The organism is Paraburkholderia atlantica, assembly GCF_000092885.1.
In the GTDB taxonomy this organism is placed as follows: Bacteria; Pseudomonadota; Gammaproteobacteria; order Burkholderiales; family Burkholderiaceae; genus Paraburkholderia; species Paraburkholderia atlantica.
The window spans coordinates 1,023,638-1,254,323 of the sequence record NC_014119.1 but is presented as its reverse complement, the minus strand read 5'-3'; the positions used below and the strand labels follow the sequence as shown (position 1 = coordinate 1,254,323).

Sequence of the window (230,686 nt, the reverse complement as noted above, 5' to 3'; positions counted from 1 at the left end):
ATAACCCGGTTACCGCGCGCAATAACCGGTAAAAGATGCTGACGCACAGCCATGCCGCCGTCGAGTATCAATGTTCTGCACTCACGCGCGCTGATTCTTAATCGATGCAATACATTCCAAGCTCAGGCATCGCTGGCGTGATTGGCCGGTGGAGACGGCGACATGGCGTCGACCGGCAACTGATTATCACCGTCGCGCTGGTGTTGACTGGCCTCGTCATTTTCGCTGTCGGCATTGGTTACACGCTGATATGGCACGAGCGGTCCGTTGCGGAGCGCATGCACGCCCTGCGTGCCCGCGATGACATCGAGACGCTGCAAGCAGTGCACATCCAGGCGAACGCCGACTTCCTGGTGGGGCTCGACAGTGCACGGGTGGCATCTTTCGCGTGGCCGGTGCAGCGTGTGGTGTCGGCCGCCGCCTGCTTCGACCGGCTGGAACAAAGTTACGCAAGCGACCCGCGAGGCCAACTGGTGGTGCGCCGCCTGCGCGGTGAGACGGCCGGCTGGGCGTGGCTTCTGGCCGACATCGCGGTACGTGCGCGCGTGGCGGACGGCCGCGCCTCGATCGACAGCCCTGAGCTGCTCGCAGCGAACCGCATGCTGGCGAACATCGTCACCCAGCTGGTGACCCTCCGCGACGCGCAGACCGCTTCCCTGAGGGCTGCATCCGACAGCGCGACGCGCCACCTGGTGATAGAACGCACCGTGCTTGCAACCACGGCACTGGCGGCATGTTTTCTCTTTTGCTATGCATTGATTGCTCACTATCGCGCCCGTCTCGCGCGGCAAAGCGCGCGCGTCATCGCGTCAGAAAGCGAGCGCCGGTTCCGTCAGTACTTTGATCATCATCCACTGCCGATGTTGATTTTCGACGTCGAGACGCTATCGATTCTCGCTGCGAACCGCGCCGCCGCCTCGCAATACGGGCGCACGCGCCATCAGCTATGTTCGCTCGACATGGCCGCTCTGTATGCGCAAGCCGACTTGCCGTCATTTCTGCGCGATCTGCACGCGCTGCTGGCCGCGGCCACCACCAGCGGATCGGCCGGTGTATGCAGGCATCGACACAGCGACGGCACGCCCGTCTACGTTGAACTGTCGTACCACTTCCTCACCTATGGCCACCATCGAGCGTGCTTCATCACCGCCGTCGACGTCACGGAGCGAAAGAACGCCGAGCTCGCGTTATTGCTGCGAAGCCGTGCACTGGACGCAATCGGCAACGGCGTGATCATCACGCGACCCGGTCCGAGCGGCGACGTGGTCGAATACGCGAACCCGGCATTTGAGAAAATAACCGGCTATGAGCGCCCGCAGAACGCAGGCGGCGATCACTCAGCTCGGCCGGAAACACCCGGACTGTGGCAACAGATCGGTACGGCGATTGCCGGGCAACGCGAGGCCACCACGCTGACGAAGAGCCGCCGCGCGAACGGAACAGAGTTCTGGTATCAGCTATACGTCGCACAAGTACGCGACGAGTCGGAAAAGGTTACCCATCACATCAGCGTGGTGAGCGACCTGACAGAGCTCATCGAATCGCGCGATCTGCTGGTCAGGCAGGCGCGCCGCGATGCGCTGACGGACTTGCCGAACCGCGTGACGCTGCGTGAGCTGATCGACGCGGCGATCCTCGATGGTCACGAGTTCGCGCTGCTGTTCATCGACCTCGATCATTTCAAGGACATCAACGACAGCCTGGGCCACGGCGCCGGCGATCGCCTGTTGCAGGAAGTTGCGCGACGGTTGTCGGCATCGGTCGGATCGGATGGCGTGGTCACCCGCTATGGCGGCGACGAGTTCGTGACGATGTTGAAATGTTCAACCGGCGATGCCGAACTCTCCGCGCTGTTGGCGCGCGTGACGCAAACGCTGGACGAGCCGGTGCAAATCGACGACATGCAACTGCGGGTCCGGATGAGCGTTGGGGTCAGCTGCTATCCGCAGGACGGCACAGACTGCGAAACGCTGCTGAAACACGCCGACCTCGCGATGTATCGAGTCAAGGCAGGTGGGCGTAACGGCGTCGAGCGATTTGCACCTTCGCTCGCACATGAAGCGGCTCAGCGCATCGCGCTGTCGCACAAGCTGCGCAACGCCGTCGAGCATAACGGCTTCGAGCTGGTGTACCAGCCGCAAGTGGATATACGCAGTTACCGGCTGACCGGGGTCGAGGCGCTGATCCGCTGGCACGACGCGGACTTCGGCACGGTCAGCCCAACGACGTTCATACCCTTGGCCGAAGACATTGGTTTGATTTCGTCAATCGGAGAATGGGTGCTGCAAACTGCCTGTGCACAGGCAAAGCGCTGGGAAGAAGCGCTGCCGGAGTTGCGCATGTCGGTCAACGTGTCGCCGAGCCAGCTTACTTCGAGTGATTTCGGCGCCGTCGTGCGGCGTGCTCTCGCCGCGTCGCAATTGGCCGCGGACCGACTGGAACTGGAGATTACCGAAGGAGGCCTGGTCGCCCCGGGCGCTCTGCCCACGCTGAGCGCCCTGCACGACATCGGCGTGTCCATAGCGATCGACGACTTCGGCGCCGGTTACTCGAGCCTGGCTTATCTGCGCAGCTTTCACGCTGACCGTCTGAAGATCGACATGTCGTTCATCCGCGGCATTGGCAGCAGTCGTGCGGATGAGACGATTATCGGTGCGATCATCGCACTTGCCCGCAACCTGCGTTTCGAAGTCGTCGCGGAAGGCGTCGAACGAGCGGAGCAATTGGCTTTTCTTGCCGAGGCCGGCTGCGAGATCGTTCAGGGATACTACTTCGCCGCGCCACAGCCAGCGGCGAATATTCCGGGCTACGCGGCGAGCTTGATCGGCGAGTTACACGAGCTGCAAAATAGCGCGTCGTGAGAGCCCTCGCGCGGCCACTACGCTCGCGTGATCAGGCCGCCTCGAGACGCGGACGGATTAGCGGCGGTACACATGGTGGATACCCTTGGTAAGTGTTTCCTCCATATGTCGAACGCGGCTGGCACGCGGTAGCGGGCGCCTACGACGACCATGCCGAACTGCGAGTCGTTCGCGAGGTGCGCAGCGGGTTCGAGCTTCTTTTGGAGATTCGCGCGAGGTGCTTCGACTAGAATGATTTCGACGCGCGGCTCCGCACTCGATGCACTACTCCCGTCAACAGGTATCGCGATGAACCACGGAAGGCTCGTACTGCCTGCGCGATGGCATCGCTTGCAGCGCGACGCGCGCGCAGGGTCGCCGCGGCCTGCTGCCTCCAGCCGCAGCGCTTTGCAATCAAACGATCGATGAAACCGCGATCCGCCGACTGCACTGCTGTCCTGATGATCGCGTCGTGCGTTGCGGGCCTCATGCAGACCTCACCCGTAGCGGCACAGGCATGGCGCGATCTCGCGCCTCAACCCACCCCGCAGGCGCCGCGAAGCGCGCCGCCGCCCGCCACCCCGGAAACTCGGGCCGAGTCCGCACGGATCGCGGTCGAGCGGCTTGCCGGGCTGATCTTCCAACCGGCCGGCGCGTCCGCGGCGGCATCGGTGACGCAGCAACAACGCATCGTCGCACAAGGACTGCCCGTACTCGACGCCGCGTTCCTGCAGAGCTTCGCCACGGACCTCGACAAGCCGCTGAGCTTCGGCCGCCTCGCCGAGATTCGCCGCGCCGTGGTCGCGCGTTATCGGGCAGCGGGAAAGCCGCTAGTCGACGTCTACGTGCCGGAACAGGACGTCAGCTCGGGGGTCGTGCGGATCGCCATTGCCGAGTTCAAGCTGGGGCGGGTTCATGCCAGCGGCAACACCTACTTTCCGAGCAGGCTTCTCGAACGTGAAATGCCGCTCGAGCCCGGCGCACCGATCCCGCAATCGACGGTCTCGAAGGGACTTGCCGTGCTCAACGCGAATCCCTATCGACGGGTCGATGCTGTCTTTGCACCCGGTGAAGCAGCGGACACGACCGACGTCGTGCTGCAAACCGAAGACCGTCTGCCGCTTCGGGTCAGCGCGGGCTACGACAATGCAGGCGTGCCGGACCTCGGCCGTGACCGATTTTTTGCGGGCATCGGCTACGGCAACCTGTTTGGGCTCGATCAGCAGATCGCCTATCAATTCACGGCAAGCAACGATTTTTTCAGCGGCAATCCGGATATCGAAGGCCGCCCGAACCGCGCCCGCTTCACCGCGCACGCGCTGAACTACACGGCGCCGCTGCCCTGGCTCGACAGTATCGAGCTGTTCGGCGTCTACGCGCAGAGCACGCCACGGTTGCCCGACACGTACGGACAGACGGGCATTTCCGCGCAGCTTAGCTTCCGTTATGACTTGCGTCTGCCGACCATCACGGACATGACACAGCTGGTCCAGATCGGATACGACTTCAAGCGGAGCAACAACGATCTGGAATTCGGCGGTTCCCAGGTTTTCAACTCGAATACGCACATCCATCAGTTCGTGTTGGCTTACGACATCAGCAAACCGACCGAGGCGGGCACGGCGCACGCGGCGGCGGCACTCGTCGCCAGTCCGGGTGGATGGGATGGCAGCAACCAGGACTCGGCATTCAACGCCGCGCGGCAGGGCGCGACGGCCCGTTACATCTATATGCAGTTGACTGCGTCCCGCGCCACCGCGCTGGGGGCGGGTTTTACACTAATCACGAACGGAACGTTTCAGTGGACGCCGAACACGTTATTGCCCAGTGAGGAGATGGGGCTCGGCGGGGAGTCCAGTGTGCGAGGTTACGACCCATACGTGACGCTCGGCGACCGCGGCTGGAACATCCAGACCGAGGTGCGCACGCCTGCGATCGCTCTCGGCGCGAGCAACGCTGTCGTGCAACCCTTTGTGTTTTTCGATGCCGGCCGCGTCTGGAACACCATCGACCAGCCAGCGGAGAACAATCCCGGTCTGCTCGCGGGCGTCGGCGCGGGCGTGCGCTTTCAATGGTCGAGATTCGTGGATTTTCGCTGCACCTATGGCGCACCGTTGCGCTCGGCAACGCCGAATGGTTCGAAGGCACCGATCGTGCTTTTGTACGTGTCGCTCGGAACATGAGCCATCGACGAGTCATCTCGCGACAGTCAACGACGCCTGATCGCTCATCTCATCGCGCGGCACGTTGCTCGTCGGCGCGGCCCTCATCTAGCCGTCTCGCCCCTTCCACGCTTTCGATGGAATCACCTGCGGCGCCGAAGCCGCGTTCGACGTCCGTCGCGACGCCTCGGCCGGCCGGCGGGTCGAGCGGTGGCGGGCCGTCGTCCGGAACCGACGGTGCCACGTCCGCAACGCGACGCGACGAGCGCCGGCTAGCCGCCTTCGCATCGAACCACGCGACGTCGCGGCGCAAGCCGTCCACGTAGGCACGCCAGCCTCGCGGATTGTCACTGAACAGAGACGCACGCACGGATGCAGCCAGCGCGTCCCTGTCGAGAGGGTTGTCGAGCAACCGTTGCGGCCACCGGCAGAATGCGTGAAGCGCACGGGTCCTGAACGCGGCCACGGGCATATCCGCGCGCAGCTGCGCGAGCAGCGGCTCGTCATCGAGAATCGGGTGTCGTGCGATCAGCTCGCCAATGGTTGCCGCGCTCGGCGCCATATCGTCGAGTCGAACGATCAATTGCATCACGCGCCCCAGATGAAGCAGCAGCGCGCGCCTTTCGAGAGCGTCTTCCATGATTCGCGGTGCCTTCGATCAAGACAGTCGAATTGCATCCGGTCGATTGCGTCGCGTTGCGGGCCGCTGTCTGACCGGCGTTCCACTTACAAGCCTACGGCGCCTGGCGGCGCGGATATTGATCCGGGTCAATGCATGAGCCGCGTTTGGGTCAAGCACGGGTCTTCTGCTCGATGTGGGGCTGGCGATCCGTCACCAGCGCCAGCTCCGACAGAAACCCAGCCACCGCCCTGAGCAGATCGTCGAGCGACACGATGCCGGTCAGCGCGCCCGCGGCGTCGACGACCGGCAGGCGTCGCACGCCGTTCAGACGCATTCGCGAGGCGGCAAGCCAGAGGTCATCGCCCGCGTCGACGAGCGCCGGCGGCGACGACATCACGTCGTTCACGAAGATCTTCTCTGGGTTGGCCTGTTTGGCCACGATCGCCAACACGATGTCGCGATCGGTCAACATCCCGACGGGCACGCTACGCCCGCCGATCGTCTCAACCACCACGATGTCGCCGACATGCTGTTCGCGCATCAGTTGCGCGGCCTCGAGAATCGTCGCTTGCCGTCTGCAGACGGTGACGTCCCGCGTACAAATGGTTCCTGTATTCACGATACATGCCCCACGTTCGACACGGCCTGCCGCCGTGTATCCGTTCGCCGCGCCTTCACCCGATCGGGTCCGAGCTCTGCTCGGGCTCGCAGCCGCGCGCCGCAGCGAGACACGCGCGGACTTCTTCATCGGTCGTCTGTTCGAAATTCACATAGAACCCGCCGATCCCCATCAGCAAGTCCGGCTGCAACACGCTGACGAACGCGTCCGCGATTCCTTCGAATGCCATCGGCGCATCGGATTGCGCCACTGGGACCGCCACCACGATCCGGGCAGGATTTCTGCCACGGAGTGCGTCGATTGCCGCATGCATCGACGCCCCTGTCGCGATGCCGTCGTCGACCACGATCACGGTCTTACCCTGCGCTGCCACCGGCGGGCTGTCCCCACGGTACGCCAGTTCCCTGCGCGCGAGTTCGGCCCTTTCGCGGGCGATCACATCGCTCAATTGGCTGTCACTGATTTGCAGTTCGCGAAGCACCGTCCTTTCCAGATGAAGGGCGCCGCCGGTCGCGATGGCGCCCATCGCCAGTTCCTCGTCTTGAGGCGCGCCGAGCTTTCTGACGACGAGAATGTCGAGCTTCGCGCGCAACTCCCGCGCGACTTCGAACGCGACGGGAACGCCGCCGCGCGGCAGCGCCAGCACGACCAGATCGCCGCGGCCCTGATAGTCGCGCAGTGCGTGGGCCAGCTGTCTGCCAGCGTCGGTGCGGTCGCGAAACCGGTTGCCCATCACGTTTTCTCCCCCGCAACGCCGGGGCGCGTTGCCTCAGTCACTATGCCATCAATCGCGAGCATCAAGCGTTCCTCGATGCAAGGCCATGAAAGCGCATTTCGATTGACGTAGGTCAGTAGTCGATCCGCATCGGCGGCCGATCATGAATACCGACAACACGCGAGACGCGGAGGCCGACGATGTTCTCCAACATTCTGGTCGCGGTGGACGGCAGCGAGAGCGCCGCCCAGGCGTTCGCGACAGCGCTGCAGTTCGCCTCTGATACCGGCGCGCGCTTGCATCCGCTGTTCGTCATCGATTTGCCGGTCATGCTTCCCGAAGTGCCAGGCGTCAACGCGGCAGCCATGCGTGAGGCGCTCAGGCAGGACGGCGAACGGCTCATGAAGCACTGCGTCGGGACCATGGCGCGGCACGGTGTGCAGGGCACGCCGGAAATCGATGATCTGGTGCGCCCCGAGGAGGACGTCGCTCACCGCATCGAGGTCGCCGCGGCGAAGCTCGAGGCCGATGTCATCGTGATCGGCACGCACGGTCGACGCGGCCCCGGCTACGCACCGCTCGGCAGCGTGGCCGAACAGATACTGCGCAGCACCACCCGCCCGGTGCTGGCGATCCCCGCGCGCCGGACCGCCCCCGCCTCAGAGCAGCAGACGGGGGGCGCCGCCACGACACATTCAGATACCGGGCAATCTCAGAGCTGACTCCTGGCGCTGCATGATCCGCAATACAGACAATGGACGTCGTCATGAATGGAGAGGTTACCGAACTCCGCGATCATGCATTCGCCCGCGCCGCGGAGGCGAATGCGCATAAAGACGCGGAATCGACGGAGCTGTCCGCGGCGATCCGCTGCGAAGCCGCCACTCGGGCCCGGGTCGCCATATCCCATCAACGTCTGCTGCGGCAACGGGCGCTCGTGCATGGACTTGCTGTTGGCGGAGTCGATCAGTCCTTTGCGCGACACTGCCTGCAGGGACTGGAAGACTCCTTTCATGCATTGAGCCTGATCTGGGAGATGCGCCTTCACAAGCTCGATGCGCTGCTGGACAGCGAGGCCCGGTGACGTGACCGAAGCGCCCCGCCCACGGGACATCCGTAGATTGCGATGGACCGGGCTCGCAGGTCCGAGCGGAGGCGCCCCTGTTCACATCGGCGTGAACGGGACCGGATATTCCAGATGATCCTTTACTTCCTTTACGCCTGGCGCACGCGCGGCGGCGGCGAGGATCGCCTGGCGTTCTTCCTCGGAGCGTATCGGACCCCAGCAATGTGCGACGCCATCCGTGACGATCAGGTCGTCGGCATCAAGCGCCCAACGTTGTCCGTGGAGTTCCTTCATGATCGCGGCGCGAATCTGCTCGTCCGACGGTTGCGCATCGAGCTGCGCGGGCGCGCAACTCGCGAGAGCGCGCACCAGATTGGCCCTGCTGACGATGCCGACGAGCTTGCCGTCGCGCAACACGGGTAGCCGCTTGATGTGCTTGCGCCCGAGCAGTTCGGCGACCGCAGTAAGCGGCGCGGATTCGTCGACGGTGACGGCGGGGGCGCTCATCACGTCACGTACCCGAATCGAACGCTCCTTCAGATACTCGACCGCGAGCTGTCGCGTAGGCGCGATGAACTGGGCGAGCCACGAGCGCCGCGGCGTTTCGGTGCCAGTTTCGACGCGCCGGAGCAGGTCGCCCTCGCTGACGATGCCAATCACGCTGCCTGTGTCGTCGAGAACCGGCATGCCGCTGATCTTGCTGTCGGCGAGCAGCTTTGCCGCGTCGTAGACCGAGCTGTCCGGTGCGATCGACACGACCTGGGTCGTCATGATGTCCGAGGCTTGCATAGTGATCTCCGTTTCGAGTGCGCTGCGCTGCCGCACACCGACGCAGGCAGGCACGAGGCGACGCAATGGACAGGCGCTGAAGGACGCGTCGCCGTGCTCCCTTCGGCACCCACTTCGAATCCGCTCGCTCGGCGTGTCGACCGGTTGTTGCAATGCGTCGATCCGCCGTGCGATGCGCCAATCAAAAAGAACCAGCCACTGATGATCAGCCCCCGGTTCCAGTACAGCCCAATGATCGATGCGCAGCGGCCGGCCATTGTTGACTTGCATCAAGCCCGCCAAGCGACGATGCAGCATCGAACTAGCGGCAACCCGCCCCACGAGATTCGCGGCAAAAAACCGTGCTGAACGCGGCCGCGAATTCGTCGAGCCGCGCGCGATCGAGCCCGTCGATACCCGCCGCAGCGACCCTGCCGTTTCCGCCGAACTTCCTGCAAAGGATGTCGGCGCCGTCCGGGTAATCGAGCGGCGCCCGAACGCTCGCTGTGTATCGGCCATCGGCGCCGGCCGTCAGCACCGCGTGCGCTCGCGCCGGGTCGCGTCGTGCGACGAGATTGGCGAAATCGCCTCGTACGCGTCGCGCCCACGCGGCGTCGGGAAGAATGTGCAGCGTTCCATTGGCGAGCCGCCGGACTTCCGCGAGTCCCAAGGCCAGTTCGAGGTCTTCCGTTCGCCGCGTCTGCAGTTCGGGCAGCACGCTGGTCGACGCAATGAATTCGAGCGGGTCCGAATAGGGCTGAATTGCGCGATACATGTCGACTGGCTGGACTGCAAGATCGCCTACGCTGTCCCCGTACGCGTTGTAGTTGATCGCTTCGCCAAGTTCGCGCAGTTTACGCTCGTCGGACGTGCTGATCGCGCACGCAGTGGCGGCCCGATGCGCTGCCGGATGCAGGTTGTCGCCATAGGCCGCGACCACCGCCCAGCGCGTGTACCGGCCTTGCAAATGGCGGTCCACGAGCAGCGCCGTGCACATATCCGGTGACGTATCGATATGCGTCGTCAGCAACGCGTTTGCGGGTATCGGACCGGAGAAATGATGATCGAAATAGTCGATCTTTACGCCAAGATCCAGCAATGCCATGAGCGGACCGCGGTTCGCATCGAGCGAAATATCCAGCACGGTCACGCTGTCGCCCGGCTGCGCGTTCGCGCGGTGCAGCAGCGTGACCTCGCGCTTGGCTCCGGTGATCAGGATGGTGTCGGCAGGCTCGGCGAGCCGCAACTGATGCAGCGCGCAAATGCCGTCGGCATCGCCATTGAAAATATCGAATTGCTTCATCCGCTGCTCCACCCGCGCGACGCTGCCACAATCGCACGCGGTTCGACCGGGGTCAAACGGTGCCCCCGCTCCACCTCATATGGAAGCGTACGCCGGTATCGTTCGCTTGACCGCCTCGTTGATACAGATCAAGCCGGTTACCATACGCGATGACTTAAATGGGTAGACGATTTCGGCTCGCGCGCAAGACTGGCGCTGGCCGTCCCGCTACCTGGAGGTCCAACCGTGACGAATCAGACGCTCGTGTTTCTCCATCACGCGCGGCCCGGCGCGCCGCTCGTCGCGACATGGAGGCTGGCATGAGTTCGCCGCCGAGCCGCAAGCCTTCCGCACGCCGAGCCGATGCCACACTTCACGGCATCCGGCATGTCGCCAACCGATTGCGCGCCGCGCGTCGCAGCCTGCGCGGACTCGACGCGACGCTGCGCAGGCCGGGCAGCTACCGTCATCCGGCGGGCGGGATCGTCAGGATCGAAACGCATATATCCATCGTGTATCTCGCCGGGCGCTTCGCGTACAAGATCATCAAACCCGTCGCACCAGGCTTCGCGGACTTTACCTCGGCCGCGACACGCGAGCGCTGCTGCGAAGCCCAGCTGCGCCTGAACCGGCCACTCGCGCGAGGTCTCTACGCCGACGTGATACCGATTGCGCGCCGTGCCGGCGTGCTGGCGCTCGGCGCTGGCGGCGTGGCCGTCGAGCACGTGGTCAAGATGCGCCGCTTCGACGAGGCGATGCTCTTTTCGAGTCTCGCGGCGAACGGAGCGCTGACGCCGCGCGACATCGACGGCGCCGCGAAGCGGCTCGCCCACTATCACCTGAGCGCACCCCGCAACGCGCCCTCGTCGCGCTACGGCAGCGCGACGCTGGTGCGAACCCAGGTCGAAACGATCAACGCACCGCTGCTGGCCAATTGCAGCCATCCCGCGCTGCCCGGCCTTGCCGCGTGGTGCGCGCGACAGCTCGATGAACTCGCGCCGCTGATCGAGCGGCGCCGCGCCGAGGGTTTCGTGCGCGGCTGCCATGGCGATCTGCATCTCGACAACGTGGTTCGCTGGCGCGGCGCCATCGCGATGTTCGACTGTATCGACTTCGACGATGCGCTACGCTGGATCGACGTCGCGGCGGACGTCGCGTTTCTCGTGATGGACCTGCGCGCGCGAGCGGAACCCCGGCTGGCCAATCGCCTGTTGAACCGTTGGCTGGAAACCTCGGGCGACTATGCGGCGCTGTCTTTGATGCCTTTGTACATCGCTTATCGGGCGCTGGTGCGGGCGTGGGTCGCGTGTCTGAAAGCGGGGTACGTGCCTGGCCGCAACGTCACCGTCCCGCGACCGGCGCTGCGCTACCTCGAGGTCGCGCGAGAGCAAACGCAGAAATCGGGACCCGTTCTGCTGTTATGTCATGGCTTTTCCGGGTCGGGGAAATCGGTCGCGAGCCGCGCCCTCGCGGACCTGTGCGGCGCGGTACGCGTGTCGAGCGATGCCGAACGCAAGCGCATGCGGCCGGTGTCCGACGCGCAAATGACGCTCGGCGCCGAACACTACACGCAAGCTGCGCGTCACGCGATCTACGATCACCTGCTTGGACTCGCGCACGGCGTGCTGCAAAGCGGCCACAGCGTGATCGTCGACGCGACCTTTCTCGAATCGAGTCACCGCAGCACATTTTTCGCGCTCGCCGAACGGCTTGGCGTACCGGCCCGCATTCTCGACTTTCGGGCCGACCCAGCGGTGCTCGCGCAACGCATCGAAGCCCGCCGGCTTGGTCCGCGCGATCTGTCCGACGCGGACACCGCCGCGCTCGCGCATCAACTCGCGAGCGCCGACGCACTGACGCCGGAGGAACAGGCGCTGACCTTGTCGTTCGACACCGCGGTACCGATGGCAGCGTTCGATTCGCCCGAGTACTGGCGGGCGGTGATCGAGTGGATGCAGCCGCGCATGGAAGCCGTCGCGGCTGCCTCGCGTGTTACGAATGCCGCGTGTTAGCCGGGCAATCGGTCAGTGCGTGTCTGCTCGCGCCGCGGTCGTTCGTGGCCGGCGTCGTTTGCCATCGGCTCATCGTATTCCGACGCGAAGCGGCGTGATTGACCTGAGTCAGCCGCGGTCAAAGGCGGGCCGCAGATAGCCGACGATGGATCGTGAACGACACGCCGATCGCGAGCCCGCTGGAGCCAACGGTCACGAAAAGCCGACTAAAATCGATTTGCGTGCGCGAACGCGCGTCGATGCCCGGCGATTCCATGCGCATCGACTCAGCGCAAAGCGCGAACTTCGCGATTGCTTCAGGTTTCCCTGCCCATGGAATGCAACCGGAAGAGATCACCCCATGATCAAGGTGTTGCTGGCCGACGACCACACGCTCGTGCGCGACGGACTGCGCCATATCCTGCAGCAAACGAACGGCTTCGAGGTAGCCGGCGAAGCGTGCGACGGCGCGACGACGATCGCGCTGATTCGCGCGACCCAGGCACACGTGCTCGTGCTCGACCTGTCGATGCCGGGGCGCAACGGCATTGAACTGATCAAGCAGATCAAGGAGGAAAAACCCGATCTGCGGATTCTGGTGCTGACGATGCACGCCGAACAGCAATACGCGGTGCGCGCGTTCAAGGCGGGCGCGTCGGGCTATCTGACCAAGGAAAGCGCGAGCGCGGAACTGGTCGGCGCGGTGACGAAAGTCGCGTCAGGGGGCGTCTATGTGAGTCTCGCGATGGCCGAACGCTTCGCGCAGACTCTGAACGAGCCCGCCGACGCGCTGCCGCACCAGCGCTTGTCCGACCGCGAATTCGACGTTTTCCGGCGCCTCGTCGAAGGCCAGAGCATCACCGAGATTGCCAACGAACTCTGCGTCAGCGTGAAAACGATCAGCACGCACAAGACGCGCATCCTCGAAAAAATGCAGATGCCGAACGAGAACGGGCTGGTTCGCTATGCGATCCGCCATAAGCTGTTCGACGACGAGAACGATTTGTAGTGCTTCCCTGCCACGGCGCCCGGTGACACGATAACGACACGAACCGCGTGCTTGCGGCCCTGATCCGACAGGAGACTTCGAGATGAGCGATGCCGCGCAACATGATGCCTGGGAAATCGGTGAACCGCACTTTCCCGCCTCCACGCCAGTGGAACAGCAGCTGCGCTTTGCGCTGCACTATGCGGTTCTCGCGCCGTCGAATCACAACACGCAACCGTGGCGGTTCATCGTCGACGGCGAGACCGTACAGATCTGCGCCGACCGCATGCGCGCGCTTCCCGTGGTCGATCCTTTCGATCGCGAACTTCTGATGAGCTGCGGCGCCGCTTTGTTCAATCTTCGCGTTGCGCTGTGCCGCCTCGGTCTCGCTTATGCGATCACACTGTTTCCAGCGGAAGCGGACCCCGACATCGTGGCGCTCGTACGCGTGTCGCGCGACGGACCTCGCGACCCGCACCTGCACGATCTTTTCGACGCGCTGACGGCGCGCGTGACGACGCGTGCGCCGTTCTTCGACGAACCTGTGCCCGCCGCACTGCAACGCAAGCTCGGCGATGCCTGCGACGACGAAGGCGCGCTTGCCTGCTGCGTGGAGCAAAAAGCCGCGCGCGAGGCGCTCGCGCAACTGATCACCGATGCGGATCAAGCGCAGTTCGCTGACCCACGTTTCAGGCGCGAGCTCGCCAGCTGGATTCACCCGCGACGACGCGACGATGGCATGCCCGCTTACGGTACAGCTGTCGGCGCGCTACTCGATTTCGCGGCGCCGCTCGTCAGCCTGGCCGTCCGCGTGTTCGACGCGGGCGCGGGACAGCCGGCCACGCACCAGCACCTCGTGGATTGCTCGCCGCTGATGGTCGGCATCGCGACGATGCGCGACGATCGCGAGGCATGGCTCGCGACGGGACAGGCACTCGAACGGATGCTGCTGGTCGCGGCATCGGCGGGATTGACCGCTTCCTACCTGAACCAGCCGATCGAAGTGGACGCGCTGCGCGAGCGGCTGCGGACGCTGTTGCACACGGACGCGTTTCCGCAGCTCCTGCTTCGCGTCGGGCGCGGCCCGCGCGTCCGTCATGCGCCGAGGCGGCCGCTCGCCGATGTGGTGTCCTGAAACGCAAGGAAAGTTTGCTCAGGGTAATGCCAGGCCGTGGGCTACACCGTTACCACGATCTTGCCGAACTGACCGTTGGTTTCGAGGTAGCGGTGCGCGTCGACGATCTCGTCGAACGCAAAGGTGCGATCGATGACCGGCTTCAGCGAGCCGCTTTCGAGGCCCTTGAGCACGAACTCCACCGCGGCCTTTCGGCGCGTCGGGTCGCCACTCGTCAACCAGATGTTGTGCGCCTTCACGGAATTCATCCTGGCGATCATTTGCAGCACGGACAGCGTCGTAGCACGCTCGTCGAGCGCGCCGTACAGATACGCGATCCCCTGGAAGGACAACGCCTCGATCAGTTTCGCGAAGTTCGGGCCGCCGACCGGATCGAAAGCGACGCGAGCCCCCTTTCCATCCGTGATTCGCATGATCGCTTCGACAAGGTCCGACTCGTCCGTCACGACCACGTGGGCGGCACCGGCGTCGAGCAACTGCTGTCTCTTGCCGGCATGGCGCGTGACAGCGATCGACGTCGCGCCCGCGTAATTCGCTAGCTGGATCGCCGCCAGGCCAACGCTGCTCGATGCGGCCGGTACGACGACATAGTCGCCGGCGCCGACCTTCGCATCTTCGATCAGCGCGCCATACGCGGTGACGAACATCATCCACACCGAAGCGGCCTCGACGTAGGAAAGCGACTTCGGATGCCTGACCACCGCATGGTCCGGCACGATGATGACTTCGCCGTAGGTGAAGTACTGATTCATCGAGAACGCCGGGATCACACTGACCTCGTCTCCAGGCGCGAAATCGACGACGCCCTCGCCCACCGCATCGACGACGCCGGCCGCCTCGTACCCGAGCCCGGCCGGAAAGCGGACGGGCTCGATGTACCGGTCGGTGCGCCACATCGATTCCGCGCGATTGAGACCGATCGCCTTCACGTTGATGCGAACTTCACCGCGGCCCGGGCCGCGGACCGATTCTTCGACGAGTCGAAGCACTTCGGGCGCACCGGCCTCGGTAAACCTGACAGTCCGTGACATCACTACCTCCTGGATGGATTGAGGTGGAGCAATCTCGCCCGCGTGCAAAAAGATCGCCCGAGGGTATCCCCGATCCTATTCCACTTGTCGATCGAAAGTAAAATTCAATTGACCGGCCGGTCGGTTAATTTATACTGCGTCACATTGCCACTCATTCTGGATGGTGCAGATGTACACCCAATCCCTCGATATCCCCGGCAACGTCGCCCCGCTGGACGCGGACGCGAATTCGCCCGAACAGGCGCGCTTCGACGCGGTCATGGCCGCCGACGGCAAGATCGAGCCGCAGGACTGGATGCCCGACGCCTACCGCAAGACGCTGGTGCGGCAGATCTCGCAGCACGCGCACTCGGAGATCGTCGGCATGCTGCCCGAGGGCAACTGGATCACGCGCGCGCCGAGCCTGAAGCGCAAGGCGATCCTGATCGCCAAGGTGCAGGACGAGGCCGGCCACGGGCTCTACCTGTATAGCGCCGCCGAAACCCTCGGCGTGTCGCGCGAGCAGCTGATCGACGCGCTGCACGCGGGCAAGGCCAAGTATTCGAGCATCTTCAACTACCCGACGCCCACCTGGGCCGACGTCGGCGTGATCGGCTGGCTGGTCGACGGCGCGGCGATCATGAACCAGATCCCGCTGTGCCGCTGCACCTACGGGCCCTATGCCCGCGCGATGATCCGCATCTGCAAGGAAGAGTCGTTCCACCAGCGCCAGGGGTTCGATGCGCTGCTCGCGATGATGGCCGGCACCGACGCGCAGCGCGAGCTCGTGCAGCAGGCGGTGAACCGCTGGTGGTGGCCGGTGCTGATGATGTTCGGCCCGAGCGACAAGGACTCGGTGCACAGCAACCAGTCGGCGCAATGGGGCATCAAGCGCATCACCAACGACGACCTGCGCCAGAAATTCGTCGACGCGACCGTCGAGCAGGCGAAGGTGCTCGGCGTCACGCTGCCCGATGCGGAGCTCAAATGGAACGAGGCGCGCGGCCATTACGACTACGGCGACATCGACTGGGAAGAGTTCTGGCGCGTCGTCAATGGCGACGGCCCGTGCAACCGCGAGCGCCTCGCGACCCGCGTGAAGGCCCATGAAGACGGCGCCTGGGTGCGCGAAGCCGCGCTGGCCCATGCCGGGAAGCAGCGCCAGCGCGCGCAACAGCACGCCGCCTGAGCGGCACCGCACATCACAGGAATCAGGAGATCAGCAATGAACAAGGAATGGCCGATTTGGGAAGTGTTCGTGCGCAGCAAGCAGGGACTCGACCACAAGCACTGCGGCAGTCTGCACGCGGCCGACGCGCCGATGGCGCTGCGCATGGCGCGCGACGTCTACACGCGCCGCCAGGAAGGCGTGAGCATCTGGGTGGTGCCGTCCTCGGCGATCACCGCCTCGGCACCCGACGAGAAGGCCGAACTGTTCGAACCGGCGGGCGACAAGATCTATCGCCACCCGACGTTCTACACGCTGCCCGACGAAGTCAACCACATGTAAGCGCGCCATGACCACTATGTCCATCACGCCCGAACATCTGCAGTACGTGCTGCGCCTCGCCGATACCGCGCTGATCCTCGGTCAGCGCAACAGCGAGTGGTGCGGCCACGGTCCGATCCTCGAAGAGGACATCGCGCTGTCGAACATGAGCCTCGACCTGATCGGCCAGGCGCGCCTGCTGTACACGCATGCGGCCGCGCTCGAACAGCAGCTCACCGGCCGTCAGCGCAGCGAGGACGACTACGCGTACTTCCGCGCCGAGCGCGAGTTCGCGAACTACACGCTCGCCGAGCTGCCGCACTACGGGCCGCTCGCCGGCACCGCGCAGGCGCAGAAGGACTACGCGGTCACGATCGTGCGCAACTTCCTGTACGCGACGCTGATGAGGCATCTGTGGAGCGCACTGACGGGCTCCGCCGACGAACAGCTCGCCGCGATCGCCGCGAAGTCGATCAAGGAAACGCAGTACCACGTGCATCACGCGAGCGAGTGGCTGATCCGTTTCGGCGACGGCACCGACGAATCGCACCGTCGCGCGCAGGCCGCGCTCGACTACCTGATGCCGTACACGTACGAGTTCTTCAGCGCGGACGCGGTGGAAGACGCGATCGCCGCGGCCGGCCTCGGCCCGCGCACCTCGACGCTGGAAGCCGCATGGCTCGACGACGTGCGCGCCACGCTCGACGCAGCCACGCTGACGCTGCCCGCGGCGCTGCGGCACGTGAGCACGGGCAAGCATGGCGAGCATTCGGAGCACATGGGTTTCGTGCTCGCGGAAATGCAGAGCCTTGCGCGCCAGCATCCGGGCGCGAGCTGGTGAGCCCACGATGACGACCTCGACCGCCGCGCAGGCCGTGAATACAGCCGCTGCCACCACCGCCACCACCGATCCCGCGCTCATCCGCGCCTGGAGCGTGCTCGAAGCGGTACCCGACCCGGAGATCCCGGTGGTATCGATCCGCGAACTGGGCATCCTGCGCGACGTGCGACGCGCCGCGGACGGCGCGCTCGAAGTCGTGATCACGCCGACCTACTCGGGCTGCCCGGCGATGTCGCAGATTGCCGAGGACATCGGCCGTGCGCTCGAGGCCGCGCAGCTCACGCCGTACCGCGTCGCCACCGTGCTCGCGCCGGCGTGGACCACCGACTGGATCACCGGCGAAGCGCGCGAAAAACTGCGCGTCTACGGCATCGCGCCGCCCACGGGCAACTGCGGCGGCGCCACGCAAGCGCACGCCGCGCCGCAGGAAAAAGTGCTGCGCTTCGTGCCGCGCGCGCTGCCCGCACCGTCCTGCCCGCGCTGCGGCTCGACGCACACGGAGCGGCTCGCGCAGTTCGGCTCGACCGCCTGCAAGGCCCTGTATCGCTGCCTCGACTGCCGCGAACCCTTCGACTACTTCAAACCGTACTGATATGGCCACCCCGCAATTCCATCCGCTGCGTATCCGCGAAGTACGTCCCGAAACCGCCGATGCGGTGTCGGTTGCCTTCGAAGTCCCGCCCGAACTGCGCGACCAGTATCGCTTCACGCAGGGCCAGTTCGTCACGCTGAAGACGCATATCGACGGCGAGGAAACGCGCCGCTCGTATTCGATCTGCGTGGGCGTCACCGACTACGACCGCGACGGCGAGTTGCGCATCGGCATCAAGCGCGTGCGCGGCGGGCGTTTCTCGAACTTCGCGTTCGACACGCTGCAGCCCGGCCACACGATCGACGTGATGACCCCGGACGGGCGCTTCTTCACGCACCTGAACGCCGAACAGGGCCAGCAGTACCTCGCGTTCTCGGGCGGCTCGGGCATCACGCCGGTGCTCGCGATCATCAAGACGACGCTCGAAGTCGAGCCGCGCAGCACCTTCACGCTGGTGTACGGCAACCGCAGCGTCGACCAGATCATGTTCGCCGAGGAGCTCGAGGATCTGAAGAACCGCTTCATGAACCGCTTCGTGCTGTATCACGTGCTGTCGGACGACCTGCAGGACGTCGAGCTGTTCAACGGCGTGCTCGACCAGCAGAAGTGCGCGGCGTTCCTCGAACAGCTGCTGCCGGCCGACGCGATCGACGAGGCGTTCATCTGCGGCCCCGCGCCGATGATGGACGCGGCCGAGGCGGCGCTGAAGGCAGCCGGCGTGCCGCCCGCGAAGGTGCATGTGGAGCGCTTCGGCACGCCGCTGCCGCAGGCGGGCGTGCCGCCCGTCGAGATCACCGCGGACACCCCCGCGGCCGACCTCGAAATCGTGCTCGACGGCAAGCGGCGCAAGCTGCGCCTGCCGTACCAGGGCGTGAGCGTGCTCGACGTCGGGCTGCGCGCCGGTCTCGCGCTGCCGTATGCGTGCAAGGGCGGGGTGTGCTGCACGTGTCGCGCGAAGGTGCTCGAGGGCGAAGTGAAGATGGAAAAGAACTACACGCTCGAAGAACACGAGGTCCGCGACGGGTTCGTGCTGACGTGTCAGTGTCATCCGGTGAGCGACAAGGTCGTCGTCAGTTACGACGAACGTTGAGGGCAAGCGCGTCACACCCCTGTATCCGATCAAAGTTCCATCTCATGTCTCATTCACTGTTCAGCAAGCACCAGAAGATTCTCAACGAAGCAGTGGCCGCGATCCACACTCGCGGCTACTGGAGTCCGTTCAGCGAAATGCCGAGCCCCAGGGCATACGGCGAAACCGCGGCGGCCGACGGTGAAGCCGCCTTCAGACGTCATCTCGGTCAGCACTTCGAACTCGACCAGCCGAGCAACAACGGCACGGCCGGCAAGGAAAAATCGCCCTTTGGCTTGCAGTTGAACGTGCGGTATCCGAAGCCCGACGCCGACACCCTGTTCGCCGCCGTTGAAACCGCGCAAGCCGAATGGCGAAAGGCGGAACCGAAGGCATGGGTCGGGGTCAGCCTCGAGATCCTCGCGCGACTCAACAAGGCAAGCTTCGAGATCGCGCACAGCGTGATGCATACCACCGGGCAGGCGTTCATGATGGCCTTTCAGGCGGGCGGGCCGCATGCTCAGGACCGCGCGCTGGAAGCGATCGCCTACGCGTGGAACGAATTGCGCCGGATTCCCGATGAAGCGTATTGGGAGAAGCCGCAAGGCAAGAACGCGCCGCTGATGATGGCAAAGCACTATACGGTCGTGCCGCGCGGCATCGGCCTCGTGATCGGCTGCTGCACCTTCCCGACGTGGAACAGCTACCCGGGGATGTTCGCCAGTCTCGCCACCGGCAACGCCGTGGTCGTCAAGCCTCATCCCGCTGCGATCCTGCCGCTGGCGATCACCGTCCGGATCGCCCGCGAAGTGCTCGCCGAAGCCGGCTTCGACCCGAACGTCGTCACGCTGTTCGCCACCGAGCCCGACGATGGCCTGATCGTTCAGGCGCTGGCCACCCGTCCGGAAGTTCGTCTGATCGACTTTACCGGCAGTTCGGCCAACGGCTATTGGCTCGAACACCATGCGAGACAAGCCGCCGTCTATACGGAAAAGGCCGGGGTCAATCAGATCATCATCGATTCGGTGGACGACATCGGGCCGGCCGTTCGCAACATCGCGTTCTCGCTCGCGCTGTACTCGGGGCAGATGTGCACCGCGCCTCAGAATATCTATGTGCCGCGCGACGGCATCAAGACGGCGCACGGCGTCATGTCGTTCGACACTGTTGCCGCGGCGCTCGTCGAGTCGGTCAACAGGGTGACAGCGGATGCCGCCAAGGCAGTCGAAGTGACCGGAGCGATCCAGAACGCCGGTGTGCTGGCGCGCATCGAGCGCGCGCGCAAAGTCGGCACGTTGCTGCTCGACAGCCGCGCCCTCGCCCACCCCGCGTGGCCCGATGCCGAAGTGCGCACGCCGCTGCTTGCGCGCCTGGACGCCCGCAAAGACGAAGCCACGTTCGCGGCGGAATGGTTCGGCCCGATCGCGTTCGTCGTCGCGACGGACTCGACCGCTCAGTCGGTCGAACTCGCCGGCCGGATTGCCAGGACCCGCGGCGCACTGACGTTGTCGGTCTACAGCACCAGTGAAGAAGTGGTCGACGCCGCCTACGAGGCAGCGCTGCGCGGTGGCGTTGCGCTTTCCGTGAATCTGACGGGCGGCGTGTTCGTGAACCAGTCCGCCGCCTTCTCCGATTTTCATGGCACCGGCGGCAATCCGGCTGCCAACGCATCGCTCACCGACGCGGCTTTCGTCGCCAACCGGTTCCGCGTGGTCCAGGTACGGCGTCACGTGCCGCCGCGCGAAGCCGCCCATGTCTGATCGCACCACGCAACCCTGTTGCGGATGAAAAGCCTGAATCGCTCAATTTCTTTACCGGAAAAACACCATGACCGAAGCCTTTATCTGCGATGCCATTCGCACTCCGTTTGGACGTTATGCGGGCGTACTCAAGGACGTTCGCGCGGACGACCTCGGCGCCGTGCCGATTCACGCGCTGATGCAGCGCAATCCATCGGTGGACTGGCAGCAGGTCGCAGACGTCCTCTACGGATGCGCGAACCAGGCCGGCGAGGACAATCGCAACGTCGCACGCATGTCCGCTTTGCTCGCGGGCTTGCCGATCGACGTCCCCGGCTCCACGATCAACCGCCTGTGCGGCTCGGGGATGGACGCGGTGGGCAGCGCCGCGCGCGCGATCCGCGCGGGCGATGGCGACCTTTACATTGCAGGCGGCGTCGAAAGCATGACGCGCGCACCTTTCGTGGTCGGCAAGTCGGCGACGGCGTTCTCGCGCTCGGCCGAAATCCACGACACGACGATCGGCTGGCGCTTCGTCAATTCGCTGATGCGCAGCCAGTACGGCGTCGACTCGATGCCCGAAACGGCCGAGAACGTGGCCGACGATTTCGGCGTGGACCGCGACTCGCAAGACCGCTTTGCGCTGCGTAGCCAGCAACGCGCTGCACGCGCCCAGGCGGACGGCACGCTGGCCCAGGAAATCACCGCGGTGCGCATTCCTCAAAAGAAGGGCGAGCCGCTGGTGGTCGATCGCGACGAACATCCGCGCGAGACATCGCTCGAAGCGCTCGCAAAACTCAAAGGTGTCGTGCGCCCCAACGGAACGGTGACGGCGGGTAACGCTTCGGGCGTCAACGACGGCGCTTGCGCGCTGTTGATCGCGGGCGAAGAGGCAGCGAAGCGCAACCATCTGACGCCGCGCGCCCGCATCCTCGGCATGGCTACGGCGGGCGTCGAGCCGCGCATCATGGGGATCGGACCCGCACCGGCAACCGAGAAGCTGCTTGCCCGCCTCGGCATGAAGCTCGACCAGTTCGACGTGATCGAACTGAACGAAGCCTTCGCCTCGCAGGGTATCGCGGTGCTGCGCCGGCTCGGCGTCGCGGAAGACGATCCCCGCGTCAATCCGAACGGCGGTGCGATCGCCTTGGGCCATCCGCTCGGCGCTTCGGGTGCCCGGCTGGTCACCACGGCGACCTACGAACTCGAACGCCGCAATGCACGCTTCGCGCTGTGCACGATGTGCATCGGCGTTGGCCAGGGCATTGCGATCGCGATCGAGCGCGTTTGAGCGGAGCCACTGGCATGTCGAACGCATTGAAGACTTCCACGATCGTCGGCATCGTCGGCGCGGGCGCGATGGGTGCGGGCATCGCCCAGGTGGCCGCGCTCGCCGGACATCGGGTCGCCATGTTCGATCTCGATGCCGCTACGGTCGCAAAGGCCATTAAGGACATCGCCGCGAACCTCGCGAGGCTCGTCGACAAGGGCCGCCTCGACGCGACGGCTGCCGCTCAAGCGAACGAAAGGCTGATTGCGGTCGACCAGCTAGCCGGGATGCGCGACGCGGGGCTCGTCATCGAGGCCGTCGCCGAACGGCTCGAAGTGAAGCGCAAGATTTTCGCCGAACTCGAAGAGCACGTGGCCGACGCCTGCATTCTCGCGACCAACACTTCGTCGATTTCCGTCACGGCGATCGGCGCGACGCTGAAGATTCCGGCGCGCCTCGTGGGCATGCACTTCTTCAACCCCGCGCCCGTGATGGCGCTGGTCGAAGTGGTCAGTGGCCTCGCCACATCGGCGGACGTTGCCACCTGCGTGTATGAGACGGCCGCCGCGTGGGGCAAGACGCCCGTCTATGCGCGCTCGACGCCCGGCTTCATCGTGAACCGCGTGGCCCGTCCGTTTTACGCCGAAGGTCTGCGGCTTCTGAACGAGCAGGCGGCGAGTGCCGAGTCGATCGATGAGGTGATTCGCGAGGCGGGCGGCTTCCGGATGGGACCGTTCGAACTGATGGACCTGATCGGACACGACGTCAATTTCGCGGTCACCGAGTCGGTGTTTCGCGCGTATTTCAACGATCCGCGCTTCACGCCCTCATTGATCCAGCAGGAATTGGTGAACGCGGGTTTTCTGGGCCGCAAATCGGGACGTGGCTTCTACGAATATGGTCCGAACGCCACGCGCCCAAGCCCGTGGCTTGCACCACCCACGGATTCCCCGCGGGTCGTCAAACTGTTTCCGCAGTCCGGCGTGATCGCGCGGCTTCAACGAAGGCTGCTGGATGCCGGGCTCGTTACGGCGACGATGCCCGAAACGGAATGCATCGACGGTGTGGTCGCGCAGATCGACGACGCGCTGCTGCGACTGACCGACGGGCGCACGGCAACTCAATGCGCTCACGACACGGATCACGACAACGTGGTGCTCGTCGATCTCGCGCTCGACTACGCCGGCTGCAGCACGGTAGCGCTCGCCCGTGCGCGGCAATGCAGTGATTCGGCCTATGCGGCTGTCGTCGGCGCGATGCAGGCGGCGGGCTACGCGGTCGTGCCGATGGCCGATGTGGCCGGCATGATCGTGATGCGGACCGTCGCGATGCTCGTGAATGAAGCGGCCGATGCGGTCAACCAGGGCGTGTGCACGGCCGCGGATCTCGACCTGGCGATGGAAAAAGGCGTCAACTATCCGTTGGGCCCACTGCAGTGGGCGGATCAGGCGGGCGTCACCCTGTTCTCTACGGTGCTGAGCAATCTCTGCACCCACTACGGTGAAGACCGGTACCGCGTTTCACCGCTACTAGCCGCACTTTCGTGGTCGCGAGCGTCATGGCACGCACGCGCTGCCCGCGACAGTGCTGCCTGACTCGAATCAACCCAATTCCAGTATTCCGGAGACTCCCATGGTCCGACGCACCCCCCAATCCGACGAACTCGAACCGATCGAACGCGCCAGCCGCGACGAGTTGCAGGCCCTGCAACTGGCACGCCTCAAATGGTCGGTCCGCCGTGCCTACGACAACGTGGCGCATTACCGTCAGGCGTTCGATGCCGCTGGCGTGCATCCGGACGATCTGAAGGAACTCTCCGATCTGGCAAAGTTTCCGACCATGACGAAGAAGGACCTGCGCGATAACTATCCGTTCGGTCTGTTCGCCGTGCCGCGCGACCAGGTGGTGCGTGTGCACGCATCGAGCGGGACCACGGGCAAGCCGACGGTCGTGGGCTATACGGCACGGGACATCGATACCTGGGCCGATATCGTCGCGCGTTCGATCCGCGCTGCCGGCGGCCGTCGCGGCGACACGCTGCACAACGCGTTCGGCTACGGCCTGTTCACGGGCGGGCTGGGCATTCACTACGGCGCGGAGCGGCTCGGCTGCATGGTGGTGCCGATGTCCGGCGGCCAAACGGAAAAGCAGGTTCAGTTGATCCGTGACTTCGAACCGTCGATCATTCTGGTCACGCCGTCCTACATGCTTAATCTCATCGACGAGATGACGCGGCAAGGGATGAATCCGGCCGAATCGTCGCTGAAGGTCGGTGTCTTCGGCGGCGAGCCCTGGACCCAGGCCATGCGTAGTGAAATCGAAACGCGGGCGGGAATCGACGCGGTCGACATTTACGGCCTCTCCGAAGTAATGGGCCCTGGCGTCGCGGCGGAGTGCATCGAAAGCAAGGACGGTCCGGTGATCTGGGAAGACCACTTCTACCCGGAAATCATCGATCCCGTTACCGGTGAGGTGCTGCCGGATGGAAGCGAAGGCGAACTGGTCTTCACGTCGCTGACGAAGGAAGCCATGCCGGTCATCCGCTATCGCACGCGCGATCTGACCTCGCTGTTGCCGCCTACTTCCCGCGCGATGCGCCGGCTCGCGAAGATCACCGGACGCTCGGACGACATGCTGATCATTCGAGGCGTCAACGTGTTTCCGAGTCAGATCGAAGAACTGATTCTCGCGATGCCCAAGCTGAGCGCGCAGTATCAATTGACGGTCAAACGCGATGGGCATCTGGATTCTCTGGCGGTATGCGTCGAGGCGCGGCCGGAGGTCGGCGAGTCGTTGAGCGACCACGATCGGACAGCGCTTGCGCGCGAACTGCAGCATCGCATCAAGACGATGGTCGGCGTGTCGACGACCGTCTCGGTCGCGCTTGCCGGACATATTCCAATGACCGGTACCGGCAAAGCGAAACGCGTCGTCGATCTGCGGGGCGCGAACCTGTAAGCATCGGTCATGGGCGCTGCGCGCCGGGACTCGCGCAACGCCCGCTCCACGAGGGGTGATGTATTGGCGGCGTACAGCAGAAATAGAAAATGTGCGACAAGCATTCCGCATTAGCCGCGATGCTTTTGCTCTCGCGTGATACGCGTGCTATACCTCTTTGTGCGCGACAAGAGACGCGATATGCGTGATCGCGTTTGCGTGGTTAGTTAGCAAATGTCGCTGTATCTGATCCCAGCGGATGTGCATAAAGGTATTCAGCGCTCTTTCTGCAGCTTCCTCCACAGAGCGGTGCAAAACCCAGCCCCAACTTGATCTGGCAGCACACGCCCTGGCTCATTCACCTACGGCCCATCGCTTTTGCGGGGCCAATCGGACGGGGAAGATTCGATGGGGCGGTGAAACATGTCGCTTACCGGTCTGGGTTCTCGTTGGTTGGCCTGTCGAACTGGCGGCTCGCTCTTGTCCCGGTCTGATTCGAGCGAAACCCGATCCGCCCAAACCGATCCCTTCGACTGCCCATACCCGTTGCGCCGCAAGGCATGCATCAATAGCCGCCCGTTCTCCCCCTGCCGGCTATTGCTTGCAACGACAGCCGCCTTTCCCCTTGCGTTTGCCGCCAACGCCGTTTATGCGGACGGCGCTGGGGGCGCCGCGAGTGCCGGCTACAACGGTGCGGGCGGCGGCGGTGGCGTGAACGGGGTCGGCGGCGCGGCAGGCGCTTCGACTTCTGCTGGCAGCAACGGTAACTCGAACGGCAACGGCGGACCGGGAAGCTCGGGTGGCGCAAACCTCGGCGGCAGCCCGGGCGGCGGTGGTGCCGGTGGTACGGCGGGCACCGCCGCCAGTCCGACCGGAAGCAACGGCGGCACCGGTGCGGATGCGTCGTGCGGCGTCTGCTTCGGTGGCCTCGGCGCCGGTGGCGGCGGCGGTGGCGCCGACGGCTTCGTCGGCTCGACGCTGACCGGCGTGACCGGTGCCATCACCGGCGGCAGCGGCGGCAATGGCGGCAACGCGACGAGCGCGTCAGCCTTCGGTGCCGATGGGGGTGGCGGCGGTGGCGGCGGTGCCGGCGCGGTCATTTCGGGCAGCGGCAGCACGAGCACTTCGGCCAACACCACGGGCGGTGCCGGGGGCAACGGCGGAGCGGGCATCAGTCCTGGCGGCGCCGGCAATGCGGGGGGCGGCGGTTCGGGCCTCGTCGATAGCGGCGTCAACCTCACCAACGCCTTTACGATTACCGGTGGCAACGGTGGTGGCGGTGGCAGCGGAGCCAGCGTCGGCGGATCCGGTGCGACCGGCGGTGCGGGTGTCCTCGGCACTGCACTGTCGCTGACCAACACAGGCACCATTCAGGGCGGCAACGGCGGCAGCAACGGCGCTTCCTCCAGCGCCGCGGTCGCGGCGGGGGGCGTCGGCGTCCAGGGCTCCGGCCTTCAGATCATCAACGGCGGCACGATTGCCGGTGGCGTTAGCGGCGACGGCAGCACGCGCGCGAATGCGATTACCTTCACTAGCGGCACCAACAGTCTGCAACTGCAGCAGCGGTGGAACTTCGTCGGGAATGTCGTCGGTGCGAGCGGCACCACGAATGCGCTGATCCTCGGCGGCAACACGACCGATCTGACGAGCAATGCCGCGGGGACATCGGTGTCGACGGTGTTCCAGTTGTCACAGATTGGCACCGTATTCCAGGGCTTCTCCAGCTTCCAGAAAACTGGCACCGGCACGTGGGCGCTGATCGGCAGCACATCCACGGCGACACCATGGACTATTTCGGCAGGCACGCTGCAGTTGGGCAATGGCGTGACCAACGGCTCGATCACCGGCAACGTCACCGACAATTCGATCTTCGCGTTCGATCCCGCCTCCGGCACGACGATGACCGAGTCCGGTGTGATCTCGGGCTCCGGTCAGGTTCAGCAAACTGGCACGGGCATAACGGTGTTTTCTGGGACCAATACCTACACCGGGGGCACGACGATCAACGCGGGCACGCTACAGGTTTCTGCCGACAGCAATCTCGGCGCCGCAACCGGTGCGCTCGCGCTCAATGGCGGGACACTGAACACGACGGCAAGCTTCGGGTCATCGCGTTCGACCGCGCTGGGTGCCTCAGGTGGCACATTCGATGTCAGTAACGGCACCACGCTGACGATGAGCGGCGTGATCTCCGGCACCGGTGCGTTGACGAAGGCCGATACCGGCACGCTCGTGTTAACCGGCCCGGACACCTACAGCGGTGGCACGACGATCAGCACCGGCACACTGCAACTCGGCGACGGCACCACGAACGGCTCGGTCATGGGCAATGTCACCGACAACGCGACGCTTGTGTTCGACCCCGCCTCCAGCACGACGATGACCGAGCCCGGTGTGATTTCCGGCACTGGCCAGGTCCAGCAGATCGGCACGGGCACCACCGTACTGACGGGTACAAACACTTACAGCGGCGGCACCACGATCAGCGCAGGCACACTGCAACTCGGCGACGGCACCACCAATGGCTCGATCACCGGCAATGTGACCGACAACGCCACGCTCGTGTTCGATCCTGCCTCCGGCACGACCATGAACGAGTCCGCCGTGATCTCCGGCACCGGCCAGGTCCAGCAAAACGGCACGGGCATAACGGTACTGACAGGCACGAACACCTACACCGGTGGCACCACGATCACGGCCGGCACGCTGCAGTTAGGCAATGGCACCACCAACGGCTCGATCACCGGCAACGTCACTGACAACTCGATCTTCGCGTTCGATCCCGCCTCCGGCACGACGATGACCGAGTCCGGCGCGATCTCCGGCTCCGGTCAGGTTCAGCAAATTGGCCCCGGCATAACAGTGCTGTCTGGCACGAACACCTATACCGGTGGCACGACGATCAATGCGGGTACGCTACAGGTTTCAGCCGACAGCAATCTCGGCGCTGCAACCGGCGCGCTCGCACTCAATGGCGGGACACTGAACACGACGGCAAGCTTCGGATCATCGCGTTCGGCGACGCTAGCTACAGCAGGCGGCACATTCGATGTCAATACGGGGACTACGCTGACGATGAGCGGCGTGATCTCCGGCGCCGGTGCGTTGACAAAGACCGATACCGGCACGCTCGTGCTAACCGGCACGGACACCTACAGCGGTGGCACGACGATCACTGGCGGCACACTGCAACTCGGCGACGGCACCACGAACGGCTCGATCACGGGCAACGTGACCAACAACGCCACCCTCTCTTTTAGTCCCGCCTCTGGCACAACGATGATCGAGCCCGCCGTGATCTCCGGCACTGGCCAGGTCCAGCAGATCGGTACCGGCACAACGGTATTGACGGGCACGAACTCCTACACCGGCGGCACCACGATCACCACCGGCACACTGCAACTCGGCAACGGCACCACCAACGGCTCGATCATCGGCAACATCACCGACAACGCCACCCTCGCCTTCGACCCCGCCGCCGGCACCACGATGACCAACGCCGCCGTGATCTCCGGCACCGGCCAGCTCCAGCAAAACGGCACGGGCACAACGGTACTGACAGGCACGAACACCTACACCGGCGGCACCACGATCAGCACCGGCACGCTGCAACTTACCGGCGCAAACGCCGCCGGCGCTGGACCAGTAACCATAGCCACTCCCGCCGCCGATACCGCTCAAGGCCTCAATCTCGCTTTCACGAGCGCGGGCAGTTTCGCCAACAACCTTTCCGGAGCAGGCGTAACCAGCATCGCCGCCGGAGCCGCTCTCGCCACCATCACCGGCAGCAATACCGGATATAGCGGCGCCTGGCAGATCGCCGGAAGCGCGGCCGTCGCGCCGCCAAGCGCGACCTCTACTGCAAGCCTCGGCACCGGCACGGTCAACATCCTGCCGGGTGGCAGCCTTGCGGCCACCACCGGTGGCGCATTCAGCTTCGGCAATGCACTGACTGGATCGGGAACACTGTCGGCGTCCAACGGCGGACAAGCGTTCTCGTTCGGGCCCGGCGCTGGCAGTGCCTTCCATGGCACGGTCGCGCTGTCGAACGACACCTTCGCGCTGTCGGGCAACGACACCACGGCGCTGACCAATGCAACGCTCCTGATCGGCGCGGGCAACCTGACCACGGTCGGCGACGGCCGCCAGGCCATCGGAGCCGTGACGTTCAACGGCGGCACCGCCGCATTCGACGGCACCGCGCCCGCTCAGCAGATCGCCACCAGCTTCATCACCACGGGGGCGCTCGACGTCAGCGGCACGGGCACGGTACGCATCAACGTGCCCAACCCGTACACGCCGCCCATGCCGACGCCGGCGGGTGACCTGTCGCTGTTCCAGCAGAGTCACGTGAACAATGGACTCGAACTGATTTCGGCCACCAGCGTCACCGGCACTGGCAGCGGCCTGACGCTGCAGGACGCAAATGGCAATCCGCTCGGCGCGACCCAGGCGATCAACGTGCAGCAAAACGGCAATCTGGTCGCGATCGGCACCTACGGCTACTCGCTCGGCACCGGCTCCGCCAACAACGGCCTATACGTTGGCTACACGCTCAACCAGCTCGCGCTGCAAGGCGGTCATAACCTGACTTTGACCGAAGACTCCGGCGCCACCGGCGCGAACGCCGATCTGGCGGCTCAACTGACCGGCACCGGCAATCTGGTCATCGCCGCGAACAATGTGGTGTCGCTGTCGAATGCGAACAACACCTTCAGTGGAACGACCCTGGTGCAAAGCGGCACGCTACAGGCCAATGCCGCTAACGTGATCGGATCGTCGAGCGCGGTCAATGTCACAAGCACGTTCGATACGAACGGCTTCTCCCAATCGCTGAATAACCTGACGGGAGACGCCGGCGCAAGAATCCTGCTATCAGGCGGCGACCAGCTGACGCTGAACGGCAGCGGGGGCCCTGGCACGTTTGCCGGTGTGATCGGGGGCAGCGGCAGTCTGGTGCAAGCCAGTGGAACCGAAATCCTGACCGGGACCAACACGTACACGGGTGGCACCACGATCAGTGGCGGCACGCTGCAACTCGGCGACGGCACCACGAACGGCTCGATCATGGGCAATGTCACCGACAACGCGACGCTGGTGTTCGACCCCGCCTCCGGCACGACGATGACCGAGCCCGCCGTGATTTCCGGCACTGGCCAGGTCCAGCAGATCGGCACGGGCACCACCGTACTGACGGGTACAAACACTTACAGCGGCGGCACCACGATCAGCGCAGGCACGCTGCAACTCGGCAACGGCACCACCAATGGCTCGATCACCGGCAATGTGATCGACAACGCCACGCTCGTGTTCGATCCTGCCTCCGGCACGACCATGAACGAGTCCGCCGTGATCTCCGGCACCGGCCAGGTCCAGCAAAACGGCACGGGCATAACGGTACTGACAGGCACGAACACCTACACCGGTGGCACCACGATCACGGCCGGCACGCTGCAGTTAGGCAATGGCACCACCAACGGCTCGATCACCGGCAACGTCACTGACAACTCGATCTTCGCGTTCGATCCCGCCTCCGGCACGACGATGACCGAGTCCGGCGCGATCTCCGGCTCCGGTCAGGTTCAGCAAATTGGCCCCGGCATAACAGTGCTGTCTGGCACGAACACCTATACCGGTGGCACGACGATCAATGCGGGTACGCTACAGGTTTCAGCCGACAGCAATCTCGGCGCTGCAACCGGCGCGCTCGCACTCAATGGCGGGACACTGAACACGACGGCAAGCTTCGGATCATCGCGTTCGGCGACGCTAGCTACAGCAGGCGGCACATTCGATGTCAATACGGGGACTACGCTGACGATGAGCGGCGTGATCTCCGGCGCCGGTGCGTTGACAAAGACCGATACCGGCACGCTCGTGCTAACCGGCACGGACACCTACAGCGGTGGCACGACGATCACTGGCGGCACACTGCAACTCGGCGACGGCACCACGAACGGCTCGATCACGGGCAACGTGACCAACAACGCCACCCTCTCTTTTAGTCCCGCCTCTGGCACAACGATGATCGAGCCCGCCGTGATCTCCGGCACTGGCCAGGTCCAGCAGATCGGTACCGGCACAACGGTATTGACGGGCACGAACTCCTACACCGGCGGCACCACGATCACCACCGGCACACTGCAACTCGGCAACGGCACCACCAACGGCTCGATCATCGGCAACATCACCGACAACGCCACCCTCGCCTTCGACCCCGCCGCCGGCACCACGATGACCAACGCCGCCGTGATCTCCGGCACCGGCCAGCTCCAGCAGATCGGCACCGGCATCACGAACCTGACCGGCAACAGCAACACGTTCTCCGGTGCAACGAACGTCACGAGCGGCGCGCTGCTAGTCAGCGGCACCCTCGGCGACGCGAGCAGCACGGTCGCCGTCGCATCGGGCGGCACACTCGGTGGCGCTGGCACCCTCGGCGGCAACGTCAGCGTCGGCGCCGGCATCCTGGCTCCGGGCAGCACCAGCGTCGGCGGAGGACCCGGCACGCTGAGCGTCAACGGCAACCTCGCGCTGTCGGGTTCATCGACGCTCGCCTACCACTTCGGCCAGGCCAACGTAGTCGGCGGCGCGTTCAACGATCTGACTTCAGTCGGCGGAAATCTGACGCTGGCGGGCACGTTGAACGTCACCTCATCGAGCGGCAGCTTCGACCCGGGGCTTTACCGGATCATCAGCTATGGCGGAGCGCTGACCAACGACGGCCTCGCGATCGGCACGCTGCCGAATGGCGATTCGGGCACCATCCAGACGTCGATCGCCGGAGCGGTCAACCTGATCAACACGACGGGCGTGACCACCAACTTCTGGGACGGCGGCAACAGCAGCGCCAGGAACAACGACGCAGTCGATGGCGGCACCGGCATCTGGCAGGCCGCCGGCGGCAACGACAACTGGACGTCGGTCGACGGCTCGATCAATGCGCGTTATACGAACGGTGCGTTTGCGATCTTCACCGCGGCCCCTGGCACGGTGAGCGTCGACAACAGCGTCGGCAACGTCGTCTCCGGCGGCATGCAGTTCGCCAGCAGCGGCTATGTGATCGCGGGCGGCCCCATCACGATGGCCGCCGGCAGCAACCTGATCCGGGTCGGAGACGGCACCTCGGCCGGGGCCGGCTATGTGGCCACGATCGCAGCGGCGCTGACCGGCAGCGGCGGCATCGACAAGGCCGACCTCGGCACGCTGGTTCTGAGCGGCGCGAACACCTACACCGGCGGCACTGCGATCAGCGCGGGCACCCTGCAACTCGGCGATGGCACCACCAACGGTTCGATCACCGGCAACGTGACCGACAACGCCACCCTCGTGTTCGACCCCGCCGCCGGCACAACGATGACGGAGGCCGGGGTGATTTCCGGCACTGGCCAGCTCCAGCAAAACGGCACGGGCACAACGGTACTCACAGCCACGAACACCTACACCGGTGGCACGACGATCAGCGCCGGCACCCTGCAACTCGGCGACGGCAGCACCAACGGCTCGATCACCGGCAACGTCACGGACAACGCGATCCTTTCCTTCGTCACCGCCTCCGGCACGACAATGAACGAGGCCGGCGTGATCTCGGGAACGGGTCAGGTTCAGCAGGCCGGCATCGGTACAACGGTACTCACTGGCGCGAACACCTACACCGGTGGCACGACGATCAGCGCCGGCACCCTACAGGTTTCGGCCGACGACAATCTCGGCGCTGCAAACGCCACACTCACGCTCGACGGCGGCACGCTGAACGCGACGGCAAGTTTCGCTTCATCGCGCAGTACGACGATCGGCGCCGCTGGCGGCACCTTCGACATCAACCCCGGCACCACGCTGACGATGAACGGCGTGCTGTCCGGCGCCGGCGCCCTCACGAAGACCGACACCGGCACCATGGTGCTGACAGGCGCCAACACCTACACCGGCGGCACGACGATCAGCGCAGGCACACTACAACTCGGCGACGGCACCACCAACGGCTCGATCACCGGCAACATCACCGACAACGCCACTCTCGCGTTCGACCCCGCCTCCGGCACGACGATCACCGAATCCGGCATGATTTCCGGCGCCGGAAACATGCAGCAAACCGGCGCCGGCATCACGCACCTGACCGGCGACAGCAGCGCCTTCTCCGGTGCGGCCAGCGTCACGAGCGGGTCGCTGCTGGTCAGCGGAACACTCGGCAACGCGGGCAGCACGCTCGCCGTCGCGACCGGGGGAACGCTCGGCGGCGGGGGCACGCTCGGCGGCAACGTCAACGTCGCGGACGGCGTGCTCGCTCCGGGCAATAGCAGCCTCGGCGGCGGCCCCGGCACGTTCACCATCAACGGCAACCTTGCGCTGTCCGCGTCGTCGACGCTCGATTACCACTTTGGCCAAACCAACGTGGTCGGCGGCCCGTTCAACGACCTGACGGCGGTCGGCCGAAATCTGACGCTGGCCGGCACGCTGAACGTCGCGTCGTCGGGAGGTAGTTTCGATCCGGGCATCTATCGGATCATCAGCTATGGCGGCGCGCTGACCAATGACGGCCTTCAGCTCGGCTCGCTGCCGGCCGGCGTCACGGCCTCGGTCCAGACGTCGATCGCGGCAGAGGTCAACCTGGTCAACTCGACCGGCGTGACGACCAACTTCTGGGACGGCGGCAACGGCGGCGGCAAGGACAACGACTCGGTCGATGGCGGCACCGGTGTCTGGCAAGCCGCAGCCGGCAACGACAACTGGGCCGGCGTGACCGGCGCCTTCAACGTGCCGTACACCAACGGCGCGTTTGCGATCTTCGCCGCGGCTCCCGGCACGGTGAACGTCGACGACACGCTCGGCAACGTCGTCTCCGGGGGGATGCAGTTCGCGACCAGCGGTTACCTGATCCAGGGCGCGCCGATCACGCTGGCGCCTGGCAGCAACCTGATTCGAGTCGGCGACGGTACCTCGGCCGGAGCCGGCTATGCGGACACGATCGCGGCGCCGCTAACCGGCAGCGGCGGAATCGACAAGGCCGACCTCGGCACCCTGGTCCTGAGCGGCACGAATACCTACACCGGCGGCACGACGATCAGCGCCGGCACGCTGCGGCTCAGCGACGCTGGAACGCTCGGCGCGAATGCGGGCGCGACAACGGTATCGAGCGGCACGCTCGACCTCGGTGGCACGAAGCAGACGCAGAACGCCGGCCTGACGCTGGTCAGCGGCGAAGTGAACAACGGCACCCTGTCGTCATCGACCGGCTTCGCGCTGCAATCGGGTAGCGTAAGCGCATCCCTCGCGGGAAGCGGCGCGCTCAGCAAGACCGGGGCAGGCGTGGTGACACTGACCGGCAACAACGCATACACCGGCGCGACGACCATCAGCGGCGGCACGCTGGCGCTCGGCAGCGGCGGCTCAGTGGCGACGAGCAACGGAGTGACCCTCTCCGCCGCGGGCGCGGTGTTCGACCTCACGGCCGCCGGCAATCAGACGATCAAGGATTTGTCGAGCGTGGCCGGCTCGAAGGTCGACGTCGGCGCGAATACGCTGAGCTTCGGCACCAGCAATTCGACGAGCTTCGCCGGCTCGTTTGCCGGCACCGGAAACCTGCTCTGGCAGGGCGCTGGCACCTTCTCACTGACCGGCGACAGCAGCGGCTTCGCAGGCACGACGACGATCGCAGCGGGCACCGTCGCGATCGGCACCGAGGCGGCGCCCAACGCGAGCCTCGGCGGGAACGTCGACGTGTCCGGCGGCACCCTCAGGGGTTTTGGCACGATCGGCGGGAGTCTCGTCAATACGGGCGGCACGGTGGCCCCCGGCGGCTCTATCGGCACGTTCAGGGTCGGCGGCAACTTCGTGCAAGGCGCCGGCGGCACGCTCGGCATCCAGGTGAGCCCGAGCGCCGCGTCGCAGTTGAAGGTCGGCGGCACGGCGACGCTCGACGGCAAGCTCGCGCTGCTGTTCGCGCCGGGCACCTACAATCCGACCACCTACAAGCTGCTGAGCGCGCAGAGCGTCGGCGGCGCGTTCTCGCAAGTGAGCGGCACGAACCCGAGCGGCCTGTCCCAGTCGATCGACTACCACCCCGCCGACGTGACGCTGCGCCTCAGCAATCCGGCGTCGCCACAGTCAGCGGCCGTCGTCGCGCCGACCAACGACACGATCTACACGACGCTGACCAGCATGGCGCTGCTGAACGCGCAACAGATCAACGGCATCATTCTCGACCGGATCGGACAGCGCCGTGCCGGCATCGCCGACGGCCCGGTCGCGACCCGCGGCGATCCGCCGATGCAAGCACAATACGCCGACGCGATGGGCCAGACGCCACCTGTGCTGTCATTGCCTCAGCCCTCCCGTGGCGCATGGATTCGCGGCATCGGCAACTTCACGTCGCTGAGCGGTAGTGGCGGCACGCCGGGATTTACCGGCTCGACCGGCGGCTTCCTGCTCGGCTATGACCAGCCGCTCGAAAACAACCTTTATGTGGGCGCGGCGCTCGGCTACCTGAACAGCAGCATCGACGAGCACTCGACTTCGAGCGGATCGATCGAGAGCGCACGGGTCGCGCTATATGGGGGAATTGCGCTCGGGCCGAGTCTGATCACCGCGACTGCCGGTTATGCACATGACTGGATGCGCACCACACGCGGCATCGCGGGGATCGGCACCGCGAGCGAGAGCCACGGCGGCGACGAGGCGACGTTCGCCGCGCAATGGAGCATGCCCATGACGATACCCGGCCTCGCGGGCGGCAGCGCGACGCTGACACCGAAGGCTGGCATTCAGTACGTTCATCTGTCGGAAGGCGCATTCACCGACACCGGCGCGAGCGGCTTCAACCTGGGCGCGGACAATCACAGCGCCGACAGCTTCCAGCCTTATTTTGGGTTCGCGGTGTCGCAGCGCTTCACTACGCGTGGCAGCACCGAAATCACGCCGGAGCTTCGCCTCGGCTACGCGTATGAAACGCTCTCCAACGCACGCGGCTTGAACGTCATCGCAACAGACGGCACCGCGTTTCCTGTGACCGGCATTGCACCGTCACGCAACCAGTTGATCGCCGGCCTCGGTGTGACGATTACCGCCGGACCGAACCTGTCCTTCTACGCCAGTTACGATGCGATCCTGCCTGTTGGAAATACCCGAAGCCAGACGTTCCAGGCCGGCCTGCGATGGAAGTTCTAGAAGCGGCGCGAGGGTGAGTCAGCCAGCGATGCCGCCTTTTTGCACCGCTTTGCTTTTAGGCCGCTTCGGCGCCGGCCTGACAGAGTCCTTCGCCGGCTTAGCCTCGCGCTTGCGGGCCGCCGCCTGGGTCTCCTCGCGAAACGACGCGGCACGCGCTTCGCCTAGCGCAATCAGCGCGTCGGTGAGCTGCGCCATATGCGTTTCCATCGATCTGTTGTCGCCCGATTGAAAAGAGACGAAGGCGCCGTCGAAGCCGAGCATGCCGAAATACGCCAGTTCGTCGGCGACTGCTGAGGCCACGGCGTCGCCTTCGGCGCTGAACGTGCTGCGGATCATCTCGCGCATATAGTCGCGGCCTTCGTTGCGTACCTCGAAGACCGTCTGGATCGCCTCCGGCTCCGCTGCTTCGTTGCTCATGACCATGACGACCAACAGGCGCAGGAAGTTCTCGCGGTGCTGGAACACTTCCCCTGTCTTCTTCAGATACCAGCCCAGACGCTCGCGCGACGTGCCGCCTTCAGGGGGATTCTGGTGAGCTTCGCGCATCGCGGCGAAGAAGCCCCGCGCCCCTTGGGCCATCACCTCCGCCAACAACCCGGCCTTGGAGCCGAAATGATGATAAATCGCGCTCTTCGGGATTCCGGTTGCTTCGACCAGCGCCGACATCGAGGTGCCGGTGTAGCCATAGGCGGACATCACGCGGGCGGCCGCGTCTAGGATTTCCTGGCGCGATCGCTGGCCGCGTCGATTGCCAATTTGCTGTGCGTTTTCCATCCCAAAAGTATACCGCTTCGCCCCTTTTTTCCCGTCTTGGACCAATCGGTTCATTACTGGTTTGCCCTGGCTGTTCGAGATCGGACCGCGTGTCGCTGGAGCAGGATGAAACCGGCGTCACGGTCACCGCAAAGGACCTCTCGACGGGCGAAACGAAACAGACCCGCGTGCGCTACGTGATCGGCTGCGATGGTGGCAGCAGTGCCACGCGCGCCAAGCTCGGCGTGAAGCTGCTGGGCGATACGCTCGACGTGCAGTGGATCGTGATCGACTGCCGCGTCAAGCGCTGGTGGCCGGACCGCAACCTGCTGACGTTCTGGTCCGACAAGGAACGGCCTGCGGTGGACATCGCGCTCTCTGGCGGCAACCGCGCATAGCGACCTCGAATGGATCGAAGCGGTCGCCGACGTCGTCGAGCACGCGAAGATCGCGACGCTGCTGCTGCCCGGCATCGGCACGATTCACGATCTGAAGGCCGCCTACAACGCGGGCGCACGCGTGGTCCGCGTGGCGACGCACTGCACGGAAGCTGACATCTCGAAGCAGCACGTCGAATACGCACGCGAACTCGGCATGGACACCGTCGGCTTCCTGATGATGAGCCACATGACCACGCCGGAGAACTTCGCCATCGAAGAGAAGAAGATGGAGAGCTACGGCGCGACCTGCATCTATGTGGTCGATTCGGGCGGCACGCTGACGATGAACGACGTGCGCGACCGCTTCCGCGCGGTGAAGGCCGTGCTGAAGCCCGAAACGCAAACGGGCATGCACGCGGACCACAACCTGTCGCTCGGCGTCGCGAATTCGATGGTCTTGGTGGAAGAAGGCTGCGACCGCATCGATGCATCGCTCGCGGGCATGGGCGCGGGCGCGGGCAACGCGCCGCTCGAAGTGTTCATCGCGGCGGCCGAGCGCATGGGCTGGAATCACGGCACTTACCTCTACACGCTGATGGACGCCGCCGACGACATCGTGCGTCCGCTGCAGGACCGGCCGGTGCGCGTGGACCGCGAAACGCTCGCGCTCGGCTATGCGGGTGTGTGTTCGAGCTTCCTGCGTCATTCGGAAGTGGCCGCGAAGAAGTACGGCCTGAAGACCGTGGACATTCTGGTCGAGCTGGGCAAGCGCCGTATGGTCGGCGGCCAGGAAGACATGATCGTCGACGTCGCACTCGACTTGAAGCAGGCACGCCAGGCTTGATGCGCGAATGAGCCGCCTCATTGACGCTGCAAAAAAACCGGTCAAGTAAGCTATCTGGAGACTGGAATGAAAAAACATTCCATTGCAATTCTTGTGGGATTCCTGCCTGTCGGATACGCGTCGCGCAGAGCATGAACTCGACAACAACCACGCGCATCAGCTCGGCGCAACGCTGAACTATTCGCTCTCCAAGCGGAGCATGGTTTATGCGGAGGGCGTCTATCAGAAGGCGAGCGCAGGTTCACACGCTGCCATCAACGGCATCATGGGTCCCAACGGATCGTCCAGCACGGCGTCGCAGGCCATTGCACGAGTTGGCCTTCGCACCGCGTTCTGATTCTCGACTGACCCTGTAGTTTCATCCGCATCGGGCCCGCCGAGGAAACTCGGGGGGCCTCATATCATCTGCACGAGAGCGCGCCGCCAGGCATGGCGGCACCCTCTCCATCCAGCTCGGCGCGTCAACGGCAACACGCTAAAAGCCTTGCGCCGACGAAGCCGTCGAAGCCGCCCGCCCCGCGCGCCGCCGATAGAGCCCAAGCGTCGCGCCAAGCCCGCACAGCGCGGCGAAACTGAGCCAGTAGCCGGGCGCGGCCTTGTCGTGCGTGATTTCGATCAGGAAGGTCGACACGGCCGGCGTGAAGCCGCCGAACAGCGCCGTCGCGAGACTGAACGCCAGCGAAAAACCCGCGACGCGCACCTCCGCCGGCATCACCTCGGTGAGCGCGGCGACCATCGCGCCGTTATACATGCCGAAGAAGAACGAGAACCACAGCAGCACGCTCAGCATGCGGCCGAAGCTCGGCGCCGCGGCGAGCCACGACAATGCCGGATACGCGGTGAAAATCGCCAGCACGGCAATGGCGAGCAGAATCGGCTTGCGGCCGATCCGATCCGACAGTGCGCCGCCGATCGGCAGCCAGATGAAGTTCGACACGCCCACCAGCAACGTCACCATCAGGCTATCCGACGTCGACAGTTTGAGAACGGACTTGCCGAAGGTCGGCGTGTAGACGGTGATCAGATAGAACGTGGTCGTCGTCATCGCGGTGAGCAGCATGCCCGCGATCACCGTGCGCCAGTTGCTGAGCAGCATCGCGAAGATCTCGCGCGTCTGCGGATGATAGCGGCGCGCCTCGAACGCGGCGGTTTCCTGCAGCGAACGGCGCAGGAGGAACAGGAACGGCACGATCGCGCAGCCGATGAAAAACGGAATGCGCCAGCCACACGCGCCGATCTGCTGTGCGCTCATCCAGTGATTCAATCCATAGCCGAGCGCCGCCGCCATCACGATCGCGACCTGCTGGCTGGCCGACTGCCAGCTCGTGTAGAAGCCCCTTGCGCCGGGCGTGGCCATTTCCGCGAGATACACCGACACGCCGCCCAGTTCCGCGCCCGCCGAGAAGCCCTGCAACAGCCGTCCGAGCAGAACGAGCGCGGGCGCAAGCAGGCCGATGGTCGCGTAACCGGGCACGCACGCGATCAGGATCGTGCCGCTCGCCATGATCGACAGCGTGACGATCAGGCCGGTGCGCCGCCCTACCTTGTCGATATACGCACCGAGAAAGATCGCGCCCAACGGACGCATCAGAAAGCCCGCGCCGAACACGGCGAAGGTCAGCATCAGCGACGCGAACTCGCTCGACGCCGGGAAGAAGATCTTCGAGATGGACGTCGCGTAGAAGCCGAACAGAAAGAAGTCGAACTGTTCGAGGAAGTTGCCGCTCGTCACGCGCAGTACGGCCGCGGCTTTGGACGAGCGCGCCCCGACCGGCGTGCCGGCTAGTGGTTCGGTAGCGTTCATGAATATGTCCCCTGTTGTTATGACAATATGCGGCGCGTGTCGCGCCTAGTCCGAGCCGAGACCCAACGTATTGGGCTGGCGCTTTTCGATAGACGATTTGAGCAGCGCCGCCGAGCGGAAAATGCCGTGTGCGAACTTGCCGTACGGAAGCGTCGCGAACAACGCGATCACGATGCCCAGATGCACTGCGAGCAGCCACGGCATCGCCGCCGTTTCGCGCAGCCCCAGCAGCCCGAGGCCAGACGCGCTCGTGAGCAACAGCAGCGCGATGAAGGCACGGTCCATCGGACGCTGGCGCGCATCGCCCTGCTCCGGATGGCGCTTCAGGTTGAGCCACAGCAGCCCCAAAGGCCCGACGATCAGGCCGATCCCGCCCGCCGTACCCAGCAATACCGGCAAGCTGAAGAACGGATACGGGGCTTCCTCGCCGAGCAGGTAGTGATAGAGCGTCGCCACCACCGTTGCCGCGAAACACAGCATGAAGCCGTAGAACGTGAAGTGGTGAAAGCGCCGCCGCGCGAGCGTGAAGGCATCGTTCGATTCGTTGCAGCCGTCGCCATGTCCGCCGTCGAGATACTTGAGCGTCAGCGCGTTTTTCGCCGCTTCCGTCACGGCCGGCGTGCTCGCGGTCGCGGTTCCCGGCGACACGTCGCGCCAGAAGCGCGTCACGCCGATGCCGAGCGCCACGATGGCAAACAGGAAGACCGCGCCGAACATCGCCGCCAGCAGGTTGTGCGGGAAGATCGCGTAGAAGTTCGCGGGCGCGATGTTGCCGCTCAAACCGCCATGCATGGCCGTGCCGAGCAGCAGAAAGAGAGCTAGCCCCGCCGCCAGCGCGACCGACAGCGTCACGCCATTGCGCTTGTACAACCCGCCTAGCGCCTTGGGCCACGCGTATTCGGTGTAGGTTTCGAGGCGCACTTGCGCCATCGCCTTCGGCACGTTGACCGCGAATTCGTGCGGCGGCGCGTACTGGCACGCGTGGTAGCAGGCGCCGCAGTTGTGGCACAGATTGGCCAGATAGTTGACGTCGGCCTTGCCGAATTCGAGGCGCCGTGTCATCGCCGGGAACACCGCGCAGAAGCCTTCGCAATAGCGGCACGCGTTGCAGATCTGCATCTGGCGCGCCACTTCGCCTTCGCTTGCGGTCAGCGGCACGATCGGAATCACGCGCGAGCCGCTGCGCGTGCGTTGCACGTCTTGCTTCGATTCGAACGCCGCGGCGCGCGTGCGTTCGGGCGCGAGCGTGTCAGTTTGCTGCACAGGAAACCTCCGTTGTCTGCAGTGCGGCGCGCGCGGCCTGAGTGCCGGCAATGCGCCCGAACGCCGTGCCGATCGACATGCCGACGCCCGCTGTATAGCCCTTGCCGAGCACGTTGCCCGCCATCATCTCGCCCGCGACGAACAGGTTCTCGCTCGCCTCGCCGCCGAAGTGCACCTGGGCGCGGTCGTTGGTCTTCAGGCCGAGATACGTGAACGTGATGCCAGGACGCAATGCGTAGCCGTAGAACGGCGGCGTATCGATGGGGCGCGCCCAGTGCGTTTTGGGCGGCGTGACGCCTTCGGTATGGCAGTCGTCGAGCGAGGTGTGATCGAAGGTGCCGACGCGGCAGGACTCGTTGTAACGCGACAGCGTCTCCATGAAGCGCGCTTCCGGCAGCTTCAACTGGCGTGCGAGTTCGGGCAGCGTGTCGGCCTTTACGCCGGGAAACACCGGCGGCATGAAGCGGCCGATCGCCTTCGAATCGATGATCGAGTAGCCGATCTGCCCCGGCTGATGCGCAACGAGGCGTCCCCAGATCGCATAGCGTTTCGGCCAGAAGTCCTCGCCTTCGTCGTAGAAGCGCTCGGCCTCGCGATTGACGACCACGCCGAGCGACACGCAGTCGATGCGCGTGCAGATGCCGCCGTCATAGAGCGGCGCGCGCGCATCGATGGCCACGCAGTGCGACTGCGACGGATCGCCGATCATGTCCGCGCCGGCATCCATCATGTGGCGGATCAGCACGCCCTTGTTGAAACGCGTGCCGCGGATCAGGAAGTTGTCGGCGGGCCATTCGCCGCGCTCGTTTTGTCCCCAGGCCTCGCGCAGCCATTCGCGGTTCGATTCGAAGCCGCCTGCCGCCAGCACACAGGCGCGCGCCTTGAAGCGCTGGTTACCGCTTCGGGCCGCGACGAAACGGCCGCCGTCGAGTTCCAGCGAATCGACGGGCGTTTGGTAGCGAATCTCGACACCCAGCGCCTCGGCGCTGCGGTAATAGGCGTTCACGAGCGCCTTGCCGCCACCCATGAAAAACGCGTTGGTGCGCGCCACATGCAGCGCGCCCGACAGCGGCGGCTGAAAGCGTACGCCGTGCTTTTGCATCCAGGGCCGGCACGACGACGACGCGCGAATCGTCAGCCGCGCGAGATGCTCATTCGTGATACCGCCGGTGACTTTCAGCAGGTCTTGCCAGAATTCTTCTTCCGGATAGGCATCGACGAGCACGTCCTGCGGCACGTCGTGCATGCAGCGCAAATTGCGGGTGTGTTGGGAATTGCCGCCGCGCCATTCGCGCGGCGCCGATTCGAGCAGCAGAACCGACGCGCCGGCTTCGCGCGCCATCAATGCCGCGCAAAGCGCCGCATTGCCTCCTCCGATTACGAGTACGTCGACCATCTTGTGGGCCTCCTTTCGGACGCACTCTAATGGTCGCGCTCGTCCTCCGCCATCAGCGGGTCGTCAACGGGCCTTCAGTTTTTGTGAAGGCCTCCGACTGACGCAGGCGCGCGCCGGGCCAGCGGCCTTCGCGCACCAGTGCGCGCGCGACATCGGCGAGCACCACGCGCGCGGCGAGCCCCGCGGGCGAAAGCTCGTCGTCGGAGATGCTCGCGATCATATTGGGCCGTGTGGCGAAGCTTTCGATCACCGGCACGCTAGCCAGTACCGCGTTCTCCGGTCGCGCGAGCGCGGCGCCGGGCTGGATGGTCGCGGCGATGCCCGTGCGCACGACGTCCATCAGCAGCGCGAGGCCGTCTACTTCGGCCGCGATGTTCGGTTCATATTTGGCTCGCTTGAACGCGGCGGACAACAGCGAGCGCAGGCCGTGCGCGCCGCTCGGAAGGACGAGCGGAAGCTTGCCGAGTTGGCCGAGACGCACGCTCGCGCCCGCCGGCATATCTTCGAGCTCGTGCCGGCCGATCACGAACAGCCGCTCGTCGAGCAGCGACACGACGCTCCAGCGCTGCGCGGGCTCCGGGCGAAACAGCACGGCAAGATCGATCTGGCGCGCGCTCAGCATCGACGCGAGATAGCCGGACAGGCTTTCGACGATGCGCAGCCGCACATCGGGATAGCGCGCGCGCATGGCCTGCATGAACGGCACCCCGAGCACGCTGGCGGTGCTCGGCGCCATGCCGACGCTGACGTGGCCCGAGAGCCGGGCGGCGCGCGCGGCGAGCGCCGCGTCGTCGATATGGCGTAGCGCGAGTTGCGCCTGACGCCAGAACGCGAGACCGGCATCGGTCGGCACGACGCCGCTGGAAGTGCGCTGCAGCAGGCGCGTCGACAGTTCGCCTTCCAGGCGGCTGATCTGCTGACTCAGCGCGGAAGTGACGACGCCGAGTTCGAGCGCGGCCTTTCCCATGCTGCCGTGTTCGACGACGCTGAGGAAATAGCGTAATTGTCTAAGTTCCATTTCACGATCGGCGTGGACGAGAATCGCGGCTATTGTCGCAGATTGGAAACGGGTGCAGACAGGGTGTCACGACTCGTGTTCACGTGACTACCTCGTCATTGGCGGCTCATGATTCGTCGCCCTTCAGGCTCGACTCATGAAACAGCGTACCCGGCCAACCAGCTCTCCCATCACATCGGGTCATCCCGTAGAACGATCCCAGCGTCATGCGGGCGCAACGCGCCAGTCCGATCGTGATCGGGCGAAACGTCTGGATCGCGGCCGGCGCAACGATCATCGTCGGGGTGACGCCCGGTGAGTTATCCGCTCGATTGGCGGCCGAGGTCTGGATTTTCGCCGGTGATGCGCCTGATGATCGCGAGCAACTCCTCGATATCGACGGGTTTGACGAGATGCGCATCACACCCCGCCTCCGCCGAGTGAGCCACGTCCTCAGGCTGCCCATATCCCGACACGGCGACGATTTCGAGGCGCTTGCCCGCCGCCTGATGATCCCTCAGCCGACGCGCAACCTCATAGCCGCTGATTCCCGGCAGCCCAAGATCGAGGAACACGATCTGCGGCTCGAACGCAGCGGCTATCTGAAGCGCGTCTTCACCGCTGTGCGCGGTGCGCACATCGTGCGCGTCGAGAATCATGGCGAGCGACACAGCGGCATCGCTGTTATCGTCGACGATCAGAACCCGCAGACGGTCGGACGCCGGCAGACCGGCTTCGGCACCGTCCTTCGCGTCCTGATCGCGGCCCTGGCAAACGGGTAGACGTATTTCGAATTCACTGCCTCTGTTCTTGCCTGCGCTCCTCGCGGCAATGGTCCCGCCGTGCATCTCGGTCAGCGTCTTGCACACCGACAGCCCGATTCCGAGACCGCCCCTCGACGGTTCGCCGTGGCACGAACCCTGGACGAACAGATCGAACACGTGAGGCAGTGCGTCGTCCGAAATGCCCGTGCCCGTGTCCGAGACGCTCACGCAGACTTCCTGCCCGACGAGCGTCGCGCATACGACGATCCGCCCACCTTCGTCGGTGTATTTGATCGCGTTATCGAGCAGATTCGAAAATGTCTGGGTGATCCGCGCCTGGTCGCCGTGCACGTACACCGGGTGCTCCAGCGGCAGACGCACGATGTCGTGATGCCGCTGCAACGCAGCCGGCATCGTGATTTCCAGAGCGTGGTCGAGTGCCAGCCTGATATCGAAGACCTCGCGCTTCAACACGATTTTGCCGGTGGTGATTCTCGATACATCGAGCAGGTCGTCGATCAGATGCGACAGGTGACCGGTCTGGCGTTCGATCACATTGCGCAGCCACTCGCGTTTGGCGGAATCGGCTCCCGCGCTGTGACCCAGCAGATGCGCGGCGTTGCGCACGGGCGCCAAAGGATTGCGCAGCTCGTGCGCGAGCGTGGCCAGAAAGATGTCCTTGCGGCGATCCGCGTCGCGCAGTTTCGCCTCCGCGTCGGCGCGCTCCGTCACGTCGCACAAGCTGCCAATGAACGTGTAATCGTCCTGATGAACGGGCGGTCGCAGATACCCGAACATTTCGACGGTCCTGAGCGCACGGTCGATTACACGGTGCAGCCGGAACGCGACATGCACCGGCTCGCCGGAGATTCGCCGGGACTGGAAATGACTTCGCAGCAGTTCGACATCGTCCGGATGAACGACCGACGTCATGAACTCGGTTTCCGTCAACGGCCCCCGCTCCTCGGGTTGCCCGGTGATTTCATACATCCGGCGGTTTTCCCACACGCCTTGCCGCGACGCGCCACACCACTCGAAGATGCCGATGCCGGCCGCGCTCGTCGCGACGCGCAGCCGCTCCTCCGTGAGCTTCAGCGCGGTCAGCGCGGTGTGCAGGCTGTCCTGTGCCGCCGCCACCTCGGCCGCCTGACGTTGCATGTGCGCCTCGATAGCGTTTTCGATCATCGCGCGAAAGGTGCGCTCGACGACGTCGTGCGCGCGCATGTGAACGTCGACGGAAGCGGCAACTGGACCGAAATACGCGCGGATCTCGTGCTTCAGAAAGCGCTGCATCAGATCCATGTTGCGAAACAGATCCGTGACCCGCCAGTCGTCCGGCCAGAACCTGCCAGGCTGTGCGATAGCTACATGATCGAGAGACGGGTCGCTGTCGGCGACCAGCAAGGAAGCGCATACCTCGGCCAGCATGTAGGCGAAACAGCCCGTCAGTCCCTGCCCGCTGTCCGCATCGGCGGTGTGTGCGCCCTGCTCCGATGTCTCGGCGATCCAGCGCTGCATCAATTGCTCACGGGTACGTCCCAGCCGGCGCGACAGCCCGTTTAGCGTAATCGCGCCGCGGGAATCCGGATCGAGATCCCGTTTCATCGAGACGCCCCCGGACGAGCGCGGTGAGCCCGCGATGCCGCCCTGGCACGCCGGCTTATGTCAATCAACTTCTCTCTCATGGCCCGTTTTTTATCGGATATGTCGCTTGCGACTATTAATAGTATCGATCGGCCGAAGTTGGACCCCAGCCCGCCGCAAATCGTCTGACACTGTACCTGTTGCGGGGCGGCGGTTTAACCGAGACAAACCCGCAGCCGCGTCTGGCGAGGCTAGACGAAACGCGTGACACTTCCGGGTAAGATTGCCGGAACGCAATCAAGACGCGAAGGAGCCATGGCGATGGAGGAACCTCGGAACTCGACGCGACACAAAGGTCCCACGGTCGCGTTTGCCCTGCAAGGTGGCGGTTCGCATGGCGCGTTCACGTGGGGGGTGCTCGACCGTCTGCTAGAGGCTTCGTCGCAGGCAATGCCACTCGATATCGCGGCAATCAGCGGCGCAAGCGCGGGCGGCATCAATGCGACGCTGTGCGCGGCGGGTCTCGCAACCAGCGGGGCAGCGAAAGCACGCGACATGCTGCGCGCCTTCTGGGAAGCGGTATCGCGCGCCGGCGCGCTGGCAGGCAACGCGCTGCTCGGCTTTTCCGAACCTGGCCCGTTCGGCGGCTGGAATATCGACTGGAATCCCGCCGCCATCATGCTGGAGGCCGTCGGACTCGTCGCTTCGCCTTATGGCAATCCGTTTTACCGCGATCCGCTCGGGCCGGTAATTCGTTCCGCGCTCCCCGAACACGACCTTGCCGCGCTCAATACGACGCGCGATGGCCCGCAACTATTCCTTTGCGCAACCGACGTACGAACCAACCAACGCGCAATCTTCACCCGCCCCGATATTTCCATCGACGTATTGCGCGCTTCCGCATGCCTGCCGAACGAGTTTCGCACCGTCAGCGTGGACGGCATACCGTACTGGGATGGCGGCTACCTGGGCAACCCGCCTTTGGCGCCGTTGATCGACCATGCCCAGGACCTGATTCTCGTGCTCGCGAATCCGTTCGTGCGCCACGACATGCCGCCCAAAGATGCGCGCGGAATTCTCGAGCGGCTCAACGAAATCGGCTTCAACGCGTCCGTGGTGCTGGAGATCAACGCGATCGAAGCGGTCAACCATGTGCTCGACTCGGTCGGCGAGGAAGCGGCGAGCAAAAGCCGCTTCAAACCCGTCCGGTTTCACCTGATTCGCGACGACGATTTTCTGGCGAAGTTCGGTTTTGTGTCGAAGAGCAGCACGTCGTGGTCATTGCTCAGCACGCTATTCGAGCGTGGCCGCGAAGTGGCCGGCGTATGGCTCAAACACGACTACGCCAAGCTCGGGCAAGCGTCTTCGGTCGACGTCAAGGCTTCGTTGATCGATCCGACGCTCAAGCACAGCGGCAATGCGGGCGCGCGACCAAACTGACGTTGTCGGCCGGCGCGCGAGATTTCCGGCTGACGTTGCGCAGATTGGCGCCGCGCGATCCGGCGTGGATGCAGCCGGATCGAGCGCGTAGCAGGCTGCGGCCGTCAGCTTGCGGCTGTGTCAATCGCCAGCCTGCGAGATGACTCTCGCGATGGCATGCGCCGCCGTCGCAACGTTGTTGTCATTGAGCGCGGCGACACACATGCGCCCGGAGCGGATCAGGTAGACGCCGTGCCGTTCGCGCAGCGTGTCGACCTGCTTCGCCGACAGGCCCGTGTACGTGAACATGCCGCGCTGCTCGAGATAGCGCGCGAGCATCGTGTCCGGTACCTTGTCGCGCAGGCGTTCATGGATCTCCGCGCGCATACGCATGATGCGCCGGCACATCGAAGCAAGCTCCTGTTGCCACGATTGCCGTAGCGCCGGTGTGGTCAGCACGCGCGCTACGATCTTCGCGCCATGCGTCGGCGGATTGCTGTAGTTGGCGCGCACAGCGCTCGTCAATTGACCCAGGACGCGCGCCGCAACATCCGGCGACTCGCAAATCACCGACAGTCCGCCGCACCGCTCGCCATACAGCGAGAAGTTCTTCGAGAACGAATTGGCCACCAATGCCGGCACGTTCTGGCGCACCAGTTCACGAATCGCAAATGCGTCCGCGTCGATGCCTGCGCCGAAGCCTTGATACGCCATGTCGATAAAGGGCAGCAGGTCCCGCTTCCTGATGACCTCGACCAGCTCCACCCATTGCGCGTCGTTCAGATCGACACCCGTCGGGTTATGACAGCACGCGTGCAACAGGACGACGCTGCGCGCCGGCAGCGCATCGATGGCCGACAGCATCTCTTCGAACTTCAGACCTCCGCTCGACTCGTCGTAGTACGGGTACGCGTTGACTTCGAATCCCGCGCGCTCGAAGATGAAACGGTGGTTTTCCCAGGTCGGATCGCTGACCCATACGCGCGAGCCCGCAAAGTAGCGCTTGATGAAATCCGCACCGACCTTCAGCGCGCCCGAGCCGCCCAAGGTCTGCACGGTCGCGATGCGCCCCTCGGTACGCGCCGCCGAGTCGTCGCCGAATACCAGCGATTGCATGGCATCGCGGTAGTGGGCAAAGCCCGCCATCGGCAGGTACGGCTTGGGGCCGAGCTCGGCGAGCAGTTGTCCTTCGGCCTCGCGTACGGCTTGCATCACCGGCAAGCGGCCGTGATCGTCGTAGTAAATGCCGATGCTCAGATTGACCTTGTGATCGCGCGAATCCTTCGCGAAGTTCTCGTTCAATGTGAGGATCGGGTCGCCCGCATAGGCATCGATGTGTTCAAACATGCTAGTTCCTTGGATCAGGCCAAAAGATTGCACAAGCGCGGTGCCTAGCGCGTCGCCACGCCAACGGCGACCGAGGCGCCCGCGCGCCTATTGCGCACGCGATAACCAACGCCCAGCGCAACGAGCCAAACGGGGATCAGATAGACCGACATGCGCAGATCAGGTATCAGCCACATCACGACCAGAATGCCGGCAAGGAAGATCAGGCAAAGATAGTTGGTAAGCGGATAACCGAGGCTGCGGAATACGGTCGTCTCACCGGCGCGCGCTTTCGCGGCGCGGAAACGCAAATGAATGATGCTGATCATTGCCCAGTTGATGATCAGCGCCGAGACGACGAGCCCCATCAATAGTTCGAATGCCTTGCCCGGCATCAGATAATTGATCAGCACGCAGGCGGCCGTCGCGACGGCGGATACACCCAGCGCGGCGAGCGGAATTCCGCGCGAGTTGACCTTCAGCAGAGCGCGCGGCGCATTGCCCTGGCCTGCGAGGCCGTAAAGCATGCGGCTGTTGCAGTAGACGCCGCTGTTGTATACCGACAGCGCCGCGGTGAGCACCACCGCATTGAGCACATTGGCGACGAAGTTGCTGTTCATCGCGTGAAAGATCAGCACGAAAGGACTGCCGCCCGTGACGACTTTCTCCCACGGATACAGCGACAGCAGCACGCCGAGTGCGCCGACGTAAAAAATCAGGATTCGGTAGATCACCTGGTTGGTCGCGCGCGGAATCGTGTGCGAAGGATCTTCTGCCTCGGCGGCCGTAATGCCGACGAGCTCCAATCCACCGAACGAGAACATGATGACGGCCATCGCCATCACGAGACCCGACACGCCGTTCGGGAAAAAGCCGCCGTGGCGCCACAGATTGGCCACGCCCGCTTCAGGACCCGCGTGGCCCGAAATCAGCAGATAGCCGCCGAAGCCGATCATGCCAACGATCGCCGCGACCTTGACGATCGAAAACCAGAATTCGAGTTCGCCGTACGACTTCACGCTGGTGAGATTGATCGCGTTGATCACGCAGAAGCACACGAGCGCGGAAACCCACGTTGGCAGACCTGGCCACCAGTACTGCATGTAGATGCCCACGGCCGACAGTTCCGCCATCGACACGAGCACGTAGAGCACCCAGTAGTTCCAGCCGGAAACAAAACCAGAGAATTGTCCGCAGTATTTGCCTGCGAAGTAACTGAAGGAACCTGCGACGGGCTCATCGACGACCATTTCGCCGAGTTGCCGCATGATAAAGAAAGCGACGACGCCCGCAATTGCGTATCCAAGCAACACGGACGGCCCTGCCGCCTTGATGGTCTGCGCGATGCCGAGAAAGAGGCCCGTGCCGATTGCGCCTCCTAGCGCGATCAACTGGATGTGACGATTCTTCAGGCCGCGCTTTAGCGTGCCCTGTTCCTGATGTGCCACGGTGTTGTCTCCTGTGTCCTGCGGTTGGTTCTGGACGCCACGCCTCGTTTTCCGCCTGCTCCGGTCAGAGCAGGCGAAATATGCCGAGGCCTCACAGCCGACGCTCGTGACGCCGGTGCCGTGTCTTGCTGGAATAGGTATTGTTGAAGCGGCGATGAACGGGTTGTATGCGCGTCAAACCTTCAACGTCCCCCGCTCGATCTGATCGCGTTCGAGCGACTCGAACAGCGCCTTGAAATTGCCTTCCCCGAAGCCTTCATCGCCCTTGCGCTGGATGAATTCGAAAAAGACGGGGCCAAGCAGCGGTTTGGAAAAGATCTGCAGCAGCAGGCGCGGCGATCCGTCCGCCGTCGTTCCGTCGAGGAGAATGCCGCGCGACTGCAATTCGCCAACGGGTTGACCGTGACCCGGCAAGCGTGTCTCGAGCGCATCGTAGTAATAACTGTTCGGCCCGGTCATCAGCGGCACGCCTGCCATCTGCAGGTTGTCGATCACCGCGATCAGATCGTCGGTCAAGAAGGCGATGTGTTGAATGCCCTCGCCGTTGAAGGCCATCAGGAATTCTTCGATCTGGCCGCTGCCCTTGCCGGATTCCTCGTTCAATGGAATGCGGATCTTGCCGTCCGGCGCCGTCATCGCCTTCGACGTGAGCCCCGTGTATTCGCCCTCGATGTCGAAGTAGCGTAGCTCCCGGAAGTTGAACAGCGTCTCGTAGAAGTTGGCCCAATACGTCATGCGGCCGCGATAGACGTTGTGCGTCAGGTGATCGACGAGGCGCAGGCCGTGACCGGCCGGCCGCCGCTCGACACCTTCGATGAACTCGAAATCGATGTCGTAGATCGACTTGCCGTCTTCGAAGCGGTCGATCAGATAAAGCGGTGCGCCGCCAATGCCTTTAATCGCGGGCAATCGCAACTCCATCGGACCGGTTGCGATTTCGATCGGCTGAGCGCCCAGCGACAGCGCGCGGGCGTAGGCTCTGTGCGAATCCTTCACGCGGAAGGCCATGCCGCACGCACTCGGGCCATGCTCGGCGGCAAAGTAAGCGGCCTGACTATTGCGCTCGCGATTGACGATGAAGTTGATTTCGCCCTGGCGGTAAAGCAGCACGTCTTTCGAACGGTGGCGAGCCACCAGTGTGAAGCCCATCTGCTCGAACAGCGGTTCGAGGACATTGGGTACGGGCGAGGCAAATTCAACGAATTCGAAGCCCATCAGTTGCATTGGATTGTCAAACAGGTCGGCCATGATCTCTCAGGTTCAGCGGATGGTGAATGATTGGTGGCGAGCGATTAGCACTGAGCGATGCCGGAGGCATGTTGTAAAAATGAAAGAAAATTTCTCTGCTCGTCTTGTAGGCAGGGCCCCCGTGCCACCTGCACATCTGAGCATTTCCCAACGCACATGCTCGGGTCGCAGCGACATCTGGGATCAGTTTAATTTTTTATCGATGCAATAGGATTTCCTAGCGGACGCAGACAAACCCTGATTTGTGCATTAACATTTCATTTCACCGGGGAATGAGGAAATAACAGTGCATACAATCGACATCGACCGAATCGACGTGCGTTTGCTGGAGATTCTTCAGTCGCAAGGCCGCATCTCAAATCTCGAGCTTGCCGAGGCGATCAAGCTGTCGCCCGCGCAAACGCTGAGGCGTCATCGCCGGCTCGAGGAAATGGGTGTGATCAAGTGCTACGAGACGCGGCTCGACGCGCAGCTGCTGGGCTTCGGCGTAGTGGCTTTCATCCAGGTGACGATGGAGCGAGGCCATGTGCGCGACCTGTCGAAGTTCAAGCGAATGATCTCGGAACTCACCCAGGTTCAGGAATGCTTCGTCGTGACGGGTGATATCGATTACATGCTCAAGGTCGTCGCGCACGACCTGAAAGCGCTGTCGGAATTTCTGCTCGATACGCTGATGCGCATTCCCGGCGTGAGCGGAGTCAAGTCCAGCGTTTGCCTCGACGAAATCAAATGTACGGGTGCTGTGCCGTTGGCGGCCTAGTGAATCGACTCGGAGACCGTGCTGACGATCAGCGAAAACAAGCGGTCCATTTCACCTTCGATCTCGCTGCCGCTGAACGGATCGCGATTGGCGCCGAACGCCTCGTCCAGTTCCAGCCAGTCGTCCGCAGTCAGATAGCGCAGCGCGGCCGGCAATATCACTTCCTCTTCCTGGCGCCTGTGTGGCTGTAAAACGCCGCGTATTCATCAACCAGCATTCGTAAAGCCGGCGCCGCGGCATACCCGGTCAATTCATATCGGGTCAGCGCGCTTCCTTCGGATGATGAACCTGCTCCGGATATTCCCGAATGTACAATGACTCGACGAGTCGGGTCATGCCGTTGACCACCGCTGAAAGCTGTTGATGTTCGCGGACAATGGTCTGTACCGCCCTCCGCGCGATTGGATGTTGCATGTGACTGCTCCTGAAGGTCGAAGCTCCGAGGCAATGCAGAGAGGGGAATCAGTGCACCCTGCCGACCGACCTCAATATCGAACGTCCTTGAGCAGTCAGACGCCCTCGCGCGTATCCAGACGAGAGTTTTTCCAGAATTACAAGTTGGCGTTCACATAACGCGTCGAGATCGCCGGGATCGAAATTTTCCGGACGCGGGTTTGTTTCGAGAAGCATGAGCGTTGCGATCTCATGTGGGCTGAGCATCATCGTCTCCTTGGCTCTGACGTTCCATGCAACATGGTCCTGTCTCGAAGGATAGATGCTCACCAAAACGTGTCGACGTGCATTTTGTCGCACACCTGGACGCCGGAGGGCCGCGTCTCCGCGCAGGTCGAAGCCTCAGCATGCTGCCAGGGTTCGTGCAGGATGTGCCGCCGCGATAGAGCCAAACCGCCCCGCAACCCGTTCGATAGCCACGATATGACTGAGTGCCGCACAGTACGTCTCGTCGATACTCCGCTCCCCATCCAGCGCGACGACGCCGTTGACCTCGAACACGGCGCGATAGGCCGCCACCTGACGGGTCAGAAAGCTCATCGGCGGCGGCTGGTCGTTCTCGTCGTTCCTTGACCGCACGCGACGGTGTGACGTCGCGCCGCAGACATTCAGACCAAAGGCGACGTCTGGACGCAGCAGATGGCCAGCGACGCTGCGGAGCACAAGCGCAGTCTCAGCGGGATCGGAACGCGTGCCGATCTCAGCCTGAGAGGTGAACACGTAGCGGTCGCAAAAGACCACGTCGCCGCGTTGCAGCGCCGGTATGACCGTGTCGGTCAGATGCTGGACGAGGTCTCCCATGATGGACAGCAGAATGCCCAGCATATCGACCCGACGTACGCTTGCGTCGGCTCCCAAGCTGGCTTTGGAGGTATGCCAGTGGCTGTCGACCATATCCCGGAACACCGCATCTTTGCGGATGCGACTGGTCGGCGTAAAGGTCGTCACGCAGTTGAGCCCGGCACCAGTGCACGCGCTTTCGAGCTTCTTCATCAACGAAGATTTCCCCGCCCCATCCACACCGCACAACGTGATCAGCACGCCAGGATAAGCATGGGGCTTGAGCTCGAGCGCTTCGAACACAGCATTCGACATGAAATCACCTCAGACCATAACTTCGCGACATTCGGCAACCATCTCGTCGCGTGCCTCGATCGGTGCGAGGACCGCGGTGAAGTGCTTGAGCATCGGCGGTGCCGAGACGATGCGCATTCCGCGGATCGCATCGCGTCGCTGGTAGACCCGGATCAACGCGGCGGCAACCGCCGCGAGGTGACTATCGGTGTAGACGCGGCGTGGAATGGCCAGTCGCAGCAGTTCCAGCCTCGGAGCGCTGACCGCGCCCGTCGATGGATCTTCTTTCAGGAACGCCAACGAGCCCAGACCGACGGCGCGCACGCCGCCCTCCAGATAAAGCTCGGAAGCCAGCGCCTCGGCCGGAAACTCCGAGCGCGGCACGTGCGGCAGAAAGGCGGCGGCATCGACATACACCGCGTGTCCACCGGTCGGCCGCAGAATCGGAACGCCGCCCGCGAGCAGTGTGTTCCCTAGCCGTTCGACCTGACCCACGCGGTGTTGCAGGTATCTGTCGTCGACCATCTCGCGCAGACCGATCGCGAGCGCTTCGAGATCGCGGCCCGCCATCCCCCCGTACGTGACGAAGCCTTCGTGCAGCACGAGCAGCGGCACGACCTGCTCATAGAGCGTGCGCGATCGGGTCGCGAGCAAGCCGCCGATGTTGACCAGCGCATCCTTCTTGCAGCTGAACGTGCAGCCTTCGGCATAGGAAAACTGCTCCTTCAGAATTTCCGCCACCGACCGGTTCGCATAGCCGCTTTCGCGCTGCTGGATGAAGTATGCATTCTCCGCGCAGCGCGCCGCATCGAAGTACACCGGAATCGCAAACTCATCGGCCAACGCCTTCACCGCGCGCAGGTTCGCCATCGAGACCGGCTGGCCGCCGCCCGCGTTGTTCGTCAGCGAGACCATGATCAGCGGAACGTTGGCGCGTCCCTCGCTTTCGATCACGTTGCGCAGCTTCTGCACATCCACATCGCCCTTGAATGGGTGCTCGACAGAAGGTTGGTAGCCGATTTCGGCGACGCACGATATCGCGGTCCCGCCGGCAATCGATACGTGCGCCTCGGTCGAATCGAACGGCGCGTTGAACGGCACCACCTGGCCCGGGCGCACGAGAGTCCGGAACAGGAAGTGCTCGGCCGGCCGGCCCTGGTGAGTCGGCAGCACGTATTCGAAGCCGAGCATGTCTCGCACGGCCTGCGTCAGCTTCGTAAAGCTGCGGGAGCCGGCATACGACTCGTCGCCGGTCATGATGCCGGCCCACTGGTTCGCGCTCATCGCGGTCGTGCCGCTGTCCGTCATCAGATCGATATAGACGTCGTCGGCTTCGAGGCGAAACACGTTGTACCCGGCAGCGGCAAGCCGCGCCTGCCGCTGCTCGCGGTCGATCAGCCTGATCGGCTCGACCATCTTGATCCTGTACGGCTCAGGCTGACTGTTTTCTAGAAGCATGCACTCCTCCTGCGTCGAAAGTAAGCGGGCCAGCGGACGGCTGGCCGCTTCGGGCATCACATACCGCGTCAGGCGCTTTGCTCGATCGGCAATATCTCGATTGGCGACCAGTCCGGATCGCCGCCGTCCGCGGACGTGCGCTGACAACCGCGCGCGTTATGAGCCGCTTCGAAGCGTTTCTCGATCCGGTTCAGGATCGACCAATACGCGCCCCGCTCGCCTTGCGCGATCGCTTCGACCAACGCGTCGTTCGCGTTGTAGTTGAACAGGCTCGCATTGGTCCCAAAGAACCTCCGGTCATTGCCGATCAGATCGGCGATGAATTGCTGCGGGTCCGGGCCCAATGCGGTCGGCAGATAGAACACCGGGTGCAGCAGATCGTCATTGCCTTCGATATGGCCGTGCAGATTCGGATTCCCGGCGTGCAGCCCTTCGCGGCGGATCATCTGCTCGAGCTCGGTGCCCGGAAAAATCCTCAGCCCGACCGTGACCGAAACGCGTTCAGGATCGACCCGCTTGATGAACTCGATGGTCTCGCGCGCGGTCTCCTGCGTCTCGCCGGGCGCGCCGAACAGCAGTTCGATGATGTGCTCGAGACCGTGGCGCTTCGCGGTATTGACCGCATGTTCGATGTCTGGAGCGCCAAAGGTGCGGCGCAGTATCTTCAGCATCGTTTCGCTGGCGGTGTCGACGCCGAAGTTCATACCGACGCAACCGGCTGCTTTCATCGCGGCCGCGAGTTCATCGGGAAACGGCCGCGGCATACCGTACGCATACCACTGGATTTTGCCGGCCAGCCCGTGCCGGATGATGGCCGCGCACAGCGCCATCGGATGCGCGACGCTCAGATTGAATTCCGAGTCGTTGATATGAAAGACGTTGACGCCGCGCTCCTCGAGCGATGCCATCTCGGCGACGACGTCATCGGGTTCGCGCATGCGCACCGAGCGGCCTTTGATCAGCGGCTCGACGCAATAGATGCAGGAGCGGTTGCAGCCGCGTTTCGTTTCGATGCCGATCTGGCCGCCTTTGGCGAAATAGTGCGGGTTGTTGACCAGTTCGCGTTTGTGAGGCCCTATGCTGGCCAGTGGTCCGCATGTGTTCGGGGCGAGCGGCGTAGCGTGCACCCCGGCCGTATCGCGGTAGACCAAGCCGGATATGTGCGTGAAACTCCTGCCCTCTTCGAGGCAAGTCAGCAGTTCGGGGAAGCTGAATTCGCCTTCCCGGACGATGCCGAAGTCGGCGTCGAGGTAAGCAAGCAGTTTTTCCGGCATCACCGAATAGCCCGCGCCGCCCATCACGATCGGGACCGCGCGCGCACGCCGAAGCATCGCGACGATGTCCCTGATGCGGTCGAGAAAGCTGTAGCCGCTGGAAAAATAGACGTCGTCGGTATTTCGCAGCGTCACCCCCCAGTAGTCCGGCGCGGCGGTGCGGCAGTGCTCGGCAATGGCCGCCTCGCAATCATCGGAGAAGCACAGGTCGAGCAAGTTGAGCTCGAAGCCTGCTCGCTCCATCGGCGCCGACAGATAGTCGAAGGCAATCGGCGCAATCGCCGGCTTGATCTGGTTCGTGTTGACGAAGGTGACGCGCTTGGCCATGTTCGATCAGTCTCAGTGGAAAGTATCGCGAGGGTTAACAGGCATGCGGCTAGACGGCGACGTCGATCGACATCTTCTGGCCCGCGCGGGCCACCGTCATCTCGCTCATGAATTCACTGAACCGATGCAGCATCACCGTCGCGAGGTGCTTCGCCTTTTCCTCGCAGTCGGAGAACGCATAGAAGCCCGGACCCGCGCTGCTCATCCCCGCGTACACCGCGCCCTCGCGTTGCATCGTCTCATCGAACTCACGCATCACGTCGGTCCGGAAGATGCCTTCGAGCACCTTCATGTTGCTCATGCTGTTGAGTTCCCAGCCGTGCTTCAGAAACGCGAAAAGGTCGTTACGATGCAGCGCGGGCCGCAGTTTCTGTTCGATGAAGTTGCGCCACGCAATGCCATAGCGCTTCTGCCACTCGACGAAATGTGTCGGCACGAAGCCCGCCTCGGTGGTGCCGGACATGTCCGCGCCTTCGCCGTGCGCACGCAGCGCTTCGGTCGCTAGCGTGTCGTAGTTGCCGACGGCGGTGGTCACCCACAGGTTTTCCGAACTCAGATTGCCGAGGAAACGGCCGTTGCCGTGCTTCTCGTCGACCCAGACCAGCCCGCCGAAGAACAGGCACGCTTCGCCGACGCCGGTCTCGAGGCCGAAATACACGTGCTCGTGATCCTTCGCGGTCTCGACGTAGTTGCGGGTGATCATTTCCCACATGTCGTGCGGCGAGAACGGTGAGCCGAACAACGCGTTCAAGCCGGCGAGCGTCGCGGTGTTGAACGACACATTCGAGCCGAAGCCGCTGTGCTGATGCTGGATGCTGCGCAGCCGATCGACACGGATGTCGTCGCGTGCGTAGCCGACCGTTCGCTTGAACAGCTCGAGCATGTGCCGCCCGCTCGGCACGTCGCAGCCGCCTTCGCCGTTGTTCGTCTTCGTGACGGTGATCCGGTGTCCGACCGTGCTCGTCGATACGCCGAGTCCGCCGCCACCGAAGCCGGGCATCATCTGCATGAAGTCGAACACGGCGAAGTGAAGGCGCCCTGGCACCGAGACTTCGGCACGATCGTAGCTCGGTACCGCATCGCGCTCCCAGTGCGGCAGCACAGTCAGATTCGCCCCCGGCAGGAACTGCCCCGCTTTCGCCTTCCAGGCCTGATTCATTGCTCTACCTCCGTCCTCGTGAGTTCCAGGAATTCCAAAGGGAACCACCCATTGTTCGCGCTGCTAGTGCACTGTTCGTGCCAGGCGTTCTTTTGCTTCGCGAACTGAGTCCCCGTCAGATGCAATGACGCAAGCAGGCAGCCAGATTTCAAAAGGCGGGGCGATACATCCGCACGTATAGATGTTTGGACGTCGACATGTGAACCGGGCCGGTATCAGACGTCGTGCAGTCGAGCGGCAGCCAACAGATGCCCTTCAGATGTTGGCCCGGCACCGACATTCGGCAGGCTGCGGGGGGGCTCCACCCGAAAGTGCGTCGGCAATTCGCAGACACCGCTTCAATCCGCACGATACCCCCGCCGCCTTTTGAGATCTGGGCACTTCGTTCCGTTCTTGCAGGGGATGAGGACGACTTTCGTGGTGCCAGCGGATGACTGGCATGAACCCTGCAAAAAGCGTCCACAGAAAGTGGCACCAGTCGATCGCCACTCGTGACCCGCCTCTTGATCTTTGCCGGGAGCCGCAGATGACAGCAACCTTGAAGGACGACGCAATGGCGCGACGCCACATCGATTGGCCGCGCGCGTTGCGAGCGATCAAGGCGTTGAGGGAGAACGTAGACGACATTCAGCATGCCTACGAGGTGATGATCGCGCTCGACGGCGGCCAGATGGAGACGATGTACCAGCGCTTTCTGAGCGAACCGGGCGCCGGCGCGCTGCTTTCGGAACAGCCGTCACTGCTCGCCACGCTCGCAGATTCCGACACGCTGCTGCGCTTGCCGCCTGGCTCGTTCGGCCGCGCTTACATGGCGATGATGGAGCGTAGCGGCTACAGCGCTGATGGTCTGCTGCAAGCGAGCCGGCTGGCCGCGGGCCTCGAAGAAATCCTCCCGGGCCCGGACCGTCAGTGGTTCATCGAGCGCAGCGGCTGCATTCATGACCTGCTGCACGTGTTGACGGGCTATGGACAGGACTGGGCCGGCGAGACCTCGCTTCTCGCATTCGACTGCGGCCTCGAGCCGATGCGTGCGCGCATCGTCGGTCTGCTCGGCACTGCGCTGACCGCTCCGTGGTGGCCGAACTTCTGGGTCCATCGTTTTCTGCGCCGCGCGTGGCTGCGTGGCAAGCGCGCGCGCATTCCCCTCTCATATCGCTGGGAAGAAGCGTTGGAGCGGCCGCTCGCACTCGTCCGCCTTCAGCTGGCCATCGAGCCGGTCGCGCTCGCGCATCCCCAGGGCATCCTGGCCGGTGGCCAGACTCTGCCGTGGCGCTACGCCGCCGCGCCGAGCAACGCGTGAACAGAAAGGAACCCCGCATGGCCAGCACACCGAAAAATGCGTCGATGCGCAACACCGTGTTCGGCATCGTACGCACGCAGTTACTACGCGTCTGCCGCGAGCATCAGCGTGACTTCAACGCCGAGATTCACCTCGAGAGTTCGCTGATCGCCGATCTGGGCCTCGACTCGCTATCGCTCGTCGAAGCGGTGGTCGCGGTCGAGCAGGCGTTCGGCATCGAGCGTCTGCCGCTAGAAGCTTTGAACGAAGAACACGCCGAAACGTATTTCACGGTCGGCTCGCTCGTGGACCTGTGCATCCGGCACGCCGCCGTCAGGTTGGACGCCAATGAGGGGATGCGTACATGAGCCCGCGCGTTTCGCTGGCCACCTCGCATGCAAGACGTGGCCGGTTTGCGGCCGCGGCAGCGGCGCTCGGCAACACGCTCGGCCGCGTGCCGCTGGCCGCCGAGGCGCTGCCGATCGCCGGCGCGTTCGTCTGCTCGCTGCTGCTCTACGGACGAATCGCCGGCGTCGCCGTTGAACCGGGCTGGCGTGCGCTGGCCGGCCTCGCGTCCTTTTTCCTGCTGTTCGTCCAGCTTCGCCTGATCGACGACCTCGACGATCTCGAACGCGACTATCCAACCGGGCACGCGCTGTTGGCACGCCGCGAGGCACGACGCACACGCGTCGTCGCCAGCCTCGCGACAAGCGCGCTGCTGCTCGTCGCGCTGAACACCGGCATGGGCCACGCGAGGACGGCCGCCGCTGCCGCCACCGCCCTGGCCTTCGCCGCACCGTTCGTATTCAAGCGGCTGCTCCCGAGCCGCCCGTTGGCGTGCTTTCCCGCTTTCGAGGGGGCGCCCTTCGCCATCTTCATGTACGGCTATTTCCTGTGGCGCGACATGGCTGGACGTGAGTTGAGCCTCTATGTCGTGATGTGCGTAGCGGGTTCGATGTGGGCCGGCTACGAATTCTGGAAGTTCTCGCGCAAGGTTGGCACCACTGCGCTGCAGCCTTATCACCTGTCGGCACGCGGAATCCGCGTCGCGCTGAATTTCCTGCTGATTCTGGCGCTCGGCCTCAACGTGTCGCTGTCGCGCCTGGCAGGCCTGTCGCAAACCTATGCGATCTATGCCGCAACGCTGCCGCTCGTTTGGCTCGTCTGGCTCAACGCGAGCTGGCCGGGGCCCGCGAGCAGGCCGGGCCGGCCACGCTGGGCGGGCACGCGCTTCATCGTCGCCGTCGAGCTCGGGCTGCTGGCCGAGATTCTCCTCAAATGACACGCAACCCTGGATGGTCTCCCACGATGGATAAGCACGTTCTCGTCACCGGTGCTCGCGGTCTGTTGGGCGCCGAAGTGATCGCCCGTCTGACGGCAATGGGCTACCCGGTCGTCGCATTCTTGCGCTCGGAAGGGCCGGTCGTCCGCAACGACGGCACGCCGCTCGCGGCAACGACGTACGACGGCCACACGCCTGCAGCCGGAACCTTCGCATGTGTGCGGGGCGACGTCGCCGAACCCCACCTCGGGCTCGATCCGCACACCTACGAGGCACTACGCGCGACGACGGTTGCGATCGTCCACTGTGCCGCGCTGACCAGCTTTGGGCGCAAGCCCGAGGTCTACGAGGCGATCAACTTTCGCGGCACCGAGCGCATCGTCGAGTTCGCGCAAGCTCGCGCCGACGCGCCGATTCCGCTGCTCTACGTGAGCACCGCCTATGTCTGCGGCGAGCGCCCGGGCGTGTTCAGCGAGGACGATCTCGACCTCGGCCAGCGGCTGGGCAACCCGTATGAGCAGAGCAAGTACCGCGCGGAACAGTCGGTGCGGGCGGCCATGCGCAGCGGCCTGCCGGCCGCCGTGCTGCGCCCGTCGATCATCGTCGGCGACTCGGCGACCGGTGTGATCCGCAAGTTCGACACGCTCTACACCGTCGTGCGCCTGACGGCCGCCGGGCTGGTGCGCACGATGCCCGGCGACTACGGCGCGACGCTGAACATCGTCCCGATCGACTGGGTCGCCGACTGCGTCGTCGAAGCGCTGGCGAAGTTCGACCTGGTGCGCGGACGCACGCTGCATCTGACCTCGGGCACGCCGACCACGCTGCGCGAAATCAACGACGTCTGCGCGGAGTTTCCGTCGTTTCACGTGCCTCGCTATGTGCCGCGGCATGTGTTCGACGCCGCCGCGATGAAACCGCTCGAGCGGCGCTACTACGACGAGGTCGTGAAGCTGTACGAGTCGTACCTGACGCGCCAGGTGCGCTTCGCCCGCGACGCGACCGCCGCAATCCTGCCGGCGCTGCCTCGCGCGACCGGCAAAACGCTGCTGCGCAGGATCTTCCGTTATGGGATCGCGGCGGGCTACTTCGTGCCGCGCACGGCTTGACGCTCAGGGAGCCTAACCATGTTGATGACCGATCCGATGCTCGCCGAGCTCTGGCAAAAAGCGCGAACCGCGTTGAGCGCCCAGTTCGAACAGCGGGCACCGAGCGCCGTCTTTCTCGAAGGCTCGATCGCCGAAGGTTTCGGCAACGAGCGCTCCGATGTCGACTTCGTCGCGATCGTCGATAGCGGCCTGGAGCCGGCCACGATGCCGTACATCCTGTTCATCGACGGCCGCCGCATCGAAGTCAGGCTGCTGAGTCCGGCGCGCCTGCGCCGCGAACTCGCGCAGGTTCGCGCAGCGCTCGGCAAAGGCCGTCGAGCGGTTGCGCGGCTGTCGTGGAATCTGCTCGAACGGTGCCAGCGCTTCATCGGCGCGCTGCCGATCGACAACCCGGCGTTGATCGAGACGCTGCAAGCCGAGCTTGGCCGCGACGCGCTCTGCGAGGCCGTGGCGCTGTGGTTCGAGGATTTCGCGCGCCAGACCGGCCGATATGCGGTCGCGATGTTCGCGCTTGGCGAGCCCGACTACGCCCGCGCCTGGATCAGGACCGCCGCGTTTCATGCGGCGAAGAGTCACGTGGCGCGCGTCGGCGAGTGCTACATGAGCCCGAAATGGCTGTCCCTGCAGCTCGAACGCGCGGCTGTCGACGCGAACCTCGCCGGCCGTCTGTGGAGCCTGCTGCACGCGCCGCGCGAGCATGGCGCCGAAAGCGCGTTCCTCGCGGCGGGGGTCGCGCTGATCCGTGAGTTCGGCGTCAGCGGTGTGAACCTCGCGGCCGACAACGTGCTGATCGGCCCGGGCAAGGACACGACGACCTGGCAGATCGGTGAACGGGTGCATGTGCTGCGCGGTAGCGACGTCTTTGCGCTCGACGACGAAGCCGCCCACGCGTGGCGTGCGATCACCTTCGACACCCCCTGCGCGGCCATCGCCAGCCGCGGCGACGCGCAGGCGGTCAGCCGGCAGCGCGCGCTGATTGCCGAGTTCAGCCGGCTGGGCCTCGTCAGCCTGCGCTGGAAGGGCGGCGGAGAAATCCACGCGCGTCAGCAGGCGACTTCGACGCCGGTGTCCCGTGCACCGTTGATCTCGATCGACGGCGCGCGCCTCGCGGCCGGCCGCGCGAGCGGCGCCCAGTTGCTGCCGATGCCCGCCGGGCGCTTCGCCGAAGCGGGCCTCGAGATGGTCTGGGCCAACATCGGACTCGAGAATGCGCGCGAGGACGCCCAGGGCGCACTGCAGCGCGGCCAATGGCAGGTGCTCGAGTACGCGCTGCAACGGATGATGCAAACCGCCTGCATGGTCACGCTCGGCGCGCACGGCGTGACGCCGCAGTCGACGATGGAAGAAGCGACGCTCGACGCGATCCGGCTGCTGCCCCTCGATGCGGCGCTGATCGACGGCATCCGCGAACTCGAACAGTGCTCGATCGGATCGGCACCCGATGCGCAGCGTTACGTCGCGCTGGCCGATGAGCTCGCGCAGCGTCTGCGCAACCTCGGCGGCGATCCGCAGTTTCCGGCGAGCTTCGATACGGCGTCGGGCTGGCGCGGCACGATCCACGCCGCCTACGACTGGATCAACCTCGGCGCGCATCTGCACGCGCGCTTTCCGCAAACCGCTCACGGCGGGCGCGGTACCGCCGAGGAAGCCAGAGATCTGCTCGCTTCGTCGAGCACCTGAGCAACGGGGAACTCAATGAATTTCGACACCATTGCGCGCGCACGCGACGAATTCGAAGCGGGCGGAAGCTACGCACCGCGCGAGACCTTCGACGCAAGCAGCAGCGCCGGCTCAACAGCATCGCCCCACGTGATTCTGACCGCGGCGAGTCCCGCCGAAACCATCGAGCGGCTCGCCGGCAACAAGGGACGATCGCTCCATCGGCTGGCGAACCTCGGCGTCGCGGTGCCTCACTGGGCGATCCTCGGCACCGACTGCTTTGCGGAGTTCCGCCGCGACGGCGGCCTCGATCAAACCATCGCCGCGCTGCTCAGCGACTTCACGCCCGCGAACGCCGCCGCGATCGCGAGCCAGATCCGCGAGGCGGTGCTGACGTGCGACATCAGCGCCACGTTGCGCGCCGACATCGCATGCGCACGCGACACGATCGGAGACGGACCGCTCGCGGTGCGCTCGTCCGGTGTCGAAGAAGACAGCGCGAGCTTCTCGTTCGCAGGCCAGTTCGACACCTTCCTCGACGTACGCGGACTCGATTCGACGCTCGAACACGTGCGCCGGTGCTGGGCCTCCGCGTATTCCGAGCGCTCGCTGCGCTACCGACATCAGCACGGACTCGACATGGCCGGCGCCGGCATGGCCGTGATCCTGCAGCGCCTCGTTCAGGCGGATACGAGCGGCGTCGTGTTCACGATCAACCCGGCCAACGGCAACCGCGACGAGTTGGTGCTGAGCGCCGTCTATGGGCTCGGCGAAGGACTCGTGTCGGGCGCGGTCGACGCCGACACGATCACCGTGGACCGCCAGACCGGCCAGTACAAGCAGGTGGTGATCGGTGAAAAGCGCGAGCGTCATGACGGCCGCCACATCCGCGAGGTGCCGGCCGCGCTGCGCGATGCAGCCGCCCTCTCCAACGACGAGATCGAGCGCGTCGTGGCGGCGGCCCGCACGCTCGAAAGCAAGTTCGGCGAGCCGCTCGATATCGAATGGTGTATCGCCGAACATCAGTTGTGGATTCTGCAGGCACGCCCCGTAACCACGCCGGTCGCACCGGCCCAATCGCGAGCTGGCGACTTCCAGCTGTGGGACAACTCGAACATCGTCGAGAACTATCCCGGCGTCACCACCCAACTGACCTTCACCTTCGCGCAGCACGTCTATGCGCAGGTGTTCCGTGAGTTCTGCCGGCTGCTCGCGATTCCGCACAAGCAGCGGCGCGAGATGGACGGCTTCCTCGGCTCGACGCTCGCGTTCCTGAACGGGCGCGTGTACTACAACCTGCTGCACTGGTACAAGCTTTCCGGGCTCGCGCCGTTCCAGGACCTCGGACGCAAGATGATGGAAGTCCAGATGGGCGTCGACGAGCCGCTCGATCTGGCGAGCTTCGCCGAGCTGATCAGACCGTACAAGGCCGGCTCGCGCGCTGGGCTCGCCAGCATCCGGGCCGTGAGCGGAACGAAGTTCGCGTGGCACTTCGCGCGGCTGGAGCGCAACGTCGAACGCTTCCGCGCGTTCTTCTATCCGGTCTACGACGAGTTCAACGCGCTCGACTATCGCTCGCTTCCCGCCGACGCCGTCTATGCGCACTACTGCCGCTTCGAGCAGGCGCTGCTGGCGCGCTGGGGCATGATGATCGTGCTCGAGTCGGCGATCGGTCTCAGTTACGGCGTGCTCCGGCGCCTGATCAAGCGGTGGATCCCCGATGCGCCTGACTGGCTCGAAGTCGCGGTCATCGGCGGCATGAACGACATCGAGTCGATCGAGCCGGTCCGCAGGCTGGCCGCGCTGGCGGAAGCCGTGCGGTCGAACCCGCGGGTCGAAGCGCTGATCCGCAATACACCGTCAGCCGAAACGTATGCGGCGCTGCGCGCATGTGGCGCGCCCGAGATCGTCGCCGACATCGAGCGCTACCTCGCCGACTTCGCATATCGCAGCAACAACGAGCTGAAGCTCGAAGAACCCGACCTGCGCGAAGACCCGGGCGTGCTGTTCGATATGTTGAAGGCTTCGCTCGCGCATGGTGCCGCGACGATCGATCGCACTGCCACCGAAACGCGCATCGACGCGTTGTTGCATGAGCGGCTGGGTCCGCTGCAGCGCTGGCTTTTCGCCCGCGCACGCAGCCGCGTGCGCGCCGCGATCCGGGCGCGTGAGACCGTGCGCTTTTGCCGGTCGCGCGCGTTCGGCGTCGCGCGCCGGATGTTCCGCGCGATCGGCGAGGGTCTCGCCGCCGACGGCGTGCTGGCCACTGGCCGCGACATCTTCCATCTGCGCCTCGACGAAATTCGCGGCTGCTTCGAAGGCACCGTGTCTCACCGCGAACTGCGTCCGCTCATCGAGCAGCGCAAGCGCGACGATGCGAGCTATCGCGCGATGGACGACCTGCCGCCACGCTTCGTCACGCATGGGCCGGTTGCGGCCTGGCTCGGCAAGCCGGCGAACCTCGCCGCTCTGCACGCGGCGCCCGCCCAGGCGGCCGGCGCGACGCTGCGCGGCACGCCCTGCTCACCGGGCTTTGCCGAAGGACGCGCGAAGGTCGTGCGCGAAGCAAACGAATTCGACGGCGGCATCCTCGTCACCTATCGGACCGACCCCGGCTGGGTCCCCGTATTCGCGTCGGCGACCGGGCTGTTGATCGAGCGCGGCAGTCCGCTGACCCATGCCGCGATCGTCGCGCGCGAAATCGGCATCCCGACCGTCGTCCAGATTCCGGGCCTCACTACGCGCGTGCAGTCAGGCATGCAGCTCAAGGTCGATGGCCATAGCGGCGTGATCGAACTGCCCGAGCCGAGCTGAAACGAATCCCCACCCGCTTGACTGACCACTGCAACCGCCCCTGAAGGAAACTGCCATGTACCGCCTGCTCAACGATCGTCGCGACCTGCCGCATCTGTGGCTCTACATCGAGTGCGCGCTGATATTCATCCCCGCCGCGGCCGTGCTGTATTGGCTCGGCCACTTTCCCTGGTGGGCGGGCGTCGCCTATGTGCTGGTCTGGAACATGTTCGGCGACCGCTTCACGATGAGCTACCACTGCACGCTGCATCGGCGGCTCTTCAGGAAGAAGTACCGCGCGCTCGAAATCCTGCTCGACTGGGTGCTGTGTCCGTTCTTCGGTCAGACGCCGGGCACGTTCTATGTCCATCACATGGGCATGCATCACATCGACGACAACCTGCCACGCGACCTGAGCTCGACGATGCGGTTTCAGCGCGATAGCGTGATCGGCTTTCTGCATTACTACCTGCGCTTCGCCGCGCTGGTGCCGGTCGAGCTCAGCGTCTATCTGTGGCGCTCGCGCAATACGAAGCTGATGCGGCAACTGCTCGTCGGTGAGATCGCGTTCTACGCGGCGATCGCCGCCGCCGCATATTGGAACCTGCAGGCAACCCTCGTCGTGTTCGTGTTCCCGTTCGTGTTCGTGCGGCTGATGATGATGATCGGCAACTGGGTCCAGCACGCGTTCATCGACCCCGACCATCCGGACAACCCGTACACGAGCAGCACCAATACGATCGACTCGCGTTTCAATGCGCGCGTCTTCAACGCCGGTTATCACATCTACCACCACGTCCGCAAAGGCACGCACTACAGCGAACTCACGAAGGAATTCGCAGCGAACCTCGAGAAGTACGGTCACGAGGACGCGGTCGTGTTCGATCGCATCGACATCGCGCAGATCTGGCTGCTGCTCGTCACGCGCCAGCACCGCAAGCTCGCCAGGCATTTCGTGCGCTTGCCGGGCGCGCCGGTGCGCAGCGACGACGAGGTGATCGCACTGCTGCGCCGCCGTCTGCAGCCGATCCGCGACTGGTCGCCCGCTGCTTCGCTCGATCACGGAATCTCGACCAAATAACCGGGGAGCCGCAAACATGGACCAGACGCTAGTCGATGCCGTTTCAGCGCTGCCGCGCGGCGACGCTCGAGGCCTTCGCTTTGTCTCCTCGCACGGCGACGAGCACTACTATCCGTACGAGGCACTCGAGCGCGAGGCACGCAAGCGTGCGCAAAAGCTCGTGTCGCTGGGCTTGAACAAAGGCGAGCGCATCGCACTCGTGATCCTCGACCCGGAAGCGTTCATCCTGAGCTTCCTCGGCGCGTCGTTCGCCGGTCTGGTGCCCGTCCCGATCTTTCCGCGCGGAAGCCTGAACTTCAGAACCCGCGAACGCTACGCCGAAACCGTCAGTCACATCGTGCGCTCGGCTGGCGCGCGCATGCTGCTGACGTCGAACTCGACACGCGAGACCATCGAGGACGTGCTGGCCGCCGACACCGGCCTCGAACGCATCGTCACCGTCGAAGCGCTGCTCGACGGCGAGCCGCCCGCCTGCGATTTGCCCACGCTGCATCCCGACGACCTGTGCTTCCTGCAATACACGTCGGGCAGCACGTCGCTGCCGAAAGGCGTGATGGTCACGCATCGCAATCTGATCGCGAATGCGACAGCGTTCCTCGGCCCCCGCGGCATCGATCTGCACGAGCAGGATGTCTATGTCAGCTGGCTGCCGCTGCACCACGACATGGGACTCATCAGCGTACTCGGCGCGCTGATCTGCGACTTGCCGAGCGTGCTGCTATCAACCGAAGCATTCGTGCGCCGGCCCGGCCTGTGGATGGAGGCGATCACGAAGTACCGAGGCACGATCAGCTTCGCGCCCAACTTCGCGTACGCGCTCGCCGCGCGCCGCACCCGCGACCAGGACCTCGAAGGCCTGGACCTGAGTCGTCTGCGCGTAGCCGGCTGCGGTGCCGAGCCGATCAACGCGCAAGCGCTGCGCCAGTTTTCCGCGCGCTTCGAACCGGCCGGTTTTCGCGCCGAAGCGCTGCTGCCGTGCTACGGGATGGCCGAAGCAACGCTCGCGATCACGTTTCACGACCACGGCCAGCCGATCGTCACCGACGTCGTCTATGCGGCCCCGCTGGGGCTCGGTCGAGCGATACCGGCCGCGCATGATACCGGCCTGCGCACGATCGAACTGGTCGGCTGCGGCCATTGCTTTCCCGGACACGATCTGCGGATCGTCGACGAATCCGGGCGTGGGTTGCCCGAACGCTGCGTCGGCGAGATCGTCACGCGCGGCCCCAGCATCACCGCGGGCTACTACGGCCTGGCCGACGCGAGCGCCGACGCGTACCGCGACGGCTGGCTGCAGACCGGCGATCTCGGCTACGTCGCCGGCGACCAGCTTTACATCTGCGGCCGCAGCAAGGACCTGATCGTGATTCACGGTTCGAACCTCTATCCGCAGGACATCGAATGGGCGGTGGCCGAGTTGCCGAGCGTGCAAAGCCGCGGCGTCATCGCGTTCAGCGTGATGCGCGACGGCGACGAGACGCTGGTCGTCTGTGCCGAGGGCAAGCCGGCGGAGGCCACGGCGCTGCGCCGTGCGATCGCGCAGAAGGTCGCCGAATGCGCGGGGCTGCAGGTCGGTCACGTCGCGATCGTGCAGGCGGGAAGCTTGCCGCGAACTTCGAGCGGCAAGGTGCAACGCCGCCGGACCAAGGCACAGTTCGAAGCCGGCGAGCTGGAGGAACACTCGTGAGCATGCGCTGGCGCGAGATCATGCTGACGGTGTCGGGCGCACTCGCGCTCGCCGCCTGTCACGCGAAAGAGGCCGAGATGACGCTGCCGCGCCCGGTCATCGCCGTGGTCGTGCATCGGGACAGCAAGCCCGTGCTCGCGACGCTGCCGGGCGAAGTCAACGCACGCTATGCGACACCGCTGTCGTTTCGCGTCGCGGGCAAGCTGGTCGAGCGGAAGGTGCGGCTCGGCGATACGGTCACGGCGGGGCAGGTGATCGCGCGGCTCGATGCCGACGACGCGCAGCGCAGCCTCGCGAGCGCGCAGGCCCAATTGATGGCGGCGCAGCATCGGCTCACCTTCGCCGAGCAGCAACTCGATCGCGACCGGGCGCAGGCGCAGGAACAGCTGATCTCGACGGCGCAGCTGGAGCAGACCCAGGATGCGTATGTGGCGGCCGCCGCACAGCGCGATCAGGCGGTACAGCAGTTCGCGCTGCTGAAAAACCAGACGCAATACCCGGTCCTCACGGCGGACCATGCCGGCGTCGTCACCGCCGAAGACGCCGATACCGGGCAGAACGTCGCGGCGGGACAGCCGGTCTACCACCTCGCGTGGTCCGGCGAGGTCGATATCCTCTGCGACGTGCCCGAGAGCCTGCTGAACGCGCTGGCGGTCGGCAGCGCGGCCAGCGTGTCGCTGCCGGCCGTCACGGACCGACGCTTCACCGCGCACGTCCGGGAGCTGTCGCCGGCCGCCGATCCCGGCAGCCGCACCTATCGCGCGAAACTGACGCTCGATGCGCCAGGCCCCGAGGTCCGCCTCGGCATGACGGCCACCATCACCTTCGCCGACGCGTCCGGCGAAGCGCAAGCGGACGATCCGATCACGCTGCCCGCCAGCGCGCTCTTTCACGACGGCAACGCGCCGGCCGTCTGGGTCGTGCGCCCCGGCGACGAGGCGCTGGAACTGCGTAGGGTCCAGGTTGGCCGCTACGACGACCGCACGATCTCCGTCGCACGAGGCCTCACCGATGGCGAGCGCGTCGTGCTGCAAGGCGTGCATACCGTCAGCGCCGGCGAAACCGTGCGCGCGGTCGCGCCGTTGCATCCCGAGGACTTCGCATCATGAGAGCGCTGTTCGGCCAAGGGCCCGACGGAGCGGGCGGACCGGGTGAACCGGGCGGACCGCGACGCCCAGCACCGGACGATTCCGGCCGCTTCAATCTGTCCGCGTGGGCGATCCGCAACCAGGCGCTCGTCTTTTTCGCCGTCGTGCTCGCGACGCTGTTCGGCGTGCTCGCCTATTCCCGGCTCGGTCAATCCGAGGACCCGCCGTTCACGTTCCGCGCGATGGTGATTCGCACCTTCTGGCCCGGCGCGACCGCACGCCAGGTCGAGGAACAGGTGACCGACCGGATCGGCCGCAAGCTGCAGGAGACGCCGCATCTCGACTATCTGCGCAGCTACTCGCGTCCCGGCGAATCGCTGATCGTCTTCACGATGAAAGACTCCGCGCCGGTGAGCGAGGTGCGCGACACGTGGTACGAGGTGCGCAAGAAAATCGGCGACGTCGTGGACACGCTGCCACCCGGCGTGCGCGGGCCGTACTTCGACGACGAATTCGGCGACGTCTACACGAATATCTATACGCTCGCCGGCGACGGCTTTTCGCCGGCCCAACTGCACGACTATGCGGACGAACTGCGCGGCGTGCTGCTGCGTGTGCCCGGCGTCGCGAAAGTCGATTATTTCGGCGACCCCGACGAGCACATCACGATCGAGATTCCCAACGCTCAATTGACGCGGCTCAGCATCACGCCGCAACAGCTCGCGCGGGCGATCAACGCGCAAAACGCGGTCACGCCGAGCGGCACGCTGACCACTGCGTTCGACCGCGTGTTCGTGCGTCCGAGCGGCCAGTTCACCGACCTGAAGGCAATGAGCGACACGCTGATCGACATCAATCACCGCCTCGTTCGTCTCGGTGACATTGCGACGATCAAGCGCGGCTACGACGATCCGCCGGTCTCGCAGGTTCGCACCAACGGCCGCCCGGTGCTCGCCATCGGCATCACGATGCAGACTGGCGGCGATGTGATTCAGCTCGGCAAGCTGCTCGACGCGAAGACAGCCGAATTGCGCGCGCGTCTGCCCGCGGGCCTCGAACTCGTTCAGGTGTCGAGCATGCCGCACGCGGTCTCGCATTCGGTCAACGGCTTTCTGCGCGCCGCCGCCGAGGCGATCGTGATCGTGCTGGCCGTGAGCCTGATCTCACTGGGCTGGCGCGCCGGCGTGGTGGTGGCGATCTCGATTCCGGTCGTGCTCGCTGTCACGGCGCTATGCATGAATGGGTTCGACATCGGCCTGCACAAGATCTCGCTCGGCACGCTGGTCCTCGCACTGGGCTTGCTCGTCGACGATGCGATCATCGCGGTCGAGATGATGGCCGTGAAGCTCGAACAGGGATGGGGGCGCGCCAGGGCCGCGGCGTTCGCCTACAGCAGCACCGCGTTTCCGATGCTGACGGGAACCCTGGTCACGGTGGCGGGATTCCTGCCGATCGCGCTGGCGAAATCGGCCACTGGCGAATACACGCGCTCGATCTTTCAGGTGTCCGCGATTGCGCTGATCGCTTCGTGGTTCGCGGCGGTCGTGCTGATTCCGTTGCTCGGCTATCACTTGCTGCCCGAACGCAAGGACACCGCACGCGAGACGCCGCCTCGGCGCGCGCTTCGCAAGCTGCGCCGGCGCGACGACGCGCAGACCCGCCGTGCCCCGCTGGCGGCGCCGCGCGCGACCCGCTTTCACGACCGCCTGCGCGACTGCATCGCGTGGTGCGTGAAGCGGCGCCTCGTCGTGATTGGCGTCACGGTTGCGCTGTTCGTCGTCGCGCTGGCGGGCTTCGCGCTCGTGCCGCAACAGTTCTTCCCGAGCTCCGAGCGGCCCGAACTGCTCGTCGACCTGCGGTTGCCCGAAGGTGCGTCGTTCGAAGCGACGCTGCGCGAAGCCGCGCGCCTCGAAAAGACGCTAGCCGGCCGGCCCGAGATCGATCATCTGGTCGACTTCGTCGGCACGGGCGCGCCGCGCTTCTATCTGCCGCTCGACGTCCAGATGCCCCAGCCCAACTTCGCGCAGATCGTGATCACTGCCAGGTCCGTCGACGACCGCGCGAAGCTCGAACGCTGGCTCGCGAGCACGCTGCAAAACAACTTTCCCGCCGTGCGTGCGCGCGTTTCGCCGCTCCAGACGGGCCCCTCGGTCGGCTATCCGGTGCAGTTTCGCGTCAGCGGAAACGACCTCGCCACCGTGCGCGAAATCGCGGAAAAAGTCGCGGCGACGATGAAGGCCGATGCCCGCACGACGGGCGTGCATTTCGACTGGGACGAACCCGGCGAACGCTCGGTGCGCTTCGAGATCGACCAGCAGAAGGCGCGCGAGCTCGGTGTCACGTCGGAAGACGTGGCGAGCTTCCTCGCAATGACGCTGTCGGGCTATACCTTCACGCAATACCGGGTGCGCGACCGGTTGATCAGCGTCGACCTGCGCGCGCCCGAGCGTGAGCGGGTCGACCCCGCCGAGATCGTCAATCTCGCGATGCCGACGCCGAACGGCGCGGTTCCGCTCGGCACGCTCGCGCACCTGCATAACGAGCTCGAATACGGGGTGATCTGGGACCGCGACCGTCAACCGACAATCACGGTCCAGGCCGACGTGCGCGGCAACGCGCTGGACCTCGACGTGACCCAGGCGATCGATCGGACGCTTGCGCCGCTACGGGCATCGTTGCCGATCGGCTACCGGATCGAGACCGGCGGCGCGGGCGAGATCAGCGGCAAGGCGCAGGCGTCGGTGATCGCGCAGCTGCCGCTGATGCTAGTCGTGGTGCTGACGCTGCTGATGATTCAACTGCGCAGCTTCGCGCGTGTGCTGATGGTCGTGCTCACCGCGCCGCTCGGGCTGATCGGCGTGGTCGCCGCACTGCTGCTGTTCGGCAAGCCGTTCGGCTTCGTCGCGATGCTCGGCGTCATTGCGATGTCCGGAATCATCATGCGCAACTCGGTGATTCTCGTCGATCAGATCGAACGCAACATCGCCGCGGGCCAGGGGCGCTTCGATGCGATCGTGAGCGCCACGGTCCGGCGCTTCCGCCCGATCATGCTGACTGCCGCGGCAGCCGTGCTCGCGCTGATCCCGCTGCTGCAATCGGCCTTCTTCGGACCGATGGCGACCGCATTGATGGGCGGCATCACCGGCGCCACGGTGCTGACGCTGTTCTTCGTTCCCGCGCTCTACGCGAGCGCGTTCAAGGTGCGGCACTTCGAGCGCGGTGTGCGAACCTCTTCTCCGACAATCGAATACACGTGGAGCTGATCGTGCGCACAGATTGCAATCCTGTCGACGGGCCGGCGAGCGCGCCGTATTTCACTGGCGCGCCGCGTCGAGCGCGGGCAGTGGCGAGCCATGGCTGGCGCGCGGCGTTCGGCGCGGCCGCTGCGATCGCGCTTGGCGCATGCTCGTTCGGTCCGAGCGGCGAGCCGCCGGCGATGCCTTCTCCCGCCCATTACGGCGTCGAGCCACAGCCCGCGCAAACGGTCGAGGCGCTCGGTGTCGCGCAACGCTTCACCACCGGCGCGCAGCCGGTACCGCAATGGTGGCGGCTGTTCGGATCGACGGCGTTGAATGATCTCGTCGAAGAAGGCTTGCGCAATAGCCCGACGCTCGCCGCCGCCGACAAACATCTGGCCGCCGCGCACGAACAACTGCGCGCGCAAATCGGCGCCACGCTGCTGCCGTCGGTCGATCTGGTCGCGCAGGCCTCGCGCGGACGCGATCTCGGCATTCCGGTTCCCGGCGCGCCGAATACGCTGCTTTACAACGAGTTCATCGGCGTAGTCCAGGCGCAATACACGTTCGACCTGTTCGGTGCGGTGCGCAAGGCCAACGCGGCGCGCTCCGCGCGGGTCGACATCGACGCGTATCAACGCGAAGCCGCGCGCCGCGCGCTGGCGACCAACATCGTCACGGCGACGATCGAGGCGGCGATGTTGCGCGCCGAGATCGATGCGACCGAGCGCTTGATCGGGCTTGCGGGCGATCAGGCTCACGATACCGAACGGCACTACCAACTCGGATCGCTGACGCGCGGCGACGTGTCGACTGCGCGGCAAAGCATCGCTGCACTCCAGGTCAGCGTGGCCGATCTGCGGCAACGGCTGACCGTGACCCGGCACGCGCTCGCGGTGCTGCTCGGCCGTACGCCCGACGCGGCGCCGCCAGAGCCCGACCTGACGAGCCTGCATTTGCCGCAGGACCTGCCGGTCGTGCTGCCATCGGACCTGTTGCGCACGCGGCCCGATATCGCGGCCGCCGAGGCGTCGTTGAAAGCCGCCGCAGCCGATGTCGGCGTCACCACGGCACAGCTGTTTCCGAGCCTGACGCTGAACGCGTCGATGGGACAAGGCGGGTTCAACTGGCCGCTCGCGCTGTCGGGCGCCGGCGCGATCTGGAGCATCGCCGCGACGATGTCGCAAGCGCTGTTTCATGGCGGCGCGCTCGTCGCGCAGCGGCGCGCGGCCATCGACACCTACGAGGCCGCCGTGTTCGAGTACAAGCAGACCGTGCTGGCCGCGTTCGAAAACGTCGCCGACACGCTTGCGTCGCTCGAACACGACGCGCAGGCACTCGAAGCCGCGAGCGGCGCTGCGCGCGACGCACGCGAGACGTTCGACGATGCCGCGTCGCGTCACCGGCTCGGCGCGCTGCCCGCTGCATCCGCTCGCGGCGGCGAGCAGCAGTACGAAGCTGCGAGGCTGGAAGAAATCCGCCTGATCGGCCGGCGCCTGGCCGATACGGCGACGCTGTTTCAGGCGATGGGCGAGTTGCCGCCGGGCAACACCCAGACATCCGAGCATCTGGCCGGCAAGTGATCCGCGCGCCGCTCCCGACGGCGCGCGCTGGGTTTCAAGCTTGCGCTTTGCCTGGGAACGCCGATCAGGTACGTCAGACCGAGCGGCGAGCCCTGCACCGGCAGCGTGCCGATATCCCATTCGAAGCTCTGCTGGTCCGGGATAGTCGCGACCATCTCACGCAATTCGTCGGGGTTGTAGATGCGCAGCATCGACACGATGCCGTCGAACAGACACAGCAGCGGGATCGCCGGCAGCACATAGGTGAGCACTAGCCGCGACCAGCGAAACGGTCGGATCAGCGGAGTCAGCGCGAGCATCATCAGCGGCATCACCAGGATGAACAGGATACCGAGCAGCCGGTGATCCGCACCCTCGACGACGACGATCGCGCGGCGTTTCGTCACGGCGTCGGCGAGTATCGCGCGCGCGTCGTCCGGCCGAAAATGGTGGAACGAGTTGAACATCGTGCGCACGCCGTCGAATCTCGATGGCACGTTCATCGCGTCCACCGGTTCGCTCACATAGGTGACACAGCTGGTCGCCCCGGCGGAGATCCGCTCGTACGCGGCGCGATTGGGATAGAAGTCGGTCAACTGCACCATCACGCGGCCGGACAGCGCGAGCAACGGTGCAAGCGTCTGCCACGGCCCGCCGCCGCCCGAACATAGATCGACGATCCGGTCGCTGCCGACCCGGCGCATCGCCTCGCGCAGCTTGCCCGCGATCACGTTGAAGCCCTTGTGGGAATTGGCCAGAAAGTGCAGCCAGTCCGTCCCGCCGTCACGGAGGGCGCGTGGGCACCACGGCTGGTCTTCGATTTCGAGCAGATGCAGGCGTCGCATGATTACGCGGGCAACCGAGGTAAAGGAAAACCACGCCGCTCGGTCAGCCTTGGCGAGCGGCAACTTGCTACCGAAGTTAAACGAGTCAACGCGCGGGCTCCTTTAACGGCATCAGTCGACTATACGCTGAGCCGCCCCGCGCCGGCGACGTTCGCCGTTCACATCCCGCATAATGACGACCCATGAGGACTTACCCGCATCAGCCGCCGACTTGCGGCCGGGAGATGAACGATGCAAAACGATAGACCGCCGCCGCGGCGGGTGACATATGAGAAAGGGATCCGGATCGGTGGCTCCGGCTGGTTCGGCCGGTTGCTGACCGTCGCCCTGAGCGCGATCCTGTTCGTGATGGCCGCGATGCTGTCGATCGTGCTGTTCGCCGTGCTGTTCGCGGCCGGCACGGTCGTCGTCGGCTATTTGTGGTGGAAGATGCGCAAGTTGCGCCGGCAGGCGGCCGCGTATGGCGACGACGGCCGTACCGTGGACATGGAGGTCGTCAACAGGAACACGCCCGACGACGACGGCCGCACCATCGACATGGAGGTCGTCCACAAGGACCCGCCCCACGACGATTCCGCGCCACGCTGACGATCGGCTACGCACGTGCCTCAAGCCGCAAGGGCCGCTTCGACCGCGCTCACGTAATTGCGAAAACCGGCCTGCTGCAATGCCTCGAGCAGCCGCAGCAGTTCCTGTCGTGTGGCGTCGTTAAGCGGCGCCTGAAGCACGAGCGCAAGCGCACGGCCACGCGCCGCGAATAGCTCGGACCACGGCAGCGGTTCGCGCTGTGTATAGGCCTCGAGTGCGTTCACGTAGTGCAGCGTGCCAGCAGGATCGCCCGCCTCCAGCATCGCTTCGATGGCGTCGCGGTAAAACCACAGGTGATTGTGGCCGACCGCGCCAAGCCGCAACAGCGCCTCGCCTTCAGCCAGTAGCCGCGTCCGCTCGTGTTTGTCGTCAACCGCGCGGCTCAGTGCGCTCAAGGTCTTTGGCCCCGAAAACTGACTCCCTACCTCGCGCGAGATGGCGAGTGCTTCGCGTAGCGCCGTCACCGCTTCACTGCGGCATCCCTGGTCCAGTAACAGGCGCCCCTGCATCTCCAGGTTCTGCGCCTGAAAGCGGCGCGCACCCAGTTGCCGGATCACACGCAGTTCCTGCGCCAGATGCCTGCTGGCCGCCTGCACGTCGCCCAATTCCTGGCACGCGAACACCCCCAGCGTCTCACCCAGCAATTGCGCGCGAGGCTGCCCGATCAGCTCGGCGGTGCGGGCGGCGGCGATGGCGTCCGCGCGTGCCGGACCCGCGTCGTTCAGGTAGATGCGGCTGAAGCCCTGCATCGACAGATTGGCGACCTCGATGCGGCCGAAGCCGTGTTCCCGGCTCATCGCCACGCATTCGCTGAAATGATGGAACGCGGTCCGCATACGCCCCTGCGCATACGCCGCGTCCGCCAGGCCGCCGAGCGCGCGAGCCTCTGCCTCGGGCAGATCGAGGCGGCGCGCATAGGCGAGACCGCGCTCGTGTTCGGCGCAGCAGGCGTCGATCTTGCCGAGCGGAAACAGAATGTTGCCGCGCAAATAATGGAGGCTTGCCAGCTCGGCCAGCCGGTTGTCTCGCTCCGCGATCTGTTGCGCTTGCGCCAGTAGACCGAGTGCTTCGTCGAGACCCTCGCTGACCCGCAGACCTTCCGCGAGCCCGAGCTGGCAGTCGCATCGGGCAGCGTCGTCAGCGGCGGCGGCGAGTGCGGCGCGGTACGTCGCGATCGATCCCGCAATGTCGCCCAGGTCGCGCTGAAGTTCGCCCTTGCAGCAGCTCAGTGCATGGCGGTCCGCGTCCGACTGCGCGATCTCGATGCCCCGCTCGGCCAGCCGTAGCGCGGCTTCGAAACGATGTGCGGCGCGCTCTGCCACCGCCGCGCCCAGGTAGGCGTGCGGCGCGCGCGGGTCTTCGGCGCGGTCGAGATGCTGGGCGTGCAACGTGGCATCGCTCTGTGCGAACCATTCGGCCGCGCGCAGATGAAGTTCACGGCGGCGCGCGCGCAACAACGTCGAGTAGGCGCTTTCCTGGATCAACGCGTGCGCGAACAGGAAGTCCTCGCCTTCCGGCAGCACCAGCGCATTGACGAGCAGGCCGGCGCAGACATAGCCGGGATCGTCGACCAGTTGTCGCAGCAGCGCCAGGTCGAAACGCTGGCCGATCACGGCAGCCGCCTGGAACGCCAGGCGGTCGTGGGGCGCGAGCCGGTCCATCCGCGCGAGCACCAGACTGCGGATCGACGCGGGCACGTTGTTGCCGCTGCCCTCTTCCGCATTGCGCAGCAGCTGTTCGAGAAACAGCGGATTGCCGCCCGCGCGCTCGATGCAGGCGAGCGCGACGCGCTGCGTCGCATCGATGAAATTGCCCGCCAGGCTCAGAGCCTCGTCCTTGCGCAGCGGTCCGAGATCGATCGTGGCGAACGGGGTGTCGCGGCAACGTGCGCGCCAGCCCGCATCGATCGGATCGCCTTCGACGCGCGAAGTCGTCACCAGCAGGCCCGTACCGTTGGCAATGCCCGACGCGAACGCCGACAGGTAGCCGATGACTTCGGCATCGGCCCAATGCAGGTCTTCGACGACGATCAGCGTCGCCGCGTGCGCGCAAACGTCCTCGGTCAGCCTCGCGGCGAGCGCCTGCTTGCCGCGCTTGCGCGCGCCGTGGTCCATGGCCTCGTAGATGGTTTGCCATTCGGCGCTCTGCGGGAGGTCGAGGAAGTCGTGCAGAAACACGATCTGCTCGGCCTTGACGATGCCTTCGGCCGCGACCTGCGCGGCGGCGGCCTGCCGCGCCTCGCTCGATGCACCGGCCGGCAAACCGAGCAGGCTGCCGATGATGGTTCGCACCGGGTCCTGGCCCTTGCCGACGCCGAAATCGAGCACGAGGCTTCGATGCAGCGTGAAGCCCTGTGCCTGTGCATGGCGCCGCATCTCGTCGACGAGCCGCGTCTTGCCGATCCCGGCTTCGCCTCGCACATGCACGACGTGCCCCGCGCGCTTTGCCATGCACGCATGCAGGATGCCGTGAAACTGTTCGAGCTCGGCCTCGCGTCCGACGAAGCGGCTGTGGCTCGTCCTGACCGGCTCGCTGCCGAGCGCGACGAGGCGCCATGGCCGCACCGGTGTGTCGATGCCCTTGAAGCGCCGCTCGCCGATCGCTTCGCAACTGGCGACGTCGCCGAGCGTGCGCGCCGCGTCGTCGGATAGCCAGGTTTCGCCCGCTGGCGCTGCAGCCACGAGCCGGGCGGCGAGGTTAACCGGATCGCCATGCACGGTGTAGTCCTGCGCGTCCGCGCGGCTCAGCGCGCCCGCGATGACCTCGCCGCTCGCAATGCCGATGTGCGCCTGCAACGCGCGCCCGGTCTGCGCGGCCAACCGTGCCACGCCGTCGTGGATGTCGAGTGCGGCACGGGCGGCGCGCAGCGTGTCCGTCTCGTGCGAGCGGGGCGCGCCGAACAGGGCCATCACCGCGTCGCCGATGTGCTTGTCGATCGTGCCGCCATAGGCGAGCACGATCCCGTCGACCAGCGCCGTGTAGCGTCCGATCAGCGCGCGCAAGTCTTCCGGGTCCAGCGAGCGCGACAGCATCGTGTACCCGCACAGATCGGCGAACAGAATCGTGACCTGCCTGCGCTCGTCCGCGGGCACTTCGTGGGCGGCGGCCGTCTGCGGCGGGAGCGCCGCCGCTATCGTTGGCGATGCTGTCGCCGCGGCCAGAATGCGCTTACGGTGGCCGAGCGACTGTACCCCCAGCTCTTTCAGGTCCGCGTCGGTCAGCTGCCCGAGCAGCGACACGTCGATGTCGTTTGCAGCGAACGCGTGGGCGTACTGCTCGAGCCCGAGGCCCTGCAGCCATTTCTCGATGTCCATGTGCGTCGCCCTGCCTCCGATGCGTGGTCCCGCGGGCAAAAGCTCAGATGAATTACACGCGTGCCGGCCGCCGGCGTTAACGGCCCGCGGTTGCATGACTTTCGCGTGGAGTTCGCCGGCTGCGGGGCCGATGAATAAACAGTGTAGGTGTCCGATCAGCACGCTGCATCGCGTTTGACAGCCGTTCGAGCCGCGCAGGATACTGGCTGGCGCGCCCCGCCGCGCCCTTGCATTCGACCGGGAATCCACGTGAAGCCGGGCAAGACCGTTTCCGTCTCCGACCTCCCGCTGCGCTCGCGTTTGGCGGGTCTGCCAGGCGATGTGGCGGCGGGCGCCGTTTCGACGCTCGTCATGCTGTGCTATGCGATGAGCCTCGGCACGATGATCTTTAGCGCCGATCTTGCCCGCTACGCGATGCTCGGGGTGCCCACCGCGCTCGTGAGCTGCGTCGTCACGGCGCTCGTGATCGCATTGACGAGTTCGATGCGCTTCAACATCGGCGGTCCCGACAGCAATGCCGCGGCCTTCCTCGCGGGCGTGGCGGCGGGTGTGGCCAGCAGCGTGCGCGCGGACGGCGGCTCACCGCAGACGCAGATCCTCACGGTGCTGATCGCAATCGCGCTTTGTTCGGTGATGACCGGCATCGCGCTCTATGCGATCGGCTCGTCCAGGCGCAGCCGCTCGTTGCAGTTCCTGCCCTATCCGGTGCTCGGCGGATTTCTCGCCGGCACGGGCTACCTGCTGCTCGCCGGGGCGTTCCGCGTGCTGACGGGCCAGCCGCTGGAGTGGCACACGCTCGCGTTGCTCGCGCACCTTCACTGGATCACCTGGGTTCCGGCGCTGGTCGTCGGCGTGCTGGCCACGGTGCTGATGCGCACGTGGCAGCACATTGCCGCGCTGCCGCTCACGCTGGCCTTCGGTGTCGTGCTTTTCTACGTTCTGCTCCAGGTTGCCGGCGTTTCGATCGACGACGCGCGCGGCATGGGTCTGCTGCTGCCGCGCGTCAAGCTGCACCTTGCCGGGCTGCCGGAGTTGCACCTGGCCGCAAGGCTCGGACGGGGCGTCATCGACTGGTCGGCGGTCGGCGCGCATCTTCCCGAGAGTCTGGTGGTGACGTCGGTATCGGCCGTGACGATCCTGATGAATTCGACGGCGATCGGCACGGCTACCGGAGAGGACGTCGACCTCAATCGCGAGATGCGCGCCGCCGGCCTCGCCAATCTCGCGAGCGGACTGCTGGGCGGCATGGTCGGCTACCAGTCGTTCAATCGCTCGATGCTCAATGCGCGGGTGGGCGCGACGAGCCGGGTGGCGGGCGTGTTCGCGTCGCTTGCGTGCGTGGTCGTGCTCGCCACGTCGCCCGACATCGTGGCGCTGTTTCCGGTGCCGGTGCTGGTCGGCCTTCAATTGTTCATGGGGCTGCGATTGCTCGTGCATTGGCTCGCGGGCGCCTGGACCAAGCTCAACTGGTATGAGTATCTGCTCGTGCCCGTGATTCTCGGCACGATCGCGGCCTATGGCGTGATCGTCGGCGTCGTGGTCGGCGTCGTTGCGGCGTGTGTGATGTTCACGCTGCTCTACGGCCGGGTCGGCTGCATACGCATGGAGTTCGACCTGCGCGCGCGGTCCTCGAATGTGGAGCGCAGCATCGAAGACACCCAGGCTCTGCGTGCCATCGGCCCCCAGGTATGCGGAATGTGCCTGCAAGGGTTCCTTTTCTTCGGCACGGCCAATTCGATTCTGCAGCGCCTACGGGAACGCTTCGGTGCGAGCGATCAGGCGCCGGTCCGCTTCGTCGTGCTCGACTTTGCGGCGACACATGGCATGGATGCGTCGGTATCCATCAGTTTCGTCAAGCTCAGGCAGTTCTGCGCGGCAAAAAACGCGGACCTCGTGTTGACCTCGCTGCCGCCGCGCTCACGCGACCTGCTCGAGAAGACCGGTACGCTCAATCTGAAGATCCATCAATTCGATACGCTCGACGCGGGTCTCGAGTGGATCGAAGACAAGCTGCTAGCGTCCAACCCGCTCGTGCCCGCGCATGGCGGCGAACTGCGGGCGATGCTCGAGCCGCATTTCACGGCCAGCGCGTTGAACAGCCTGATTGCGTGTCTGGAGATGCGCGATCTGCTGTCGGGCCAGGCGCTGTTTCGACATCGCGAGCCGGGCGACGCGCTGTATTTCGTCGAACAAGGACGTGTGGCGGTCTCGCTGCCGCTCGGCGATGGCCGCTCGGCGCGTCTGCGCTCGTTCGGCCCGGGCACGGTCGTCGGCGAAATGGCGGTGTACACGCAGCAGCAGCGCAGCGCGGATGTGATTGCCGAGGCACCGACACGCGTGTACCGCCTGTCGATCGCGCGGCTGCTCGAACTCGAACAGCAGGACCCGGCAACGGCGCAACAGTTGCATCGTTTTCTCGTGAAGACGATTGCGTTGCGTCTTGCCGTTGCGGACGAAGCACTACGCGCGGCTCTGTAACTGATTTATGCAGGACCGACGCATCGCGCCAGATCGTCAGTTGTAGCCGAGGATCGCTGCCGTCGCGACATCCGTGCGGTCGATCGGGTTGCCAGCAAGCAGTACGGTTGGCTCTTTCAACAACAAACGGTATGACGGTACGTAGGTTTCGCTCATCCCATCCGCGTCGCGCCGCTGACCTTCCTGCGGCTTGCTGTTTTCAGGGTGATTCATCGTTGTCTCCTTCTAAAATGCCGATGGTTCCGTCATGGATGCGTTCAAAGCAGAAATGGGGCATGCGTCCATTTCGGCGAAACTCTCGGCTTGACATGCATGATCGAGCAAGTTCAATGCCATCCCGGTATCCGTCTGCAACGAAAGCAAGCCAGGGCGGCACCGCGCGCTCGACGATGCGAATGTCATCCGGCACGCACGTCAAATACGTCACAACGTGAGATATATTTTTCCATGGACACACCGTTATTGCACGGGCACATCTTCGACTGCCGGGCTCGTCTTTACCGCATGAACATTCGCATGGTACAAACATCCTGTTTAGCTGTTCGGGCTAGCTAATGTAAGCAGGCACACCATGCGGGCAGCGCCGGATCGTCTTCGGCGCCGTGTCCGCAGAGGAAACCGATGCAAGGACGCTGATGAACGATCCTGCTCACTTCCTTCCCTCATTCGTTTGGCGTGCCGATCGCGACGGCGTCGTCCGCTACGCCAACCCGTGGACATCACGGTATCTCGGCATTCCCGCCCTTGAACTGGTCGGGATGCACTGGAAGACCTTCGTTCATCCCGACGACATCGATCATGTGCTCGATGCAGTGCGGCAGATGCGGGACGGCACGCTGCTCGGCAATGTCGAAGTGCGTCTGCTGCGCGCGGACGGCGAGTATCGCTGGCACGTGTTGCATCTTCAAGCCGAGCGCGACGCGAGTGGCCGCATCGGCGACACGGTGGGCGTCGCGACCGATATCCACGAAGCCCGTCACGCGTGGGCCATGTACGAAGCGAGCGAGCGACGCCTGAAGGCTGCCTTCCACGGCGCTCGCATGGGTGCGTGGGAATGGGACATGAAGCGCCGCGTCGTGCGAATGACCTCGCAACTCGCGGATCTGTACGGGTTTCCACCCGGCACCGATGCGCTTGCGCTATCCGATCTGGAGAACCGTGTCGAACCCGAGTATCGGGCGTTATTCCAGCGGAAGGTCGATGACGCTCTGCAACACGGCGGTCCCTTCGAATTCGACTTCGTGCTGAACGGTGGATCGCCTTCACCACGCTGGTTGCGTATGCGCGGCCACGCGGAATACGAGCACGGTACGCTCGCGCATGTGTACGGCGTGACCTTCGACATCAGCAAGGAGCGGGCAGCCGAAGAGCAACTCAGTCTCAGCGAACGGCGTTATCGGGTGCTCGTGGAATCGACGGGCGCACTCGTATGGTCGGCCGAGCCGAACGGCGACATCCGGCCCGCAGGCGAGGACTGGAGCCGCTTCACGGGCGAAGGCGCGGTCCGTCTGGCGGACTGGGGATGGCTCGACTACGTTCACCCGGACGACCGCGAGGCGGCAAGGCAGGGGTGGGTCGATGTGCTGCAGCGACGCGCGCCCGGATCGATCATGTTCCGCATGCGGCATCACGACGGCCAGTACAGGATGATGCACGCCCAGGCGGCGCCCCTGTTCGACAGCCACGGCAAACTCCAGGAGTGGTTCGGCACAACGACCGATGTGACGCCTCAGTATGAAGCGCAATTGGCGATCGAAGCGCGCAATCTGCGTCTGTCCGTCGCGATGCAGGCGGCGCGGCTGAACATCGTCTGCTTCGACCTGGCCTCGCGCACACTATCGTTCGAAGAGGGCCGCGCACCGCGGATCGACCATGTGCTCAGCTACGACGAGGCGCTGCGCAACGTGCATCCCGACGATCGCGCGATGCTCGAACAATATGTCCTCCGGCTGGCCGAAGGCAACGACCCGGTCGCGAACTTCGAATTTCGTTTGCAGAACGCGCACGGCGAGCAATGGATGCATGGCAGCGCGCTGCTTCAGCGAGGCGCCGACGGCAAGCCCTTGCGCATCATCGCCAGCGTGATCGACATCACCCAGCGCAAGCAGCTCGAACTGATGCTGCGCGAAACCGATCGCCGCAAGGACGAGTTTCTCGCGATGCTCGCGCACGAACTGCGCAATCCGCTCGCGCCACTCCGGACAGCCATCGCATTGCTCGACAAGCAACCGGGCACGGCCTCACGTCCACAGGAGCTGATCAACCTGATGCGTCGGCAGGTTGAGCACATGACGCGAATCGTCGACGATCTGCTCGAAGTGTCGCGAATCACGCAAGGACGCATCGTGCTGCAACTCGAGCCCGTTCTGGTCGGCACGGCCGTCTACCACGCTGTCGAGGCGATCGCGGCGATGGCCGAAGCTCGTCATCAGCAGTTGCACGTCAGTGTTTGCGATCCGACCACATGGGTATGCGGCGACATCACGCGGATTTCGCAGATCTTCGTCAATATCCTGAACAACGCGAGCAAGTACACGCCAGAGAACGGGCATATCACGGTGAACGTAGCGGCGGACGACGAATGGGTTTCCATCGTCACGCAAGATACTGGCACCGGCATTTCGGCCGAGCTGCTACCGAAGGTGTTCGAGCTCTTTTCGCAAGGCGAACGCACGCTCGATCGATCGGATGGCGGCCTCGGAATCGGACTGTCGCTCGTCAAAAAGCTCGTCGAAATGCACAACGGAACGATCGCCGTGCACAGCGAGGGGCCCAATCTCGGCACGACGGTGACGGTCCGACTGCCGCGTCTACATCACCATGAACGTCATTCGGCAGTCGCGCTGTCGGAGCCCGCGCCGGGGCACGCGCGAACCGCATTGCATGTGCTGGTCGTCGATGACAATCGCGACGCCGCCGATTCGCTTGCGATGCTGTGCGAATCCGAAGGGCATGCTGCCCGAGTCGCGTATTCGTCAGCCGAGGCGCTGGAAGCGGCACCGTTATTCGTGCCGGACGTGGCGTTGCTCGATATCGGCTTGCCGGATATCGACGGATACGCGCTGGCGAGGCAGCTTCGCCGCAAAGGCGATGCGAAGCCCTTGCTGATCGCGATCACCGGATACGGTCAGACGGAAGACAGACTGCGCGCGCAATCGGCGGGCTTCGACTATCACTTCGTCAAACCCGTCAATATCGACAGCCTGCTCAAACTGCTTTCGTCGCTGATGAAGGGGCGATAGAGCGGCTAGCCGTCGCTTGCGATGCCGCGCCGCCCACAACCCATCACCATGTGCCGCTAAACGCCTGCTGTACCTTGACCGGGTCGGTCACGCCGTTGGCCACCAGCAACTGCGTCAGCAAGCGCGCCTTCTGCGGATTCAGATCGAGCGATGCGACGAAGCCGCGCTTGTCGTCATCCACCTCGACGTTCCGGTTCACGAAACCCGACACGAGCCGCGTCGAACGAACCACCACGATGCCTTTTGCCGCCGCGCGGTCGAGCGCGGCGAGGGCTTCCTTCGACATGTCACCATCGCCTTCACCGGCCACGACGATACCCTTCGCGCCATCGGCGATCGCATGATCGATCTGGCGGCCATCCATGTTGCTGTGCGCATAGACGATATCGACGCGCGGCAATTGCCCGTTCGCGGGCAGGCTCAGCGCGGCGCGTGCCGACTGCACCGCCGGCGTCACGAAGCGCACGCTGGCCGGATCGACATAACCGATCGCGCCCGCGTTCGGCGACGCGAACGCCTGTACCGCCGTGGTATTGGTCTTGGTGATCCAGCGCGGCGCGTGAATCTGATCGTTCATCACGACCATCACGCCGCGGCCACGCGACTGCGGGCTTGCGGCCACTTCGACGGCTTCGTACAGATTGTTGGGACCGTCGGCGCTCGTGGAACCGCCCGGGCGCATCGAGCCGACCAGGACCACCGGCTTGTCGGAGTGCAGCACGTTGTTCAGGAAGAACGCCGTTTCCTCGATCGTATCGGTGCCGTGCGTGATCACGACGGCGTCGGCCTCGTTGCGCTCGAACGCCTCATCGATCCGCCTCGCAAGCTGCAACCAGATCTTGTCGTTCATATCCTGCGAGCCGACGTTCGAGATCTGCTCCGCGTTGATGCTCGCGAGCTTCTCGATGCCCGGCACGCCGCGCACCAGTTCCTGCCCCTTAACGTTGCCCGAGTTGTAGCCGATTGCCGAACGCGGATCGGCGGTGCCCGAGATCGTGCCGCCGGTGGCCAGCAGCAGAACGCGCGGCATCGCCGTGACCGCGCCTGCCTGTTGCGATGACGCGTCGGCCGCCTGGGCGCCGGTACCCGCGGCAAGTGCCGCGATCAGCAGTGCCGCCGAACCGCACAGCCGCAGTGCTTTTCGATTGATCGTGTTGATGCTCATGTTTCGTCTCCACCATCGTTTTAAAAGAGTCGCGCGCGGATGCACGCGACCTGTGTCCGGAAAACCTCGTCGCTCAAGCGGCCGGGGTCATTTTTCTCGGTTGCGTCAGCATCGCCGGTTGAAGGATCTCATCGAGCTGGGTCTGACTCAGCAGCCCTTTGTCGATCACGATCTGCGCCACGCTCTTGCCCGACGCCAGCGCTTCCTTCGCGACTTCGGTCGAGTGCGAATAGCCGATGTACGGGTTCAGCGCGGTCACGATGCCGATCGAGTTCTCGACGATCGCACGCAGCCGCTCGCGATTCGCGCTAATGCCGTCGACGCATTTCGACGCCAGCGTGAGGCACCCCGCGCGCAGATGCGCGACGCTCTTGAACAGGCTGTGCGCGATGATCGGCTCGAACGCGTTGAGCTGCAGCTGACCCGCTTCGGCGGCGAAGCTCACCGTCACATCGTTGCCGATGACTTCGAACGCGATCTGGTTGACGACCTCGGGAATCACCGGATTCACTTTGCCCGGCATGATGCTCGAGCCCGCCTGTACCGGCGGCAGGTTGATTTCGCCGAGACCCGCTCGCGGCCCGCTCGAAAGCAGGCGAAGATCGTTGCAGGTCTTCGACAGTTTGACGGCGACGCGCTTCAGTACGCCGGAAAGCTGCACGAACGAGCCGACATCCTGCGTCGCTTCGACCAGATTCGGTGACGTGGTCAATGCGATACCGGTTATTTCGCTCAGGTGCCGGCAGGCAAGCTGCGCGTATTCCGGATGCGTGTTGATACCGGTGCCGATCGCCGTCGCGCCGAGATTGATTTCGCAGATCAATTGGGCGGCCTCCTTCAGCCGCTCTTCGTCTTCGCCGAGCATCACCGCGAAGGTGCTGAACTCCTGGCCGAGCGTCATCGGTACGGCGTCCTGAAGCTGCGTGCGGCCCATCTTCAGGTCGTTGCCGAATTCCACCGCCTTGCGTTCGAACGATGCGCGCAACACGCCCATCGCGTCGACGAGTTGCATGATTCCCGCGTACGTGGCGACCTTCAGCGCGGTCGGATAAACGTCGTTGGTGCTCTGGCCGAGATTCACATCCTCGTTCGGATGAAGAATCGCGTATTCGCCGCGCTGTCGCCCGAGATGTTCGAGCGCGAGATTGGCGATCACCTCGTTCGCGTTCATGTTGGTCGACGTGCCCGCGCCGCCCTGAATCACATCGACGACGAAATGCTCGTGCGCGGTGCCTGAGCGCACTTGCCTGCATGCGTGCACGATGGCCTGCATCTTCACTGTGCTCAACAGGCCGAGATCGTAGTTCGCGAGCGCGGCGGCTTCTTTCACGCTCGCCAGTGCGTTGACGAGGTTCGGATACACGGAGATCGGAATGCCCGTGATCGGAAAGTTTTGCAGCGCGCGCAGCGTGTGTACGCCGTAGTACGCGGTCGCGGGCACGGCGAGATCGCCGAGTAGGTCGTGTTCGATACGTTCGGTCGGTGCAAGCATAAGTTCCTCTCAGGTTCTGATAACGACAGGCGAACGGGGTCATCCGGCACACGTCGTGTGCAGGTCCGTCGCGTTGAATGGGTGATGCGGTTGGGTTATCGAGGCGGCGCGGTCGCGCAGGCGACGCACTGCTTCGCGAGCACATCGGTCGGATCGACGATGCTCACGCGCGCACCGTTCGCGCCGATCACATACGGCTCGCGCAGCAGCAGCGGCAGTTCCGTGCAGCCGAGAACGATTACTTCGACGCCCTCGGCGATCAGTCCATCGATCGCCGCGGCAAGGTCTTGCTGGCACTGTCCCGCCGTGAATCCGGCCTTCACGCCTGCCTTGCCGTAGATCGCGTCCATCACGCGCGCCTGCAGCGCGGGTGCCGGGACGACCTGCCGCAAGCCCTGCGATTCGAGCGCCTTCTGGTAGACGCCGCTCGCGAGCGTGCCGGAAGTCGCAAGGACACCGACCGAGCGCAGCGCGGGAAACGACTCGCGCAGATAACGCACCGTCACCGTCAGCATATTGACGATCGGCACGCCGAGATAAGGCTGAATCCGCTCGACGAAGGCATGCGCGGTATTGCACGGGATCGCGATCAGATCCGCCCCGCCCGTTTCGAGTTTCTTGCAGGTCGCGTACAGCGAGATGGTCGGGTCGGGTCCATCGCCGATCAGGTTCTCGGTACGATCCGGGATCTGCGGGTTCTGCTCGACGAGCAGCTTGATGTGGTCCTGATCGCGCTGCGCGGGCGTCGCGCGCACGATCTTGTGAATGAAATCGACGGTGGCCGCCGGACCCACGCCGCCCACCACGCCGACCTTGAAGATCGTCTCGGGCGTGTGGTACTGGCCGGACACGACGTATTGCGCGTAAGCCAGGTTCGAATCGACGAGCGGTACGCGCAACGCACCGAGTTCGTCCGCGACCAGCGCGATTTCGGTGAGCCCCGGCACGATCACGTTGGCGCCCTGCGCGATCAAATCTTCGCAAGCCGCGCGCAGCAACTCGACCGGACGGCCACGCAGATTGCCGCTCTTCACGCCATCCTCGCCATAGACGGCTTCGGTGACGAAATCGGTGCCGTCGCCAATGCGCGGATGGATCACCTCGAATTCGGGCGCCGCGAAGTACTTCTCGAACAGCCGCTTGCGCCGCGTATGGGCCGATGCGAGCACGCCCACGCGGCGCACCGCGGGAAATCTTCTGCGCACGTGGCTGCGCACCGCGTCGATCATGTCGACGATCTGCAGCGGCGAATTGGCTTGCAGTTCGTCGATGAACGTGTGGCTCAGGAAGCACGGCAGCACGACCGTCGTCACGCCGCGTTTCTCGAAACTGCTGATCAGATCGAAGATGTACAGCTTGCGCTGCGTCAACGTCTCGCTGTCGGCATCGGCGCTGCGAAACGGCTGCTGCTCGAAGATTGCATCGAAGTGCTCGGCGTCGCGGGTGGCCGGTGTCGACTTGATCAGCTTGAAGAACACGTCCGCGCTCGCGAGCGGGCCGAGCCCGCCCACCACGCCGAACTTGCGCGCGCTCGTGGCACCCGTTGCGTCGATGCCGCTCATTTCGTCTCGCCTTCGAGCCGGCCGAACGAAGCCGTCGCGATCGCCGCGCGGCGTTCCTGGCGCGCCACGCGCTTGCCCTCCCACTTCGCGATGGCTGCCGTCGCGATGCTGTTGCCGATTACGTTGGTCGCGGTGCGCCCCATGTCGAGAATCTGGTCGATCGCGAGCACCAGCACGACGCCCGATGGCGGCAGATGGAACATCGGCGCCACGGCAGCGACAACCACCACCGAGCCGCGCGCGACACCCGCCATGCCCTTGCTGCTGACCATCAGCACCAGCAGCATCACGATCTGCGTGCTGATCGGCATATCGATGCCGAACGCCTGCGCGATGAAGATCGCGGCGAACGCCTGATACATCATCGAGCCGTCGAGATTGAACGCATAGCCGAGCGGCAACGTGAAACCGACCACTTTCTTGTCGACGCCGAATTCCTCCAGCTTCTCCGTCAGGCGCGGATACGCCGCCTCGCTGCTCGCGGTGGAGAACGCCAGCATCGCGGGTTCGCGGATCGCCTTCAGCAACGCCCAGATCGGTTTGCCGAGAAACGCGTAGCCGGCGAAAATCAGCGCCGCCCACAGCAGCGCGAGCCCCGAATAGAAGCTGGCGACGAGCTTGCCGTACGTCGTCAGCACGTCGAGACCATGCACCGTGATCGCCGAGGCCAGCGCGCCGAACACACCGAGAGGCGCGAGACGCATCACGTAATCGGTCAGTTTCAGCATGGTCGGCACGAGCCCTTCGACGCCCGCGATCAGCGGCGCGACGCGCGGGTCCGACTTGATCACGCTGAGCACGATGCCGAACAGCACCGAAAAGACGAGGATCTGCAGGATATCGTTGCGCGCCATCGCATCGACGACGCTGGTGGGGAACGCGTGTGTGATGAAGTCCTTGAAGTTGAGGCTGGACGTGTTCAGGCCGGTGGCCACGTCAGCGCTAGTCTGGGCCATGTGCAAACCCGCGCCCGGTTGCAGCAGATTCGCAAGCACCAGACCGAGGGCAAGCGAGAACAGCGACGCGCACAGGAACCACACGATCGAGCGCAGCCCTATGCGGCGCACGTCGCTGGTGCCTTCCATGCCGGCGAGACCCGACACGAGCGTGGCGAACACGAGCGGCGCGATGATCATCTTCACGAGCCGCAGGAAGATATCGGTGATGATCGAAAAATAGCCGGCGATCTCCTTCGCGTGCGCGGCATCAGCCGCCGTGCGATGGCAGACATAACCGACGGCCACGCCGAGCAGCATGCCGGCGAGGATATAGAGGGTGAGCCGATTCTTCATGTGTCTCCGTCCAGGGATGGCGCACGAACGGTCGGCATCGACCGGCGCGCGCTCGGGAATGGCCGGCACATCGGATGTCGATGTACCGCTTTTTTGTGTCTGGACGGAATTCTAGAGACGGCAGAACAGCCTTGAATGCTAGTGTTGCATACGGCTATGCAAGTTTCGCATAACGCGGGATAACCCTATCAGCGCTGCTCGGCGGGCGCAGACGAGGCCCGAAGATGCCGCCACAGCGTATCGAGCAGTTCGCTGCGATTCGTCAGGTCACGGTACACGCGCAACTCCAGTTGCAGTTGCCATTCGGCGCGGCCGGCGGCGACGAGTTCGCCGCTGTCGAGTTCGGCGGCGATCGAGCTCTTCGGCAGCCACGCGACGCCCTCGCCTTCCAGTACCAGCTTCTTCACGACTTCGGCCATGTCGGACTCGTAGTGAAGCTGCAATGCGGGCGACGCTTTGCTCTGCTCCATCAGCAACGCGAAGCAGCGCCCAAAGTAACTGGTCTCCGTATAGGCGATGAACGGCATCGGATGTTCGATCACGCCGGGCAGACGGTACGCGTGCGCCAGCCGCTGATTGGGTCTGCATACCGGCATGAAAGTGTCGACGCCCACGGTCACGCATTCGTACCTGGTCGGATCGAGATGCAACGGCAACTGCGGATGGTGATAAGCGAACATCAGCTCGCAGTTGCCGTTGACCAGCATCAGTATCGAATCGTGCACGTTCGCCGGAATCACGCGCGCGCGCACTTCGCCGACATGCTTCGACAGCGTGCGCAGCCACGCGGGCAGGAAGTTCAGCGCGATCGTGTGGCCCGCCGCGATCTGCAGGCTGGTGCCGGCGATGCGCTGCTCGGTGCGAATGATGGCCCGCGTGTCGAACAGCTTGTCGAGGATGTCTTCGGCCGCGTCACGAAACAGTTGGCCTGCCGGAGTCAAGGTCGGCGGAAAGCCGCTGCGATCGACGAGATCGGCGCCCACCCATTGTTCGAGCTGCTGAATCCGTCTGCTGAAACCCGACTGCGTGACGTTGCGAAACTCCGCCGCGCGGGAAAAGCTCTGATAGCGGGCGAGCGCGATGAAGTCTTCGATCCACTTGATTTCCATCAGCCATCGGTCTCCGGTCGGGCGACGAATCGGCTCGCCGCTGCGCCCGCAATTCTACGCTTGGCCGTGCCGCACGTTGACTATCGGACCGGCGTCAAACCGCGATGCACAGGTACTTGATCACGAGGTAGTCATTGATCCCGTAATGCGAGCCTTCCCTGCCGAGACCCGACTGCTTGACGCCGCCGAACTGCGCCACCTCGTTGGAGATCAGGCCGGTGTTGATGCCCACCATGCCGTATTCGAGTTGCTCGCAATTTGAAGGCGATCGCGATTTACGTCTTCGGCATCGCGATTCAGGTCCCGTTCATGGAGGAGAGTTTCTTCCACGGTCCGAGGGCATCGATGATGGGCGGTGCGGACGTCTCCTGGATCGTCGGATTGGTGGCGACGGCAGTGACTTACTACGTGTCTGCATCGAACGACGGTTCGCGTTCCCGCCACACTGCGCCGACAGGGGTTCCCGCTTCCGAATGAGCGGACCCAGCCCTATTCGCTCAACAGAACGCCATATCCCGGCGACTTGGCGGCGACGAAAAGCCAAGCGGCGCTGCCGGGTCGTATCGCCAATGCGCACGACCCCGCAGCGCCGCCCTCCCACATTGCGCGTCACCACACCCGCGACGCGCGCCATCCCATCGACGATACCGTTACGCAGGCGAGCTTTCGGCGTTCAGCTTCGACACCGCACCCGTCTGCTCGTCGTAGCGATAGCCTTGTTTCTCGAGGTGAGCGGTGATCGTTTCGACGATCACTTGCTGCTGGATCTCCTTGCGCAGCAATTCATGCTCCGGCTTGACCTGACTCAGTTCAGCGGTAAGCCGGCGGCTCAAGGTCGCTTCGCCTGCGCCGCGGGCAAGGACGACCACCATTTTTTCATTCGCCTGAGTCAGCTGCTGCTTCAGTGCGTTCGAGTAGTCGGACCATTTCCTGACGGTCTCCCGCGCCTCGGCAATCGCGGCGGCATGCGCTTCGGCGTCGCGCGACATCTGCGCCTTCAATGCCTCGAGTTCCTGCGAGTCGACACCCGCCGGCGACGCCGACTCGACGTCCTCGACCTGCTCGCTCGCCGCCGCGCTTTCGGCCAGTTCAGCCGCGCGCTGCTGCTCCGCGTCGGCACGCTGCTGCGCTTCGGACAAGCTAGCCGACAACCTCGCGATTTCGGAGGCGCCCGCATCGCGCTCATCGGTCAGGCTGGCGATTAGCGTCTGGGCATTCTGTAATTCAAGCGCGGCGGCATCCCGCTCGGCCTGCGCGCCCGCGACCTCTTCGCGCCGGGCCGTATGCGCTTCCTGCTCGGCCTGCAGCTCCGCGCGGATCGCTTCGAGCTCGCTCTGAAGACGAGCGACCGCTTCGGCATGCTCCGCTTCCAGCGCCGCGCGCTCTGCTTCGCCGGCCGGCGTTTCGACAACCGACTCCGCCGACTCGCTCGCCACCTCGCTCTCGCCTGCGGCATCGCTCTCGTCGCCCGCAATCGCTCCACGCCCGGCGGCCTGTTCCGCGCGCTCCAGTTCCGCTTCGAGGTGCGAAACGCGGTCGGCCAGCTCCTGCGCGCGCTTCTCGGCTGCGTCGGTGCGTTGCACCGCGAGCGCGATGTCCTCTTCGAGCCCGGCCACGGCATCGACCTTCTCGTCATAGGCGCTGGTCATCTTGTCCAGCTGGACCTGCAACGCGTCGAGTTCCTGGACAGTGGTTTGCAGCTCGGCGAGCGCTTCGTCGCGCTCGTTGCTGGCGTCCTCGACACGCTGGCGCATCGCGGCGAGGCGTCGCGCCACCGAGCGTTCCGCTTCGTCCTGCGCCGACGTCCACAGCCGGTCGAGCGCTTCGCGCATGGTGTCCGTCACGGTTTCCGGCAAAGCAGGACGTTCGACGACCTGCGGCACGCGCGCGGCGCGCGTTTCGCGCCACTTGCGCAATGCCGCGGACACCGCGACCACCGAACCGCTATGAACTTCGGACCAGATAGCTACGGGAGACACCTTTTGGCCCTCGTCGGCCATCCGGTTTGCGATTTCAGCTACGAGTTCGTCCGTGATCGTAATGTTGCTTGACATGTCTGCCTCGACAAAGTGCACGTGGTGACGAATACCGTTTCGTCGTCCGGGAGGCAGCCGCGCGCTGGGACTCGCCTCGCATAGCCACCAATTGTCGGCTACCTGCGAGGCGACCAATCGGTCGAAAAGCCGAGGTTACGGGGAGGTATTCACGGGATTGGGGCACGGCCGTGCGGCGTGCGATCCGCGTGATACGACGAGCGCACGAGCGGCCCCGCCACCACTTCGACGAACCCCATCTTCAAACCTTCGTCGCGCAGCATGTCGAAAGTCGCGGGCGGCACATATCTGCGCACCGGCATGTGATACCGCGACGGCGCGAGATACTGACCGATCGTCAGCACGTCGACGTCGTGCGCGCGCAGATCGCGCATCGTCGCGAGCAGTTCGCCGTCGGTCTCGCCGAGGCCGGCCATCAGGCCGGATTTGGTCAATACCGCCGCGTTCTGGCGTTTCGCACGCGACAGCAGGTCGAGCGAGCCGCGGTAGTCCGCGCCTGCCCGCGCCGCCCGATACAGCGACGGCACCGTCTCGATGTTGTGGTTGAAGACGTCCGGCCACGCCCCGGACAGCGCATCGAGCGCGCGCTCGATCCGCCCGCGAAAATCCGGCGTCAGGATTTCCACGCGAATGCCCGGTACGCGCTCGCGCACGAGCGCGATACAGCGCGCGAAGTGCGCGGCGCCGCCGTCGCGCAGATCGTCGCGGTCCACCGATGTAATCACGACGTAGCGCAGCCCGAGCGCCGCGACGGCGTCGGCGAGCCGCGCGGGCTCGTCGTCGTCGAGCGCTTGCGGCCGGCCATGCGCGACGTCGCAGAATGCGCAGCGCCGCGTGCAGATCCCTCCCATGATCATGAATGTCGCGGTGCGCTGCGCAAAACACTCGCCGATGTTCGGACACATCGCCTCCTCGCAGACCGAATGCAACTTGTGCTCGCGCAGCACCGCCGCCATGCCCGCGACGGTTTCGCTCATCATCGGCCGCGCGTGCAGCCAGGGCGGCTTCGGCAATACGGCGGCATGGTCCGCCGGCACGATCTTCACCGGAATGCGGGCGAGCTTGTCGCGGTTGCGCTTGCCATGCTGGCCAAGCGCCGTGAGGCTGTCGGTATCGGAAGCGGCGTCCATCGCGGTTATCCGAAGAACTCGTTGAGCAGGCGGTTCACGTCCGATGCAGCCTCCATCTGCACCATGTGCCCTTTCCCGTCGATCACGTGCACGCGCACCTGAGCGGGCAAGCCCTGCGCGTGCGCGGCCGGAATGATCTGGTCCTGCGCCCCCCAGATCACCAGCGTGCGCGGTGCCAGCGTGTCGAGCCGGTCGCGATAGACGCGGGTTTGCACCCCGCCTTCGAACGCGGACAGGGCGATCTTGCGCAGCGCGTCGTTCACGCCTTCTAGCCGCTTGTACTTGACGATGTCTTCGATCAATTGCCGCGTGACCAGCGACCCGTCGGCGAACAGCTTCACCAGATGCGGCTTCAGCGTGTTGCGGCTGCTGCCCTCGACGAAGCCTTCGATGTACTCGCGGTTGATCTCGTCGCCGAGCCCCGCGCCCGCGATCAAGGCCAGCGACGCGACGCGTTCGGGGGCCTTCGCGGCGACCGTCATCGACACCGCGCTGCCCAACGAATGGCCGACCAGATGCGCGCGCTCGATACCCCGGTCGTCGAGAAACGCGATCACGCTGTCGGCCAGTTCGTCGAGGCTGCCCGTGTCGAGCGCCTTGCCCGACTCGCCATGCCCCGGCAGATCGAGCGCCCACACGGCGCGGTGCGCGCCGAGATCCGCATGATTGAAGAGCCAGTTGTTCAGATCGCCGCCGAAGCCGTGGATCAGCACCGCGGGCGTGCCGCCGTCGCCGATCTTCAGGTAACGCAGGGTGCGCCCGCCGATCTGCGCTTTTTCCGGCTGCGGTCCCGCGTCCGCGGCATCCGCGGAGGCCGGCACGAAGTCGCGCTGGAACGCCTCGACGGCAGCATCGATGTCGGCATCGGACGTCTCGGCGTCCGCGACGACGCCGAGCAGCGCGCCGATCGGCAGCGTGTCGCCCTGCTGCGCGATCTGCCGGCGCAGCGTGCCGTCGAAAGCGCACTCGACGCCCGACGAAATCTTGTCGGTCTCGACGTCGAGTATCTCGTCGCCCTTCGCGACTTTTTCGCCGACCTCCTTCAGCCAGCCGTTGACCTGCCCCTGCTCCATCGACAGTCCCCACTTGGGCATCGTGATCATGTGAATCGGCATTGCTCAGCTCCTTACTTTCCGCACGGCCGCGGCGATGTTCTCCGCCGACGGGATATACAGGTCTTCGAGCACGCCTGCGAAAGGCGCGGGTGTATGCGGCGCGGTCACGAGTTCGATCGGCGCCTTCAGCGAATGGAACGCGCGCTGCGCGACCAGCGCGGCGATATCGGTCGCGACCGAGCAGCGCGGATTCGACTCGTCGACCACGACGACGCGCCCGGTGCGCTCAGCGCTTTCCAATATCGTTTCCTCGTCGAGCGGCGAGGTCGTGCGCAGATCGATCACCTCGGCCTGGATGCCCTCTTTCGCGAGCTTTTCGGCGGCGTCGGTCGCGTGATGAACCATCCGGCCATAGGTGACGATCGTCGCGTCGTCGCCTTCGCGCACCACGTTCGCTTCGCCGAACGGAATCGCATACGACTCTTCGGGCACGTCGCCCTCGCGGCCATACAACAGCTTGTGCTCGCAGAAGATGACCGGGTCGTTGTCGCGGATCGCCTGGATCAGCAGGCCCTTGGCGTCGTACGGCGTCGACGGACACACCACTTTCAGACCGGGTATGTGGGTGAACAACGACGTCAGCATCTGCGAGTGCTGAGCGGCCGCGCGCAGGCCCGCGCCCTGCATCGTGCGAATCACGACCGGCGTCACTGCCTTGCCGCCGAACATGTAGCGAAACTTCGCAGCCTGATTGAAGATCTGGTCGAAGCACACGCCCATGAAATCGATAAACATCAGCTCGGCCACCGGACGCAGCCCGCATGCGGCCGCGCCGACCGCCGCGCCGATGAAGCCGCCTTCGGATAGCGGCGTGTCGAGCACGCGCCCCGGATACTTGTGAAAGAGCCCTTTCGTCACACCGAGCACACCGCCCCACGCATCCTGCTCGCCGGGGGACCCGGCGCCGCCCGCGTTGTCCTCGCCCATCACGATGACGGTTTCGTCGCGCGCCATCTCCTGGCTCAGCGCTTCGTTGATCGCCTGGGAAAACGTGATCTTCCGTGCCATGACTGTCTCCTGATTGATTGGTTCGCGCTGTGGATTACGGATAGGACACGTAGACGTCGGTCAGCAGGTCAGCGGCAGTCGGCAAAGGCGCGGCCTTCGCTTCCGTCACCGCGCCGTCGATCAACTGCTTCACCTCGGCATCGACGCCGCGCAGTTCGTCGGCGCTGAGCATTTCGGCGCGCACGACGCGCTCCTCGAAACGCTTCAGGCAATCTTTTTCGTCACGCAGCTTCTGCACCTCACCGGGCGCGCGATAGGTTTGCGCATCGCCTTCGAAGTGCCCGAAATAGCGCGACAGCTTCACTTCGACGAGGGTCGGGCCGCCGCCGCCGCGGGCCCGCTCGATCGCGGCGCCGAGCGCCTCGTGCACCGCGAAGAAATCGAAGCCGTCGACGATCACGCCGGGCATGCCGAAGCCGCTCGCCCGGTCGGCGATGTTGTCGGCCGCGACCGACCACGTCGACGAGGTCGCCTCCGCATAACCGTTGTTCTCCGCGACGAAAATCGCCGGCAGGCGCCACACGGAAGCGAGATTCATCGATTCGAAGATCACACCCTGGTTCGACGCACCGTCGCCGAAAAAGCACACGCCGACGCCGCCGGTCTTCTTCAGCTTCGCGGCGAGCGCGGCGCCGCACACGAGCGGACCACCCGCGCCGACGATCCCGTTGGCACCGAGCATCCCTTTCGACAGATCGGCGATGTGCATCGAGCCGCCCTTGCCGCGGCACACGCCGGTGCTGCGGCCGTAGATTTCGGCCATCATGCCGCGCACGTCCACACCCTTCGCGATGCAGTGGCCGTGACCACGGTGCGTGGTCGCAACGTAATCCGCGTCGTTCAGATGCATCATCGTGCCGACCGCCGACGCCTCTTCGCCGGCATACAGATGCACGAAGCCGGGTATCTCGCCGGTCGCGAATTCGACGTGCAGACGCTCCTCGAACTCGCGGATCGTGCGCATCATCCGGTACGCTTCCAGCAGCTTTTCCTTGCTCAACTGCGTCGAAACCGACATGGTGTGTCTCCTTGGAATGATCTCGATGGTCACTACTACTTCAGCCAGCTGTGCTTCAGACGTTCGCTTCCTCCTTTGATTACCTCGGACGGGTCGCCGCTTCGCGCATCAACTGCCGCGACGCGCAAAAGCGCAGCGTGCGGCCGACATCGACGGTCAGCGGTCCCGCCCAATCGAGCGCGATCTCGTAGCGGTCGTCACGTTCGAGCTCGATCTCGCGCTCGCCGTCGAAGGCGAGCGTCCCTTGTTCCGTATGCAGCGGCGTCCAGCAGCCCGCTTCGAAGCGCTCGCAGGTGCGCATCGTCACCCGATCGACACGGCCCGGCGCGAGCGGCGCGAAGATCGGCACGCCGGACTCGCCCGCGCGCGCGAACGTCATATGCAGCCCGTACGGCGCGCCGCGCTCGACCGGGGCCCACGCGCCGCCGATCGACGACAGGCCGATGCCATCGGGCGCCGCGAACGTCAGAAACAGCGCTTCGAGATCCGCGGGCTCGCAGACGGCCCGCGCGCCGACGAACCGCTGCCGGCTTACGCACACATCGACCAGCGCGATTTCCTCGCGCCCCTCGTTCGGGCCCGCGACGCAGCGGACCACGAGACGCTTGTTGCGCGTCAGCGCGACCTCGGGCGGCACGAGCCCGGAAGCCGCGAGCGCGCCCGCGAGGCCCGCCACCGTCGCTTCGCGCAGTTCCGGAAACGCGTTGTTGGTGCCCGTCGACAGCGTCAGCAGCGGCACGTCGCCGCAATGCGCGGCCACCGCGCGATGCGTGCCGTCGCCGCCGAGCACCGCGATCAGATCGACATCCAGCCCGACCATCCGCGCGACACCTGCGTGGGTGTCCGCTGCGCTGTCCGTGATCGGCAGTTCGAGGAATTCGACCTTCGGCCAGGGCTGCGGCTCTGCTACGGCCGCATGCGTTTCGAGCGCACGCAGCACCAAGGCGGCGACACCGGTCCGGTCACGCAAGGTCAGCACGCGCGCGACGCCGAGCATGCCGAGGCCCGCGAGCAGGCGCACGACCATGTTCGCTTTCTCGGCGGTCGGAAACACCGAGGCGTGTGTGGTGAGGCGTCGAATATCACGGCCCGATGCAGGGTTCGCGATCACGCCGACGGTGAGGGGCGATAACACTGGCTTGTCTCCTGTGCGCGAGTTGCGAAGCGGACTTGCTGTGCTGAAGAGCGCTTGCTTTCGCGTTTGCTTTTGCGTTTGGTTTCGTCTGCCAGCGATACTGCAAAGCTCGGGCCAGTTGCTTGCGCGCCATGCTCACGCGCCGAAAGCGTTGTATTCAAAGGGCAGACGCGGGGGCCCGGGTTCCCGGCCGCTTTCATCGGACCTGCGCCGCGCAGTTCACTGTGTCTCACGAGCACGCCCCGCGACGTGGCGCGAGTTTCGACGCACGTCGCGACGCCTGCGCGGTACCGCGCCAGACAAGGGTTTGCGCGATGCGACCAGCGTCTCGCCAGCCTCTGAGACGTTCGTCTCACGCGCGTCGAGTGCTGCGCCGCAATGTGATTGCTCGTTGCGGATGTGCTACAAGACAGGGACTCGCCTACTCGGTGTCGCTCGCCTGGAGCCGGCCATGCCCTATGTTTCTCAAACGCAGCACGTCGATCGCGTACGCGGGGCCATCGAAGGGCGCTTGCCCGCGCCTGCGAATTCGCCGCGCCTCGTGTCGTCGTGGCAGCGCTCATTCGAGCAGTACCGGCTCGACCCCAGTTCCGTGATCGGCCCGCGCGTGCTGTCGTCCGCCGAGCTGCGCGAAGTCCAAGGCAAGGAGGAAGCCTTTCTGCGTGCGTCGGGCCAGTGCCTGACGCGGCTGCACGAGATGATCCGCGTCGCCGACTATTGCGTGATGCTGTCCGACGCGCACGGCGTCACGATCGACTATCGGATCGACCGCGACCGGCGCAACGATTTCAAGCATGCGGGGCTGCACATCGGCTCGTGCTGGTCCGAGCGCGAAGAAGGCACCTGTGGCATCGCGAACGTGCTCACCGATCTCGCGCCGATCACCGTGCACAAGACCGATCACTTCCGGGCCGCATTCACGACGCTCACGTGCAGTGCCTCGCCGATCTTCGCGCCGACCGGCGAGCTGATCGGCGTGCTCGATGCATCGGCGATTCGATCGCCCGACAACCGCGACAGCCAGGGGCTGGTTTTTCAACTGGTGCGGCAAAGCGCGAGTCTGATCGAGGATGGCTATTTCCTGAACCAGACCGCACAGCACTGGGTCCTGTTCGGCCATCAAAGCCGCCATTTCGTCGAAGCGCAACCCGAAGCACTGATCGCATTCGACGAATGCGGCAACATCGCCGCCGCAAACCGCAAGGCGCACGAGAGCATCGCGGGCCTCGACGGTCCGCGTCACATCGACGAGATATTCGATACGTCCGAGGTCCGTCTGCACGACGTCGCGCGCACCGACATGATCGTGGCGCTGCGGCTGCGCGCGACCGGCGCGATGCTGTATGCGCGCATTCGCGCGCCGATGAGACGCGCGGCTCGCCCGCTCGCCACGACACGGCCGGGCGATGTGCACGCCGATAGCAGCATCGGCGCAATGAGCCGCTTTCTGCACAGCTCGGACGAACGGATCGCGCGCAATGCGGAAGTCGCGTTGCGGATCGCCGGCAAGCGGCTGCCGGTTTTGCTGCTTGGCGAAACCGGAGTCGGCAAGGAAGTGTTCGCGCACGCGGTGCACGACTCGGGTTCGCGGCGTACGCGGCCGTTCGTCGCCGTGAATTGCGGTGCGATTCCGGAGCCGCTGATCGAGAGCGAACTGTTCGGTTATGCGCCCGGCGCGTTCACCGGCGCGCGCAGTCGCGGCGCACGCGGCAAGATCGCGCTCGCGCACGGCGGCACGCTGTTTCTCGATGAAATCGGCGACATGCCGCTCGGCCTGCAAACACGGCTGCTGCGCGTGCTCGCCGAGGGCGAAGTGGTGCCGCTCGGCGGCGACGCGCCGGTGCGCGTCGATATCGACGTGATCTGCGCGACGCACCGCGATCTGGTGCAGATGGTCGAAGCGGGAACGTTCCGCGAAGATCTCTACTATCGACTCAGCGGCGCGACGCTGCGGATGCCGCCGCTGCGCGAGCGCACCGACATCCGCGATGTGATCGATACGGTGTTCAACGAGGAAGCACAGGCGGCCAGCCATGTGCTGATGCTCGATCCGCAATTCGCCGAGCGTCTTGCCGCTTTCTCGTGGCCCGGCAATATCCGGCAGCTGCGCAACGTGCTGCGCTATGCGTGCGCGGTCTGCGATTCGGCTCGCGTCGAGTTGCGGCACGTGTCGCCGGACTTCGCCGCGCAACTCGCACCCGCCGCGACGCCCGCTCTCGCGGCGGACTTCACGTCGCCGGCCAGCGCCGACGACGAGCGGGCCAGGATCGTTGCGGCACTCACGCGTTGCCAGTGGCGGCCCAATGCCGCCGCGCAGGTGTTGGGCATATCGCGCGCGACGCTGTACCGGCGCATCGCGCGGCTGGGCATCGTCGGGCCGCATCGCACATAGGCGGCATCAACACTGAATTCTCGGCTGTCGCCGGCATCCGCATCGTTCGTGTTCGACAAGCAGAACGCGATCTGTTACTGGGCCGCGCACGCGGCTTGGCAATGCTGTCGATCTACCGGTAGCGAAACGCGGTGGCCATCCACGCCCGCCGCCGCCCAGACATCGTCCAATTCCCCCTCCTCACCCGGAGAGTGAAATCTTTCCGCAGTCCGTCCATTGCGAGCGAAAAGAATTTATTTCCGAACAACCCTGCTCCCACGTGCAATTTGTGCCGACACACAGGCATGACTTGCCGGACTCAGTGATCGGTCGCCACGAAAGACCATCCACTACCGCACATCGAATGTCCTGAACGGCTCACGCGACGCACTCGCGACCCGCAGGACTCCCCAACTCTCTCCCGATTTTCTCGTGGGCCGCCTCGCGGCAGCCCGCGCTATTGTCATGATTGGTCGACGTCAATTTCTTGGTTGTCTTTCTGCGCTCGGCGGAAGCGTCGTATTGAGCGCATGCGGCGGCGGTGGTAGTAGTGGCACGCCGGATGCCGGCGGTTCTTCCACGGGCAATTCCGCGAGTCCGTCGGGCACCGCAGCACCCTCTACCGGCACAGCAACCTCCGGCATCGCGGCCTCGACGGGCACGACTGCCGCAAGTATTCCGATCTCGACGGGTAATGCGACCCCCGTGGCGAACGGCTCGTCACCGACGCCATCGAGTGGGACTGGGCCCACCGATACATCCGGCTCGACCTCGGGCGCCAGCTCCGGCTCTGCATCGGAGCCGAACTCGGGGTCGCCCGGCAACGCTTCGAACGCTTCGCCACAGAACACGACGATCCCGCCGGCGACGGTGATCATCGACAGTCAGAACGCGTCGTGGACCCTGGTCGGCGGGTCTGTCTACAGGAACGGCGTCGCCGCGGGCAACACCTACAACGTTTCGTTGATCCTCTGGTACGGGAATGCGATCTATCACGAGGGAACCGGCGGTCAGTTTTACGGATGGAATGGGACGACATGGCGATCGTGCAATGACCCGCGCTTGGGCGGCACCTCGGCCGACGGCGCCATGATCCCGCCCGCGACGTATCTGATCGACAAGGCCGGCTCGATATGGACCGTTGAGAATGGCGTCGTGTACCGCAATCGCACTGCCGTCGGCACGATGTCGGATGCGACGCTTCTGCTGTGGTACGGCGGTAAGTTCTGGGCACAATCGACCGGCGGTCAGTTCTATGTATGCGGCGGTGCCGATCAATGGTTGCCGTGCAACGATCCGCGCATCGCGACCGCGGCACCGGCCGGCTCGTTTCACGGTATCAACGGGCATTACGACTACCGGTATTCGACGTCACAGATCGTATCGATCATGCAAGCCCTCGGCTGCTCGACGTACCGGCTCAGCTGTACCGACTACGCACCGCAACTCGCCAAGGTCGTGGCGTTGGCACAAGCATTCCAGCCCGCGGGCCTGAAGCTTTTCGTGCTGGTGGACGTCGGCATCTACGACGGTAACGGCAACCTGTTCACGAGCGAATCGGCGGCCTATACGCGGGGCTTCAATTGCGCGGTCGCTGTCGCGTCGGCATTGCAACCCCACGGCGTGACCATGTATGAATGCGGTAACGAGCTGACGCGCGCGAATGGGATCATTCTCGACTCGACCAACGCGGGAACGAACGTCGTCGACTTCAACAATGCGAACTGGCCGCTGATGCGCGGCGTGATGCGCGGCATGATCGACGGAGTGAAGTCGGTGCAGGCGGATGCCAAATGCGGCGTCAACTTTTGTGTTGCCGATACCGGCGCATCCGACGCTCTGTGGGATGGCAAGCAGCCCGACGGCACGAGCGGCCATCCGACCGTGAGGTGGGACCTGACTACATGGCACAACTACGAGGTGTATGGCGACATCTTCGACATCGGCACCGACGGGTCCGGCCCGGGCTTCGATTTGCCCACCTATTGCAAAGCCCGATATGGCGTCCCGTTCGTGATCTCGGAATGGAACACTGGACCGGAGAAGACCGAGGCGTATCGGGCCAACTACATCAGCTCGCGTCTGCTCACTTATTATCAGGCGAGAAAGACGAAGAACATCCAATCGGCGATGTATTACGAGCTCGATAGCGGGGACTCCACCTACGGCCTGATGATCGACGGCACGGCGCTTGCGCTTCCGTATAACGCATTCGCGAGTTTTATCGCGAGTCATGCCGATAGCTGAGCGTATGTGGCGACGCGGCTGCGTTCATGCTTCACGTTACGCACACAGCCGCGTCACTTCAGCTCACGCTTTCCGATGACATTAAACAAGGAGAATGGCCACTAACTGACCGGCGGTCGCAATAACGACAGCCAGCTCGACCGGATTGGCCAGAAGAAGGCCAAGAAAATCTGAATCGATAGACCGTGCGCGCCATGTCCCAACAAACCCGACCGACAAAATCAGCCCGAATAAAAGGTCGAATCCAAATCCTGCGGCGATCCATTTGTTATGCCTGACGAGATGTTCAGCGAATGCGAACATTGCCAGGAAGGCGATTTGGGATATGAGAACAACCAGTACGGCAATATGCTGCTGATTATCCTTTTTCATTGACTGGCGGAAATCCGATTGCTCGAACCCGGCACGACCTCCCCGGCTTCTGTCGTGGCCTGACCGCTGTAAGCGCCCGGCCCCCAACCGAAGGCACGCAGGCGCCCCGCCTTGCGTGGCACAGACGTCCGCGGGTACGGGCCACCCCAAATAACGGGCGGTGACCGTCGTACCCACTCCATCCGCGGCGTAACCGTTATTCGACCGCCTCGCCGTGCAGCACCAGGTCCAGTCCTTCGCGCTCTTCTTCCTCGGCAACGCGCAATCCCATCACTGCGTCGATCGCCTTGAGCAGGACAAACGAAACCACCCCGCTGTAGATCAGCGTCGTCGCGACACCCTTGAGTTGCAGCAACACGTCGCCGTCCGCGCCGCCGATGTCCTTGACCGCGAACACGCCCGTGAGGATCGCCCCGACGATCCCACCCACGCAGTGCACGCCGAACGCGTCGAGCGAATCGTCGTAGCCGAGCTTGTGCTTGAGCCACGTGGCCGACCAGAAGCAGAGCACACCGGCGACAATGCCGATCACCAGCGCGCCCAGCGTGCCGACGAAGCCCGATGCCGGCGTCACCGCCACCAGACCCGCGACCGCGCCCGACACGATACCGAGCACCGACGGCTTCCCCTTGGCCGCCCATTCGGCGAACATCCACGCGAGCGCCGCCGCGGCGGTCGCCACCTGCGTGGCGAACATCGCGAAGCCGGCACGGCCGTCCGCCGCCACCGCCGAACCCGCATTGAAGCCGAACCAGCCGACCCACAGCATCGCGCCACCGATCAGCGTCAGCGTCAGGTTATGCGGCGCCATCGCTTCCTTGCCGTAGCCGACGCGCTTGCCGAGCACCAGACAGCAGACCAGACCCGCGATACCCGCGTTGATGTGCACCACCGTGCCACCCGCGAAGTCGAGGATGCCCGCGGTAGCCAGCCAGCCGCTCGGCTCCCACACCATGTGCGCGATCGGCGAGTAGACGAGGATCGACCACAGCGTCATGAACACCAGCATCGCCGAGAACTTCATGCGGTCCGCGAACGCACCGGTGATCAGCGCCGGCGTGATGATCGCGAAGGTCATCTGATAGACGAAGTAGACCGTCTCGGGGATCGTCGGCGCGAGATGGCTGACGGTCAGCGTCGTGGCCTTGTCGCCCTTGATGTAGTTCATGCCCGTCATGAACACCCGCGAGAAGCCGCCGATGAACGAGTTGCCCGGCGTGAACGCGATGCTGTAGCCGACCACGGTCCAGACGATCGTCACCAGACAGGTGATCGCGAAGCTTTGCATCAGCGTCGCGAGCACGTTCTTCTTGCGGACCATGCCGCCGTAGAACAGCGCGAGACCGGGGATCGTCATGAACAGCACCAGCGCGGTCGAGGTCAGCATCCACGCGGTGTCGCCGGAGTTGATCTTCGATGAATCGACCGAGAACGGGGCGGTCGGCGCGGCCGGGGCCGATGCAGCGGCATCCGCCGCGGGAGCCGTGGACGCTTGCGCGACCGGCACGGAGGCGGCCGCGGGCGCCGAGGCGTCTTGCGCGAATGCGGGGCTCAGCCCGCCCGCGAGCAACGAGCCCGCCATCAACAACGTCATCAACAGTTTGCGCATCTCTCTTTCCTCTTATCCCAGTGTCTTTATAGGGCGTCGGCGCCGGTCTCGCCGGTGCGGATCCGGATCACCTGTTCGATCGGCGTCACGAAGATCTTCCCGTCACCAATCTTTCCAGTACGCGCCGCACGCTCGATCGCTTCGATAGCCTGATCGACGATGTCGTCCGGGACGGCGACCTCGATCTTCACTTTCGGCAGGAAATCGACGACGTACTCCGCGCCCCGATACATTTCGGTGTGGCCCTTCTGACGCCCAAAGCCCTTAACCTCCGTAACCGTGATTCCAGAGACGCCAAGCGATGACAAGGCTTCTCGAGCCTCATCAAGCTTGAATGGCTTGATTACCGCACTTATTAGTTTCAATTTGTCCTCCGTTGGTCGCCCATCCCGATGCTGGCCGCCGATGACCGTGGCTCAGCGCGCGGGGACGTTCAAAGCAACTGTCATGCCATTCGCACGAACGGTATTGCAGCGGGAGAGTTATCCGAGGAGCCGAGTGTTGGGTCCTTCGGCGGTCAGATGGATGTTGTGAGGAACGGAACGGCATCGGGTGGCGGGACCGTCAGAAGGCTTCGTCGCGGAATGCGGCGTACAGGTGGAATGTGCCCGGGCACCACGGCCGAGCGCGTTTTCCTGTCGCTCGTCCAATACGGGGCATGCGTGCACGGTTTTGTCGCTTGTGATTACAGAATCGTTCATTGACGCTTCCAGGTTGCCACTCGCGGGCCCCGATGTATTGTCACGATCCAGTGACTCAGTAGCACTCACAAAATTTCGAACCCGCTATACACCGGCCCAATTGACAAATTCCGTCTTGACGGTTCTGGTGGCTGGATCGTGAAATCGCATGCCACATCGAATCCAACATCAAATCCGCAAGTGCCGTCCGATGTAGTCGATGAACACCCTGAGCTTCGGCGAAGCGTAACGGCTCGCGGGCCACAGAATCCAGAAAGTCACGGTCTGTTCGATGTAGTCGTTGAGCACGATCCGCAACGCCCCACTCGACAATGCATCACGCACGATGAATGTCGGCAGGAACGCAAGGCCTTTGTCCTGAAGTGCAAGAAAGGCCAGCACTTCGATGGTATTGGCCGAGAACGTCTGGGGTAATTCCGGCTGAGCTTCCGACGCCCCGAGCCGGAACGGCCAGCGTTCGAACTTGCCCGTAGCCGGAAATTTATGCAGCAGGCAGGCGTGAGTGGCGAGTTCGGACGGATGCGCGGGTGTGCCGTGGCGCTCGAGATAAGCAGCGGAGCCGACCAGGACCTGACCGCACGAACCCAGCCGACGCGACACCAACCGCGAGTCGTGCTGCTCGCCGGTACGAATGACGGCATCGAAGCCCTCTTCGATAATGTCCGCCATGCGATCCGACAGATCGACATCGAGTTCGATGTCCGGGTATTGCGCCATAAACCCGTCCAGCGCCGGCATGATGAGGCCCGACAACTGCGGCGTGCTGATTCGCAATCGGCCGCGCGGGCTCCCAGCAGCACCGGAAAGTTCAGCTTCGGCGGCTTCGATTTCTCCGAGAATGCGACGGCAGCGCTCGAGAAACAGCGCGCCTTCCGCAGTCAGCGTGATGCTGCGCGTGCTCCGATGAAATAGCCGCACGCCGAGGCGCTCTTCCATCCGCGCGATGCTCTTGCCAACGGCCGACGACGAGAGGCCGAGTTGACGTCCCGTTTCGGTGAAGCTGCGTGTATCGGCGACCTGCACGAATAGAGAAATACCGCCAAAGCTATCCATCAGCATTTCCCCGGACGATTGGTGGGCTGGCTCGCCGAAACCGCGGCGCGGCTTTCAATTTAGGACATTTCTGTCCGATATATTCGGAACCTTGGCCCATTCTTCTTTCGATCGGTTCCTACACTCTCCTCACCACAGTCGATTGCCATCGACAGCGACTACAACCGGAGAGAGTCATGTTCAAACTTCATTCACCCATCCAGGTGGGTCCCTTCCAGTTTTCACATCGCGTCGTGCTGGCGCCGCTCACCCGCATGCGCGCCGAGCAAGGCGCGCGACCCGGCCCGCTGATGGCCGAGTATTATGCGCAGCGCGCCTCGCAAGGCGGTTTGCTGATCAGCGAAGCCACCATCGCGGCACCCAACGGAAATGGCTATCTCGGCGCGCCCGGGCTCTACGACGACAGCCAGATCGAAGGCTGGAAGCGGGTTACCGATGCCGTGCACGCCAAAGGCGGTCGCATCTTCCTCCAGCTGTATCACGCGGGACGCCAGTCGCACAGCCAATTGCAGCCCGATGGTGCGCAGCCGGTCGCACCTTCCGCCGTGCCGCACGGCGGCGTGGCCTATACGGAAGCAGGCTGGATCCCCAACACACCGAGCCGCGCGCTGACCTTGACGGAAATCGCCGATCTCGTGGAGAGCTTTCGCCACGCCGCGCTGCGCGGCAAAGAGGCCGGCTTCGATGGCGTCGAACTGCATGCGGCCAACGGCTATCTGTTCGATCAGTTCCTGCAGGACGGCAGCAACAAACGCACGGACATCTATGGTGGCTCGTTCGAAAATCGCGCGCGTTTGCTGATCGAAGCGACCGAAGCGGTCATCTCGGTGTGGGGCAGCGAGCGCGTCGCCGTGCGCCTGGGCCCGAGCGGCAGTTGGGGCGACATGTCGGATAGCGACCCGGAAGGCCTTTTCGCGTTCGTCGCTGAGAAGCTCGATGCGATGAATCTCGCGTATCTGCATCTGATCGAACCGCGCGTGCTTGGCAATGTCGACGACGATTCGAAAGACCCGAACCCTGTCGCCGCGCAACTGATTCGCCGGCACTATCACGGCGTGATCATCGCCGCGGGAGGGTTCAAGCGCGACACGGCCGAAGCCATCCTGCAAGCGGGCGACGCCGATCTCGTTGCTTTCGGCCGCGACTTCATCGCCAATCCGGACCTGCCGGAACGTTTGCGCAAGGGTTTGCCACTCAATCCGTACGATCGCCCGACGTTCTTCGGTGGCACGGAAATCGGCTATACCGACTATCCGTTTCATCACGGCGAGGCGCTGGCAGCATGAGGGGCACGAACTGACGCGTAAAGAAAAAAACCGCCCGACATAGTCGGGCGGTTCTTCACGACACTCATGCCGCAAAGCGGCGGGAAATCACTGCCCAGGCGAACCAATCGATGCAGGTTTGAGCGGTTCGGCGATACCACCGTGCACGCCAACCACTGCCTCGACATAGTTTGGCGTCGTCGTCGAAACGGTATCCCACGCGTAGCTATTCCGGTAGGTCCCGGAGTCCTCCCGCCGATGCGGCTGCGAAGGCGAGCGATGCGCACATGCTTCGGAAAACGCTCTAAAGAATACTGTCCAGCGCCTTGGCGAACCTGGCGACCGAGCCCTCGACGTCATGCAGTTTGTCCAGGCCGAATAATCCTACGCGGAAGGTTTTGAAGTCTTCAGGCTCGCCGCATTGAAGGGGGACGCCGGCCGCGATCTGCAAACCGGCATCGGCGAATTTCTTGCCGGATCGTATGCCGTCATCGTCCGTATAGCAGACCACGACGCCCGGAGCCTGAAAACCTTCGGCCGCCACGCTTTTGAAGCCTTTGTCGCTCAGGAGTGAGCGAATGCGCTTGCCGAGTTCAAGCTGCTCCGCTCTCACTTTGTCCAAGCCATATGCTTCGGTTTCCTTCATGACGTCGCGCAGCGTCGCGAGACTGTCCGTCGGCATCGTGGCGTGGTACGCGAAGCCGCCGTTCTCGTAGGCTTCCATGATCTGCAGCCACTTGCGAAGATCACAAGCGAAGCTGGTGCTGGTCGTTGCGTCGATTCGTTCGCGGGCGAGCGGGCTGAGCATGACCATGGCGCAGCAAGGTGACGCGCTCCATCCTTTTTGCGGTGCGCTGATCAGGACATCGATGCCACTGGCCTGCATGTCCACCCAGATCGTGCCGGAGGCGATGCAATCGAGGACGAACATGCCGCCGACCTCATGCACGGCGTCGGACACTGCGCGCATGTAGGAATCGGGCAGCATCATTCCGGATGCCGTTTCGACATGCGGCGCAAAGACCAGATCCGGCTTGTGTTGCCTGATCGCGGCGACCACTTCTTCGATCGGAGCGGGTGCATAGGCGGCCTGCCTTCCCTGATCGACCGGACGCGCCTTCAACACGATCGATTCAGACGGAATGCCGCCCATGTCGAAAATCTGCGACCAGCGGTAACTGAACCAGCCATTGCGGATGACCAGACACTTGCTGTTCGTCGCGAACTGCCGGGCGACGGCTTCCATGCCGAAGGTTCCGCTGCCCGGGACGATCACGGCCGACTTCGCGTTGTAGACTTTTTTCAAGGCGCCGGAAATATCGCGTACGACGCCTTGAAAGAGCTCCGACATGTGATTGATTGATCGGTCCGTGTACACGACCGAATATTCGAGGAGTCCCTCGCGGTCGACATCGGGAAGTAACCCTGGCACGTTCGCCTCCAGTAATTGACGAGTAATAGAATCGAAAACAGATTCTAACGAAAGCCGCTTGCAACGGCATCGGCCGCGACGCCCCCGTTACCCGTCCGGCAAGCTTCGGCATGCACCAGCCCCGAAGGTGCCGCCGATGGCCTCGTCTCGACTGCTTCTCACGGGAAGATCGGTGTCGTGGGCTCCGCGCCTTCGAGATCGGCCTTCGGGACATGCTGCGCTCCGCCCGCAATGGCGAGCTCCGCGGGAGGAAACGCCAGCGCCACGAGGCCAACGAGCGCTCCGGTCGCACCGTCTAGCGCCACGCCCCTTTCGAGCGAGTGCACGACGTCGCTGCTTTGCAGCAAAGTTGCCTCGGGCAGCTCTTCGAGTGCGACGCTGTGATTGGCGAGAACATGGATGTGTCGCCGCGGGAGGATGCTGTTTATCGTACGCCTGCCGCCGGCAATCCTGTGCGCGGATGATCACTGCTGTATGCCCGTTTGCAAATTCAGAAAATTCTCTTGAAGACGTATCGTTAAGCATAATTCTGCTGCCAGACTATTTCGCGTGGTTCCTGAAACCACGCATATTTACGGTCCACATTACGTTAGGCGTCCAATCGGAGGGAAACGATGACACGCGTTCGCGTTCAGGGCTTCACCATCTCGCTCGACGGATACGGTGCAGGCCCGAATCAGGACATCAACAATCCACTCGGCGTTGGCGGGACGGAATTGCACCAGTGGCTAGTCCCAACACGCACGTTCCAGCGAGCCTTGTTCGGCAACGACGGCGGTACGACTGGGGTTAACGATGATTTCGCCGCCCGTGGCTTTCAGAATGTCGGGGCCTGGATTCTTGGACGGAATATGTTCGGACCCATTCGGGGGGACTGGCCGGACACGAACTGGAAAGGCTGGTGGGGCGACAGTCCCCCGTATCACGTCCCGGTGTTCGTCTTGACCCATCATGCGCGTGCCCCCATCGAGATGGCAGGCGGCACGACGTTCCACTTCATCACGGGGGGCATTCGCGAGGCGCTCGACCGTGCACGCGAGGCCGCCGCCGGCATGGACGTGCGGATCGGCGGCGGGCCAGAGACGATCCGGCAGTATCTCCGTGAGGGCCTCATCGATGAACTGCACGTTGCTATCGCGCCGGTCCTGCTCGGCCGGGGAGAATCGCTGTTCGAAGGGGTCGATTTGCGGGCTCTGGGATACGAATGCGTTGAATTCGTAGCGGCGGAGAAGGCCACCCATGTCGTTCTACGGCGCCAAGGACACACGGGCGCCTAAACCGGTCCTGCACCGCATGATGCAGTGATTCGCACCACCGAAAGGATCGAAATGGTTGCCAACCTTGCACGCTCCTGGTTGAGCTGGAGCGCGCCTGCGGCCGCTGCGCAAGCCGCAGGCCGCCCGCTCGTGGCGCTGGAATCGACCATCATCGCCCATGGCATGCCCTACCCGGAAAACGTACGCACCGCGCGCGAAGTGGAGGCCTTGATCCGTGACGCGGGCGCCGAGCCGGCGACGATCGCGCTGATCGGCGGGCGAATCCACATCGGCCTCTCGGATGACGAACTGGAAATGATCGGCCGTTCCGATCACGTACATAAGGTCAGCCGTCGTGACCTGCCGGCCGTGCTGGCGAGGGGCGGCCTGGGCGCCACGACCGTGGCTGGCACGATGATCTGCGCGGCGCTGGCCGGCATCGAGGTCTTCGTCACCGGAGGCATTGGCGGCGTACACCACGGGGCGCAGGACACCTTCGACATCTCGGCCGACCTGCAGGAACTGGCGAAGACCTCGGTTGCGGTGATCTGCGCCGGTGCGAAGTCCATTCTGGACATCGGGCTGACCCTGGAATACCTGGAAACCCACGGCGTGCCGGTGCTCAGCTGCGAACAGGACAACTTTGCGGCGTTCTACACGCGTGACAGCGGCTTTCGCGCGGACTTCAGGCTGGACGACGCGGCGGAGCAGGCACGCTTCATCCGCACCAAGTGGGACCTCGGCCTCGCCGGCGGTGTGGTGTTGAGCACGCCGGTGCCGGAAGCGGCGGCGATGTCGTCCGAAGAGATCGACGCGCTGACTCAGCAGGCGCTCGGCGAGGCCGCTGCGCAGGGAATCACCGGTAAGGCCGTCACCCCCTTCCTGCTGGCGCGCATCAAGGCGTTGACGGGCGGGCGCAGCCTGGCGACAAACATCGCGCTCGTAAAACACAATGCCGAGGTCGGCGCAAGGTTGGCGCACGCGTTGGCACGCTCGAAGCGCGGGCCAAGCGCGGTGTAACCGCGTGCTATCTTTGACTGATTCGAAACCTTCCTGTCAGGAGGGCTCGTGGACGTCGCCGTATGGCTGCACAACCTCGGAATGGAGCGGTACGAACCGGTGTTTCGCGAAAACGCCATCGACGCCGACGTGCTTCGCAATCTCACCGCGGACGATCTGAAAGAACTGGGTATTGCTTCGGTGGGTCATCGCCGCAAACTGCTCGCCGCGTTGACTGAATTGCGGGCGCGAAGCGAACCCCGGCACGGCGCCGCGAGTCCGGCCGAGGCGAAGGGCGAACGACGGCAAGTCGCCGTCCTCTTCGCCGACCTGTGTGGGTTTACCCAGATGAGCCGTGAAGTCGACGCGGAGGAAGTACTGGCCGTGCTCGATCGCTACTTCGAGCAGGCTGACCGCACCGTCGAGCAGCACGGCGGGCACGTCGACAAGCATGTCGGCGACTGCGTGATGGCCGTATTCGGCGCGCCAGTCTCGCATGGAAACGATGTCGAACGCGCCGTGCGGGCGGCACTCGCGATCCGGGACGGGATGCCCGACCTGGCGCGCGCTCTCGGCCGGCCGGTGTCCGTGCATATCGGTATAGCCGGCGGCGAAGTCGTCGCAAGCGGCACCGGTAGCGCGACTCACAGGGAATACACCGTCACCGGCGACACGGTCAACCTCGCCTCGCGTCTCACCGATGCGGCCGAGCCGGGGCAGATCCTGATATCGGAGACCGTGCGACGCCCGCTGGCTGACCGCCTCGACTGCGTCGAACGCGGCGCGCTGTCGGTCAAGGGCTTCGCGGAAACGGTCACGGCGTGGTCCATCGCCGCCCTTCTGCGCTCGCGCCCGGGCCGGCCATTGGTCGGCCGGCATCATGAGATGCAACGGTTTCGATCGGTGCTCGATTCGTGCCGCGAGACCGGCGTCGGACGCACCGTTCTGCTGCGCGGTGAGGCCGGAATCGGCAAAACACGGCTGGTCGAGGAATTCGAACGCGAGGCACGGGAGTCAGGATTCCTTTCTCATACGGGCCTCGTGCTCGACTTCGGTGCAGCAACCGGACGTGGCGCAATTCAGTCTCTCGTGCGCGGCCTGTTGGCACCCGACGGCTCAACTGATGCGGACGCGAGTGCCGCCGGCGTCGAGCATGCGCTCGATACCGGGTTGATCGACGCTGGCGACGCGCTCTTTCTCGACGATCTCGTCGATGTACCGATGGGTTTCGAGGACCGGACGGTCTACGAGGCGATGGACAATGAAATGCGCGTTCGCGGTCGACGCAACGCCCTCGCCCGGCTCGTCCAACGCGCGAGCCGCCAGCGGCCCCGGGTACTTGTCGTCGAGGATATTCACTGGTCGGACGAATCGACGCTTCGCGACCTCGCCGGGCTGTCGGCAACGATGGCGGGATGTCCGGCCGTACTCGTGCTGACCGCGCGAACGCACGGCGATTCGAGCGAAGAGCCGTGGCGCGCGGCGCTGAGCGAGCCGTATTCGCAGATCGATCTGGGTCCGCTGAGCACCAGCGACGCGCATGCGATGGCCAGATCGTTTCCCGGGGCGCAGGCAGGTCTGGCGGGACGCTGCATCGCACGGGCGGCGGGCAATCCGCTGTTTCTCGAGCAGTTGCTGAACGACGCGCAGGACGGTCAAGGGACCGGCGTACCGGGGTCGGTGAGAAGCCTCGTACAGGCACGGCTGGATCGACTCGATCCCGCCAATAAGACAGTGCTGCAGGCTGCCTCGGTGCTCGGCCAGTTGTTCGAGAAGGAGGCAGTCGATTTTCTCGTCGATGGCGACGGCGCTAGCGCCGATGCCGGTGTTGCGCTGGAACCGCTCGTGATCGGTCTGCTGTTACGACGTCAAGGCAGCGGATTCATCTTCCATCACGCGCTGATTCGCGACGCCATTTACGACGGGCTGCTGAAAAGCCGGCGCCGCGATTTGCATCGTCGCGCCGCACAGTGGTACGGCGAGCGCGACCTCCTGCTGCGTGCCGAACATCTCGATCGCGCGGGAGACCCCGGAGCAGCGCTCGCCTATTGCGACGCAGCGCGCTCGCAGGCGTCGGGCTACCACTATGAAACCGCGCTCCGGCTTGTCGAACGAGGGCTCGATCTCGCGGATCAACGTAGCGAGCGCGCCGCACTCGAGTGTCTGCGTGGCAATGTCCTGCATGACCTCGGTGACATGAAGTCGGCACTCCATGCATTCGAAACCGCTCTCGAATTTGCGACGACCGACGCGGAGCGTTGCCGCGCATGGATCGGGCGGGCGACTGTGAAGCGGATCATCGACGATCTCGACGGTGCGTGGGCCGACCTCGATCATGCCGCCGAAGCCGCTCAAGGCCTTGCGCGCGAGCAGGCGCGCATTCACTTCCTGCGCGGCAACCTGTGTTTTCCCCGCGGCGATATCGACGGTTGCGTGCGCGAACACGGACGCAGCCTCGCCCTCGCGCGCGACGCGTGCGACCCCGAACAGGAGGCGGCCGCGCTTGGCGGCCTCGGCGACGCAGAGTACATGCGCGGCCGGATGATCAGCGCCCACGAGGCCTTCAGCCGCTGCATCGAACTTTGCCAATGCCATGGCTTCGGACGGATTGAGGTTGCCAATCTGCCGATGCGGGCGATCACCACGTGGTTTACCGGCGAAGCCGCGAGCGCACTCGACGCCGCGCTCGCCAGCGTCGCCGCGGCGCAGAAGGTGGGTCATCCCCGGGCGCTTGCCGTCGCGCATCACGCTGCCTGGCACTGCCTGCACGATCGCGCGGAGTGGGATCGCGCGTGGGAGCACGTCGCACCTGCGCTACAGTGCGCGCGCGAGCTGAAATCGAGGCGCTTCGAAGGTGAAGCGCTGGCATTTAGCGCGGAAATGCATCGTGTTGCCGGCCGTCAGCGCGAAGCGCGCGCCGATATCGAAGCGGCGCTGTCGATCAGCCGCGAGACCGGCATGAACTACCTGGGCGCGGCTTATCTCGGCGTGCTCGCGCGCACGACGGATGACCCTGTGGTCTTCGCACAGGCGCTCGCGGAAGGCGAAGCTTTGCTCTCGGCCGGAGCGGTGAGCCACAACCACTTTCTGTTTCGACGCGACGCGATAGATGCATGCATCGACCGCAAACGCTGGGATGCGGCCGCGCATCATGCGGCGGCGCTTGAAGACTATGCGCGCCGCGAACCATCGGCCTTTTCTGCATTTTTCGTGGCGCGCGCGCGGGCGCTCGTCTCGTATGGAACCGGCAAGCGCGATCCGGCATTGCTGAAGGAACTGCAGCGGCTACGGCAGGAGGGCGGCAGCCTGGGCTTCCTCTATGCGCTCCAGACGATCGACGCTGCGCTTGCGCGCGAGGCGGATCGAGAAAGATGAGTTCACCGCTGGTGTGGAGGGGCGTCCTTTACTCGTCCTGTGTCTTCTGCTGGCGTTATTCTTGTTTGCTCAACATCGAACCCGACAGGTGCCGTGATGGATAAGAACGACGCAGACGGTTTGCTCCCTATCCACGGCGTTCAGCCACGTACCGAGGAAACGCTCGATCCGGACGATTGGACTGCGCTGCGCACACTGTCGCACCGCATCGTCGACGATGCGGTCGACTACCTGCGCGATGTCCGCAGCCGGCCAGTGTGGCGAAGCATGCCCGAGGACGCCAAGGCCTTGTTCGAGCAGCCGCTGCCACGCTCGGCGTCATCGGCGGAGAGCATTTATCACGAGCTTGGCGACAATTTGATGCCTTATCCACTGGGCAACGTGCATCCTCGCTTCTGGTCCTGGTATATGGGCGCAAGCAACTTCACCGGAGCACTGGGAGACTTTCTGGCGGCAATTCAGGGTTCTAACCTGGGTGGAGGCAATCATGCGGCGGCCTTGATGGATCAGCAGGTCGTCGACTGGTGCAAGGAGATGGTCGGCTTTCCCGTTTCGGCCAGCGGCACATTGGTCAGCGGCGGCTCGATGGCAAACATCATTGCGTTGACAGTGGCGCGCAATGCGAAGGCTGGAATCGACGTGCGGGAGCATGGTGTAGCGGCCATCGACCGGCCGTTGCGCTTTTACGGCTCCGATCAGATGCATAGCTGCCATCGTAAGGCTATCGAGTCGCTCGGCTTGGGAAATACGGCGTTGCGGCGGATCTCGACCGATGCGGCGTTGAGAATCGACGTCGCCGCTCTGCGCAATGCGATCGCAGAGGACCGGGCCGCGGGACTTCAACCCGCGTGCGTGATCGCAACGGCGGGGACCGTCAATACCGGCGCGATCGACGATCTGATGGCGCTGGCCGACCTGGCCGCTGAAGAGGACGTCTGGTTACACGTCGACGGATGCATCGGCGCGCTGATTGCGATCGCCCCCGACAATGCATATCGCGTTGCGGGCATCGCACGCGCTGATTCGATTGCCCTCGATCCTCACAAGTGGTTGCACGCCCCGTTCGAGGTCGGTTGCGCGCTCGTTCGCGACGCCGCTGCGCATCGACGCGCATTCGCGCTGACACCGGAATATCTGCAACCCACACCGCGTGGAATTGCTTCGGCTCCCTGGTTATACGAGTATGGATTGCAGACGTCCAGAGGTTTCCGTGCGCTGAAGGTCTGGATGGCTCTGAAAGAGCATGGCGTCGAGAAGTTCGGCCGTCTGATCGACCAGAACATCGCGCAGGGGCGCTATCTCAGTGACCTCATCGACTCCGAGCGACACCTTGAGTTGGTCGTGCCGACCAACATCAACATCGTATGCTTCAGATATCGGCCAGAGAAGGAGATGGAAGAGGAAGCGTTAAAGGCTCTCAACATCGAGATCATGTTGCAGCTTCAGGAGGCTGGTATTGCTGCGTTGTCGGACACAACGGTGCAAGGAGTACATTGCCTCAGGGTCGCGATATGCAATCACCGGACCCGTCGGGACGACCTTGATTTGCTGGTCAAGGAAATCGTTCGGCTAGGAGATCAGATTTTGCGTGGAAGTCGTAGCGATTGACTTCCGGACCCTTGGGATCGTTCGCCGTGAACCGCAGGTGGCGGCGGGCATTCTCTATTCGCGAAAGATATCTGTGCCACCACGCAGCAGCAGCGAGACCAATTGTGACTGGCGATGAGTTTGTGTTTTCCCCTCAATATCCTTCAGATATTCTCGTGCGGTCTCAGATTTGATTCCCATCATCAACGCGGCTTCGTCAACATCATGTCCGCGCGCCAGTAGTGCTGCGAACTCAGCCTCTCGCGGCGTGAGCCCGAACGTTTTCGCAACGTCCGACTGATCGACTGCAACGGGTCGCTCCGGGTCGAAGAATAATAAAGCCGTGCAAACAAGTGGACTGATCCCACCCAAGGATTCAGGCGGCATCACCGGTATGGCGCGAACGATCAACGGTAATCGCGGAGATCGTCGAGAAACATAGCAGCGAGGCGATGCACGCATCGTCAGGCGACTGATGGTCAGATTCGACCGGTCACCATTGATATCGATCGCGCAAGCAATCGTGTCCCGCAAGCTTTTCGCGTCCGACAGAACGAGGGCAGATACTTCCTGATGGTTAATTATCAAACCGTCGTGAGGTTCGCAAAGCGCTTCGGCATAGCGATTGACAAAGACGGGTCGGGCTTTCGAGTCCAGAAGCACGACGCCTATATTGAGGCGCATCAAAAGCTCGAATGCACCATTGGCGCGCAGATCAGCCGACACCATATGACTGCGCGCGTTCAAGGCCGCTGTTAGGTGCGGCGCTATCATTGCGGCAGCCGAAAGATCGGCCTCGCCAAAGTCTATGGCACCAAGGTGTCTACCCGCCGAGAAATAAACCTGCCGCGTATCGGAGTGGGAAACCGGCAGAACGAGCCCATAGAACATATTCGCGGGCTTGACTACCTCGTTATAAATGTGAGTGCGTTTGAACTCGGAGTCTGAGATTTCTGATGACTGTCGTCGCGGTGTTCCAACAGGAATATTTTTGATCCACTGCGGAAGGCGGTTTTGAAATTCACGTTGAAGCCCTCGAGCAAGAACCGGCTTAAGCCCCGCCGACACCGAAAGCGCCGTCACGCCTCCCTGGGTCGCGATTAAAAATCCCCAGTCCGCACCGATGGCCGTGACAATACTTGCCGCAGCCTCTTCCCACGCTTGCGGCGCTAGAACCGCTTCGTAGATACGCTGAATCGCTAAATGGATATTGTCTGTGCCCACAGTCGCCCTCATCCTTGCCACAAGAGGGATCAGGTAACCTCGCCGATTTCCAGTTTAAGCACGTCTCGATGCTTTAAAACGCCTTTGGGCGGCACTAGGCCGCCAGAATCGATGAAAAATGTAGTCGAATATTCATCGTGTAACTACAACAAAATATCGTCGATCATCTCGTTGAGCAAATCATGATTCACTTTGGCGTCAATCATTCTTTACTCCCAAATGGGGGTATGCGAGCGATACAAGCTGCTCAAAAATAGTTGGCGACATCCGCCTTTGCCGCCTGACTGTAAGGGCTGCCGATTCGAAGTGACTTTTTATCTTTCCTGAATCGAACAGCCCAATATTGATCGGAGTCAAACCATGTTGCCATTTCTCTCGCTGCATGCACTTGCAGCGCAACGCGGTGATGGGCTGCGTCCCGAACTTCTTGCTCTGCTCCTGCGCCACGCACAATCGGACATCGGCCTCTGTGCCGACATTGAGCCGGACGAAACAGCGATTCCCTGCAAGCCGCCAGAGACCCTTCAACGTACCTCGGCAAATGAAGATATTCGTGAAGAGTGCCACGCGAAAAGCCCAGAAACCCCTCACTCTGGCGAGTGCGATGCGCGGGTAAATTAACCGTTGAGACCTGGCGGCGTTGCAATTCCATGGGATACTTCAAGTCGCTTGAAACCGGATGGCGCTTTAAGCTGCCTCCCGCTGTGTGCGGACGGCGATTGCGACGTTCGACAGCGTCACGATTTGCCCGAATGCCTGGCTGATTGCCACTCCCTGGTAGCAAAAAGACCCAAATACACACCTGCTGCCAGACTCCTAAGAACACGTGCTCTCTCTGCTCAACCGCTCGGCCGCAGGCGCCTTTACCACATGAGGCCCAGCGTCGCGCAAAACGAATATTTACGCCCCGCGTATCAGCCTGGCGCGTTTCTTTAAGTTCCTGTTCCGATTTTCGCGTAAGGCGTACTCTTTTGTACGTATGCGTCTGAATTGATGGCAGTGGACTGCGTGGGTTTGCGTAACCGCCCTATCCGTTTCGTTGTCATCGACTGCAGGATGTTAAGTGGCAGCGGCCCGTTCGTCGCTTCCGCGCTAGCTATTGTCGGACAGGTTTTGACCGGACAGCGTTGCGCGTAACTCGATTTGCCGGGCGGGACAAGTTCACGGAAATGCCACAAAATCGCTCAATCGCGCTATGAACGGTAGAGCCGCGCCCAATCTTTCTGTCTTGCACCGCAAGGTTGACAGAACCCAAAGGAGGCAAAGCATGAACGTAAGCAAAGCGAGCAAAATAATCGGCGCAACCTTAGTCGCGGCCATCGCGAGTGCCTCGGCCTATTCGAACCCGCAACCGGGTCTGAGCGTGACGGCCGACGTGGTCGCACAAAAGGTGGCGGCCTCAGGCTCACCGCCTCGACCCAAGCCGGATACTTCGATAGTTCGCGACGTTCGCCGTGCCCTCAGGCGCGTACCGGATATGGATGATTCAAAGATTCACATCAGGTCGAGCCGCGGCGTCGTTACGCTCACCGGGACGGTGCCGGAGAGCTGGCAGATCTCGCGCGCTGCCAACGCGGCGAGATCAGTGCTCGGTGTCAAGTCGGTGAGAAATAGATTGACCGTGCGAGAGAGCGACGAAGCAACCATTGAGCAGCGTCCCGCGGCATCGGCCGGATAGGTGGCGATGCTCGACAGATCGGACCGGATTGCACCTTTCGTCACGCGTATGATGCGTCGCCGTGACCAAAAGAAGTCATTCGGCAAGCGTAAGGCGCCTTCAGATGCACGCTTGCCCTCACCTGTTCGCCCGCCACGTCGATCGTATAACGGCCTTGCGCGAGCCACGCGGCATCGGCGGCACCATCGGCACGGTTCACGAAACCCATTGCGACCGGACATCGCAAGGTATGCCCGAACGCGGCGGACGTTACCGCCCCTACCGGCTCGCCATCGCGCAAGATAGCTTCGCCACCCCATAGCATCAGATGTTCGGCGCCGTCGACCGTCAGGATCACGAGACGCCGGCGCAGCGGCGCGTCGCGCAGACGCAAAAGGGCGTCGCGGCCGCGGAAGTCGATGTCCTTGTCGAGCTTGCAGGCGAATGCGAGGCCTGCCTCGAACGGATTGCAATCCGGCGAAAGCTCGCGGCCCCACGCCCGGTAGCCTTTTTCGATCCGTAGCGATTCGATCGCGTAGTAACCGGCGTTGACGAGCCCAAACAGCTTGCCAGCCGCGTGCAAGGTCTCGTAGACGCCCACCGCGAATTCGACCGGCACGTACAACTCCCAGCCCAGCTCGCCCACGTAGCTGAGGCGCGTCGCGCGCACCGTCGCGTAGCCGATGTCGATTTCGCGGCTCTGGCCGAACGGGAACGCCTCGTTGCGCCAGTCGGCCTTCGACACGCTTTGCAACAGCGCGCGAGCGTGCGGCCCCATCACCGCGAGCACCGCGTACTGACTCGTGACATCGACCACCACGCAGTGGCGCTCGGGCGCAATCGCCTTCTCCAGATAGTCGAGGTCGCGCGTTGCCTGCGCCGAGCCCGTGACGACCAGGTATTGGTCGTCGGCGAGGCGGGTCAGCGTTAGGTCCGATTCGTAGTTGCCGCGCTTATTCAGCACGCCGGTATAGACGGTGGTGCCGGGCGGCACGGCGACGTCGTTCGCTACGATGCCTTGCAGCACCGCTTCGGCGTCGCGCCCCTTGACGAGCAGTTTCGCGAACGAGCTCATGTCGAACAGGGCGACACGCTCGCGGCACGCGCGGTGCTCGGCGCCGCTCCACGGCAGCCAGTTCTGCTGGCCGAACGCGTAGTCGATGCGCGCTTCCGCGGGGCCCGGGGCGAAAAAGTTTGCGCGCTCCCAACCCATCTTGCTGCCGAAGCACGCTCCATCGTCGCGCAGCAGCGCATACAACGGCGAACGCCGGAATGGCCGCGCGGTATCGAGCTCGCGATTGGGCCATGGCATCGCGTAATGCAGACCGAGCGTTTCCTTCACGCGGTCGTGCAGCCACGTGTCGTTGCCATTGAAGCGCGCAAAGCGGCGGATGTCGACCGGCCACAAGTCCATGGTCGGCTCGCCAGCGACGATCCACTCGGCGAGCGCCATGCCCGCGCCGCCCGCCGACGCAATACCCATCGAGTTGAACCCTGCGGCCACGAAAAAGCGGCGCAACTCAGGCGCCTCGCCAAGGATGAAATTGTTGTCCGGCGTGAACGATTCGGGCCCGTTATAGAACTGCCGGACCTGCGCGGTTTCGAGCGCCGGCACGCGCACGAGCGCGTTTTGCATCAGGATCTCGAACTGATCCCAATCGTCCGGCAGAAGCTGGAACTCGAAGTTCTCCGGGATACCCGCCATGCCCCACGGCTTCGCGTTCGGCTCGAAGCCGCCCATCACGAGGCCGCCCACCTCCTCCTTGAAGTAGATGTAGCCATCCGGGTCGCGCATCACGGGCAAATTGCGATGCACGCCGGGGATCGGCTCGGTGACGATGTAGTAGTGCTCGGCCGAATGCAGCGGCACCGTGACGCCGCACAGCCGCCCGACCGCCTTGGCCCACTGGCCTGCGCAGTTGACGACGATGTCGGCGTGCAGCGTCCCTTCGGCGCCGTCCTTGCGGCGCCAGGTGACGCCGCAGGCCTCGCGGCCCTGACGCGCCGGGCGAGTCTGCACTGCGGTGATGCGAACGTTTTCGACGATACGTGCGCCGCGCATGCGTGCGCCGCGCGCGAGCGACTGTGTCAGATCGGTGGGATTCGCCTTGCCGTCGCCCGGCAGCCAGACCGCGCCGAGCAGATCGTCGGTGCGCATCACCGGCCACAGTTCGCCGGCCTCGCGCGGCCCGATGACTTCGCAGGCTACGCCGTAAGCGCGCGCGACTGCCGCCGTGCGTTTCAGCTGGGTCATGCGCTCTGCCGTGCGCGCGACCGACAACGACCCGCACTGCTTCCAGCCCGTGGCGAGGCCGGTCTCGGCCTCGAGCTCCGCGTAGAGCTTCGTCGAGTAGCGGATCAGCTTCGTCATGCTTTCCTGCGCCCGCAACTGCCCGACGAGACCAGCCGCATGCCAGGTCGTGCCGCACGACAGTTGCCCCTGTTCGAGCAGCACGACGTCGGTCCAGCCGAGCTTCGTCAGGTGCCACGCAACCGAGCAACCGACGATGCCGCCGCCGATGATGACGACACGAGCATGGCGTGGGATTTCCGTGGACATCGGGCGACCTCGCTTTTTTGGATGTGTGTGGCAATGTGTGGAAAACGTGTGGCCATAGACTGCAACAAAAAGACGCAAAAAACAACAGAAACCGGAAATCAGCGGAAGGCAGCGAAGAGCGGGCGCACGGTGGAAATTCGCCCACAATGCCTTGTCCAACGGGCCATGACGCATGCCCGGAATCCGCGAGACACTTGCCCATCTTGTCTTTTTCGAGCGGTGACCGGTGGCAATCCAAATCGCAATAAAACTCCGAGTGACGAGGAAATGTGTGCTATTTTGTGGATTTGTGACAGCCCAACTTGGCGCGCCGTTACACCTCGCGCGCCCTTTTTCTTTTGGTCACCCCGGTCGCCTATGTATCCGTTGCTACGTCGTGCCGAGATTTTGCGGATCGCCCAGTCGCAGGGCACCACCTCGATTGCCCAGCTCGCCGAGGCGCTCGCCGTATCGGACGAAACGATCCGACGCACCGTCAAGCCGCTGATCGAGGAGGGCCTGCTGATCAAAGTGCACGGCGGCGTAATGCTGCCCAGCCATCTGGAAGAGTCGCCGTTCCGGCGGCGTATGCACGAGCACCGGGCGGAAAAAGAAATCGTCGCGCAGCAGATTTGCGAACTCGTGCAAGACGGCGACTCGCTGATCCTCGACAGCGGTACGACCTGCACGCACATCGCCCAGGCGCTGCGCAGCCGCTCCCGGCTCACGGTGATCACCAACTCCGCCGCCATCGCCAGCCTGCTCGCGCAGCACAACGGCAATCGCGTGTTCATGGCGGGCGGCGAGCTCTGCGCGGACGACGCCGCCGCGCTCGGCGAGCCGGTGCTCGCCTACATCCGGCAGTTTCACGTCAAGTACGCAATCGTCTCGGTGACGGCCGTCGATCGCGCGGGACGCTTCATGGACGCACAGCCGTGGGATGTCGAGTTCACGCGTGCCGCGTTCGGACAAGCGCGGCGGCGGGTCGTCGTCGCCGTGCACGCCAAGTTCGAGCACAGTGCGCTGGTGCGCGCGATGAACGCCGACGAGATCGACGTGCTGGTCACCGATGCGCCGCTAGACGCGCACTATGCGCAGATCTTCGCTGCGGCACGCGTCGAGGTGCGTTATCCGGGCAGCGCGGCCGCGCCGATGACCGTTGCCCTCGCAGAAGGGACGGAAGGACCGGGCGAGGCAGCGCACCGCTCGCCCCCGCGCGGTCTGTCCGATGCGACTTGCCATGCATCCACCGACTCCATCGCCGACGATGCGCACGGAGAGCCACACCATGCTCGATAACCGCTCAGCTGGGCCCGTGCCCGCTTCATTGAACCCGAACCGCCGGCTCGCGATCGAGCGCATCGACTACATCGTCCAAAGCCTCGAGGCGAGCGGCTCGGTCAGCGTCGCGAACCTGTCGGCGACGCTCGGCGTGTCGCGCGAAACGATCCGCCGCGATCTGAAGATTCTCGCGGAACAGGGCCGCGCGAATCTCGTACACGGGGGCGCGTCGAAGCGGCCCGTCGCCGAGCCGTCGCTGGCAAGCCGCGAGGCGGTCAACGCGCTGGGCAAGGCGGCCATTGGTGCCGCGGCCGCACGGCTCGTCGCCAACGGCATGGTCGTGCTGATCGATTCGGGCTCGACCACGCTGGGTCTCGCCGAGGCGCTGCAGCATCATCGCGATCTGACCGTGATCACCAACAGCCTGCCCATCGCACTGATGCTGTGCCGCGCGCCCGGCGTGAAAGTCGTCGTGCTCGGCGGCGACATCGACCCGAACGACGAAGCCGCTATCGGCGTCGAGACGATGACGGCGCTCAGCCATTTCCGCGCCGATCTGGTGTTTGTCGGCGTGGGCGGCATCTCGCCCGAAGGCGAATTCACCGACTACTCGCGGCTCGCCGCCGAGCAACGTCATTTGATGATGAAGTCGGGCAAGAGGGTTTACGTGCTCGCGGACCATAGCAAGTTCGAACAGCAGACGCCCGTGCTGATCGCGCCTGTGCCGCACATCGCCGGACTGATCGTCGACGCCGAGCCGCCCGCGGGCATCGTCCGCGCCTGCGCCGAACAGCGCTGGGAAGTCATCATCGCCAATCGCCACAGCTAGCATGACGATGACGCTTCCCGTGTTCTTCGCCGTGCTGTCGGCCGCGCTTTTGCATGCGGGCTGGAACGCGGTGATCAAGGTGCGCCTCGATCCTTTTCTGGCGATGACCCTGCTGTGCATCGCCTGCGGTCTGATCGCGCTGCCGTCGCTAGCGTTCACCGGATTCGCTCGTCCTGCCGCGTGGCCCTGGGTGGCGGGATCGGTGGCGCTTCATTTCGGTTACTACGTGTGTCTGAGCGAGGCATACCGTCGTGCCGACATGAGCCAGATCTACCCGATCGCGCGCGGCTCCGCGCCGCTGATGACCGCGCTCGTCTCCGTCACGATCTTGCACGAGACGATGAGCGCGGGCGGCGTCGCGGGAGTCGTGCTGCTCGGCAGCGGCGTGTTGCTGCTGTCGCTGCGCGGCCGCCATCACTCCGCATCGGAAAACCATGTCGCGCTCGGCTTCGCGCTGCTCACGGCGGTGACGATCGCGGGCTACACGGTCGTCGACGGCGTGGGCGCGCGCGTCGCCGGCAATCCGAACTCATACGCCGCGACGCTGTTCGTGTTCGATGCGTTACCGATGCTGACGCTTTGCCTGTATCGCTACGGGCTGGCCGGCATGGCGCCGATGCGGCGTTTCCTGGTGCCGGGCTTCGCGGGCGGCGCGATGTCGCTCGCGGCGTACTGGATCGTGATCTGGGCGATGACACTCGCCCCCATCGCCCTCGTTGCGGCAGTACGCGAAACGAGCGTGGTATTCGCCGGCTTCATCGCCGTGTATGTGCTCAAGGAGCCGTTCAGCCGCGTGCGCACCGCGGCCGCTACGTTGACGTTGGCCGGCCTTGCGCTGATGCGGCTGTTCTAAGCGTGCTCTTCGGCGCTGAAGGCGGGGCACCGGCCTCCTGAGCAGTGACGCAACCGGCCGCGCCTGTCACTGAATCGGCGCCGGCTACCACTCCCCTTTCCTCCACGCCTCCCAATGCGGGTTTGTCCCGAGCGGAGGCCGCTTTCCCATATCCATCGCGGGCTTCGCCATCCTCCAGGCGGCGGTTCGCCTGTCCGAACGGAATGTGGCATTTTTTGGCATCTTGACGGTTTTTGTTGCAGCTCCTAGAGTGGGGCTCACGCACCTGCGCAGTACCCAAATCGACCCACAAGGAGACATCGATGACCGGTTCCACCTATGCATCGCCGGCTTGTTCCGAAACTGGCGATCCACTGTTGCTGACCCCCGGACCCCTAACGACGTCACGCACCGTCAAGGCCGCGATGGTTCACGACTGGGGCTCGCGCGACGCCAACTTCATCGAGATCAACCGCTCGGTTCTCGCGCGCCTTGCCGCGATCGCCAATGGCGCGCGCGACTGGGTGACGGTACCGATGCAGGGCTCGGGCACCTTCGCCGTCGAGGCGATGCTCACCACCTTCGTGCCGCCCGGCGGCGAGGTGCTGGTGCTGATCAACGGCGCATATGGCAAGCGCGCGAAGCGCATCCTCGAAATCGCCGGCCGCAAGACCGTCGTGCATGAAACGGCCGAGGACACGCCGCCCGATCTCGCCGAGATCGAAAAGGTGCTGGCCGCCTCGCCGTCGATCACGCATGTGTTCGCGGTTCACTGCGAGACCACCGCGGGCATTCTCAATCCGATCGCGCAGATCGGCGCGCTCACGGCCCGCTACGGCAAGGGCTATCTGGTCGATTCGATGAGCGCGTTCGGCGCGTTGCCGCTCGACGTGCAGACGATGCATATCGATGCGGTCGCCGCGTCGTCGAACAAGTGCATCGAAGGCGTGCCCGGTCTCGGCTTCGTGATCTGCCGCCGCGAGGCGCTCGCCCGCACGCCGGGCAACGCGACTACGCTCGTGCTCGATCTGCACGAGCAATGGACCAACCTCGAAAAGACCAGCCAGTACCGCTTCACGCCGCCCACGCACGTGATCGTCGCGTTCCATCAGGCGCTGGAGGAATTCGATGCCGAAGGCGGCGTCGCTGGGCGCGGCGCGCGCTATCGCAACAACTGCCGGATTCTCGTCGAAGGCATGCGCGCGCTCGGCTTCAAGCCGCTGCTGGCTGAAGCGCTGCAGGCTCCGATCATCGTGACCTTCCACATGCCCGAGGACCCGCGCTTCGAATTCCAGCGCTTCTACGACAGCCTGAAGTCGCGCGGCTATGTGATCTATCCGGGCAAGCTCACCGTCGCGGACTCGTTTCGCATCGGCTGCATCGGCCGGCTCGGCGAGCGCGAGATGCGCGCCGCGCTCGGCGCGATCAGCGAGGTGCTAAATGAAATGGGCATGAACGCGCCGGTCGCGAAAACGGCTTGAAGGGGGACATCATGAGTACGCTGCAAGACACGGTGCTGAGCATCAATGGCCGCGACTATCGCTTTCCGGCGGAGCCGGTCGTCGTAATCTGCCTCGACGGTTCGGAGCCCGCCTATATCGAGGAAGCCGCGAAGGCCGGGCACGCGCCGCATCTCGCGAAGCTGCTGCGCACGGGCACGAGCCGCATCGCCCAATGCGTGATTCCGAGCTTCACGAACCCGAACAATCTGTCGATCGTGACAGGCCGTCCGCCCAAGGTGCACGGCATCGCGGGCAACTACTTCTACGACCGCGCGAGCGGCGAAGAAGTGATGATGAACGACGCCCGCTTCCTGCGTGCGCCGACGATCTTCGCGGCGTTCCACGACGCGGGCGCGAAGGTCGCCGTGGTCACCGCGAAGGACAAGCTGCGCACGCTGCTCGGCAAAGGGCTCGATTTCACGAGCGGCCGCGCGATCGCCTTTTCGGCTGAAAAGGCCCACGAGGCTACCCGTGCACAGAATGGCCTCGGCGACGTGCTCGCCTACGTCGGCAAGCCGCTGCCGGATGTGTATTCGGCGGACCTGTCCGAGTTCGTGTTCGCGGCCGGCGTCAAACTGCTCGACACGTTCCGGCCCGACATGATGTACCTGTCGACGACGGACTACGTGCAGCACAAGGCGGCGCCGGGCTCGCCCAAAGCCAACGAGTTCTACGCGATGTTCGACCGCTACGTCGGCGCGCTCGATGCGGCAGGCTGCGTGCTGGCGATCACCGCCGATCACGGCATGAACGGCAAACATCGCGCGGATGGCGCGCCCGACGTGCTGTACCTGCAAGACCTGTTCGACGAATGGACCGGCAAAGGCCGCTCGCGCGTGATTCTGCCGATCACCGATCCGTACGTCGCGCATCACGGGGCGCTCGGCTCTTTCGCCACCATCTATCTGCCCGAGGGGATCGCCGCGCCCGACGCAGCGGCGCTGCTCGAACGGCTGCGCGGGACCGAAGGCATCCAGCTCGCGCTGACGAGCGCCGACGCCTGCGAGCGCTTCGAGCTGCCGCCCGACCGTATCGGCGACGTCGTCGTGATCGGCACACGCGCCAAGGTATTCGGCACGAGCGCCGCGCGTCACGACCTGTCTGGACTGACCGAGCCGTTGCGTTCGCATGGCGGGCTATCGGAACAGAACGTGCCGCTGATCGTCAACCGCAGAACCGACTGGCCAGCGGACCGCGCGCTGCGCAACTTCGACATCTTCGATGTCGCGCTGAACCACGTAACGCAAGACGCCGCGGCATAACGCGTCGATCACAACAACCCGCGCTCCGCTTGTCGCGGCGGCCTGCGGCTCCACCGGATCATTGAACGAGGTATTCGATGAACGTCATGACCAAACCCGCCTTCAGGCAGGAATCGATGCGCATCGCCGGCCAGCACACGACCACCGACGAGCTGATCGAAGTCTTCAACCCGTACACGAACGAGGTCGTCGGCACCGTGCCCGCGGGTCGCCCCGAACACGTACAACAGGCGTTCGCGAAAGCGCACGCATTCAAGCCGCGGCTCACGCGCTTCGAGCGTCAGCGCATCCTGCAGCGCACGGCCGAGATGCTGAGCGAGCGCAAGGAAGACTTTGCACGCCTGATCACCGCGGAGTCGGGGCTGTGCTGGAAGGATGGTCTTTACGAGGCGAGCCGCGCCTACGACGTGTGGTCGTTCGCGGCGCAGCTCACGATCAAGGATGACGGCGAGGTCTATTCCTGCGATATCAGCCCGAACGGCAAGAACCGCAAGATTTTCACGACGCGGCTGCCGCTGCTCGGCGTGATTTCGGCGATCACGCCGTTCAATCATCCGCTGAACATGGTGAGCCACAAGCTCGCGCCCGCGATTGCGACCAACAACCGGGTGGTGCTGAAGCCCACCGAGCTCACGCCGCTCACCGCGCTCGCGCTTGCCGACGTGCTCTATGAAGCGGGCTTGCCGCCGGAAATGCTGAGCGTCGTCACCGGCAATCCGCGCACGATGGGCGATGCGATGATCACCGATCCGCACTGTGATCTCGTCACGTTCACAGGCTCCGTGCGAGTCGGCAAATACATCGCGCAGCACGCGGGCTATCGCCGCACGGTGCTGGAACTCGGCGGCAACGATCCGCTGATCGTGATGGAGGACGCCGATCTCGACAAGGCCGCGCAGCTCGCGGTAACCGGTGCGACGAAAAATTCGGGGCAGCGCTGCACGGCGGTCAAGCGGATTCTCGTCGTGCAAAGCGTGGCCGACGCGTTCGTCGAGCGCGTGCTCGTGCATGCGAAAAAGCTCAAGTGCGGCGATCCGATGGACCCGTCCGTCGACGTGGGCACCGTCATCAACGAGGCCTCCGCGCAACTGTTCGAGCGACGCGTGGCAGACGCGCAGGCCCACGGTGCCCGGGTGCTTCACGGCGCGCCGCGCCAGGGCGCGCTGTTCCATCCGACCGTCGTCGACCACGTGCCGTACGACTGCGAGCTCGTGCGCGAAGAGACCTTCGGCCCGGTAATTCCGATCATCCGCGTGCCCGATGCGATCGAGGAAGTGATCCGGGTTTCGAACTCGACCGCGTATGGCCTTTCGTCGGGCGTCTGCACGAACCGGCTCGACTACATCACGCGCTTCGTCAGGGAGTTGGAGGTCGGCACCGTGAACGTGTGGGAAGTGCCCGGCTATCGCACGGAAATGTCGCCGTTCGGCGGCATCAAGGATTCAGGCAATGGTTACAAGGAGGGCATGGTCGAGGCAATGAAGAGCTACTCGAATGTGCGGACCTGGTCGATGCCCTGGGAGTGACCGTCCGCTCGACCAGGTGAAATGCTGACCTCATCCGAACTCAACGCAAGGAAGGATGGATATGAAAACTCGTCTGATCGCCCTGGCCGCCTGCGCGCTCGCCATGGCAACGCCCCCCCTCTACGCACAGTCCGACGTCGTGACCCTCTATGCCGCGGATGGTTTGCACGACGGTTCGCCGAGCTGGTTCGGCAATCAGTTCGAAGCCTTCACGAAGGCGACCGGCATCAAGGTGCAGTACATCGAGGCCGGCTCGAGCGGCGTGGTGGACCGGCTGAGCAAGGAGAAGTCGAACACCCAGGCGGACGTGCTCGTCACGCTGCCGCCCTTCATGCAGAAAGCCGCGGCTGACGGCCTGCTGCAGTCCTACTCGCCGGCGGGCGCCGACAAGATCGAGACGCGCGACAAGGACCCGAAAGGCCTGTACTACGCGATGGTCGGCAACTATCCGAGCTTCATCTACAACTCGGCGGTGCTGAAGAGCCCGCCCAAGACCTACGCCGACCTGCTCGCGCCGCAGTTCAAGCAGAAGATCCAGTACTCGACGCCGGGTCAGGCCGGCGACGGCACGGCGCTGATGCTGCAGACCTTCCACGCGTTCGGTGGCAAGCCGGCCGGCTTCGACTATTTGCGCAAGCTGCAGACCAACAACCTCGGGCCGTCCGCGTCGACCGGCAAGCTGACGGCGCTCGTCAACAAAGGCGAGCTCTTCGTGGCCAACGGCGATATGCAGATGAACCTCGCGCAGATGCGCGAGAACCCCAACGTCGCGATGTTCTTCCCGGCCGGTCCCGACGGCCGCCGCACGACCTTTGCGTTGCCGTACTACGTCGGCCTCGTGTCGAACGCGCCGCATGCCGGCAACGGCAAAAAGCTGATCGATTTCCTGTTGAGCGCGCCAGCGCAGCAGGAAGTCAGCAAGGTCGCCTACGGCTTCCCGGTGCGCACGGATGTGCATCCGACGGACGGCAACTTCCAGGCGTTGAACACGATGCTGAAGGGCGTCGACATCTGGCAACCCGACTGGAACCAGGTACTCCAGGAGCTGCGTCCTGACGTGGCCGCCTACAACCAGGCGATTTCCATCGACTAACCATGCTACCGACGAGCGACTAATGGCAAACAGCATGACCATGGAAAGGGGGCCGCAGCGGCGCGCCTCCACTGCCCCGAGCGTCATCGCGCACGGAGCGAGCGGCATCGGTTTCGAAGGCGTGTCGGTGGCTTACGGCAGCCAGACCATTCTGGAGTCTCTGACGCTGACCGTGAAGCCCGGCGAGATCGTCGCGCTGATCGGCCCGTCCGGCTCAGGCAAGACGACCGCGTTGCGCGCCGTCGCCGGCTTCGTGCAGCCGAGTGCCGGGCGCATCACCATCGGCGATCGAGACGTGACCCGGCTGCCGCCGTACGCACGCAACATCGGCATGGTGGTGCAGAACTACGCGCTGTTTCCCCATATGCGCGTCGAGGACAACGTCGCCTTCGGGCTGCGTGCCCGTGGCGCGGACGCCGAGGTGATTCGCGAACGGGTGCCGGAGTGCCTCGGACTCGTCGGCATGGCGAAGTATGCGAAGCGCTATCCGCGCGAGTTGTCGGGCGGTCAGCAGCAGCGCGTGGCGATCGCCCGCGCGCTCGCGATCCGTCCGCAGGTGCTGCTGCTCGACGAGCCGCTGTCCGCGCTCGACGCGCAGATCCGCCGCTCGATGCTCGACGAACTCGCGAAGCTGCACCGCACGCTGCCGTCGCTCACGGTGCTGTACGTGACGCACGACCAGACCGAGGCGCTGACTCTCGCGAACCACATCGGCATCATGCGCGACGGCCACCTGGTCGCTTACGGCGACGCGCAAGGGCTCTATCGTCATCCGCCGAACCGTTTCGCCGCCGAGTTCCTCGGCCGCGCGAACGTGCTGCCGGCCCAGCAGCTCGAACCGCTGGCCGACGGGCGCGCCCGCGTGCGCTTTCACGGCCAGCTGCTCGAAGGCTACAACCATCACGGACTCGCGGCCGGCTCCGCCTGCTTCGTGTGCGTGCGGCCGCACCATTTGCAGTTCGTTGCGGGCGGCAGCGCGCCACGCGGCGATGGACAACGCATGAACGAAATGACGGGGGTCGTCGTCAGCGTGCAGTGGCTCGGCGAAATGCACAGCATCGCGCTCGATGTCGAAGGCGAGCTGCTGCGGCTCACCTGCGCGCCGCTCGCGGACCCGCCGGAGCCGGGCACTGCGCTCAGCGTACGTTTCGATCCCGCGGATGTCACTCTCGTACCGGAGGCTGAGCGTCATGGCTGATATCGTCATCGCGCCGCCGGCCCGCGCGCGCGCACCGGCCGCGGGGCTGGGGGGCCTGTGGATCGCGCCGCCGCTCGCGGTGCTCGCCGCGCTGTTCTTCTACCCGTTCGGGCTGATCGTCGCGCAGGCGTTGGGCGGCGACCAGCATGTGCTGTCGTTCGCAAACTTCGAGCATGTGCTGCGCTCGCGCCAGTTCCTGAGCGGTCTCTATCACACGATCGCGATCGCAGTATCGGCCTCGGCGGGATGCCTCGTGCTCGGCTTCATGTTCTCGCTCGTGATCGCGTTCGTGCCGTTCCCGGGCGCGCGTTTCGTGGGCCGGCTCATCGATACGTTCATCGCGCTGCCCACCTTCCTCGTCGCGCTCGCGTTCACGTTCGTGTACGGTTCGGCCGGACTGCTGAACCAGTCGCTGATGGAAATGTTCCATCTACCGCTGCCGCCGCTGAACTTTCTGTACACGCAATGGGGTGTCGTGCTGTCGGAGATCACGGTCTATACGCCGTTCATCATGCGCCCGCTGCTCGCGTGCTTCTCGCAGATCGACAGCGCGCAGATCGAGATGGCGGGCAGCCTCGGCGCGCGGCCGCTGCGCATCATCCGGCAGATCATCCTGCCCGCCGCGTTGCCTGCGCTGTTGGCGGGCGGCAGCCTGTGTCTGCTGTTGACCGTCAACGAGTTCGGCATCGTGCTCTTTATCGGCGCGAAAGACGTGATCACGTTGCCGCTGCTGATTTACGACAAGGCGATCCAGGAATTCGACTACACCACCGCGTGTGTGATCGCCGTCGTCAATATCGCGCTGTCGCTCGGGCTCTATGCCTGCTACCGCGCCGTCGTGTCACTTTGCGGAGGTCGCCGTGCTGCTCTGGGCTAAGTGGGGTAAATGGCTGACGTGGAGCGGCACGGCGTTGCTGTTCTGCGCGGTCTACGGGCTGCCGGTCGCGATGATCGCGCTAGCCAGCATCAGCGGACAGTGGAACGGCATCCTGCCGAGCCACCTGACACTCGAACACTACGCGCGGGTGCTGCATACCGATTCGGCGAGCCAGTTGCGAGTGAGCGTGCTGACCGGCGTGGTCGCGAGCGTCGCGGCGCTCGTCAGCGGCACCTGGGCGGCACTCGCGCTGCGCCGCATCAAAGGCCTGCCGCGCCGCGTGCTCGACGTGGTCTTCTTCGTACCGAGCGCGGTGCCGTCGGTTTCGATCGGGCTCGGCTTGCTGGTCGCGTTCAGCCGGCCGCCGGTGTTGCTCAACGGCACGGCGACGATCGTCTTCATCGCGCACTTCCTGCTGATCTCGGCGTTCACCTACGGCAACGTGGCGGCCGGGCTTGCGCGGGTCGCGCCGGAATACGGCGAGGTGGCCCAGAGCCTCGGCGCCCGGCCGCTCTACCAGCTCTCGCGCGTGACGCTGCCGCTCGTCGCACCGTACCTGCTCGCATCGTTCAGCCTGAGCTTCGCACTGTCGATGGGCGAGCTCGGTGCGACGCTGATGATCTATCCGCCGGGCTGGGTCACGCTGCCGGTGGGCATCTTCGCGCTGTCCGACCGCGGTGCGATCTTCGACGCCGCGACGCTCACGATGATCCTCGGTATCGGCACGCTCGCGGTGTTGATGGGGCTCTCGCGCATCTCGAACCGCGCAATGGTGCGTGGATGACGGCGCCCTTGACCCTCAGGGAAAGAGCCGCGATCTGACGCTCGCCGTCACACCTGCGCAGATGCCGGAGGCGCCGTGGATACTCGAGGAGGCAATCGCGGCGGGCGCTGAGCGGGCCTGAAAGATGCGCACGACAAAAACATAAAGGGAGGTGCCAGATGATCATGATCGTGCTTCATCTCGCGGGTGGCGTCGCGCTGCTGACGTGGGGCCTTCATATGGTCGAGTCCGGCCTGATGCGCGCGTTCGGCGCCTCGCTCAAGCGCTTCATGGCCAAGAGTCTCGGCAACCGGGTGAACGCGTTTTGCGCCGGGCTCGCAATCACCGGCGCGCTGCAAAGCAGCACGGCGACCGGCATGATCGCGTCGTCGTTCGCGGCACGCGGCTTGATGCGGCCTGTTACCGGACTCGCCATCATGCTGGGGGCCAACGTCGGCTCGACGCTGATCGTGCAGGCGTTCTCGCTCGATCTGAGCTGGATCTCGCCGGTGTGTCTGCTGGTTGGCATGACGCTCTTCGAGAGGGGCAAAGGCTCGCGCAATCGTGATATCGGCCGCGCGTCGATCGGGCTCGGCCTGATGTTGCTTGCGCTCACGCTCCTCGTCTCGACCGTGCAGCCCGCCGAGACCGCCCCTGCCCTGCGCACGGTGCTCGGCGCGCTGGCAGGCGAGCCGGTGCTGAACGCGGCGCTCGCGTGCGTGCTCACGTGGGCCGCGCATTCGAGCATTCCCGTCGTACTGTTCGTGATGTCGCTCGCCAACCTGCATACCGTGCCGATGGACACGGCGATCGCGATGGTGCTCGGCGCGAACATCGGCAGCGCCCTCAACCCGTATTTCGAGGCCGCGAAGGGCGCTGACCGCAGCCGCAGGCGTCTGCCGGCCGGCAACCTCGTGCTGCGAGGCGGTGTGTGCCTGCTGATGCTCGCCGCGTGCTCGCCGCTCGCAACGTTGCTGCAGCAGGTCTACGGTAGCCCCGCCCGTGCAATCGCGGACTTCCACACGGGCGTGAACGTGGCGATCGCCGTGGTTTTCATGGGGCTGCTCGCGCCTGTCGCGCGCCTTCTCGAACGGCTGCTGCCGGCGCCGGGCGCCGCCGAGAACGGCGACGCGCCGCGCTACCTCGACGAAGCCGCGCTGCGGGTGCCCTCTCAGGCGCTCGCATGCGCGACCCGCGAATTGATCCGGATGGGCGATATCGTCGAAGCGATGCTGTGTGCGAGCGTGCCGGTGCTGATCGCAAACGACCGGCGCGCGGTGCACGAGATCGTGGCCCGCGACGATGCGGTGGATATGCTGCACGATGCGATCAAAAGCTACGTGACCGAGGTGACGCGCGAATCGCTCGACGACGAAGACCGACACTGGGCCAATGCGATCATGACCTCCGTGATCAACCTCGAACATATCGGCGATATCGTCGACAAGAATCTGATGGAGCTCGCGCAGAAAAAGATCAAGGCACAGGTGAGCTTTTCGGCTGAAGGCGCCGAGGACCTGCGCGCGCTGCACCAGTTGGTGATCGACAGTTTTCACCGGGCTCAGGCGCTGCTCGTGTCGGGAAGGACACAGACCGCGGCGCAGCTGCTCGAGGACAAACAGGCGCTGCGCCGTCTCGAGCGCGCCGCGCGGGACGCTCATCTGGACCGCCTGCGCGAGGGCAAGCCCGACAGCATCGCGTCGAGTTCATTGCATCTCGACGTGCTGCGCGATCTCGTGCGGATTCAGTCGCACATCTGCGCGCTCGCTTATCCGCTGCTCGAGCGCGAGGCAGCTAACGATGGCGATGCGCAGATCGCGTGAGGCGAAGCACGGCGTTTGCGCTACGAAACTTCATCGAGCGGCGACGACATTCGCCGCGTCACGAGCATACTGCGTCGGCGGGAGTCCGACATGACGCGTGAACGCGACGCTGAACGCACTCGCCGAACCGTAGCCGACACGTTCCGCGACCGCCGCGATGCTGACTTCGTTCTGGCGCAGCAGGTTCTTGGCGATAGCCATGCGCCACGACAACAAATACTCCATCGGTGCGACGCCGACCGCGCGGCTGAATCGATCGAAGAAAGAGGACCGTGAAAGCGCGGCGGCTTTTGCGAGTTGTGCGATCGTCCAGGGCTGGTGCGGGCTTTCGTGCATATGACGGATGGCGAGCGCGAGACGGGGATCGGCGAGGCCACGGACCAGTCCGGGCGATGCCCCGGTTCCCGTGGCTCGCAACGCTTCGATGAAGAGCACCTCGAGCAGTCGCGCCAGCACGACCTCGCGCGCGGGCCGCTGCGCGCGCGATTCTTCCCTCACGAGCTTGACGAGTGTCGCAAGCCTGCGTTCACCGCGCACGTGCACGAGCTTGGGCAACAGCGACACAAGCAAGGCCGCATCCGGCGACCCGAACGCGCAGAGGCCAGCAAGCCATTGCGCTTGTGGCGCGAGCGCTGCATCGCCGAAACGAAAACTGCCGTCGGGCAGCGCCGCGGGCGCGCTATTGCAGACGTCGTCATCGTCGGGCGGATCGATGCTCGTCATCGTGAAACTGAAAACTTCGGGCACGAGCACGAAGTCATCGGCCTGAAGAATCAGCGGCTCGCAACCATTGACGGATAGTCGCAGCGATCCTTCGAGCACCACGCAATAGAACGGCTGGCCCACTTCCGTGCGGCTCGCGCGCCAGCGCCCGGCGCCGCTGAGCACTTTCGAAAACGTGGGAGTCGGCTTGAGCAGTGTGACGATTTCGGCGAGCGGGTCGATCATGATCGGACGATTTCGAATGAAACCTGGACGCTCGATTGTAGCGAGTCCTGGCGGTCAGGACTTATTGTGTCGGGACTGTCATCAACCACAGGATTCGACATGAAGACCGTCTTGATTACCGGTTGCTCGTCCGGCTTTGGCCTCGAAATCGCGCGTTATTTTCTGGATCGCGACTGGCGGGTGATCGCGACGATGCGCACGCCACGTGAAGATGTGTTGCCGCGCTCCGATCGTCTTTCGATTCTCGCCCTCGATGTGAAGGACCCGCAATGCATTCGCGCGGTCATCGATGCAGCAGGCCGGATCGACGTGCTCGTCAACAATGCGGGTATCGGCTTTCTGAACGCGCTCGAAGGAACGCCGATGGACACCGTGCGCGATATCTTCGAGACCAATACGCTCGGCACCATCGCGATGGCGCAGGCCGTGTTGCCACAGTTCCGCGAGCGCCGCGAAGGCGTGATCATCAATGTGACGTCGACCGTCACGTGCAGACCGCTGCATCTGCTGTCGGTCTACACCGCGAGCAAGTCCGCGGTCAACGCGTTCAGCGAATCGCTCGCGCTCGAACTGGAGCAGTTCAATGTACGCGTGCGTGTCGTGCTGCCGGGGCGCGCGCCTTCCACCCGCTTCGGCGAAAACGCGCGGGCTCGCATGAAAGACGGATTTCCCGAGCCGTACGACCCACTCGCGCAGCAGATTTTCGCGAAGTGGGAGAAAGAAACGGCCGTCACGCATGCATCGGATGTCGCCGAAGCGGTTTGGCTCGCCGCGACCGATTCATCGAGCCCGTTCAACATCCCTGCCGGCGAGGACGCTGTCGAGTGGTACCACGCGCGCGCCAGATAGCACGCCGGGCAAACATCGTCGTGGTCTTCACCTCGCGGCATTTAGCAGACCCATCAGCTCATCCGGCGAGATGCTGTCGTTGTCGATCGCGTCGACAACGACCTTCTGGTCCGGATTGGACTGCTGATCGCCAGTGACGGCGTGGGTGCGAAACGGCACGGCGAGGATCATGACCTCCGTGCCGGGCGCAGCTTGCAGACTCATGGCCGTGACCTGCGCACCGAGTTGCTTTGCCATTGACTCGATCGACTCAGGGCTATGCGCGTTGACAACACCAATAGCCATGCCACTGCCGGCGAGCTCGCGGCCAAGCGCCGCGGCGAGTTTTCCGGGGTCGATAGTTGAATACGTCATGGTGCATTCCTTCCGATGTCGGACTCAAATCCGCGCGTAACCCTCAAACCTGGCCTATGCCACCGTCGTTCATCAAATCCGAGCCCGTCATATAGGAACTCTGTTCGGAGGCGAGAAAGAGCGCCGCGTTGGCCATCTCTTCGGCCCGGGCGAGTCGGCCGATCGGACCATGCTCTTGTACATGCTCACCAGATCCTCGCGTGTCGCCGACTGGGAGTCGAGTATCGGGGTATCGGTGACACCGGGGCTAAGCATGTTGACGCGAATGCCGCGATCCTTGAATTCGGCGGCCCAGGTGCGGGCATAGGAACGCAACGCGGCCTTGGTCGCCGCGTAGGCGGTGTGCCCTGGGATGCCCATCACGTGCATGGCCGAAGACACCAGGATGATCGACCCGCCACCCGTCATCATCGGCAGCAGCTTTTGCACCAGAAATACCGGGCCGCGCGCCATCAGGTTGAATGCCTTGTCGAAATGCTCGGGCGTGATGGTGTCGATCGAAGCCTGCTCGGTAAAGCCCGCGTTCGACACGATGATGTCGACGACACCTTTTTCGTTCCTGACTGCGGCGGCGACATGATCGAGGTCATCGAGATTCGCGGCGTCCGCCTTAATAGCGGTAACGTTGCGTCCGATCAGTCTGACGGCCTCGTCGAGCGGGCCTTGCCGACGGCCGAAGATAAAGACGTGGGCGCCTTCAGCGACGAACCGCTGGGCGATCGCCAAGCCGATACCCGTCGTTCCGCCGCTAATGACTGCGGTCTTGCCTGCGAGAGCATTCATTGAAACTTCCGTCTGTTGTTGAATGGAAGTCACATCGTAATTGCGGCCCCCACGAATGATAATCGGCGGATTTATCATAAGATCCATTCACCGAGAGAATAGGTCCCACGAGAGAAATGCAATGGATCGGTTTCACGAATTGAACGCCTTCTTCGCGGTTGTCGAAGCGGGCGGCTTTTCCGCCGCGGCCCGCAGAACCGGCGAGTCACAGTCCGCCATCAGCAAGTCGATCGGCGCGCTGGAAAAGCGCCTCGGCGTACTGCTATTCAACCGAAGCACACGCCGCGTGACTTTGACGGATCAGGGGCAGAGATACTACGAGCGGACCAAGCCGTTGCTGGACGAGATCGAGGTGGCCGACAGCGAACTGACCAGCAGTACGCTGGATGTCTCGGGCCTCGTGCGGATCGCCTCCGCTTCTACGTTCGGCCGCCTGCACGTGCTTCCGCTGATTCCCGAGCTGCTGTCGCGCCATCCCGGTCTTCGGGTCGATCTTGTGTTGTCGGATTTCGTGCGCGATATGGTGGAGGATCGAATCGATCTCGCGATTCGAGTGGGCTCCATCAACGATCCGGATTCGGTCGTGAAGCGAATTGCCAGCACTCCGCTAGTCTGCGTCGGATCGCGTCGCTATTTCGAGCAATACGGTGTACCGAAGGAACCTGCGGAACTCGCCAATCACAATTGCCTGCTCTACGGTGGTCTGCTGGAGTCGGCGAACTGGCCGTTTCATGGGCCACGTGGCCGGTTCAGCGTACCGGTGCGCGGCAACCTGTCGTCGAATAGCGTCGAGACGATCCGCTCGGCCGTGCTCGCGGGCGTGGGAATCGGCCTCTTCGCGAAGCTCTCGCTTGCCGACGAACTCAAGCATCCGGACATCGTGACCGTGCTGGACGATTTCATTCGGGACGCCCGTGATGTGAGCGTCATCTGGCCGCGGCGGCGTTTCGTGCCTGCGCGCGTGCGCCGGGTCACTGACTTTTTTGCGGCCGCGCTGCCGCAGCGCTTGTAGGAACGCTCCGGAGCGCACTTCAAACGCTATACGTCACGCAATGTTCGCTAGCGGCGCGCGGCGCGTGCCTGCGTCGCTCGACATCGACTCGCGCACGTGCCGCGCGAATTCCTGTGCCGCTGGCTGAACCGTCGCGGGCAAGCGCAGACAGATCGCGAACGGAGGCAGTGCTGGCAAGCCGCTTACGCGAGGTGCGAACGTCTCCAGATCGGCCGGCACCGTGGAGGCGAGCCAGCTCGTGACCGCGAGGCCCGCGCGCACCGTGGCGGCGGTCGCCTCGATGTTTCCGCTCTCGAACACCGTGCGCCACGCAATGCCCTCGTCCGCGAGCGCGCCGAGCACCACCGGACGGAAAGCGCAACGCTCGTCTACCATCGACAGCGGCAACGGCCGCTTTTGCCACGCCTCACTGCCGCGCCCCTTGACCCACACCAAAGGCTCGATGCAGACCACTTCACCTTCGGCTTCACTGGCGACATATTCGACCAAAGAAACGTCCAGGCGACCACTATTCACCGCTTCGCTCAGTTCCGACGACGCCGCGCACGTCAACGTAATTTCGACGTGCGGATGCGCGTCGGCGAACGCCTTCATCGCGGGCGCAAGCCGCGTCACGAGATCGTAAGGCACGCCCACACGCAAGGCGCCGCGCAACGGCTGGGCGGTCATGTCGGCCCAGATTTCATCGTTCAACCGAAGCAGCTTGCGCGCCTTCACGAGAAACTGCTCGCCCTGGCGCGACAGTTCCAGCCGGCGCGTCTTGCGAACGAACAGAAGGCAATCCAGCACTTCTTCGAGGCGCTTCACCTGCTGGCTCACCGCGCCTTGGGTCATGTGCAGCAGATTCGCAGCGACCGTCATGCTGCCGCTATCGGCGACGGCAACGAAGGTGCGGATCAGATCGAGGTCGAGGTTTCGGCTCATCTATGCATTATGTCGCGTAATGTGCCGCATCAATATTATTAGCTTTTACGATGCTTTGACGATCCGTACAGTGCAAATTCTTTGACCTCGAATCTGCACCGATGACCTCGATACTGCCGCTTCTGCTCTTCGTCGCCGTCGCGACCGCGACGCCCGGTGGCGCGACCACGCTCGCCACCGCCTCGGGCGCACGCTTCGGCTTCGTACGCTCGATACCGCTGATGCTCGGCATCGCTCTGGGCCTCGCGTTGCTCGCTGCGCTCGCCGCGCTCGGGCTGGGCGGTCTGCTTCTCGCGCTGCCGTCGCTGCAAACGGCAGTGAAAGCGCTCGGCTCCGCGTATCTGCTATGGCTCGCGTGGCGCATCGCGCGCAGCGGGCCGCCAACCGCGGGCAACGGCCCCGCGCATCCGGTTACGCTCGTCAACGGTTTCCTGCTGCTCTGGCTCAATCCGAAAGGCTGGGCGATGACGGTCGGCGCGGCGGCGTCGTTCGCGCTACTCGCAAACAACCCGAACCGCCTCGCGATGCTGCTCGGTGCAGCGTTCGGGGTGGCAGCGTGCGCTTCGCTCGCGTTGTGGTGCGCGCTCGGCGTGCTACTCGGGCGGCTCTTTCGGACCCCGAGCCACTGGCGCCTCCTCAATCTCGCGATGGGCGTGCTGCTCGCCGCATCCGTCATTCCGACCTGGAGATAAGCTCGAAGCCGCGTTCGTCGACGTGTCGAATCACTGGTCACTGCCCCCTTGGCCACGAGACCGATTCAAACGAACACCTTTCTCAGCCGACTCGGCTGAGAGCGAAGATACTGGTTCGGCGCCCTGACTTGAGTCCCAAAGTGAGCGGCAGCGTGCCAGGGCCAGCGAGGGTTAAAGAGCACGGTCCGAGCAAGCGCGATCAGATCGGCGTCTCCGGTGCTGAGAATGGATTCGGCTTGTTCGAAGTCTGTGATCAAGCCGACGGCGACGACAGGGAGCGTCGTCGCCTGCTTCACTGCCCGCGCGAAGGGAACCTGGTAGCCAGGCCCGATCGGAATTTGCGCGGCTGGGTTCGAACCGCCACTTGAGACATTGATTGCGGCACAGCCTCTCGCCTCCAGCGCGTGGACAAATGCAATCGCGTCCTGCAGGGACCACCCGCCGTCCACCCAGTCGGTAGCGGATACCCGCATCGTCACGGGGCGATCATGCGAAAACGCTTCTCGCACGGCTTCGAAAACTTCAAGTGGAAAACGCATCCGGTTTTCCAATGAACCGCCGTATTCGTCGTCCCTGTGATTTGACAGAGGCGAGAGGAATTGATGGAGCAGATAGCCGTGTCCACCAAGGACCTGAATGAAATTCAACCCCAACCGGGAGGCGCGCTGCGCGGCGGCCGAGAACGCATCGCGAATGGCGGCCAGACCATCGCGGTCCAAGGCGGCGGGTGGTGTCTCCCCGGCGGCAAAAGCGACCGAGGATGGGCCGTAGGTGTGCCAACCATTGGCGTGATCATAGGGAATCTGTGCGCCGCCGTCCCATAGTTTCTGTCGAGACCCTTTTCGTCCAGCATGGTTGAGCTGGATTCCAATCGGCGTGTCAGACCACCGCCGAACGCCTTGCAGCACTCGTGCCATAGAGGCTTCGCAGTCGTCCGAATAGAGCCCGACGTCACCATAGCTGGTGCGTCCGTCGGGGGTGACCGCCGTCCCCTCGATCGTGAGTGCCGCCGCACCTGAAAGCGCCAGTTGGCCGAGGTGAATCAGGTGCCAATCGTTCATCCGGCCGTCTTCGGCGGAGTACTGGGCCATCGGGGCGATCACGATCCGGTTGGCTAATTTCAGGTTGCCGACTCGGATCGGCGTGAATAGCGTTGGCTGACTCATATCGACTCCTTGACTCAACGCCACCACAAACCAGGCTGACTCCGCGAATCTCGATGACCTCGACTAATGACGGCGATTTTCCCTGCGAGAGTGGACATGAAGATCTTCTGTCTGGTGATGGATGACAGCTAGATCGTAGTTGCAAGATAGGGGAGTGATAATTCGCTGATTCTTCATAAGGCCAATTCCTGACGAGAATAGATGGGAGCCCCGGGACGATCGGTGAATTGGCCGTTCTATGAACCGAAGCGTGTCAGTTGTAGCCAAGAACAGCGGCAGACGACACGTCGGGCCTCTCAGGCACATTCGAGGCGATCGTCGATACCGTCGATGCAAGAAACGATCGGTACACGGAGCGCGATCGATTTTCAGAGCCGTCCTTGCCGTTTCGACCGCGCGTGACGCCTCTGCTCGAGTCGACGCTGAAAAGCGATAGGTCTAAGCTGTTCATGGTGTTCTCTCCGTCTTGCTGGTGTTTGGAATCGGTTGATTTATTTGTCACGGCCAGACACTTCTGGCCATTTACAACGAACTATTGCTCAGTGCAGTTTGACGTGCGGCGCCGTGCTTCGACGCAGGCGATGCGCGAGGGTATTGACGATCATGCGTGCATAGCCATGCAGCGCTGCAACGTGCATTCGATACAGCGACACGTACATGAAGCGAGCAAGCAATCCGTCCACGAGCATGCTGCCGCCGATCAGACCTCCCATCAGACTCCCCACCGCATTCGCGTGCCCGAGCGACACTAGCGAGCCGAGATCGCGATAGGCAAACTCCGGAAGCTTTTGTCCCTCGATGCGTCGCCTGAGTGCCTTGACTAAGAACGATGCCTGCTGATGAGCCGCCTGGGCGCGCGGTGGAACATTGCGCTCGAAACCCAACCATGGACAGGCCGCGCAATCGCCGAATGCAAAGATATGGTCGTCGAGATCGGTTTGAAGCGTGCGACGCACACTGAGTTGTCCAAGATGATTGACTGTCAGACCATCGAGCGTTGAAAGAACCGCGGGTGCCTTGATGCCCGCGGCCCACACAGTGAGATCCGCCCGTATCGTTTTGCCGTTTTTCGTGCGGATAAGTCCGGGCGTAACCTCCGCGACTCGCTCGTCGACCATCAACTTGACATTGAGTTTGCCCAGCAATTTTGCAGCCGCGGTGGACACGCGTTCTTTCAACGCTGGCAGAATTCGCGGCCCTGCTTCGATCAGCACGATCCCGACGTCGTGTGTGGGGTCAAGCCGATGCAAGCCGTACGATGACAGTACCTTCGCGGTATTGCGCAATTCGGCGGACAATTCCACGCCCGTAGCGCCACCACCAACGATCGCGACCTGAACACGAGGCGCGCGTTCGCCAGGCGCTCCACCCGCACCCCGCTCACCTGCGTCTTGTGTTTGTTCGGCGCGAATGCAAGCGGCAATCAGGCGCTTTCTGAAGCGTTCCGCTTGAGCGACGTTGTCAAGCGCGAGCGAGTTCTCCGCCGCGCCCGGCACGCCGAAGTAGTGCGTTGTGCTACCGATGGCCAGAATCAACGAGTCGTACTCGATCCGGCGCGGCGGTATCAGTTCGGTTCCGTCGTCGTCGAGCAGTGGCGAAAGCAGGACGTGTTTCGAGCCACGATCCAGTCCGACAAGTTCGCCCTGAATGAACCGGAAGCCGTGCCACTGTGCTTGCGCGGCATACGCCAGTTCCTGTGCGAATGGATCGAGACTTCCCGCCGCGACCTCGTGCAACAGGGGCTTCCAGATGTGCGTCGGGTTGCGGTCGATCAACGTAACGGACGCACGTTGCGCCCCGCCTCTTCGTCGACCGCCATAACGATCGCCTAGCCGCGTTGCGAGTTCGATGCCCCCCGCCCCTCCTCCCACGATCACAAAACGATGCATGCAGATTCTCCCTGGTCGACGACGCGCGGTACGAAAATCCAACACAACGGTTGAGAACCACTATCGCAGATGCCCGATGGCAGGAAAATCTCATAGTTCTGATGGCTGCCTTCAGGTTTTCTGATTGACAGATTGCACCGTCGGAAAACCGCTTTGGATCGTCTGCTGGGAGATAAGGATCGTTGTCAACGCAGAACCGTCGGACAACTTCGGTCAGCGCCAATGGGAGGCGGTCGCGGCGGCCATCGAGTTATCCATTGCTCAAATGCGACGCCGGCATCATCGCCGGTGAGATCGGCATTGATCGCTAGCGCACGGTCAGGAGCGCGGGATTGATACTGTCGTCAGGCGTGCGGCGCTCGTGCAGTTGGTTCCGTCTTTATTCTGCAATGCGCTTAAAGCTGGCGTAGTAATCGTCGGTGTAATAGCACTCGCCGATCTGCTTGCGCGGCCCACCACATACGATTCGGCGCTGGCCGCGGTCCGTCGCACCGGGCGTGCGAACCGTATAGGTGTGGTAATAACCGCGCGGATGTTTCGGCAGCAAACCCGCGGTGTTACGAAACAGGACGCCGTCATCGCTAAACGGGAAGGGGCCGCCCGCTTTGATCAGGCGCAGCGTTTGGGCAGCCTCCGCCGGCAACTGCGCCTTGGTGACGGTGATCAGCGCGACCGTGCCTTGCGCGCCTGACGCGGCGGCCGCTTCGCTCGCGCTTTGTGCAGGTTGAACCGGCGCCGAGCTCGCGGATGCGCCCGATGCCTCAGTGGCGTTTTGCGGTCCCTGCTTGCCGCATCCGCCGAAGATCACGCTCAATGCGACGATGCAGCAGAAAGCTGACGCTCTGTTCACGAAACGGTTCTCCCTTCGTTGACTAGCGCCCGACGACCAGGATAGATGTAAAGGTATCGCTAATGACGGGGCGAATCAACGTTCGATCGGAAATTGGCACTTTTCCATGACAACCAGGCCGATGTGATCCACCGCACCTAACGGTGCCGTTCGTGAGGCCTTGTCCGGATGCCATAGAGTGGCCAGACGGTTTCCCTGGCGTGAACATTCGTCGCATGCGGCGAAAAGGTCGTGCGTGTATAAGATGAATCACCACCTAGTTGCCGTTTGGAGCCGTCATGAAGCGGACCATCAGGATCGAATCAGGTCAAGTCGACACACCGCCCCGCATCGCTCTGTGGGCGCTTGGATTCAGGCCGTTCTATCTGGCCGGCGCTGTGTTCGGCAGTATTGCCATTCTGCTCTGGCTCGGCGCGCTGGCAGGTTGGCCGTTGCTGGACTCCACGTCCTACATGTCGGGAACGCTGTGGCACGTTCACGAAATGATCTTCGGATTTGGCGCCGCGATCGTCACCGGATTTCTGCTTACCGCGGTTCGCGCGTGGACGAGCACGAATCCCGCATATGGCACAGGGCTCGCGGCACTGCTGTTTCTTTGGCTTGCTGGCCGGATCATGATGTGGGGCGGTGCGGGTCCGCTCGGCGTCGTCGTGGACGTGGCGTTTCTGCCCGTAGTTGCGCTCGTTCTGTTGCGAGTGCTGTTGAAGGCGAAGAATCGCCACAACATCTTTCTGCCCGTCGCACTCGGATTGCTCGCGCTTCTCAACGTACTCTTCCATGTGTGGGCAACCCACGGTCACGGCGACTGGGCGCTGCGCAGTGCTTGGCTCGCGGTCGGCATGCTCGTTTTGTTCGTGACGGTCATCGGCGGGCGCATCATTCCGTCGTTTACAGCCAATGCCGTTCCGGGCTTTAGCGCGAAACGCTGGCGATTCGTCGAAGCAACCGTTATTCCGGCGACGCTGCTCGCGTTTCTGCTGGACTCGCTTGGTGCGCAGTGGGCGGCAATCGTTGCTGCGTCTGCCGCAGCGGCGGCCCTTCATGGGCTCCGGCTCGCCGGATGGCGTTCGTGGCGCGTCGGCTATCGCCCGATCCTTCTGATCCTCCATATCGCCTATGCGGGAATTCCATTGGGCTTCACGATGCTGGCACTCGCCGCGTTCGGCGTCGTCCCGCATTCGCTCGCGATTCATACCTTCACGGTGGGAGTCATTGGATCCGCGATCATCGCGATGATCACGCGCACCGCGCGCGGACATACCGGACGCGAACTCGTGGCGGGTCAGGTCGAGATCGCCTGCTACGGTCTGTTCATTCTGGCGACTCTGATTCGCGTGCTCGGCCCCTGGCTCGCTCCGCAGTTCACGATGACGTGGATATACGCATCCGGTCTCTGCTGGGCGGCCGCACTGGTTCTCTATTGCATCCGATACGCCGCGTGGCTTCTCCTCGCTCGTGCCGATGGCAAACCCGGTTGAATCATCCGTCTTAGCCGCTTCGCATGCCTCCACTTCCCCAAGGCCGGCATTCGCGATACGCGGCATGCACATACGGCAGGCCGCGATGCATCCGGCATAGATGAGTGCGTCTGACGTTGCGGTTTATTCGTCACACGCTCGCGGCGTAACGTGGCGACGGATGCGCAAGGCTGACGACCTGGTCCCATCGTTGCCATTGAAATGACGAAACGAATTGCTGTAGTAACTGGCGGTATGGGCGGTCTGGGAGAAGCGACCAGTACCAAACTGCACGATGCGGGTTATGCGGTGGTAGTCAGGTACTCGCCGAACAACGCCGGCGCAGCCGCATGGCTCGCGGACATGGAAGCTCAGGGCAGAAGCTTTCTCGCGTATCCGGTCGATGTGGCCGACTACGATTCGTGCCAGCACTGCGCAGCCAAAATTCAGTTCGAAGTCGGCCCGGTCGACATTCTGGTGAACAACGCCGGAATCACCGACGACATGACGCTCCGGAAGATGAACAAGGTCAACTGGGACGCTGTCATCCGCATTAATCTGGATTCGGTGTTCAACATGACGAAGCCGCTTTGCGAGGAGATGGTCGCGCGGGGTTGGGGACGCATCGTCAACGTTTCGTCCGTCAACGGCTCGAAAGGCTCGATCGGCCAGACCACCTACGCGGCAGCCAAGGCCGGCATGCACGGCTTCACGAAATCGCTGGCGTTGGAAGTAGCGCGCAAAGGCGTTACCGTCAACACGGTTTCGGCGGGATACCTCGCCACGAAGATGGTCACGGCGATTCCTCAGGAGATCCTCGATACGAAGATCCTGCCGCAGGTTCCTGTGGGCGTCTGGGCAAGCCCGAGGAAGTGGCGGCGCTCGTGCTTTACCTCTGCTCGGACGACGCCGGTTTCGTGACCGGCGCCAATATTGCAATCAACGGTGGCCAACACATGCAGTAGCAGGTGCGCGACGACCGTGCTCGCCGGTTCGTGCCGCGACACCGCACAAACCGGCCTGAACCGCTTTACGCAACTTCCCTATGCTTCCTTGAGAGGACTGTCATGAGTGAAACCTGGATAGGTCTGGTCATCGGAGGCGCGGCGCTTGGTATCGCAATGATCATGGTCATTAGCCACTATCGCCGCGAGCGAATGCGGGCACGAATGCTGCGGGAACTGAATCGGCACGGCCCGTGGCATCAAATGCGCGTGCAAAAGTGATTCGCATCGCCGTGCACGGATATCCACAAGCGCAAATGCATTGCTGAAAGAAGCAGGCTCAACTGACGCCTGACGTACAGACCGGATTCAAGCGGTCACCACATTGAGAGAAGTGGATGAAAACTACAAGCAGAAAACAGTCTGGAGACACCGAGAGCCCCTATTCGCCCCAGACTGCCGAGGATGCGATTTCCCATCTCGAACGGGTCCTGTCGGCGGCTGCCGCGGAATCTCTGTTCACCGGCGTCTATTGGCCCGCACGGGTTCAGCAACTGAGCGCTACACGAGGATTGACTCCGTTGCAGCGAGCAAGGCTTGTGAGACTACTCAAGTCTGTTCCATTGCCGGTCCGGGACGAAGATCGATCGTAGACCTCTACCTTCATGCGCGCGAGAATCGTGGTTCAACGATAGGTTTTCACGTCTGCAGCGGAGTACGAAATGGACGATCCCTACGACCTTCAACGCTTCCTCGATGCGCAGGACCCGGTCTATGCGCAGGTATGCGATGAACTGAAGCATGGACGTAAGCGAAGCCACTGGATGTGGTTCGTGTTTCCTCAAATCGAGGGGCTCGGTACCAGCGCAATGGCCCAGCGATTCGCGCTTTCGTCGCTGGCCGAAGCGCAAGCGTACCTGCGCCACCCGACACTCGGTCCACGGCTACGCGAAACCACGCAACTGGTCAACCTCGTCAGCGACCGCTCCATCGAGGAAATTTTCGGGTATCCGGATCACCTCAAGTTTCGCTCGTCGGTCACCCTGTTCGCGCGCGCCACGAACGACAACGATGTATTTGTCGAAGCATTGCGCAAGTATTTCGGCGGAGAAGCCGATCCCCGAACCCTCCAGCTGCTCTAGCCACTTTTATAGCTGGCCCGCGCCCGTGGAGCGCGGCGGACTGCGCAATTCCGGTCCCGGTTCAATGTGGCGTCACTGCCGGCCCACATCGGCTGCATGAGACCGGTAGAGCAGCAGATGATCGGTGGCTGATTCCGACAGCCAGACCTCGCCCGGGCGGCCCATCATCTGACGAACGTTCGCGTGGTCACGCGGCAGCGGCAATACGTCGAAGCGCTCGGTACGCGGATCGAAGCGCACTAGCGCATTGGCGCTCCATTCACTGAGCCAGACGATGTCCTGGTCGTCGACGAATATTGCGTACGCATGCGGACCGTTGCCGGGCAGTCGCCATTCACGCCATTGATGCATCGCGGGATCGAATACGCCGACCTTTCCGGCGTTCCACTCGCTGACCCAGACGCGCCCAATGGAATCGGCCCAGACGCGGCGCGCGCCCTGATTCGCCGTTGGTGGCTCGATGACCTCGGCCGCACCCGTCGTCCGGTCGATGCGACCGAGATAATTTCCCGCCAGCGAAGCGAAATACAGATCCCCAGCGCGGGTCACGCAGATACCGTACGGCCCGGCCCCGCGCGGAGCATCGAAGACGCGCATGCGCGCGCGCTGAGGATCGAGCTCGCCGTAGATACCACTTTGCCCGGTAAACCACAGATGCCCCTGTTTGTCGAACACTGCGGTATTCAGATTGGCGTCTGACCGGTCCTTGGGCAGCGGAAAACGTGTGATGGCGAGCGTCTTCGGATCGATGCGCACGATTGCGTTCTGGCCGCCGTCAGTGACCCACGCCGCACCGTCGGGGCCGACGATCACGCCATGTGGCGCCGATCCGGCGCCGAGCGCGATCGTGTCGATCTTGCCGCTGCGCGGGTCCAGCCGCCCGACCGCTCCCCGCGCCTGAGCGGTGTACCACACGGTGCCGTCATGCGCCGGTGCGACGTCATGCGGTGCGCTGCCGGCCGGCACGGCGAAGCTCTCGAACGACGACGGCTGCTGTGCTTGAGCGTACGCGAGACCAAGCTTGTCCATGTTCATCGCGTCAGCGATGGCGCAGATCGTCAAGGCAATCACAAACCGGGCGGTCGAACGCGGGGCCAACTTCGTTGCACGAAGTCGCTCGGACGACGCATGCCACGGACGGATCGCGAACGTCCACCAAAGAAGCACCGCAAGCAACAGCAGAGAAATCAGCATCGGCGGTCTCCGTCGCTGTCCGTGTCAGCTAACGTATCACGAATGCCACTGGCCGGGACGCGTCTGCCTTCAGCCGATCACGATCACCGCCTTCCCCGCCTGCCGACGCTCCTCCAGCGCCGCGTGCGCTTCCTCGACGTTGTCGAGCGTATAGCGGCCATTGATCTCGACATTGAGCGCGCCTTGCCGGATGGCGGCGAACACATCGTCCGCGCGACGCTGCACCGTGGCGGCATCGGCGAGATGATCGGCCAGCCGCGGACGCGTGAGAAACAGCGAGCCCGCTTCGCCGAGTTCGTGGGGGTCGAGGTCGCGCATCGGCCCCGTGACCGAACCATAGTTGATGATCAGGCCGCGCACCCGTGCGGCGCGAAAGCTATCGCGCAAAGTGGTCTTGCCGACCGCATCGAACACCACATCGACGCCCCTCCCACGCGTCAACTCGCGAATCCGATCAGCGAAGGCGCCGTGTTCATAGAGCATCACATGATCCGCGCCGCGTGCCCGCGCGATGGCAGCCTTCTGCGGCGTACTCGTCGTCGCGAACACTTCCACGCCGCGACGCTTCGCGAGCCGCGCGGCGGGTACGACCGCAAAGTCGGCGTATGCGCCCCACGATATGCACCATGCCACGCGATCGCCCGCGCAAAGCGACGTCACACCCGCTCCGGTTTCGACGACCTCGCCCGCGCCTTCCATGCCCAGCGCGGAGCGAACCCTGACAGGATAGGTGCGCGAATCGCGATACTTGTCTTCTCGCGTGTGGACGTCCATGAAGTTGACGCACGCAGCGGCAACCCGTATCAGTACCTCGCCGAAACCCGGCTTCGGTATGCCGAGTTCGACACGGCGCAGCACCTCGGGTCCGCAATATTCATGGATATGGATCGCTCGCATAAACCTGTCTCCACTGGTTTCAATGAGTCGTCGAATAATCGTCGGAACAACCGTGTTCAATCAACATCAGGAGACCCGCCGGCTGAACGATCAGCGGCGGCCCGCCAGGTCAGGCACTAAATTCAGCTGCCATATAGAGGGTTTACCCTGGCAAATCTCACTGAAAGCTATTTGAAATGAATGGGGCGTTCGTTAGAATGAGTCCTGTGCTGAGACGAATCCGAAAGAATCCATCAGCGCCTCGCTGTACCGGAGGCGACCGCAGTCGGCTGACAACCTCACATCACTTCAGAAGGCAGTCGTCGTTATTCAGTAGACCTTAATCGAACGGAGAGTAGATCATGAGCCGCCTTACCAACCGAATCGCCACAACGCTCGTCGTGCTCGGCCTGATGACTTCGGGCGCAGCTATCGCCCAGCAGCCCACCACGACGGCGCCCCCTGTCGCAGAGGTTGCTACTGTACCGACGACTACCCACAATGACCCTATCGTTCAGAAGCGAAACGAGATTCGCGAGGCCAACCGCGAACAACGTGCCCGGACCGCGGAAGCCAGAAAGGCGTTCAGGGCCGAAGCTCGCGATGCCCGGCAAGAACGCAACCAGGCGGCAAGCGAGTCCCGCGACCGCGCACGCGCCGCCTTGGCCGAATCGGCACAACCTGGCACGACTCAGGCCGGCGCGGCGCATACCACCCAATGAGTTATAAACGCTACGGGGTCTGTTCAGGAAGAGCTGTGCCGGTCCTCAGTTGAGAAGAATCCAATCGTTGATTGTCAGTCGGTACCCGGCCCTTCCTACCAGCGGAGCCCTCGCATGTGCGAGTGGCTCCGCATTTTTTATATGCCTGTTTTTAGCAACTTCACCGTAGGTAGCCGGCCGGCCACTTCACTCAAAACCTGAACTGTGCGACGCACCAGCGTTGCTGATTTCCGCCACGAGAATACGCACGTGCTGAACCGCATCTGCGCTCAATTGCTCCATCGACGCCGCGGTTTACTGCGGTGCGCTTGCCGGTCAGCGATTTCGTTGCCAGCAGCACATGCGGGAGCAAACGCACCAGGGTAAATACAGATTCGATCGCCTAAAAAGCTTTATAGAATGGGCAGCATTAGCAAGGAGCAATAATGCTTGCTATAGATTAATCGAAGATATCCCGCAGAACCCCGGAGACGCCATGCAGATCGACTACCAAACGATGCGGTTCGACTACCAGCGAGCCGCCGACCACGATGCCGGTGCCCCGCTCACCTATCCGGTCGTCGTGATCGGCGCTGGCCCGGTCGGGTTGTCCGCGGCCATCGATCTGGCCCAGCAGGGCGTTCGCACCGTGCTGCTCGACAACGACGACACGCTGTCGAGCGGTTCGCGCGCGATCTGTTTTGCGAAGCGGACGCTGGAAATTTTCGACCGGCTAGGGTGCGGCAAACGGATGGTCGACAAAGGCGTGAGCTGGAACGTCGGCAAGGTGTTCCTGCAGGATGAACTGATCTATACGTTCAATCTGCTGCCGGAAACAGGCCACGCGCGACCTGCGTTCATCAACCTGCAGCAGTACTACGTCGAAGGCTATCTGGCAGACCAGGCGAAGCAGACCGCGAATCTGCAGATGCGCTGGAAAAGCAATGTGATCGGTGTGACCCAGCAAGACGACCATGTCGAGTTGCAGGTCGAAACGCCCGATGGCATCTATTCGATGCGCGCGCAATACGTGGTCGCCGCCGACGGCGCGCGCAGCGCGGTGCGCAAGGCACTCGGTCTCGACAGCCGCGGTCGCACCTTCAAGGACCGATTCCTGATCGCCGATGTGAAAATGAAGGCGCCGTTTCCGACCGAACGCTGGTTCTGGTTCGACCCGCCGTTCCATCGCAATCAATCGGTACTGCTGCATCGGCAACCCGACAACGTCTGGCGCATCGATTTCCAACTCGGCTGGGACGCCGATCCGGTCGCGGAAAAACGGCCTGAAAAAGTGATTCCGCGCGTGAAAGCGCTGCTCGGAGACGATGCCGAGTTCGAGCTCGAATGGGTCAGCGTCTACACGTTTTCGTGTTTGCGAATGGACAGTTTTCGGCATGGCCGCGTGCTGTTCGCGGGCGATTCGGCGCATGGCGTATCGCCGTTCGGCGCGCGCGGAGCGAATAGCGGCGTGCAGGATGCCGACAATCTGGCCTGGAAGCTGCGGCTCGTCGTCAACGGCGACGCGCCGCCAGCGCTGCTCGATACCTACGCATCGGAGCGCGAATATGCGGCGGACGAAAACATCCTGAACTCATCGCGCGCCACCGACTTCATCACGCCGAAAAGCGCGGTTTCGCGGATGTTCCGCGACGCCACGCTGAAGCTCGCGAAAGAGTGTCCATTCGCGCGGCGCATCGTCAACAGCGGCCGCCTGTCGGTGCCGGCGGTGCTGCGCGACTCCCCGCTGAACACGCCCGACGCCGACGCGTTCAACGGTGCGATGGTGCCCGGCGCGGCCAGCACCGACGCGCCCGTCAAGCTCGCTGGCGAAGACGCCTGGTTCCTCAATCAGACCGGACATGGCGGCTTCACGGGTGTGCACTTCTGCGGCCAGGGGGACGACCTGACGAAATGCGCCGAAAAGCTTCGCGCGCTCGCAAACCTCGCGGTGCCGGTCCACTCATTGATCGTCGTGCCACGCGGCGCGCCCGTGACGGCTCTGCCGGACATACCTCACGTCACGGTGATCGAAGACATCGAAGGCATCGTCACGCATCGCTTCGATGCGCGACCCGGCACGTTTTATCTGCTGCGTCCGGACCAGCACGTCTGCGCGCGCTGGCGCGCTCTCGACACGGCATCGGTCACCAAGGCCGTGGATCGCGCAACTTGCAACGGATAACCATCATGACCAAGCTGAACATCGAAACGAACATGGCCGATCCCGATGCGTTCTATGAAAAACTCATCGACGCGCACAACGGACTGACCGACGAACAAAGCCACTTCATGAACGCGAAGCTCGTGCTGCTGCTCGCGAATCACATCGGCGATGCCGACGTGCTGCTCGAAGCGCTCGCGCTGGCGCGCGCGGATTGAACCGAGTTCAGCGCCCGATCCAGCCGAACCGCCACGACAGCCGTCGTGTCGTGGCGAGCAGCCTCTGCGCGGTCGCACCGTCCAGGCTGAAGTCAGAGCCCCCGGATGGACCGATCACCGCGACCACCAGGCTGACGCTGCCCGTGTGATCGAACACGGGCGCGGCCAACGCGCCGATGCCCGGCACCGGCGCATCGAGTGCGTCATCGATGCCGAAGTTGCGCACCTTCGCGCGGCGTGCCAGATACGCCGGGACCAACGAAGGCGGGCCTTTTTTCGGCGCCACCAGTACCTCCGAAGCCGGCGCACCCGCGAGCCTGATCGATTCCTGCGACAACAGCCCGACCAATACGTCGTCGGCGAGATGCGCAGCGAACACGCGCCCTATCGCCGTGTTGACGAGCGACATCACGGTGCCCACGCGCAGGCTCACGTGTTGCGGTCGCGCCGATTCTTCGAAGCGGATCACGGTAGGTCCCAAAGGTCCAAGAATCGCCACCGCTACGCTCATGCCGGATTCCACCGCCAGCGTGACGATCTCCGGTTCGGCATCGCGAATCGGCGACATGCGCTGCAACGCAATCAGGCCGAGCTCCATGCCGAGCGGTCCCGCGCTGAAAAGACCCGCGTCGTCGCGGCTCAGCAAACCCACCTTGAGCAAACTCACCAGATGCGGAAACGCCTTGGCGGCGGGCATATCGGCGGCGGCGGCCAGATCGCGCAGCGACAGCGGACGGCCCGCGGCAACGAGGGCCAGCAGGAGTTCGCCGGTGTTGTCGAGCGCGCTGATGCCGCGCTGAGCTTTCGTATCGCCGAGTTGGGGCGGGTTCGCGTCGGACGCGTCCGGGGTTTCGATCTGCATGATTCTCAGGGGGGTGTGACCAGTGCTTCGGTGATGCGTCGGGAAGTTTCGAGCAGCTGACGTGCGACCGCGCCATCCCACGCGACGTCGATCGAGCCCGACGAGCCGATCGCCGTCAACGCGAGTTGCATCCGTTGATCGCCATCGAACACCGGCACGCTCAGACTGCTGATGCCCGGACTCGGCGCATCGATGCCGCGCTCGATGCCGCGCGCGCGGATCTCATCGAAGCGTTTGCGCCACTCGGCGCTAGCCGGCGCTTTGGCAGCGCGGCCGCGCGCTGGCGTCGGCTCCGCCGACTGCGCCTGGCTTCGCGCCATCTGCGCGACCTGCTCGGGCGCACAGAACGCGCAGAAGACGCGGCCCGTCGATGTCGCTTCGAGCGACATCACCGTGCCGATGTGCAGATTGACATGCAGTGGCGCACCGCTGCGCTCGTATCGAACGATGGTCGGTCCCTGCACGCCCGCCACGCAGATCGCCACGCAAAGACCGATCCGCTCCGCGAGCGCAGCCGCGTGGGGCGCCGCGATGCGATAGACGGGCTGCTGTTCGATATGCATGAGGCCGAGCCGCAGCGATAGCGGCCCCGGCTCGTAGTTTCCGGTTAGCGCGTCGCGCTTGACGAGGCCGAGGCGCGTCAGGCTCACCAGATAGGTATGCGCCTGCGCCGACGACAGTTGCGCCTCGCCGGCCAGTTCGGTCAGCCCGAGCGGTTCGCGCTGTCGCGCCAGCGCCTGCAGCAGCCGGCCACCGACCTCGACGCTTTGAATGCCCCGCTGTTTCTTTTCGCTTGTCGTATCAGCCATCGTGTTGTCCGACCTTGTCCGAAGGAGGCTCGGCCCGTTCGGTGTCGCGCCCGTGGAAGGCCTAGATGGTATCCGATCGGCCCGTGCCGACCAACCAACGGAGTTTACCCTAGCTTAGTGAATGACAAGGTATTTTGTCATTGACAAATATCCACGCGGCGACGACTATTACTCATCCCCCAACGAGTCGTGAGACGGAGACAGACATGGCGAAGGCTTTCGCATCCCAGGCCGACCTGGAAGAAAAGAAGATCACGTGGACCCAATTGTCGGAAAACGCGTATGCGTACACGGCCGAGGGCGACCCTAATTCGGGCGTGATCATCGGCGACGACGGCGTGCTGATCGTCGACACCACCGCCACGCCGGCCATGGCGCAAGACCTGATCGCGAAGATCCGCAGCGTCACCGACAAGCCGATCAAATACGTCGTGCTGTCGCACTATCACGCGGTGCGGGTGCTGGGTGCGTCGGCGTACTTCAAGGAAGGCGCGCAGCAGGTGATCGCCAGCCGCGGCACTTACGAAATGATCGTCGAGCGCGGCGAAGCCGATATGAAGTCGGAGATCGAACGCTTCCCGCGCCTTTTCGCCGGCGTCGAAACGGTTCCCGGCCTGACGTGGCCGACGCTGGTGTTCGAAAAGGAAATGACGCTGTTTCTCGGCAAACTCGAAGTGCGCATCGCGCATCTCGGCTCGGGCCATACGAAGGGCGACACGATCGTCTGGCTGCCGTCGCAGAAGGTGTTGTTCTCCGGCGACCTGGTCGAGTACGACGCGGCCTGCTACTGCGGCGACGCGCAACTCGAACAATGGCCGGCAACGCTCGAAGCATTGCGCGCGCTGAACGCGGAAAAGCTGGTGCCGGGTCGCGGCCCTGCGCTGCTGTCGCCCGCGGAAGTGAACAAGGGCCTCGACTACACCAAAGACTTCGTGACCACGCTATTGCAGGCGGGCCGAGAAGCGTTCAGGGACAAACTCGATCTGAAGGGTGCGATGGCGCTCACGCGCAAGGCGATGGACCCGAAGTTCGGCAATGTCTTCATCTACGAGCATTGCCTGCCGTTCGACGTGTCGCGAGCCTACGACGAAGCAAGCGGTATCAGTCATCCGCGCATCTGGACCGCGCAGCGCGACAAGGAGATGTGGGACGCGTTGCAAAGCTGATCGTCCCACGCACTCCGGGAAAGACCGTCCGGTCTTTCCTTTTCCCCGTTCAAACCATGAAGGCGCGCTAGACGCCTCGGGCGCGCTCGTCTTCGCACAGGCGTGCTCCGCACCTGGAGCGAGACATGCAGCATTCCCTCGATGGCAACGCCATTGGCCACGCCGCGCCCGTCGCGAGCGACGATTCGATGTTCAGGAAGGTCGCGTGGCGCATCGTGCCGTTTCTGTTTCTTTGTTATGTCGTGTCGTTTCTGGACCGGATCAACATCGGCTTCGCGCAATTGCAGATGAAGCAAGATCTCGGCTTCAGCGACGCGATGTATGGACTCGGCGCAGCCGTGTTCTATGTCGGCTACGTGCTGTGCGAGGTGCCGAGCAATATTCTGTTGGCGAAATACGGCGCGCGTAAAACCTTCATGCGAATCATGCTGCTGTGGGGCATTGCGTCGATGTGCATGATGTTCGTGTCGAAGCCCGCGCACTTTTACGTTCTGCGCTTCATGCTGGGCGTGTTCGAGGCGGGCTTTTTCCCCGGCATCGTTCTGTACCTGACGTACTGGTTTCCGGCCAGCCGGCGCGCCGCCGTGATCTCGGTGTTTTTCGCGGGCGTGGCGGTCGCGGGGGTGCTCGGCGGACTTTTCTCCGGCTGGATCATGCGCGACATGGGCGGCGTGCTGAACCTGTTCGGATGGCAGTGGATGTTTGCGATCGAAGGCGCACCCGCTGTGATTCTCGGATTGCTGTCGTGGCGCTATCTGGTCGACAAGCCGCACGACGCGAGCTGGCTCACGCAGACTGAAAAGGACCGGCTCGTCGCGCTGTGCGCGCAAGGTCAGGCGAAAGACAGTGGGCATCACGGTCGCAGCTTCGCGGCGGCGTTGCTCAATCCACGCGTCTATCTGTTCGCGTTCATCTATTTTTCGCTGACCTGTGCATCGCTGACGCTCAACTTCTGGATGCCGTTGATGATCCGTGATTTCGGCGTTCAGGATGTGGTTGCGACGAGTCTTTATACGGTGGTGCCGAATGCGATCGGCGCGGTGGGCCTGATTCTGATTGCGCGCCGCTCGGATCGGACCGGGGAACGGCGTAAGCATTTTGCTTTCTGCACGGTGGGCGGGGGTCTCGCGCTTGCGGCACTTACACTGCATCTGAGCAGCTTTGCTGCAATGCTGGGTATCTTGTCGCTGGCTGCCGTGTTGATTTTCGCGGCGCTGCCGATCTTTTGGTCAGTTCCTACCAGCTATCTGTCTGGTAAAGCGGCTGCGTCGGGCATTGCCTTCATTAGCAGCATTGGCATCACCAGCGGCATCGTCAGCCCGTGGGTGATCGGGCAGATACGCACTGCGACGGGCAGTATGGATCTCGCCGTTTATATTCTTGCCGGGCTGCTTGTACTTAGCGGGGGCGCGTTGATGGCGGGTGTCAAAGGCGATGTGATGCGACGGTGATGCATGATCGACCGGTTGCCGCTGGCGTCGCAGCGTCAGCATGCGCGCCGCGAAACGCGCAGAGCACGAAGAACGACAGTCAAGCGAAGCGTTCAGGCACGGCTAATGCACATGACGACGACACCGGCCCCAACATCGAAAGGGAAAGCCATGTCCACCACGCCGTCCGCCATCAGGCATCCAGCCGGACATCCATCGAAGTTCGCACCCGCGAACGTCGAAGTGCTGAACCCGCTCCCGTATTGGGATGTCATGACGGGCGCGGGCGGCTGATGTGCGCCGCGCGATCGCCTGCCGTGTGGATGCACCGGTCGGATACCGGGATCGCGTTTTGACTTTTCCAACGAACCGCTCGTCCAACAGCTGGCGCCTGATGCTCGCGCTCGTGCTGAGCGGATCGGCGCTATGGAGTGCCGATCCCGCTTGCGCCGTGTACGCGATCGCGCAATACGGCGAGCCCAAATATCCCGCCGATTTCAAGCACTTCGACTACGTCAATCCCGACGCCCCCCGCGACGGCACGCTCGTGCTCGCGAATCCAAACCGGCTGACCAGCTTCGACAAATTCAACCCATTCACACTGAGAGGCAATCCCGCACCGGGACTGGGACTGATGTTCGAAAGCCTGACGACCGGCAGCGCCGACGAAGTGGCGAGCGCGTATTGCCTGCTCGCCGACGACATCGACGTCGCCAAAGACGGCCGGTCGACAACCTTCCACATCAATCCGAAAGCGCGCTTCTCGAACGGCGATCCGGTCACCGCAGCCGACGTCAAGTTCTCGTTCGACACGCTGAAGAGTCCGCAGGCGCTGCCGCAGTTCGCGGTGTACTTCGGGCAAATCGCGCGCGCGGTGGTGATCGACCGGCTCACGATCCGTTTCGATTTCAAGGTCGCGACACGCGAAATGCCGCTGCTCGCGGGCGGAATTCCGGTTTTTTCGCACAAGTGGGGCATGCGGCCTGACGGCACGCGTATTCCCTTCGACCAGCTCGCGTTCGAGAAGCCGATCGCAAGCGGCGATTATCTGATCGACCGCTACGACAGCGGCCGAACCATCAGCTACAAGCGCAACCCGAACTACTGGGGCGCGTCGCTACCGGTCCGCGTGGGTACGCACAACTTCGCGCGCATCGACTACAAGCTGTATGCGGACGCGGTCGCGCAACTCGAAGCGTTCAAGGCGGGCGAGTACGATGTGCTCGTCGAACACACCGCGCAAAGCTGGGTGCGGCGCGATATCGGCAAGCGTTTCGACAGCGGCGAGCTGATCAAACGCGAGTTTCCTCATCACAACGGCGTGGGCATGCAGGGCTTTTTCATCAACCTGCGGCGGCCGCTCTTTCAGGACGTGCGCGTGCGCGAGGCGCTCGATCTCGCGTTCGACTTCGAGTGGCTCAACCGGCAGCTTTTCTACGATCAGTACAAGCGCACGGACAGCTTCTTCGTCAACACGGACCTGCAGGCCAAGGGCAAACCCAGTGAAGGCGAACTCGCGATTCTCGATCCGTTACGCCAAAAACTCGATCCCGCGGTGTTCAGCGAGATGCCGCGACAGCCCGACACCGATCCGCCCGGATCGCTGCGCGCCAACCTGATCAAGGCGCGCGACCTGCTGGCGCAGGCGGGCTGGACGTATCGTGACGGCGCGCTGCGCAACGCGAAGGGTCAGCCGTTCGTCTTCGAACTGCTCGGCGACACGGGCGGCGGCGTGTCGATGGAACCGGTCGCCGCTGCGTTCGGCCGCAATCTACAGAAACTCGGCATCACGATGAACTTTCGCACCGCCGATTTCGCACTGATTCAAAAGCGCATCGACGCGTTCGACTTCGACATGACGACCGTGCGCCTGCCCGACGTGCAGGTGCCGGGCACCGAGCAGCTATCGCGTTTCGGCAGCCAATACGCGGACGAGCCTGGCTCCGATAATCTCGCGGGTGTGAAGTCGCAGGCCATCGACGCGATCCTGCGCAAGGTGCTGGGCGCGCAAACGGAGGAGCAACTCGTCGATGCGACGCACGCGCTCGACCGGGTATTGATGAACGGCTATTACGTGATCCCGCACTGGTATTCCTCGGTTCATCGCATCGCATACCGGAACAGCCTCGCCTATCCGGCGAAGCTGCCGCTTTACTTCTCCGCCGACGAATGGGTTCTGTCGACGTGGTGGCGGAAGGCGGCTGGACCGAAACTTGCACGCCCTCCATGATTGGAGGACAACGATCATGAGCAGACTACTCTTTGCAATCATCGTATCGGTCGGGCTCGCGGGCTGCGTCGTCGCCCCGCCGCCGCCCAGCTATGGCTATGGGTATGCGCCAGCGCCCGCTTATGGCTATGCACCGGGGTACTACGTCGCACCGCCGTCCGTGAGCCTCGGCATCGGCATCGGCGGCTACTGGGGTGGCCATGGGGGCCATTGGCACGGTCATTGAATCAGACGATCCACGAGGGCTCTTCCGCACCAGGGTAAACATCCATCCTCGCACGAAGTACTTCAAAATGGTTGGGGTACGGAGTATATTCGCGTTCAGCAGATATCTACTGAACGGAGGATGACGTCATGCAATTTCATCTCAACGGTTTCCGGGTCGGCGATCCGACGATCGAACCAGCCATCAGCAACGCGCATGCTGCGCAGATGCCCGAGAAGGTCGATGTGCTGATCGTCGGCAGCGGCCCTGCCGGAGTCGTGCTGGCGGCGCAGCTGTCGCAATTCCCGTCGATCAACACGCGCATCGTCGAGCGTCGCGACGGACCGTTGCAGATGGGGCAGGCCGATGGCGTAGCGTGCCGTACCGTCGAGATGTTCAATGCGTTCGGCCTCGCAGATCGCCTTCTGCAAGAAGCCTATTGGGTCAATGAAACGGTATTCTGGCGACCCGATGCAAATGACCGCGGCGCGATCAGTCGTACCGGCCGAGTTCAGGATACCGAAACGGGCCTTTCGGAATTTCCGCACGTCATCGTCAATCAGGCGCGTATCCAGGAGTATCTGCTCGACGTGATGCGTCGCTCCGCGCGCCGGATCGAACCGGACTACGGACTCGAACTGGTCGACGTTCAGCGCGACGACACGCATGAATACCCGGTGCTGGTCACGCTGCGGCGTACCGATCCCGCGCGTCTCGACGAGACCGTGACCGTGCGCGCGCGCTATGTAGTCGGTTGCGACGGCGCTCGCAGCCGGGTACGCACCGCCATCGGACAGACGCTACGCGGTGATGCGGCCAACCATGCATGGGGCGTGATGGATGCGCTGGCCGTCACCGACTTTCCGGACATCCGGCTGAAAGCGGCAATTCAATCCGCGAGCAAGGGCAACCTGCTGATCATTCCGCGTGAAGGCGGGTATCTGGTTCGCTTCTATGTCGACCTCGGTGACGTCACCCCGGAGAACCGCGACAACCTCAAGCAGATCACGGTCGATCGCATCATCGAGACGGCGCAGAGCATCCTCCATCCCTATACGCTCGACGTCAAGGAAGTGGCGTGGTTCTCCGTCTACGAAGTCGGTCAGCGTCTCACCGACCGCTTCGACGACGCCATCGCAGCCGACGGTACTTCGCGCGAACCGCGCGTGTTCATCGCCGGCGACGCCTGCCATACGCATAGCGCCAAAGCGGGCCAGGGCATGAACGTGTCGATGCAGGACGGCTTCAATCTCGGCTGGAAGCTCGGCGCGGTGCTGGAAGGCCGTAGCGACGCCGATCTGTTGCGCACGTATTCGGACGAGCGCCAACCCATTGCGCAGGAATTGATCGATTTCGACAAGGAATGGTCGGCAATGATGGCCGCTCCGCCGAAGGACCCCAACCGGCCCGAGGCAGGCGGTGTCGATCCCGCGGAGCTGCAGGCGTACTTCGTTCGCGCTGGCCGCTACACGGCTGGCGTCGCAACGCGTTACCGGCCTGCCACCCTGACCGGTGAAGCGACGCATCAGGCCCTCGCCAAGGGCTTTACGATCGGCACGCGCTTTCACTCGTCGCCTGTGGTTCGCCTCGCTGATGCAAAGCCGTTCCATCTCGGACATGCCGCGCAAGCGGACGGCCGTTGGCGTCTGTACGCTTTTGCGGACGCGTCGGGTCGTGCGCTGAATGCGTTGTGCGAGCATCTCGACAAGTCGCCGGAATCCGTTTTGCGGCTCTTCACGCCGAAGGACGCCGACGTGGACAGCGTTCTCGATCTGCGCGCGGTGCTGCAACAGCCGCATCGCGAAGTCCGTCTCCAGGACATCCCCGCTCTGCTGCTGCCGCGCAAGGGTCGCCACGGCTTGATCGACTACGAAAAGGCATTTACGAGCGACGCGACGACTGATATCTTCGACGAGCGCGGCATCGATCGCGAACAAGGTGCGCTCGTGGTGGTACGTCCCGACCAATACGTGGCCCATGTTCTCCCGTTGAATGCGTACGCGGAGTTGAACGCCTTCTTCCGGCCCATCTTTCGCGCGCGTTAAACCATAACTAGATCCGACACTCCGAAATTGCCGATCAAACCTGAAGACGCCGGCGCGCTCCCCAAATTTACTGGCAGCCTGGTGCGCCGTGCCCAACAGCGCCATGCAGCGGTCTGGCTGAGCGAGGTTTCCGCGGAGATCACGAGCGTGCAGTACGCGGCGCTCGAGGTCTTGCACGAGACACCCGGCGTCAGTCAGCGGCAACTCGGAGACAAACTCGATGTGGATCGTTCGACGATCGCCGATCTGGTTGCACGTATGGTGCGCAATGGCCAGATCGAGCGCGCCGACGATCCTGTCGACAAGCGCAGTTATGTGCTGTATCTCACCGCTGCCGGTAAGAAGCAGCTTGCGGCCTTGCGTCCGCGCGTCGAGCAGGTCGAGCGCATTCTCACTGAAAGGCTGACGGCAAGCGAATTGGCGCAGTTGCGCCGCTTGCTTGCCGCGCTGTTGCCGCCGCAGGCTTGATGCGCTTACCGCTTCAATAAGCCCGTCGATCGAACTCTTGTCAAAGCCTGCCCGGTCGAGGGTCGGGCACGAAGCCATCCCGGTTCGGCATGCGGATAGCGGCGAGCGAATGCGCGTCGAGACGCGTATCGTCCGGCACGATGCCGTTGCGGTTCAAAATCCACGCGCTGAGCGCGTACACCTCGTCCGCGCTCAGCGACTGCGGCGCGTTGTACGGCATCGCCCGGCGGATGTAGTCGAACAGCGTCGTCGCATACGGCCAGTAGCTGCCAACGGTGCGCTTCGGATTCGCGGTCCCGAGCGTGCCCGCACCGCCGATCAGCTGATCGCCGATCAACCCCTCGCCTTTCACGCCATGACAGGCCGCGCATTTCGCCGCGAAAATGCGGCCACCCGTGGCGACGTCGCCGCTGCCGTTGGGCAGGCCGTGGCCGTCCGGCGCGACGTCGATATTCCATGCGCTCAGATCGGATTCGCTGACAGGCTTGCCGATCGCGTCGACGGAAGCGCGCCAGCGCGCCTGCGCAGCAGCGGCGGACTGGGCGCCGCGCGTTGCATCGAATGAAGAGGAGCAGCCTGCGAGCAGACTGCTAGCCGTGACCCATGCCAGCAGAGCGCGCATCGGTTTCGATTTCGAAGCACCGAACCTCACAGGTTCACGCATTTTTAACGCTCCCATCGGCTTCGATCCGCCACTGCTGAATGCCGTTGTAGTGATAGTTCGAGTTCAGTCCACGCGCCGCGACGAGCGCCTCGCGCGTCGGTTGAACGTAGCCGGTCGAATCCGTCGCGCGCGACAGGATGGCGGTCGGCGCGCCATTCCACACGAAGCCGGCCTGGAAGCGGGTCAACGCGCGATCGCGCGCGGGCTCATCGAGCACCGCCGTCTGCCATGTCGCTCCACTGTCGGTCGATACCTCGACCTTGCGGATCGCGCCGCGCCCCGACCACGCGAGCCCGACGATCGAATAGAAGCCCTGCGCGGTTAGACGCTGCCCGGCGGACGGCCGCGTGATCACCGACTTCGCGTCCATCTCGAACACGAACTGCCGCGCGCGGCCGTCGGGGAGGATGCCCGTGTATTTCGACGTTTCTTCGCGCGTCTGCAGCGGCGCATCGACGACTTTCAGCCGCCGCAGCCATTTCACGTTGGTATTGCCCTCGAAGCCCGGCACCAACAGACGCAGCGGATAGCCGTTCTCCGGCCGCAGGCGCTCGCCGTTTTGCGCATAGACGACGAGCGCGCGCTCGAGAATCCGCTCGAGCGGCAAACTGCGCGTCATCGCGGCGGCGTCCGCGCCTTCGGCGAGCAGCCATTGCGGCGTTGCGCCGTCGCGGGTCGCCGTGCGTCCACCGACGGCTTCGAGCAGCGTCGACAGCCTGACGCCCGTCCACTCGCAACACGACAGCAGGCCGTGCGTGATCTGCACAGGCAGCCCGCTCGGTCCTTTCCACTCGCTCGCCGTGTTGCCCGAACACTCGAGAAAATGAATGCGCGACTCCGATGGCAGGCGCAGCAGATCGTCCATCGTGAACAGCTTCGGCTCGCGCACGAGACCGTGAATCACGAGTCGGTGCGCATCGGGGTCGATATCGGGCACTCCCGCGTGATGCCGCTCATAGACGAGCCCATTCGGCGTGATCGAGCCATGCAGATCCGCAAGCGGCGTCAACGACGATGCGGCGCCCGGCATCGGCCATGCCCGAGCGGCACGGCGAATCACGTTCGACTCGCGCGGCGACGGCAGCCCGTACGGATGCTCGAGAATCGGCGCGCCGGGGGACTGTGTCCACGGATCGACGCTCAGCGGCTTTAACAGCGTCGCGGCCTTCAGATTCGGCGCGGCCAACGCGGACAGCGCGAGACCGCCCAACAGGCGGCGTCGCGGCGACGCGGGTTTCGACGCATCGTGCGCGTCGCTAGTGATACGTGGATGTCCCGACATGCTCGTGCCGGCGAGGCGGCCTGGGTTGATCGACAAGCGCACGAGTATAGGTAGTGTGCGCGCCCCGATCAAAGCCGATTGCGACTAAGGTTATGACGGCCGGCGATATGCCGCGCGGTGCGTCGTTGCCGCGCGTCGGCAGGCGCGCACAACCCCTCCTACGACACCGTCAATCCGGTGCAATTTCCGCGATCACGCTAAACGATTCGAGCGTATAGCCCATATTGAAGTAACCCGCGCGCGCGTAAGTCGCAATGCGCTCGAGGCGCTCGGGATCGTCGCGCGGGTGGTCGCGATGGACCCGCTGCCGCACGGCTTCGAAGGAGCCGGACACAGCCCGCCGATAGAACGATGCGAGGTTCAATGACATCGTGCGCCTCCTGGTGATGGCATTCGTCGAATCTAGTCAGCGTCGCGCGCTTGCGCAAACAAGCATTTGTGCAATGCTTTGCGCCGCCGACGCAATGGTGGTCCGGCGGTGCCGACGAAACGGCTCGTCCGCTTACGCTCAACCGCGATAACGATAGTGCTCGATATTATTTGTGCGCTAACGAGCGCCTCTCTACGATCTCCGGACCTTCACTTCGATCGCATTCCAATCATGACTACGACCAAAGCACTCAGGGCCGCACTCCTGACGGTTCTCGTTACATGCGGCATCGTCATCGCGCAACCGGCGCTCGCGGCAGGACAAACGGTGCGAGTCGGCATCATGTCCGGCGAGGACGAAGACGTGTGGCGCGCGGTCGCCGCCAACGCGGCCAGGCAGGGCATCACCGTCAAGATCACGACCTTCTCCGACTATACGCAGCCGAACGAAGCGCTGGCCGAACACGACCTCGATGCGAACTCGTTCCAGCACAAGCCCTATCTCGATGCGCAGATCTCCGCGCGCCACTATCAGATCGTGCCCGTCGGCTATACCTACGTGCAGCCGATCGGTCTCTACTCGCGCAAGGTGAAATCGGTTGCGGCGCTGCCGCAGAACGCGACGATCGGCGTGCCGAACGATCCGAGCAACGAAGGCCGCGCGCTGCTTCTGCTGCAGGCGAATGGGTTGATCAAGCTGCGCCCCGACGTCCGCCTGCTGCCGACCGCGCGCGACATCGCGGACAATCCGAAACACATCCAGATCAAGGAACTCGACGCGGGCATCGTCGGCCGTGCGATCGGCGACCTCGACGCTGCGGTCGTCAATACCGACTGGGCGATCAAGGCGGGCATCAAGATTCCGCAGGAACGCATCGCGCAGGAGAAGGTGCCGGGCAATCCTTATCGCAACTTCATCGCGGTCAATGCGAAAGACGCGAACGCTGCGTGGGTGAAGACGATCGTCGACAGCTATCAGCAGGCCAACGTCGCGTCGGCGATCCTGACCGTCTATCACGGCGCCACGCTGCCGGCATGGGATGGCGCGCCGCAGCACTGACGTGAAGCACGAATCACGCACGACTCGAGCGGCGGCGCTTCGGCCGCCGCGCATGCTGCCTTCTTCATTGCCCTTCTGATGGTATCGCCCGTCATGTCCATTACCAGAACGCCCCACGACCGCCGCACCTTCCTGAAACTTTCGCTCGGCGCCGCGGCCGCCGCGGCAGCGCCGCTTTCGTTCGCGCAAGGTAACGCGCGCACGTTGCGCGTCGGCAACCAGAAGGGTTATCTGAATCTGCTGAAGGGCCGGGGTACGCTCGAGAAACGGCTCGCGCCGCTGAACGTATCGGTCACATGGACCGAGTTCGCGGCGGGGCCCGTGCAACTGGAAGCACTGAACGTTGGCTCGATCGATTTCGGCGACGTCGGCGAAGCACCGCCGATCTTCGCGCAGGCCGCTGGCGCACCGTTGGCCTATGTCGCGGCGACCGACAAGCGGCCGCAGTCGGAAGCGGTGCTGGTGCCGCCGCAATCGACGATCCGCTCGGTCGCGGATCTGAAGGGCAAACGGATCGCGCTCAATAAAGGCAGCAACGTCCACTACTTTCTCGTCAAGCTGCTGCGTCAGCATGGCCTGCAATACGGCGACGTAAAGCTCGTGTTTCTCGCGCCGGCCGATGCACGCGCGGCGTTCGAGCGCGCGTCGATCGACGCGTGGGTCATCTGGGACCCGTTCTTCGCCGCGGCAGAGCATTCGCTCGGCGCGCGCGTGATCGCCGATGCGAGCGGCGTGGTCGGCAATCGCGCGTTCTACTTCTCGTCGCAGAGTTATGCGGCGAACAATCCCGACGTGATCCGCATCGTGATCGAAGAGCTCGACAAGGTCGATCAGTGGGGCAAGCAGAACAAGGACCAGCTTGCGAGCGAACTCGCGCAGCTATGGGGTCTGCCGAAGCAGGTCGTGGACGCGGCGGTGCAGCGTCAGCAGTTCGGCACGCAGCCGATTACCCGCGCGATTCTCGGCGAGCAGCAACAGATCGCCGATACGTTCCTCGATCTCGGCCTGATTCCGAAGCACGTCGACGTGCTGAAGGCGGCGCCTTCAAATCTCGCTTAGGCGCACCGGCGGCGCAACGGCGCCGCACCCGCGTCAACGCTCGGAGACCGGCCGCGTTGGCGTAGCCTGTGGTTCCTGCGGGGCATCGCTGTGCTCCGTCATGCGCCGCACCGAACTCACGCAGGCCGCGATCAATGCGAGCGCCGCGGCGATGCCAGCAATCAGCGTCAGGTGCCGGCCAGGCACGAGCCCGAACACGATGGATACCACCACCGCGCCGCTCGACTGACCGAGCAGACGACCCATCGCTTGCAGGCCGGACGCGCCGCCGCTGCGATGCCGCGGCGCACTGCCGATGATCACGCGATTGTTCGGCGACTGAAAGATCCCGAAGCCGAGACCGCAGACCGCGAGCCGCCACACGATGTCGAAACGCGTCGCCGTGTCGCCGAGCTGACAGAGCATCGCGAGTCCGCAGCCGAACACGACTAGCCCGACGCTGCTGATGCGGCCAGGCGCCCAACGATCGGACAGCCGGCCCGCGACCGGCGCGATCAACGCGGTCACGAGCGGCCACGGTGTCATCAGAAAGCCGGTTTGTGTTTCGGACAGCTTCAGCGTCTGCTCGAAATAGAACGGCAGCACGATGTAGGCCATCGTCTGTGCCGCGAACGAGCAGATCGACGTCGCCATCGACAATGAAAACACCGGCATGCGCAGCAGGTCGATGGGCAGCATCGGCTTCGCGAGCCGGCTTTCGCGTCGCACGAACAGCACGCCGGCCACCAGTGCGAGCGCAACCATCACGGCGCCGCGCTGCGTCGCCCCGGGCTGGTTGAAAGCCGCGAGACCCGAGATCAGCAGGCCGAAGGTGAGCGCGTTGAGCAGGACGCTCACGCCGCTCAGGCGAGCGCCCGAAGTCGGTGTCATCGGCAAAGTGCGCGCACCGATCGACAGCGCCAGCGCGCCGAGCGGCACGTTGACGAGGAACAGCCACTGCCAGTGCGCGACCGACAGAATCGCCGACGCGATGCTCGGCCCCGCCGCCGACGAAACCGCCACCACCAGCGACGACAAACCTACGCCGACGCCAAGCCGTGCCTTCGGAAAAACGAAGCGCACCAGCGCGATACTCACGCTCATGATGCCGCCCGCGCCGAAGCCCTGAAACACGCGAGCGACTGCCAGCACCAGCAGCGTGTGCGCATTCGCACAGGCGAACGACGCCAGCGTGAAGAGCACGAGTCCGCAGCAGTAGACGCGCTTGTAGCCGAGGCTGTCGCCGAGCACCGCGAGCGGCAGCAAGGACACCGTGATCGCCAGCTGGTACGCATTGACGACCCAGATCGCATTCGCGGGCGACACAGCGAGGTCGTTGCTGATGGTGGGGAGCGCGACGTTGACGATCGAGGTGTCGAGCACCGACATCGTCATCGCGATGGCGATCGCGAGGTACGCAAACGCACGTTGGGGATTGGGCAGGCCGTCGGTCATGGTGCAAGCGGGTCGAAAGAAAATACGGGCGACGGCGTGCCGCGCGGCTGCCGTCGCGGGTGCATTGTTGCAACTCTGACTCGTGGGAGCAAGGTTGCACCCGCTACCGGAATGATGGCTACCCGGCTCGTCTCTCCCGCGGCCTTGCGATTCGCGAGCGTGCATGCATTCGAGCGCCCGTCAGGCATGGCACGTGCAGCAGCTGAACCGGGGCGCGGTTGACCTTACTGCCCCGCACGTTGTAAACCTGTAGAAATCGTCGCCGCTATCAGCGTCGGCGAGGCACGCATGAAAACGAAACGCCCTTTTTTCACGATCGGCCACTCGACGCGTCCGTTGCAGGAATTCGTCGACTTACTGAAAGGCGAACAGATTGCCTTGCTGGTCGACGTGCGCAGCATCCCGCGCTCGCGGACCAACCCGCAGTTCAATCGCGACACGCTGCCCGCCTCGCTCTCAGCCGAACATATCGACTACGTGCATCTCGCCGCGCTCGGCGGACGCCGCAGCAGGCGCAAGGACGACACGCCGTCGCCGAATGCGTACTGGACGCATCCGGCCTTTCGCAACTATGCCGACTACGCAATGAGCGACGCGTTCCGCGAAGGACTGGCGCAACTACTGACGCTCGGTCATCGGCAGCGCTGCGCGATCATGTGCTCGGAAGCGGTCTGGTGGCGCTGCCACCGGCGTATCATTACGGACTATCTGCTGATGCACGATGAAACCGTGCTGCACATCATGGACGCGCATCACACGAACGCCGCCACGATGACGCCGGGCGCCGAGCCTCAGGCCGACGGCACGCTGATCTATCCGGCTGAGGCGCAAAACTGAGCCGACTCACGACACGACTGCACGCCAGTCACCCCGCACCGCTTTATGGCTGTTACCACCAAACGTACGTCGAAACACGACACGTCGCTCGACACGCTGCTGCACGATATCCGCGCCTGCACGCTGTGCGCCCCCACTCTGCCGCACGCGCCCCGACCCGTGCTTGCGGCGTCCACGCGCTCGCGTATTCTGATCATCGGCCAAGCGCCGGGCGCGCGCGTGCATGCGTCCGGGGTGCCGTGGAGCGACGCGAGCGGCGCGCGCCTGCGCACATGGCTCGGCGTCGACGACACGACCTTCTACGACGCGTCCCGGTTCGCCATCGTGCCGATGGGCTTCTGTTTTCCGGGCCGCGGTGCGAGCGGCGACCTGCCGCCCCGTCCCGAGTGCGCCAGCCGCTGGCATCGCGAATTGCTCGCACGGATGCGTTCGGTGAAATTGACGCTGCTGATCGGACAATACGCGCAGCGCTTCGGTCTCGGCGACGCGTTCGGCCCTACTTCGACCGATACGCTCGTCAGGTGGGCAGAGTTTGGACCGCGTGTGATGCCGCTGCCGCATCCGTCGCCGCGCAATGTCGCGTGGTTCAAGCGCAATCCGTGGTTCGAAGACGAAGTGTTGCCGACTTTGCGCGCGCACGTGGCGACGGTGTTGGCAGGCGGGGAGCTTTGAGCGCCGCGCATCGCGAAGCCGTGGCTGCGTGCTGTCTGCTGCAGCGCGCCACCCGGTGCCACGCCGTGCGTTCGCCGGTCCGCCGACAGCGGCGCAGACCAGCATTTCACCCCGTCGGGCGCCACTAACCACACGTTCGTGACCCCGCCGTCCCACTCTTCGGAATGGTGCGGGTATACATGGATTAGGCGGTGCAACCGCACTGCACTAACATTTTTGCGGTACCGCACGGCGCGTATCGAGCGCCTCGAATCGGGGTTGCACGTCGCCACGCCAAAGTCTCGCGCTGCCCAGCGCACTCCCGGTGCCTTCTAGCATCTGCACACGATCGACGCAACGTCGACCGCATCGACCAACGAAGACAAGAATCGGAGGATGAGATGGCACAGCAACGGGATGACAACCAGCAACAAGGCAACAACTCTTTCAATCCGGCGCGGCGCGGGCTGATGCAGGGCGCCGGACTCGGCGCGGCGCTTTCGCTGATGGGCACGCTAGGCGGCGCGGGCGGCCTGATCGCCAGTGCGCAGGCGGCGGAGTCGGCGTTTCCGTCGCACAAGAAGTGGAAGATCGTGTTCGTCAATCACGTCACGACCAACCCGTTCTTCGTGCCCACGCAGTACGGCATTCAGGATGCCTGCTCGCTGCTCAACATGGACTATCAGTGGACCGGCTCGGCCACCTCCGACGCTGGCGAAATGGTCCGTGCCGTCAACTCGGCGATCGCCGCGAAGGCCGACGCCATCGCGGTGCCGATCGTCGATCCGAGCGCTTTCGACAAGCCCATTCAGGCCGCGCTCGACGCCGGTATTCCAGTGTTCGCCTATAACGCCGACGCGCCGCGCGGCAAAAAGAATCCGCGCCTCGCCTATATCGGCCAGGACCTGTATCTGTCGGGCTACCAGATGGGCGAGCGCATCGTGAGCCTGATCGACAGCGGCATGGTTGCGCTGTTCATTGCGACGCCGGGGCAGCTTAACATCCAGCCACGTATGGACGGGGCTAGCGACGCGATCAAGAAGTCCGGCAAGAAGATCGACATTCAGACCGTGGCCACGGGCGCGACCGTCAACGAGGAGTTGTCGAAGATCAAGGCGTTCTATCTGGGTCACCAGGACCTGAAGGGCATGTTCGCCGTGGATGCGGGCAGCACCCAGGGCGTCGCGCAGGTGATGAAGGAATCGAACCTGCCCGCGAAGGGCGTGCACGGCGGCGGCTTCGACCTGCTGCCGACCACGATCCAGCTGATCCACGAAGGCTACCTCGACTTCACCATCGACCAGCAGCCGTACGTTCAAGGTTTCTATACGGTGATGCAGGCGTTCGTGTTCCTCAGCTCGGGCGGCCTCGTCGGGCCGGCCGAAATCAACACGGGCCTGAAGTTCGTGACCAAGGAGAACGTCGAGCCCTACCTCAATACCTCGACGCGCTTCGAAGGCAAGACCGATAAGCAGCAAATCGTCCCGCGGTCCGGCGCAATCAAGTCCTGATGAATACAGTGAACGAAACCAGCAACACCGAAGCGGTCCGCGCGCCCCGGCGCGCGGGCGTTTCATTCGCGTCTCAATGGGCGGCCGAGCTGCGCATCCTGCTCGTGGCAGTGCTGCTGGCCGCCTACTTCGAATTCGCGAACCACGATTTCCTGCTCACCAACGCGAGCCTCGTCAACCTGTCGCAGTTCATCGCGCCGGTGGCGATCATCGCGTTTGGCGAAATCATGCTGATGATCGGCGGCGATATCGATCTGTCGGCGGGCATGGTGTTCGCGTTCGCGCCATTCATGATGGTGTTCGCGAATGACGCGGGCGCGCCGATGTGGCTCGCCGTGATCGCGGGGCTCGTGGCGGCGGGAGTGGTCGGCTTCGTGAACGGGGCGGTGACGGTGTGGCTGCGGCTGCCCTCGTTCGTTACGACGCTCGGCACGCTCTTTTTGATCAACGGCATCACGCTCACGATCTCGCGCGGCACGCCCGCCCCCACGCCTGGCTCGCCCGCATTCGCCGCGGTGATGGGCGCGTGGGGCTACAGCGAGATCATCTGGACCCTGGTGATCGCCTTCGCGATGCACGTGCTGTTGCGGCATACACGCTGGGGCCTGCATACGCAGGCCGCGGGTGCGAATCCGCTCGGCGCGAGCGAGGCCGGTATTCATGTGAAGCGGCTGCGCCTCGGCAACTTCATCCTTGCCGCGGTGCTGGCGGGGTTCACCGGCATGCTCGAAGCCTTTCGCATTACCTCGATCGATCCGCAGGCGGGCGGCAATCAGATCATGTTCCTTGCCGTGGCCGCGGCCGTGATCGGCGGCACGCCGCTGACGGGCGGTTCGGGCACCATCGTGGGCGGGCTCATCGGCGCGGCCGTGCTCGGTATTCTCAACGACGGATTTACGCTGATCGGCATCAACGCGTTCACGTTCAACATCATTCTTGGCGCCGCGATTCTGGCGGCGATGATCTTCAACATCCACGTCGGGCGCATTCGCCGCAAGGGTGGACGCTGATGGACCAGTCGCAAACTTCTTCCGCGGGCGTGAATGCCACCTCCGCTGCGCTCGGCGCGGCGAACGCGCCGCTCGCGCTGCGCGGCGACAACCTCGTCAAACGCTTCGGCGCGGTGACGGCGCTCGACGGCGTCTCGCTCACGCTCGGCAAAGGCGAGATCCTCGGCATACTGGGCGACAACGGCGCGGGCAAGTCCACGCTCGTGAAAATTCTCACGGGCTTTCATCAGCAAACGAGCGGCACACTCCACATCGACGGCGAGCAGACGCTGTTGCGCTCGGTCGATCATGCGCGCTCGCTCGGCATCGAGTGCGTATATCAGGATCTCGCGCTCGCGAATTCGCTGAGCATCTACCACAACATGTTCCTGAATCGCGAAATCGTGCGGCGCGGGCCGTTCAGGCTGCTCGACCACAAGCAGATGCGCGAGCGCGCGGCGCAATGCCTCGACGATATCGGCGTGCACGTGCCTTCGGTGGATTTGCCCGTGGAGCGTCTTTCGGGCGGCCAGCGCCAGGCGATCGCCGTGGCGCGCGCCGTGCATTCGAACGCGAAGATCCTGTTGCTCGACGAGCCGCTCGCCGCGATGGGCGCGCGCGAGGCGGGGCTCATCATCGACCTGCTGATGCGCCTGAAGGAAAAAGGCGGCCTGTCGATCATCATGATCATGCACAACTATGCGCAGACGCTCGATATCGCGGATCGCATCATGTTGATGCAGCGAGGTCGCGTGACCTACGAGCAACAGAGCGCGCTGACCTCGGTGGCGGAACTGATGGACATCGTGCAGCGGGAATACCGGGCCATGCGCTCCAGCGGCGCGCAGTGAGCCCGCTGCCGTTGATCAGGATCAGAAATCGATCTTCGCGTTCACGCTGACCATGCGCGGATCGCCCGGCGCGATGTAGTCCGTGTACTGGAACATCCAGTAGCGGCGATTCGTGATGTTGTCGATCGCCGCGCGCAGCGTCACGTCGTGCCCACCGATGCGCGTCAAATAGTTCGCTCCGACGTTGACGATCATGTAGCCGCCCGTCTCCAGGTCGCCAGCCGGACGCACTTTCGTGCTGCTCGTGAACTTCGCGTCCGCGCCGAGCTGCAGGCCCGGCACGGCGGGCACGTCGTAGGTCACGCGGCCGGCGGCGACGAATAGCGGCGCTCCGGCAACCCGGTTGCCGTTATAGGCCTGTCCTTTCGCGTACCAGGTGTCGAGCAGCATCAGGTTGCCGGTCACCTGCCAGTTGCGGCCGAGGCGCACACTGCTGCCCGCCTCCAGACCTTGGTAAATCGAGTTGCCGTCCTGCACGTAGACATTCTGGCTGTTCGCGTATGCGGCGCCGCGTTCGATGCGGAACAGCGCAGCCGTCGCCGCCCAGCGCTCATGCTCGCTCTTGATGCCGACCTCGTACTGACGCGAGCGCAGCGGACGCAGCAGCGCGCCGGCGTTCGCGTAGATGTCGGCCACCATCGCGCCCTGCTCGAGCGACTCCACGTAACTCGCGTAAAGCGTGGTGTGCGGCTCGAGCTTGTACATCAGCGCGACGGTCGGCGTCAGCACACCGTTCTGCCCGTACGAAGACAACAGCGAACCGTTGACGTTGTACGACTGCTGATCGTAGTTCGTGTAGCGCAGGCCCGCGAGCAGCGACCAGCGATCCGTCAGCTGGAGCGTGTCGCTCGCGAATAGCGCCTTCTGCGTGATCTCGTTCGCGCGATATTTGTCGAGACCGGCGCCCGAATAGTAGCGCCACGGGTTTGGCTGATACAGGTTGCCGTTGCCCAGCGTGAAGTAGTACGAGACGGCGCTGTAGTCGTTCGTCTGGTACTGCCACGACGCGCCGAGCGCCAGTTGATGCGTGAAGATGCCGGTCTTCGCCGTGCCTTCGAATACGCCCTGCCAGTAGATGTCCTGGTGACCTTCGTCGCCGTTCCAGCGGCTGTCGGTGTAGTCGCCGGCCTGGTTCAGCAGCGTCAGCGTGCTTTCATTGCGGTCGCGCGACGACTTGCTGTAGCTCGCCGACGTGTTGAACGACCAGTTCGGCGTGATCTGATACCTGACGCCCGCCGTGTACAACTGCAGGTTCGTGTTCAGATGCTGATCGGTGCCGCCGAGCAGATTGGTGCCGCCGCTGATTGGCACGGGCAGGCTCGTGCCCGTAAGGGTGCCCGTGTAGATCGCGGGGGTCTGGCCGCTCGAGCGGCTTTGCTGATAGATCGCGTCGAAATAGACGTCGAGGTCGCGCGTCAGGCGGCCGTCGAGCGACACCGCCAGCGAATTGCGATTGATGTCCCCCGCGTTGTAGGTCTTGCCGGCCTCGTGCGTGTAGTTGACGCGCGCGCCGAACATGTCGTCCGGACCGAAGCGCCGGCTCAGGTCGACGTGCTGGCTGAACACGCTGTCCATCCGGTAGCCGGCCGACACGCTGGTCACCGGCTGATCCGCCGGCGTCTTCGTCACGTAGTTGACGACCCCGCCCGGCTGCACGAAACCGTACATGAAACCGCCAAGGCCCTTCAGCAGTTCGACGCGTTCGAGGTTTTCATAAGGCATCGTGATGCCGTACGAGATGAACGGATTGCCGTTGATGCGAAAGCCGTTCTGCCAATCGATCGGTAGGCCGCGAATCGAGATGTACGTGGCCCACGCGTTATACGCATTGGTGCTGTCGGTGACCGATGCGTCGACCGCGAACACGTCGCCGAGCTTGTTCGCCTGACGGTCGGCTAGCTCCTCGCCGGTCACGACGGTGGTCGAGAACGGCGTGTCGAGCTGCGAACGCGTACCCAGCGCGCCGACCGACACGGGCGTGCGCAAGTGCATCGGCGAATCCGTCTGGGCGGCCGCGTTGACGTTGACGGCCGGCAGCGCCTGCTCGCCGCCGCTAGCGGCCGTCGCCGTGGCGCCAGGACTACTGGCTGGCGCCGCGGTTTCCCCGTTCGCGACGCTCTGCGCAAAAGCGCATTGCGCGGCGCCGGCAAAGGCCAGCCAAACCGCAATCTGCATGGGACGATGGAGTGTGAGCCTTGTTGGACGTTTGGTTTTTTGATTCTTCATGTCTACCAGCGAGCAAGCGCCTCTGTCGGTTGTAAATGCGATTGATTCGCATTCATGAGGCGGGATGGTAGCAAAGGCTTTTGCCTTTTGAAAGCATTACGGTGGGATTCGAATCGCTTGCGATGGTGACGGCGCAACACAAGGGCGCGCCTCGCGTGGCATGCACGGCTCAAACGAGTGTGGGCCGATGAAGCCCCACTGGACGGAAGGTTTCTGGCTGGGAACTTATCGAAGTCGGCGAGGCCGGCGGGCGTTCCGCCGGAATCCGCCGAGGTTACTCAACGAGCGCTCTGCCTTCCGTGGCGAAGAAGCTGTTGGACGTTGCGCGGCGGGAATACCGGGCCATGCGCGCCGGCTGTGCAAAGCTGGAGCCAATCGTTTCACAAACGGCACACAGAGGTCCGTTATGGCGAATCAGGAGGCGCTGCGATGTCTCGACAATGCGGACCGATGATGGGTGTCCTCGTTCGCCAGCGACGCGCTCTCAGCCGATACAGTCACGTGTCCTTCCAATGACAGCCGCAGGACGAGAAACATGATCAACGGCGACACCGGCGAAAGATGACGCAGGAATGATCCGTAGTCCGGCTCGAAAATAGCTTGCGTCGAAAGGAAACTGACGAGAAAGCAAAAACACAGCGTCTCGAATCGGCCCACCGGAAATAGCGTCGCAGCCGAGCGATAACGCGAGAACACAGTCGCAAAAGTGAAAAACACGCCAATGCCGCCCAGCATTTGCAACGGAGAACCCGACGTAATCAACCGCACCGGCAAAACGAAGGTCGCCAACGTGATGGCGACGTTCGCCACGCCAACGAACATACTGCTGCCCGGAATGAACTGTACGATCATCGACCCCACTTCCTCTGGGTCCCGCCACTCATTGGCATTCTGTCTCGCGAAATCGAGTGATTCGCCGTAGGCCTTCTGGAACACGAAGGCGACAATCACAAACAGAGTCAGTGCGAAAAGGATCAATGAAATCGGCTTTCTGAAGCCAGTTGGTGTTAAATAAAGAAAAACGGTCGCGGCAAGCGTAATAGCCCAGTACGATCTGAAGTACACGGCTACCAGCGTCGCCAGGACTACAAACAAAGCCAATATCGCTCGCGACGAGTTGTAAAACAGCAACAACATAACCGCAATAGAAATAACAACTTCTTTTGACGGAACGCCGATGTAGACGGTCTGATTGACGAGCCAGAAGGCGACCAGAAAGAACTCGGTCGGCTTGAGCGAAGTAACACCAGATCGCCAGATGGCGATAAACATGCCGATAGTCGATGCGAGAAAGCCCGCCAAAGAAATGGAGAAACTCTCGAGGCCAAAAAAGTTGAATAACCACGCGAGATTGTCGAACGAGTCACCAAACGCCTTGAAAGCCGTGACGGTCTTCATGCGGTCGAAGATCACCAGTTCATCAAACAGAAACCGCGCGGGCAACGTGCTATCGTGAAACGCGGAGATGGCATACAGCGCGATGAATAGAATGAACCAGACCGCGGCCGACACGCCTGGACTCGCATTCCTGCCGATGATGCCGGGGAGTTTTACAATGCGCATTCTCTTTCCCTGAACGACTCGCCTGTCACGGCGCTTCAAAGCTAGGTTGGCGATTCAAATAAGCGTCCGGGCCCTTTCCGATCTTGAGCGCCTGGTAAGTACCCACGCTTGCCACGATCGTTCCACAGACGCTGAGCAGAACAAGCGATTGAATGAAACCGACGCCCATGAAATGAGCCGTCGCAAAGATCAGAAAAATCGATACGGCATTGACCATTTGAATCATCAAGTCGATCTTCTGTCGGTTTGCGACAATGAATACCTGCGCCATCGAGCCGTAGATCGCCATCGTGATGAAATAGGGAATAAAGATCAGGTACACGGACATCGACGGTTCCCATTCGTCGCCCATCTTCACGTGGATAATGAGGCTAAGGCCTGCATAGCACGCTGCCACGAGAGAAATGCTGATCAACGTCAGCATCGTAAAAAACTGCTTCGAAGGATTCGCTCCGCCTTTTCTGTGGCCATCGAAATAATCGATCAGATCGCGGCGGAAGACGGCGCCCAGACTTTGCGACAAGAGGGACGCAGGGAAGTAACCCACCCGATACGCCAGCGCAAAGATGCCAGCGTCACGATGATCGAAGATCATCGGCATCAGGATCGCAGACGCATAGATCACGAATGAATTCAGCGTAGTGGTCGGTATGCCAAATTTTGCATACTGGATCTGAATCGCAGAGAACCTAAGGAAGGACACCGGGATCATCTGGCGGGCCGAATAAAGACAAATCGCGGCCGGCACAACGGACGAGGCCAGAAAAATCCAGCTATAGATGTTGAATACGGTGGTGCCACTGACCTCGCCTTTCGAAAACATCATCATGCAGAGAAAGTAGACGGCGAACGCGGCGTTGGGAAAGAACCGGATCGTCGCGATCTGCGTGTACTTTCTTTCGGTAGTGAGCGCTCCGCACAACGCCTGTTGCAGGAACACGCCAAGCGCCAAACCGATAACAGGTATGTATTCCGTGTGCCCGGCTACTGCGGTAGCCACCACGAGCGCTACGCCGATCATGATGGCGACCGCGCTGGAACTCATCATCGCCCGGACGGCTTGCGCCTTGTCCGCTGCCATGCATGCGACCTCCAGACGCAAGCCGATCACCGACCCGATAAAGAGACCACCAGCCATCAGCTGGCTGAAGTAGCCGAGAGCCGTCGGTCCGCAAAACTTCCCGATCAAAAGGATTGAAACGAAATTTAGCGCCTGACTCAGCACCACTCCAGCGACACTTACTATCGAATGTTTGATATTCACAATTTATCTGCGTCGAAGTCCGGGTGAATTTTTTCTTCGCTTCACACGACGATGGCCGTCGTCCGAAAGCTAGTCTTTCTGTGTCTTCCCGCTGGCGGGCAATGCGTCGAGATAGGAGGCATTGCGATAGAGGCCGGTGCGCGCGCCCAGACTATAGCGATAGACATCCGTGTCGATCGCGTTGAAGATCACACCCTTCACCCGGGCATTCGCCTGCTTGAGTTGCTTGGTCGCTTCCTGCACCTGCGCAATGGAAGTCGTCTCGAAGCGCGTCACCAGCAACACGGTGCCGCAGCTATCCGCAAGCGCGGTCGCGTCGGATACCGCGAGCACGGGCGGCGTGTCGATCAGCACGATATCGTAGTCGCTCGTCTTCGCGAGGAACTGCTGCATGCGCTCGCTCACCAGCAGCTCGGCCGGGTTCTCCGGGATCGCGCCGCGCGCAACGAAGTCCAGGCCCGGGCGCACGTCCCGCGTGATCACCGAGTCGGACGGCACCTCCGACGACAGATAGTCGGCCAGGCCCGGTGTCGAGTCGAGGCCGAAGTACTGCTCCAGATGGCCTTTGCGCAGGTCCGCATCGATCAGCAACACCCGCTTGCCAGCGGCCGCGACGACCGCCGCCAGATTCGCGGAAAGGAACGACTTGCCCACCTGTTCCGTCGGGCCCGTCAGCAGCACGCGATTGTCGCCCGACTCCGATTCGAGCATGGCAAAATGCAGCGCGGTTCTGAGCCGGCGCAGGCTTTCAATCGACGGGTCGCGCGGAAACTCGCTCGCCAGCAGGAACTTCTCGTCAGTGGGCAGCTTCGGCGCCTTGCCGATTCGCGCGACTTTCGCCTGCGATAACGGCACGGTCGCATACACGTTCAGGCCCGTCTGCTCCTCGATCTCCTGCGCGTCGGTCACGCCCCGATAGAGCGCCGTACGCGCGAACGCCGCACCCACACCCAGGATCAGGCCGCCCAGCGCCGCGTAGATAATCACCAGCAGCTTGTTCGGCTTGATCGGGTCTTTCGGCACCACCGGGTTGTCGATCAGCCGCGCCGTTCCCACCTTGCCCGCGCGCACCAGCTTGAGCTGTTGCATGTTGTTCAACATGCCGACATAAAGCTCGTTGTTCACGTTCATGTCACGGGTCAGGCGTACCGCATTCTGCTCCAGGTCCGGCAACCCCTGTTCCTGCTGCGACAGGCTGCCGATCCTGCTGCCCAGCATGCCGATCTGCTGATCGAGCGCCTGGATCGCCGGGTGACCCGGCGCGTAGATCGCGCCCATTTCCGCGCGCTTCTGCTTCAGTTCGAGCAGGCTGCGCTGTGCAGCCACGCTCTGATCCAGATAGGCCTTGCCCTGCTCACTCAGGTTGAACACGCCCATGCGGTTGCGCATGTCGTTATAGCGTCCCTCGGCGCGCTCCAGGTCGCTCTTCAGTTGCGGCAGCTGTGCACTCAGGAACTCGAGCGACTTCTCGGCTTCAGCCGCCTTGCGCTTCAGATTCTGGTCAACATACGCATTGCCGATTTCGGCGAGCGTGCTGGCCGTCAGCATCCGCTCGGAGCCCGTCAGCGACGCACCGATGATGCCGCTGTCCTTACCCTTCTGCGACACGGTCAGCCTGTTTTGCAGGTTTTCCACCGTCTTTTCGCGCGACTGCCTCTCCAGAATGAACTGCGTGCCCGGCCTGGCGTTCAGCGCATCGATGCGCAGCGTGATCGCGCCATCAGGCAGTGTCGTGTCGAGCGTTGCGCCCACGCGGCCCTCGACCGGCTGGCTCAGATCCGACTGCTCCAGCCGGTAGCGCCCGTCATCCAGAACGGTCAGCACGAACTTCTCGCCTTCGAATGCTTCCGGAACGTTGAAGCTGGACACCTTGACCGATTCATTGCCCCACGCATATCCGCCAAATCCAAAGAGTCCTGGCTCCGAAACACTTCTGGCTTGCCGCCCCAGCCAGTCGCCGATCAATGGAAAGCGCCTGGGCTTTGCGCTGATATCGAGGTGCAGATCGTCGACGGCTTTGCCGACCACCATTCTCGACTGAATGATTTCCATCTCAGCCGTCGCCTCTGTCTTGACGTCGAACATGCTCGAGACGTCGCCCAGCGGGCTCTTTGAATTGTTGGTCGGGATGCTGTCTTCCACCTGCACGAGAATATCGGCCTGGTACACCGACGGCGCAATGAACGCATATGCCACGCCCAGCGCGAGCACGCTGCCGGCAATTCCACCGACCAGCCAGCGGTTGGCCATCAGAACGTCGAAATAACGTGAAAGACTGACATCGTTATTCCGGAGCACGGCGGTATTCGTAAGGAGAGAGTTCTGGTTCATCGAAACCCCAGGGCGGGTGTACGAAAAGGGTGGAAACCGGATTTAAACTGCGGGCGATGCGGCGTTGCCAAATCACGCTTTCTGTCACGGGACGGCAACATTTTTGATGCTGACGCTGCGTGCGTCAGTTCGGTGTGCAACGCAATTTTGCGATGTTCCCTCTGCTTTGCGCGCCACCAACTTCAGAATAATCGTCTTACCGTATAAACATAAAGACTGCCTGATTCTCCACTGAATCCCTGTTTCCCCGCAGTAGATCCAGCTCTGGAAAATAGCGCGTAGTCACACGATCGAGTATCCCAGACTATCTGAAGGCTGTCATTATCTCTGTACGCTAACGCACATCGCTTTTGTGGCAGCAACTGCACAATCCCATTCAATGCCGTTAGCTTGGGATGCATATGAAACAATTGATGCGTGAGATACTCACACGCGCGCTGATTTTCAGTGGAACCCCCGCCGTGATTCGGGCGTTACTTTGGCGCAATCGCACCGCGATTCTGCTCTATCACGATCCATCGCCCGCCACGCTCGAGGCTCATTTCGAGTACCTGAAAGACAAGGTCGAGTTCGTGCCCTTGTCGCAGGCAAATTCGCGTGGTAGTGGTCGCCCGCGCGTGGCCGTCACGTTTGATGACGGCCATATTGGCAATGCAAAGCTTCTGCCGGTATTCATCAAGTACGGCGTGTACCCGACCATTTACATCTGCAGCAGCATCGTGGCGCACGATCGTACTCATTGGTTCCTCCATCCTGTCGCGAAGGATGCAGGTGTGAAGCGGCTGATCCGCATGAAAAATCAGCAGCGCCTGGCTGAACTCGACGCGCGAGGCTTTCGTCAGGACTCGCTAGACGCAGCGGCGACGATTAGTGGCCTCAGCGCCGCCCATATCGAAGAGATGCGTCCCTATGTCGATTTCCAGTCGCACACGCGCTATCACCCGACACTGACCTTCTGTGAAGATGACGAATGCTTTGAAGAACTCGCGCTATCAAAGTTGGAGGTGGAACGGATCGTCGGTAAGCCGTGCGAGCATTTCGCGTATCCCTATGGCATTTATGGTCCGCGCGAGGTCGAACTGTTGAAGGCCGCCGGCTACAAGACCGCACGCACGACCGACGTGGGCTGGAACGATGAACGAAGCGACCCGTTCCGACTCAAGGCGTTCGACATTGACGATCACTCTTCCGTGGCGTGGTTCGCCGCGCAGCTCACAGGCCTGACGTTGGCGCCGCGCTATCTACGACTGGGACGGGTCCGGCGCTTTGCTCAGCGGATCTTCAGGCCGCGTGTATTGAACCAGGCGTAGAAGGCACAGCGCCGCCAACCACCGCGCACTGACCGAATCTGGTCGACGCCACGCAATGTCGCCCGAGCGACGACGCGACAGCTCGCACTACGGCGTAGGACACAATTGTGCACCGCGCGGCCTTCACCCCAGGCAGCGAATCACCACGATAAGGTGATAGGCCGGCACGGCACTGTTCGTAACGGCCTTATTGTTCCTTATCTCCATGGTTAAAAAAGGAATGCGGCATGCGTAAAATTTTCATCACGTCTCCCGGCAACGCCAATTATCCGGAAATCACTGCCTATCAAAACTATTTTAAAGCTCGAGGCGTGGATGTGATCGTTGGGACAATAAGCAAGTATCGTGCGCTAGAAGACAAACGTAATTTCGTGTTGTGGGAGATCATGGGGTTTTATCCGAATCGGTTTGAATCCGACTTCGTGATCCACGACTACCGTTCTCTCTCCGTTGGCGGCTGGCCTGCGATGAAAGACGTCGCGAAGCGATACTTCAATTGCCAGCCGAATCTGCGAATCTTTCAAAACAAACAGCAAGAGGAGATCATGGGTTTCGGCCACGGCGTACCAAGTGTCATCTTGCCTATGGGCGTGCCGAACTGGATCTTCGAAGTGCAGGGTGACGGCAAGACCGAAAAGAAGGCTGATTTCTGTTATATCGGCGAAATGAGCGTCGAGCGGGGCTTCGATCGCGTGCTGGAAGCATTTATCAACAAGTTTCAGAAACGCGACATCTCCCTCCTCCTGGTGGGAAAACCGGACCCGCGTATCTACGAGAGATTTTCGAACGCAAAAAATATCATTTTCACCGGGCCGTTGCCGCAGCGTGAGGCGCTGAAGCACGTCGCCGAATCCGAAGTTGCGGTGTGCTACTTCCCCTATCACCGGCCGCATTGCTATCAAACACCGACCAAGCTTCTCGAGTACGCCGCGCTCGGCAAGAAAATCGTCTGCAACGACTCGCCGTCGAATATCAGATGCTGTGAAGAGATGGGCATCCACAGCGTGATCACGACGGCGAACATCTTTGACGGCATCGATGAAGACGCCGCCCGCAGTGCCACGGCAAATCGCCGGAGCGACTTTACAGACCTCATCTGGGACCGGGTTATAGAGCAATCCAACGTCGCGGCGTTTCTGCCAAAGGACATCAAGCTAGCGCACGCTTGACCAATTCATTGGCATGCGACATTTCAACGAACGCGACCCGAACTGCCCCAGGGTAGTGCAGAGTCAGCCGCAGAGAGACAACACTTGAACGGTGGCAATGACATGCAGATATTCATTCTTCACCCCGGCAAGGCGAACTATCCGGAAATAGACGCCTACACTAAGTACTTTGAAGGAAATGGCTGCAAGGTAACGTCAGGAACGCTGGATGATTACAAAAAAGTCAAGAACCCGGAGGAATACGTTCTCTGGTGCATCATGGGCTTTTACCCGAGGACCCCTGATGCGAAATACGTCATCCACGACTATCGCTCGCTGTCGGTTGGGCGTAACAGCGCGCTAAAAGACACCATAAAGAAAACCTTGCAACCGCGGCCCAATCTTCGAATCTTTCAGAACGATTCGATGAGCGCAGTGATGGGTTTCCGGGACGGAGTAGATACCGTTTTCCTGCCAATGGGTGTGCCAGACTGGATTTTTACGACGGAGGCTGAGCGCAACCAGACGCTCCCGGCGGGCACGTATTGCTATCTGGGCGAGATAACGCGGGAACGTGGCTTTGACGGCTTCATCAGGGACTTTCTGGCCGCCAAGCGCGACTCGGATACCCTCGTTCTGATTGGGCCGGTTGAAAAGGAAATCTCCGACGCATATCTTCAATCGCCCGGCATCCTGTTCACGGGCCGTCTTCCGCAACGGGATGCCCTCGCGGTGGTTCGCAATTGCGAGATCGCTATTTCAACTATCCCCTACAAGCGTCCGTACGACGTGCAGACACCGACGAAGCTTCTGGAATACGCTGCACTCGGCAAAAGAATCATCTGCAATGACTCGCCGTCGAATCTGAACGCCGCCGCCAAGTTTGGAATTCAATGCACAGTAACAGGCCCAGACGTATTCTCTAGCATCTGCAATTTCCATGGCGATATGGTGCCGGAGAATGATCCGTCTACACTTCTGCATTTGCGATGGACAAATATAATCTCCGCCTCGGGCGTTGAGCGTTATCTCGCGAGGGTCTAAAAGTTAAGATGGTTTGCGCGAAAATCCGCGCAAACCATTTCTAGAGGAGCGATTTCGAAATCGTTTTTTAGTCAATTCGCTTCGTTATTATGAGAATCGGACACTGTTTTTCGATTTGACGTCCCGAAGCTTTGCGCAATCACTAGCTCAGCACCGCACGACCCTCGCGAAGGCTTTTCAATTGGGTCGAATAAAGCTGCGCGATGTTACTGAAGAAGCGATCTTCACTGAATCGATTGCGCGCTTCCTCCTGCGCGCGGCGCGACAAACCTTCACAAAATTTCTCGTCGGTCAGCATCTTCTGGATCAACGATGTCGCTTCTGCAACCGTCCGATAAAGGACGCCGGTCGAATTATGGCGAATGGTATCGATGTTGCCGGGACAATCTGACGCCACGACGGGTGTACCGAGCGTCATTGCCTCGATCAGGGAGATCGGCATCCCCTCCCAGGAAGCTGTCGACAAATAGATATCCGCTTGCGCGACAGCTTCGATAACGTCCGCACGCGTCAGCCAGCCGGTCACACGCACGCCGGCATCCTCGAGCGTCTTCCTCAGATCCGCGTCGCCGTCGCCGATCCATACGAACTCGACGCTGTCCCGATCAAACGATCGTGCAATCTCCGCGAACAGTTGCGGATTCTTTTGCACACGAATGCCACCGACAGTCGCAATTACTCGCCTTTTTGTCGACTTAACGTTTTCAGCGCCTTCCAGGTGAGTGTCGCCGTGGACCCCGACAGCCCGATCGATCGCATTCTCGACCAGCACTGCATCGCGCCACAGATAGCGGCGGATCGCCGCGCATTCGCTCTCAGAGCAGCCAACATATGTGCATCTCTTCAAGCATGCAAGCCACTCCAACGCCGCGAAACAGTATCGCTTCAACCTGCCAATGTCTCGCCGTACGAAGGAGATGCAATGGGGGCTATATAGAAGCGCCGTTGACGGCAACGCAAACAAGGTCGACATTCGTCCTAGGAAACCCGCGAACGACGAGTGCATATGGACGATATCCGGGTTTAGTCCGATGAGTTGCCGACGCAAGACAGACATGATGTGCGCCAACGATGGTCCTTTCATTTGCAGGTGCTGCAGGACGACATCAGCGTGGAACATTGCGCGCAAGTTCTTCGGCGTTTCCTCCCGCTCGGAATAGATCACATAAACCTCGTGGCCTTCCTTGGCGAGGCGCGTCGCAAGCGTGCTCACAACTGCAAGCGTTCCTGTAGCAGTCGATTCAATTACGTGGACCACTCTCATAACTTTTTCTCGTGAATTTCTCAGCAATAGCGGATCACTTCACCGACCGGTCACGGCGATCGGCACGACATGCAATCTACGACAGCGGAAAGAACCTCAGCCGGGCTCAGTAGGCACCGTCTTTCGCGAACACCACTTTGACGGTTTTCAGAAGAATCGACATATCGAATGTCAGCGAGCGGTTCATTGCGTACTTGACGTCGAGCGAAACCCGCGTCGGATAGTCCACGTCGTTGCGGCCGCTTACCTGCCATAAGCCTGTCATTCCCGGCTTCAGCGCGAGGTAGTAGCGAACATCACGGCCATATCGCACCAACTCCTTTTGCACGATTGGACGAGGGCCCACCAGACTCATGTCGCCGCGCAGCACGTTCCAGAGTTGCGGCAACTCGTCGAGGCTCGTCTTGCGCAGAATGCGGCCAACCGGCGTCACACGAATGTCGTTTTTAAGCTTGAAATCCCGGTCCCATTCCGCACGAGCCTGCGGATCAGTGGCGAGCAGCTTCGCAAGAACTTCATCCGAGTTCTTGACCATAGAGCGGAACTTCAGGCACTTGAAAGTACGTCCTCCGCGGCCAATTCTCGGATGCCCATATACGGCGTTTCCGTGATCGCTCATGACGACCAGCGCAATGATCAGTAGAACCGGAGAGAGCAGGATGAGCAGAACTGACGCTCCGCAAATGTCCATTACTCTCTTCACTGCGTCATCCCACCTCGCACCCATGAGGTTCTCGCTTGGCGAATTCGAGTCATCCAAGGCGACCTTTTTTGAATTCGCCTCAAGGCACGCCTCTTCCAATTTCGGATCCGCGGCGGCGTTCGATTCGAACATGCTATCTCCTTAGTTCGGGAACTCGTGGGACGGTGCCGGCGTAGGCACCCTGCGCTTGCAAAACAGATTTTGGTGTGGAAGCGAATCGTTTAGTGAAGCTAATTTCACTGATTCAAGACCAGCGTAACATCTCACTCCGCGATTGAATGTTGGTAATAGCGCATAAAGGCGCCATCGTACAGTTCGATCGCGACACGTCACTTTCATCGGGCGCGCCTACTGTTCTTTTAACAATCAGATACGCAAAATTCGAATAGATGGCTTTCTTCTTGACTGCTCTTACCACGGCGTATCACTTGTAAATATCATGACAAAAACGATCACATCAGACACATACTTTTATCAGACGTTAATCCGCGCTTTTAAATCTTTCGATTCCAATTTGTCTAAAGAGACGACGGCTTTCGTCTCTACGTAGGCAGTTATTGGTCCGTTCAATGAAGGTTAAAAAAAGGAAACTTTGATGAAAAGCCGCTGGTTTTCCGGGCTATCGCGCGAAAGTCTATGCGGTCACTCGTTGCTGCCCATCCAAGCCGAAAAAGTATCCGGGCTCGGCACTGCAACCGATGTGCGTTCCCGCACATGGTCAACCGATTCGATCATTGTATTGCTCGCCGCGAAGACTTCGTTGATGCTGGTTTGTGACGTCGACGCATTGTTTGATCTGCGTGTTTGACGTATCAGTGCAACCGATGCGTTCTCTTCAACAATTGATGTTCACCTGCGCACCTAACACTGACGTTTTTCGCACCCGTTTGGGGGCGTCAGCATTTATAGTCGAGAAATGAAACCCACCATTTTCTTCTTATTTTTCGCCTTAACACTCTTGTGTGAGCAGCCAATGTCGGCCTTCGCGAAGAACGGTCGCACCCAGACAACGCCCATGGCTACCGTCACACAACGCGCAGCGCTGCAGCCGCCGCCCACCGGAAACGGAAACGACCGTTTTGCAATGGACGTGAACTGCAATCTGTGGAGTGCCGATCAGAAGGCACTGAGTGAATGCTCGAAGGACCTGGATCTGATTGCCGGATTGGGCGTCGGTACCGTCCGCCTCGGTGTTTCGTGGGACTTCATGACGCTGGACGACGGCAGCACGTTGGACCCCAATAAGGTGGCCTTTCTGAAGGCGCTTTTGAACGCCGCACGCACGCGCGGTATGAAGATTCTTTTCCTGGTAGGCATGTACGCGCCGTCTAGCGCATACCGATGTTCGGCCACCAAGAATCCGCCGAGTGCATCGTCAGCGCGACTCGACTTCTGCGACGCTGCGTTCACGAAGTATTTCGACTCGCTGATGGACGTCGTTCTGCCCTTCACGGCTGACATCGAACTGTTCAATGAGACCAACTGGTCGTTCTCCGCTTCGGACCCATCATACGGCGATCCGCACGGTATCAATGGCTACATTCTGAATCGCAGCAAGACGCTCTATTCGGAAGCCAAACACGTCCTGAACACGAAGAGGCAGTCGGGCTACAAAACGGTTCTGCACACTCAGGGCATCTCGTACTTCTACAACTCGGCGTATCCGAATAACGGCTGGCAGCCGCCAGCAGGCAATGAGCTGATCCAGGCCACCGACTACATCAAGGCAATGGGCAACAACACGAAGAGCGCAGCCAGCCCGTTGAACACCACGATCGATGTCGTCGACGTTCACCCGTACTTCAGCAGCGCCGACTACCATATGCTGATGCAGTCGTTCAACACAACCGTTTCGGATCTGGTTGCCAGTGGTTCCAAGCCGATCTGGATTACGGAAACCAACGACGGTAAGAGCCGCACGGACGCCGGACAACTCGCGGCATTCAACCAGTTGAAGGTTCTGATGGACAACGGTTCGGTGGCGAAGGCGTTCTGGTATGTCGTGCGTAACGGCGACCCGAGCAACGGGGAAGGCGACGGCTACTCAATCTACGATTACAACCGTAAGCTGATTTGTCCGCAGCTTGCCGCCGCTATTCGGGCATACACCGCGACGATCCCGCGAGCGCAGCGATTCCTGTCGGGCCCTTACCTGAAGCCGGTCAAGTGAGGCCGACGCGTGATGGTTTTGCAAAGTGGATGCAGCGGAGATCCCAATGACAGACGAATCATAAGAGGGTGATGCGACTAATCATCCTCCTTTGATCCTCTCGCACGCGCAACGCAAAGCGCACACGCAAAGACCCCAATCGCCACGCCGATCAACAGACAGGCGGCATGCGTCAAGAAAGTTACCATCTTCCGCTCCCTTTACGACCACATCGAAATATTGAGAATTTAAACAGCACGATGTCATCGGTGACGTAGCTACGGGCTGGGATATTCCCTAGCTGCCCCGGACAGTATGATGAAGCGACCTAAAGTCCGGCAGAGAATTACAAGAGCAAAGATGCCTATTTGCGAATGAATACCGGTCTAATAACGAAACTCACTATACCACGGGTTTAACCCCGCTCTCGGCGCCAATATTCAGAATGGCAACGGGCTCGCGGCTGACGCGCAGGTTCAGGCAAGCGTGAATTACGAAATAGCCGATGCTGTAGACGAATGCGAGGATACCGGCATCGCGATAAGCGGAGATCATCAGCATCGAAATGGCAGACACTTGGACCGCAAAGGAATTTGGCGTTGTGGTGGTTAAGGCCATTTTCCCGTGCGGGATCCGAAGCCCGGACATCTTCAAAGGCTGTCTGAATCAATTTTCGGGCCGAGTCGGACAATGACTGCCGGCACGACCCTAGAGGTCTGAAGGATGCAGCCATAGATTAGGACGCCGGTGCCAGTGCGCTCAGCTTTCGAAGTCGTCATCGGGCAGATCAAGTGGCCGGCCAACCCAGTGAGCGGTACGAAACCGACCGTGGCTCTCGCGTCACAAAGGTTGATCTTTTTTAGCCTCTCCACTGGCCGGCAGTGCATCGAGATAGGAAGCATTGCGATAAAGGCCGGCGCGCGCGCCCAGACTATAGCGATAGACATCCGTGTCGATCGCATTGAAGATCACACCCTTCACCCGGGCATTCGCCTGCTTGAGTTGCGCGGTCGCTTCCTGCACCTGCGCAATGGAAGTCGTCTCGAAGCGCGTCACCAGCAACACGGTGCCGCAGCTATCCGCAAGCGCGGTCGCGTCGGATACCGCGAGCACGGGCGGCGTATCGATCAGCACGATATCGTAGTCGCTCGTCTTCGCGAGGAACTGCTGCATGCGCTCGCTCACCAGCAGCTCGGCCGGGTTCTCCGGGATCGCGCCGCGTGCAACGAAGTCCAGGCCCGGGCGCACGTCCCGCGTGATCACCGAGTCGGACGGCACCTCCGACGACAGATAGTCGGCCAGGCCCGGTGTCGAGTCGAGGCCGAAGTACTGCTCCAGATGGCCTTTGCGCAGGTCCGCATCGATCAGCAACACCCGCTTGCCAGCGGCCGCGACGACCGCCGCCAGATTCGCGGAAAGGAACGACTTGCCCACCTGTTCCGTCGGGCCCGTCAGCAGCACGCGATTGTCGCCCGACTCCGATTCGAGCATGGCAAAATGCAGCGCGGTTCTGAGCCGGCGCAGGCTTTCAATCGACGGGTCGCGCGGAAACTCGCTCGCCAGCAGGAACTTCTCGTCAGTGGGCAGCTTCGGCGCCTTGCCGATTCGCGCGACTTTCGCCTGCGATAACGGCACGGTCGCATACACGTTCAGGCCCGTCTGCTCCTCGATCTCCTGCGCGTCGGTCACGCCCCGATAGAGCGCCGTACGCGCGAACGCCGCACCCACACCCAGGATCAGGCCGCCCAGCGCCGCGTAGATAATCACCAGCAGCTTGTTCGGCTTGATCGGGTCTTTCGGCACCACCGGGTTGTCGATCAGCCGCGCCGTTCCCACCTTGCCCGCGCGCACCAGCTTGAGCTGTTGCATGTTGTTCAACATGCCGACATAAAGCTCGTTGTTCACGTTCATGTCACGGGTCAGGCGTACCGCGTTCTGCTCCAGGTCCGGCAACCCCTGTTCCTGCTGCGACAGGCTGCCGATCCTGCTGCCCAGCATGCCGATCTGCTGATCGAGCGCCTGGATCGCCGGGTGACCCGGCGCGTAGATCGCGCCCATTTCCGCGCGCTTCTGCTTCAGTTCGAGCAGGCTGCGCTGTGCAGCCACGCTCTGATCCAGATAGGCCTTGCCCTGCTCACTCAGGTTGAACACGCCCATGCGGTTGCGCATGTCGTTATAGCGTCCCTCGGCGCGCTCCAGGTCGCTCTTCAGTTGCGGCAGCTGTGCACTCAGGAACTCGAGCGACTTCTCGGCTTCTGCCGCCTTGCGCTTCAGATTCTGGTCAACATACGCATTGCCGATTTCGGCGAGCGTGCTGGCCGTCAGCATCCGCTCGGAGCCCGTCAGCGACGCACCGATGATGCCGCTGTCCTTACCCTTCTGCGACACGGTCAGCCTGTTTTGCAGGTTTTCCACCGTCTTTTCGCGCGACTGCCTCTCCAGAATGAATTGCGTGCCCGGCCTGGCGTTCAGCGCATCGATGCGTAGCGTGATCGCGCCATCAGGCAGTGTCGTGTCGAGCGTTGCGCCCACGCGGCCCTCGACCGGCTGGCTCAGATCCGACTGCTCCAGCCGGTAGCGCCCGTCATCCAGAACGGTCAGCACGAACTTCTCGCCTTCGAATGCTTCCGGAACGTTGAAGCTGGACACCTTGACCGATTCATTGCCCCACGCATATCCGCCAAATCCAAAGAGTCCTGGCTCCGAAACACTTCTGGCTTGCCGCCCCAGCCAGTCGCCGATCAATGGAAAGCGCCTGGGCTTTGCGCTGATATCGAGGTGCAGATCGTCGACGGCTTTGCCGACCACCATTCTCGACTGAATGATTTCCATCTCAGCCGTCGCCTCTGTCTTGACGTCGAACATGCTCGAGACGTCGCCCAGCGGGCTCTTTGAATTGTTGGTCGGAATGCTGTCTTCCACCTGCACGAGAATATCGGCCTGGTACACCGACGGCGCAATGAACGCATATGCCACGCCCAGCGCGAGCACGCTGCCGGCAATTCCACCGACCAACCAGCGGTTGGCCATCAGAACGTCGAAATAACGTGAAAGACTGACATCGTTATTCCGGAGCACGGCGGTATTCGTAAGGAGAGAGTTCTGGTTCATCGAAACCCCAGGGCGGGTGTACGAAAAGGGTGGAAACCGGATTTAAACTGCGGGCGATGCGGCGTTGCCAAATCACGTTTCTTGTGGCGGGACGGCGAAAATCGGACGCACATGCCGAGTACGTTGGCCCTGCTCGCAACGCACCGGAGAGTCAATCCCTATGATCTTCGCCCCGCCGCGTGCTCGAATTAAATCGTCTTATCGTCTACACAGCTTCCGCTGGACCTGGCGCAGACTTCTAATTTTTCCGCATCGGATATATTGCGCCAGCAAACAGACATCAAGTTATTCATACGAGACGCAGTCATAGCCTATCTGACGGCTTGCCGCACCTCGGTACGCTGCCGCACGTTGTCATTTTTTTTCGCCGCAACGGCACACTCGATTCAATCGCGGACAGTCCGACAGCCCAGCGCGCTGCGAAGTACTCGCGATGTTGCGCAATTGCGAACCATATGCGCCAATTTCGCGCGACCGCAAAGGTGTTAGGGCCTCGTCACGAAATGCCAGAGCGCCGCACACTCGGTATCGGAAATCCGGTAGTGAGGCATGGCTTTGCGCAACAACACGTTGGCTGGATCGATGCCTTCTCTCAGCGCCCTGCAGAACGTTGCCTGATCGTAACTGCTCGCCGGACCGTCCCTTCGACTCTTCGCAGGAAACAGGTTGCCGGCGCTCAATGGCGGCGCGAATGCGTCGGCCGCGCCGGTTTGCGCATGGCAGTTGGCGCAACGAGTGGTCGAGCCGGGCAGCAGATGATCGTCGTCGCGCAATTGCGCCGCGACCGAATGCTGCCCGTTGAAGATCGCACACCCGAGATCGCTCGCCTCGCAAAGCGGCGCGGCGTGCACCACATACGTGATGCTCGCCAACCCCAGCATCAGCGCCGCTCGCGCCGCGGTTCGCACTGGCAGCCATGTCATCACTGGATCTGCACCGTGCGAGAAACGCTAGGCACGCCCTTCGCGTTCAGGCCGAACAGCATGTAGTAGCCGGGCACGACGACACCCGGCTCGGAAGGAATATTGATCAGATATTCGCCCGCTGTCCCTACCGTGAAAGTTACGGGAACCCGCCGCTGCTCATTGTTGACCGAGTGGGTCGACGAAGACATGCGCATCAACGCAAAAGCCGTGATGCCACTGCTGCCCGTTACTGCAATCGATGTACCGAGCTGGGCCGTGGTGGGCGCGGCTGTGAGGGTCGGTCGTGTCGCCGCCGAGCCGTCCGCATTGAGCAGGTAGGGCGGCGTGAGTATTTCGAGGTTCGTGTGGTTTGTCGAGCAGCTTCCGCACAGTCCACCGCCACCACTCAGTACGCGACCGTCAGCCAGCAGCAGCGCGATGCTGTGATAGTTGCGCGGCACGGCTTGCGGCGGGAGTACCGAGAACGTCTTGGTGGTGGGGTCCCACAACTCTGGCGCCAGCACGCCGGTGTCGTCCGAGAACGGTTGCGCGAACGCCTGTCCACCTACGACCACCACCTGGCCGTTCGGCAATACCACGCTGTTGTTGAACGCGCGGCGGTAATTCATCGGCGTAAGCGTTTGCGTCACCGCGGTGCCGCTGCTGATGTCGATTAGCGTAGCGTCCGAAGTCGCGTTGGATTGCTCGTAGCTCGGCGCACCGCCAACCGCCAGGATCTTGCCGACGTCGTACATCACGGCGTTGCCGTTCATCGCGTCGGTATCGCTGCCCCGGTTACCGGCAGGTGTCACGGAGCCCGCGCCAGCCGTATCGAACCAGTGCATGGCAACGCTGGGACCCGCGTGAAAAACACGCCCATTTGCCACTGCAAACAGCCATGCGTGATTGTCGGAGCGGAAAATGCCAGCTGCGTCATTCGTCAGGATATAGTCGGCGAGAATCGCGCTATTGACCTGCCAACCTGTACCTGGTGACCAGGTTTCGCCTGTCTTGCCGCCCTCGCCTCCGTTCCACGAACCGCCCACCAGGAATACGTTGCCGTTGCTCAACGTTGCGCTACCCTGGTAGCCGCGCGGAATTTTCATTAGAGGACCTGTCGACCACTTTCCAGTGGAAGGCGTGTAGAAACTCGTTGCATCGCTGCTCGAGCCACCGGTGACGTAAATGCGGCCATCGGGAAGATTGACGATGCCCGGGCAGAACATATCGTGGCCGGTATTCGTCACGAGTACCTGTTTGCTGGTGCCGGTCGTCGGATTGAAGATCGCGGTGTACGTGTTGCCGGGTGTCACTTCGCCAGACGTAAAGTCGAGCTTCTTGTCAGAAGACCACACTACCACGGTGCCATCGGGAAGATTCGCCGCAGCGGCGGGCACGATCGACAGGTTATAGGGCGTCGTCCACTTCGCCGGCAATGTTTTCGCGGTCATGCCGCTGATTTGCCACGTCTGCAGCGGGCCGCCGCTGCAAGGCTGCTGCGTGATCTGCGAGCCCTGCGCGGTGAGACTCGCAACCGCCAGGCACAAGTTGCTCTGCGACGCGACGATTGCAAAGCCGCCGCCTTGCGGTATGAGTTTGAAGCTTTGATTCGCCTGGCCATTGCAGGTCCACTGGTCCGCTCCAGCGCCGGCGTCGGTGCTGACACCGAAGATGTCGAGGCAAAGATTGCTGTTGACGTTGACGAACTGATAAAGGCCGTTGTTCTGCGTCAGCGTCCAATGCTGGTTATTTCCACCATTGCACGTCCACTCGATAACCGAGGCGCCGGGCGTTTTCGATTCGGCGTTCACATCGGCGCACAACGTCGTGCCGTTAACGGTGAGCGTGCTGGACGTCTGCGCGTCAGCCGCCGTGGAGAACATTGAAAGCGCCGGCAATAATGCGATTAGCAACAATGCTTTCACGCACCTGTCGAATAACTGCGAAATGACCCTAAGCGATTGTTTTTGTGACATGGCCTCAGTCCAGTAGATTACACACGCCCTAATGCGCCCAGTACTTCGCAAACTTCATCCGCGCGGGGTAGGTCATCGCTTCGCCAGCGCAACATTGCGTTAGCGTCGAAGCAGTAGATTTGGGTCGAGTGGTCGGCAATGTTGCCGAGTGGCAAGGTGCTGCCCGAAAGCGTCGTGCGTATTCGGTCGACGTCCTCCAACGTCGGCGTGGCCGCCCGCCATTCGGGTCCGGCCTGGAAGCGCTTGAGCCATGCGTGCAGCGCGGGCGGCGAGTCGGAAAGCGGATCGATTCCGATCGACACCAGCTGAATCGGATAGCGGTGCTGCAACTGCGATATCCGTTGCTGAACGGTGCTGAACAGCGCACCTTGCAAAGGACAAACTGAACTGCATCCTGTGTAAATCGTCTGCAACGCAGTCACTTTCCGATGCAACAGGTCGGTTAGCAGCAGTTTCTGGCCGCTTTGATCGATCACCCAGAAGTCGTCGAGACGAATGGGCGGCGTGACGAGTCCTACGCTTGCGTGCTGCGCGTATAGCGGAAAAGAAATGCCGGCTAACGCGGCGGCCGATACGCCACGCAGCAGCGCGCGGCGCCTCGGGTTTCGGACCGGCGCGCACGCGCGCAACTCCGCGCGACTCGGCGCGTGTCGATGGAACATGACTGTGATCTCCCGCAACGTGTAACGGCCTACAAAACCATTCGTCGCCATCTTTTATTGCGTGTTACCCGCGCGAAAATGCGCAGGCGTCGCTCGACGGCTGCGTTCGCTCTCTGCTGGCGAATCAACGGCACTGGTGAGCGTAGCAGGGAAACTTCCGAAAAATGACAGCGTCTGGCCCGCGACTTGCGCCGTTTTGTGAGGTCGGCCACATAATCCCCACGCTTCAAAAACTGAGTGTTTTAAGAAAGCCGCAGCAAAGGCCTTTGGTGATCTGCAGATCTCGAGCCGCCTGCCGAATCAGTGAAGGCCGTGGCAGAGGAGATGTCGCGAAATCGAATGCGCGCCCGTTTTCATCGTCGAGGGACAGACAGCGAAGCGAGTGTCCATATGCGACCGGTGTTCTGTCGGCTTCGAGTTCTTCGCGATAACGACGAGCGATTGCGCCGTGTTTCGCTCGCGACGATAACCGCGGCTAAATTCGCATTTCGCGATTTATCTGATGCGGCCCGGACGGCGGGTATAAATACCCCGACGGATATCTTTCTTTCTAAAACCATACTAACGGGTTCAATTAGGTTTTCAGTCATCCGCCAACAGCTAGATATTGGCAGAAAGAGCTATCCGACCCCTGTCTTTAGGCGCCAAGTAACAACTTTGTAACGGTTATTCTGTTGTCTGGTGAATTCGTCAGTAGAGCGTGAGAACGCCTTGGGATAAGCGCGGGAAGGGAGGAGGGCTCCCTCACCGATGGGCTCCCATATCACAAATCTCGTTGTTACGCTTAGTTACGACCGTCGGGGCAATTTTTGTTCCATTTCTGTATCATCCGTTTCGTCAGATCAGTCAGGGAAAACCAAGGGTCGATTTTGATTCGATCAGTATAACTTCGCAATTTGCGACGAATCACTAATCTTCCTTTAAATGATGAACGTGGGTTTTTCGGCGCATCGCATTAAATCTGATGATTAAATTTGATTAAATGCACCAGATGAGTCCCAGGCAACGGGCGACCTTGACAAAAGCGGATCATTAATTATCTGTACTCCGTGTTGTTGCGTAATTATTTCGTGGCGACGTCCTTATCACGCGAACGCTGTTCGTTTTAGCGGCCAGATTTGATCGGCCTTGATAGACAGATGTCCTCTTTCAGCAGACTCTCTCCAAGACTAAAACCGTCATTTCATCAACTTCCTCAGATCGCAAAAACCGTTTCAGTGCTTGCATTTACCGCAGGAATTCTAAGCCTTGCAGGTTGTGGCGGTGAAACAAACGATGAGGGCAGCACGCAGTCCGTGACTGCCAACTCCTCCCTCTCTGCAAACCCAGTCGCGAACGCGGCTACGGATGCGTATAGCAACGGCGTAGTGCCCAGCAACAATGGTTCGCCGCCGGTTCAGGCGAACGGTCAGCCTTATAACCGCGCCGTGATTCAACGGGCGGGACAAGGCGATTGAGCCGTTTCGCGACGATCCACACGAAACCCGCGTATCCCTCGCAAGACCATTTTCAATCGTGATGTCAGCGACAGTTGACTCACGTGTTGACGTGTTTGCGTTACGTATGCCATCGCCACATGAACTGATGGTCATCGGCAAACGTAACGCCTACGTTCTCGGACCATCCCCCGTAAGTAGCAATTTATAGCTAAGCCATGAAACTCAGACTCTGCTCCTTATTCACCGTTTTAGCCCTGTTGTGCGGACAATCGATGCCTGCGTTCTCCAAGTCATTCTCCAGGGCACATTGGGGCAACGCCAACAGCACATCGACAACCGCAGCAGCCACCACATCTGCCGCACCCGCCACCACATCCACACCCACCACCACATCCGCCCCGACCACCACCGCCGCGAGCGCCACTGCCACTCTGCAGCCGCCGCCCACCGGAAGCGGAAACGACCGCTTTGCAATGGACGTGAACTGCAATCTCTGGAGCGGGGATCAGACGGCGCTCAACGAGTGCTCAAAGGACCTGGACCTGATTGCCGGATTGGGCGTCGGTACCGTCCGCCTCGGCGTTTCGTGGGACTTCATGACGCTGGCCGATGGCAGCACGCTGGACCCCAATAAAGTGGCCTTTTTGAAGGGGCTTCTGAACGCCGCACGCACGCGCGGCATGAAGATTCTTTTCGAGGTTGGCATGTACGCGCCGTCAAGCGCATACCAATGCTCGGCCACCCAGAATCCGCCGAGCGGCTCGTCGCCGCGACTCGACTTCTGCGACGCGACGTTCACGAAGTATCTCGGCTCGCTGATGGACGTCGTTCTGCCCTTCACGGCTGACATCGAACTGTTCAACGAGACCAACTGGTCGTTCTCCGCGTCGGACCCGTCGTACGGCGATCCGAACGGTATTTCCGGCTACATTCTGAATCGCAGCAAGACGCTCTATTCGGAAGCCAAGCAGGTCCTGAACACGAAGAGCCAGTCGGGCTACAAGACGGTTCTGCATACTCAGGGCATCTCGTACTTCTACAACTCGGCGTATCCGAATAACGGCTGGCAACCGCCAGCAGGCAATGAGTTGATCCAGGCGACCGACTACATCAATGCCATGGGCAACAACACGAAGAGTGCTTCCAGCCCGTTGAACACCACGATCGATGTCGTCGACGTTCACCCGTACTTCGGCAGCGCCGAGTACAACACGCTGGTGCAGGCATTCATGACCACGGTGTCGAACCTCGTCAGCAGCGGCGCGAAGCCGATCTGGCTGACCGAGACCAACAATGGCACCAACGGTACGGACGCCGGACAAACGGCCGCATTCAACCAGTTGAAGCTTCTGATGAACAACGGTTCGGTGGCAAAGGCGTTCTGGTATGTCGTGCGTAACGGCGATCCGAGCAATGGCGAAGGCGACGGCTATTCGATCTACGACTTCAACCGTAACCTGATTCGTCCGCAGCTTGCAGCCGCGATTCAGGCCTACACGGCGACGATTCCGAGTTCGGAACGCTTCCTGTCGGGTTCTTATCTGACTCCGATCCAGTAAGCCTGCCTGCAGTAACCCATGAATGAAGGGAGCGCCGACCTTGGCGCTCCCTTCTTTTTTGCCGTTTGGAGACGCGCTGTGTGCGATCGCGCACGCGAGGCGTGCAGATTCGTCCGATTGCGGACGACTCGACTCAGCGGCGTGACTTTCTTCTTTTCTTCGGCTTCGGTGGTGTGAGTGCGGCGCTCCAGAATGCGGAGGCCGCGCGCTTGGCCGCCGCGGTCGTTCGTACCCGCGCTGAGTTCGCAACGGTATTGGCGCCGCTCAACCACATGCTCAGAAACGGGTTCTTCTTGGTCCAAGGATTCTTCATGTCGGCCTCGATAGAAGGGATGTCTAGCGGGCGAGGCTCTTCGCTCTACTACCGCATCGCTCGCCCAGCAGGACGCTGCGGTAACAACACCACACACAGTGCCATGAACGAAACCAGAATCACCGATGCATAGAGCCGGCTGATCTCGAGCCCACCTTGAGAAACGGGTTTGTCGAGCAGATCCCCCAAGGTCGCGCCGAGCGGACGCGTCAGGATGAACGCCGCCCAGAAAATGGCGGTTCGCGACAGCCGCGACCAGTAATAGAGCGCACCGACGATCAGCAGACCTGCACCGAAGATCAAAGCGCCGTTCTCATAGCCGAGCCCCAGTCCGCCTTCGTCCGATCCCGCCACCCAATCGCCCAACGCCGTACCCAGTGTCTGCGAAAAGAGGATCGTCACCCAATAGAACCACTCGGCTCGGGGCGTGGTTACGCTCTGCACTGACACCGTACCTTCCGATTTGTACCAGATGCCCAGGCTCGCAAGCAGAAGCGCGAAGACGATCATGACACCGCCCGGATAGCCAATTCCGACGGATCGATCGAAGAAGTCGGCCAGCGTGGTACCGAGCGTGGTCGTTGCGACGATGGTCGCCCAATAAAGCGTGGCATTGAACCGCTCCGCCCTGATCTGCCCTGCGACCAGCGCAATAAAAATGACTGCAAAGATCCCGGTGCCGATCAGATAGCCCAATTTGAGTGACATAGTCACCCAATCGCCGCCCGTTTCACCAAGTGTCGTGGCGGCGATTTTGATGATCCAGAAGCCCAGCGTGACCTGAGGGACTTTGCTGACTGCATGCGCGCGAATTTGCGATTGGCTGCTATTCATGTGAGGTGCTCACTATTCTCGTGGCTTGAACATAGTCTCAACCATCGCAGAACAACTCTTAACAGACCCTTAAGGCCATCAACGAATCAGTGCGGGTCAGCAAGGATCAAGCTTGCAACCAAACCCATGATTTCACAGGGGATAATTGAGTCGCACAGGAACAAGATGGATCAGTAGATCAAGCGGCAGAATGGTAGCTAGACTGGTAGCTGGGGCGCTCACATAATCCGCGTGCGAACACTACCAGGTAAATCAAAATGTCACGCAAGCATCACGCTTTAGACGAGTTGCAACTGCGCCGATGGCTCGCTGCCGGCGAACCTGTCGCCAAAGCTGATGGGGACGGCCTCACCTTTACCCTCTCCGACACCCGCGCGGCAACATGGATACTGCGATACAGCCGTGGCTCCCGCCGGCGTGAAATGACCCTTGGCAGCTATCCCGGACTGACGCTCTCGGAGGCTCGAAAGAGGACCCGCTTCTATCGCGCGCAAATCGACGCAGGCGAGGACCCGGCCACCAATCGCAAAGTTGAGAGGGCGCGGGTCCGAGCGGCCATCACGGTCAGCCAACTATGTGATGACTTCGAGGAAAAGCGCTATCCCCACCTGGCCGCAACGACCATAGAGTTGTACACGTGGCTTATTGCGACACTCGTGAAACCGGCCCTTGGTTCCCTCGACGTGCAAGTTGTACGTGCATCCGATGTGGTCTACATGATCGAAAGCAGCGGCCGACCGTGGTCGACCTGCCAGCAACTGTTGGGCATCACGCGCGGAGTGTTCGCGCACGCAGTGGGCAAACGGCTTGTTGACGCAAATCCTGTCGCTGGCATCGACCTTACCGCGATCAAAGGAAAGCGGCCCCCCAAGCGCGCGCGCGTCATGCTGATGAAGGAGGAACTGTCTCACGTGCTCGCGGGACTCGATGACAAGCTCGGTAGGCGCGATGCGTTGATGTTCAGGGTGCTGCTCGCAACTTGCGTGCGTCAGTCTGAGCTCCTGCGGGCAAGGAAAGTGGCGGTCGATCTGTCCCGCGGAAGTTGGTATGTCCCGGCCGAAACTGTCAAGACAAGAGACGCGTTCCTCGTGCCACTTGCGCCGCTCGTCGTCGAATGGATGCGGGAACTGATCGCAATGGCCGGCGATTCGGAATGGCTTTGCCCTGCCCGAAACACCCACAGCAAGACCGGCCGTGTCGGCCGCTGCGCGCTACAAAGCTCCTTGCGTGAGGCATTCAAGCGTAACGACTTCGACGTTCGCCGCTTCACGCCGCACGACACCCGCAGCACGGCGAAAGGTCACCTGCGAAACCTCGGTTTTTCCCGCGAGATCAGCGAGATCGCGCTAAACCACAAGCTGCCAGGTATCGAAGGGATTTATGACGTGCGCGAGGAGATTCCTGAACGGCGTGCGGCCATGGAGGCGTGGGCCCGGTTCATAGAGGAATGCTGCACGGGCACGCCGGCAGCAGCAGAGGTGGGTTCAAACGTTGTTCCTTTCAGGCCGCGTAAGATCGCCTGAAGTGTAAAAGTCGGAACCCGATGTGACAGTACCGATCAGATTGGGTCCCACACGTTTCGAGGCAAGGGGCTGCAACCGACCCACTTCTGCCTGTCGACCCGTGGCGGTTCCAAGGGCCGGTGTCTGAGCACAACGGCCATTTCCTGGTAGGGTGCCGTTGGGCGAGGCCACCGATATGAAAGTGGCGTTTCGACCGAGGCGCCCAGCGACTTATGTTCGGAGACCATCTACCATGGCCCCGGCCGCCCGAACATCTCTCGCAAGATAAGTGCGGTAGGTAACATAGGCACGTCGCACTTTCGAAATCGTAACCTATCATTTTCTGACCGAATCACTTTCGAAAACGAAACAGCCTGTTTCATTCTGCAGTGTTCAACGTGACCTCGCCGTGCGAAAAGCCCGACCAGAGGAGGACGGGGTCTTCGTGTATGGCACATGGTCGCCCATTTGTGTTGATCTCTGTTCCAGCACGGCAAGTGATGAGACGTTATGCCATCGGATTGCAGGTTGAAATCTCGACGATGCAAACGTTCAGCAGGGTATATGCCGTTTTAAGACTGAACCTTTTGCTCCGATCGCGAATTATCACGCCGCGCTCTTGGCTACCGCAGAGCGTGATCTCAGGGGTGAGATAGACGTAGTAATGCTAACGAATAATGTTGTAGATCCATTTCCATCAATTCTTGATTTTCTTCCTTTGCAGTCATCGCTCTATGAAGAAGATGGTGCAAAGGATTTCATCAATCGGAGGATGCCATGGCAGGGGCAAGTGGAAGCGACGAGGATATGGTGACAGGGCGCGTAAATCGAGCAGAGGGCCTGACAAGACTTTGGGCGCAGGTGCCCCCCGGGCAGCCAAACTTTGGCGGACCTGCGATCTTTGTCGTGGAGGTGGCACGCAACAAAGACGACGATGCCGATTATGGCGACGGAGAGACCTTCACCCCCGCTAACGCATGCGACGGACTTGTGGCCGTAGGTTGGAGCGGAATCGGTGCACCGGGCACCGGTGCGGGAGTGGTAGGCAAAGGGGGGAGAAACCAGGGTGCCGGTGTGATCGGATTCGGCAGCGGCACCAAAGATGAAGGCGGATCTGGCGGTATCGGTGTCCAAGGTGTCGGTGGCTCGTCCAACCAGGCTTATCCCGGACCAATCGTTCCACCTGGTGCCGGCGTTGTCGGGCTAGGGGGGGCGAACGTCACACTCCAAAATCGCGCCCGTCTTCCGCACGCTCCCGGCGTCATTGCAATGGGTGGCGCGCAGGAGCCAGTGCCTGAATTCACAGAGACGGGTGGTGTAGGCGTGTGGGCAAAGGGGGCGGATGCGGACGCGGCTATGCAGACGCCGCTCGATGAAAACGGGATTGTGACGCCTGGCCCTGACGTCGTGGTCGGACCTCCTGGTCCGGAGGCTGGCGTATTTGCGCGTGGTGGTGTGTCAACCAACCTGGCCATTTCCAATCTCGCTGCGGCGGGGGTAATTGGGCTGTCAGGGGGCATGGTGCCAAACCCGAGTATCGGCGAAACGGGGGGCATTGGCGTCTTCGGCGCCGGGCCGACCGGAGTGCGTGGTCAGGGCGATGTCGGCGCCGGAGTCCATGGTGTTGGTCACGGAAATGAATGTCGCGGAGGACAGTTCGAATCGGCTCATGCAGCCCAGTTGCGGCTCACTCCGCAAAAGTCGAAGGGCCCATATCCAGCCACTACAAATCACCAAACCCAGGCCATCGCTAACGGACTACGGGGGACTATGCGACTACCGAAGGACGGACAAGGCGGCGACCTGCTCGCCCTGACGAACGACGCTGGATTATGCACCCTGTGGTTTTGTGTGAAAGGTGGTAACGGCACCCCGGCGCGATGGGCTCAGGTGCTACTCGGCGACCCTTTTGATGGCATCGCCTAGACGCTAAGCCTTCATCTCTGCCGTTTTCCAGCGGGTAGGTCGACGTCGGGGCGTGGAATTTTGAGTCCAGAAAAACGAAGCGCCGGACATCGCGTACCGGCGCGTTTCATACAGGACACGTCTTCAGACGTATCTACTAGGACCGCTCAGTCCTGCGGGATGCTCGCTGGCTCTTACCGAAGCCACGCGAGCGGCTTACATAGCAGTGGTCAGAGTCAGTATTCAAAGGCATTCCCTCCAAGGTGAATTTTAGAAGTCAGCATGCGTTGCATCAGGAGGACACGTCTCACAGGGCGCCGCAGCCAAGGGACGGCGTGCGGCCGTCATATGTGCGCTGTACAGCAGCGCGGCGCTGACGCCCGGGGGTGAGACGCATCCCACACACGTCTTCTCATGATCGAAGACGCCCTCGGCGGCTGCTCCAACTACTTCAACGATTTGCCGCCTCAAGGAAAATGTAAGGTATTTTCCACGAAGGAGAAATTAGGCAAGTTGTCGCGCGGCACGTTGTCGTCATGCCGAACTTCGCCCCTCATGCGGCGAGTCGGTGTTCGTAGTACGGCCGCTCGCGATCGTCCAGGATCGCATGGAGCGCTGCGAGATTGGCCGGATCGGAGTTCAGCCACGCGTCGACATTCTCAGGTTTGATCGGCACGATGCAGCGGTCATGCCCCGCCGCGGCCACCTCGGGCGGCGGCTCGTCTGTGATCGCAGCAAACGACAGAAGGTCCGGCTCGCCAGGCGCAGTCCAGCGCGACCAGAGACACGCAACGAGCATTTCGCTGCCGGCACGCGGACGGAATTCAAGGACAACGTTCTCGTCCTCCTCGCCCTCCTTCAGCTCGCGCCCCTCCATCTTGGCCCGGCTGACATTCTCATAGAACGCGGACACGACCATCACGCCGTGCGAGTATCCGAATAGCTGCTTCCAGAATCCCTCAAGATTGTCGCGGCGCGCGTTGTATGTTCCCGGAAACTTGGTGTCGTAGAACGCGGGCTTGCCCGCAGGCCGGCACTGATAACGCATCGGCTTGATGACCCGGTGCCCGTCCTCGATGACCATCACCGGCGCATAGACGCCGGGGAAAATGCGCGAATCCCGATCCTTCAGCTCGACCCGCCGGATGTCATCCAGACGGCGCCGGGCCGCGTCGATCTTGTCGGTTGCGATGCGCTTGCTTTCTGTGGCCGCCTTGGTGGTTTTGGTCTGTAGCGCGCGTTCCGCATCCGCGAGCCGCGAACGCTGTTTGAACAGTTCCTGCTCGAGCGCTGCGGTCTGTTGCAGATTGAACTCGTCGATCAGCGTTTTGATTTCGCGTTCGATTTCATTTTGCGGGTCGGCGAACGCCGCGTCGACGGCCTTGGGAATCTTCACCTTCTTACTTTTCGAGCGTTCGAAGTACAGCTGCGCGAACTCGCGGAGGCCGATGTCCGCGCCGAACTCCTTCACATACTTGCGATAGTCCCCTTCTATTTGTGCCGAGTAGCACATAGCGCCACCTCACTTTTTGAGATGGCTCCATGATACTGCCGCCGAACCTAGCTATACTGTATATCCATACAGTATCACGCGGCCCATGTCTCACATCCGCTACCCTGACGCCGCGACTGACCGCCCCTGCCGGTTCTGCGAGCATTGGGGCGGCGACATTGCGGGCGGATCCCATGCCCTGTGCGTGCGGGGCGGTGCTTGGCAGGTCCAAGCGAACCCCGAGCGCGGGTGCGTCTATTGGATAAGAGCCGTCGGCACCGACGACGACGCGACTCCAAGCGATCCAGTGAGCATAAAAAAGGTGTGGCGTTAGTCACTTCGGGGCAGTCGGTTTCCAGCTGCACCGGCAGCTTGCGAGCAGCTTTCCTCGTCGATAGAATCGTTCCCGTTACAAATTGTAACAACCATAAATCCACAATACGGGGAAACAAATGAAAAAAGCGACATTGGGGGCTCTCGTCTGCGTCGCCGCACTCAGCGGCTGCGCATCTATCGTCGGCGGAACGAATCAGGTCGTCTCCGTGCAGACCATCAGGTCCGGAGACGAACTCGCCGGCGCTGCGTGCAAACTTGAAAACGACAAGGGAACGTGGTTCATCAAGACGCCCGGATCGGTGACGATCCACCGAGCCTACGGCGACCTGAGTGTGAAATGCGAAAAGGATGGCGTTGATCCAGGCATCGCAACCGTGAAGTCGAGCACGAAGGGCATGGCCTTCGGCAACATCCTCTTCGGTGGGTTGATCGGCGCTGGCGTCGACATGAGCACCGGCGCCGCATACGACTACCCCGCGCTCATTACCGTCAGCATGGGGTTGACCACGATCATCGAACCGCCGAAGAAGCCCGACGATCAGAAGGCCGCCGCCAGCGATGCATCAGCGGCCGCTGGCCCCACCCTTGCCGCAGCGAAAGACTTGAAGCCAGTTGCAAACACTACGAAGTAATCAAGTCACCGGCGCGAGGCTCACAGCACTAATAGCCTCCCGCCGGTATGCCTGCAGGCTCAAGCAGAGCGCGGATGCGCGTATTGGGTGCGGGCCACGGGTGCGGACGACGGCGAAGAAGACGCAAAGCCGCACCCCGCAAAGCGGCAGAAGCTGTGTCTGACGGTGTCAGGCCGTCCGTCTCAGTTCGGCCAATAGCCGCCCTTCGCCCATTCCGCGGAGCAGTCATTCGAATGACTGCTTCGCCATAGCGAGCGGCCGCTGATGATTCACACGTGATTGTCAGCTCCGCGGCGATCGCACATGTCCATGAGAGCGGTGATTTATCTTTTAGCATTGCCTATACGCCGGGGGAGCGCCACGCGCTTTTCCGGTCTCGCATCGAAGCTCTGCGCATAGCCGAGCTGTCGAAAATTTTCGATGACGAATTCGATGAACACGCGTGTTTTGGCCGGCAAGAGCCGCCGGGAAGCGTAGTAAAGCGAGATCGTTCCCGCGTCCGAGTGCCAATTGGGCAGCAGCCGCACGAGCTTGCGGTCGGCCAGATCTGGCAGCACGTCGGGCAACGCCAGCATTGCGACACCCAGACCAAGCCGGGCCGCCTCGCGCATGGAGGCAGGATCGTTCATCACGATGTCTTCGTTGATGGCGGCTGCGGCCTCTTCGCCATTCGGTCCCAGCATTGTCCATTTTCTAATGCGGCCCGTGGCCATACCGCGCATCACCACGCCGCGCAGGTTCCTGAGTTCGTCTGGATGCGAAGGCAGGGCGACATCGCGGAGATAGCCGGGGGACGCCACCGCGACGATATGTGCAGGCGCAAGCGCGCGTGAAACGACCCCTGGCGTAAGTTCGAAGCCGCCGCCTATCGCGAGATCGTAGCCCTCGCGCACGAGATCGACCTGTCTGATTTCGAAATGCCACTCTGGCCGCACGCGAGGATAGCGCCGGAGAAACTCCGGCAGTAGCGGCAGGATATAAGCAGGACCGAGCGTGGGACTTAGGCTGACTTTCAGCACGCCTGCCGGTTCCGCAGCGCCGGACGATGTCTCTTCGATCGCGGACTGCAAGGAATCGAGGCTTGCGCCGATCGAGTCGAGAAAGCGCTCGCCGGCTTCTGTCAGCGTGATGCGCCGCGTCGAGCGCTGCAATAAACGCACGCCGAGATTGCGTTCGAGCATCGCGACATTCCGGCTGACCGCAGCGGGCGTCAGACCGAGCCGACGAGCGGCTTCGGAGAAGCTCTGCAACTGCGCGCTCTTCACGAAGCTTTCCAGATTAGCGAGCGTTTCCATCGAATTTCAACGATTGGTTGAAGATGGATCAAGTCTAAACCATCTAATCATCATGCGATCTTCGGTCTATCTTTGCACCCATGCAATCAACCAACCGGAGCAAACCATGAATACCCAGACTCTTCCTCTCGCCGGCAAGGCCGCTCTTGTGACCGGCGGATCGCGTGGCATCGGTGCGGCGATCGTGCGGCGGCTGGCCCGCGATGGCGCGTCCGTGGCCTTCAGCTACGCGGCATCGGCGGACCGGGCCAACTCGCTGGTCGCGGAAATCGAATCGAATGGCGGCCGCGCTGTGGCGTTCAAGGCAGATCAGGCCGTCACGCACGAAGTTCAGGAACTCGTCACGCAGGCGCACGCCGCGCTCGGCCGACTCGATATCCTCGTGAATTCAGCGGGCGTGTTCGTCACCGGACTGGTCGGCGACGCATCGACCGATATCGATGCCTTCGATCGTCAGCTTGACGTCAATGTGAAAGGTGTCGCGACCGCCGTGCGCACCGCGGTGCCGCTGCTCAACGATGGCGGGCGCATCGTCTCCATTGGAACGACGGGCGCCGTGCATATTCCCTTCGCGGGCGTTTCCGATTACGTCGCCAGCAAAGCGGCCGTTGCCGCCTACACGCGCGGCTGGTCGCGCGATCTCGGTCCGCGCGGCATCACCGTCAATCTGATTCAGCCGGGCGCGATCAACACGGAGATGAACCCGGAAGACGGCCCGTTTGCCGAGACGCTGAAGGGTATGGCCTCGCTGGGTCGCTATGGCAAGCCCGAAGACATCGCTGCGGCAGTGGCGTTTCTCGTCGGCCCGGAAGCTTCCTATATCACCGGCGCGACGCTGAACGTCGACGGCGGTCAATCCGCCTGAGGAGAAAGACATGGCACAGGTCGTCCGCATGCATGAGATCGGCGCGCCGGATGTGCTGCGCGTTGAACAGGAGGAGCTCGGACTACCTGGTCCGGGTCAGGTTCGGATAACTCAAGACGCGATCGGCGTGAACTTCGTCGATACGATGGTCCGAAGCGGCGGTTATCCGGTCACGCTGCCCGCCATTCCAGGCTTCGAGGGCGCGGGCACGGTGACGCATACCGGTGCCGACGTGAACCGTTTTGCGTCGGGCGACCGCGTCGCCTATTTCTTCGCGCTGGGGGGCTATGCCAGCGAACGCCTGATTTCCGCCGATGCGCTCATCAAGCTTCCGCCGGACATTTGCACCTTCCATGCGGCGACGTTTCTCGCCAAAGGACTGACGGCCTGGATGGCATTGCGTGCCCTGCATCCGCTTCGAGCGGGCGAGACCGCGCTGATCGTCGGCGCGTCAGGCAGTGTGGGCAGCATCCTGTCGCGATGGGCGAAGTCGCTCGGCGCGACGGTGCTGGGCGTGGCCGGCTCGCGCGACAAAATGGCGAAGGTGCGCGCCGGAGCGCATCACGCGTTCCATGCGGGCGATCCGGCCATCGCGGATAAGGTTCGTGCCGTGGCGCCCGACGGCGTCGATGTGGTCTTCGATCTGGTCGGCGCTGCCACTTCGGCGCTCGCTATGCCGCTCGTGCGTGACGGTGGTGACATCGTTGCGATCGGCGCCGCCTCCGGCAATGCGTTCGACGAATCGGCCGAGGCTGCGCGGCGCGACGTTCGCATCAGGCGCGGCGGCACGCCTCAGTTCGTGCACGCCGGGACCATCGACGCCGCCTCGACGGAACTATTTTCGCTGATGCGCGCCGGCGCCTTCGACGATATCGATGTCGCGCATTTCGAACTGGCAGATGCTGCCTCCGCGCATCGTGCCGTTGAGGCGCGATTGCTTTCAGGCATTGCGCTTCTCGTGCCCGGAGCCGTGTCTTTCTAAGGAGAACTGGCGCACTTTTCAGGCTCAATTTCAATCAGGGATGTCTCGATCATGTCATCTGAAGCCACTCGCATCGCTACGGAGTTCTTCTGTCACTGGAGTGCCAATCGTATCGATGAAGCGCTCGCCATGCTTGCCGACGACGTGCTGTACGATAACGTTCCGTTTCCGAAGATCGTCGGTCGCGAGAATGTCAGGGCGTTCCATGCCGACTTCGGGATCGGCCGCATTTTCACGGTGGATTGGCAGGTCACGCAGATTGCGGCGTCGGCCGATGTCGTGCTGAACGAGCGCGTTGATATCTTCCATCATCAGAACGGCGGTGCAATCACGCTGCCGGTGATGGGTACGATCACAGTGAAGGAAGGGAAAATCACCGTCTGGCGCGATTACTTTGATCCGGGCGACTTTGATCGGCAGTTAGCGGCGGTCTTGAGCAGAAACAAGAAATAAGTATTTCTTTGAAGATCGATTACTCGTAGCCAAGGTCGCTGATTCGCCTGTCCTTAGCGTCGGACTCACCGTAGACGTAGTCGCTCACGACACGGTGCGTGCCAGCGTTTGGTCATGCCGATCGGGCCGAACGGCAATACGGAAAGTCTCGAAGCAAAACCGTTGGCTTCCGTCCAGCTGAGTGATTTGCTGATCTCTTGACCGGAACGTTTTGACTGGGCAGAGCCGGCCATGAGGTGACGTTCGGCCGAAATGACGGCCGCTTTACTCTGTTAGCCGCCCTTGGATAACCGAGAGCGCGACCGACGGAAACGGGTCGTTGTCGGCCTTCCTCAAGAACGGATAGGCCGCATGCGATGTGATCCGACCGTGACTATCAGATCACGCCCCGACCTATACAGCTAAGCACGGGTGCGGCGGCAGACTTGACTAATCTCCGGCGTGCGACCCGCAAACGCGCTGTGCTTCGCGCGCGTACTCCTGCAACGCAGTCAGTTTTAGAATAGCGCGGTCACCGTCGCTGGTGATACCGAGAAGAGCGTCAGCAGCCGATCCGTCAAGTTCGGCTGTTCCGGCTCCATCAGTTCCGCCGGCGGTGGTGCCAGCACCGGGCGCGCCGCCGCTACCGGCTGAAGCTGTGCAACTGGCGGTTGCGATGCGCAGCCGGACATCGCCAGCACGCACATCGGCCCGTAGAGCATCGATCGTCTCTTGAGCATTGATTTGTTCCGTTCGATATTGTTGTTCGACCACGGCGACAGCGGACGCTGCGCGCGCGGTTTCTGCCTGCGCCGCGACGGCCGCCGAGGCGACGGCATCGGATATGGCTTTCAGATCGGCTGTGTGCTGCCGGTGGGCGCTCGCAAGGTCCGCCCGGGCGTCCGCAAGTTGCGCGCGGTGATACAGATGCGTCACGCCACCCGAGACGAGCGCAGCCGCGATCAACGCGATAGCGGTCTTATTCAGCATCGCCGTCCTTGCCGTGAAACTTTCCAAGAAACTTCTGCGCCATCGCTTCGAGCGCCGACTGCCCCAAGATGCCGAACGCAGAGGCAATCCCCACCAGTGCCGTCGGCGGCATGTCCTGAAACACCATTAGCACCGCGCCCGCACTAGCCGACAGGCCGGCGCCGACAATCATCCGGCCCACTACCAGGCGCAAGGACATGGGCTCGCCGCCCACCATGAGCTTGCCCAAGCCAATCACGGCGCCGAGGCCAAAGAGAATCACCAGTTCCTTTTCATGCTCGTTCAGTTGCATTGATCCTCCAGTTATGCAATACCGTTGGTGTAGGTCGTTCCGCCGACGCCGAAGTTGGCAGTCAGCACTTGCTGCCGCGCCTTCTGCCCGCCCGGCGCGAGCCCGATGTGAACCCACGTGCCCTCCTGTATTAACTGGTCGAACGGGATATTTGACGCAGCGATCTTCCGGCAGATTTCGAGCGGACTGCCGAAGCCCGGACAAATGAAATCGGCGGCCAGCCCTGTCATGTGCGCGCTGTTCGCCGCGCCGCCGACCGCCGTGTTGAGCGCGGGCGATCGGTAGCCCGACGACACCAGCACTGGTCGCGAGCAGAGCAGCGCTCGCACCTGCTCAAGCGTCTGCGCGGTACGCGTCAGGTTTTCGACGATCGCTGGCGATGGCGTGTTGTCGATTCGGCGCCGCGTTGCGGTCTCGCTCTGCGTCAGTTCCTCGAGTGTGAAATGGTCGGTAAGTCGTGTCATGCAGATATCCCAAAAGGAAACGGCCGCACGCGGCGGCCGTAAACGAAAAAGCCGCCCGAAGGCGGTCTGAAAGAAAACGGGCTCTAAGCCCACACGCGCAATGGCGCTTTCGGTGGATCGATCACAAACCCGGCGAGCCGGCTGCGCTCATCGTCGGACAGTGGCCGGCTCATGCGGAGGTTCGCGTGCCAACCAGGCAGGGTTGCCGCTTCACCTGTTCCGGTGAAAATGGCGAGCTCGCCGATGACGTCCAGTTGCATCCCGTCGCTGGGTGCATACTCGCCTCCGTCCAGAGACTCGATCAGTCTCGCCGCAAGTAAGGCCTTGTGCAATCCGTCGGCAGTCGGCGCACGCAGATAATAATCGTGGAAAGTCATGTAAGCCTCGTCAGGTCGGACAGTGCTGCATCGTCGAACCGGCGCGGCCAGTACTTAGCCTCGCGTGCCCAGATACTCGAGATAGACGTGCCGCGCCTTGAACCGATAGACATCTGTGTGATCGTGACTGGAACCGGGCGCATGGCAATCGATGCCTCGCCGTTGATCGAGGTCGACGCAACACTCCAGTCTCCGGACCATGCGATCGCGATCCGAACCCTGTCGCCCTCTCCCGCCGTTACGCCGAGCGACGTTGCATTGTTGCCGACGTACGACCACATCGCCCCCGTTCCGACTGCCTTGTAGATGCTGACTCCGATGTTGGTGCCATCGTCCAGCGAGATCAGGCACGCACTGCTCGCGGTCGCGACGCCAACGAAAACGGCATCGATGAGCAGCGTGCCGTCACCAGATTCGAGAAAGTCCAGGTTGCTTGTGGTCAGCCGGTCGAGGGCGCGCGTCGCAGCCGTCGAAGTCGTCGGAATATGGCTCGTCGCAAATCCGGCCTGCTCAAGCCGCGAGCCGCCGTGATACAACCCGGATACCCCATCACCCGGATACGTGATCGAGTCGCCGTTCTGCAGATAGACTGCCCCTCTGATCGTGGTGGCGGTCGTGACTGTCCCGGTTACGCGCAGCTCAACCCAACCGTCACGCAGCGGTATGGACCGCGCCCTGACGAAGGTCCAGTCTGGACCGCCCGCACCTTGCGTAAGTACGGCCCCACTAACCAGATCGAATGAGGCACCACAGTAGCTATCCCCGCTGCGCATTTCGACATACGCCTCGGTGCGTTCCCGACGATAAAGACGACTCGACCAGGTAAAGGTGCGGTAGGCTGATGTCGAGACGGCCACGTCTTGATACACACAGTGGGCAACGTCATCCCCACCTGCCGCCTCAACAATACGCCGCGCAAGACTCACCCCGTCCGGGCCGACCGTTCCATCGGTCATCACCTCGACGTTCAGCGGCGTCCACAGCTCCGCGGCATCTGAATTGCGCAGCAGATTGGTGTGCGATTCCTCGAGGAGGAGCCCCCTCAGCTCGCACGTATGCGAATCGTGATCGAAGCGGGCAATGTTGCTGGCCACCGACTTTTGCCAGCCATTCGCGCCAAAATACTTTGCTGTCGAGGCGCGCGTAAACGTCCAGTCGGCCGGGATGACTGGGTTCACAAGAAAATTAAGGTCAAGCGTTGGCGCATTCGGGTCAGGTGGCTCCGGCGGTGCTGGCACGGCAGCGCGCGCAAAGGACGCAAAGCACTGCGCCGGAAGCATCAGGTTTGCTCCGATCATGGGTCAGTCTCCGGCAATGCAGGTCCCGGTCGTGCCACTCGCATATACGCGCGACACGCGGATCGGATGCCAACCTTCAGCCAGCGTCACGGTGATATCTGTGCCGCGAAACGTCTTCAGATGGAACTCGCCTGCCGTCGTCACGCATAGTGCCCGTGAAACGAACGGCATGTCGTTATCGTCATCGGGCGTCACTTTCCACAGATCAAGCAGGCTATCGAGACCCGTCCCGCTGTGCGGGTACCGGTCTACCGCCTTCTTCATGCTATCCATACATAAGTCCTCAACGTAACTTCAGAGAAACGCTTGCGCGGATCAGGACCAGACGATTGCCTGCGCAGCATCAATGGTTGTTGCTTCTGCGACGGCCTTCTTGAGTGTCTCCAACTTCTGAAACGCTGCCCATCCCCGCGTGAGCAGCACGCTGTAAAGGCCCTGAAGATCCTCGAGGGTGAATGGCTCCTGCGTGTTATCGGCGGCCACCCAATAGAACCCGGGCGGCGTTGCGCCAGCCATGCCGAAGCCCTGCGAGGCCTGCATCAGCCTTGTCTGACTGTCGGTGTCACCTTGAAACGTCTGCGTCACCCCGGCCTTGCTCGTGTAGCTGACCGCCTGTTGGATCGCGACGGTGTAGTCCGTGGTCAGAGCAGCAATCCGTGCTGCCTTGATCTGAGCAAGCGTTAATACCGGCGTCGTCGCGATCTGGGAGAACTGATCAGCCGCAATTTCCGTCGCCCCTTCGGGAACGAGATCCGGATCGTCAAACCCTGCGACTTCGCCGTTCGGTAGTTGATAAAAGTTCATGCGTGGATTCCCTCACGAATTGCGCCGAATGAGAATTCGGCCGGTCGCGGCAACGGGAAAAGTTACCGTCCCCAACGAAGTCCACGGAGTCGTGGTATCGCCAACTGTATTGGTGCTTGGTTGCGCCTGCCAGAAAGAGGCCATCACGTCTGAGGAGGTTCCGAGCGAAGCAGAGATATATGACGCACCATGCGAAGTCGCGGTTTTGCTAATGGTCTTTGTTGAAAGAAACACTTTTCGATAACGAATATCAGCTCCCCCAATGCCGAAGCCGCTCGAGTAGTTGCTGTTGGCAAGGGGCGTGTTTGACGTGTTGTATAGTTGCTCCCACACGAAATAGTTCGTATAGGACGTATTGTTCGGGAGTAGATACGTTCCCAGCTGCGCACCAGTATTTCCTGATAGTTGCATCTCTATCTCATACGACTGGTTATCGCCGCACCCGATATGCAGCGGAACAGCCGTGGCGGCAGAAATGTCGATGTATGCGGCCTGACCGATAGCAAGCACGATATCGGACGAAGCACCGGTGTTGTTGAGGGGGTTGGCAAGCAGGTTGTCGGAGTTGATGTTCACGCCATCGCCGTAGATGAGCGTGGTCGCGCGTGACGGACACACGGCGCCCAGGCCTGACGCGGTCTTGCACGTGACCGTGAAATTCCCGGTCGTGTTGTTCCTGACCTTCCAGTCTTTCAGCCACGTCGGAAAAATGATCTGCACATTGCCCGTCAGCGCTCCCGACAACACGATGCGGCTTTTCGCGGCCTGCCTTGGCGTGAGCGTGACGTTAGCGTTCGTGAGGCCGGTGATCGAAGTCACTCCATAGTTGTAGAGTGGCCCCCACGATGCCGGCATATTGTCCGGCCGATCACCGCTTGTGTGTTGAATCGCCTGATACAGCAGGCCGTCGTGCTGCACGATCGCGCCTTCTGGATAGTCGTCGGTTTGCGACCACTCAGACACGCCGCGCTGCATGAAGTAGCGCACCGCGCGATCTGTGCGAAGGCCCAACGCGTTAAACCACTCCATCGGCGGCTTGCCGCCTGTGCGATCGAACGCCTCGCCCCACCCCCGCAACATGTTCGGGAAGTCGGCCACTTCGCCCGGTTTTGCGCCCTCGGCAAATACAAATTCATCCGGGCGGTCAAAAATGATCATAAAAGCCTCGCAAATGTACCTTCATTGAAACCGAATCCTCCGACACTGCCATTGAATCCGAAGGGTCTCGGACCAGTGACCACATAGAACGCCACGCCCACCCCTACGGGCCTGGGCAAGATATCGAGGTGTTGAACGGCGAACAGTTCGAAGCTGGAAACGTTGGTTGTTTCGACAACGACAGAAATCGACATGTCGTAGCCGTCGAAGACCTCGGCCGCGCCGTTGAAAATGAAATCCAGCGCATCCAGGAGATCGGGGATGGTCCCGATCATGTAGTTCTTCGTGATGCGGCAACGGATCAGGAAGCGGTAATTGTCGTCGTCAAGGACGACCGATTCCGCAAGTGATCTCCCGTACCGGTAGAAGGTGGCCCCACCCATACCGTCGCGTTGGAAGCCGCCACCGTCCAGCGATTCGAGAAACGCGAAAAATTCGCGTGCGACCATATCTGGAATAACGCGTGACTGGCCGACATGCTTGCCCACAAGATCGAGGTTGGCGCCCTCGGCATTGTCTATGTCAAGTGCTTCGGGTAACTGGGCGATGCCGCCCCATGCACGTCCGATCTCATCGCTAATGAGTTTCGCAGTGGCGACAGCGCGCGGCTTGCCTTTGTACTGCCAGATTAGCAAACGCTCGTAGCTCATAGGACGATCACCTCGATGTCCTCGGCAAGGAAACGCGCGCGCTCACGCACCCCGATCGGGAGGTTGTGCGACACCAACTGATCGCCGACGAAGCCAATTTTCAGCACATCCACGGAGAACCCGGCGACGGTGTTGATCGGGGTGAAGAGCCGGGATAGTTTCACGTCGTCGCCCATCGCGATTGAGTACGCCGCAATAGCCTTCTTTATGCCCTCTTCGTCGACTCCTTCCACGCCACGATTGCGCTTGACCTCTATGTAAGCTGCGCAATCGATGATCTTCGTGCGATCAAACCAGACTCGCCGGGGACGTCCTTTCCCGTCGAATGCCATCCGCTCGACGTCGCCGAGCATGTCGGTGCCCGCGGTCTTGTTGTCGAAGATGATCTGGGCAATCGCGTCAGCGTCGCCCCCATCCACGATCACATTAATACTGTGTGGCGGAAGGCCGTTTTCATCGGTGACGCTGGTGAAGTTCTCCAGGCATAGCACATCGCGCACGTCTGGCAGTTCTCCGATTTTCGCTTCGATACCATCGGCAGAGTTCTGTGCAGCCCTCGCGCGCGAGCGTGCGAACCTTGTGCGCAGCTCCGGATCGAGTTCCTCGGGCTCGCCGACCTCTGTCTCCGCAAAGGTGGTGGCTGTTTCCCAGCCGTTCACAATCGTCTCGATGCGCAGTTGCGTGTCGATCGCGTTCTTGAAGTTGCCTCGCTCCTCGCTGCGGAAATCACCGCGCCCCGCGCCCGCATCGTTCAACGTTACATCCGTCAGCAACAGCCATCGCACGCGCCGCGGATCAGAAACCACCACGCCGGCCGGAATCGTCCGGTGTGGCGTGCCGAGCAGAATCACACTCGGCATCCGGCTGTAGCGTGAGCCGCGCCGTCTGAGGCCTGCATACGCGACCCGCTGTTCTAGCCATTTACCACCGGCGTAGTCCGGATCCATTGCGCGGTAAATCACTGCGCCAAGCTCGTTGATGTCGGCCAGTCCCTGTGCAAACAGCCCGATCGCCTGGCCGTCCGGGCTGTCCGGACTCAGGTCGATATCTTCTCCATAGATACGTCGAAGTCCCGCCTCCAGACGCGCGAGAATGGCGTCGAGCCGCTCGGCGACGTAGCCCTGCGGTGTGAGTTGCCCCATTGATTGTCCCGCTCGTGAAATGCCCGGCATGCGGGCGGTGCCTAGACGCCAACCCGCGTGCTAACGTCAGATTCGTTGCCGTAGATATCGCGCAACGTGGTGGAAACCGTCATGTGGCGCGTTGTGCCATCAGTCGCGACGTCGAACGACAGAATCGCGGCTACGCCAGCCGTGCCGAGAATCTGACGCTTGATATCGGTTTCGAGGCGTTCGCGCTCGCCCGCGCGCTCCATCCGCTCGATCCACGGGATGCCGTGGCCAAGGTCCAGAAACCAATCGCCTCGGAACGAGCGCAGCCGCGTTACGACGCGCTGTGCCACCGATTCCGACAGATCGGCATAATCCGCGCGGCCGTGCCCGAAGGTCCAGTCGCCGCTCTCGTCGATTCGTCTTACCCTCATCCCCTGGGCTCCTGTGTTTCACCGCCCATCGAGTCGATGTGAGTGTGGCCATCAACGGAAACGCCGTTCGAACGGATTGTGCCGCCGCTGTGGTCCATGTCGCCCCTGATCGTCGTGCCGGCACCTCCACCCTGCCCGGCCATGCCAGCCTGGTAGGTCAGCAGCTTTTCAAAGATGGCCGGGCATTTCACGGTGAGCAGAGCGCCATCGACCTCGATGTTGCCGCCGCTATCCATCCGGAACTTGGCCAGTCCATCGATCTGCCGGATCACCAGCGCTTCCATATCGAAGCCGCCCGGAACATTCGGCAGCGAGCAGATCCCGGGAAAGAAGGTGGCGTCGGAAAGATCGTGGAGGCGCAAGTCCATCGGCGGCCCGTTGCGGCCGGACACGAACCAGCCATCGATGCAGCGATCGTTGATGATCACCTGCCCCTCGTCGCCGCGCTTGAGCGGCCACTCGATCACGAAGGGACCGCCCATCGGGAAGGAAACTGGCACATCCACAAGCAGGGGCAGTTCGGCCGCGCTGCCATCGGCGAGCACCGCATCGATTGCAGGGCGTACCGTTACAGTGCGTGCATCCGGATCGAACGATTCGACGATACCGGGGAACGCCGTGCGCACCTTCAGCAGTTCCGCGCGCATCTCGTTCGAGCGCGCGAGCTCCGCGGACGGCATGTCTTCGTCAAATGTCCCCATTCCCTGCCTCTCCTGCCTTCGACTTCTCGACCTTCCGAAACTTCCCGCCGCGCACAACGAGGCCGCAGTACCAGTCCGATGTGTGCGTGTCCCCGACGTACTTCACCCGCACGACCTTGTAATCCCCGTTGTACGTGTTGATCATTGACTCGACGCGCACCAGGCCGCCGACGCGAATCTCGGGATTCAGCAGGCATTTCACTTCCAGCCCGTTGTCCGTCACCTTCGGGCTGTCGATCATTCCGGTGTCCTGCGACAGCACGAATCCCTCGCCCGGCAGCACCTTGTCTGCGGGCAGCACCATCAGCTCGCCATCCTGAATCGACCAGTCCGCACCGCTATTGCGCGCAACGGTGCGCACCACGTCGCGCGCGTTGCCCATCAGCACCTTCCCGCGCGGCATGGTGCGCACGTTGTTCACTTCGGCGACGCCCGCCTGCGTGCGCGTCATGGCCTTTGTCGCCTCGGTGAGCACATGCGCATCGGTGGCCCCCGCCTGCAGCGTGGTCCACACGCGAGCGCTGGCGTAATCGAAGCTGCCGTCGCCACATTCGAACGAAGTGATCCAGTCCATCTTGTCGCGCTTCGTCGACGGTTTCACGATATCGCCCTGGTACAGCAGCCGCAGCTCGTCATAGCCCACAGATAGGCGCGCGAGATTGAACCCCTTCGACACGATCAGGTTCATGTGGCCGCGGTTGAGGTTGTAGACAGACAACTTCGCCGGGTTCGGCTTCTCGTCGAGGCTTTTGTCGATCTCGAACTTGATCCGGAGCGCCTCGATGGCAATCGATTCCGAGCGGTTGCCGATCTCAAGTCGCCAGCGACGACCGAATTGCATCGTCATTCCGCCACCTCGCTCTTCAGGCCGACGTAGAGCGCGAACCTCTCGCCCAGATCGTCACCGCCTATCGGATCAAGGCCGACGCCGCTCAGATCCTCGAGCCACAGAAAGTAATCCACCGTGTCCCGCCAAAGAATCGGCGGCCCGAGCACCAGCGGCACCGCCTGGACGATCACCGCATCGGTGGTGCGGTCCTGCACGTCGAGTTCCCAGTGATCGCCGACCGAGTTGTAGCGGATCGTCAGGTTCAACGGCGAGCCGTCGCCCGGGTCAACGCTCATCTTCTGCAGCGGCGTTGAATCAATTGGAAGTCGGATCACTATGTGCCTTTCACGTAGTTAACAAGCTGCCGCACCGCTGACTTCTTGCCGGGTGCGTCAGCGCCCTGCACATTGCCTTTCTGTGTCGCGCCGGCGGACTGCTTTGCGGCCCGACCGGACTTCGCGCTGCTCGCCACCGACAGCCCGGAGCCTCTCTTGGTCTCGACGATGAAAATGCGCCGGCAAGTCACCGTCAGAATGGCACCGTGGATGTTTGACTGCTGCATCGCTACGGTCTTCAGCAGCATGTCCTCGTACAGCCGCGACATGGTCTGTACCTCTACCGGAGAACCGCTTTTCTGCAGCGCGAGCAGCGACTCGTGGATCTGCGCGATGCGGTTCTCGGCGGCGCTGTCGTCTCCTGCGAACCACGACGAAAAGTCGGGTAGCCAAGGCGCGAGCGCACGCGGTGCGACGAGCCCAGCAAAAGCATTCGCAGATGAGCCCACGAACGAGGTGAGCTCGCGGTTCGCGCGCGCCAGGGTGTCTTCAGTGAATGACTCGAACGTGCCCGGCGTGCCAACTACGTCGAGGAAATCGCTCACGCTGCGAATGTTCACGGCGCGCGCCAGCAGCGACGCATCGGCCGGCGGCTCGTACGACACAATGGTCCCGGAAATGACCACGTCAGGCGGCTTCAGGACCGCATGGTCTGCCACCTCCGCGCCCGATTCGACAGGGTTCTCGGTGATTTCCAGATCGCTCGTGTGCGACTCATCCTTCACAACGTCGAGCGTGATCGTCCCGATCGCGGTGCGCAGCACCTGCGTACCTGTTGCCATTGCCCCCTCCCGTTACCCGACGACAGCACTAGCTGCGTTCTGCACCGCCGCGCGGTTCTGCTGATCGAGCCTGTCCTGCACCGCACGCGCTGCTGCTTCAGGGTCATCAGCCTGTACATGCATCGTCGTGTTGTTTGTGACATTCGCGTTCACAGTTCGGTTAGTCGTCGTGCCGGGCTGCGCTCGCGCTGCCGGCGCCGCACCTGCTGCTGCGCTCTGGACCTGCCGCGGGATCGCTGCAGCGCCTCGCGCGGCGGTCGCGATCGCCCCGGCGTCAGCGCCGGTGGCATTCACATCGACTGTGCCGCCGCCAAAGAACCGCGCCACCGCACCGAGAGTCTTTTCGATGAGGGCACCCACGCCCGGGAAATAGGACTTGATGCGCTCGATCGTGCCCCTCACGAAATCCCCGATCCGCGTGAACGTCTTGATGAACAGATCGGCGACACGATTCAGCATCCGGCCGACAATCGCGCCAGCGGCTTCGAAGTCGCCAGTGATGAACGCGACGAACCAGTCGATCAGATCGGCCATCAGCCCGAATGCCGTACTGAACAAATCCCAAAGCTGCCCCAGCACGGCGCCGATCACCGCGACAGTTTGCGCAAACCCGAGCCGCAGGTAGTCCCACAGTTCGCCCGCAATGGCCATCACGGTCTCGCCGTGCTCGGCCCACCACCGCTTGAGATCGCGGATGAACGCGCCGATCTCGGCGCGCACCGCTGCGATCGGTTCGCGCAGCGTCTCCCAGAACTCGCCGAATTCCGCCTCACCTCCATCGAGGTAGGTCATGAAGTCGTCGATCAGCAACAGCAGGACGCCGATCGCCGCGACAAGCCAGAACACCGGGTTCGTCGCAAAGGCGAGCAGCGACGCGCGCTTGAACCATGCTAGCGCCGCGCCGACCAGCAGGAGTGCGACCCGCATGCCGCCGATTCCATCCGTCACCTTGGCGATGAACCGGAACAGGTTCACGAGCACCTGCCCTGCCGAATACACGAGCCCGATGAAGCGGTTAATACCGTTCTGGACAACCTGACGGTTCGTGCGCAGGAATTCCTTCAGATTGCCGATGAACTCCTTCAGCCTCGGCAGCAACCCGATGGCAATCTGGGTGCGCAGCGCATCGAAGCCGAATGCTAGGTCCGTTATCTGGTCCTTCCACTCGCTCGCCGCGTCGGCCTGTTCAGCGCTCGACACGCCCCACGCATCTGCCTCGGCAAAGAGGCCCTGCAGTTCCTCGCGCGACATGCGCAACACCTGCACCATGGACGGATCGATGCCGATTTTCGACAGGAACGCGCCCTGCTCGGCTTTCGACATGCGGGCCATCTTGTCCTGCACGTCACCGAGGACCTCGGAGAACTGCTTAACGCTGTCGTCTGCGTTCTTCGCGTGCAGACCGTACTTCTCGAACGCCGGCGCACCACGGCCAACACCCGCGGCCGCCTCGCCGATCGCCTTCGTCATGCCGCGGATCGATCCAGTCGCGGCCTCTACCGATGCACCGCTCATGTCGGCCGCATATCCGAGGCGCTGGATGAATTCAACGCTCTCACCGGTCTCTCGGGAGACCTGATTGAGCGCGTCAAGTCCGTCGAGCGATTTGGCAAGCCACGCGGTTACGCCCGCGGCGAGGCCGGCGATGGCAGCCGTCGCCACCGACGCGGCTTTGGTGATGCCCGTAAGCTGCTCGCGAAAGGCCTTCGCCTGATTGACGTCGGCCGACACACCAAGCTTGACGATGAATTCATCGAGCGTCATCGATTTCTACCCCTGTTCGCCTCTGCTTCCTGCGCGCGGTGTGCGGCTTCCTGCTCTTCGTCCCACGCCCTCATCGCCTCGTGCATGTCGCAGAGGTCAGCGAGCGAATAGACCGTACGCAGCTGGTGCAGCGTCACACCGCTGAATCCCCGAGCGACGGGTCCCCAGATGAACCAGTCAATTCCGTCGTCTTCCCTGCCTGGAACCGCGCCATCAGATTCCGGAAGAGACTCGAAAAGGCGCTTGCGCCGAAAAAATCCGCGTACTGGTACTTGATGCCAGCCATCAGCACCGGCAGGAGATGTCGGCGGTATTCGTTGAAGTGTTCCTTGAACTTGTCGCGCACGCGGTACGGCTTGGCGCCGTTCACAGACGCCGCGGTCGCACTCCACACGATCGCCTCAAGCCGCGCGACTTCCGGACGCCCGAGGTTAGACAGAATGGTCGAGATGCACGCAGTCGCGATCGCCGTCGTGTCCACGTCATCCACGTTGCCGAATCCGCCGGCCTGCATGCCCTGCAGCAGCGCACCGGCGCTTTTGAGCGCAGCCCATGCGCTTTCCGCATCAGCCGGCGTCATGACATACAGCACGCCGTCCATGTCGATCCTGTATTCCTTTTCCATCAGTTTCCGATTCCCTTTTCAAGATTCATGTTGAGCGTCTCGAACACCATTACCCACTCGGTGGGGTTATGGCCGGCGCCACGCGTGTACTTCGGCCGCGTGGTGAAGTAGCCCTTGCTGGCCGTCACCACGTCGTCGTTCAGCAGGTCGCGGATGTTCAACTCGAGCGGCGTGAACGTCTTCAGATTCGACTGCTGCTGCACGCGCAACGCGTTGAGGTATTTGCTGTTCGGGCTGTGCTGCTTGATCTTCAGCGTCACCTGCCCCGAATCGTCGGCAGACGCCACGAAAATGGAGGTGCCGTTGGCGCCCACCGTGAGCGCGCCTGCGTCGGCGTTGTACTCGGCCTGAATCACGTCAGCGCCGTCCGCCCAGTCATCGAGCGGCACGCCGTTGATCAGCACGGACACCTGTTTTGGGTCAAAACTTGCCATCTGTCGGGCTCCAAAAAAATGCCCCGCCGAAGCGGGGCTCGTGATACACGCTGAAGATCAGCGGTCGAAATTGATGATCACGTCGACGCCGTGAACGGCACCGCCGAGTTTCACTGCGGTCTGGATCGGCGGCGCCTGGCGCTTCTCCCGATCACTTGTCGAAAGGTTATCGACGGTATCGCACCAGACGTAGAAGCCGTTGTCCAGGTAATCGCCGGCCGCGAGCGTGCCGAACGGATCGCCATTCCACACGCCCGGTGCAAATGCGCCATTGCGGCGCCCCTCGCGACACACACGCTCCACTGCAGCGATGAGGCGGGGCGTACCGAAATCCGTGAGCGGGATCTTCGTGGGACTTCGGTACAGCGTGGCGAACACCTCCTTCTGCACGGCATCCACGAACCAGTCGAGTATGTGGATCTCGTCGAAAAAGCGGCCGCCGATCACCGTACCCTCGGCGACCATCGCGACTTCGTCGAAGTAGGTATAGAAGTTCAGGCCCAGCCGGCGACACTTGTTCACCTCAGCCAGGGTCAGATTGTCAGCCTCGACGGTCGGCAACGTCTTGAACTTCATCGTCAGCGTCGAATTGTTCGCCGCGAAGTTGACAGAAAGGCCTCGCGCGAGAAACGACAGGATCGCGTACGGGTCCGTCTTGTCGTACGTGCCGACCGTCCGGTAGTTGCTCTTGTCGTAGAGCCGCCTAATGACGTTACCGGCGTCGAACTCGATGTGCTGCGGATTCGTCGTCGTCACTCCGAAGATCTTGCCTCTGGCCGCCTGAATCCAGTCGGAAATATCCTGCAGGACGTCATCAGGCAACTGGTCGGCCACCGCGAGCGCATACCAGCCCGGCTGCCGGTCCTGAATCGCCGCAGCAGCTTCCGTGACCGACTCAGCCTCCAGCAGGACCTCATCCGCACCCGCGACGGTTCGCGCCTGACCGTTCTCGAGCTTCATCAGCGAGCCAAGGTAGGTGCCGGCCTGGCCATCGTCGGTAACGTAGCGGAACGCTGGCCCGTCGCCGGGTTCGTTTGCCGTGAACGCGAACCGGTTGCCGGTCTCGTCGAACGAACATGACCACTCCGGATCGTCGCCGGCCGCGCCGTTGATCGCGCTCACAACATCGGCGAACGTCGTGACGTTAGTCAGGTTGAGCGGCGCGAGTTGCGTCACTGTCTCGCCGAATGCGATGGTCAGATAGCCTGCGCTCACGCTTCGGAAGTCGGCTAGCGGTGCGGTCACGGGCGAGCCAATGAGCGCGGCAGCGGTCGCGGGCAAGTCACGATCGGTCTTCACCCACCGCCCGATCATCAGTTGCTTCGGCCGCGGCTGCTGCGCCATGAACCGTCGCGTCGCGCGCGCCGTTTCCGAGTTGGTCCCGAATGCCGCTTCGACGTCGCTCTGTTGTGCGGCGTAGATGTACAGCGTGCTCGTGTCGTTGAACACGTTGCCCGCCTCTGGCGTGAGCAGCAGTGTCACCCCGAAGTCACGGCGCGACGGCGCGACCGGCTGCGTGTTTAGCTGAACGTTTACGATTTCATCAATGGGCAGCATCTATTGCTCCGTGCTGGGTGGTTCAATGGTGATGGATTCGGTGTTTCTGTCGGTGTGCACAGTGATGTCGACCGATGCGATACGCGGTTGCGCGATCTCCACCGCGTGGGTGTGCGTGAACGTTGCAGTGAATCGTGCGCGCTCCTCCGGACCGCCACCGATTGCCGCCGACACATCGATCACCTGGCTACACCGCAGGATTGCCCCGCGGACCCGGTTCTTCAGCGCCGACAGCGCCGCGCTCGATTCGAGCACGAGTTGAAGTTTCGAAAGCAGCGCGTATGCGTTCGTGCCGAAGGCTTCGAACTGCACTTCGGTCAGCAGCGAGCGACGCAGAATTTCGACCTCGCGCTCGCCGTCGAACTCGCGGTGCGCGGTGCCGATTGGCGTATCATCGCTCGCGTTCACAACGATGAACGGCTCGCCGCCAGTCGGCCCGGCATCCCAGCGCGGACGTACGGCACCGTCAGGTAACGACAAAAGCTCCCGCACGAGGCCGCGAAGTGGCGTCGTGTCGAGTTGCGAGCGCGTAGTAATATCCATAGTCGGACCAGTCAGAATCGGCCGTGACGCGCCACCGCGCACCCTGGTGCAGCACAAAATCGGCAACGGCCAGCGGCGCGTCGCAGAAGACGGCGATGGTTGGGTAGAGGCGCTCGCCCTCCGGCAAGGTTTCAAGCTGCGCCTTGCTCGCGGGATGGACAACGCCTGTCACCGTGTCAGGCTCATACGTTTCCTGCCACTCGCCGGACGGGAGCCGCTCGCCTGTCGCGCGCTCGATCGAAATCTCGTGCGAGCCGAGATCCGGATCGGTCACGACCTCACTGAGATCCAGCATTGCGCACCTCGGATGTCATAGCGTCGAGCATGTTGCCTTCGTCGATCAGCGGCGTGCTGCTGCCCTTGCGCTTGATCGTGTCGGCCTTGTTCGGCGCGAGCTGGCCACCACGCCGCACCTCAACCTTGATTTCCTCGACCGCCACTGCGCCGGCAAGGTGAAAGGCGTCGTCGACAGACGCCTCGCCGCGCAGCGCCTTCCGCAACCCCTGTGCCAACGCGCCAACGACCTTCTTCTGCCCACTCTTCATCCCCTGATCGAGAAAGGGGCGCGCGGGCAGTCCCTTCTCCGGATCGCCGAACGACAAGCGCGCGGCGAGCTGCGCGTTCGTGATGCCTGCGTCCTCGTGCAACTGCGCTCCGCTGGCAACCGGGTAGCCCACCACCACGTCACGCTTCGCGGCCTCGCCCAGGCGCTTGAACAGTTCATCGAGCTTCGGAAAGTCAGATTTGCTCATACGACCAGCCCTCCGGCGCCGACGATGCGACGCAACTGCAGGTACTCTTGCCCCCACGTGGTCGCGGCGAGCCATGCATCGTCTCCCATCATGAACGTGGGCGTGGCGTAACCGACCTGCACTTCGCCAGCCTTTTTCGACGTGGCCGGCAGTGACGGCTTACCGCCCGCGCGCTCCGCGGCCCGCCCCATCGCGAGGAAGTGCATCACGAGGGCGCACGCGGCACGCTGATAGAAACCGCCCCAGCGCTCGCGGTCAAAGTACGGCCGCGTGTCGGCGATCGCCACCTCGATCTCGGCATCGTCGAACGGCTTTGATGCGGTCCCGAACCGCGCCCGCACGTCGGCGATCGTGATGATCGCGGCAGCGCTCATGACTTCCTGCCCCGGCGCGCCGGCGCCGCGGGCGGCGGATCCCCGGAACCAATCCCGGCGCCGTCCATCGCCTGCGGCTCTTGCAGCTCTTGCGGCTCTTGCGGCCGCTCCGAGCTGCCGACCACCACCAGCTCGCCACTAGCGATCTGCGCACGAGCGGCGCGCCCACGCACGAATGCTTCCCACACCTGAGCCGAAACCGGGCGCGTCGCGCCCGGCGGTATCACGACCGTGAGACCGGCGCCGCGAATCACCGCGCCCGCACGCGTCGTGTTCCTGATGTCCGGCATAGTGCCTCCCCTTTAGCCCGTCACGTCGTCAACGTACAGGGCCGTCCCCGGATAACGGAACTCGACGCCCGAATAACGGTACTCGCCGTTGACCAGCATTTCGAGGCCGCGCTGTTCCGGCGCATGGAACATCAGCGGCATCGGGATATGGAACATGATGTTCTCCCGCGACTTCTCGTAGAACATCATGCGGCTCGTCTTGCCTTTGCCGGCCGTTTCCAGATCCGCGGCTGCGCGGAACTCGATGTCGATGTTCCGCTCGGTCTTCGAGACGTTGTTCCGCTTGATGAATTCGAGGATCGTCGTGTCCGAGTTGTCTGAACGCGGCGTGCTCGACAGTCGGCCCAGGACCCTGCCCGGCATGGCAATCGTGTTCACGACACTGTTTCGCTTCGTCGAGATCCAGAGTTGCGTGATCTGCTCATTGATGAATTCCAGCGCCTGCCCCGGCGTCGCCGTCAGCAGGTTCACGCCAGCACTCGCCTGCGCCACGTGGGGCGAGTTGAACAGGCCGGTCAACTCGTCTTCACCGTAGAGGCCGACCTGGTTCATGTGGGAACGCCATGCCTTCATCGCCGTTTCCTGGCGATCGCCGTCGAGCGACTGGTTCAGCGCAGCTGCCGTACGCAGCTCTGCAAACGTGTACGCGTAACCGATCGCGCTGCCGACCACTGGAATCGACTTCTCGTCGTAGAACACGTCCACGCGAGGCACGTCCCCACCCTGACCGGAGTGGCGCTTGCCGCGACCGGCGAACTCCCTCATGCGAAACGTGACCGCATTGACGTGTGGCCCGGCATCTGTCGAAATCGGAATCAGCGCCTCATAGTCGAGCGGCTCGCGCTTCACCTCGTAGACCTGCGTTTCGAGATACTCAAGCTGCGAGGTCAGAAACGACAGGCCCGCCTCCGAATCGATATTCAGAGACCGCATCGAGCGGAGCCCGTCGAGAATCATCTTTCTGCGGTTCATTCGGCTATTCCCCTTATGCTGCGTCCGGCACCGTCAGGCCTGGCACGCGGTTGATCACGACGACGCCGACCTGCCCCGGCTCCGCTTTCGATTCCCATTCGGCACCCGGCACCTGCGTGCCGTCGCCCACTGCGAACGTCCCGTCGTCCGCAAATTTCACCGGGTCGCGCGGGTTGCATCCGTCGGTGCACGTCACCCAGATGCGTCCGTACTGCATGGCCGGCAGCGTCACGTCCGGGTTGTAGAACACCTCGCTCTCGAGATTCGCCGTGAAGGTCACATGACGCACTGTGATGCCTGCGAAGGCTTTCGCACGCTCATCGCCCGGCAGAACGTATTCGCCCTCGATGTCCGTGTAGAAGACGGCACGGCCGAGCTCGATCGGCACTGCGCCGCGGTTCGTACCATTGAGAATCGTCGCTGTGTTGTTGTCGACGATCAGGCCGGGAATGCCGCGCTCGAACTGCGCTGGCGCATACTCACCCAGATTGATTCGGCTCATGTGGATTGACTCCAGTTGGTTGAAACGTAGTGTTACGCGCGACCGTTCATCCGATCGATGAAGTTCGTGCGCGCGCTGTCGGCGGTCTTCTGCCCGCTGCCGGTTGCATCGTTGGCCCGCATCGACTGGCTGAGCGAATCGAGGACCGGATCGCGACGCGCGCCACTATCGTTCGTCGGCGCGGCGCCGACCGTCGCCGACAGCACGCCAAACGCCTGGCGCAATATGGCGTCGTCAGCGGCGTCGAGCGTCTTGCCGCTCAGCACCGCGTCGACGATGATTTTGTGATCGCCGTACAGCGACTTGATCACCTCGCGGCGATACTGCGCGCAGGTTCTCCCCTTCGCGTCGACGGTCGGCGCAATGCGCTTGCCGCCTTCGAGCATTTCGGCCCAATCTGCGACCATCGCGTCGCGCTGCGCCGGGGTCATCGCATCCTTCTGCGCCTGTTCGAGCGCCTCTTCCTGATCGCCCGCTTCCTTTTCGATCTCATCGGCGTCGCGTAGCGCGATCGACTTGCCACCGATCTTGATCTTGCGGTCGAGTCGGGCGTTGAGGTCCGCGACCGAGGCCGACGCGTCGGCCAGCTTCTTGGTCAGGTTGTTCACGGCTGCCGCCGCAGCCTCGTCGAGGCTGAAGGGGATGCCGTCGATCGTGATTTGGATCGGCATTGCAGTTGCTCCTGTTGAATGGGATGGTTTTGAATCACTCACGCGGCACGCTGGCCCGCAGCGCCCCCGGTTGACGAGCGCGACGTGGTTGCCGCGGATCGTGCGCTGCACGCCTTCATACTGCTGGCCATCCGCAGTAACGCCGGCCGTCCAGTCGTAAATCGCGGAGTACCCTGCGGACAGTTCGACCTTGCCTGCCTCGACGTTGGCGATCGCCTCGCGGTCCATGACCTGCACGTCACCGTCGAGGAAGTCATCAGCGCGCACGGGATCGAACATCGTGCCGACAGCCAGATGACGCCAGTTGTCCGCGCTGACCCCATCGGGCGGATGGTCGTTCGTCAGCGGCAGGTTACGGAACGACGCGATCGCGTCGGGATGAAACACCTCCTCGGGCGGCCGGTAGACCTTCACTACGCGCATCGGATCACCCTGAAGTCCGAGCTCAAAGGCTCGGTACTCCTGAATGCCGGTGCGCGCGATCCGCGCGGGCGCGACCAGGTAGCCGTCGCCCGTGTAGCGTCGTGCGCCAAGCGCGATATCGAAGGTATGGTGTACGCGTGTGTTCATTCGTTATCCAGATTGATGATCGGGCGCGCAGAACATCGGCAGTTCACATCGTGGCCCGGGTGCCCGGTCTCGGGCGGCGAATCCCACCGGAACACCTTGCCGTCGTTCTCCGCATGGCTCTCGCGCACACGTTCGTCGTTGCTCGACACCCACTCGTATTCCTCGATACCGAGCGCGGTCTGCCGCGCCTCCGTGATGGCTGAATTGAGCTTCGACGTCTGGTCGCGCGCGATCAGTTTCGCGCGGCGCTCTGTGACGTCCGTTTCCTTCTGGATCGCTTCGACGATGGCGCCGTAGCGCCGTCCCTGCTGCAGCGCCGTGAGGACCTGTGTCGAAACGCGGTCGAGGTACTGCTGCGGTATCGACTTGATGAGCGCGACGTTAGCCTGCTGTGCCGCCTCGAGCACGCCACCGAGGCTCTGCATCTGCAGCGCCGCCTGGATATCGACGCCGAGTGCCGCATTCACACTCGCGCGCAGACTTTCCGTTGTGCTCTCGTCGCACTGCTCGACCATGCGCCTCGCAAGCATCCGGGCTCGCGCATGTGTACGCTCGATCACGCGCCGCGAGGCACCCTGCAGAGCGGCGTCGAGCGCCCGCGTGAAGGCCTCTGACATGTCGTCAGCGACGTAGCTGTATTCGGGCTCGCCACGCTTGAGCAGCGGCAACACGTCCGCACGCATCGCGTCATCACACGCCTGTACGATCGCAAGCAGCTGTGCTCGATACCACCCTTCCGCGCGCCGGTTAGGCCGCGTCGGGCGCACCCTCGACAGCCGTCGACGGCGGATTCCGCGAGCCCGCGCCAGCATTGCCAACGTCATTTGCATCGGGCTCTTCCTCCAGCGGTTCGTTTAATTCCTCGGCGAGGCTGATGTCCTCGTCGGTAATCGTCGGGTACGTGTCGTTGGTCTGCAGGCGGCTCATGATGTGCCTTTCTATCGGCAGGCCGATATCAACCGCGTAAATCTTGTCCGTCTCGGCCCGCGTCTTCTCGACCGCTGCCTGCTCGGTGTCAGACAGTTGCCACAGCGGATTGAACTCGATCACGAGGTCATCGAGCGTGCGGCCGAATTCCGACATCGCCATGACGTCGTAGATCGTCTCTACCTGCGGTCTCAGCTCCTGCTCCTGCCTCGCCTTCAGGCCGTCGTAGTAGTTGCGGATGTCGCTGTCACCGGTCGAATTCAGTCCCTTCGGCGCCTGGCCGAACAATCGGGTCGCGGGAATATCGGCCGCGCCGGACACGCGCTGCGCGAACATTGCGCCGATTGCGTCGATCCCCGAGAAGCTGATCGTCTTCTGCTCGTATGTATCGTTCTTGTCGAGCAGCGTCATGCCGATGAACGATTTCATCATCGCGACGAGTTCGAAACGCTTCTGCACCCTCTTCGTGCCGTCTTCTGTAGACAGCATCTCGCGCAATCCTTCGACCTGCAGCACGTTGACGATCGCCTCGAACATCATCGATGCGGTGCTGCCCGCCACCGTCTCGTCGTTGCGCAACTCGTCGTAGACCGGCTGCAGCACGCTGTCGTGCCAGAACTGGTTGCGGCGCAGCTCGTCCCACGGCAGGAGTGCACCATCCGCGAAAATGAGGCGGCTGCTGTCGATCGACTGGCTCGTGTTGGCCACGCGATAGCGCTTCGGCCGCCAGTAGTCCGGTCGCGTCAGGTCGATCTGCATCAGCGGCGTATCTGGAGACAATTGCCAACGATCAAGCACCACGAAGCCGAGCAGCGAGCCCTTCCGGATACGTTCAACACGCAGCGGTTGAGACGCATCGTCGCCGGCTATCGACACGTACAGTGCCGAGCCGCCATAGAGCCTTCCCCACTTCAGGTTGTCGCCTATGCGAGAAATGAGGCCGTACCGCTTCTCCGCTTTCTCCAGCGTCTGCTTTGCGCTCTCATTGGCCGTTTCGAGCCGCACCCACTCCCGTGTCATGTCCTCGGCGGGCGCATCGACGATCTTTCGCGCGAGCCAGTTGTGCCGATACATCGCCGCCAGTTCTTCGCGGTCGATGATGTCGTCGCGCCGAAATTTGCTGTGCCTGCGCT

191 protein-coding genes and 8 pseudogenes (1 of these 199 only partly in view) are annotated in these 230,686 nt (G+C 63.0%); 95 read left to right on the top strand and 104 right to left on the bottom strand.

Annotation, left to right across the window (positions count from 1 at the left end):
• The first annotated feature begins 104 nt into the window (after nt 1–104).
• Nucleotides 105–2,861: a putative bifunctional diguanylate cyclase/phosphodiesterase gene (locus BC1002_RS33215; protein WP_013094358.1), complete on the top strand. Its 2,757-nt coding sequence runs from the start codon at nt 105–107 to the stop codon at nt 2,859–2,861.
• Nucleotides 2,862–3,301: 440 nt separating this feature from the next.
• Nucleotides 3,302–5,023, top strand: coding sequence for a ShlB/FhaC/HecB family hemolysin secretion/activation protein (locus BC1002_RS33210; RefSeq protein WP_013094357.1), 1,722 nt, complete (start codon nt 3,302–3,304; stop codon nt 5,021–5,023).
• 49 nt (nt 5,024–5,072) lie between these two features.
• Here BC1002_RS33210 and BC1002_RS33205 read toward each other — a convergent pair whose 3' ends face one another.
• The 3 genes from BC1002_RS33205 to BC1002_RS33195 form a co-directional block, all read right to left on the bottom strand.
• Nucleotides 5,073–5,642, bottom strand: coding sequence for a hypothetical protein (locus tag BC1002_RS33205; RefSeq protein WP_013094356.1), 570 nt, complete (start codon nt 5,640–5,642; stop codon nt 5,073–5,075).
• Between the two features lie 151 nt (nt 5,643–5,793).
• The gene (locus BC1002_RS33200) at nt 5,794–6,243 is read right to left on the bottom strand and encodes a CBS domain-containing protein (RefSeq protein WP_013094355.1); all 450 of its coding nucleotides are present in this window, start codon (nt 6,241–6,243) and stop codon (nt 5,794–5,796) included.
• Nucleotides 6,244–6,298: 55 nt separating this feature from the next.
• Entirely contained in the window at nt 6,299–6,976 is a 678-nt protein-coding gene (locus BC1002_RS33195) for a phosphoribosyltransferase (protein WP_013094354.1), read from the bottom strand.
• A 182-nt stretch (nt 6,977–7,158) separates the two neighbouring features.
• Between BC1002_RS33195 and BC1002_RS33190 the strand changes: the two genes are divergently transcribed.
• Together BC1002_RS33190 and BC1002_RS37055 are read left to right on the top strand one after the other, a co-directional pair.
• Nucleotides 7,159–7,680: a universal stress protein gene (locus BC1002_RS33190; RefSeq protein ID WP_013094353.1), complete on the top strand. Its 522-nt coding sequence runs from the start codon at nt 7,159–7,161 to the stop codon at nt 7,678–7,680.
• Between the two features lie 32 nt (nt 7,681–7,712).
• Complete coding sequence (locus tag BC1002_RS37055; protein ID WP_083788771.1) at nt 7,713–8,042, top strand: siderophore related no-ribosomal peptide synthase; 330 nt, start codon at nt 7,713–7,715, stop codon at nt 8,040–8,042.
• Between the two features lie 81 nt (nt 8,043–8,123).
• Here the strand turns inward: BC1002_RS37055 and BC1002_RS33180 are convergent, their stop codons facing one another.
• Entirely contained in the window at nt 8,124–8,813 is a 690-nt protein-coding gene (locus BC1002_RS33180) for a CBS domain-containing protein (RefSeq protein ID WP_013094351.1), read from the bottom strand.
• 301 nt (nt 8,814–9,114) lie between these two features.
• Nucleotides 9,115–10,095: a hypothetical protein gene (locus tag BC1002_RS33175; protein WP_013094350.1), complete on the bottom strand. Its 981-nt coding sequence runs from the start codon at nt 10,093–10,095 to the stop codon at nt 9,115–9,117.
• 299 nt (nt 10,096–10,394) lie between these two features.
• On the opposite strand from BC1002_RS33175, the gene BC1002_RS33170 reads away from it, so the two are divergent.
• From BC1002_RS33170 to BC1002_RS33160, 4 genes are all read left to right on the top strand, one after another.
• Nucleotides 10,395–12,086 carry a bifunctional aminoglycoside phosphotransferase/ATP-binding protein gene (locus tag BC1002_RS33170; protein ID WP_013094349.1) on the top strand — a complete coding sequence of 564 codons (1,692 nt, stop codon included), beginning with the start codon at nt 10,395–10,397 and terminating at the stop codon, nt 12,084–12,086.
• Between the two features lie 152 nt (nt 12,087–12,238).
• Nucleotides 12,239–12,430 (top strand): hypothetical protein, encoded by a 192-nt coding sequence (locus BC1002_RS38125; protein ID WP_157874841.1) that lies wholly within the window; start codon nt 12,239–12,241, stop codon nt 12,428–12,430.
• The gene (locus BC1002_RS33165) at nt 12,427–13,074 is read left to right on the top strand and encodes a response regulator (RefSeq protein WP_013094348.1); all 648 of its coding nucleotides are present in this window, start codon (nt 12,427–12,429) and stop codon (nt 13,072–13,074) included. Before BC1002_RS38125 ends, BC1002_RS33165 begins: the two co-directional genes overlap by 4 nt.
• A gap of 82 nt (nt 13,075–13,156) precedes the next feature.
• Entirely contained in the window at nt 13,157–14,188 is a 1,032-nt protein-coding gene (locus tag BC1002_RS33160; RefSeq protein WP_013094347.1) for an Acg family FMN-binding oxidoreductase, read from the top strand.
• A gap of 41 nt (nt 14,189–14,229) precedes the next feature.
• On the opposite strand, the gene BC1002_RS33155 is transcribed toward BC1002_RS33160, so the two are convergent.
• Nucleotides 14,230–15,219: a zinc-dependent alcohol dehydrogenase family protein gene (locus BC1002_RS33155; protein WP_013094346.1), complete on the bottom strand. Its 990-nt coding sequence runs from the start codon at nt 15,217–15,219 to the stop codon at nt 14,230–14,232.
• 169 nt (nt 15,220–15,388) lie between these two features.
• On the opposite strand from BC1002_RS33155, the gene paaA reads away from it, so the two are divergent.
• The 10 genes from paaA (at nt 15,389) to BC1002_RS33105 (ending at nt 36,298) form a co-directional block, all read left to right on the top strand.
• Complete coding sequence (gene paaA / locus BC1002_RS33150) at nt 15,389–16,387, top strand: 1,2-phenylacetyl-CoA epoxidase subunit PaaA (protein WP_013090771.1); 999 nt, start codon at nt 15,389–15,391, stop codon at nt 16,385–16,387.
• A gap of 36 nt (nt 16,388–16,423) precedes the next feature.
• Nucleotides 16,424–16,708: a 1,2-phenylacetyl-CoA epoxidase subunit PaaB gene (gene paaB / locus BC1002_RS33145; RefSeq protein ID WP_013090772.1), complete on the top strand. Its 285-nt coding sequence runs from the start codon at nt 16,424–16,426 to the stop codon at nt 16,706–16,708.
• A gap of 16 nt (nt 16,709–16,724) precedes the next feature.
• The gene (gene paaC / locus BC1002_RS33140; RefSeq protein WP_041735804.1) at nt 16,725–17,528 is read left to right on the top strand and encodes a 1,2-phenylacetyl-CoA epoxidase subunit PaaC; all 804 of its coding nucleotides are present in this window, start codon (nt 16,725–16,727) and stop codon (nt 17,526–17,528) included.
• Nucleotides 17,529–17,535: 7 nt separating this feature from the next.
• Nucleotides 17,536–18,120 carry a 1,2-phenylacetyl-CoA epoxidase subunit PaaD gene (paaD, locus tag BC1002_RS33135; protein ID WP_013094344.1) on the top strand — a complete coding sequence of 195 codons (585 nt, stop codon included), beginning with the start codon at nt 17,536–17,538 and terminating at the stop codon, nt 18,118–18,120.
• 1 nt (nt 18,121) lies between these two features.
• On the top strand, nt 18,122–19,210 hold the full coding sequence (paaE, locus tag BC1002_RS33130) for a 1,2-phenylacetyl-CoA epoxidase subunit PaaE (RefSeq protein WP_013094343.1): 1,089 nt from the start codon (nt 18,122–18,124) through the stop codon (nt 19,208–19,210).
• A 44-nt stretch (nt 19,211–19,254) separates the two neighbouring features.
• Complete coding sequence (gene paaN / locus BC1002_RS33125) at nt 19,255–20,949, top strand: phenylacetic acid degradation protein PaaN (RefSeq protein WP_013094342.1); 1,695 nt, start codon at nt 19,255–19,257, stop codon at nt 20,947–20,949.
• A 67-nt stretch (nt 20,950–21,016) separates the two neighbouring features.
• Nucleotides 21,017–22,219 (top strand): 3-oxoadipyl-CoA thiolase, encoded by a 1,203-nt coding sequence (gene pcaF, locus BC1002_RS33120; protein WP_013094341.1) that lies wholly within the window; start codon nt 21,017–21,019, stop codon nt 22,217–22,219.
• Between the two features lie 14 nt (nt 22,220–22,233).
• Entirely contained in the window at nt 22,234–23,793 is a 1,560-nt protein-coding gene (gene paaH, locus BC1002_RS33115; RefSeq protein ID WP_013094340.1) for a 3-hydroxyacyl-CoA dehydrogenase PaaH, read from the top strand.
• A gap of 37 nt (nt 23,794–23,830) precedes the next feature.
• Nucleotides 23,831–25,156, top strand: coding sequence for a phenylacetate--CoA ligase PaaK (gene paaK, locus BC1002_RS33110; protein WP_013094339.1), 1,326 nt, complete (start codon nt 23,831–23,833; stop codon nt 25,154–25,156).
• Nucleotides 25,157–25,732: 576 nt separating this feature from the next.
• Nucleotides 25,733–36,298, top strand: coding sequence for an autotransporter-associated beta strand repeat-containing protein (locus BC1002_RS33105; protein ID WP_157874840.1), 10,566 nt, complete (start codon nt 25,733–25,735; stop codon nt 36,296–36,298).
• Nucleotides 36,299–36,316: 18 nt separating this feature from the next.
• Here the strand turns inward: BC1002_RS33105 and BC1002_RS33100 are convergent, their stop codons facing one another.
• Nucleotides 36,317–37,072: a TetR/AcrR family transcriptional regulator gene (locus BC1002_RS33100; protein ID WP_041735801.1), complete on the bottom strand. Its 756-nt coding sequence runs from the start codon at nt 37,070–37,072 to the stop codon at nt 36,317–36,319.
• On the opposite strand from BC1002_RS33100, the gene BC1002_RS33095 reads away from it, so the two are divergent.
• From BC1002_RS33095 to BC1002_RS39220, 3 genes and pseudogenes are all read left to right on the top strand, one after another.
• Nucleotides 37,060–37,449, top strand: coding sequence for an FAD-dependent monooxygenase (locus tag BC1002_RS33095; protein ID WP_337999513.1), 390 nt, complete (start codon nt 37,060–37,062; stop codon nt 37,447–37,449). The genes BC1002_RS33100 and BC1002_RS33095 overlap by 13 nt on opposite strands.
• Nucleotides 37,439–38,275, top strand: a pseudogene (gene dmpG, locus BC1002_RS33090) (4-hydroxy-2-oxovalerate aldolase); the annotation flags it as partial. The gene BC1002_RS33095 and the pseudogene dmpG, both read left to right, overlap by 11 nt.
• Before the next feature lie 136 nt (nt 38,276–38,411).
• Nucleotides 38,412–38,612 (top strand): annotated as a pseudogene (locus BC1002_RS39220) (porin); the annotation flags it as partial.
• A gap of 138 nt (nt 38,613–38,750) precedes the next feature.
• Here the strand turns inward: BC1002_RS39220 and tcuC are convergent.
• From tcuC to BC1002_RS33065, 4 genes are read right to left on the bottom strand one after another with little or no spacing between them, the layout of a single operon-like run.
• Nucleotides 38,751–40,079 (bottom strand): MFS transporter, encoded by a 1,329-nt coding sequence (gene tcuC, locus BC1002_RS33080; protein WP_013094336.1) that lies wholly within the window; start codon nt 40,077–40,079, stop codon nt 38,751–38,753.
• Nucleotides 40,080–40,124: 45 nt separating this feature from the next.
• On the bottom strand, nt 40,125–41,342 hold the full coding sequence (tcuB, locus tag BC1002_RS33075; RefSeq protein WP_013094335.1) for a tricarballylate utilization 4Fe-4S protein TcuB: 1,218 nt from the start codon (nt 41,340–41,342) through the stop codon (nt 40,125–40,127).
• A complete protein-coding gene (tcuA, locus tag BC1002_RS33070; RefSeq protein WP_013094334.1) occupies nt 41,329–42,738 on the bottom strand; it encodes an FAD-dependent tricarballylate dehydrogenase TcuA in 1,410 nt (469 codons plus the stop codon). Before tcuA ends, tcuB begins: the two co-directional genes overlap by 14 nt.
• 52 nt (nt 42,739–42,790) lie before the next feature.
• Entirely contained in the window at nt 42,791–43,756 is a 966-nt protein-coding gene (locus BC1002_RS33065) for a LysR family transcriptional regulator (RefSeq protein WP_013094333.1), read from the bottom strand.
• Nucleotides 43,757–43,910: 154 nt separating this feature from the next.
• On the opposite strand from BC1002_RS33065, the pseudogene BC1002_RS39215 reads away from it, so the two are divergent.
• Nucleotides 43,911–44,082, top strand: a pseudogene (locus BC1002_RS39215) (sugar O-acetyltransferase); the annotation flags it as partial.
• Here BC1002_RS39215 and BC1002_RS33060 read toward each other — a convergent pair.
• Nucleotides 44,056–46,104 (bottom strand): hybrid sensor histidine kinase/response regulator, encoded by a 2,049-nt coding sequence (locus BC1002_RS33060; RefSeq protein WP_013094332.1) that lies wholly within the window; start codon nt 46,102–46,104, stop codon nt 44,056–44,058. The pseudogene BC1002_RS39215 and the gene BC1002_RS33060 overlap by 27 nt on opposite strands.
• 300 nt (nt 46,105–46,404) lie before the next feature.
• Between BC1002_RS33060 and BC1002_RS33055 the strand changes: the two genes are divergently transcribed.
• Nucleotides 46,405–47,523 carry a patatin-like phospholipase family protein gene (locus BC1002_RS33055; RefSeq protein WP_013094331.1) on the top strand — a complete coding sequence of 373 codons (1,119 nt, stop codon included), beginning with the start codon at nt 46,405–46,407 and terminating at the stop codon, nt 47,521–47,523.
• A 120-nt stretch (nt 47,524–47,643) separates the two neighbouring features.
• Here BC1002_RS33055 and BC1002_RS33050 read toward each other — a convergent pair whose 3' ends face one another.
• From BC1002_RS33050 to hppD, 3 genes are all read right to left on the bottom strand, one after another.
• Nucleotides 47,644–48,849: an amino acid aminotransferase gene (locus tag BC1002_RS33050; RefSeq protein WP_013094330.1), complete on the bottom strand. Its 1,206-nt coding sequence runs from the start codon at nt 48,847–48,849 to the stop codon at nt 47,644–47,646.
• Between the two features lie 44 nt (nt 48,850–48,893).
• Nucleotides 48,894–50,276 (bottom strand): amino acid permease, encoded by a 1,383-nt coding sequence (locus BC1002_RS33045; protein WP_013094329.1) that lies wholly within the window; start codon nt 50,274–50,276, stop codon nt 48,894–48,896.
• A gap of 174 nt (nt 50,277–50,450) precedes the next feature.
• Complete coding sequence (hppD, locus tag BC1002_RS33040) at nt 50,451–51,524, bottom strand: 4-hydroxyphenylpyruvate dioxygenase (RefSeq protein ID WP_013094328.1); 1,074 nt, start codon at nt 51,522–51,524, stop codon at nt 50,451–50,453.
• A 286-nt stretch (nt 51,525–51,810) separates the two neighbouring features.
• On the opposite strand from hppD, the gene BC1002_RS33035 reads away from it, so the two are divergent.
• On the top strand, nt 51,811–52,284 hold the full coding sequence (locus BC1002_RS33035) for an Lrp/AsnC family transcriptional regulator (RefSeq protein WP_013094327.1): 474 nt from the start codon (nt 51,811–51,813) through the stop codon (nt 52,282–52,284).
• Here BC1002_RS33035 and BC1002_RS39630 read toward each other — a convergent pair.
• The 7 genes from BC1002_RS39630 to BC1002_RS33010 all read right to left on the bottom strand — a co-directional run bounded on the left by BC1002_RS39630 (nt 52,281) and on the right by BC1002_RS33010 (nt 58,029).
• On the bottom strand, nt 52,281–52,445 hold the full coding sequence (locus tag BC1002_RS39630) for a hypothetical protein (RefSeq protein WP_337999512.1): 165 nt from the start codon (nt 52,443–52,445) through the stop codon (nt 52,281–52,283). The genes BC1002_RS33035 and BC1002_RS39630 overlap by 4 nt on opposite strands.
• Before the next feature lie 100 nt (nt 52,446–52,545).
• Complete coding sequence (locus BC1002_RS39625) at nt 52,546–52,698, bottom strand: hypothetical protein (RefSeq protein WP_337999511.1); 153 nt, start codon at nt 52,696–52,698, stop codon at nt 52,546–52,548.
• Between the two features lie 48 nt (nt 52,699–52,746).
• The gene (locus tag BC1002_RS39885) at nt 52,747–52,944 is read right to left on the bottom strand and encodes a hypothetical protein (RefSeq protein WP_013094326.1); all 198 of its coding nucleotides are present in this window, start codon (nt 52,942–52,944) and stop codon (nt 52,747–52,749) included.
• Between the two features lie 135 nt (nt 52,945–53,079).
• Nucleotides 53,080–53,832 (bottom strand): dTMP kinase, encoded by a 753-nt coding sequence (locus BC1002_RS33025; protein ID WP_013094325.1) that lies wholly within the window; start codon nt 53,830–53,832, stop codon nt 53,080–53,082.
• Nucleotides 53,833–53,841: 9 nt separating this feature from the next.
• Nucleotides 53,842–55,269: a tryptophanase gene (locus BC1002_RS33020; protein ID WP_013094324.1), complete on the bottom strand. Its 1,428-nt coding sequence runs from the start codon at nt 55,267–55,269 to the stop codon at nt 53,842–53,844.
• Nucleotides 55,270–55,337: 68 nt separating this feature from the next.
• On the bottom strand, nt 55,338–56,870 hold the full coding sequence (locus BC1002_RS33015) for a B12-binding domain-containing radical SAM protein (protein ID WP_013094323.1): 1,533 nt from the start codon (nt 56,868–56,870) through the stop codon (nt 55,338–55,340).
• Nucleotides 56,871–56,919: 49 nt separating this feature from the next.
• Nucleotides 56,920–58,029 (bottom strand): hypothetical protein, encoded by a 1,110-nt coding sequence (locus BC1002_RS33010; RefSeq protein WP_013094322.1) that lies wholly within the window; start codon nt 58,027–58,029, stop codon nt 56,920–56,922.
• A 526-nt stretch (nt 58,030–58,555) separates the two neighbouring features.
• Here BC1002_RS33010 and BC1002_RS33005 point away from each other — a divergent pair.
• From BC1002_RS33005 to BC1002_RS32955, 11 genes are read left to right on the top strand one after another with little or no spacing between them, the layout of a single operon-like run.
• Nucleotides 58,556–59,329 carry a Coq4 family protein gene (locus BC1002_RS33005; RefSeq protein ID WP_013094321.1) on the top strand — a complete coding sequence of 258 codons (774 nt, stop codon included), beginning with the start codon at nt 58,556–58,558 and terminating at the stop codon, nt 59,327–59,329.
• Between the two features lie 17 nt (nt 59,330–59,346).
• Nucleotides 59,347–59,676, top strand: a complete 330-nt coding sequence (locus BC1002_RS33000; RefSeq protein ID WP_013094320.1) for a phosphopantetheine-binding protein — start codon at nt 59,347–59,349, stop codon at nt 59,674–59,676.
• Nucleotides 59,673–60,590: a hypothetical protein gene (locus BC1002_RS32995; RefSeq protein ID WP_013094319.1), complete on the top strand. Its 918-nt coding sequence runs from the start codon at nt 59,673–59,675 to the stop codon at nt 60,588–60,590. The genes BC1002_RS33000 and BC1002_RS32995 overlap by 4 nt, the downstream gene beginning before the upstream one ends.
• Nucleotides 60,591–60,616: 26 nt before the next feature.
• Entirely contained in the window at nt 60,617–61,699 is a 1,083-nt protein-coding gene (locus BC1002_RS32990) for an SDR family oxidoreductase (protein ID WP_013094318.1), read from the top strand.
• Nucleotides 61,700–61,717: 18 nt separating this feature from the next.
• Entirely contained in the window at nt 61,718–63,379 is a 1,662-nt protein-coding gene (locus BC1002_RS32985; RefSeq protein ID WP_013094317.1) for a nucleotidyltransferase domain-containing protein, read from the top strand.
• 15 nt (nt 63,380–63,394) lie between these two features.
• On the top strand, nt 63,395–66,172 hold the full coding sequence (locus BC1002_RS32980; protein ID WP_013094316.1) for a phosphoenolpyruvate synthase: 2,778 nt from the start codon (nt 63,395–63,397) through the stop codon (nt 66,170–66,172).
• A gap of 55 nt (nt 66,173–66,227) precedes the next feature.
• On the top strand, nt 66,228–67,232 hold the full coding sequence (locus tag BC1002_RS32975; protein WP_013094315.1) for a fatty acid desaturase: 1,005 nt from the start codon (nt 66,228–66,230) through the stop codon (nt 67,230–67,232).
• Nucleotides 67,233–67,248: 16 nt separating this feature from the next.
• A complete protein-coding gene (locus BC1002_RS32970) occupies nt 67,249–68,919 on the top strand; it encodes a fatty acyl-AMP ligase (protein WP_013094314.1) in 1,671 nt (556 codons plus the stop codon).
• A 2-nt stretch (nt 68,920–68,921) separates the two neighbouring features.
• On the top strand, nt 68,922–70,028 hold the full coding sequence (locus BC1002_RS32965; protein WP_013094313.1) for an efflux RND transporter periplasmic adaptor subunit: 1,107 nt from the start codon (nt 68,922–68,924) through the stop codon (nt 70,026–70,028).
• Nucleotides 70,025–73,270: an efflux RND transporter permease subunit gene (locus BC1002_RS32960; RefSeq protein ID WP_013094312.1), complete on the top strand. Its 3,246-nt coding sequence runs from the start codon at nt 70,025–70,027 to the stop codon at nt 73,268–73,270. The genes BC1002_RS32965 and BC1002_RS32960 overlap by 4 nt, the downstream gene beginning before the upstream one ends.
• Nucleotides 73,271–73,272: 2 nt before the next feature.
• Nucleotides 73,273–74,826 carry an efflux transporter outer membrane subunit gene (locus BC1002_RS32955; RefSeq protein ID WP_013094311.1) on the top strand — a complete coding sequence of 518 codons (1,554 nt, stop codon included), beginning with the start codon at nt 73,273–73,275 and terminating at the stop codon, nt 74,824–74,826.
• Here the strand turns inward: BC1002_RS32955 and BC1002_RS32950 are convergent.
• Nucleotides 74,763–75,650 carry a class I SAM-dependent methyltransferase gene (locus BC1002_RS32950; RefSeq protein WP_013094310.1) on the bottom strand — a complete coding sequence of 296 codons (888 nt, stop codon included), beginning with the start codon at nt 75,648–75,650 and terminating at the stop codon, nt 74,763–74,765. The two genes, BC1002_RS32955 and BC1002_RS32950, sit on opposite strands and share 64 nt — an antisense overlap.
• Nucleotides 75,651–75,881: 231 nt before the next feature.
• On the opposite strand from BC1002_RS32950, the gene BC1002_RS32945 reads away from it, so the two are divergent.
• Nucleotides 75,882–76,238: a hypothetical protein gene (locus tag BC1002_RS32945; RefSeq protein ID WP_013094309.1), complete on the top strand. Its 357-nt coding sequence runs from the start codon at nt 75,882–75,884 to the stop codon at nt 76,236–76,238.
• A 20-nt stretch (nt 76,239–76,258) separates the two neighbouring features.
• Here BC1002_RS32945 and BC1002_RS32940 read toward each other — a convergent pair whose 3' ends face one another.
• Entirely contained in the window at nt 76,259–79,552 is a 3,294-nt protein-coding gene (locus BC1002_RS32940; RefSeq protein WP_013094308.1) for an adenylate/guanylate cyclase domain-containing protein, read from the bottom strand.
• 249 nt (nt 79,553–79,801) lie between these two features.
• Here BC1002_RS32940 and BC1002_RS32935 point away from each other — a divergent pair, with 249 nt between their 5' ends.
• On the top strand, nt 79,802–82,030 hold the full coding sequence (locus BC1002_RS32935; protein ID WP_013094307.1) for a SulP family inorganic anion transporter: 2,229 nt from the start codon (nt 79,802–79,804) through the stop codon (nt 82,028–82,030).
• Nucleotides 82,031–82,066: 36 nt separating this feature from the next.
• Here BC1002_RS32935 and BC1002_RS38575 read toward each other — a convergent pair whose 3' ends face one another.
• Entirely contained in the window at nt 82,067–82,243 is a 177-nt protein-coding gene (locus tag BC1002_RS38575) for a hypothetical protein (protein WP_013094306.1), read from the bottom strand.
• A 422-nt stretch (nt 82,244–82,665) separates the two neighbouring features.
• Between BC1002_RS38575 and BC1002_RS32930 the strand changes: the two genes are divergently transcribed.
• A complete protein-coding gene (locus BC1002_RS32930) occupies nt 82,666–85,272 on the top strand; it encodes a PAS domain-containing hybrid sensor histidine kinase/response regulator (protein WP_013094305.1) in 2,607 nt (868 codons plus the stop codon).
• Between the two features lie 43 nt (nt 85,273–85,315).
• Here BC1002_RS32930 and BC1002_RS32925 read toward each other — a convergent pair whose 3' ends face one another.
• The 6 genes and pseudogenes from BC1002_RS32925 to BC1002_RS37040 all read right to left on the bottom strand — a co-directional run.
• Nucleotides 85,316–86,437, bottom strand: coding sequence for an asparaginase (locus BC1002_RS32925; protein WP_013094304.1), 1,122 nt, complete (start codon nt 86,435–86,437; stop codon nt 85,316–85,318).
• A 73-nt stretch (nt 86,438–86,510) separates the two neighbouring features.
• Nucleotides 86,511–87,929, bottom strand: coding sequence for an aspartate ammonia-lyase (aspA, locus tag BC1002_RS32920; RefSeq protein ID WP_013094303.1), 1,419 nt, complete (start codon nt 87,927–87,929; stop codon nt 86,511–86,513).
• 95 nt (nt 87,930–88,024) lie between these two features.
• Nucleotides 88,025–89,491 carry a cysteate racemase gene (gene cuyB, locus BC1002_RS32915; protein ID WP_013094302.1) on the bottom strand — a complete coding sequence of 489 codons (1,467 nt, stop codon included), beginning with the start codon at nt 89,489–89,491 and terminating at the stop codon, nt 88,025–88,027.
• Nucleotides 89,488–90,783, bottom strand: a complete 1,296-nt coding sequence (locus BC1002_RS32910; RefSeq protein ID WP_013094301.1) for a dicarboxylate/amino acid:cation symporter — start codon at nt 90,781–90,783, stop codon at nt 89,488–89,490. Before BC1002_RS32910 ends, cuyB begins: the two co-directional genes overlap by 4 nt.
• Nucleotides 90,784–90,971: 188 nt before the next feature.
• The gene (locus BC1002_RS32905; protein ID WP_013094300.1) at nt 90,972–91,892 is read right to left on the bottom strand and encodes a LysR substrate-binding domain-containing protein; all 921 of its coding nucleotides are present in this window, start codon (nt 91,890–91,892) and stop codon (nt 90,972–90,974) included.
• A gap of 94 nt (nt 91,893–91,986) precedes the next feature.
• A pseudogene (locus BC1002_RS37040) lies at nt 91,987–92,145 on the bottom strand (aldehyde dehydrogenase family protein); the annotation flags it as partial.
• A 5-nt stretch (nt 92,146–92,150) separates the two neighbouring features.
• Here BC1002_RS37040 and BC1002_RS32900 point away from each other — a divergent pair.
• Nucleotides 92,151–92,369, top strand: coding sequence for a hypothetical protein (locus BC1002_RS32900; RefSeq protein WP_041735787.1), 219 nt, complete (start codon nt 92,151–92,153; stop codon nt 92,367–92,369).
• 173 nt (nt 92,370–92,542) lie between these two features.
• Here BC1002_RS32900 and BC1002_RS32895 read toward each other — a convergent pair whose 3' ends face one another.
• From BC1002_RS32895 to BC1002_RS32870, 6 genes are all read right to left on the bottom strand, one after another.
• Nucleotides 92,543–93,946, bottom strand: a complete 1,404-nt coding sequence (locus BC1002_RS32895; RefSeq protein ID WP_013094299.1) for a DNA-binding protein — start codon at nt 93,944–93,946, stop codon at nt 92,543–92,545.
• Nucleotides 93,947–94,095: 149 nt separating this feature from the next.
• Nucleotides 94,096–95,076, bottom strand: coding sequence for a lipoyl synthase (lipA, locus tag BC1002_RS32890; protein ID WP_013094298.1), 981 nt, complete (start codon nt 95,074–95,076; stop codon nt 94,096–94,098).
• A gap of 5 nt (nt 95,077–95,081) precedes the next feature.
• Nucleotides 95,082–96,191, bottom strand: a complete 1,110-nt coding sequence (locus tag BC1002_RS32885; protein ID WP_013094297.1) for an acetoin dehydrogenase dihydrolipoyllysine-residue acetyltransferase subunit — start codon at nt 96,189–96,191, stop codon at nt 95,082–95,084.
• A gap of 3 nt (nt 96,192–96,194) precedes the next feature.
• Entirely contained in the window at nt 96,195–97,199 is a 1,005-nt protein-coding gene (locus BC1002_RS32880; protein ID WP_013094296.1) for an alpha-ketoacid dehydrogenase subunit beta, read from the bottom strand.
• A 34-nt stretch (nt 97,200–97,233) separates the two neighbouring features.
• Nucleotides 97,234–98,217, bottom strand: a complete 984-nt coding sequence (locus BC1002_RS32875) for a thiamine pyrophosphate-dependent dehydrogenase E1 component subunit alpha (protein WP_013094295.1) — start codon at nt 98,215–98,217, stop codon at nt 97,234–97,236.
• Between the two features lie 79 nt (nt 98,218–98,296).
• Nucleotides 98,297–99,352, bottom strand: coding sequence for an ATP-NAD kinase family protein (locus tag BC1002_RS32870; RefSeq protein ID WP_013094294.1), 1,056 nt, complete (start codon nt 99,350–99,352; stop codon nt 98,297–98,299).
• Between the two features lie 451 nt (nt 99,353–99,803).
• On the opposite strand from BC1002_RS32870, the gene BC1002_RS32865 reads away from it, so the two are divergent.
• On the top strand, nt 99,804–101,744 hold the full coding sequence (locus BC1002_RS32865) for a sigma-54-dependent Fis family transcriptional regulator (protein ID WP_013094293.1): 1,941 nt from the start codon (nt 99,804–99,806) through the stop codon (nt 101,742–101,744).
• A gap of 444 nt (nt 101,745–102,188) precedes the next feature.
• Nucleotides 102,189–103,970: a hypothetical protein gene (locus BC1002_RS32855; protein ID WP_420798800.1), complete on the top strand. Its 1,782-nt coding sequence runs from the start codon at nt 102,189–102,191 to the stop codon at nt 103,968–103,970.
• 81 nt (nt 103,971–104,051) lie between these two features.
• Here BC1002_RS32855 and BC1002_RS32850 read toward each other — a convergent pair whose 3' ends face one another.
• The 4 genes from BC1002_RS32850 to BC1002_RS32835 form a co-directional block, all read right to left on the bottom strand.
• A complete protein-coding gene (locus BC1002_RS32850) occupies nt 104,052–104,342 on the bottom strand; it encodes a hypothetical protein (RefSeq protein ID WP_018436701.1) in 291 nt (96 codons plus the stop codon).
• A gap of 196 nt (nt 104,343–104,538) precedes the next feature.
• A complete protein-coding gene (locus BC1002_RS32845) occupies nt 104,539–105,951 on the bottom strand; it encodes an ammonium transporter (protein WP_013094290.1) in 1,413 nt (470 codons plus the stop codon).
• Nucleotides 105,952–105,977: 26 nt separating this feature from the next.
• Nucleotides 105,978–106,316 (bottom strand): P-II family nitrogen regulator, encoded by a 339-nt coding sequence (locus tag BC1002_RS32840; protein ID WP_013094289.1) that lies wholly within the window; start codon nt 106,314–106,316, stop codon nt 105,978–105,980.
• 504 nt (nt 106,317–106,820) lie between these two features.
• On the bottom strand, nt 106,821–107,705 hold the full coding sequence (locus BC1002_RS32835; protein WP_013094288.1) for a LysR family transcriptional regulator: 885 nt from the start codon (nt 107,703–107,705) through the stop codon (nt 106,821–106,823).
• Nucleotides 107,706–107,881: 176 nt separating this feature from the next.
• Between BC1002_RS32835 and BC1002_RS32830 the strand changes: the two genes are divergently transcribed.
• On the top strand, nt 107,882–108,991 hold the full coding sequence (locus BC1002_RS32830; protein WP_013094287.1) for an alkene reductase: 1,110 nt from the start codon (nt 107,882–107,884) through the stop codon (nt 108,989–108,991).
• 283 nt (nt 108,992–109,274) lie between these two features.
• Here BC1002_RS32830 and BC1002_RS32825 read toward each other — a convergent pair whose 3' ends face one another.
• Nucleotides 109,275–110,402: an aminotransferase class V-fold PLP-dependent enzyme gene (locus BC1002_RS32825; protein WP_013094286.1), complete on the bottom strand. Its 1,128-nt coding sequence runs from the start codon at nt 110,400–110,402 to the stop codon at nt 109,275–109,277.
• 158 nt (nt 110,403–110,560) lie between these two features.
• A pseudogene (locus BC1002_RS32820) lies at nt 110,561–110,809 on the bottom strand (DUF1269 domain-containing protein); the annotation flags it as partial.
• 207 nt (nt 110,810–111,016) lie between these two features.
• Here BC1002_RS32820 and BC1002_RS32815 point away from each other — a divergent pair.
• The 4 genes from BC1002_RS32815 (at nt 111,017) to BC1002_RS32800 (ending at nt 117,640) form a co-directional block, all read left to right on the top strand.
• A complete protein-coding gene (locus tag BC1002_RS32815) occupies nt 111,017–111,679 on the top strand; it encodes a dihydrofolate reductase family protein (RefSeq protein ID WP_013094284.1) in 663 nt (220 codons plus the stop codon).
• Nucleotides 111,680–111,730: 51 nt separating this feature from the next.
• On the top strand, nt 111,731–112,678 hold the full coding sequence (locus BC1002_RS32810; RefSeq protein WP_013094283.1) for a pseudouridine-5'-phosphate glycosidase: 948 nt from the start codon (nt 111,731–111,733) through the stop codon (nt 112,676–112,678).
• Nucleotides 112,679–112,726: 48 nt separating this feature from the next.
• Nucleotides 112,727–116,032: an adenylate/guanylate cyclase domain-containing protein gene (locus BC1002_RS32805; RefSeq protein ID WP_013094282.1), complete on the top strand. Its 3,306-nt coding sequence runs from the start codon at nt 112,727–112,729 to the stop codon at nt 116,030–116,032.
• 96 nt (nt 116,033–116,128) lie between these two features.
• Nucleotides 116,129–117,640: a pyridoxal phosphate-dependent decarboxylase family protein gene (locus BC1002_RS32800; protein WP_013094281.1), complete on the top strand. Its 1,512-nt coding sequence runs from the start codon at nt 116,129–116,131 to the stop codon at nt 117,638–117,640.
• A 54-nt stretch (nt 117,641–117,694) separates the two neighbouring features.
• On the opposite strand, the gene BC1002_RS32795 is transcribed toward BC1002_RS32800, so the two are convergent.
• The gene (locus BC1002_RS32795; protein ID WP_013094280.1) at nt 117,695–118,843 is read right to left on the bottom strand and encodes a helix-turn-helix transcriptional regulator; all 1,149 of its coding nucleotides are present in this window, start codon (nt 118,841–118,843) and stop codon (nt 117,695–117,697) included.
• Between the two features lie 360 nt (nt 118,844–119,203).
• Between BC1002_RS32795 and BC1002_RS37030 the strand changes: the two genes are divergently transcribed.
• Together BC1002_RS37030 and BC1002_RS39620 are read left to right on the top strand one after the other, a co-directional pair.
• Nucleotides 119,204–119,464 carry a hypothetical protein gene (locus BC1002_RS37030; RefSeq protein ID WP_013094279.1) on the top strand — a complete coding sequence of 87 codons (261 nt, stop codon included), beginning with the start codon at nt 119,204–119,206 and terminating at the stop codon, nt 119,462–119,464.
• Nucleotides 119,465–120,038: 574 nt separating this feature from the next.
• Nucleotides 120,039–120,521 carry a BON domain-containing protein gene (locus tag BC1002_RS39620; protein ID WP_337999510.1) on the top strand — a complete coding sequence of 161 codons (483 nt, stop codon included), beginning with the start codon at nt 120,039–120,041 and terminating at the stop codon, nt 120,519–120,521.
• 40 nt (nt 120,522–120,561) lie between these two features.
• On the opposite strand, the gene BC1002_RS32780 is transcribed toward BC1002_RS39620, so the two are convergent.
• A complete protein-coding gene (locus BC1002_RS32780; RefSeq protein WP_013094277.1) occupies nt 120,562–123,060 on the bottom strand; it encodes a GcvT family protein in 2,499 nt (832 codons plus the stop codon).
• Nucleotides 123,061–123,108: 48 nt separating this feature from the next.
• Between BC1002_RS32780 and BC1002_RS32775 the strand changes: the two genes are divergently transcribed.
• The 11 genes from BC1002_RS32775 (at nt 123,109) to BC1002_RS32725 (ending at nt 136,025) form a co-directional block, all read left to right on the top strand.
• Complete coding sequence (locus BC1002_RS32775) at nt 123,109–124,338, top strand: DeoR/GlpR family DNA-binding transcription regulator (protein ID WP_238538047.1); 1,230 nt, start codon at nt 123,109–123,111, stop codon at nt 124,336–124,338.
• Nucleotides 124,328–125,149 carry a DeoR/GlpR family DNA-binding transcription regulator gene (locus BC1002_RS32770; RefSeq protein ID WP_013094275.1) on the top strand — a complete coding sequence of 274 codons (822 nt, stop codon included), beginning with the start codon at nt 124,328–124,330 and terminating at the stop codon, nt 125,147–125,149. Before BC1002_RS32775 ends, BC1002_RS32770 begins: the two co-directional genes overlap by 11 nt.
• Before the next feature lies 1 nt (nt 125,150).
• A complete protein-coding gene (locus BC1002_RS32765) occupies nt 125,151–126,002 on the top strand; it encodes an EamA family transporter (protein WP_013094274.1) in 852 nt (283 codons plus the stop codon).
• 302 nt (nt 126,003–126,304) lie between these two features.
• On the top strand, nt 126,305–127,462 hold the full coding sequence (locus BC1002_RS32760) for a 2-aminoethylphosphonate--pyruvate transaminase (protein ID WP_013094273.1): 1,158 nt from the start codon (nt 126,305–126,307) through the stop codon (nt 127,460–127,462).
• A gap of 11 nt (nt 127,463–127,473) precedes the next feature.
• Nucleotides 127,474–128,745, top strand: a complete 1,272-nt coding sequence (phnA, locus tag BC1002_RS32755) for a phosphonoacetate hydrolase (RefSeq protein WP_013094272.1) — start codon at nt 127,474–127,476, stop codon at nt 128,743–128,745.
• A gap of 77 nt (nt 128,746–128,822) precedes the next feature.
• Nucleotides 128,823–130,271 (top strand): phosphonoacetaldehyde dehydrogenase, encoded by a 1,449-nt coding sequence (phnY, locus tag BC1002_RS32750; RefSeq protein ID WP_013094271.1) that lies wholly within the window; start codon nt 128,823–128,825, stop codon nt 130,269–130,271.
• A 61-nt stretch (nt 130,272–130,332) separates the two neighbouring features.
• Nucleotides 130,333–131,364 carry a 2-aminoethylphosphonate ABC transporter substrate-binding protein gene (locus BC1002_RS32745; protein WP_013094270.1) on the top strand — a complete coding sequence of 344 codons (1,032 nt, stop codon included), beginning with the start codon at nt 130,333–130,335 and terminating at the stop codon, nt 131,362–131,364.
• 34 nt (nt 131,365–131,398) lie between these two features.
• Nucleotides 131,399–132,562, top strand: a complete 1,164-nt coding sequence (locus tag BC1002_RS32740; RefSeq protein ID WP_049870332.1) for an ABC transporter ATP-binding protein — start codon at nt 131,399–131,401, stop codon at nt 132,560–132,562.
• A complete protein-coding gene (locus BC1002_RS32735) occupies nt 132,555–133,439 on the top strand; it encodes a 2-aminoethylphosphonate ABC transporter permease subunit (protein WP_013094268.1) in 885 nt (294 codons plus the stop codon). The genes BC1002_RS32740 and BC1002_RS32735 overlap by 8 nt, the downstream gene beginning before the upstream one ends.
• A complete protein-coding gene (locus BC1002_RS32730; protein ID WP_013094267.1) occupies nt 133,423–134,223 on the top strand; it encodes an ABC transporter permease subunit in 801 nt (266 codons plus the stop codon). Before BC1002_RS32735 ends, BC1002_RS32730 begins: the two co-directional genes overlap by 17 nt.
• 158 nt (nt 134,224–134,381) lie before the next feature.
• Nucleotides 134,382–136,025 (top strand): Na/Pi cotransporter family protein, encoded by a 1,644-nt coding sequence (locus BC1002_RS32725; RefSeq protein ID WP_013094266.1) that lies wholly within the window; start codon nt 134,382–134,384, stop codon nt 136,023–136,025.
• A 30-nt stretch (nt 136,026–136,055) separates the two neighbouring features.
• Here the strand turns inward: BC1002_RS32725 and BC1002_RS32720 are convergent, their stop codons facing one another.
• On the bottom strand, nt 136,056–136,973 hold the full coding sequence (locus tag BC1002_RS32720) for an AraC family transcriptional regulator (protein WP_013094265.1): 918 nt from the start codon (nt 136,971–136,973) through the stop codon (nt 136,056–136,058).
• A 99-nt stretch (nt 136,974–137,072) separates the two neighbouring features.
• Between BC1002_RS32720 and BC1002_RS32715 the strand changes: the two genes are divergently transcribed.
• Nucleotides 137,073–137,822 carry an SDR family oxidoreductase gene (locus BC1002_RS32715; RefSeq protein WP_013094264.1) on the top strand — a complete coding sequence of 250 codons (750 nt, stop codon included), beginning with the start codon at nt 137,073–137,075 and terminating at the stop codon, nt 137,820–137,822.
• A gap of 27 nt (nt 137,823–137,849) precedes the next feature.
• Here BC1002_RS32715 and BC1002_RS32710 read toward each other — a convergent pair whose 3' ends face one another.
• Both BC1002_RS32710 and BC1002_RS32705 read right to left on the bottom strand, forming a co-directional pair.
• Entirely contained in the window at nt 137,850–138,176 is a 327-nt protein-coding gene (locus BC1002_RS32710) for an NAD(P)-binding domain-containing protein (RefSeq protein WP_013094263.1), read from the bottom strand.
• Between the two features lie 43 nt (nt 138,177–138,219).
• A pseudogene (locus BC1002_RS32705) lies at nt 138,220–138,959 on the bottom strand (SDR family NAD(P)-dependent oxidoreductase).
• Nucleotides 138,960–139,080: 121 nt separating this feature from the next.
• Here BC1002_RS32705 and BC1002_RS32700 point away from each other — a divergent pair.
• Nucleotides 139,081–139,971: a LysR family transcriptional regulator gene (locus tag BC1002_RS32700; protein ID WP_013094261.1), complete on the top strand. Its 891-nt coding sequence runs from the start codon at nt 139,081–139,083 to the stop codon at nt 139,969–139,971.
• A 33-nt stretch (nt 139,972–140,004) separates the two neighbouring features.
• Here the strand turns inward: BC1002_RS32700 and BC1002_RS32695 are convergent, their stop codons facing one another.
• The gene (locus BC1002_RS32695; protein WP_013094260.1) at nt 140,005–140,895 is read right to left on the bottom strand and encodes a LysR substrate-binding domain-containing protein; all 891 of its coding nucleotides are present in this window, start codon (nt 140,893–140,895) and stop codon (nt 140,005–140,007) included.
• Nucleotides 140,896–140,996: 101 nt separating this feature from the next.
• Here BC1002_RS32695 and BC1002_RS32690 point away from each other — a divergent pair, with 101 nt between their 5' ends.
• Nucleotides 140,997–141,587 (top strand): LysE family translocator, encoded by a 591-nt coding sequence (locus BC1002_RS32690; RefSeq protein ID WP_013094259.1) that lies wholly within the window; start codon nt 140,997–140,999, stop codon nt 141,585–141,587.
• Between the two features lie 65 nt (nt 141,588–141,652).
• Here BC1002_RS32690 and BC1002_RS32685 read toward each other — a convergent pair whose 3' ends face one another.
• From BC1002_RS32685 to BC1002_RS32675, 3 genes are all read right to left on the bottom strand, one after another.
• Nucleotides 141,653–142,753, bottom strand: a complete 1,101-nt coding sequence (locus BC1002_RS32685; RefSeq protein WP_013094258.1) for an NADH:flavin oxidoreductase/NADH oxidase — start codon at nt 142,751–142,753, stop codon at nt 141,653–141,655.
• Between the two features lie 539 nt (nt 142,754–143,292).
• Complete coding sequence (locus BC1002_RS32680; protein WP_013094256.1) at nt 143,293–144,642, bottom strand: NAD(P)/FAD-dependent oxidoreductase; 1,350 nt, start codon at nt 144,640–144,642, stop codon at nt 143,293–143,295.
• A gap of 379 nt (nt 144,643–145,021) precedes the next feature.
• Nucleotides 145,022–145,492, bottom strand: a complete 471-nt coding sequence (locus BC1002_RS32675; protein ID WP_013094255.1) for a ribonuclease — start codon at nt 145,490–145,492, stop codon at nt 145,022–145,024.
• Nucleotides 145,493–145,770: 278 nt separating this feature from the next.
• Here BC1002_RS32675 and BC1002_RS32670 point away from each other — a divergent pair, with 278 nt between their 5' ends.
• The 4 genes and pseudogenes from BC1002_RS32670 to BC1002_RS32660 all read left to right on the top strand — a co-directional run bounded on the left by BC1002_RS32670 (nt 145,771) and on the right by BC1002_RS32660 (nt 149,035).
• Nucleotides 145,771–146,970, top strand: a complete 1,200-nt coding sequence (locus BC1002_RS32670) for an NnrS family protein (protein ID WP_013094254.1) — start codon at nt 145,771–145,773, stop codon at nt 146,968–146,970.
• A gap of 201 nt (nt 146,971–147,171) precedes the next feature.
• Nucleotides 147,172–147,845: pseudogene (locus tag BC1002_RS32665) on the top strand (SDR family NAD(P)-dependent oxidoreductase); the annotation flags it as partial.
• A gap of 171 nt (nt 147,846–148,016) precedes the next feature.
• Nucleotides 148,017–148,175, top strand: coding sequence for a hypothetical protein (locus tag BC1002_RS38570; protein ID WP_013094252.1), 159 nt, complete (start codon nt 148,017–148,019; stop codon nt 148,173–148,175).
• 440 nt (nt 148,176–148,615) lie between these two features.
• Entirely contained in the window at nt 148,616–149,035 is a 420-nt protein-coding gene (locus BC1002_RS32660; protein WP_013094251.1) for a DUF1810 domain-containing protein, read from the top strand.
• Nucleotides 149,036–149,107: 72 nt separating this feature from the next.
• Here the strand turns inward: BC1002_RS32660 and BC1002_RS32655 are convergent, their stop codons facing one another.
• A complete protein-coding gene (locus tag BC1002_RS32655) occupies nt 149,108–150,070 on the bottom strand; it encodes a Vgb family protein (RefSeq protein ID WP_420798804.1) in 963 nt (320 codons plus the stop codon).
• 228 nt (nt 150,071–150,298) lie between these two features.
• Nucleotides 150,299–151,126, bottom strand: a complete 828-nt coding sequence (locus BC1002_RS32650; protein ID WP_013094249.1) for a zinc-binding dehydrogenase — start codon at nt 151,124–151,126, stop codon at nt 150,299–150,301.
• Nucleotides 151,127–151,467: 341 nt separating this feature from the next.
• On the opposite strand from BC1002_RS32650, the gene BC1002_RS32645 reads away from it, so the two are divergent.
• The 3 genes from BC1002_RS32645 (at nt 151,468) to BC1002_RS32635 (ending at nt 154,185) form a co-directional block, all read left to right on the top strand.
• Nucleotides 151,468–151,827 carry a hypothetical protein gene (locus BC1002_RS32645; RefSeq protein WP_013094248.1) on the top strand — a complete coding sequence of 120 codons (360 nt, stop codon included), beginning with the start codon at nt 151,468–151,470 and terminating at the stop codon, nt 151,825–151,827.
• Between the two features lie 475 nt (nt 151,828–152,302).
• Nucleotides 152,303–153,988, top strand: a complete 1,686-nt coding sequence (locus BC1002_RS32640) for an FAD-dependent oxidoreductase (RefSeq protein ID WP_013094247.1) — start codon at nt 152,303–152,305, stop codon at nt 153,986–153,988.
• A gap of 5 nt (nt 153,989–153,993) precedes the next feature.
• Nucleotides 153,994–154,185 carry a DUF2783 domain-containing protein gene (locus tag BC1002_RS32635; RefSeq protein ID WP_013094246.1) on the top strand — a complete coding sequence of 64 codons (192 nt, stop codon included), beginning with the start codon at nt 153,994–153,996 and terminating at the stop codon, nt 154,183–154,185.
• 7 nt (nt 154,186–154,192) lie between these two features.
• Here BC1002_RS32635 and BC1002_RS32630 read toward each other — a convergent pair whose 3' ends face one another.
• Together BC1002_RS32630 and BC1002_RS32625 are read right to left on the bottom strand one after the other, a co-directional pair.
• Nucleotides 154,193–155,047: an IclR family transcriptional regulator gene (locus BC1002_RS32630; RefSeq protein WP_041735774.1), complete on the bottom strand. Its 855-nt coding sequence runs from the start codon at nt 155,045–155,047 to the stop codon at nt 154,193–154,195.
• A gap of 5 nt (nt 155,048–155,052) precedes the next feature.
• On the bottom strand, nt 155,053–155,856 hold the full coding sequence (locus tag BC1002_RS32625; RefSeq protein WP_041735772.1) for an IclR family transcriptional regulator: 804 nt from the start codon (nt 155,854–155,856) through the stop codon (nt 155,053–155,055).
• Between the two features lie 206 nt (nt 155,857–156,062).
• On the opposite strand from BC1002_RS32625, the gene BC1002_RS32620 reads away from it, so the two are divergent.
• The 7 genes from BC1002_RS32620 (at nt 156,063) to BC1002_RS32595 (ending at nt 163,400) form a co-directional block, all read left to right on the top strand.
• Nucleotides 156,063–157,022, top strand: a complete 960-nt coding sequence (locus BC1002_RS32620) for an MBL fold metallo-hydrolase (protein WP_013094245.1) — start codon at nt 156,063–156,065, stop codon at nt 157,020–157,022.
• A 125-nt stretch (nt 157,023–157,147) separates the two neighbouring features.
• Nucleotides 157,148–158,473 carry an MFS transporter gene (locus tag BC1002_RS32615; RefSeq protein WP_013094244.1) on the top strand — a complete coding sequence of 442 codons (1,326 nt, stop codon included), beginning with the start codon at nt 157,148–157,150 and terminating at the stop codon, nt 158,471–158,473.
• A 150-nt stretch (nt 158,474–158,623) separates the two neighbouring features.
• The gene (locus BC1002_RS39480; RefSeq protein WP_013094243.1) at nt 158,624–158,746 is read left to right on the top strand and encodes a hypothetical protein; all 123 of its coding nucleotides are present in this window, start codon (nt 158,624–158,626) and stop codon (nt 158,744–158,746) included.
• A 100-nt stretch (nt 158,747–158,846) separates the two neighbouring features.
• Nucleotides 158,847–160,682 carry an extracellular solute-binding protein gene (locus BC1002_RS32610; RefSeq protein ID WP_013094242.1) on the top strand — a complete coding sequence of 612 codons (1,836 nt, stop codon included), beginning with the start codon at nt 158,847–158,849 and terminating at the stop codon, nt 160,680–160,682.
• A gap of 16 nt (nt 160,683–160,698) precedes the next feature.
• A complete protein-coding gene (locus BC1002_RS32605; protein WP_013094241.1) occupies nt 160,699–160,908 on the top strand; it encodes a hypothetical protein in 210 nt (69 codons plus the stop codon).
• Between the two features lie 128 nt (nt 160,909–161,036).
• On the top strand, nt 161,037–162,932 hold the full coding sequence (locus tag BC1002_RS32600) for an FAD-binding monooxygenase (protein WP_013094240.1): 1,896 nt from the start codon (nt 161,037–161,039) through the stop codon (nt 162,930–162,932).
• A gap of 27 nt (nt 162,933–162,959) precedes the next feature.
• The gene (locus BC1002_RS32595) at nt 162,960–163,400 is read left to right on the top strand and encodes a MarR family winged helix-turn-helix transcriptional regulator (protein ID WP_013094239.1); all 441 of its coding nucleotides are present in this window, start codon (nt 162,960–162,962) and stop codon (nt 163,398–163,400) included.
• A gap of 40 nt (nt 163,401–163,440) precedes the next feature.
• Here the strand turns inward: BC1002_RS32595 and BC1002_RS32590 are convergent, their stop codons facing one another.
• The 3 genes from BC1002_RS32590 to BC1002_RS32580 all read right to left on the bottom strand — a co-directional run bounded on the left by BC1002_RS32590 (nt 163,441) and on the right by BC1002_RS32580 (nt 165,716).
• Nucleotides 163,441–164,064 carry a c-type cytochrome gene (locus BC1002_RS32590; RefSeq protein WP_013094238.1) on the bottom strand — a complete coding sequence of 208 codons (624 nt, stop codon included), beginning with the start codon at nt 164,062–164,064 and terminating at the stop codon, nt 163,441–163,443.
• Entirely contained in the window at nt 164,057–165,346 is a 1,290-nt protein-coding gene (gene soxC / locus BC1002_RS32585) for a sulfite dehydrogenase (protein ID WP_013094237.1), read from the bottom strand. The genes BC1002_RS32590 and soxC overlap by 8 nt, the downstream gene beginning before the upstream one ends.
• Nucleotides 165,347–165,515: 169 nt before the next feature.
• A complete protein-coding gene (locus BC1002_RS32580; RefSeq protein ID WP_013094236.1) occupies nt 165,516–165,716 on the bottom strand; it encodes a hypothetical protein in 201 nt (66 codons plus the stop codon).
• A 231-nt stretch (nt 165,717–165,947) separates the two neighbouring features.
• On the opposite strand from BC1002_RS32580, the gene BC1002_RS32575 reads away from it, so the two are divergent.
• Both BC1002_RS32575 and BC1002_RS32570 read left to right on the top strand, forming a co-directional pair.
• Nucleotides 165,948–166,775 carry a MetQ/NlpA family ABC transporter substrate-binding protein gene (locus BC1002_RS32575; protein WP_013094235.1) on the top strand — a complete coding sequence of 276 codons (828 nt, stop codon included), beginning with the start codon at nt 165,948–165,950 and terminating at the stop codon, nt 166,773–166,775.
• Nucleotides 166,776–166,868: 93 nt separating this feature from the next.
• Nucleotides 166,869–167,834 (top strand): sulfonate ABC transporter substrate-binding protein, encoded by a 966-nt coding sequence (locus tag BC1002_RS32570; RefSeq protein ID WP_013094234.1) that lies wholly within the window; start codon nt 166,869–166,871, stop codon nt 167,832–167,834.
• 33 nt (nt 167,835–167,867) lie between these two features.
• Here BC1002_RS32570 and BC1002_RS32565 read toward each other — a convergent pair whose 3' ends face one another.
• The gene (locus BC1002_RS32565) at nt 167,868–169,268 is read right to left on the bottom strand and encodes an MFS transporter (RefSeq protein ID WP_013094233.1); all 1,401 of its coding nucleotides are present in this window, start codon (nt 169,266–169,268) and stop codon (nt 167,868–167,870) included.
• Between the two features lie 288 nt (nt 169,269–169,556).
• On the opposite strand from BC1002_RS32565, the gene BC1002_RS32560 reads away from it, so the two are divergent.
• The 5 genes from BC1002_RS32560 to BC1002_RS32540 all read left to right on the top strand — a co-directional run bounded on the left by BC1002_RS32560 (nt 169,557) and on the right by BC1002_RS32540 (nt 174,107).
• Entirely contained in the window at nt 169,557–170,105 is a 549-nt protein-coding gene (locus BC1002_RS32560) for a DUF488 domain-containing protein (protein WP_013094232.1), read from the top strand.
• Between the two features lie 45 nt (nt 170,106–170,150).
• Entirely contained in the window at nt 170,151–170,777 is a 627-nt protein-coding gene (locus BC1002_RS32555; protein WP_013094231.1) for a uracil-DNA glycosylase family protein, read from the top strand.
• Between the two features lie 380 nt (nt 170,778–171,157).
• Entirely contained in the window at nt 171,158–172,267 is a 1,110-nt protein-coding gene (locus BC1002_RS32550; protein WP_013094230.1) for a sugar ABC transporter substrate-binding protein, read from the top strand.
• A complete protein-coding gene (locus BC1002_RS32545) occupies nt 172,267–173,277 on the top strand; it encodes an ABC transporter permease (protein WP_013094229.1) in 1,011 nt (336 codons plus the stop codon). Before BC1002_RS32550 ends, BC1002_RS32545 begins: the two co-directional genes overlap by 1 nt.
• Entirely contained in the window at nt 173,277–174,107 is an 831-nt protein-coding gene (locus BC1002_RS32540; protein WP_013094228.1) for an ATP-binding cassette domain-containing protein, read from the top strand. The genes BC1002_RS32545 and BC1002_RS32540 overlap by 1 nt, the downstream gene beginning before the upstream one ends.
• Before the next feature lie 21 nt (nt 174,108–174,128).
• Here BC1002_RS32540 and BC1002_RS32535 read toward each other — a convergent pair whose 3' ends face one another.
• The 4 genes from BC1002_RS32535 to BC1002_RS32520 all read right to left on the bottom strand — a co-directional run bounded on the left by BC1002_RS32535 (nt 174,129) and on the right by BC1002_RS32520 (nt 181,491).
• Complete coding sequence (locus BC1002_RS32535; RefSeq protein ID WP_013094227.1) at nt 174,129–176,282, bottom strand: TonB-dependent siderophore receptor; 2,154 nt, start codon at nt 176,280–176,282, stop codon at nt 174,129–174,131.
• 465 nt (nt 176,283–176,747) lie between these two features.
• Nucleotides 176,748–177,896 carry a hypothetical protein gene (locus BC1002_RS32530; RefSeq protein ID WP_013094226.1) on the bottom strand — a complete coding sequence of 383 codons (1,149 nt, stop codon included), beginning with the start codon at nt 177,894–177,896 and terminating at the stop codon, nt 176,748–176,750.
• A 25-nt stretch (nt 177,897–177,921) separates the two neighbouring features.
• Nucleotides 177,922–179,160 (bottom strand): lipopolysaccharide biosynthesis protein, encoded by a 1,239-nt coding sequence (locus BC1002_RS32525; RefSeq protein ID WP_013094225.1) that lies wholly within the window; start codon nt 179,158–179,160, stop codon nt 177,922–177,924.
• 69 nt (nt 179,161–179,229) lie between these two features.
• Nucleotides 179,230–181,491: a polysaccharide biosynthesis tyrosine autokinase gene (locus tag BC1002_RS32520; protein ID WP_013094224.1), complete on the bottom strand. Its 2,262-nt coding sequence runs from the start codon at nt 181,489–181,491 to the stop codon at nt 179,230–179,232.
• A gap of 401 nt (nt 181,492–181,892) precedes the next feature.
• Between BC1002_RS32520 and BC1002_RS32515 the strand changes: the two genes are divergently transcribed.
• The 3 genes from BC1002_RS32515 (at nt 181,893) to BC1002_RS32505 (ending at nt 184,993) form a co-directional block, all read left to right on the top strand.
• A complete protein-coding gene (locus BC1002_RS32515; RefSeq protein WP_013094223.1) occupies nt 181,893–182,801 on the top strand; it encodes a polysaccharide deacetylase family protein in 909 nt (302 codons plus the stop codon).
• 227 nt (nt 182,802–183,028) lie between these two features.
• A complete protein-coding gene (locus BC1002_RS32510; protein WP_013094222.1) occupies nt 183,029–183,970 on the top strand; it encodes a glycosyltransferase in 942 nt (313 codons plus the stop codon).
• Nucleotides 183,971–184,072: 102 nt separating this feature from the next.
• Nucleotides 184,073–184,993, top strand: coding sequence for a glycosyltransferase (locus tag BC1002_RS32505; RefSeq protein ID WP_013094221.1), 921 nt, complete (start codon nt 184,073–184,075; stop codon nt 184,991–184,993).
• A 142-nt stretch (nt 184,994–185,135) separates the two neighbouring features.
• On the opposite strand, the gene BC1002_RS32500 is transcribed toward BC1002_RS32505, so the two are convergent.
• Nucleotides 185,136–186,257 carry a glycosyltransferase gene (locus BC1002_RS32500; protein WP_013094220.1) on the bottom strand — a complete coding sequence of 374 codons (1,122 nt, stop codon included), beginning with the start codon at nt 186,255–186,257 and terminating at the stop codon, nt 185,136–185,138.
• Nucleotides 186,258–186,363: 106 nt separating this feature from the next.
• Nucleotides 186,364–186,960: pseudogene (locus BC1002_RS37015) on the bottom strand (sugar transferase); the annotation flags it as partial.
• A gap of 595 nt (nt 186,961–187,555) precedes the next feature.
• Here BC1002_RS37015 and BC1002_RS32490 point away from each other — a divergent pair.
• Both BC1002_RS32490 and BC1002_RS32485 read left to right on the top strand, forming a co-directional pair.
• A complete protein-coding gene (locus BC1002_RS32490; protein WP_013094218.1) occupies nt 187,556–187,768 on the top strand; it encodes a hypothetical protein in 213 nt (70 codons plus the stop codon).
• Nucleotides 187,769–187,876: 108 nt separating this feature from the next.
• Nucleotides 187,877–189,130 carry a glycosyl hydrolase gene (locus BC1002_RS32485; RefSeq protein WP_238538044.1) on the top strand — a complete coding sequence of 418 codons (1,254 nt, stop codon included), beginning with the start codon at nt 187,877–187,879 and terminating at the stop codon, nt 189,128–189,130.
• Nucleotides 189,131–189,511: 381 nt separating this feature from the next.
• Here BC1002_RS32485 and BC1002_RS32480 read toward each other — a convergent pair whose 3' ends face one another.
• The 5 genes from BC1002_RS32480 to BC1002_RS32460 all read right to left on the bottom strand — a co-directional run bounded on the left by BC1002_RS32480 (nt 189,512) and on the right by BC1002_RS32460 (nt 195,763).
• Nucleotides 189,512–189,727, bottom strand: a complete 216-nt coding sequence (locus BC1002_RS32480; RefSeq protein ID WP_238538043.1) for a hypothetical protein — start codon at nt 189,725–189,727, stop codon at nt 189,512–189,514.
• A 222-nt stretch (nt 189,728–189,949) separates the two neighbouring features.
• Nucleotides 189,950–192,220, bottom strand: coding sequence for a polysaccharide biosynthesis tyrosine autokinase (locus BC1002_RS32475; RefSeq protein ID WP_013094215.1), 2,271 nt, complete (start codon nt 192,218–192,220; stop codon nt 189,950–189,952).
• A 485-nt stretch (nt 192,221–192,705) separates the two neighbouring features.
• The gene (locus BC1002_RS32470) at nt 192,706–193,143 is read right to left on the bottom strand and encodes a hypothetical protein (protein ID WP_013094214.1); all 438 of its coding nucleotides are present in this window, start codon (nt 193,141–193,143) and stop codon (nt 192,706–192,708) included.
• Nucleotides 193,143–195,101 (bottom strand): RICIN domain-containing protein, encoded by a 1,959-nt coding sequence (locus tag BC1002_RS32465; RefSeq protein WP_013094213.1) that lies wholly within the window; start codon nt 195,099–195,101, stop codon nt 193,143–193,145. The genes BC1002_RS32470 and BC1002_RS32465 overlap by 1 nt, the downstream gene beginning before the upstream one ends.
• Before the next feature lie 17 nt (nt 195,102–195,118).
• The gene (locus BC1002_RS32460; protein ID WP_013094212.1) at nt 195,119–195,763 is read right to left on the bottom strand and encodes an SCO family protein; all 645 of its coding nucleotides are present in this window, start codon (nt 195,761–195,763) and stop codon (nt 195,119–195,121) included.
• 1,139 nt (nt 195,764–196,902) lie between these two features.
• Between BC1002_RS32460 and BC1002_RS38115 the strand changes: the two genes are divergently transcribed.
• Nucleotides 196,903–197,220, top strand: coding sequence for a hypothetical protein (locus BC1002_RS38115; RefSeq protein ID WP_157874839.1), 318 nt, complete (start codon nt 196,903–196,905; stop codon nt 197,218–197,220).
• A 190-nt stretch (nt 197,221–197,410) separates the two neighbouring features.
• Here BC1002_RS38115 and BC1002_RS32455 read toward each other — a convergent pair whose 3' ends face one another.
• Nucleotides 197,411–197,632: a hypothetical protein gene (locus BC1002_RS32455; protein ID WP_157874838.1), complete on the bottom strand. Its 222-nt coding sequence runs from the start codon at nt 197,630–197,632 to the stop codon at nt 197,411–197,413.
• Nucleotides 197,633–197,675: 43 nt separating this feature from the next.
• Here BC1002_RS32455 and BC1002_RS32450 point away from each other — a divergent pair, with 43 nt between their 5' ends.
• Nucleotides 197,676–198,761, top strand: a complete 1,086-nt coding sequence (locus tag BC1002_RS32450) for a glycosyl hydrolase (RefSeq protein WP_018434909.1) — start codon at nt 197,676–197,678, stop codon at nt 198,759–198,761.
• Between the two features lie 361 nt (nt 198,762–199,122).
• Here the strand turns inward: BC1002_RS32450 and BC1002_RS32445 are convergent, their stop codons facing one another.
• Complete coding sequence (locus BC1002_RS32445) at nt 199,123–199,908, bottom strand: COG4705 family protein (protein ID WP_013094209.1); 786 nt, start codon at nt 199,906–199,908, stop codon at nt 199,123–199,125.
• Between the two features lie 257 nt (nt 199,909–200,165).
• Here BC1002_RS32445 and BC1002_RS32440 point away from each other — a divergent pair, with 257 nt between their 5' ends.
• Nucleotides 200,166–201,431 carry a tyrosine-type recombinase/integrase gene (locus BC1002_RS32440; RefSeq protein ID WP_013094208.1) on the top strand — a complete coding sequence of 422 codons (1,266 nt, stop codon included), beginning with the start codon at nt 200,166–200,168 and terminating at the stop codon, nt 201,429–201,431.
• A gap of 2,437 nt (nt 201,432–203,868) precedes the next feature.
• Here the strand turns inward: BC1002_RS32440 and BC1002_RS32430 are convergent.
• The gene (locus BC1002_RS32430; protein ID WP_013094206.1) at nt 203,869–204,828 is read right to left on the bottom strand and encodes an SOS response-associated peptidase family protein; all 960 of its coding nucleotides are present in this window, start codon (nt 204,826–204,828) and stop codon (nt 203,869–203,871) included.
• Nucleotides 204,829–205,259: 431 nt separating this feature from the next.
• Between BC1002_RS32430 and BC1002_RS32425 the strand changes: the two genes are divergently transcribed.
• The gene (locus BC1002_RS32425; RefSeq protein WP_013094204.1) at nt 205,260–205,775 is read left to right on the top strand and encodes a hypothetical protein; all 516 of its coding nucleotides are present in this window, start codon (nt 205,260–205,262) and stop codon (nt 205,773–205,775) included.
• Between the two features lie 323 nt (nt 205,776–206,098).
• Here BC1002_RS32425 and BC1002_RS32420 read toward each other — a convergent pair whose 3' ends face one another.
• A complete protein-coding gene (locus BC1002_RS32420; RefSeq protein ID WP_013094203.1) occupies nt 206,099–207,070 on the bottom strand; it encodes a LysR family transcriptional regulator in 972 nt (323 codons plus the stop codon).
• 52 nt (nt 207,071–207,122) lie between these two features.
• Here BC1002_RS32420 and BC1002_RS32415 point away from each other — a divergent pair, with 52 nt between their 5' ends.
• The 3 genes from BC1002_RS32415 to BC1002_RS32405 are packed head-to-tail and all read left to right on the top strand — an operon-like array spanning nt 207,123 to nt 209,370.
• The gene (locus BC1002_RS32415; protein WP_337999508.1) at nt 207,123–207,935 is read left to right on the top strand and encodes an SDR family oxidoreductase; all 813 of its coding nucleotides are present in this window, start codon (nt 207,123–207,125) and stop codon (nt 207,933–207,935) included.
• Between the two features lie 28 nt (nt 207,936–207,963).
• Nucleotides 207,964–208,917 (top strand): zinc-binding dehydrogenase, encoded by a 954-nt coding sequence (locus tag BC1002_RS32410; RefSeq protein ID WP_157874837.1) that lies wholly within the window; start codon nt 207,964–207,966, stop codon nt 208,915–208,917.
• 51 nt (nt 208,918–208,968) lie between these two features.
• On the top strand, nt 208,969–209,370 hold the full coding sequence (locus tag BC1002_RS32405) for a limonene-1,2-epoxide hydrolase family protein (protein ID WP_013094200.1): 402 nt from the start codon (nt 208,969–208,971) through the stop codon (nt 209,368–209,370).
• A 429-nt stretch (nt 209,371–209,799) separates the two neighbouring features.
• Here the strand turns inward: BC1002_RS32405 and BC1002_RS37005 are convergent, their stop codons facing one another.
• From BC1002_RS37005 to BC1002_RS32260, 29 genes are all read right to left on the bottom strand, one after another.
• Nucleotides 209,800–210,339, bottom strand: a complete 540-nt coding sequence (locus tag BC1002_RS37005) for a lysis system i-spanin subunit Rz (protein ID WP_083788767.1) — start codon at nt 210,337–210,339, stop codon at nt 209,800–209,802.
• Nucleotides 210,329–210,631 (bottom strand): phage holin family protein, encoded by a 303-nt coding sequence (locus tag BC1002_RS32395; RefSeq protein ID WP_013094198.1) that lies wholly within the window; start codon nt 210,629–210,631, stop codon nt 210,329–210,331. Before BC1002_RS32395 ends, BC1002_RS37005 begins: the two co-directional genes overlap by 11 nt.
• Nucleotides 210,632–210,642: 11 nt before the next feature.
• Nucleotides 210,643–211,095: a D-Ala-D-Ala carboxypeptidase family metallohydrolase gene (locus tag BC1002_RS32390; protein ID WP_013094197.1), complete on the bottom strand. Its 453-nt coding sequence runs from the start codon at nt 211,093–211,095 to the stop codon at nt 210,643–210,645.
• 83 nt (nt 211,096–211,178) lie between these two features.
• Nucleotides 211,179–211,472, bottom strand: a complete 294-nt coding sequence (locus tag BC1002_RS32385; RefSeq protein WP_013094196.1) for a hypothetical protein — start codon at nt 211,470–211,472, stop codon at nt 211,179–211,181.
• Nucleotides 211,469–212,770 (bottom strand): phage head spike fiber domain-containing protein, encoded by a 1,302-nt coding sequence (locus BC1002_RS32380; RefSeq protein ID WP_013094195.1) that lies wholly within the window; start codon nt 212,768–212,770, stop codon nt 211,469–211,471. The genes BC1002_RS32385 and BC1002_RS32380 overlap by 4 nt, the downstream gene beginning before the upstream one ends.
• A 3-nt stretch (nt 212,771–212,773) precedes the next feature.
• Entirely contained in the window at nt 212,774–213,043 is a 270-nt protein-coding gene (locus tag BC1002_RS32375) for a spike base protein, RCAP_Rcc01079 family (RefSeq protein WP_013094194.1), read from the bottom strand.
• Between the two features lie 42 nt (nt 213,044–213,085).
• Entirely contained in the window at nt 213,086–213,574 is a 489-nt protein-coding gene (locus BC1002_RS35825; protein ID WP_013094193.1) for a DUF4376 domain-containing protein, read from the bottom strand.
• A 12-nt stretch (nt 213,575–213,586) separates the two neighbouring features.
• The gene (locus BC1002_RS35820; protein ID WP_013094192.1) at nt 213,587–214,732 is read right to left on the bottom strand and encodes a carbohydrate-binding protein; all 1,146 of its coding nucleotides are present in this window, start codon (nt 214,730–214,732) and stop codon (nt 213,587–213,589) included.
• Nucleotides 214,729–215,382 (bottom strand): baseplate wedge 1 family protein, encoded by a 654-nt coding sequence (locus tag BC1002_RS32360; RefSeq protein ID WP_013094191.1) that lies wholly within the window; start codon nt 215,380–215,382, stop codon nt 214,729–214,731. Before BC1002_RS32360 ends, BC1002_RS35820 begins: the two co-directional genes overlap by 4 nt.
• The gene (locus BC1002_RS32355; protein ID WP_013094190.1) at nt 215,379–216,524 is read right to left on the bottom strand and encodes a baseplate J/gp47 family protein; all 1,146 of its coding nucleotides are present in this window, start codon (nt 216,522–216,524) and stop codon (nt 215,379–215,381) included. Before BC1002_RS32355 ends, BC1002_RS32360 begins: the two co-directional genes overlap by 4 nt.
• A gap of 41 nt (nt 216,525–216,565) precedes the next feature.
• A complete protein-coding gene (locus BC1002_RS32350; RefSeq protein ID WP_013094189.1) occupies nt 216,566–216,925 on the bottom strand; it encodes a contractile injection system sheath initiator in 360 nt (119 codons plus the stop codon).
• Complete coding sequence (locus BC1002_RS32345) at nt 216,922–217,626, bottom strand: Gp138 family membrane-puncturing spike protein (RefSeq protein ID WP_013094188.1); 705 nt, start codon at nt 217,624–217,626, stop codon at nt 216,922–216,924. The genes BC1002_RS32350 and BC1002_RS32345 overlap by 4 nt, the downstream gene beginning before the upstream one ends.
• Complete coding sequence (locus BC1002_RS32340; RefSeq protein ID WP_013094187.1) at nt 217,613–218,473, bottom strand: phage protein; 861 nt, start codon at nt 218,471–218,473, stop codon at nt 217,613–217,615. The genes BC1002_RS32345 and BC1002_RS32340 overlap by 14 nt, the downstream gene beginning before the upstream one ends.
• Nucleotides 218,470–218,751, bottom strand: coding sequence for a phage baseplate plug family protein (locus tag BC1002_RS32335; protein ID WP_013094186.1), 282 nt, complete (start codon nt 218,749–218,751; stop codon nt 218,470–218,472). The genes BC1002_RS32340 and BC1002_RS32335 overlap by 4 nt, the downstream gene beginning before the upstream one ends.
• Before the next feature lie 38 nt (nt 218,752–218,789).
• A complete protein-coding gene (locus BC1002_RS32330) occupies nt 218,790–219,554 on the bottom strand; it encodes a phage baseplate protein (RefSeq protein WP_157874836.1) in 765 nt (254 codons plus the stop codon).
• A 30-nt stretch (nt 219,555–219,584) separates the two neighbouring features.
• Nucleotides 219,585–221,336 carry a phage tail tape measure protein gene (locus BC1002_RS35815; RefSeq protein ID WP_013094184.1) on the bottom strand — a complete coding sequence of 584 codons (1,752 nt, stop codon included), beginning with the start codon at nt 221,334–221,336 and terminating at the stop codon, nt 219,585–219,587.
• A gap of 133 nt (nt 221,337–221,469) precedes the next feature.
• Nucleotides 221,470–221,961 carry a phage tail assembly chaperone gene (locus BC1002_RS32320; protein ID WP_013094183.1) on the bottom strand — a complete coding sequence of 164 codons (492 nt, stop codon included), beginning with the start codon at nt 221,959–221,961 and terminating at the stop codon, nt 221,470–221,472.
• A complete protein-coding gene (locus BC1002_RS32315) occupies nt 221,961–222,395 on the bottom strand; it encodes a phage structural protein (protein ID WP_013094182.1) in 435 nt (144 codons plus the stop codon). The genes BC1002_RS32320 and BC1002_RS32315 overlap by 1 nt, the downstream gene beginning before the upstream one ends.
• 57 nt (nt 222,396–222,452) lie before the next feature.
• Entirely contained in the window at nt 222,453–223,952 is a 1,500-nt protein-coding gene (locus BC1002_RS32310; protein WP_013094181.1) for a DUF3383 domain-containing protein, read from the bottom strand.
• Nucleotides 223,953–224,495 carry a phage neck terminator protein gene (locus BC1002_RS32305; protein WP_157874835.1) on the bottom strand — a complete coding sequence of 181 codons (543 nt, stop codon included), beginning with the start codon at nt 224,493–224,495 and terminating at the stop codon, nt 223,953–223,955.
• Nucleotides 224,419–224,790, bottom strand: a complete 372-nt coding sequence (locus BC1002_RS32300; RefSeq protein ID WP_013094179.1) for a hypothetical protein — start codon at nt 224,788–224,790, stop codon at nt 224,419–224,421. Before BC1002_RS32300 ends, BC1002_RS32305 begins: the two co-directional genes overlap by 77 nt.
• On the bottom strand, nt 224,774–225,247 hold the full coding sequence (locus tag BC1002_RS32295) for a hypothetical protein (protein ID WP_013094178.1): 474 nt from the start codon (nt 225,245–225,247) through the stop codon (nt 224,774–224,776). The genes BC1002_RS32300 and BC1002_RS32295 overlap by 17 nt, the downstream gene beginning before the upstream one ends.
• A complete protein-coding gene (locus BC1002_RS35810) occupies nt 225,244–225,621 on the bottom strand; it encodes a DUF4054 domain-containing protein (protein ID WP_013094177.1) in 378 nt (125 codons plus the stop codon). The genes BC1002_RS32295 and BC1002_RS35810 overlap by 4 nt, the downstream gene beginning before the upstream one ends.
• Nucleotides 225,618–225,911, bottom strand: a complete 294-nt coding sequence (locus tag BC1002_RS32285) for a hypothetical protein (RefSeq protein WP_013094176.1) — start codon at nt 225,909–225,911, stop codon at nt 225,618–225,620. The genes BC1002_RS35810 and BC1002_RS32285 overlap by 4 nt, the downstream gene beginning before the upstream one ends.
• Nucleotides 225,912–225,923: 12 nt before the next feature.
• On the bottom strand, nt 225,924–226,883 hold the full coding sequence (locus BC1002_RS32280; RefSeq protein ID WP_013094175.1) for a DUF2184 domain-containing protein: 960 nt from the start codon (nt 226,881–226,883) through the stop codon (nt 225,924–225,926).
• Between the two features lie 13 nt (nt 226,884–226,896).
• A complete protein-coding gene (locus BC1002_RS35805; RefSeq protein WP_013094174.1) occupies nt 226,897–227,385 on the bottom strand; it encodes a structural cement protein Gp24 in 489 nt (162 codons plus the stop codon).
• 32 nt (nt 227,386–227,417) lie between these two features.
• Nucleotides 227,418–228,626, bottom strand: coding sequence for a DUF2213 domain-containing protein (locus BC1002_RS32270; RefSeq protein ID WP_013094173.1), 1,209 nt, complete (start codon nt 228,624–228,626; stop codon nt 227,418–227,420).
• Complete coding sequence (locus BC1002_RS32265) at nt 228,623–229,309, bottom strand: phage head morphogenesis protein (RefSeq protein WP_013094172.1); 687 nt, start codon at nt 229,307–229,309, stop codon at nt 228,623–228,625. The genes BC1002_RS32270 and BC1002_RS32265 overlap by 4 nt, the downstream gene beginning before the upstream one ends.
• A gap of 64 nt (nt 229,310–229,373) precedes the next feature.
• On the bottom strand, nt 229,374–230,686 hold the 3' portion of the coding sequence (locus tag BC1002_RS32260; RefSeq protein WP_049870316.1) for a DUF1073 domain-containing protein. It continues 79 nt past the right edge of the window; only the last 1,313 of its 1,392 coding nucleotides appear in the window; its start codon lies off the right edge, out of view; its stop codon occupies nt 229,374–229,376.

Excerpts from the sequence above, each read along its gene's own strand:
- BC1002_RS33215 (WP_013094358.1), top strand. The coding sequence starts at position 105 with ATGCAATACATTCCAAGCTCAGGCATCGCTGGCGTGATTGGCCGGTGG.
- BC1002_RS33210 (WP_013094357.1), top strand. The coding sequence starts at position 3,302 with ATGATCGCGTCGTGCGTTGCGGGCCTCATGCAGACCTCACCCGTAGCG.
- BC1002_RS33205 (WP_013094356.1), bottom strand. The coding sequence starts at position 5,642 with ATGGAAGACGCTCTCGAAAGGCGCGCGCTGCTGCTTCATCTGGGGCGC.
- BC1002_RS33195 (WP_013094354.1), bottom strand. The coding sequence starts at position 6,976 with ATGGGCAACCGGTTTCGCGACCGCACCGACGCTGGCAGACAGCTGGCC.
- BC1002_RS33190 (WP_013094353.1), top strand. The coding sequence starts at position 7,159 with ATGTTCTCCAACATTCTGGTCGCGGTGGACGGCAGCGAGAGCGCCGCC.
- BC1002_RS37055 (WP_083788771.1), top strand. The coding sequence starts at position 7,713 with ATGGACGTCGTCATGAATGGAGAGGTTACCGAACTCCGCGATCATGCA.
- BC1002_RS33180 (WP_013094351.1), bottom strand. The coding sequence starts at position 8,813 with ATGCAAGCCTCGGACATCATGACGACCCAGGTCGTGTCGATCGCACCG.
- BC1002_RS33175 (WP_013094350.1), bottom strand. The coding sequence starts at position 10,095 with ATGAAGCAATTCGATATTTTCAATGGCGATGCCGACGGCATTTGCGCG.
- BC1002_RS33170 (WP_013094349.1), top strand. The coding sequence starts at position 10,395 with ATGAGTTCGCCGCCGAGCCGCAAGCCTTCCGCACGCCGAGCCGATGCC.
- BC1002_RS33165 (WP_013094348.1), top strand. The coding sequence starts at position 12,427 with ATGATCAAGGTGTTGCTGGCCGACGACCACACGCTCGTGCGCGACGGA.
- BC1002_RS33160 (WP_013094347.1), top strand. The coding sequence starts at position 13,157 with ATGAGCGATGCCGCGCAACATGATGCCTGGGAAATCGGTGAACCGCAC.
- BC1002_RS33155 (WP_013094346.1), bottom strand. The coding sequence starts at position 15,219 with ATGTCACGGACTGTCAGGTTTACCGAGGCCGGTGCGCCCGAAGTGCTT.
- paaA (WP_013090771.1), top strand. The coding sequence starts at position 15,389 with ATGTACACCCAATCCCTCGATATCCCCGGCAACGTCGCCCCGCTGGAC.
- paaB (WP_013090772.1), top strand. The coding sequence starts at position 16,424 with ATGAACAAGGAATGGCCGATTTGGGAAGTGTTCGTGCGCAGCAAGCAG.
- paaC (WP_041735804.1), top strand. The coding sequence starts at position 16,725 with ATGTCCATCACGCCCGAACATCTGCAGTACGTGCTGCGCCTCGCCGAT.
- paaD (WP_013094344.1), top strand. The coding sequence starts at position 17,536 with ATGACGACCTCGACCGCCGCGCAGGCCGTGAATACAGCCGCTGCCACC.
- paaE (WP_013094343.1), top strand. The coding sequence starts at position 18,122 with ATGGCCACCCCGCAATTCCATCCGCTGCGTATCCGCGAAGTACGTCCC.
- paaN (WP_013094342.1), top strand. The coding sequence starts at position 19,255 with ATGTCTCATTCACTGTTCAGCAAGCACCAGAAGATTCTCAACGAAGCA.
- pcaF (WP_013094341.1), top strand. The coding sequence starts at position 21,017 with ATGACCGAAGCCTTTATCTGCGATGCCATTCGCACTCCGTTTGGACGT.
- paaH (WP_013094340.1), top strand. The coding sequence starts at position 22,234 with ATGTCGAACGCATTGAAGACTTCCACGATCGTCGGCATCGTCGGCGCG.
- paaK (WP_013094339.1), top strand. The coding sequence starts at position 23,831 with ATGGTCCGACGCACCCCCCAATCCGACGAACTCGAACCGATCGAACGC.
- BC1002_RS33100 (WP_041735801.1), bottom strand. The coding sequence starts at position 37,072 with ATGGAAAACGCACAGCAAATTGGCAATCGACGCGGCCAGCGATCGCGC.
- tcuC (WP_013094336.1), bottom strand. The coding sequence starts at position 40,079 with ATGAACGCTACCGAACCACTAGCCGGCACGCCGGTCGGGGCGCGCTCG.
- tcuA (WP_013094334.1), bottom strand. The coding sequence starts at position 42,738 with ATGGTCGACGTACTCGTAATCGGAGGAGGCAATGCGGCGCTTTGCGCG.
- BC1002_RS33065 (WP_013094333.1), bottom strand. The coding sequence starts at position 43,756 with ATGGAACTTAGACAATTACGCTATTTCCTCAGCGTCGTCGAACACGGC.
- BC1002_RS33060 (WP_013094332.1), bottom strand. The coding sequence starts at position 46,104 with ATGAAACGGGATCTCGATCCGGATTCCCGCGGCGCGATTACGCTAAAC.
- BC1002_RS33055 (WP_013094331.1), top strand. The coding sequence starts at position 46,405 with ATGGAGGAACCTCGGAACTCGACGCGACACAAAGGTCCCACGGTCGCG.
- BC1002_RS33050 (WP_013094330.1), bottom strand. The coding sequence starts at position 48,849 with ATGTTTGAACACATCGATGCCTATGCGGGCGACCCGATCCTCACATTG.
- hppD (WP_013094328.1), bottom strand. The coding sequence starts at position 51,524 with ATGGCCGACCTGTTTGACAATCCAATGCAACTGATGGGCTTCGAATTC.
- BC1002_RS39625 (WP_337999511.1), bottom strand. The coding sequence starts at position 52,698 with ATGCAACATCCAATCGCGCGGAGGGCGGTACAGACCATTGTCCGCGAA.
- BC1002_RS39885 (WP_013094326.1), bottom strand. The coding sequence starts at position 52,944 with ATGCTCAGCCCACATGAGATCGCAACGCTCATGCTTCTCGAAACAAAC.
- BC1002_RS33025 (WP_013094325.1), bottom strand. The coding sequence starts at position 53,832 with ATGTCGAATGCTGTGTTCGAAGCGCTCGAGCTCAAGCCCCATGCTTAT.
- BC1002_RS33020 (WP_013094324.1), bottom strand. The coding sequence starts at position 55,269 with ATGCTTCTAGAAAACAGTCAGCCTGAGCCGTACAGGATCAAGATGGTC.
- BC1002_RS33015 (WP_013094323.1), bottom strand. The coding sequence starts at position 56,870 with ATGGCCAAGCGCGTCACCTTCGTCAACACGAACCAGATCAAGCCGGCG.
- BC1002_RS33010 (WP_013094322.1), bottom strand. The coding sequence starts at position 58,029 with ATGAATCAGGCCTGGAAGGCGAAAGCGGGGCAGTTCCTGCCGGGGGCG.
- BC1002_RS33005 (WP_013094321.1), top strand. The coding sequence starts at position 58,556 with ATGACAGCAACCTTGAAGGACGACGCAATGGCGCGACGCCACATCGAT.
- BC1002_RS33000 (WP_013094320.1), top strand. The coding sequence starts at position 59,347 with ATGGCCAGCACACCGAAAAATGCGTCGATGCGCAACACCGTGTTCGGC.
- BC1002_RS32995 (WP_013094319.1), top strand. The coding sequence starts at position 59,673 with ATGAGCCCGCGCGTTTCGCTGGCCACCTCGCATGCAAGACGTGGCCGG.
- BC1002_RS32990 (WP_013094318.1), top strand. The coding sequence starts at position 60,617 with ATGGATAAGCACGTTCTCGTCACCGGTGCTCGCGGTCTGTTGGGCGCC.
- BC1002_RS32985 (WP_013094317.1), top strand. The coding sequence starts at position 61,718 with ATGTTGATGACCGATCCGATGCTCGCCGAGCTCTGGCAAAAAGCGCGA.
- BC1002_RS32980 (WP_013094316.1), top strand. The coding sequence starts at position 63,395 with ATGAATTTCGACACCATTGCGCGCGCACGCGACGAATTCGAAGCGGGC.
- BC1002_RS32975 (WP_013094315.1), top strand. The coding sequence starts at position 66,228 with ATGTACCGCCTGCTCAACGATCGTCGCGACCTGCCGCATCTGTGGCTC.
- BC1002_RS32970 (WP_013094314.1), top strand. The coding sequence starts at position 67,249 with ATGGACCAGACGCTAGTCGATGCCGTTTCAGCGCTGCCGCGCGGCGAC.
- BC1002_RS32965 (WP_013094313.1), top strand. The coding sequence starts at position 68,922 with ATGCGCTGGCGCGAGATCATGCTGACGGTGTCGGGCGCACTCGCGCTC.
- BC1002_RS32960 (WP_013094312.1), top strand. The coding sequence starts at position 70,025 with ATGAGAGCGCTGTTCGGCCAAGGGCCCGACGGAGCGGGCGGACCGGGT.
- BC1002_RS32950 (WP_013094310.1), bottom strand. The coding sequence starts at position 75,650 with ATGCGACGCCTGCATCTGCTCGAAATCGAAGACCAGCCGTGGTGCCCA.
- BC1002_RS32945 (WP_013094309.1), top strand. The coding sequence starts at position 75,882 with ATGCAAAACGATAGACCGCCGCCGCGGCGGGTGACATATGAGAAAGGG.
- BC1002_RS32940 (WP_013094308.1), bottom strand. The coding sequence starts at position 79,552 with ATGGACATCGAGAAATGGCTGCAGGGCCTCGGGCTCGAGCAGTACGCC.
- BC1002_RS38575 (WP_013094306.1), bottom strand. The coding sequence starts at position 82,243 with ATGAATCACCCTGAAAACAGCAAGCCGCAGGAAGGTCAGCGGCGCGAC.
- BC1002_RS32930 (WP_013094305.1), top strand. The coding sequence starts at position 82,666 with ATGAACGATCCTGCTCACTTCCTTCCCTCATTCGTTTGGCGTGCCGAT.
- BC1002_RS32925 (WP_013094304.1), bottom strand. The coding sequence starts at position 86,437 with ATGAGCATCAACACGATCAATCGAAAAGCACTGCGGCTGTGCGGTTCG.
- aspA (WP_013094303.1), bottom strand. The coding sequence starts at position 87,929 with ATGCTTGCACCGACCGAACGTATCGAACACGACCTACTCGGCGATCTC.
- cuyB (WP_013094302.1), bottom strand. The coding sequence starts at position 89,491 with ATGAGCGGCATCGACGCAACGGGTGCCACGAGCGCGCGCAAGTTCGGC.
- BC1002_RS32910 (WP_013094301.1), bottom strand. The coding sequence starts at position 90,783 with ATGAAGAATCGGCTCACCCTCTATATCCTCGCCGGCATGCTGCTCGGC.
- BC1002_RS32905 (WP_013094300.1), bottom strand. The coding sequence starts at position 91,892 with ATGGAAATCAAGTGGATCGAAGACTTCATCGCGCTCGCCCGCTATCAG.
- BC1002_RS32895 (WP_013094299.1), bottom strand. The coding sequence starts at position 93,946 with ATGTCAAGCAACATTACGATCACGGACGAACTCGTAGCTGAAATCGCA.
- lipA (WP_013094298.1), bottom strand. The coding sequence starts at position 95,076 with ATGGACGCCGCTTCCGATACCGACAGCCTCACGGCGCTTGGCCAGCAT.
- BC1002_RS32885 (WP_013094297.1), bottom strand. The coding sequence starts at position 96,191 with ATGCCGATTCACATGATCACGATGCCCAAGTGGGGACTGTCGATGGAG.
- BC1002_RS32880 (WP_013094296.1), bottom strand. The coding sequence starts at position 97,199 with ATGGCACGGAAGATCACGTTTTCCCAGGCGATCAACGAAGCGCTGAGC.
- BC1002_RS32875 (WP_013094295.1), bottom strand. The coding sequence starts at position 98,217 with ATGTCGGTTTCGACGCAGTTGAGCAAGGAAAAGCTGCTGGAAGCGTAC.
- BC1002_RS32865 (WP_013094293.1), top strand. The coding sequence starts at position 99,804 with ATGCCCTATGTTTCTCAAACGCAGCACGTCGATCGCGTACGCGGGGCC.
- BC1002_RS32855 (WP_420798800.1), top strand. The coding sequence starts at position 102,189 with ATGATTGGTCGACGTCAATTTCTTGGTTGTCTTTCTGCGCTCGGCGGA.
- BC1002_RS32850 (WP_018436701.1), bottom strand. The coding sequence starts at position 104,342 with ATGAAAAAGGATAATCAGCAGCATATTGCCGTACTGGTTGTTCTCATA.
- BC1002_RS32845 (WP_013094290.1), bottom strand. The coding sequence starts at position 105,951 with ATGCGCAAACTGTTGATGACGTTGTTGATGGCGGGCTCGTTGCTCGCG.
- BC1002_RS32835 (WP_013094288.1), bottom strand. The coding sequence starts at position 107,705 with ATGGATAGCTTTGGCGGTATTTCTCTATTCGTGCAGGTCGCCGATACA.
- BC1002_RS32830 (WP_013094287.1), top strand. The coding sequence starts at position 107,882 with ATGTTCAAACTTCATTCACCCATCCAGGTGGGTCCCTTCCAGTTTTCA.
- BC1002_RS32815 (WP_013094284.1), top strand. The coding sequence starts at position 111,017 with ATGACACGCGTTCGCGTTCAGGGCTTCACCATCTCGCTCGACGGATAC.
- BC1002_RS32810 (WP_013094283.1), top strand. The coding sequence starts at position 111,731 with ATGGTTGCCAACCTTGCACGCTCCTGGTTGAGCTGGAGCGCGCCTGCG.
- BC1002_RS32800 (WP_013094281.1), top strand. The coding sequence starts at position 116,129 with ATGGATAAGAACGACGCAGACGGTTTGCTCCCTATCCACGGCGTTCAG.
- BC1002_RS37030 (WP_013094279.1), top strand. The coding sequence starts at position 119,204 with ATGTTGCCATTTCTCTCGCTGCATGCACTTGCAGCGCAACGCGGTGAT.
- BC1002_RS39620 (WP_337999510.1), top strand. The coding sequence starts at position 120,039 with ATGAACGGTAGAGCCGCGCCCAATCTTTCTGTCTTGCACCGCAAGGTT.
- BC1002_RS32780 (WP_013094277.1), bottom strand. The coding sequence starts at position 123,060 with ATGTCCACGGAAATCCCACGCCATGCTCGTGTCGTCATCATCGGCGGC.
- BC1002_RS32770 (WP_013094275.1), top strand. The coding sequence starts at position 124,328 with ATGCTCGATAACCGCTCAGCTGGGCCCGTGCCCGCTTCATTGAACCCG.
- BC1002_RS32765 (WP_013094274.1), top strand. The coding sequence starts at position 125,151 with ATGACGATGACGCTTCCCGTGTTCTTCGCCGTGCTGTCGGCCGCGCTT.
- BC1002_RS32760 (WP_013094273.1), top strand. The coding sequence starts at position 126,305 with ATGACCGGTTCCACCTATGCATCGCCGGCTTGTTCCGAAACTGGCGAT.
- phnA (WP_013094272.1), top strand. The coding sequence starts at position 127,474 with ATGAGTACGCTGCAAGACACGGTGCTGAGCATCAATGGCCGCGACTAT.
- phnY (WP_013094271.1), top strand. The coding sequence starts at position 128,823 with ATGAACGTCATGACCAAACCCGCCTTCAGGCAGGAATCGATGCGCATC.
- BC1002_RS32745 (WP_013094270.1), top strand. The coding sequence starts at position 130,333 with ATGAAAACTCGTCTGATCGCCCTGGCCGCCTGCGCGCTCGCCATGGCA.
- BC1002_RS32740 (WP_049870332.1), top strand. The coding sequence starts at position 131,399 with ATGACCATGGAAAGGGGGCCGCAGCGGCGCGCCTCCACTGCCCCGAGC.
- BC1002_RS32735 (WP_013094268.1), top strand. The coding sequence starts at position 132,555 with ATGGCTGATATCGTCATCGCGCCGCCGGCCCGCGCGCGCGCACCGGCC.
- BC1002_RS32725 (WP_013094266.1), top strand. The coding sequence starts at position 134,382 with ATGATCATGATCGTGCTTCATCTCGCGGGTGGCGTCGCGCTGCTGACG.
- BC1002_RS32720 (WP_013094265.1), bottom strand. The coding sequence starts at position 136,973 with ATGATCGACCCGCTCGCCGAAATCGTCACACTGCTCAAGCCGACTCCC.
- BC1002_RS32715 (WP_013094264.1), top strand. The coding sequence starts at position 137,073 with ATGAAGACCGTCTTGATTACCGGTTGCTCGTCCGGCTTTGGCCTCGAA.
- BC1002_RS32710 (WP_013094263.1), bottom strand. The coding sequence starts at position 138,176 with ATGACGTATTCAACTATCGACCCCGGAAAACTCGCCGCGGCGCTTGGC.
- BC1002_RS32700 (WP_013094261.1), top strand. The coding sequence starts at position 139,081 with ATGGATCGGTTTCACGAATTGAACGCCTTCTTCGCGGTTGTCGAAGCG.
- BC1002_RS32695 (WP_013094260.1), bottom strand. The coding sequence starts at position 140,895 with ATGAGCCGAAACCTCGACCTCGATCTGATCCGCACCTTCGTTGCCGTC.
- BC1002_RS32690 (WP_013094259.1), top strand. The coding sequence starts at position 140,997 with ATGACCTCGATACTGCCGCTTCTGCTCTTCGTCGCCGTCGCGACCGCG.
- BC1002_RS32685 (WP_013094258.1), bottom strand. The coding sequence starts at position 142,753 with ATGAGTCAGCCAACGCTATTCACGCCGATCCGAGTCGGCAACCTGAAA.
- BC1002_RS32680 (WP_013094256.1), bottom strand. The coding sequence starts at position 144,642 with ATGCATCGTTTTGTGATCGTGGGAGGAGGGGCGGGGGGCATCGAACTC.
- BC1002_RS32670 (WP_013094254.1), top strand. The coding sequence starts at position 145,771 with ATGAAGCGGACCATCAGGATCGAATCAGGTCAAGTCGACACACCGCCC.
- BC1002_RS38570 (WP_013094252.1), top strand. The coding sequence starts at position 148,017 with ATGAGTGAAACCTGGATAGGTCTGGTCATCGGAGGCGCGGCGCTTGGT.
- BC1002_RS32660 (WP_013094251.1), top strand. The coding sequence starts at position 148,616 with ATGGACGATCCCTACGACCTTCAACGCTTCCTCGATGCGCAGGACCCG.
- BC1002_RS32655 (WP_420798804.1), bottom strand. The coding sequence starts at position 150,070 with ATGAACATGGACAAGCTTGGTCTCGCGTACGCTCAAGCACAGCAGCCG.
- BC1002_RS32650 (WP_013094249.1), bottom strand. The coding sequence starts at position 151,126 with ATGCGAGCGATCCATATCCATGAATATTGCGGACCCGAGGTGCTGCGC.
- BC1002_RS32645 (WP_013094248.1), top strand. The coding sequence starts at position 151,468 with ATGAGCCGCCTTACCAACCGAATCGCCACAACGCTCGTCGTGCTCGGC.
- BC1002_RS32640 (WP_013094247.1), top strand. The coding sequence starts at position 152,303 with ATGCAGATCGACTACCAAACGATGCGGTTCGACTACCAGCGAGCCGCC.
- BC1002_RS32635 (WP_013094246.1), top strand. The coding sequence starts at position 153,994 with ATGACCAAGCTGAACATCGAAACGAACATGGCCGATCCCGATGCGTTC.
- BC1002_RS32630 (WP_041735774.1), bottom strand. The coding sequence starts at position 155,047 with ATGCAGATCGAAACCCCGGACGCGTCCGACGCGAACCCGCCCCAACTC.
- BC1002_RS32625 (WP_041735772.1), bottom strand. The coding sequence starts at position 155,856 with ATGGCTGATACGACAAGCGAAAAGAAACAGCGGGGCATTCAAAGCGTC.
- BC1002_RS32620 (WP_013094245.1), top strand. The coding sequence starts at position 156,063 with ATGGCGAAGGCTTTCGCATCCCAGGCCGACCTGGAAGAAAAGAAGATC.
- BC1002_RS32615 (WP_013094244.1), top strand. The coding sequence starts at position 157,148 with ATGCAGCATTCCCTCGATGGCAACGCCATTGGCCACGCCGCGCCCGTC.
- BC1002_RS39480 (WP_013094243.1), top strand. The coding sequence starts at position 158,624 with ATGTCCACCACGCCGTCCGCCATCAGGCATCCAGCCGGACATCCATCG.
- BC1002_RS32610 (WP_013094242.1), top strand. The coding sequence starts at position 158,847 with ATGCTCGCGCTCGTGCTGAGCGGATCGGCGCTATGGAGTGCCGATCCC.
- BC1002_RS32605 (WP_013094241.1), top strand. The coding sequence starts at position 160,699 with ATGAGCAGACTACTCTTTGCAATCATCGTATCGGTCGGGCTCGCGGGC.
- BC1002_RS32600 (WP_013094240.1), top strand. The coding sequence starts at position 161,037 with ATGCAATTTCATCTCAACGGTTTCCGGGTCGGCGATCCGACGATCGAA.
- BC1002_RS32590 (WP_013094238.1), bottom strand. The coding sequence starts at position 164,064 with ATGCGTGAACCTGTGAGGTTCGGTGCTTCGAAATCGAAACCGATGCGC.
- soxC (WP_013094237.1), bottom strand. The coding sequence starts at position 165,346 with ATGTCGGGACATCCACGTATCACTAGCGACGCGCACGATGCGTCGAAA.
- BC1002_RS32580 (WP_013094236.1), bottom strand. The coding sequence starts at position 165,716 with ATGTCATTGAACCTCGCATCGTTCTATCGGCGGGCTGTGTCCGGCTCC.
- BC1002_RS32575 (WP_013094235.1), top strand. The coding sequence starts at position 165,948 with ATGACTACGACCAAAGCACTCAGGGCCGCACTCCTGACGGTTCTCGTT.
- BC1002_RS32570 (WP_013094234.1), top strand. The coding sequence starts at position 166,869 with ATGTCCATTACCAGAACGCCCCACGACCGCCGCACCTTCCTGAAACTT.
- BC1002_RS32565 (WP_013094233.1), bottom strand. The coding sequence starts at position 169,268 with ATGACCGACGGCCTGCCCAATCCCCAACGTGCGTTTGCGTACCTCGCG.
- BC1002_RS32560 (WP_013094232.1), top strand. The coding sequence starts at position 169,557 with ATGAAAACGAAACGCCCTTTTTTCACGATCGGCCACTCGACGCGTCCG.
- BC1002_RS32555 (WP_013094231.1), top strand. The coding sequence starts at position 170,151 with ATGGCTGTTACCACCAAACGTACGTCGAAACACGACACGTCGCTCGAC.
- BC1002_RS32550 (WP_013094230.1), top strand. The coding sequence starts at position 171,158 with ATGGCACAGCAACGGGATGACAACCAGCAACAAGGCAACAACTCTTTC.
- BC1002_RS32545 (WP_013094229.1), top strand. The coding sequence starts at position 172,267 with ATGAATACAGTGAACGAAACCAGCAACACCGAAGCGGTCCGCGCGCCC.
- BC1002_RS32540 (WP_013094228.1), top strand. The coding sequence starts at position 173,277 with ATGGACCAGTCGCAAACTTCTTCCGCGGGCGTGAATGCCACCTCCGCT.
- BC1002_RS32535 (WP_013094227.1), bottom strand. The coding sequence starts at position 176,282 with ATGCAGATTGCGGTTTGGCTGGCCTTTGCCGGCGCCGCGCAATGCGCT.
- BC1002_RS32530 (WP_013094226.1), bottom strand. The coding sequence starts at position 177,896 with ATGCGCATTGTAAAACTCCCCGGCATCATCGGCAGGAATGCGAGTCCA.
- BC1002_RS32520 (WP_013094224.1), bottom strand. The coding sequence starts at position 181,491 with ATGAACCAGAACTCTCTCCTTACGAATACCGCCGTGCTCCGGAATAAC.
- BC1002_RS32515 (WP_013094223.1), top strand. The coding sequence starts at position 181,893 with ATGAAACAATTGATGCGTGAGATACTCACACGCGCGCTGATTTTCAGT.
- BC1002_RS32510 (WP_013094222.1), top strand. The coding sequence starts at position 183,029 with ATGCGTAAAATTTTCATCACGTCTCCCGGCAACGCCAATTATCCGGAA.
- BC1002_RS32505 (WP_013094221.1), top strand. The coding sequence starts at position 184,073 with ATGCAGATATTCATTCTTCACCCCGGCAAGGCGAACTATCCGGAAATA.
- BC1002_RS32500 (WP_013094220.1), bottom strand. The coding sequence starts at position 186,257 with ATGAGAGTGGTCCACGTAATTGAATCGACTGCTACAGGAACGCTTGCA.
- BC1002_RS32490 (WP_013094218.1), top strand. The coding sequence starts at position 187,556 with ATGAAAAGCCGCTGGTTTTCCGGGCTATCGCGCGAAAGTCTATGCGGT.
- BC1002_RS32485 (WP_238538044.1), top strand. The coding sequence starts at position 187,877 with ATGAAACCCACCATTTTCTTCTTATTTTTCGCCTTAACACTCTTGTGT.
- BC1002_RS32480 (WP_238538043.1), bottom strand. The coding sequence starts at position 189,727 with ATGGCCTTAACCACCACAACGCCAAATTCCTTTGCGGTCCAAGTGTCT.
- BC1002_RS32475 (WP_013094215.1), bottom strand. The coding sequence starts at position 192,220 with ATGAACCAGAACTCTCTCCTTACGAATACCGCCGTGCTCCGGAATAAC.
- BC1002_RS32470 (WP_013094214.1), bottom strand. The coding sequence starts at position 193,143 with ATGACATGGCTGCCAGTGCGAACCGCGGCGCGAGCGGCGCTGATGCTG.
- BC1002_RS32465 (WP_013094213.1), bottom strand. The coding sequence starts at position 195,101 with ATGTCACAAAAACAATCGCTTAGGGTCATTTCGCAGTTATTCGACAGG.
- BC1002_RS32460 (WP_013094212.1), bottom strand. The coding sequence starts at position 195,763 with ATGTTCCATCGACACGCGCCGAGTCGCGCGGAGTTGCGCGCGTGCGCG.
- BC1002_RS38115 (WP_157874839.1), top strand. The coding sequence starts at position 196,903 with ATGTCCTCTTTCAGCAGACTCTCTCCAAGACTAAAACCGTCATTTCAT.
- BC1002_RS32450 (WP_018434909.1), top strand. The coding sequence starts at position 197,676 with ATGGACGTGAACTGCAATCTCTGGAGCGGGGATCAGACGGCGCTCAAC.
- BC1002_RS32445 (WP_013094209.1), bottom strand. The coding sequence starts at position 199,908 with ATGAATAGCAGCCAATCGCAAATTCGCGCGCATGCAGTCAGCAAAGTC.
- BC1002_RS32440 (WP_013094208.1), top strand. The coding sequence starts at position 200,166 with ATGTCACGCAAGCATCACGCTTTAGACGAGTTGCAACTGCGCCGATGG.
- BC1002_RS32430 (WP_013094206.1), bottom strand. The coding sequence starts at position 204,828 with ATGTGCTACTCGGCACAAATAGAAGGGGACTATCGCAAGTATGTGAAG.
- BC1002_RS32425 (WP_013094204.1), top strand. The coding sequence starts at position 205,260 with ATGAAAAAAGCGACATTGGGGGCTCTCGTCTGCGTCGCCGCACTCAGC.
- BC1002_RS32420 (WP_013094203.1), bottom strand. The coding sequence starts at position 207,070 with ATGGAAACGCTCGCTAATCTGGAAAGCTTCGTGAAGAGCGCGCAGTTG.
- BC1002_RS32415 (WP_337999508.1), top strand. The coding sequence starts at position 207,123 with ATGCGATCTTCGGTCTATCTTTGCACCCATGCAATCAACCAACCGGAG.
- BC1002_RS32410 (WP_157874837.1), top strand. The coding sequence starts at position 207,964 with ATGCATGAGATCGGCGCGCCGGATGTGCTGCGCGTTGAACAGGAGGAG.
- BC1002_RS32405 (WP_013094200.1), top strand. The coding sequence starts at position 208,969 with ATGTCATCTGAAGCCACTCGCATCGCTACGGAGTTCTTCTGTCACTGG.
- BC1002_RS37005 (WP_083788767.1), bottom strand. The coding sequence starts at position 210,339 with ATGCTGAATAAGACCGCTATCGCGTTGATCGCGGCTGCGCTCGTCTCG.
- BC1002_RS32395 (WP_013094198.1), bottom strand. The coding sequence starts at position 210,631 with ATGCAACTGAACGAGCATGAAAAGGAACTGGTGATTCTCTTTGGCCTC.
- BC1002_RS32390 (WP_013094197.1), bottom strand. The coding sequence starts at position 211,095 with ATGACACGACTTACCGACCATTTCACACTCGAGGAACTGACGCAGAGC.
- BC1002_RS32385 (WP_013094196.1), bottom strand. The coding sequence starts at position 211,472 with ATGACTTTCCACGATTATTATCTGCGTGCGCCGACTGCCGACGGATTG.
- BC1002_RS32380 (WP_013094195.1), bottom strand. The coding sequence starts at position 212,770 with ATGATCGGAGCAAACCTGATGCTTCCGGCGCAGTGCTTTGCGTCCTTT.
- BC1002_RS32375 (WP_013094194.1), bottom strand. The coding sequence starts at position 213,043 with ATGGATAGCATGAAGAAGGCGGTAGACCGGTACCCGCACAGCGGGACG.
- BC1002_RS35825 (WP_013094193.1), bottom strand. The coding sequence starts at position 213,574 with ATGAACTTTTATCAACTACCGAACGGCGAAGTCGCAGGGTTTGACGAT.
- BC1002_RS35820 (WP_013094192.1), bottom strand. The coding sequence starts at position 214,732 with ATGATCATTTTTGACCGCCCGGATGAATTTGTATTTGCCGAGGGCGCA.
- BC1002_RS32360 (WP_013094191.1), bottom strand. The coding sequence starts at position 215,382 with ATGAGCTACGAGCGTTTGCTAATCTGGCAGTACAAAGGCAAGCCGCGC.
- BC1002_RS32355 (WP_013094190.1), bottom strand. The coding sequence starts at position 216,524 with ATGGGGCAACTCACACCGCAGGGCTACGTCGCCGAGCGGCTCGACGCC.
- BC1002_RS32350 (WP_013094189.1), bottom strand. The coding sequence starts at position 216,925 with ATGAGGGTAAGACGAATCGACGAGAGCGGCGACTGGACCTTCGGGCAC.
- BC1002_RS32345 (WP_013094188.1), bottom strand. The coding sequence starts at position 217,626 with ATGGGGACATTTGACGAAGACATGCCGTCCGCGGAGCTCGCGCGCTCG.
- BC1002_RS32340 (WP_013094187.1), bottom strand. The coding sequence starts at position 218,473 with ATGACGATGCAATTCGGTCGTCGCTGGCGACTTGAGATCGGCAACCGC.
- BC1002_RS32335 (WP_013094186.1), bottom strand. The coding sequence starts at position 218,751 with ATGAGCGTTGACCCGGGCGACGGCTCGCCGTTGAACCTGACGATCCGC.
- BC1002_RS35815 (WP_013094184.1), bottom strand. The coding sequence starts at position 221,336 with ATGACGCTCGATGAATTCATCGTCAAGCTTGGTGTGTCGGCCGACGTC.
- BC1002_RS32320 (WP_013094183.1), bottom strand. The coding sequence starts at position 221,961 with ATGGAAAAGGAATACAGGATCGACATGGACGGCGTGCTGTATGTCATG.
- BC1002_RS32315 (WP_013094182.1), bottom strand. The coding sequence starts at position 222,395 with ATGGCAAGTTTTGACCCAAAACAGGTGTCCGTGCTGATCAACGGCGTG.
- BC1002_RS32310 (WP_013094181.1), bottom strand. The coding sequence starts at position 223,952 with ATGCTGCCCATTGATGAAATCGTAAACGTTCAGCTAAACACGCAGCCG.
- BC1002_RS32305 (WP_157874835.1), bottom strand. The coding sequence starts at position 224,495 with ATGGATATTACTACGCGCTCGCAACTCGACACGACGCCACTTCGCGGC.
- BC1002_RS32300 (WP_013094179.1), bottom strand. The coding sequence starts at position 224,790 with ATGCTGGATCTCAGTGAGGTCGTGACCGATCCGGATCTCGGCTCGCAC.
- BC1002_RS32295 (WP_013094178.1), bottom strand. The coding sequence starts at position 225,247 with ATGAGCAAATCTGACTTTCCGAAGCTCGATGAACTGTTCAAGCGCCTG.
- BC1002_RS35810 (WP_013094177.1), bottom strand. The coding sequence starts at position 225,621 with ATGAGCGCTGCCGCGATCATCACGATCGCCGACGTGCGGGCGCGGTTC.
- BC1002_RS32285 (WP_013094176.1), bottom strand. The coding sequence starts at position 225,911 with ATGCCGGACATCAGGAACACGACGCGTGCGGGCGCGGTGATTCGCGGC.
- BC1002_RS32280 (WP_013094175.1), bottom strand. The coding sequence starts at position 226,883 with ATGAACCGCAGAAAGATGATTCTCGACGGGCTCCGCTCGATGCGGTCT.
- BC1002_RS35805 (WP_013094174.1), bottom strand. The coding sequence starts at position 227,385 with ATGAGCCGAATCAATCTGGGTGAGTATGCGCCAGCGCAGTTCGAGCGC.
- BC1002_RS32270 (WP_013094173.1), bottom strand. The coding sequence starts at position 228,626 with ATGAACACACGCGTACACCATACCTTCGATATCGCGCTTGGCGCACGA.
- BC1002_RS32265 (WP_013094172.1), bottom strand. The coding sequence starts at position 229,309 with ATGCGTGCGGACGTGTTGCCGCTGCTCAAGCGTGGCGAGCCCGAATAC.